206 protein-coding genes, 3 tRNA genes and 6 pseudogenes (2 of these 215 running past the window's edge) are annotated in these 230,686 nt (G+C 42.8%); 118 read left to right on the forward strand and 97 right to left on the reverse strand.

Translation table 11 applies throughout. The annotated features are described in order from the left end of the window. The 4 genes from JZ784_RS01775 to fahA all read right to left on the reverse strand — a co-directional run. Positions 1-529, reverse strand: partial view of a LysR family transcriptional regulator gene (locus JZ784_RS01775; protein WP_346313577.1) — the 5' portion only. The gene continues 356 nt to the left of window position 1, outside the view; 529 of the gene's 885 nt are visible here — the first part of the coding sequence; its start codon is at positions 527-529; its stop codon lies off the left edge, out of view. Between the two features lie 407 nt (positions 530-936). Continuing rightward, positions 937-1,512: a VOC family protein gene (locus tag JZ784_RS01780; protein ID WP_005011245.1), complete on the reverse strand. Its 576-nt coding sequence runs from the start codon at positions 1,510-1,512 to the stop codon at positions 937-939. Positions 1,513-1,538: 26 nt separating this feature from the next. Further along, positions 1,539-2,177, reverse strand: a complete 639-nt coding sequence (gene maiA, locus JZ784_RS01785) for a maleylacetoacetate isomerase (RefSeq protein ID WP_346313578.1) — start codon at positions 2,175-2,177, stop codon at positions 1,539-1,541. Continuing rightward, positions 2,174-3,481 (reverse strand): fumarylacetoacetase, encoded by a 1,308-nt coding sequence (fahA, locus tag JZ784_RS01790; protein ID WP_346313579.1) that lies wholly within the window; start codon positions 3,479-3,481, stop codon positions 2,174-2,176. Before fahA ends, maiA begins: the two co-directional genes overlap by 4 nt. A 386-nt stretch (positions 3,482-3,867) precedes the next feature. Here fahA and JZ784_RS01795 point away from each other — a divergent pair, with 386 nt between their 5' ends. The 4 genes from JZ784_RS01795 to JZ784_RS01810 are packed head-to-tail and all read left to right on the forward strand — an operon-like array spanning position 3,868 to position 7,943. Continuing rightward, on the forward strand, positions 3,868-4,647 hold the full coding sequence (locus JZ784_RS01795) for an IclR family transcriptional regulator (RefSeq protein ID WP_346313580.1): 780 nt from the start codon (positions 3,868-3,870) through the stop codon (positions 4,645-4,647). Positions 4,648-4,697: 50 nt separating this feature from the next. Continuing rightward, a complete protein-coding gene (locus tag JZ784_RS01800; protein ID WP_346313581.1) occupies positions 4,698-6,005 on the forward strand; it encodes an MFS transporter in 1,308 nt (435 codons plus the stop codon). Between the two features lie 46 nt (positions 6,006-6,051). Beyond that, entirely contained in the window at positions 6,052-7,761 is a 1,710-nt protein-coding gene (locus tag JZ784_RS01805; RefSeq protein WP_346313582.1) for an FAD-dependent monooxygenase, read from the forward strand. After that, a complete protein-coding gene (locus JZ784_RS01810; RefSeq protein ID WP_005011237.1) occupies positions 7,758-7,943 on the forward strand; it encodes a hypothetical protein in 186 nt (61 codons plus the stop codon). The genes JZ784_RS01805 and JZ784_RS01810 overlap by 4 nt, the downstream gene beginning before the upstream one ends. 131 nt (positions 7,944-8,074) lie before the next feature. Here the strand turns inward: JZ784_RS01810 and JZ784_RS01815 are convergent, their stop codons facing one another. The 3 genes from JZ784_RS01815 to JZ784_RS01825 form a co-directional block, all read right to left on the reverse strand. Next, on the reverse strand, positions 8,075-8,518 hold the full coding sequence (locus JZ784_RS01815) for a DUF2726 domain-containing protein (RefSeq protein ID WP_346313583.1): 444 nt from the start codon (positions 8,516-8,518) through the stop codon (positions 8,075-8,077). Between the two features lie 59 nt (positions 8,519-8,577). Beyond that, a tRNA-Asn gene (locus JZ784_RS01820) sits at positions 8,578-8,653 on the reverse strand. Between the two features lie 355 nt (positions 8,654-9,008). Then, positions 9,009-9,084, reverse strand: a tRNA-Asn gene (locus JZ784_RS01825). Between the two features lie 250 nt (positions 9,085-9,334). Between JZ784_RS01825 and JZ784_RS01830 the strand changes: the two genes are divergently transcribed. After that, positions 9,335-9,778, forward strand: coding sequence for a hypothetical protein (locus tag JZ784_RS01830; RefSeq protein ID WP_346313584.1), 444 nt, complete (start codon positions 9,335-9,337; stop codon positions 9,776-9,778). Positions 9,779-9,897: 119 nt separating this feature from the next. Here the strand turns inward: JZ784_RS01830 and JZ784_RS01835 are convergent, their stop codons facing one another. Together JZ784_RS01835 and JZ784_RS01840 are read right to left on the reverse strand one after the other, a co-directional pair. Next, complete coding sequence (locus JZ784_RS01835) at positions 9,898-10,332, reverse strand: PaaI family thioesterase (protein WP_346313585.1); 435 nt, start codon at positions 10,330-10,332, stop codon at positions 9,898-9,900. 119 nt (positions 10,333-10,451) lie between these two features. Then, positions 10,452-10,691: a hypothetical protein gene (locus JZ784_RS01840; protein ID WP_005011230.1), complete on the reverse strand. Its 240-nt coding sequence runs from the start codon at positions 10,689-10,691 to the stop codon at positions 10,452-10,454. 294 nt (positions 10,692-10,985) lie between these two features. Between JZ784_RS01840 and JZ784_RS01845 the strand changes: the two genes are divergently transcribed. Further along, positions 10,986-11,828: a DMT family transporter gene (locus JZ784_RS01845; protein WP_346313586.1), complete on the forward strand. Its 843-nt coding sequence runs from the start codon at positions 10,986-10,988 to the stop codon at positions 11,826-11,828. Positions 11,829-11,847: 19 nt separating this feature from the next. Then, positions 11,848-12,540 (forward strand): DUF2711 family protein, encoded by a 693-nt coding sequence (locus JZ784_RS01850; protein ID WP_346313587.1) that lies wholly within the window; start codon positions 11,848-11,850, stop codon positions 12,538-12,540. A 101-nt stretch (positions 12,541-12,641) separates the two neighbouring features. Here JZ784_RS01850 and JZ784_RS01855 read toward each other — a convergent pair whose 3' ends face one another. Together JZ784_RS01855 and map are read right to left on the reverse strand one after the other, a co-directional pair. Then, positions 12,642-13,868, reverse strand: a complete 1,227-nt coding sequence (locus JZ784_RS01855; RefSeq protein WP_346313588.1) for a pyridoxal phosphate-dependent aminotransferase — start codon at positions 13,866-13,868, stop codon at positions 12,642-12,644. Positions 13,869-14,168: 300 nt separating this feature from the next. Continuing rightward, the gene (gene map / locus JZ784_RS01860) at positions 14,169-14,996 is read right to left on the reverse strand and encodes a type I methionyl aminopeptidase (RefSeq protein WP_005011221.1); all 828 of its coding nucleotides are present in this window, start codon (positions 14,994-14,996) and stop codon (positions 14,169-14,171) included. 207 nt (positions 14,997-15,203) lie between these two features. On the opposite strand from map, the gene rpsB reads away from it, so the two are divergent. The 6 genes and pseudogenes from rpsB to JZ784_RS01890 all read left to right on the forward strand — a co-directional run bounded on the left by rpsB (position 15,204) and on the right by JZ784_RS01890 (position 19,798). Then, a complete protein-coding gene (rpsB, locus tag JZ784_RS01865) occupies positions 15,204-15,953 on the forward strand; it encodes a 30S ribosomal protein S2 (protein WP_005011220.1) in 750 nt (249 codons plus the stop codon). Positions 15,954-16,094: 141 nt separating this feature from the next. Then, the gene (gene tsf, locus JZ784_RS01870; protein ID WP_005011218.1) at positions 16,095-16,973 is read left to right on the forward strand and encodes a translation elongation factor Ts; all 879 of its coding nucleotides are present in this window, start codon (positions 16,095-16,097) and stop codon (positions 16,971-16,973) included. 174 nt (positions 16,974-17,147) lie between these two features. Then, a pseudogene (locus tag JZ784_RS01875) lies at positions 17,148-17,683 on the forward strand (DUF3465 domain-containing protein). Positions 17,684-17,779: 96 nt separating this feature from the next. After that, entirely contained in the window at positions 17,780-18,619 is an 840-nt protein-coding gene (locus JZ784_RS01880; RefSeq protein WP_346313589.1) for an AraC family transcriptional regulator, read from the forward strand. A 157-nt stretch (positions 18,620-18,776) separates the two neighbouring features. Continuing rightward, positions 18,777-19,481, forward strand: coding sequence for an AzlC family ABC transporter permease (locus tag JZ784_RS01885; RefSeq protein ID WP_219189804.1), 705 nt, complete (start codon positions 18,777-18,779; stop codon positions 19,479-19,481). Further along, positions 19,481-19,798, forward strand: coding sequence for an AzlD domain-containing protein (locus JZ784_RS01890; protein ID WP_219189803.1), 318 nt, complete (start codon positions 19,481-19,483; stop codon positions 19,796-19,798). The genes JZ784_RS01885 and JZ784_RS01890 overlap by 1 nt, the downstream gene beginning before the upstream one ends. Positions 19,799-19,890: 92 nt before the next feature. Here JZ784_RS01890 and JZ784_RS01895 read toward each other — a convergent pair whose 3' ends face one another. From JZ784_RS01895 to JZ784_RS01925, 7 genes are all read right to left on the reverse strand, one after another. Next, on the reverse strand, positions 19,891-20,346 hold the full coding sequence (locus JZ784_RS01895) for an Mpo1-like protein (RefSeq protein ID WP_346313590.1): 456 nt from the start codon (positions 20,344-20,346) through the stop codon (positions 19,891-19,893). 310 nt (positions 20,347-20,656) lie between these two features. Further along, entirely contained in the window at positions 20,657-21,268 is a 612-nt protein-coding gene (locus tag JZ784_RS01900) for a septal ring lytic transglycosylase RlpA family protein (protein WP_005011197.1), read from the reverse strand. A 286-nt stretch (positions 21,269-21,554) separates the two neighbouring features. After that, positions 21,555-22,556, reverse strand: coding sequence for a lytic murein transglycosylase B (mltB, locus tag JZ784_RS01905; protein WP_346314240.1), 1,002 nt, complete (start codon positions 22,554-22,556; stop codon positions 21,555-21,557). 611 nt (positions 22,557-23,167) lie between these two features. Continuing rightward, the gene (locus JZ784_RS01910; protein ID WP_005011193.1) at positions 23,168-23,818 is read right to left on the reverse strand and encodes a hypothetical protein; all 651 of its coding nucleotides are present in this window, start codon (positions 23,816-23,818) and stop codon (positions 23,168-23,170) included. A 25-nt stretch (positions 23,819-23,843) separates the two neighbouring features. Further along, complete coding sequence (gene queF, locus JZ784_RS01915) at positions 23,844-24,659, reverse strand: NADPH-dependent 7-cyano-7-deazaguanine reductase QueF (RefSeq protein WP_346313591.1); 816 nt, start codon at positions 24,657-24,659, stop codon at positions 23,844-23,846. Then, positions 24,659-25,432 carry an ABC transporter permease gene (locus JZ784_RS01920; RefSeq protein ID WP_005011191.1) on the reverse strand — a complete coding sequence of 258 codons (774 nt, stop codon included), beginning with the start codon at positions 25,430-25,432 and terminating at the stop codon, positions 24,659-24,661. The genes queF and JZ784_RS01920 overlap by 1 nt, the downstream gene beginning before the upstream one ends. Continuing rightward, complete coding sequence (locus JZ784_RS01925; protein WP_005011190.1) at positions 25,429-26,364, reverse strand: ABC transporter ATP-binding protein; 936 nt, start codon at positions 26,362-26,364, stop codon at positions 25,429-25,431. Before JZ784_RS01925 ends, JZ784_RS01920 begins: the two co-directional genes overlap by 4 nt. A gap of 178 nt (positions 26,365-26,542) precedes the next feature. On the opposite strand from JZ784_RS01925, the gene JZ784_RS01930 reads away from it, so the two are divergent. The 3 genes and pseudogenes from JZ784_RS01930 (at position 26,543) to JZ784_RS01940 (ending at position 29,338) form a co-directional block, all read left to right on the forward strand. After that, positions 26,543-26,618 (forward strand) — tRNA-Arg (locus tag JZ784_RS01930). Positions 26,619-26,782: 164 nt separating this feature from the next. Continuing rightward, a complete protein-coding gene (locus tag JZ784_RS01935) occupies positions 26,783-28,015 on the forward strand; it encodes an integrase arm-type DNA-binding domain-containing protein (RefSeq protein ID WP_346313592.1) in 1,233 nt (410 codons plus the stop codon). Between the two features lie 234 nt (positions 28,016-28,249). Beyond that, positions 28,250-29,338, forward strand: a pseudogene (locus tag JZ784_RS01940) (tyrosine-type recombinase/integrase). Positions 29,339-29,454: 116 nt separating this feature from the next. Here the strand turns inward: JZ784_RS01940 and JZ784_RS01945 are convergent. Further along, positions 29,455-30,411, reverse strand: a complete 957-nt coding sequence (locus JZ784_RS01945) for a hypothetical protein (RefSeq protein ID WP_346313593.1) — start codon at positions 30,409-30,411, stop codon at positions 29,455-29,457. A 546-nt stretch (positions 30,412-30,957) separates the two neighbouring features. Here JZ784_RS01945 and JZ784_RS01950 point away from each other — a divergent pair. After that, positions 30,958-31,827, forward strand: a complete 870-nt coding sequence (locus tag JZ784_RS01950; RefSeq protein ID WP_346313594.1) for an inovirus-type Gp2 protein — start codon at positions 30,958-30,960, stop codon at positions 31,825-31,827. Between the two features lie 237 nt (positions 31,828-32,064). Beyond that, positions 32,065-32,241 carry a hypothetical protein gene (locus JZ784_RS01955; protein WP_219190868.1) on the forward strand — a complete coding sequence of 59 codons (177 nt, stop codon included), beginning with the start codon at positions 32,065-32,067 and terminating at the stop codon, positions 32,239-32,241. Positions 32,242-32,340: 99 nt separating this feature from the next. Here the strand turns inward: JZ784_RS01955 and JZ784_RS01960 are convergent, their stop codons facing one another. The 4 genes from JZ784_RS01960 to JZ784_RS01975 all read right to left on the reverse strand — a co-directional run bounded on the left by JZ784_RS01960 (position 32,341) and on the right by JZ784_RS01975 (position 34,062). Beyond that, positions 32,341-32,757: a hypothetical protein gene (locus JZ784_RS01960; protein ID WP_219190870.1), complete on the reverse strand. Its 417-nt coding sequence runs from the start codon at positions 32,755-32,757 to the stop codon at positions 32,341-32,343. Between the two features lie 132 nt (positions 32,758-32,889). Then, entirely contained in the window at positions 32,890-33,420 is a 531-nt protein-coding gene (locus JZ784_RS01965; RefSeq protein ID WP_346313595.1) for a hypothetical protein, read from the reverse strand. Between the two features lie 28 nt (positions 33,421-33,448). Then, positions 33,449-33,673: a hypothetical protein gene (locus tag JZ784_RS01970; RefSeq protein WP_346313596.1), complete on the reverse strand. Its 225-nt coding sequence runs from the start codon at positions 33,671-33,673 to the stop codon at positions 33,449-33,451. A gap of 131 nt (positions 33,674-33,804) precedes the next feature. Continuing rightward, the gene (locus JZ784_RS01975) at positions 33,805-34,062 is read right to left on the reverse strand and encodes a hypothetical protein (RefSeq protein ID WP_346313597.1); all 258 of its coding nucleotides are present in this window, start codon (positions 34,060-34,062) and stop codon (positions 33,805-33,807) included. 692 nt (positions 34,063-34,754) lie between these two features. Between JZ784_RS01975 and JZ784_RS01980 the strand changes: the two genes are divergently transcribed. The 12 genes from JZ784_RS01980 to JZ784_RS02035 all read left to right on the forward strand — a co-directional run bounded on the left by JZ784_RS01980 (position 34,755) and on the right by JZ784_RS02035 (position 56,712). Beyond that, positions 34,755-35,804, forward strand: a complete 1,050-nt coding sequence (locus JZ784_RS01980) for a DUF932 domain-containing protein (RefSeq protein WP_346313598.1) — start codon at positions 34,755-34,757, stop codon at positions 35,802-35,804. A gap of 148 nt (positions 35,805-35,952) precedes the next feature. Next, positions 35,953-36,987 carry a lambda-exonuclease family protein gene (locus JZ784_RS01985; protein ID WP_346313599.1) on the forward strand — a complete coding sequence of 345 codons (1,035 nt, stop codon included), beginning with the start codon at positions 35,953-35,955 and terminating at the stop codon, positions 36,985-36,987. A 119-nt stretch (positions 36,988-37,106) separates the two neighbouring features. Then, a complete protein-coding gene (locus tag JZ784_RS01990) occupies positions 37,107-38,036 on the forward strand; it encodes a hydrolase or metal-binding protein (RefSeq protein WP_346313600.1) in 930 nt (309 codons plus the stop codon). Between the two features lie 67 nt (positions 38,037-38,103). Next, complete coding sequence (locus tag JZ784_RS01995; protein WP_005015568.1) at positions 38,104-38,334, forward strand: AlpA family phage regulatory protein; 231 nt, start codon at positions 38,104-38,106, stop codon at positions 38,332-38,334. A gap of 69 nt (positions 38,335-38,403) precedes the next feature. Continuing rightward, entirely contained in the window at positions 38,404-38,988 is a 585-nt protein-coding gene (locus tag JZ784_RS02000; protein ID WP_346313601.1) for a class I SAM-dependent methyltransferase, read from the forward strand. Then, positions 38,981-39,988 (forward strand): HNH endonuclease domain-containing protein, encoded by a 1,008-nt coding sequence (locus JZ784_RS02005; RefSeq protein ID WP_346313602.1) that lies wholly within the window; start codon positions 38,981-38,983, stop codon positions 39,986-39,988. The genes JZ784_RS02000 and JZ784_RS02005 overlap by 8 nt, the downstream gene beginning before the upstream one ends. Before the next feature lie 122 nt (positions 39,989-40,110). Next, a complete protein-coding gene (locus tag JZ784_RS02010; RefSeq protein ID WP_346313603.1) occupies positions 40,111-41,952 on the forward strand; it encodes a DUF262 domain-containing HNH endonuclease family protein in 1,842 nt (613 codons plus the stop codon). Between the two features lie 74 nt (positions 41,953-42,026). Next, complete coding sequence (locus JZ784_RS02015; RefSeq protein WP_346313604.1) at positions 42,027-44,906, forward strand: ATP-dependent DNA helicase; 2,880 nt, start codon at positions 42,027-42,029, stop codon at positions 44,904-44,906. Continuing rightward, entirely contained in the window at positions 44,907-46,784 is a 1,878-nt protein-coding gene (locus JZ784_RS02020; RefSeq protein WP_346313605.1) for a site-specific DNA-methyltransferase, read from the forward strand. Next, positions 46,777-49,491 carry a TnsA endonuclease N-terminal domain-containing protein gene (locus JZ784_RS02025; protein ID WP_346313606.1) on the forward strand — a complete coding sequence of 905 codons (2,715 nt, stop codon included), beginning with the start codon at positions 46,777-46,779 and terminating at the stop codon, positions 49,489-49,491. Before JZ784_RS02020 ends, JZ784_RS02025 begins: the two co-directional genes overlap by 8 nt. A 277-nt stretch (positions 49,492-49,768) precedes the next feature. Next, positions 49,769-54,526 (forward strand): AAA domain-containing protein, encoded by a 4,758-nt coding sequence (locus JZ784_RS02030; protein ID WP_346313607.1) that lies wholly within the window; start codon positions 49,769-49,771, stop codon positions 54,524-54,526. A gap of 317 nt (positions 54,527-54,843) precedes the next feature. After that, on the forward strand, positions 54,844-56,712 hold the full coding sequence (locus tag JZ784_RS02035; protein WP_346313608.1) for a hypothetical protein: 1,869 nt from the start codon (positions 54,844-54,846) through the stop codon (positions 56,710-56,712). A 155-nt stretch (positions 56,713-56,867) separates the two neighbouring features. Here JZ784_RS02035 and JZ784_RS02040 read toward each other — a convergent pair whose 3' ends face one another. The 9 genes from JZ784_RS02040 to JZ784_RS02080 form a co-directional block, all read right to left on the reverse strand. Beyond that, positions 56,868-57,599 (reverse strand): Fic family protein, encoded by a 732-nt coding sequence (locus tag JZ784_RS02040; RefSeq protein WP_346313609.1) that lies wholly within the window; start codon positions 57,597-57,599, stop codon positions 56,868-56,870. Positions 57,600-58,088: 489 nt separating this feature from the next. Beyond that, positions 58,089-58,970, reverse strand: coding sequence for a transporter (locus JZ784_RS02045; RefSeq protein WP_346313610.1), 882 nt, complete (start codon positions 58,968-58,970; stop codon positions 58,089-58,091). Between the two features lie 89 nt (positions 58,971-59,059). Next, positions 59,060-59,980: a catechol 1,2-dioxygenase gene (gene catA / locus JZ784_RS02050; RefSeq protein ID WP_346313611.1), complete on the reverse strand. Its 921-nt coding sequence runs from the start codon at positions 59,978-59,980 to the stop codon at positions 59,060-59,062. 133 nt (positions 59,981-60,113) lie between these two features. Further along, complete coding sequence (locus JZ784_RS02055) at positions 60,114-61,175, reverse strand: phenol 2-monooxygenase domain-containing protein (protein WP_346313612.1); 1,062 nt, start codon at positions 61,173-61,175, stop codon at positions 60,114-60,116. 12 nt (positions 61,176-61,187) lie between these two features. Continuing rightward, a complete protein-coding gene (locus JZ784_RS02060) occupies positions 61,188-61,553 on the reverse strand; it encodes a phenol hydroxylase subunit P4 (RefSeq protein WP_279699609.1) in 366 nt (121 codons plus the stop codon). Between the two features lie 78 nt (positions 61,554-61,631). Further along, complete coding sequence (locus JZ784_RS02065; RefSeq protein ID WP_346313613.1) at positions 61,632-63,170, reverse strand: aromatic/alkene/methane monooxygenase hydroxylase/oxygenase subunit alpha; 1,539 nt, start codon at positions 63,168-63,170, stop codon at positions 61,632-61,634. A gap of 58 nt (positions 63,171-63,228) precedes the next feature. Beyond that, positions 63,229-63,498 carry an MmoB/DmpM family protein gene (locus JZ784_RS02070; protein ID WP_346313614.1) on the reverse strand — a complete coding sequence of 90 codons (270 nt, stop codon included), beginning with the start codon at positions 63,496-63,498 and terminating at the stop codon, positions 63,229-63,231. Positions 63,499-63,510: 12 nt separating this feature from the next. After that, positions 63,511-64,515, reverse strand: coding sequence for an aromatic/alkene monooxygenase hydroxylase subunit beta (locus tag JZ784_RS02075; protein ID WP_346313615.1), 1,005 nt, complete (start codon positions 64,513-64,515; stop codon positions 63,511-63,513). A gap of 18 nt (positions 64,516-64,533) precedes the next feature. Then, positions 64,534-64,824, reverse strand: coding sequence for a phenol hydroxylase subunit (locus tag JZ784_RS02080; protein WP_346313616.1), 291 nt, complete (start codon positions 64,822-64,824; stop codon positions 64,534-64,536). Between the two features lie 392 nt (positions 64,825-65,216). Here JZ784_RS02080 and mobR point away from each other — a divergent pair, with 392 nt between their 5' ends. Continuing rightward, on the forward strand, positions 65,217-66,902 hold the full coding sequence (gene mobR / locus JZ784_RS02085; RefSeq protein WP_346313617.1) for a phenol degradation transcriptional regulator MobR: 1,686 nt from the start codon (positions 65,217-65,219) through the stop codon (positions 66,900-66,902). Between the two features lie 216 nt (positions 66,903-67,118). On the opposite strand, the gene JZ784_RS02090 is transcribed toward mobR, so the two are convergent. The 15 genes from JZ784_RS02090 to JZ784_RS02160 form a co-directional block, all read right to left on the reverse strand. Then, a complete protein-coding gene (locus tag JZ784_RS02090; RefSeq protein ID WP_346313618.1) occupies positions 67,119-67,415 on the reverse strand; it encodes a YciI family protein in 297 nt (98 codons plus the stop codon). A 26-nt stretch (positions 67,416-67,441) separates the two neighbouring features. After that, positions 67,442-68,785 (reverse strand): OprD family outer membrane porin, encoded by a 1,344-nt coding sequence (locus JZ784_RS02095; protein WP_346313619.1) that lies wholly within the window; start codon positions 68,783-68,785, stop codon positions 67,442-67,444. Positions 68,786-68,840: 55 nt separating this feature from the next. Then, complete coding sequence (locus tag JZ784_RS02100; protein WP_067667620.1) at positions 68,841-69,743, reverse strand: MBL fold metallo-hydrolase; 903 nt, start codon at positions 69,741-69,743, stop codon at positions 68,841-68,843. A gap of 30 nt (positions 69,744-69,773) precedes the next feature. Continuing rightward, the gene (locus tag JZ784_RS02105) at positions 69,774-70,967 is read right to left on the reverse strand and encodes an acetyl-CoA C-acetyltransferase (protein WP_346313620.1); all 1,194 of its coding nucleotides are present in this window, start codon (positions 70,965-70,967) and stop codon (positions 69,774-69,776) included. Positions 70,968-70,978: 11 nt separating this feature from the next. Further along, positions 70,979-72,241, reverse strand: coding sequence for an acetyl-CoA hydrolase/transferase C-terminal domain-containing protein (locus JZ784_RS02110; protein WP_346313621.1), 1,263 nt, complete (start codon positions 72,239-72,241; stop codon positions 70,979-70,981). A 32-nt stretch (positions 72,242-72,273) separates the two neighbouring features. Beyond that, positions 72,274-72,552, reverse strand: a complete 279-nt coding sequence (catC, locus tag JZ784_RS02115) for a muconolactone Delta-isomerase (RefSeq protein WP_346313622.1) — start codon at positions 72,550-72,552, stop codon at positions 72,274-72,276. A 32-nt stretch (positions 72,553-72,584) separates the two neighbouring features. After that, complete coding sequence (locus tag JZ784_RS02120) at positions 72,585-72,908, reverse strand: 4-methylmuconolactone methylisomerase (RefSeq protein WP_346313623.1); 324 nt, start codon at positions 72,906-72,908, stop codon at positions 72,585-72,587. 2 nt (positions 72,909-72,910) lie between these two features. Beyond that, positions 72,911-74,176, reverse strand: a complete 1,266-nt coding sequence (locus JZ784_RS02125; RefSeq protein WP_346313624.1) for an MFS transporter — start codon at positions 74,174-74,176, stop codon at positions 72,911-72,913. 32 nt (positions 74,177-74,208) lie between these two features. Next, positions 74,209-74,853, reverse strand: a complete 645-nt coding sequence (locus tag JZ784_RS02130; protein ID WP_346313625.1) for a 3-oxoacid CoA-transferase subunit B — start codon at positions 74,851-74,853, stop codon at positions 74,209-74,211. A gap of 5 nt (positions 74,854-74,858) precedes the next feature. Then, positions 74,859-75,533: a 3-oxoacid CoA-transferase subunit A gene (locus tag JZ784_RS02135; protein ID WP_346313626.1), complete on the reverse strand. Its 675-nt coding sequence runs from the start codon at positions 75,531-75,533 to the stop codon at positions 74,859-74,861. Between the two features lie 134 nt (positions 75,534-75,667). Continuing rightward, positions 75,668-76,561 carry a LysR family transcriptional regulator gene (locus JZ784_RS02140; protein ID WP_346313627.1) on the reverse strand — a complete coding sequence of 298 codons (894 nt, stop codon included), beginning with the start codon at positions 76,559-76,561 and terminating at the stop codon, positions 75,668-75,670. A 301-nt stretch (positions 76,562-76,862) separates the two neighbouring features. Next, positions 76,863-78,053 carry a CaiB/BaiF CoA-transferase family protein gene (locus JZ784_RS02145; RefSeq protein ID WP_346313628.1) on the reverse strand — a complete coding sequence of 397 codons (1,191 nt, stop codon included), beginning with the start codon at positions 78,051-78,053 and terminating at the stop codon, positions 76,863-76,865. 5 nt (positions 78,054-78,058) lie between these two features. After that, positions 78,059-78,898, reverse strand: coding sequence for a hypothetical protein (locus JZ784_RS02150; RefSeq protein ID WP_346313629.1), 840 nt, complete (start codon positions 78,896-78,898; stop codon positions 78,059-78,061). A 17-nt stretch (positions 78,899-78,915) separates the two neighbouring features. Beyond that, complete coding sequence (locus JZ784_RS02155; protein WP_346313630.1) at positions 78,916-79,737, reverse strand: CoA ester lyase; 822 nt, start codon at positions 79,735-79,737, stop codon at positions 78,916-78,918. Between the two features lie 14 nt (positions 79,738-79,751). After that, positions 79,752-80,912 (reverse strand): acyl-CoA dehydrogenase family protein, encoded by a 1,161-nt coding sequence (locus JZ784_RS02160; protein ID WP_346313631.1) that lies wholly within the window; start codon positions 80,910-80,912, stop codon positions 79,752-79,754. Between the two features lie 106 nt (positions 80,913-81,018). On the opposite strand from JZ784_RS02160, the gene JZ784_RS02165 reads away from it, so the two are divergent. Next, on the forward strand, positions 81,019-81,957 hold the full coding sequence (locus tag JZ784_RS02165; protein ID WP_346313632.1) for a LysR family transcriptional regulator: 939 nt from the start codon (positions 81,019-81,021) through the stop codon (positions 81,955-81,957). Between the two features lie 119 nt (positions 81,958-82,076). On the opposite strand, the pseudogene JZ784_RS02170 reads toward JZ784_RS02165, so the two are convergent. After that, positions 82,077-82,210 (reverse strand): annotated as a pseudogene (locus tag JZ784_RS02170) (transposase); the annotation flags it as partial. A gap of 32 nt (positions 82,211-82,242) precedes the next feature. On the opposite strand from JZ784_RS02170, the pseudogene JZ784_RS02175 reads away from it, so the two are divergent. Next, positions 82,243-82,631: pseudogene (locus tag JZ784_RS02175) on the forward strand (ATP-binding cassette domain-containing protein); the annotation flags it as partial. Between the two features lie 13 nt (positions 82,632-82,644). Here the strand turns inward: JZ784_RS02175 and JZ784_RS02180 are convergent. Together JZ784_RS02180 and JZ784_RS02185 are read right to left on the reverse strand one after the other, a co-directional pair. Then, positions 82,645-84,027 (reverse strand): heavy metal sensor histidine kinase, encoded by a 1,383-nt coding sequence (locus tag JZ784_RS02180; protein WP_346314241.1) that lies wholly within the window; start codon positions 84,025-84,027, stop codon positions 82,645-82,647. Next, positions 84,024-84,695 (reverse strand): heavy metal response regulator transcription factor, encoded by a 672-nt coding sequence (locus tag JZ784_RS02185; protein ID WP_016166485.1) that lies wholly within the window; start codon positions 84,693-84,695, stop codon positions 84,024-84,026. Before JZ784_RS02185 ends, JZ784_RS02180 begins: the two co-directional genes overlap by 4 nt. Positions 84,696-84,801: 106 nt before the next feature. Here JZ784_RS02185 and JZ784_RS02190 point away from each other — a divergent pair, with 106 nt between their 5' ends. The 3 genes from JZ784_RS02190 to JZ784_RS02200 all read left to right on the forward strand — a co-directional run bounded on the left by JZ784_RS02190 (position 84,802) and on the right by JZ784_RS02200 (position 86,154). Beyond that, complete coding sequence (locus tag JZ784_RS02190; RefSeq protein WP_346314242.1) at positions 84,802-85,290, forward strand: heme-binding protein; 489 nt, start codon at positions 84,802-84,804, stop codon at positions 85,288-85,290. A 10-nt stretch (positions 85,291-85,300) separates the two neighbouring features. Continuing rightward, positions 85,301-85,702 (forward strand): hydroxyisourate hydrolase, encoded by a 402-nt coding sequence (gene uraH / locus JZ784_RS02195; RefSeq protein ID WP_168378003.1) that lies wholly within the window; start codon positions 85,301-85,303, stop codon positions 85,700-85,702. Positions 85,703-85,899: 197 nt separating this feature from the next. Further along, on the forward strand, positions 85,900-86,154 hold the full coding sequence (locus JZ784_RS02200) for a TIGR03643 family protein (protein WP_346313633.1): 255 nt from the start codon (positions 85,900-85,902) through the stop codon (positions 86,152-86,154). Here the strand turns inward: JZ784_RS02200 and JZ784_RS02205 are convergent. Then, complete coding sequence (locus JZ784_RS02205) at positions 86,151-86,303, reverse strand: DUF2256 domain-containing protein (RefSeq protein ID WP_168379796.1); 153 nt, start codon at positions 86,301-86,303, stop codon at positions 86,151-86,153. The genes JZ784_RS02200 and JZ784_RS02205 overlap by 4 nt on opposite strands. Position 86,304: 1 nt before the next feature. Next, entirely contained in the window at positions 86,305-87,828 is a 1,524-nt protein-coding gene (locus JZ784_RS02210; RefSeq protein ID WP_346313634.1) for a cryptochrome/photolyase family protein, read from the reverse strand. A gap of 371 nt (positions 87,829-88,199) precedes the next feature. Between JZ784_RS02210 and nudC the strand changes: the two genes are divergently transcribed. After that, positions 88,200-88,973 (forward strand): NAD(+) diphosphatase, encoded by a 774-nt coding sequence (nudC, locus tag JZ784_RS02215; RefSeq protein ID WP_346313635.1) that lies wholly within the window; start codon positions 88,200-88,202, stop codon positions 88,971-88,973. A gap of 252 nt (positions 88,974-89,225) precedes the next feature. Here the strand turns inward: nudC and JZ784_RS02220 are convergent, their stop codons facing one another. From JZ784_RS02220 to JZ784_RS02230, 3 genes are all read right to left on the reverse strand, one after another. Continuing rightward, a complete protein-coding gene (locus JZ784_RS02220) occupies positions 89,226-89,423 on the reverse strand; it encodes a hypothetical protein (RefSeq protein ID WP_180027292.1) in 198 nt (65 codons plus the stop codon). A 69-nt stretch (positions 89,424-89,492) separates the two neighbouring features. Beyond that, positions 89,493-89,720, reverse strand: coding sequence for a hypothetical protein (locus JZ784_RS02225; RefSeq protein WP_067670022.1), 228 nt, complete (start codon positions 89,718-89,720; stop codon positions 89,493-89,495). A 96-nt stretch (positions 89,721-89,816) separates the two neighbouring features. Continuing rightward, a complete protein-coding gene (locus tag JZ784_RS02230; protein WP_067670082.1) occupies positions 89,817-90,032 on the reverse strand; it encodes a cold-shock protein in 216 nt (71 codons plus the stop codon). A gap of 480 nt (positions 90,033-90,512) precedes the next feature. Between JZ784_RS02230 and JZ784_RS02235 the strand changes: the two genes are divergently transcribed. The 8 genes from JZ784_RS02235 (at position 90,513) to JZ784_RS02270 (ending at position 98,683) form a co-directional block, all read left to right on the forward strand. Continuing rightward, positions 90,513-91,061, forward strand: a complete 549-nt coding sequence (locus JZ784_RS02235; protein WP_346313636.1) for a lipocalin family protein — start codon at positions 90,513-90,515, stop codon at positions 91,059-91,061. A 135-nt stretch (positions 91,062-91,196) separates the two neighbouring features. Then, positions 91,197-92,183, forward strand: a complete 987-nt coding sequence (locus tag JZ784_RS02240) for an acyl-CoA desaturase (protein ID WP_346313637.1) — start codon at positions 91,197-91,199, stop codon at positions 92,181-92,183. Next, a complete protein-coding gene (locus tag JZ784_RS02245; protein WP_346313638.1) occupies positions 92,180-93,463 on the forward strand; it encodes an FAD-dependent oxidoreductase in 1,284 nt (427 codons plus the stop codon). The genes JZ784_RS02240 and JZ784_RS02245 overlap by 4 nt, the downstream gene beginning before the upstream one ends. Before the next feature lie 9 nt (positions 93,464-93,472). Continuing rightward, positions 93,473-94,261 (forward strand): DUF1365 domain-containing protein, encoded by a 789-nt coding sequence (locus JZ784_RS02250; protein WP_346313639.1) that lies wholly within the window; start codon positions 93,473-93,475, stop codon positions 94,259-94,261. Next, entirely contained in the window at positions 94,258-95,463 is a 1,206-nt protein-coding gene (locus JZ784_RS02255) for a cyclopropane-fatty-acyl-phospholipid synthase family protein (protein WP_346313640.1), read from the forward strand. Before JZ784_RS02250 ends, JZ784_RS02255 begins: the two co-directional genes overlap by 4 nt. Before the next feature lie 24 nt (positions 95,464-95,487). Continuing rightward, positions 95,488-96,267, forward strand: a complete 780-nt coding sequence (locus JZ784_RS02260) for a DUF1295 domain-containing protein (protein WP_346313641.1) — start codon at positions 95,488-95,490, stop codon at positions 96,265-96,267. An 8-nt stretch (positions 96,268-96,275) separates the two neighbouring features. Continuing rightward, positions 96,276-97,325, forward strand: coding sequence for a cyclopropane-fatty-acyl-phospholipid synthase family protein (locus JZ784_RS02265; RefSeq protein WP_346313642.1), 1,050 nt, complete (start codon positions 96,276-96,278; stop codon positions 97,323-97,325). 35 nt (positions 97,326-97,360) lie between these two features. Continuing rightward, on the forward strand, positions 97,361-98,683 hold the full coding sequence (locus JZ784_RS02270) for a HAMP domain-containing sensor histidine kinase (RefSeq protein ID WP_346314243.1): 1,323 nt from the start codon (positions 97,361-97,363) through the stop codon (positions 98,681-98,683). A gap of 17 nt (positions 98,684-98,700) precedes the next feature. On the opposite strand, the gene JZ784_RS02275 is transcribed toward JZ784_RS02270, so the two are convergent. From JZ784_RS02275 to JZ784_RS02290, 4 genes are all read right to left on the reverse strand, one after another. Next, positions 98,701-99,387 (reverse strand): response regulator transcription factor, encoded by a 687-nt coding sequence (locus JZ784_RS02275; protein WP_346313643.1) that lies wholly within the window; start codon positions 99,385-99,387, stop codon positions 98,701-98,703. 11 nt (positions 99,388-99,398) lie between these two features. Next, the gene (locus JZ784_RS02280) at positions 99,399-99,896 is read right to left on the reverse strand and encodes a chalcone isomerase family protein (RefSeq protein ID WP_346313644.1); all 498 of its coding nucleotides are present in this window, start codon (positions 99,894-99,896) and stop codon (positions 99,399-99,401) included. Next, positions 99,872-100,444 (reverse strand): nuclear transport factor 2 family protein, encoded by a 573-nt coding sequence (locus tag JZ784_RS02285; RefSeq protein ID WP_004981561.1) that lies wholly within the window; start codon positions 100,442-100,444, stop codon positions 99,872-99,874. The genes JZ784_RS02280 and JZ784_RS02285 overlap by 25 nt, the downstream gene beginning before the upstream one ends. 113 nt (positions 100,445-100,557) lie before the next feature. Beyond that, positions 100,558-101,451, reverse strand: coding sequence for a LysR substrate-binding domain-containing protein (locus JZ784_RS02290; protein ID WP_346313645.1), 894 nt, complete (start codon positions 101,449-101,451; stop codon positions 100,558-100,560). Positions 101,452-101,553: 102 nt separating this feature from the next. Between JZ784_RS02290 and trpB the strand changes: the two genes are divergently transcribed. Continuing rightward, positions 101,554-102,765: a tryptophan synthase subunit beta gene (trpB, locus tag JZ784_RS02295; RefSeq protein ID WP_346313646.1), complete on the forward strand. Its 1,212-nt coding sequence runs from the start codon at positions 101,554-101,556 to the stop codon at positions 102,763-102,765. Further along, the gene (trpA, locus tag JZ784_RS02300; protein ID WP_346313647.1) at positions 102,762-103,547 is read left to right on the forward strand and encodes a tryptophan synthase subunit alpha; all 786 of its coding nucleotides are present in this window, start codon (positions 102,762-102,764) and stop codon (positions 103,545-103,547) included. Before trpB ends, trpA begins: the two co-directional genes overlap by 4 nt. A 122-nt stretch (positions 103,548-103,669) precedes the next feature. Here the strand turns inward: trpA and ribA are convergent, their stop codons facing one another. Continuing rightward, complete coding sequence (gene ribA / locus JZ784_RS02305; RefSeq protein WP_180118135.1) at positions 103,670-104,272, reverse strand: GTP cyclohydrolase II; 603 nt, start codon at positions 104,270-104,272, stop codon at positions 103,670-103,672. Between the two features lie 459 nt (positions 104,273-104,731). Then, positions 104,732-105,142 (reverse strand): annotated as a pseudogene (locus JZ784_RS02310) (Fic family protein); the annotation flags it as partial. Between the two features lie 694 nt (positions 105,143-105,836). Here JZ784_RS02310 and JZ784_RS02315 point away from each other — a divergent pair. Next, a pseudogene (locus JZ784_RS02315) lies at positions 105,837-106,017 on the forward strand (electron transfer flavoprotein-ubiquinone oxidoreductase); the annotation flags it as partial. Positions 106,018-106,049: 32 nt separating this feature from the next. Here JZ784_RS02315 and JZ784_RS02320 read toward each other — a convergent pair. The 4 genes from JZ784_RS02320 to JZ784_RS02335 all read right to left on the reverse strand — a co-directional run bounded on the left by JZ784_RS02320 (position 106,050) and on the right by JZ784_RS02335 (position 110,123). After that, a complete protein-coding gene (locus JZ784_RS02320) occupies positions 106,050-107,459 on the reverse strand; it encodes a PLP-dependent aminotransferase family protein (protein WP_346313648.1) in 1,410 nt (469 codons plus the stop codon). Between the two features lie 72 nt (positions 107,460-107,531). Next, positions 107,532-107,654, reverse strand: a complete 123-nt coding sequence (locus JZ784_RS02325) for a DUF2474 domain-containing protein (RefSeq protein ID WP_346313649.1) — start codon at positions 107,652-107,654, stop codon at positions 107,532-107,534. Positions 107,655-107,668: 14 nt separating this feature from the next. Continuing rightward, positions 107,669-108,673: a cytochrome d ubiquinol oxidase subunit II gene (cydB, locus tag JZ784_RS02330; protein ID WP_346313650.1), complete on the reverse strand. Its 1,005-nt coding sequence runs from the start codon at positions 108,671-108,673 to the stop codon at positions 107,669-107,671. Continuing rightward, positions 108,666-110,123, reverse strand: a complete 1,458-nt coding sequence (locus JZ784_RS02335; protein WP_346313651.1) for a cytochrome ubiquinol oxidase subunit I — start codon at positions 110,121-110,123, stop codon at positions 108,666-108,668. Before JZ784_RS02335 ends, cydB begins: the two co-directional genes overlap by 8 nt. Positions 110,124-110,415: 292 nt before the next feature. Between JZ784_RS02335 and JZ784_RS02340 the strand changes: the two genes are divergently transcribed. From JZ784_RS02340 to JZ784_RS02355, 4 genes are all read left to right on the forward strand, one after another. Then, positions 110,416-111,237, forward strand: a complete 822-nt coding sequence (locus JZ784_RS02340; RefSeq protein WP_346313652.1) for a hypothetical protein — start codon at positions 110,416-110,418, stop codon at positions 111,235-111,237. Between the two features lie 69 nt (positions 111,238-111,306). Then, a complete protein-coding gene (locus JZ784_RS02345; RefSeq protein ID WP_346313653.1) occupies positions 111,307-112,959 on the forward strand; it encodes a nitrite/sulfite reductase in 1,653 nt (550 codons plus the stop codon). Position 112,960: 1 nt separating this feature from the next. Continuing rightward, entirely contained in the window at positions 112,961-113,377 is a 417-nt protein-coding gene (locus JZ784_RS02350) for a CidA/LrgA family protein (protein WP_346313654.1), read from the forward strand. Beyond that, positions 113,370-114,080, forward strand: a complete 711-nt coding sequence (locus JZ784_RS02355; RefSeq protein ID WP_346313655.1) for an LrgB family protein — start codon at positions 113,370-113,372, stop codon at positions 114,078-114,080. The genes JZ784_RS02350 and JZ784_RS02355 overlap by 8 nt, the downstream gene beginning before the upstream one ends. A gap of 119 nt (positions 114,081-114,199) precedes the next feature. Here JZ784_RS02355 and JZ784_RS02360 read toward each other — a convergent pair whose 3' ends face one another. Further along, a complete protein-coding gene (locus JZ784_RS02360; protein WP_346313656.1) occupies positions 114,200-114,349 on the reverse strand; it encodes a hypothetical protein in 150 nt (49 codons plus the stop codon). A gap of 505 nt (positions 114,350-114,854) precedes the next feature. On the opposite strand from JZ784_RS02360, the gene JZ784_RS02365 reads away from it, so the two are divergent. The 3 genes from JZ784_RS02365 (at position 114,855) to JZ784_RS02375 (ending at position 129,135) form a co-directional block, all read left to right on the forward strand. After that, positions 114,855-116,945: a TonB-dependent siderophore receptor gene (locus JZ784_RS02365; protein WP_346313657.1), complete on the forward strand. Its 2,091-nt coding sequence runs from the start codon at positions 114,855-114,857 to the stop codon at positions 116,943-116,945. A gap of 172 nt (positions 116,946-117,117) precedes the next feature. Further along, positions 117,118-117,768, forward strand: a complete 651-nt coding sequence (locus JZ784_RS02370) for a hypothetical protein (protein ID WP_346314244.1) — start codon at positions 117,118-117,120, stop codon at positions 117,766-117,768. 549 nt (positions 117,769-118,317) lie between these two features. Beyond that, positions 118,318-129,135, forward strand: a complete 10,818-nt coding sequence (locus JZ784_RS02375; protein WP_346313658.1) for an ESPR-type extended signal peptide-containing protein — start codon at positions 118,318-118,320, stop codon at positions 129,133-129,135. Positions 129,136-129,555: 420 nt separating this feature from the next. Here the strand turns inward: JZ784_RS02375 and JZ784_RS02380 are convergent, their stop codons facing one another. Next, a complete protein-coding gene (locus JZ784_RS02380) occupies positions 129,556-130,356 on the reverse strand; it encodes an undecaprenyl-diphosphate phosphatase (protein WP_346313659.1) in 801 nt (266 codons plus the stop codon). A 449-nt stretch (positions 130,357-130,805) separates the two neighbouring features. Between JZ784_RS02380 and JZ784_RS02385 the strand changes: the two genes are divergently transcribed. The 7 genes from JZ784_RS02385 to JZ784_RS02415 all read left to right on the forward strand — a co-directional run bounded on the left by JZ784_RS02385 (position 130,806) and on the right by JZ784_RS02415 (position 137,233). Further along, positions 130,806-131,792, forward strand: coding sequence for a quinone oxidoreductase (locus JZ784_RS02385; RefSeq protein WP_346313660.1), 987 nt, complete (start codon positions 130,806-130,808; stop codon positions 131,790-131,792). A 13-nt stretch (positions 131,793-131,805) separates the two neighbouring features. Then, positions 131,806-132,654, forward strand: coding sequence for a TauD/TfdA family dioxygenase (locus tag JZ784_RS02390; protein WP_005011126.1), 849 nt, complete (start codon positions 131,806-131,808; stop codon positions 132,652-132,654). A gap of 58 nt (positions 132,655-132,712) precedes the next feature. Further along, positions 132,713-133,762: a 3-keto-5-aminohexanoate cleavage protein gene (locus JZ784_RS02395; protein ID WP_346313661.1), complete on the forward strand. Its 1,050-nt coding sequence runs from the start codon at positions 132,713-132,715 to the stop codon at positions 133,760-133,762. A 130-nt stretch (positions 133,763-133,892) separates the two neighbouring features. Then, positions 133,893-135,236, forward strand: a complete 1,344-nt coding sequence (locus JZ784_RS02400; protein ID WP_130144880.1) for an MFS transporter — start codon at positions 133,893-133,895, stop codon at positions 135,234-135,236. Continuing rightward, positions 135,233-135,889: a DsbA family oxidoreductase gene (locus JZ784_RS02405; protein ID WP_265465323.1), complete on the forward strand. Its 657-nt coding sequence runs from the start codon at positions 135,233-135,235 to the stop codon at positions 135,887-135,889. The genes JZ784_RS02400 and JZ784_RS02405 overlap by 4 nt, the downstream gene beginning before the upstream one ends. Continuing rightward, entirely contained in the window at positions 135,886-136,212 is a 327-nt protein-coding gene (locus tag JZ784_RS02410) for a Rieske 2Fe-2S domain-containing protein (RefSeq protein WP_265465326.1), read from the forward strand. The genes JZ784_RS02405 and JZ784_RS02410 overlap by 4 nt, the downstream gene beginning before the upstream one ends. Then, a complete protein-coding gene (locus tag JZ784_RS02415; RefSeq protein WP_346313662.1) occupies positions 136,205-137,233 on the forward strand; it encodes a putative sulfate exporter family transporter in 1,029 nt (342 codons plus the stop codon). The genes JZ784_RS02410 and JZ784_RS02415 overlap by 8 nt, the downstream gene beginning before the upstream one ends. Before the next feature lie 138 nt (positions 137,234-137,371). On the opposite strand, the gene JZ784_RS02420 is transcribed toward JZ784_RS02415, so the two are convergent. Continuing rightward, entirely contained in the window at positions 137,372-138,376 is a 1,005-nt protein-coding gene (locus JZ784_RS02420) for an AraC family transcriptional regulator (RefSeq protein ID WP_346313663.1), read from the reverse strand. A 321-nt stretch (positions 138,377-138,697) separates the two neighbouring features. Next, the gene (locus JZ784_RS02425) at positions 138,698-139,528 is read right to left on the reverse strand and encodes an OmpW family outer membrane protein (protein ID WP_346313664.1); all 831 of its coding nucleotides are present in this window, start codon (positions 139,526-139,528) and stop codon (positions 138,698-138,700) included. Between the two features lie 615 nt (positions 139,529-140,143). Here JZ784_RS02425 and JZ784_RS02430 point away from each other — a divergent pair. The 15 genes from JZ784_RS02430 to JZ784_RS02500 all read left to right on the forward strand — a co-directional run bounded on the left by JZ784_RS02430 (position 140,144) and on the right by JZ784_RS02500 (position 159,448). Continuing rightward, positions 140,144-140,731, forward strand: a complete 588-nt coding sequence (locus JZ784_RS02430; RefSeq protein WP_346313665.1) for an alpha/beta hydrolase — start codon at positions 140,144-140,146, stop codon at positions 140,729-140,731. 270 nt (positions 140,732-141,001) lie between these two features. Then, positions 141,002-142,837, forward strand: coding sequence for a DUF1302 domain-containing protein (locus JZ784_RS02435; protein ID WP_346313666.1), 1,836 nt, complete (start codon positions 141,002-141,004; stop codon positions 142,835-142,837). A gap of 205 nt (positions 142,838-143,042) precedes the next feature. Further along, positions 143,043-144,068, forward strand: a complete 1,026-nt coding sequence (locus JZ784_RS02440; RefSeq protein ID WP_346313667.1) for an AraC family transcriptional regulator — start codon at positions 143,043-143,045, stop codon at positions 144,066-144,068. A 332-nt stretch (positions 144,069-144,400) separates the two neighbouring features. After that, positions 144,401-146,038 carry a long-chain-fatty-acid--CoA ligase gene (locus JZ784_RS02445; RefSeq protein ID WP_346313668.1) on the forward strand — a complete coding sequence of 546 codons (1,638 nt, stop codon included), beginning with the start codon at positions 144,401-144,403 and terminating at the stop codon, positions 146,036-146,038. 40 nt (positions 146,039-146,078) lie between these two features. After that, on the forward strand, positions 146,079-146,954 hold the full coding sequence (gene prpB / locus JZ784_RS02450) for a methylisocitrate lyase (protein ID WP_346313669.1): 876 nt from the start codon (positions 146,079-146,081) through the stop codon (positions 146,952-146,954). 25 nt (positions 146,955-146,979) lie between these two features. Then, positions 146,980-148,116 carry a 2-methylcitrate synthase gene (gene prpC, locus JZ784_RS02455; protein WP_346313670.1) on the forward strand — a complete coding sequence of 379 codons (1,137 nt, stop codon included), beginning with the start codon at positions 146,980-146,982 and terminating at the stop codon, positions 148,114-148,116. Between the two features lie 684 nt (positions 148,117-148,800). After that, positions 148,801-149,553, forward strand: coding sequence for a histidine utilization repressor (hutC, locus tag JZ784_RS02460; RefSeq protein WP_005011098.1), 753 nt, complete (start codon positions 148,801-148,803; stop codon positions 149,551-149,553). Beyond that, positions 149,550-150,143 carry a HutD family protein gene (locus JZ784_RS02465; RefSeq protein WP_346313671.1) on the forward strand — a complete coding sequence of 198 codons (594 nt, stop codon included), beginning with the start codon at positions 149,550-149,552 and terminating at the stop codon, positions 150,141-150,143. Before hutC ends, JZ784_RS02465 begins: the two co-directional genes overlap by 4 nt. 242 nt (positions 150,144-150,385) lie before the next feature. Further along, positions 150,386-152,050, forward strand: coding sequence for a urocanate hydratase (gene hutU, locus JZ784_RS02470; RefSeq protein ID WP_346313672.1), 1,665 nt, complete (start codon positions 150,386-150,388; stop codon positions 152,048-152,050). 95 nt (positions 152,051-152,145) lie between these two features. Continuing rightward, positions 152,146-153,678, forward strand: a complete 1,533-nt coding sequence (gene hutH, locus JZ784_RS02475; RefSeq protein ID WP_005011094.1) for a histidine ammonia-lyase — start codon at positions 152,146-152,148, stop codon at positions 153,676-153,678. A gap of 73 nt (positions 153,679-153,751) precedes the next feature. Next, the gene (locus tag JZ784_RS02480) at positions 153,752-155,176 is read left to right on the forward strand and encodes an amino acid permease (RefSeq protein WP_346313673.1); all 1,425 of its coding nucleotides are present in this window, start codon (positions 153,752-153,754) and stop codon (positions 155,174-155,176) included. Positions 155,177-155,229: 53 nt separating this feature from the next. Then, positions 155,230-156,432: an imidazolonepropionase gene (gene hutI / locus JZ784_RS02485; RefSeq protein ID WP_346313674.1), complete on the forward strand. Its 1,203-nt coding sequence runs from the start codon at positions 155,230-155,232 to the stop codon at positions 156,430-156,432. 45 nt (positions 156,433-156,477) lie between these two features. Beyond that, the gene (gene hutG, locus JZ784_RS02490; RefSeq protein WP_346313675.1) at positions 156,478-157,413 is read left to right on the forward strand and encodes a formimidoylglutamase; all 936 of its coding nucleotides are present in this window, start codon (positions 156,478-156,480) and stop codon (positions 157,411-157,413) included. A 14-nt stretch (positions 157,414-157,427) separates the two neighbouring features. Further along, positions 157,428-158,702 carry a Glu/Leu/Phe/Val dehydrogenase gene (locus tag JZ784_RS02495; protein WP_346313676.1) on the forward strand — a complete coding sequence of 425 codons (1,275 nt, stop codon included), beginning with the start codon at positions 157,428-157,430 and terminating at the stop codon, positions 158,700-158,702. A gap of 539 nt (positions 158,703-159,241) precedes the next feature. Further along, positions 159,242-159,448 (forward strand): hypothetical protein, encoded by a 207-nt coding sequence (locus tag JZ784_RS02500; protein WP_005011084.1) that lies wholly within the window; start codon positions 159,242-159,244, stop codon positions 159,446-159,448. A gap of 136 nt (positions 159,449-159,584) precedes the next feature. Here the strand turns inward: JZ784_RS02500 and JZ784_RS02505 are convergent, their stop codons facing one another. The 3 genes from JZ784_RS02505 to JZ784_RS02515 form a co-directional block, all read right to left on the reverse strand. Next, positions 159,585-159,944: a hypothetical protein gene (locus JZ784_RS02505; RefSeq protein ID WP_346313677.1), complete on the reverse strand. Its 360-nt coding sequence runs from the start codon at positions 159,942-159,944 to the stop codon at positions 159,585-159,587. 246 nt (positions 159,945-160,190) lie between these two features. Then, positions 160,191-160,835 carry a hypothetical protein gene (locus JZ784_RS02510; RefSeq protein WP_346313678.1) on the reverse strand — a complete coding sequence of 215 codons (645 nt, stop codon included), beginning with the start codon at positions 160,833-160,835 and terminating at the stop codon, positions 160,191-160,193. A gap of 99 nt (positions 160,836-160,934) precedes the next feature. Then, a complete protein-coding gene (locus tag JZ784_RS02515) occupies positions 160,935-161,633 on the reverse strand; it encodes a DUF3820 family protein (protein WP_346313679.1) in 699 nt (232 codons plus the stop codon). A gap of 509 nt (positions 161,634-162,142) precedes the next feature. Between JZ784_RS02515 and JZ784_RS02520 the strand changes: the two genes are divergently transcribed. The 3 genes from JZ784_RS02520 to rnk all read left to right on the forward strand — a co-directional run bounded on the left by JZ784_RS02520 (position 162,143) and on the right by rnk (position 165,448). Further along, a complete protein-coding gene (locus tag JZ784_RS02520; protein WP_346313680.1) occupies positions 162,143-163,390 on the forward strand; it encodes an alpha/beta fold hydrolase in 1,248 nt (415 codons plus the stop codon). A gap of 229 nt (positions 163,391-163,619) precedes the next feature. Further along, entirely contained in the window at positions 163,620-164,876 is a 1,257-nt protein-coding gene (gene glyA, locus JZ784_RS02525) for a serine hydroxymethyltransferase (RefSeq protein WP_005011075.1), read from the forward strand. Positions 164,877-165,043: 167 nt separating this feature from the next. Then, positions 165,044-165,448: a nucleoside diphosphate kinase regulator gene (gene rnk / locus JZ784_RS02530; protein ID WP_005011074.1), complete on the forward strand. Its 405-nt coding sequence runs from the start codon at positions 165,044-165,046 to the stop codon at positions 165,446-165,448. A gap of 86 nt (positions 165,449-165,534) precedes the next feature. On the opposite strand, the gene JZ784_RS02535 is transcribed toward rnk, so the two are convergent. Beyond that, the gene (locus tag JZ784_RS02535; protein ID WP_346313681.1) at positions 165,535-167,079 is read right to left on the reverse strand and encodes a hypothetical protein; all 1,545 of its coding nucleotides are present in this window, start codon (positions 167,077-167,079) and stop codon (positions 165,535-165,537) included. 393 nt (positions 167,080-167,472) lie between these two features. Here JZ784_RS02535 and JZ784_RS02540 point away from each other — a divergent pair, with 393 nt between their 5' ends. From JZ784_RS02540 to ahpF, 4 genes are all read left to right on the forward strand, one after another. Continuing rightward, positions 167,473-168,264, forward strand: coding sequence for a tellurium resistance protein (locus JZ784_RS02540; protein WP_346313682.1), 792 nt, complete (start codon positions 167,473-167,475; stop codon positions 168,262-168,264). Positions 168,265-168,281: 17 nt separating this feature from the next. Continuing rightward, entirely contained in the window at positions 168,282-169,439 is a 1,158-nt protein-coding gene (locus JZ784_RS02545) for a toxic anion resistance protein (RefSeq protein WP_346313683.1), read from the forward strand. A gap of 56 nt (positions 169,440-169,495) precedes the next feature. After that, on the forward strand, positions 169,496-170,413 hold the full coding sequence (locus JZ784_RS02550) for a hypothetical protein (protein WP_346313684.1): 918 nt from the start codon (positions 169,496-169,498) through the stop codon (positions 170,411-170,413). 250 nt (positions 170,414-170,663) lie between these two features. Then, positions 170,664-172,229 (forward strand): alkyl hydroperoxide reductase subunit F, encoded by a 1,566-nt coding sequence (gene ahpF / locus JZ784_RS02555; protein WP_346313685.1) that lies wholly within the window; start codon positions 170,664-170,666, stop codon positions 172,227-172,229. A 283-nt stretch (positions 172,230-172,512) separates the two neighbouring features. Here ahpF and JZ784_RS02560 read toward each other — a convergent pair whose 3' ends face one another. Next, positions 172,513-172,767 (reverse strand): YfhL family 4Fe-4S dicluster ferredoxin, encoded by a 255-nt coding sequence (locus JZ784_RS02560; RefSeq protein ID WP_005011054.1) that lies wholly within the window; start codon positions 172,765-172,767, stop codon positions 172,513-172,515. Positions 172,768-172,776: 9 nt separating this feature from the next. Continuing rightward, positions 172,777-174,171, reverse strand: a complete 1,395-nt coding sequence (yegQ, locus tag JZ784_RS02565) for a tRNA 5-hydroxyuridine modification protein YegQ (protein WP_219189709.1) — start codon at positions 174,169-174,171, stop codon at positions 172,777-172,779. 163 nt (positions 174,172-174,334) lie between these two features. Here yegQ and JZ784_RS02570 point away from each other — a divergent pair, with 163 nt between their 5' ends. The 4 genes from JZ784_RS02570 (at position 174,335) to arsH (ending at position 177,014) form a co-directional block, all read left to right on the forward strand. Beyond that, a complete protein-coding gene (locus JZ784_RS02570) occupies positions 174,335-174,649 on the forward strand; it encodes a metalloregulator ArsR/SmtB family transcription factor (RefSeq protein WP_346313686.1) in 315 nt (104 codons plus the stop codon). Positions 174,650-174,674: 25 nt separating this feature from the next. Next, on the forward strand, positions 174,675-175,148 hold the full coding sequence (locus tag JZ784_RS02575) for an arsenate reductase ArsC (RefSeq protein WP_346313687.1): 474 nt from the start codon (positions 174,675-174,677) through the stop codon (positions 175,146-175,148). A gap of 11 nt (positions 175,149-175,159) precedes the next feature. Continuing rightward, positions 175,160-176,191: an ACR3 family arsenite efflux transporter gene (gene arsB, locus JZ784_RS02580; protein WP_346313688.1), complete on the forward strand. Its 1,032-nt coding sequence runs from the start codon at positions 175,160-175,162 to the stop codon at positions 176,189-176,191. Positions 176,192-176,309: 118 nt separating this feature from the next. Next, entirely contained in the window at positions 176,310-177,014 is a 705-nt protein-coding gene (arsH, locus tag JZ784_RS02585; RefSeq protein WP_346313689.1) for an arsenical resistance protein ArsH, read from the forward strand. Positions 177,015-177,060: 46 nt separating this feature from the next. Here arsH and cadR read toward each other — a convergent pair whose 3' ends face one another. Further along, positions 177,061-177,480, reverse strand: coding sequence for a Cd(II)/Pb(II)-responsive transcriptional regulator (cadR, locus tag JZ784_RS02590; protein ID WP_346313690.1), 420 nt, complete (start codon positions 177,478-177,480; stop codon positions 177,061-177,063). A gap of 65 nt (positions 177,481-177,545) precedes the next feature. Between cadR and JZ784_RS02595 the strand changes: the two genes are divergently transcribed. Next, positions 177,546-178,181 carry a cation transporter gene (locus JZ784_RS02595; RefSeq protein WP_346313691.1) on the forward strand — a complete coding sequence of 212 codons (636 nt, stop codon included), beginning with the start codon at positions 177,546-177,548 and terminating at the stop codon, positions 178,179-178,181. 147 nt (positions 178,182-178,328) lie between these two features. Here JZ784_RS02595 and JZ784_RS02600 read toward each other — a convergent pair whose 3' ends face one another. Beyond that, the gene (locus tag JZ784_RS02600; protein ID WP_346313692.1) at positions 178,329-179,186 is read right to left on the reverse strand and encodes a hypothetical protein; all 858 of its coding nucleotides are present in this window, start codon (positions 179,184-179,186) and stop codon (positions 178,329-178,331) included. A gap of 262 nt (positions 179,187-179,448) precedes the next feature. Between JZ784_RS02600 and JZ784_RS02605 the strand changes: the two genes are divergently transcribed. Next, on the forward strand, positions 179,449-180,009 hold the full coding sequence (locus tag JZ784_RS02605; protein WP_346313693.1) for a TetR/AcrR family transcriptional regulator: 561 nt from the start codon (positions 179,449-179,451) through the stop codon (positions 180,007-180,009). A gap of 386 nt (positions 180,010-180,395) precedes the next feature. On the opposite strand, the gene JZ784_RS02610 is transcribed toward JZ784_RS02605, so the two are convergent. Next, positions 180,396-181,187: a DUF2071 domain-containing protein gene (locus JZ784_RS02610; RefSeq protein WP_346313694.1), complete on the reverse strand. Its 792-nt coding sequence runs from the start codon at positions 181,185-181,187 to the stop codon at positions 180,396-180,398. A gap of 272 nt (positions 181,188-181,459) precedes the next feature. On the opposite strand from JZ784_RS02610, the gene JZ784_RS02615 reads away from it, so the two are divergent. Continuing rightward, on the forward strand, positions 181,460-181,993 hold the full coding sequence (locus tag JZ784_RS02615; RefSeq protein WP_346313695.1) for a hypothetical protein: 534 nt from the start codon (positions 181,460-181,462) through the stop codon (positions 181,991-181,993). A 60-nt stretch (positions 181,994-182,053) separates the two neighbouring features. Here the strand turns inward: JZ784_RS02615 and JZ784_RS02620 are convergent, their stop codons facing one another. Both JZ784_RS02620 and JZ784_RS02625 read right to left on the reverse strand, forming a co-directional pair. Next, a complete protein-coding gene (locus JZ784_RS02620) occupies positions 182,054-184,468 on the reverse strand; it encodes a membrane-bound PQQ-dependent dehydrogenase, glucose/quinate/shikimate family (protein WP_346313696.1) in 2,415 nt (804 codons plus the stop codon). Positions 184,469-184,803: 335 nt separating this feature from the next. Continuing rightward, positions 184,804-185,583 carry a ferredoxin--NADP reductase gene (locus tag JZ784_RS02625; protein ID WP_005011025.1) on the reverse strand — a complete coding sequence of 260 codons (780 nt, stop codon included), beginning with the start codon at positions 185,581-185,583 and terminating at the stop codon, positions 184,804-184,806. 105 nt (positions 185,584-185,688) lie between these two features. Between JZ784_RS02625 and tsaA the strand changes: the two genes are divergently transcribed. Further along, positions 185,689-186,411, forward strand: coding sequence for a tRNA (N6-threonylcarbamoyladenosine(37)-N6)-methyltransferase TrmO (gene tsaA, locus JZ784_RS02630; RefSeq protein WP_346314245.1), 723 nt, complete (start codon positions 185,689-185,691; stop codon positions 186,409-186,411). On the opposite strand, the gene JZ784_RS02635 is transcribed toward tsaA, so the two are convergent. After that, the gene (locus JZ784_RS02635) at positions 186,412-187,656 is read right to left on the reverse strand and encodes an MgtC/SapB family protein (protein WP_346313697.1); all 1,245 of its coding nucleotides are present in this window, start codon (positions 187,654-187,656) and stop codon (positions 186,412-186,414) included. 248 nt (positions 187,657-187,904) lie between these two features. Between JZ784_RS02635 and JZ784_RS02640 the strand changes: the two genes are divergently transcribed. The 4 genes from JZ784_RS02640 to JZ784_RS02655 all read left to right on the forward strand — a co-directional run bounded on the left by JZ784_RS02640 (position 187,905) and on the right by JZ784_RS02655 (position 192,337). Then, positions 187,905-189,662 (forward strand): GspE/PulE family protein, encoded by a 1,758-nt coding sequence (locus JZ784_RS02640; protein WP_346313698.1) that lies wholly within the window; start codon positions 187,905-187,907, stop codon positions 189,660-189,662. Between the two features lie 102 nt (positions 189,663-189,764). Then, positions 189,765-190,160, forward strand: a complete 396-nt coding sequence (locus JZ784_RS02645) for a NirD/YgiW/YdeI family stress tolerance protein (RefSeq protein ID WP_346313699.1) — start codon at positions 189,765-189,767, stop codon at positions 190,158-190,160. Positions 190,161-190,315: 155 nt separating this feature from the next. Continuing rightward, entirely contained in the window at positions 190,316-190,981 is a 666-nt protein-coding gene (locus JZ784_RS02650; RefSeq protein WP_346313700.1) for a response regulator transcription factor, read from the forward strand. Between the two features lie 3 nt (positions 190,982-190,984). After that, positions 190,985-192,337 (forward strand): ATP-binding protein, encoded by a 1,353-nt coding sequence (locus JZ784_RS02655; protein WP_346313701.1) that lies wholly within the window; start codon positions 190,985-190,987, stop codon positions 192,335-192,337. A 105-nt stretch (positions 192,338-192,442) separates the two neighbouring features. Here the strand turns inward: JZ784_RS02655 and JZ784_RS02660 are convergent, their stop codons facing one another. Then, entirely contained in the window at positions 192,443-192,613 is a 171-nt protein-coding gene (locus JZ784_RS02660) for a hemin uptake protein HemP (RefSeq protein ID WP_005011010.1), read from the reverse strand. A 141-nt stretch (positions 192,614-192,754) separates the two neighbouring features. Here JZ784_RS02660 and JZ784_RS02665 point away from each other — a divergent pair, with 141 nt between their 5' ends. Then, positions 192,755-193,654, forward strand: a complete 900-nt coding sequence (locus tag JZ784_RS02665; protein ID WP_346313702.1) for a thiamine phosphate synthase — start codon at positions 192,755-192,757, stop codon at positions 193,652-193,654. Positions 193,655-193,683: 29 nt separating this feature from the next. Here JZ784_RS02665 and JZ784_RS02670 read toward each other — a convergent pair whose 3' ends face one another. Together JZ784_RS02670 and mrcB are read right to left on the reverse strand one after the other, a co-directional pair. Beyond that, positions 193,684-194,235: a tetratricopeptide repeat protein gene (locus JZ784_RS02670; RefSeq protein ID WP_346313703.1), complete on the reverse strand. Its 552-nt coding sequence runs from the start codon at positions 194,233-194,235 to the stop codon at positions 193,684-193,686. 9 nt (positions 194,236-194,244) lie between these two features. Continuing rightward, entirely contained in the window at positions 194,245-196,644 is a 2,400-nt protein-coding gene (gene mrcB / locus JZ784_RS02675) for a penicillin-binding protein 1B (protein ID WP_346313704.1), read from the reverse strand. Positions 196,645-196,795: 151 nt separating this feature from the next. Between mrcB and JZ784_RS02680 the strand changes: the two genes are divergently transcribed. Then, a complete protein-coding gene (locus JZ784_RS02680; RefSeq protein WP_026253353.1) occupies positions 196,796-197,734 on the forward strand; it encodes an NAD(+) kinase in 939 nt (312 codons plus the stop codon). A gap of 3 nt (positions 197,735-197,737) precedes the next feature. Then, a complete protein-coding gene (locus JZ784_RS02685) occupies positions 197,738-198,004 on the forward strand; it encodes a DUF1315 family protein (protein ID WP_005010997.1) in 267 nt (88 codons plus the stop codon). A gap of 45 nt (positions 198,005-198,049) precedes the next feature. On the opposite strand, the gene JZ784_RS02690 is transcribed toward JZ784_RS02685, so the two are convergent. Next, a complete protein-coding gene (locus JZ784_RS02690) occupies positions 198,050-198,418 on the reverse strand; it encodes a hypothetical protein (protein WP_219189694.1) in 369 nt (122 codons plus the stop codon). A gap of 112 nt (positions 198,419-198,530) precedes the next feature. Continuing rightward, positions 198,531-199,547, reverse strand: a complete 1,017-nt coding sequence (locus tag JZ784_RS02695) for a glycosyl transferase family protein (RefSeq protein WP_346313705.1) — start codon at positions 199,545-199,547, stop codon at positions 198,531-198,533. Positions 199,548-199,970: 423 nt separating this feature from the next. Between JZ784_RS02695 and JZ784_RS02700 the strand changes: the two genes are divergently transcribed. Beyond that, positions 199,971-201,317, forward strand: a complete 1,347-nt coding sequence (locus tag JZ784_RS02700; RefSeq protein WP_346313706.1) for a dicarboxylate/amino acid:cation symporter — start codon at positions 199,971-199,973, stop codon at positions 201,315-201,317. Between the two features lie 173 nt (positions 201,318-201,490). Next, entirely contained in the window at positions 201,491-202,633 is a 1,143-nt protein-coding gene (locus JZ784_RS02705; RefSeq protein ID WP_346313707.1) for an acyl-CoA dehydrogenase family protein, read from the forward strand. Positions 202,634-202,687: 54 nt separating this feature from the next. Here JZ784_RS02705 and JZ784_RS02710 read toward each other — a convergent pair whose 3' ends face one another. Further along, entirely contained in the window at positions 202,688-203,206 is a 519-nt protein-coding gene (locus JZ784_RS02710) for a type 1 glutamine amidotransferase domain-containing protein (protein WP_346313708.1), read from the reverse strand. A 491-nt stretch (positions 203,207-203,697) separates the two neighbouring features. Between JZ784_RS02710 and pheA the strand changes: the two genes are divergently transcribed. The 4 genes from pheA to JZ784_RS02730 all read left to right on the forward strand — a co-directional run bounded on the left by pheA (position 203,698) and on the right by JZ784_RS02730 (position 208,697). Next, positions 203,698-204,807: a prephenate dehydratase gene (gene pheA / locus JZ784_RS02715; RefSeq protein WP_005010987.1), complete on the forward strand. Its 1,110-nt coding sequence runs from the start codon at positions 203,698-203,700 to the stop codon at positions 204,805-204,807. Positions 204,808-204,875: 68 nt separating this feature from the next. Next, entirely contained in the window at positions 204,876-205,967 is a 1,092-nt protein-coding gene (gene hisC, locus JZ784_RS02720) for a histidinol-phosphate transaminase (protein WP_346313709.1), read from the forward strand. A 3-nt stretch (positions 205,968-205,970) separates the two neighbouring features. Next, entirely contained in the window at positions 205,971-208,220 is a 2,250-nt protein-coding gene (locus JZ784_RS02725) for a bifunctional prephenate dehydrogenase/3-phosphoshikimate 1-carboxyvinyltransferase (RefSeq protein WP_346313710.1), read from the forward strand. Between the two features lie 111 nt (positions 208,221-208,331). Continuing rightward, the gene (locus JZ784_RS02730) at positions 208,332-208,697 is read left to right on the forward strand and encodes a hypothetical protein (protein ID WP_005010983.1); all 366 of its coding nucleotides are present in this window, start codon (positions 208,332-208,334) and stop codon (positions 208,695-208,697) included. 141 nt (positions 208,698-208,838) lie between these two features. On the opposite strand, the gene JZ784_RS02735 is transcribed toward JZ784_RS02730, so the two are convergent. Further along, positions 208,839-209,279, reverse strand: coding sequence for a DUF2147 domain-containing protein (locus tag JZ784_RS02735; RefSeq protein ID WP_005010982.1), 441 nt, complete (start codon positions 209,277-209,279; stop codon positions 208,839-208,841). A gap of 255 nt (positions 209,280-209,534) precedes the next feature. Continuing rightward, positions 209,535-210,167, reverse strand: coding sequence for a hydrolase (locus JZ784_RS02740; protein WP_346313711.1), 633 nt, complete (start codon positions 210,165-210,167; stop codon positions 209,535-209,537). A gap of 123 nt (positions 210,168-210,290) precedes the next feature. Between JZ784_RS02740 and yaaA the strand changes: the two genes are divergently transcribed. The 5 genes from yaaA to JZ784_RS02765 all read left to right on the forward strand — a co-directional run bounded on the left by yaaA (position 210,291) and on the right by JZ784_RS02765 (position 214,861). Continuing rightward, the gene (yaaA, locus tag JZ784_RS02745; RefSeq protein WP_346313712.1) at positions 210,291-211,070 is read left to right on the forward strand and encodes a peroxide stress protein YaaA; all 780 of its coding nucleotides are present in this window, start codon (positions 210,291-210,293) and stop codon (positions 211,068-211,070) included. A gap of 385 nt (positions 211,071-211,455) precedes the next feature. Further along, positions 211,456-211,644 (forward strand): hypothetical protein, encoded by a 189-nt coding sequence (locus JZ784_RS02750; protein WP_005010974.1) that lies wholly within the window; start codon positions 211,456-211,458, stop codon positions 211,642-211,644. Positions 211,645-212,049: 405 nt separating this feature from the next. Further along, the gene (locus JZ784_RS02755) at positions 212,050-213,372 is read left to right on the forward strand and encodes an NCS2 family permease (protein ID WP_005010972.1); all 1,323 of its coding nucleotides are present in this window, start codon (positions 212,050-212,052) and stop codon (positions 213,370-213,372) included. 66 nt (positions 213,373-213,438) lie between these two features. Then, on the forward strand, positions 213,439-214,440 hold the full coding sequence (locus JZ784_RS02760) for an adenosine deaminase (protein WP_346313713.1): 1,002 nt from the start codon (positions 213,439-213,441) through the stop codon (positions 214,438-214,440). Positions 214,441-214,510: 70 nt separating this feature from the next. After that, a complete protein-coding gene (locus JZ784_RS02765; RefSeq protein WP_346313714.1) occupies positions 214,511-214,861 on the forward strand; it encodes a hypothetical protein in 351 nt (116 codons plus the stop codon). Between the two features lie 46 nt (positions 214,862-214,907). Here the strand turns inward: JZ784_RS02765 and JZ784_RS02770 are convergent, their stop codons facing one another. Further along, the gene (locus JZ784_RS02770) at positions 214,908-215,462 is read right to left on the reverse strand and encodes a cytochrome b (protein WP_346313715.1); all 555 of its coding nucleotides are present in this window, start codon (positions 215,460-215,462) and stop codon (positions 214,908-214,910) included. Positions 215,463-215,675: 213 nt separating this feature from the next. Between JZ784_RS02770 and JZ784_RS02775 the strand changes: the two genes are divergently transcribed. Both JZ784_RS02775 and rnhB read left to right on the forward strand, forming a co-directional pair. Then, on the forward strand, positions 215,676-216,059 hold the full coding sequence (locus tag JZ784_RS02775) for a hypothetical protein (protein WP_005010963.1): 384 nt from the start codon (positions 215,676-215,678) through the stop codon (positions 216,057-216,059). A 119-nt stretch (positions 216,060-216,178) separates the two neighbouring features. Beyond that, complete coding sequence (rnhB, locus tag JZ784_RS02780) at positions 216,179-216,754, forward strand: ribonuclease HII (RefSeq protein WP_346313716.1); 576 nt, start codon at positions 216,179-216,181, stop codon at positions 216,752-216,754. A gap of 83 nt (positions 216,755-216,837) precedes the next feature. On the opposite strand, the gene csrA is transcribed toward rnhB, so the two are convergent. The 4 genes from csrA to JZ784_RS02800 all read right to left on the reverse strand — a co-directional run bounded on the left by csrA (position 216,838) and on the right by JZ784_RS02800 (position 223,318). After that, complete coding sequence (gene csrA, locus JZ784_RS02785) at positions 216,838-217,092, reverse strand: carbon storage regulator CsrA (RefSeq protein ID WP_004989721.1); 255 nt, start codon at positions 217,090-217,092, stop codon at positions 216,838-216,840. Positions 217,093-217,336: 244 nt separating this feature from the next. Beyond that, on the reverse strand, positions 217,337-218,617 hold the full coding sequence (locus JZ784_RS02790; RefSeq protein WP_005010959.1) for an aspartate kinase: 1,281 nt from the start codon (positions 218,615-218,617) through the stop codon (positions 217,337-217,339). A 359-nt stretch (positions 218,618-218,976) separates the two neighbouring features. Continuing rightward, entirely contained in the window at positions 218,977-221,670 is a 2,694-nt protein-coding gene (alaS, locus tag JZ784_RS02795; RefSeq protein WP_346313717.1) for an alanine--tRNA ligase, read from the reverse strand. An 844-nt stretch (positions 221,671-222,514) separates the two neighbouring features. Continuing rightward, entirely contained in the window at positions 222,515-223,318 is an 804-nt protein-coding gene (locus tag JZ784_RS02800; protein ID WP_346313718.1) for a hypothetical protein, read from the reverse strand. Positions 223,319-223,462: 144 nt separating this feature from the next. Here JZ784_RS02800 and JZ784_RS02805 point away from each other — a divergent pair, with 144 nt between their 5' ends. Beyond that, positions 223,463-224,485 carry a type I glyceraldehyde-3-phosphate dehydrogenase gene (locus JZ784_RS02805; protein ID WP_346313719.1) on the forward strand — a complete coding sequence of 341 codons (1,023 nt, stop codon included), beginning with the start codon at positions 223,463-223,465 and terminating at the stop codon, positions 224,483-224,485. Between the two features lie 183 nt (positions 224,486-224,668). After that, on the forward strand, positions 224,669-224,968 hold the full coding sequence (locus JZ784_RS02810; RefSeq protein WP_005010951.1) for a hypothetical protein: 300 nt from the start codon (positions 224,669-224,671) through the stop codon (positions 224,966-224,968). A gap of 87 nt (positions 224,969-225,055) precedes the next feature. On the opposite strand, the gene JZ784_RS02815 is transcribed toward JZ784_RS02810, so the two are convergent. Both JZ784_RS02815 and JZ784_RS02820 read right to left on the reverse strand, forming a co-directional pair. Further along, complete coding sequence (locus JZ784_RS02815) at positions 225,056-225,355, reverse strand: AzlD family protein (RefSeq protein WP_346313720.1); 300 nt, start codon at positions 225,353-225,355, stop codon at positions 225,056-225,058. After that, the gene (locus tag JZ784_RS02820; RefSeq protein ID WP_346313721.1) at positions 225,352-226,098 is read right to left on the reverse strand and encodes an AzlC family ABC transporter permease; all 747 of its coding nucleotides are present in this window, start codon (positions 226,096-226,098) and stop codon (positions 225,352-225,354) included. The genes JZ784_RS02815 and JZ784_RS02820 overlap by 4 nt, the downstream gene beginning before the upstream one ends. A gap of 147 nt (positions 226,099-226,245) precedes the next feature. On the opposite strand from JZ784_RS02820, the gene JZ784_RS02825 reads away from it, so the two are divergent. Next, on the forward strand, positions 226,246-226,701 hold the full coding sequence (locus JZ784_RS02825) for an Lrp/AsnC family transcriptional regulator (RefSeq protein ID WP_346313722.1): 456 nt from the start codon (positions 226,246-226,248) through the stop codon (positions 226,699-226,701). A 116-nt stretch (positions 226,702-226,817) separates the two neighbouring features. Here JZ784_RS02825 and JZ784_RS02830 read toward each other — a convergent pair whose 3' ends face one another. Then, positions 226,818-227,336 carry a hypothetical protein gene (locus tag JZ784_RS02830; protein WP_346313723.1) on the reverse strand — a complete coding sequence of 173 codons (519 nt, stop codon included), beginning with the start codon at positions 227,334-227,336 and terminating at the stop codon, positions 226,818-226,820. A gap of 409 nt (positions 227,337-227,745) precedes the next feature. On the opposite strand from JZ784_RS02830, the gene JZ784_RS02835 reads away from it, so the two are divergent. The 3 genes from JZ784_RS02835 to JZ784_RS02845 form a co-directional block, all read left to right on the forward strand. After that, the gene (locus tag JZ784_RS02835; protein ID WP_346313724.1) at positions 227,746-228,912 is read left to right on the forward strand and encodes an ATP phosphoribosyltransferase regulatory subunit; all 1,167 of its coding nucleotides are present in this window, start codon (positions 227,746-227,748) and stop codon (positions 228,910-228,912) included. Between the two features lie 84 nt (positions 228,913-228,996). After that, positions 228,997-230,316, forward strand: a complete 1,320-nt coding sequence (locus JZ784_RS02840) for an adenylosuccinate synthase (RefSeq protein WP_346313725.1) — start codon at positions 228,997-228,999, stop codon at positions 230,314-230,316. Positions 230,317-230,554: 238 nt separating this feature from the next. Further along, a protein-coding gene (locus JZ784_RS02845) for a hypothetical protein (protein ID WP_005010937.1) crosses the window boundary here: on the forward strand, positions 230,555-230,686 show its 5' end (the start). Its footprint extends 177 nt past the window's final position; only the first 132 of its 309 coding nucleotides appear in the window; the start codon lies at positions 230,555-230,557; its stop codon lies beyond the right edge, outside the window.

Consider the following 230,686-nt stretch of genomic DNA (forward strand, 5'->3'; position numbering starts at 1 on the left):
GGCTTAAAGCATGGCCCTTTGGCAGCAAGGCTAAGAAATCTTCATTAAATAAAGGCTGAAATATGAGTTGATCGCTCATTTGAGGATTAAAGCAAATGCCGATTTCAAAAATGCCTTCCTGCACTTTTTCAATAATTTTCTCATTGGGGATGTCATGAATGGAAAAATTAATATTGGGATAGCGCTTTGAGAAATTCTGTATGACGGCGGGCAGGATGGCGTGTGTCGCAAAAGGCATGGAGGCAATGTTTAAAGTGCCACGGTTTAATTTGAACCGCTGCTTGACATCCTTTTCCATATCCTCCCAATTGGCTAATAATTTCTTTGCATAGGGAATGAGTGATTGGCCTTCCGCAGTCATTTCTACTCGGCGGGTATTGCGTTTAAAGAGCTTGCCGCCCAGTTCTTCCTCTAAGGTCTTGATGCTTAAACTCAAAGCGGATTGGCTTAGGCACAATTCATTGGCGGCATTGGCATAATTTAATGCGCGCGCTAAGACTAAAAAGGCTTTTAACTGCTTGAGTGTCATCCGTGGGCCTTATCAAAAGAAGTCAATAACGGTTCATAATAGCGAAGGCTGATAAAATTGGCATTCATCTGCTTAAAGTTCAAGCCGAACTCAATACAAACACAGTAAAATGAGTCGATATTTCATTTAATAGTTTGTATTAATAATTATAAGCTGAAAAATACGGATTGCGGGAGTTTTAAGATGTTGGCTATTCAGCATTATGTGTTTTTTAAATATTAAAAATACCATGTGCATTCAGATCTAGCATCTAACGATATTGTGATACATCCAGTCCTTACATTGGTACCGCTGATTTGAGTTGCGTAATAAATAGCTGTACTGCGCATACGCTTTTGCTGATTTCATTTAAAAAAGCAGTTCAAACCTGAACTGCTTTTTTATCATCGTGCTGGGGGAGCTTTGGTTTAAGCATCCACTTTCGCAGCGGCTGAGTTGTTGTCTAACTCTGATGCATGCAGGAAGTGCGTATGATCAGGCGCGCGCTTGGTCTTAGACCATTGCTCCAGCATGTCATGCTTCATGTCTTCCGTGATCATGGCAATTTTTTCAGGCGCTTTTTCATCGTCATATGCCAGTTCCAAACGGTGGCCGTTGGGATCAAAGAAGTAAATTGAATGGAAAATACCGTGATTGGTAATGCCCAGTACATCAATGCCGTTTTCTTCTAAATGTGCTTTTGCTTCAATTAATGCAGTGCGGTCTTTGACTTTCAGCGCAATATGCTGCACCCATTTTGGGGTGTTTTCGTCACGGCCCATTTCTGGCTGCGTTGGCAGCTCAAAGAAGGCGAGAACATTGCCATTGCCTGCATCTAAAAACAAATGCATATAGGGATCAAAGGCTTTGGTTGACGGCACATGGTCTTCAGCAAAAGCTAAAATAAAGTCCATATTCAGGTTCTTTTTGTACCATTCCACCGTCTCTTTCGCGTCTTTACAGCGGTACGCTACGTGGTGAATTTTTTCAATTTGAATGGTCATGTTGAATGTCCTTATTTAATGATCAGTTAAGCCGCATCTGACTGCGCTTCGGGCGCAGCCTTTTGGAATGCATCCAATGCATTGCAGTGGGCATATATAGATTGAATTTTTGGGTAAGCTGATAAATCAATATTGAAACGCAGCGCGTTATACACTTGCGGAATCAGGCAGCAGTCAGCAATGGTTGGGTCGTCGCCAAAACAGAATCGCCCATTGGAATGAACCAGCTGTGCTTCTAAAGCATCAAAGCCCACTTTGACCCAATGCGTATACCATGCATTTTTCTGTTCATTGCTTAAGCCCAATTCACCGGTTAAATACTGCAGTACGCGCAGGTTGTTTAATGGATGAATGTCGCAGGAAATGCTCAGGCTGAATGCACGGGCAAGCGCACGCTGCTGCAGGTCTTGCGGCAGAATGTTATGCGCTGGAAATTTTTCGTCCAGATATTCCAAAATGCTGAGCGACTGGGTCAGGGTGAAATCATCATCCACCAAAGCAGGAACCAATTCACTTGGATTAACTGCACGGTAAGCTTCGCTGTGCTGTTCACCGCCGTTATTCAGCAAATGCACTGGAATCATCTCTGCATTCAGCTGTTTTAGATTCAGCGCAATGCGCACGCGGTAAGCCGCGGAGCTGCGGAAATAACTATAAAGTTTCATGCGCATGCTTCTTCGGCAGCATGTTCAGCAAAATGAAATGCAACGGCAGGGCGCACTTTGCCTGTGACTTCGCCAAAGCCAATGCGCAAACCGCCTTTTTCACAAAAGCCTTTCATAATGAGAGTGTCGCCATCTTGAATAAAGCTGCGTTCTTCGCCATTCGACAGTGTTAAAGGCTTGGTGGCATTCCAAGTAATTTCCAGCAGTGAACCATATGAATTTGGCGTTGGACCCGAAATGGTGCCAGAGCCCATTAAATCGCCAACTTGCACATTGCAGCCGGCAATCGTGTGGTGGGTTAACTGCTGCGCCATCGACCAGTACATATATTTAAAGTTGGTTTCGGAAATCACATCCGCCTGATCTGCGCCATCGGCTCGAATTTCGACAGATAAGTTGATGTCGTAGCTGTTGCTGCTGTGGTCTTCGCGCAAGTAAGCCAGCGGCTGCGGCTCTTGGACTGGCGAATGGGTTTTGAAAGGTTCAAGCGCTTCCAAAGTCACAATCCAAGGTGAGATTGATGAAGCAAAAGTTTTGGCATTGAACGGGCCGAGCGGCACGTATTCCCATTGCTGCAAGTCACGTGCAGACCAGTCATTGAACAGCACCATGCCAAAGATATGATCCCATGCATTTTCAATGGCAATCGGTTCGCCTAAATTGTTGGCTTTGCCTACAATAAAGCCGGTTTCCAATTCAAAGTCCAGTTTGCGGCAGGCAGAAAACTGCGGACGGTCGGCATTGGGCAGTTTGATCTGGCCAGAAGGGCGGACAATATCTGTACCGCTAACTATCACTGAGCTTGCGCGGCCGTTATAGCCGACAGGCAGTTCTGACCAGTTCGGCAGCAGGGCATTTTTAGGGTCGCGGAACATGCAGCCGACATTGGTGGCATGTTCTTTAGATGAATAAAAATCGGTATAGCCAGGCACGTGCACGGGCAGATGCAAAGTGACATCGGCCTGCTTAAAGAACACTTGCTCACGCAGGGCTGGGTTGTCGCGCAGTTCGGCATTGTCTGCAGACAGCAATTCCTGAAGTTCAGCACGGATTTTAGACCAGTTGGCTTTGCCGGATTCAATGAATTTGTTCAATGTGCTTTGCGCAAAGTAAGTTTCGCCAGCATGAATTTTCAAATAGCCATTCGCTTCGAGGGCCGCCAAGTCCAGCACCCATTCGCCGATGGCTGTACCTGCGCGGCGCACGCCGTCTTGAGTGTTGCTGAAAATGCCATAAGGCAGGTTTTGAATTGGAAAATCTGAATTTTGGGCGACGTCTATAAATGAGTTCAATGGGCGAGTCATTTCTATATTCCTTTTGACTGAGCAAAGCAATCCATGCGTTTGACACGTTTGCATTGAGAAAAATAAGCATCAGGGGTTCCAGGCATTGCGCAAATTGATGATTTTGCAAATCATATTTTTATAAAACTTTGAAATATAAATGTTTTATAAAAAATTGCGCCTAAGGTCTTAGAAGCCTTGATTTTTACGATTAATCTCATCATACTCATTTTAATAAATTACGCAATATATAAATTGATTATGAATTGCGTAATTTATGGGTTTTTAAAATTAACAGATCAGGAGCATTGCTTAAAAGTTTATTGCGGCCAATTTTGTGTTTAGCGCTTTTTAATCAGACTGCTTCGCGTAAAATACTGATCATTAAATTGAGAGTTAAAAGACGAATGTCTGAAGAAAAAACACAAGGCGGGGTGCAGTCTTTAGAGGTCGGCTTAAATGTATTGGATGCACTGATTGCGCACCGTACGCCGATGATGCTGAAAGAACTTTCTGAAAAGCTGTCGATGCATCCGGCAAAGGTTCACCGCTATGTGGTGAGTCTGGTGCGGATGAATTACGCCAAGCAGCTGGGTGACGGGCGCTATGCGCTTGGTGATCAGGCCTGGCGTTTAGGGCTGAGCTGTATACAGCGCACAGATATGATTCAGGCGGCTCAGCCGATGATTCATGCGCTGCACCGTGAAATCAACTGCGGTTTGCAAATCAGCAAATGGACGTCACAAGGGCCATTGGTGGTGCAGTGGATTGAACCTGATCAGCCCGTGTCGGTGATTACGCGGGTCGGTTCTGTCATGCCGATGCTGAATTCAGCAACCGGACGCACTTTTGCCGCTTTTATGGCAGAAGACATTGTGCGGCCTTTACTGGAAAAGGAATGGCAGCAGCGCCAAAGTTTGGGTCAGCAGGTCTATCCAGCCAATTGGGATGAGTTTCAGGAGATGAAACGCGCGATTTGTGACAAGGGCGCAGCGACAGTCTCTGGAGATTTGCTTGCTGGGGTAAATGCGGTGTGTGTGCCAGTGTTTAACCGTCATGGTGAAATTGAATTTTCCATTGCGGCATTGGGCAGTGATGCGCATCTGCCAATTGATTTTAATAATGAAAAAGTTAAAGCGCTAAAAGGAACAGCATCTGCTTTAACGGAATTGATCTCTCAAGGTTAAGCCTTTGCTTTCCTTGAGCAGAATATATGCAAGGAACTAGGGAAAGCAAAATGAAAAAAACGGAAAATCAGTTTTTTTACGGCTGGTGGATTGTATTGGCGCTGATGGCGGTTTCGGGTTCAGCCCTTGCGCTGACCATTACAACATTCAATATCTATCTGAACGCGTTCACCCAGCAGGCGGGCATCAGCGCGACGCAATTTGCATTGTGCTCAACCATTATCAATATTACGGTGATGCTGTTTTCGCCGAAAGTCGGCAAAATCCTGCAGGCGCATACCCAAAAAGCCTTACTGTTTTTCTTAACCGGTTTTTGCCTGAGCTATGCCGCATTTTCTATGGTCAGCAGCATTGCGGCGCTGTATGCCACAGCGGCGCTGTTCGGTTTTTTTTCTACAGGTTTAACCTTTATTCCGCCCAATATATTGGTGAATCGCTGGTTTGCAGAAAAGAAAGGCTTGGCGATGAGCATTGCGCTTTCGGGCAGCGCATTCTTTGGCATGGCGCTCAGTAAATATATTACCTACTGCATTCAGCATTTCAGTCTGGCTTTTGCTTATCAGACGGTGGCGGCGATCATGTTTGCGGCAGGAGCCGTGTTGATTGTCTTTATCATCAAAGACAGTCCGGAAAGCATAGGTTTAAAAGCATATGGCGCAGAGCAGGCGCTGAAACAGTCCGTGCCGGGAAATCAAACTGCACTGGTGCATTTGGCGCCTGCCGTATTAAAGAAAAAGCCTTTTTTCTGGTCGATGCTGGCGGCTCAATTTTTGGTGGGTTTTGTCGGCGGGGGGATTGTGCTGCAGCTGCCAGTTTATCTGCAAAATACTTTTGGCATGGAGCAGGCGGCAACATTTTTAGTGATTACTCTTGGCATCATGATTTTTGCAAAAGTGGCATTGGGCTGGCTGTACGACAAATTCGGGTCACTCAAAACCACAGCTTTAGTGGCGGCATCAGTATTACTGACCTGCATTCCCTTTATTTTTACCGCTTCTGCGGATATGTGGATGCTGGGGCTGTTCGGTGCTGTGTTTTGGGGCGTTGGCAATTGCATAGGCACGGTAACGCCGGCTGTTGTGGCCTCCAAAACCTATGGCCTTGCATATTATGGTGAAGTGTATGGCATTTGCCTGCGCTTTCAGACATTGGGTATTGCCGCTGGCGTACCGGCAATTTCAATGATTGCAGCTGCGACAGGTTCATTCACTATGGTCTGGGTGCTTTGTTCATTTTTAACTGTATTGCTGCTGAGCTTTTATGCCGTGGGCTTAAATGGAAGCAAAGCATACCGCAGCAATACAGTACAAGATTCGATTCAACTTAAAGACAGCATGCCGCTGCAGCCAGCAGGTTAAGCGGCTAAAAATATTTATTTATTGTAATGAAGACAAGGAGTTCAAGATGCATTTTCCAGCGGCAGAGCCAAGAAAATCACTGTATTACAATTATCAAGTTTTTCCGCACTATCATGGCGCGGCATCCGAAACGGCAGATGATCAAACGGTCACTGTTGTTGGCGCCGGGCCCATCGGCATGACCGCCGCATTGCTGCTGGCCAAGCAGGGCGTAAAGGTCATTTTGATGTCTGCGGAACTGCAGCTGTCAGAAGGCAGCCGTGCACTGGTGTATACCAAGCGCTCAATGGAAATCCTGCAGGCGGCAGGCGCAGCGGGGCGCATTATGACCAAAGCATTGCCATGGACGCATGGCAATTCTATATATAAAGGGCAAATTGCCTTCCGCATGGCGTCACCGGTCAGTGAGCATGATCAGTTTGCGCCATTGAATAATCTGCAGCAAAACTGGCTGGAGCATTTTTTGCTGGAAGAAATTCAGCAGCAGCCGAACATTGAAATGCGCTGGGGCAACAAAGTGGTGGATCATGAGCAAGCCCATGATCAAGTCACCTTAACTATTGAAACGCCGGAAGGCGCTTATCAGCACACGTCTAAATGGGTGGTGGCAGCCGATGGTGGCCGTTCACCGATCCGTGAGCGCATGAAGCTGCGGATGGAAGGCGCAAGCTACGAAGGGCGTTTTGTCATTGCGGATATCCGCATTAAACTGGACTATCCAACAGAACGCTTGGCTTATTTCTCTCCTGACTGGAATCCGGGCAATACCATTTTGATGCACCGTGAGCCGGACAGCATTTGGCGCTTTGATTACCAGCTCGATCCTGCGGTTTCTCCAGAAGAAGCTTTACTGCCGGAAAATCTGCATAAAGCGGTCAATGATCAGCTGAAGATGATTGGCAAAGATCATTTGGCATGGGAAATGGACTGGAGCACTGTGTATTCTGCGCGGGCGCTGACCTTGGATAATTATGTGCATAACCGGATTATTTTCGCCGGTGATGCTGCGCATCTGCTGCCGATTTTTGGCGTGCGCGGCGCCAATACCGGTTTTCAGGATGCGCAGGATTTGGCATGGAAACTGGCGGCGGTCATGAAGGGCTGGGCGCCTGAAAAGCTTTTAGAAAGCTACAGTTGTGACCGGGTTGGCGCGGCGCGTGAAATTATTGCAGAGGCCGGAAAATCGACCCGCTTTATGGCGCCGCCGACGGAAGGTTACCGCCTGCTGCGTAACGCCGTGCTGTCCTTGTCTTTAGCGCATGAATTTGTGCGTCCGCTGTATCATTGGCGCACATCCCGCCCGCATGCCTATATGCATTCGCCACTAAACAGTCAGCATGATGATAATGCGCAAATGAATGAGTTGACAGAAAATGGCGCGCTGATACCCAATGTTAAATTTGCCGATGGTTCGTTCCTTTATGATGCCATCTCTGGAAAATTCACGGTATTGGCGCTGACAGAGCAAGGCCAGCTTCCTGCTTCATTGCATGCAGAAATTGCTGCGCTGAAAAAGCAAGGCATTCCAGTGCAGCTCGTGGCTTTAGCATTGGATGGCGTGACGGCTAATGGGGCAGACCGCACGGCTGCCATTGCGCAGGACGTGGCTGCTGAGCGCTTCTTTGCGCAGGCTGGGGCAATCTATTTAGTCCGTCCAGGGCATCATATTAACGGGCGATGGATCAATTACCGCGAAAATGCCATTCCCCAAACCTTTCAACAATTTCTTCAAGCCGCCGAAGGAGCAGCAGCATGAACGCAATCAGTATTCCAGATCTAGAAAAAGTATATGACCTGCTGGCCGAAACCTTAGATGCCGTGCCTGAACAAAAGCGTGAGCTGTTTTTGGTCAAACTGGCGTTACTCAGCGCCAATCAAATCCAGGATGGCGCCGTGTACCAGCAGCTGATTCATCAGGCTAAAGTTTTTGAAGATTGATTGTAGACTTGATGTACCAAATCCTAGCCGCTGCAAAGCGTCTGGGATTTTTTATTGCAGTTCTGCATGGGGCGGGTTACCCCGCTGCTGCGATTAACGTAGATGCAGAAAAGCCAAACCCCAAAGGTGCTTTACAAAATATCCTTTTGCAGATTATGCGCGCTGGGAATGCTGGTATAGCGTAGCACACGGTAACCGGCTTCCTGCAGCATGGCGTCCCGTTCAGCATCTTCTTTTTCTTTGCCGATGTGGCTGGGATCATCCAATTCAATAATCACGATCACGCTGCAGTCTTTATCCAGCAGTACAAAGTCGGTCACCTTGCGGTTGAACTGATTGCGTATTTTATAGTTTTGATTGGTGATGAGTGCGCTGAAAGCCACCTGCGCCAACACATGATGCTGCGGAAAAGCGCTGATTAAGCGCGTGTACATTTTGCATTCGAAGGGGGTGATAACGCGTTTGGGAAAATATTTCTGCTTACGGAAAAAAAGCCGGGGAAACAGAATGCAAACTAAAGCAAAGCTTGCAAGGCAGCCGATAATAAAAAAAATAATTTGAGTTAAATTGAACACGGGAACTTTTGCTATACCGAAGAAAAAGCCCACGTCATAATGCGTGGGCTTTTAGAATTTGGCTCTCCAACCTGGGCTCGAACCAGGGACCTGCGGATTAACAGTCCGTCGCTCTACCGACTGAGCTATTGGAGAATCTGAAGCGGATTCTAGACACCTCTGCCCACAAGGTCAAGACAGAAGTTTGAAAAAACACAGAATTAGCGTCTGATTGGAGTAAAAATAATCAAAAATCAATTATTTCGGGGTTCTGACACCATTTTTCTTAACCCGATGTAATTTCTTTTCAGCTGGCTGCTTAACCTGCATTTGCAGCTGTTATTTAGATCAAGCAGCCATCCTGCAGAAGGCGAGCCGAGTTGGGTTAAAGCTGAATGCGGATGATGAAGGCAATTTTCTGGAGGGAGAATGCGGTTTTACAGTAAATACAGCGCAGTTTGAAATTCAGCATAAAAAAAGCCCACGTCATAATGCGTGGGCTTTTAGAATTTGGCTCTCCAACCTGGGCTCGAACCAGGGACCTGCGGATTAACAGTCCGTCGCTCTACCGACTGAGCTATTGGAGAATCTGCATGCGATTATAAGGAGATTTCCCCGAGGGTCAAGCGAAAACTGTCATCTTTATGGCATTTTTTAACTATATGCTTTTTATTTAAACAAAAGCGTTTGCTTTTAAAATTTACAGCCAGAAAGCCTTGCAATAGGAAAATCCACTTGCTAGTCTGAATTTAACAACAGAGAGTTTAAGCGCAAGCTTAGACGGTGTGGATTTAAACCAACTTGCCAGCACTAAAATGGCTAAACAGGAGAAAGTGAATGAATGCGCTGACTATTTCTCATCTATTTTCAAATCTTCAATCTTATCAAGCTCAGTATCTTTCGATTCTGCAGAACGCAGAACAGTACTTTACGCCCGTAGAAGATGCCTATATTCACGTATGGCCCGCTGCAAGACAGCCGCTCTATCTGGGGGACCTGCTGCAGCTGTGGCTGAGTGATAAGTGGATTGTGAACACGGAAAAATCGCCGCTGATCAATACCATTTTGCGCGATAAAAATAAGCCCGTCACTGAATTTGACCGTTATGTATTTAAGCTTGAAGGAAGTTTATTTACTTGCCGGCACGTTGCTCAGGCTTGGTCAATTCACGCATCACAGTGCGAAACATTGAATGTGGGTAGTTTATTTCAGTTTTACTGCATCTTTAAAAGCTTAAACCGCCCCAAACCTCAAGCAAAATCATTGCAGCAGCCGGTTTAAGGCGCTTGCCGCCATTGGCTGGGATGCTTTGCGCTAAAACCAGCCAGTTAACGATTCCAGCTAGCATTGCACATTCGGTTCAGGGGTTTAAAACAAAGCGCTATAACGCCAATCAATGCCTAAGGGCGGATGATCATGCAGGTTGCAGTGGCATGGGCATACAGCTTGCCGTCTTCATCAATAATTTTCCCTTCTGAAATGCCTAAATTTTTACTGATATTGATCAGTGTGCCGACAGCCAAAAGTTCTTTGTTTTGCGGGATGGGGCGGCACATTTTAATATTCAGATCGATGGTACCATAGCCTACGCCAGCTTCAAGCATCGTATGTACAGCACAGCCAGTAACTGAATCCAGCACCGTTGCGGCAAAGCCGCCATGCACGCCGCCCAGCGGATTTAAGTGGCGGTGATCGGCTTTGGCTTTAAAGCTGATGCTTCCCTCAGCAACTTCAAAAGGCTGCATAGGAATCGTTTCACTGATGCTTGCAGGAGGGATTTTGCCGTCATACATGGCCTGCAGCAGCTGTAATCCTGTCATTTCTTTTGGATGCATTCTGTTCTTCCTTTCTTTAATATCTAGTTCCTTTTTGGAACTTGATATTAATTAAACAAAATTCATCCGCGGGCGTCAATGCGCAGATTTGAATTCATCAGTACATTTATTGGTCTGTATTAGGAGAGATAGGCTTTATCAAAACAGTCAAATTGCCGCAGAATTTTCATGGCAATCTCTTCGCCGGTCGCCCACGTCGTAACCGCTGTTTGCGGATGGACATCAATGATGTCTAAATTCAGACAGAGGGTTTGCTGACTTTGAATAATAATAAATTGAGGAGAGCGCGGCTTTAAGCTTTTTGCAATATAGTGTTTTAAGTTTTCTTTTTGATAAACATCAATAATTTTATAGCGCATGAGCAGGTAAAAACCTCTATAAGCTTTATCGTGGCTATTTTAGAGCTTAAAGCATTTTTTTTGCAAAGCAATTAAATAGATAAATGTATCAAAAAGCTCAGAGCATAGACTTTGGCAATATGCAGAATCTGTGTGATTTTAAGTGATTGATACGCTGCTGAACTGTTTATGGCCGAATAGCAGGCAAAGTAAGCTAATGAGTAATTTGAATAAGGGTGAGTAGAAAAGCATAGTAGATTTCATAAGCAGAATTCGATATACCTAGAGCATGCCGTTGAATAAGGATGCTCAACCATGCTGTTTAAAATTTGCATCGCCATGCTGGCATTTGCGGCAAATTCTATTTTGTGCCGTTTGGCTTTAGCCCAGCAACAGATTGATCCCATGAGTTTCAGCCTAATCCGTGTGTGCAGTGGGGCCGTGGCGCTGTTTTTACTGTATATGTGTTCTGCACACAAAGCCCAAATAGAGTGGAGTGTAAAAAACGGATTTTTTCTTTCCTTATATATTGTGGCTTTTTCATTGGCTTATGTGCATGTCGATGCGGGTGTGGGGGCATTGTTGCTGTTTGGTACCGTTCAGATCAGTATGGTGGCTTATGGGCTGTGCTATGGTGAAAAAATCAATCTGCGCCGCGGTATCGGGCTGGCGATTGCCATTTTAGGCATTTTCATCTTGTTGCTGCCTGGCGCATCAGCGCCTCATTTGGGCTATGCCGCGATGATGGTGCTTTCAGGCCTAGGTTGGGCGATGTACAGCATCGCAGGCAAAAATATGCAAAATCCATTGGCGAGCAGCCTTGCCAATTTTGTGCTGGCTGTTCCTTTTGTTGGATTGGTTTATCTGGTTTTTTACAGTCAGAGCTTTGTGCAGCCTAGAGGGGTGATTCTCGCGATAGTGTCGGGCGGTTTAGCATCCAGTGGCGCTTATGTGCTGTGGTACGCCATTGTGAAGCAAATTGACCGTGTGACGGCCAGCAGCGTTCAGCTGTCTGTGCCATGCTTGGCGATTATCGGCGGTGCATTGTTTATTGGTGAACCTTTGAGCTGGCGTATTATTTTGTCGGCAGTGATTGTTTTAACAGGGATTAGCTTGGTGATTTGGGCTTCGGCAGAGAAGGGTGATACAAAAAATTGAAAATTAGAAGATATAAATCATGAAAGAAAATAATGTATTAACTCCTGAAATTTACGCCTCTTATCCTTATGATGGAAAGATTTTAGAATATTATCAGGGCGTTTTTGAATCGGTATACATCATTTTGCATCCTTTTTATAGAGGAATAACTCTAAATTTAGATCAGGAGAATGATGAATTTTGGTTTGATAATGATCAACTGAGAAATGGCTGTAAAATAGTGCTGTGGAAAGACGTTATTGCATTAACAAAATTTGAGAATTATTCTCAAATACATACGGCATGGAATAAATTGAATAGCGGTGAGGGTACTTGTATTGAGTGTTCCTGCACTTCTGAATTGGCTGGACTGTATGATAAAACAAAAATAGCGATTCCAGATGATAGCTGTGGAATAATTTCCCCTTTTTTGTCAGATGCGATGCTAAAAAGTGTAAAACTTTTAGGATACTCTAAACTTTGGCTTGTAGATGAGTTTTCTTATCAGCCGCCCAGCTTGCATGATATAGATGAGTTACTGCTTACACAGCAAACACATAATTGTAATTATACAGAAGACCATAAATTACTTTTCGCAACGCATTGGGATAGTCATTTTTCGTTTCTATGTTCATCTAAATCAAATATTGACAAAATTCTTGAAAATTATCCTTTTGAAGGATTCTTCTGTACGCCTCAAACCGAAGTCTATTGGGGGCTTCACGATATTTAAACACCGAATTATTTAGTTTTTAAAGATTTAAGCCGTGAAATTTAAACTATAAAAAAACCCGCGAAATTCGCGGGTTTTTCAAATTTGATATTTAAATCAAATTATTTTTCAGCAGCAATTGAAGCAATCGCAGCGTCTACGCCTTCGATTGAGTCAGCCGCTTTCTTGATACGCGCAAGCGCATCTACAAGCACTTCGTCAGCAGTTGCATAAGAAATACGCATGTAGCCGCCTAGGCCGAATGCATCGCCAGGAACAACGGCAACACCTGTTTCTTCCAATAACCATGCAGAGAATTCTGTGCAAGATTTTAAGCCTTTTGCACGAATCAATGGGCGGATGTTGGCATATGCATAGAATGCGCCGTCAGCAGGAAGGCAAGTGATGCCGTTGATGTCATTCAGGCCTTTTACCACTAAGTCATGACGGCGTTTGAACGCTTCAATCATTGGCTCAAGAACGTCTTGAGGGCCATTCAATGCAGCTTCTGCAGCAACTTGCGAAATAGAAGTTGGGTTTGAAGTTGATTGAGACTGGATTTTTTTCATCGCGCCAATCAGTTTAGCAGGGCCCGCTGCATAGCCGATGCGCCAGCCAGTCATAGCATACGCTTTAGATACACCATTCAGAACGATTACGCGGTCGTAAAGGTCTGGGGCAACAGTTGCGATGTTGTAGAATTCGTCTTCCCAGCGGATTGGTTCATACATGTCGTCAGACGCGATATAAACTTCTGGGTATTTACGAAGAACTTCAGCTAAAGCGAGTAATTCTTCTTTCGTGTAGATCATGCCAGTTGGGTTTGAAGGGCTGTTTAAAACCACTAAACGAGTTTTGTCAGTGATTGCCGCTTCTAATTGAGCTGGAGTGATTTTGAAACGCTGTTCTTCACCGCATTTCACAATGACAGGCACGCCTTCAGCGATGATCACCATGTCAGGGTAGCTTACCCAAAATGGCGCAGGGATGATCACTTCATCGCCTTTATTTAACAAAGCAAGCGCCAAGTTAAAGAATGATTGTTTGCCGCCGCAAGAAACCAAGATTTGGTTCGCTGCATAGTCAAGATTATTGTCGCGTTTTAATTTAGCAATAATTGCTTTTTTAAGGCCTGGAGTACCGTCAACAGCTGTATATTTGGTAAAGCCGTTGTTAATCGCTGCAATTGCTGCGTCTTTGATGTGTTGTGGTGTGTCGAAATCAGGTTCGCCAGCGCCCAAACCAATAACGTTTTTACCCGCAGCTTTCAATTCAGCTGCTTTGTTCGTTACCGCAAGAGTTGGGGACGGTTTGATGGCATTTACACGATCAGAGAGACGTACGTCCACGGCAGTATTCCTTCTTATAGGGATTAAAAATTAAAAAGCACATTATCTTAGCCTAAAATGGCGCATAAAGGGGAGTCTGAATTGCACCATTATGAAAAAAACTCTGCAAAAATATTTTCAGATACATTTGAGTGCCCTTACAAATACAAAGCTTTAGTTTTAATGAGTGGCAGGAGGAATTTATTCTTTTGATATAAAAGGCATTATTTATAAATTTAGTATTCTTGATTGAAAGCAGGCCGAAAATTAAATGATAAAAAAGGCCGCATAGCGCTGGCCTTTTTTACCGTCTATTTCAGCTTATTTTTGAAAGCGTGATAAATCTTCTTCAGGGCGCGCAGTTAATACTTCAACGCCGTTTTTAGTGACCAGCAGCGTATGTTCATACTGCGCAGACAGGCTATGGTCTTTTGTCACCACAGTCCATTTGTCACCCAGTAATTTAGTTTTCCAGTCTCCGCCATTGACCATCGGCTCAATGGTAAAGGTCATGCCTTCTTCTAAAATCATGCCGGTATCAGGCTGGCCGTAGTGAAGCACTTGCGGTTCATCATGAAATACCGTGCCAATGCCGTGGCCGCAATATTCGCGGACTACGCCAAAACGCTCTGATTCGACATATTGTTGAATGGCATGGCCAATATCGCCAATAGTTGCACCTGGTTTAACCACTTCCATGCCGCGGTACATGGCTTCCTGAGCCACTTTGCATAAACGGTTTGCAAGAATAGATGTTTCACCGCCTACGATGTACATCATGTTGGTATCACCGTGATAGCCATCTTTAATGACGGTGACATCAATATTCAAGATGTCGCCTTTTTTCAAAACTTTACTGTCAGACGGGATGCCGTGGCAAACCACATGGTTTACAGATGTGCAGATTACGTGCTGGAACGCAGGGCGGCCAGGCGCAGCGCCGTAACCTAAACATGCTGGAATCGCCTCTTGTTTATTGACAATATAGTCATGACAAATCGTATCAAGTTCGAGGGTAGTCACACCGGGAACAATATGCGGTTTGATCATATCCAAAACTTCTGCCGCCAGCCGTCCAGCGACACGCATTTTTTCAATTTCGTCTGGAGTTTTTATTAAACGGCGGGGAGCTTCGTAAGTACGGTTCATGATCTCTAAAAACTTTTGGAAATTTGTATGTGACTATGGTATAAATAGCCGCCCATTTTATCAAATGCTTTTTCGTGAATAAATTTCACGGGCTTTGTGCGATGGGGCAATAAAATCCGCACATATATCGACACATTTCTCTGGGTGCCCTTTGGGGTGGAGAATGCGGATATATGGAGGCCTAACCCAAACTTTAAGGTAAAGAAAATGGCAGATTACAACGTAAGCATGCGCGACCTTCTTCAAGCAGGCGCTCACTTCGGTCACCAAACACGTTTTTGGAATCCAAAAATGCGCGAATACATCTTCGGCGCGCGCAACAAAATTCACATCATTAACCTTGAGCACACTGTTCCTGCGTTAAATGATGCTTTGAACTTTGCTAACAACTTGGCTAGCAAAAAGAACAAAGTTTTGTTCGTTGGTACTAAACGTGCTGCTTCTAACATCATCCGTGAACAAGCTCAACGCGCAGGTCAACCATACGTTGATCACCGCTGGTTGGGTGGTATGTTGACTAACTGGAAAACTCTTCGTCAGTCAATCAACCGTCTTAAAGACCTTCAAACTCAATCTCAAGATGGCACTTTCGCTAAGCTGACTAAACGTGAAGCTTTAGAGCGTACTCGTGAGATGGAAAAACTTGAACGCGCTTTAGGCGGCGTTAAAAACATGGGTGGTTTACCTGATGCATTATTCGTAATCGATGTTGATCACGAAGCAATTGCAATTAAAGAAGCTAAAAACCTTGGTATTCCTGTAATCGGTATCGTTGATACAAACTCTAACCCAGACAACGTAGACTACGTTATTCCGGGTAACGATGATGCGATCCGTGCAGTTACTCTTTATGCTTCTGCTATGGCTGATGCGATTATTGCTGGTAAAGAATACGCTCAATCACAAGCAAATGCGCAAGCAAAAGCTGAAGACGTTAAAGAAGCTCCAGAGGCTTAATGCGTTTGACGCAAGCTTGTCATTTTTGCGACATGTGATGGTGGCAATGTAAGCGTCATGTATGCAGACGGCCCATGAGAATCCTCTGGGCCGTTTCTGTTCTAAAAAGAATTCATTTTCTACCGAATTTAGGAGATTGACATGACTGCAGTTACAGCAAGCATGGTTAAAGAATTGCGCGACCGTACTGGTTTGGCAATGATGGAATGTAAAAAAGCATTGACAGAAGCGGGCGGTGACATCGAATTAGCGATTGACAACCTTCGTAAATCTGGTCAAGCAAAAGCGGCTAAAAAAGCAGGCAACATTGCGGCTGACGGCGCGATTACGATCGCTCAAGAAGGCAACAAAGCTATTCTTTTAGAAGTAAACTGCCAAACTGACTTCGTTGCTAAAGACGAAAACTTTGCTGGTTTCTCTGCAAAAGTTGCTGCTGCTGCTTTAGCTGCTGGCGTAACTGATGCTGCTCAAATTGCTGAATTGAAACTTGAAGATGGCCACACTGTAGAAGAAGCGCGTATTGCACTTGTTCAAAAAATCGGTGAAAACATCCAAGTTCGCCGTGCGTCAATTGTTGAGGGTGAAAACCTTGCAGTTTACAAACACGGTTTAAAAATCGGTGTAGTTGTTTCTTACACTGGCGATGCTGACACAGGTAAAGGCATTGCAATGCATGTTGCTGCATTCAACCCAGTTGCCGTTACAGCTGACCAAGTTTCTGCAGATCTTATCGCGAAAGAAAAAGAAATTGCTGAAGCGAAAGCGATCGAATCTGGCAAGCCAGCAAACATCGTTGAGAAAATGGTCACTGGTTCAGTAGAGAAATACTTGAACGAAGTGGTTCTTGAGCGTCAAATGTACGTAATCGACAATGACAAAAAAGTTGCTGATGTATTGAAAGCGACTGGTACTGTTGTTGCTCAATTCGTTCGCTTTGAAGTAGGCGAAGGCATTGAGAAGAAAGCAGAAATGAGCTTCGCTGACGAAGTTGCTGCTGCTCAAGCTGCTGCTGCTCAATAATTTTAGCCTTTAGGCTCAAATTATTTGCATAAAAAAGCCCCATTTTTGGGGCTTTTTTATGTTTCCGCATGAGCTTAAACACTTTTAAGTCAAAGCAAAATTCACAGCATTTATAATAATTAGTGAATTGTTCTGATTTAATATAAGCAGAATAATTTTGACATTAGATGATGTATGGCAAATAAAACAAATTTAAGTATTGGCGCAGTAATTGTGTTGCTGGCAGCTGCATATTTCGGCATTGATCTGCAGCAAAATAAAATTGAACAGCCTGCATCCCAGCAAGTGAGCGAGGCTCAACGCCCTGCAGAGAACAATGGCCCGCAGCATGCGGGAAGTTCTGCAGACCGCCAGCCTGCTGCCGATGATATGCAGAATGACACTGCATTAATTGAAAAAGCATATGCAAGCAGCAAAGCAATGTGCAGGTACATGCAAGCGGCGAAGTCAAGGCGGTATTGCGTGATGATGCTGAAGGTTCAAAGCACCAGAAATTTATTTTAAAACTGAGCAATGGGCAGACTGTTCTAGTTGCGCATAATATTGATTTATCGCCGAGGATTCAAAATCTGCAAAAAGGCGATACCGTCGAATTTTATGGAGAATATGAGTATTCCAGTCAAGGCGGGGTGATTCATTGGACGCATTTAGATCCCAATCAGCGTCATGAAGATGGCTGGTTAAAACATGATGGGAAAATTTATCAGTAATAATGCCATGATTGGATAAAGCTCAAGATAAGCAATTTTGTTCTATGCATGCGTTAAAAAATAGCTATGTTAGGTGTTGATAAGACAGGAGCAGTCATGCAAGAGAACAAAGCGCTTGAATTTGCAGATTATTGGCATGTCCAGGAGCTGGGCGGACTGGAGCTGCTTAAAGCATCCTATCAGCAGACTCAGTTTTCAAAACATACGCATGAAGGCTATTGCATTGGCTTAATTGATGAAGGGGCTCAGTCATTTTTGACCATGGGGAGTCAGCATATTGCTCCCAAAGGGGACATTATTCTGGTGAATGCGGATGAAGTGCATACCGGTTCTTCGGCTGTTGAGACTGGCTGGCGCTATCGGGCGATTTACCCGACGCCAGAAATGATGGAAGAAATCAGTGTCGGCTTTTTCAGAGAAACCGGCGCCGCCCCATGGTTTCCGCAAGCGGTGGTGCATGATGAAGGGCTGGCGGAGCAGCTGCATATGCTGTTCGATTTATTGCTGCAGCCTAAAAATGCATTATTTAAGCAAAGCTTGTATCTTTCTACACTGGCCTATTTATTCACTAAGCATGCGCGGGAAAAACAAAGTTTAAAATCGTTACCCGAGGCGCAGCAAAAAATTCAGCTGATACAGGAGTTCTTGGCCGCAGAACCTGAAAAAGAGCATCAATTGGCCGATTTAGCGCAGATGGCAGGTTTAAGCCAGTGGCACTTATTGCGCCAATATAAGAAATATACAGGGTTGCCGCCGCATGCCTGGCTGGTGCAATGCCGCTTGCGGAAATCGCTGAAGCTGCTGAAACAGGGCCAGGATATCGCTTTAACTGCACAGTTGTGCGGTTTTTCTGATCAAAGCCACTTTACACGGCATTTTAAAAAATCGCTGGGCTGCACGCCTGCGCAATACAGGCTGCATAAAAATTTTGCATAGCTTTTTTTAGCATGCATCAATCTTCGAATACAGCAGGTATGCGAAACGGTTTTATTTTCTTTACTTGCATTGTTTCTTCATACCGCAATTTTATTCAATCAATTCAGTGCATTTGGATTCATCCTTTTTAGAGATTGGAACTTGGGACGAATCCGTAATGATGAAAACATGGCCTTATTCAGCGAAAGGCACTCCGTCTTTAGGCTTTTGGCAGGGTGTGCAGGATATGCTGCCCTTGTCTATTGCCGTCATTCCATGGGGGATTCTGGCCGGATCTGCAGCAGTCAATGCGGGATTAAGCTTAATGCAGGCGATTGGCATGTCTGCTTTTGTATTTGCGGGCGCTGCGCAGCTGGTCAGTTTGAGCATGCTGTCAGCAGGCGCATCTGCTGTCAGTATTGTGCTCACCATATTTTTCTTAACCAGCCAGCATTTTATTTATGCACTGCATTTGAGGGATGAAGCGGTCAAATTGCCATTGGCAAAACGGCTCTGCCTTGGTTTTTTGCTGACGGATGAGTTGTATGCCACTGCTATGCTGACTGATCAGCGGCCTTATCGATATCTATTGGGGGCTGGGCTGAGCTTTTATCTGTGCTGGGTGGGGTTCAGCATTGCAGGGATTGGGCTGGCCGCAATGGTTCCGGATTTGAGCGCCTTTCATTTGGAATTCTCGATTGTTGTCATCTTTTTGGTGATGGCGGTTTTACTGCTGAATAACAGGCTGGCCATTGTTGGCGTATGTGTTTCAGCGCTTTCAGCAGCCGTGTTTTCTTGGCTGAAACTGGAAGCGGCCATTGTGCTGGCAGGGCTGTGCGGCATGCTGGCTGCAGCATGGCTGGATTGGAGAGGGAGCCGATGATGAGTTGGATATTGTTATTCAGCCTGACAGCTGTGACTTTTTTTAACCGCTACCTTTTTCTGGAGCCTAAAACAGCAATTAAATTGCCAGATTTTACCCTGCGTATGCTGAAATATGCGGCGCCGTGCCTGATGGTTTCCATTTCTACACCGATTGTCTTTTTCGAGCACGGTGAATGGAAAGGAATCATCAGCAACAGCTATTTTTATGGCGCTATTTTTGCTGTTTTCGTGACTGCAATTACACGCAAAATGCTGATCAGCATTGCGCTGAGTTTGCTATTTTTTTATGTCATGATTTATTTTTTCGATTTTTAAAAATGAGATGAAAATAATTCAAATAAGAGGGCTGATTTGATGAAAAAAGCTAAACAAAAAGCCTTTTTCATCCCAGCTGGAAAATCCGTGCGCTAAATGCTCGTCATTTGCGTTTTTTGGCGGGTTTCCCATTTAGCGCTAACTTTGCCTAGGTAGGCGTCTACACACCATAGAGGGCCAATGAGGAGGAATTGAAGATCTTTAAAGAAAGACGGTTTTTTCCCTTCCACTTTATGGCCATAAAATTGCCCGATCCATGCTGCGGTGAACAGCGCGATGTACAGACCTGCACCTGCAGGCAGGATGAAAATCAGCCAAACCATCAGCAGTGTCAGCGCAGCCATGGCAATGGCTAAAGCAATATCAAGGCGCATATAAAACACCATGGCCAAAACAACCAGCAGAGCCGTAAGCAAAACACTGAAATGTGCGAGGATGCCGATAATCGAAAAATAAATGGTGGGCACGCAAACCCAATGGATCAGCTTATTGGTTTTGTTCTGATGGCTTTCACTGTATTCATCAAACCATTCGGTGACTGTTTTCATGCGGCATCCATTCTTATCTATATTTCTGAGTAAAATATAATCAAGAAAAGAGGATCCGTCAAAAGATTCAAATCAGAAGCATGACGGCTCGGGCTTTAAGCGCTGTGCTAAAAAATGCGATCTAAGCTGAGGCTGCCTGCAAGGGGCATTTTGCCGGTTTTGAAAATGAAGAGTGTTAGGCGATATTTGGTTTATTTGACCTTGGTGCAGATCATGCAGAGCAGCTGGGCGGTTTGCATCAGACTTTCAAACAGGTTGAAATGAAAAAAGCCGCAGGGCGGCTTTTCAGTCAAATGCAGTAAGTGAAGCCTTAAGAGTTCGGACCTTCGACCCGTTCGATATTGACACTTGCTGTACCTGAATTGGTAATGCCTAATTGCTTAGCCGCACCATATGAAAGATCCAGTACACGGTTGCCATGGAATGGGCCGCGGTCATTAACCTTTACGACTACGCTTTTGCCATTGTTTTTATTCGTTACACGAATAAAGCAGTTTAGCGGCAGGCTGCGGTGGGCTGCAGTTAATCCATTCATATCGAATGTATCGCCGCTGGCAGTTTTACGGCCATGGAATTGGCGGCCATACCATGAAGCTGTACCACTCTGGCTGAAACGGCGCACAGTGTTTGAAGCTACGGTATTCAACTTTTCAATCACTGAAGGTTCTTCTTCAGGGATCTCAATTTTTGCAGCGATGGTTTCGCGGCGGATTTTATCGCCAGAACGCTCAGTGATTGAAAGGCTGCTCAAGTTTTTAAAATTTGAGTTAAAGCTTTGCGCTTCTTTGTTCAAGGCGCGCGCGGCAAGGCGAGAGTTATCGTTATCATTGGTAAATGATGACTGAACCATCTCGGCTTGTGATTGGCTTAGGGCAACCGTCGTGGCAACCGCTAAGACATATTTAATAAGTGATGACTGCATTGTTTATCTCCCAAGGGCATATTTGCAGCTAATTTCAAGTGTTTGAAAATTATGCAATGTTGCCTGTTATTTCACTTTTGCAACTACATTTGACGAAATGGATAATATTCATGCAGTCAATAGGCTGTCTAGTCTTTAATTAAAATAGTTAAAAAAAGAACGCAAAAGAAACAAATATTGATTAAAAAATGATCAATATTGTAACATGTTGTGTAAAATGAGGGTTTTGTGATCTTTTTTAATATTTTTTTTATTGACTTTTTTATTTCAAAGGAAATTGCCGGCCTTAACGGCTGGCAATTTCAGTCCCTAAAAGCCACAGTGCTGTAGCATACATGCGGCTTTTGTTGTAAGTGGTAATGACTTGAAAATTCGGGTAAGTGATGTAATAAATTGGCCCATAATTTTCTTGCAGCTGTATGACATTCACCAAATCCAAGTCATCAATTTTTATAATAGGATTCAAGGGACTAATGCCCTGAGTCTTGATTGCGCCATAAGGGGCAGGCTGATTTAAATCGGCCGAGATGACAGAAGCGGGATTGCTGCCTGAATAGCGGGCGGGAAATGCAATCGGCTGATTGCGCTGCCAGCCATGCTGCGCCAGATAATTGGCAATTGAGCCGATGGCGTCTACGGCAGAATTTCTTAAATCAACATGGCCATTGCCGTCATAGTCCACGCCAAATTTAGGAATATTGCTCGGCATGAATTGCGGATAGCCCACAGCGCCTGCATAAGATCCGACAATTGAATTTGCCGGCACGCCGTCTTTATATGACCATGCGATTAAAGCGCTTAACTCATCTTGAAAATAAGCGCCGCGGCGTTCATAGCCAAATCCAAGCGTTGCTAAAGCGTCACGGGTGACAAAAGAGCCCTTGTTTGCGCCAAAACCTGTCTCTACCCCTAAAATACCTAAAATGATGGATTGAGGTACGCCAAACTGCTGTTCTGCGCGGTTGAGCGTGTCTGCATATTGCTGTTTAAAGCGTACACCGCGCTGAATGGTGCTTTCGGCTAAAAAATTGGTTTTATATTCATACCAGGGTTTGCTTTCACCTGGACGGTTCATAATATTGATAATATTGGGCAGATTTTTTGCGCCATTCATTGCCCAGTCGACTTGTTCCGCGCTGAGGCCGTAAGTCTGCATGGTTTTTTGCTTAAAATTAAAATATTGCGGCGTGTTTTGAAAATCATTGGCTTGGCAGAAACTGGTAATTGACAGGGCGCCAGCTGCTAGCGCCAAGGTTTTTAGCTTCTTATAAAAATGCTGTTTAAACATATTGGGCTGTATTCCAAAATTATTATCAATACGAATCAAATGACCGTAAAGCAGCTGCTCGCTGCAGGGGATAAAAGCATCAAAAAATGCTGATTTCAAAGGGTGTATTGCTTAATGATCTTAAGATAACACTCATGAGCAGCAAGTTAACAAAAAGTTCTATAAAACTAGACAAGGATTGATCAAAAGGAAAAGTTTCATCCGTCATTTCTGCAGATTTGCATGTATATATAGTCGAAGAACAGGTGATGCTGAATAAACATGGTTTTGAATTGATGTTCTGCTTTAAGCTGTGCGCTGCGAAGAGCGATCGGGCTGCGGATGTATGCGGAGAATTGGAGGAAATCTGATTGCATCAAATCAGCTGGAGATACGCCTGCGCTTCAACACTGCAGGCCAGCCGCTTTATATAAAAGCATGTATATAGTCATGAAAGGCATAAATTTAACGTTCGTTTAAATTTTTATTAAAAATTCTATTGTGCGCAATCGGTGGAGAGGCTGTTTGGGACTGCGTCTGCATGAAGAGTATGGTAAACAGCGCGCGGTAAAAAGCCGCGCTTAAATTGAATTTAAGTGCGGCTCGGGAATTATCAAACCATGCAGAATAATTTATGGATTGAACATCGGATCGTGCGCTTCAGCAAGTGCGCCAAGCTCTTCTTTGGTTAAGTTCGGGAAGATCTTATCAATGGCAATGTGAACTGCCTTAATGACCGCAGAGGAGCCGATATCAGCCGCTTTGCGCTTAATCATGCCTAAATCCAGTGTTTTGTTGAAGTCATTCATGAAATGGCGCACAGTCGCTTCGGCAAATTGTTTGTATAAGGCTGCAAATGCGGACTTATTAATGTCATTTCCGGCTTTAATCTCTGCATAAGATGCTTTTAAATTAGCAACTAAGCTGCTGTCTAGCGGTTCCCCAACGCGTTTAGCGCCAGAAGCATCTGTAAATAGGCTTCTTTCAGAAAACTCAATGGATTGCTTGACTACATTATTATCTGCCTTGCTCAATAGCTGCTTCAGCAGCACAGCAACAGTCGACTTTACATATCCTGCAAGTTTTTCAGCCGTATCGCGCTTGTCACTGGCAGGAAAAAGGCGAACAGGGCCAAGAATTGTGGCATCAATGATTTCATCATTGATCAGCAAGGCTGTTTTATCCCGCAAAGGGTACAGCGGCTCGCTTGAGTTCTTGCTGTTATGGCCAGTCTCAATGCTGTCTAAAAGCGAATCAGATGGAATAAAACCAAAAAATGGCATCGTATAAACCTCAATGTTCTTTATTTTATTGTCGCGCCAGTCGAATGGGGCGAGGCATCCATGTTAAGTCCGATACACGGCAAGGGTTAATGTCTAAACCGCCGCGGCGTGTATAGGCGGCATATACCATCAGCTTTTCAGGCTTCAGGTTTTGCCAAATGTCAGCATAAATCTGTTCTACGCATTGCTCGTGGAAACCATTATGCTGACGGTACGAGATAATATAAGCCAAAATACTCTCGTAAGACGGCTTTTTACCTTGATATCTTATAAATACCGTGCCCCAGTCGGGTTGTCCAGTGACTGGGCAGTTACTTCTGAGTAAATGTGAATAAAACTGGACTTCGATATTTTCATCCTGCGCCGCATCCAAAGCTAAAAGCGCAGCATTAGGATGGTTTTCCAATTGAGCTGGAATCAGCTCATCGATGCAAAAACCTTCTGGCTTAGAAACTTCAACACTATCTGCATGAAATAAATCGATCGTGACGGGCGCTCCGGCAGCCGCGGATAAATCTTTTTCTACAGTGGCCTTAAAGGCATCTTTAGAGTCAAACTTGGTGAAGTTCATACTGTTAAAGTAAAGCTTTAACGATTTGGACTCGATCAGATTCGGCGAGGCTGCAGGCAGGGTCAAGCGGCCAATGGCGACTTGGGGGATGCCGGCATGATTCAGCCATGAAATTTCAAAAACATGCCACCAGTCTTTGCCTTGCTGGATGCCTTCTACATGCGCATAGTTTTCACGTGACTGAGCACGGGCGATGGGAAACAGAATATCCGGCTGATATTCTGTTGGATAGTTGGTGTCTTTACCTAAAAGAGAATGTTCTACACTCATTATTCACGCATTCCTGAACCACGAGAAAGTAAATAGTAAGCAATGCCGTAAAGTACGGCACAGCATAATGTGACAACGCCAAGTGAAATGCCAACATTGACATCGCTGTGGCCCAAGATGCCGTAGCGGAATGCGTTGACCATATACACAATGGGGTTAATCAAGGATAAGTTTTGCCAAAATGGGCTGAGCGCCGAAATGGCGTAAAATACGCCGCCTAAATAAGTCAGCGGTGTCAGTACGAAGGTTGGGATAATTGAAATATCATCAAAAGATTTTGCATAGACGGCATTAATAAAGCCGCCCAATGAAAATAAGAAGGACGTAATCAATACAGTATATATAGTCACAAACCAATTGGTAATATAGAGGTCAGTAAAAAACAGGCTCATGGCTGTTACGATAATGCCGACTAAAACGCCGCGGCAAACGCCGCCCAAGACATAGCCCCATAAAATGGCATGCAACGGAACGGGGCTCATAATCAGTTCTTCAATGCTTTTTTGGAATTTGGCGCTGAAGAAACTTGAAGACACGTTGGCATAGCTGTTGGTAATCACGGCCATCATAATTAAGCCGGGCACAATAAATTGCATATAAGTGAAACCGCCCATGGTGCCAATGCGTGACCCGACCAAATTGCCGAAAATCACAAAATACAAGCTCATGGTAATCGCTGGCGGAAGCAGTGTCTGCGGCCAAATCCGCATAAAGCGGCGGATTTCTTTATGTACAAGCGTATAGAGCGCGACCTTTAGCTGGCTTAAATTCATTGCGCGGCTCCATCAAGATTTTTTTCCACCATTTTGACAAACAGTTCCTCTAAACGGTTGGATTTGTTGCGCATGCTGCGCACTTGAATGCCCTGTGCTTCCATCAATTGGAACAGCTGATTTAATGTATGCGCTTTGTCCATCGTTACTTCTAGGGTGACAGGGTCGATCAAATTAAAACGCACGCCAATAATATCGACATGCAGCGGTTCAATCGGCGCGGCCAAATCAAAGATAAAAGATTCTTCATTTAGCTGATTTAAGAAGTCTTTCATACTGGTATCTTCTTTAATCACACCGCGGTCAATGATGGCAATCCGGCGGCACAGCATTTCCGCTTCTTCTAAATAGTGCGTTGTTAGAATGATAGACGTGCCTTTTTCATTCATTTCGGTCAGGAATTCCCACATCGAGCGGCGCAGTTCAATATCGACACCGGCAGTCGGTTCATCCAAGATTAGTAACTTGGGCTCATGCATCATGGCGCGGGCGATCATCAGGCGGCGCTTCATGCCGCCTGACAGCATGCGGCCTTGGGTATTGCGCTTTTCCCATAAACCGAGCTTTTCTAAATATTCTTCAGCGCGCTTTTCGGCGATTTTCTTAGGAATGCCATAGTAGCCGGCTTGGGTCACTAAAATATCAAAGGTTTTTTCAAATTGCCCAAAGTTGAATTCTTGCGGGACGACACCTAGGCATTGTTTCGCTTCAGACGGGTGAGTGTCTAAATTATGCCCAAAAATTTCCACGCTGCCAGATGTTTTTTTCGTCAGGGAGCTGATGATGCTGATAGTTGTTGATTTACCTGCACCATTTGGACCTAATAGCGCATAGAACTCACCTTCAGGAACGGTTAAATTGATTCCTTTCAGCGCTTGAAAACCGTTTTTATAGGTTTTAGATAAATCCCTTAGCGTCAATGCATCAGTCATGAAAATATTACCTGGTGAATAATGGGGCTATTGTGAGCGAATTGACTGAATAAACCAAGTAACTCACAGGGAATACTGCGTTTCAAATTTGGGATATTGTATAAAGTATAGGCACAAAAATGCATAACCTGTATATAGTTGCTTTACCTTACTGATTTTTTTGATATGATGTGCACGCGCGCTCATAGCTCAACTGGATAGAGTACAGGTCTCCGAAGCCTGTGGCGTGGGTTCGAGTCCCGCTGAGCGCACCATTTTCCTGTTTTAGCCCATCCGATTAAATACAAAAATCATTAAAAATAAATAACTTGCGCGATTCGCTTGTTTGATGCCGTCCGACGGCGTTTTAGGATACCGTAAAGTTTTACGGTATTTTTTACGGTACATCCGATTTCTTGTAAAAATATACCGTAAAAAGATGCCTAAATTAGTTATCAGTCTAACAGACTCAAAAATTAAATCCGCAATATCAATGCAAAAGAAAACATTTGAAAAAAATATTAAGCTTTCAGATGGTGGTGGCCTATATCTGTTATTAGATAAAAAAGGCGGTGCATATTGGCGTTTTGACTACATGCGGCCTTATTCTAAAAAAAGAGCAACATTAGCTTTAGGCGTTTATCCAAGGTGTACTTTGGCTGCAGCTAGAGCTAAACGAGAAGAATTTAGACTTTTGCTTTCTCAGTGTGTCGACCCATGTGAGCAAAAGCCTAAGTCTCAAGATAGTACAAAAAGTAAATTAAAAAATCTATTTAGAACTATAGCGGATGAATACCGTAAGACAGAAGAACTAGAGCCAAGTACCCAGCGAAGGAACCAATTTATTTGGAATAAACTATATACATCTATTGGAGATTATTCAGTAGATGAAATTACGCCGTCTCAAATTCTAGATGTATGCCGTTTATATGAGCGACAAGGTAAAACGGATTCTGCCAAACGTATGAGAAGTAAGGCATCACAAGTTTTTCGATACGCAATCGCTTTAGGTTTATGCCAATTTAATGTTGCTGATCAAATTAGTGGTATTTTGAAAGTGGGCAAAACCAAGCACAGGGCCGCTATAACAGATGAGCAAATGCTTGGGCAGCTATTAAGAAATATCAATAAAAATATCGGGCGTGGAGATATTACGATTGATTATGCAGTCAAAATTTTACCCCATGTATTTGTACGCCCCGGTGAGTTGCGTGCAGCAAAATGGGCAGATATAGATTTTGAAAATAAAACTTGGCGTTACACACCGCCTAAAACCAAGAATCAGACAGCCCTGCAACATATAGTTCCTTTATCTGATCAAGTTTTGAAGCTATTTCAAGAGCTTTATCAAGTGACTAGACACTCGGAATACTGTTTTATCTCTATGCGTAATCGGAATAAAACGATTAGTGAATCGACCATTAATAAACGATTGAAGCAGTATGGTTTTGAAAATGGAGAAACGACAGGCCATGGATTCAGAGCAACGGCAAGAACCTTGTTGGATGAGGTTTTAAAATTTCCTATTGAGCGTATAGAGCAGCAGTTAGCACACCAAGTGAGGGATATACACGGTCGAGCATATAACCGCACAAAGTATTTGGAGGAGCGTACAGTGATGATGCAGTCTTGGTCTGATTATCTGGATAAATTGATGGATATAGAGCTATAAACCTTCTTGCTTTTGCTATATTTGTCTTCAGTTAAGTTGTAGCCACCTCCCCCAAAAATTCAATTCAGAGATGTTCGACTGAATGTAAAAAAGCCATTAAATTCAATATTTGAGGGCTTTTTTATTGGCTGTATTGTCCTATCCTAAGCTGTGTGACCCAATTTTTGCCTTCTGTGGGTAATTATTGGGAAAATTTACCCAATTATTTTTAGTCTAGATAAAGGGTATATACAGATGAAACTCACAGATACGGAATGCAGAAAAGCACAGCCCCAAGATAAGCGTTATCATCTTTCAGATGAAAATGGCTTATCATTATTGATCACACCAGCTGGACAAAAATACTGGAATGTACGCTATACCGTTCATGGCGAGCGTAAGTCAGAGTCACTTGGTCCATATCCAGACATGAATTTAAAGAAAGCAAGAGAGCTTGCCCTTGAACTGAAATACAAGCATTCCAAGTCAGTCTTGTACGAAGACACCAAGCCATTTTTGAAAGAGGTGGCAGAAGATTGGTTTGATAACCAAAGAGAGACCTAGTCATCTAAACATATCAGTAATGTGCGAGCATCTTTGGATGAGCTTTACATTACTCTTGCAAATAAGCGAATTGAGATCTTGCAGGTTATTAAAAAAATTGAAGCTAGAGATTCTACTGAAGTAGCTAAACGTACGCTATCTCGATGCGGTATGGTAATGAAATATGCCATAGCCCACGGCTATCGATATGACAATCCTGCAAGTGATTTGGTTTATTATGCGCTTAAGAATAAAAAATTTAAGAATTTAGCATCATTACCTGAAAGTGAAATGCCCGAATTTCTTAGACGGATTAAAGCCTATCCAGCAGATGCTCAGACCCACCATGCAATCATTCTAATTATGCTGACTGGTGTTCGAGTAAGTGAGTTGCTGCAAGCACGTTGGGAAGAATTTGATCTGGAAGGACGTAAGTGGGATATTCCCGCTGAGCGTATGAAGAACGGCTTACCTCATCGTGTACCCTTAACAGACATGATGATTGATGAGCTTCAGGCGCTACGTTTGACACACAACCAAGATTTATTGTTTCCACACTGACTAAATAATAAGGAAGCAATCCGTAGTAAATCAATCTTGGCTGTAATAAAACGGTCAGGTTATGCCGGTCGAATGACGACACATGGCTTTAGATCACTATTCAGTACTGTACTGAATGAGTCAAATTTGTTTAATTCTGATGCCATTGAACGTCAGCTTGCCCATATACCACAGAACCGTATTCGTGCTGCTTATAACCGAGCACAGTACTGGGATGAGCGTGTAAAGATTATGGAGTAGTATGAGAAGCAAGTAAGAAATTGGTGTTTTTAATAAGGATGAAATATATGTAGATACTCTCTTTGAACATAAAAGTCTCTACATATTTTGAAAATTTTACCAAATCAAATACACACTTAATATTTACTATTCTCTTTCTCGTCACACATTTCATTAAGAAACATTTGATGAATAAGTTTCTCCAGAATATCAGACTCTGATAAATTTTTGAAATCTGATAACTTTGCCAGTTCTTCTTTAGCTTTTTTTGTCAGTGGAATATGGTAGGGTTTTTTTACTTTATTCCCATCTCTGAATTTTTTCTGGCTCCACGCCTTATTAATTTTGTTCAGGGTATTTTCATATTTTTCTTTATCTATGTATAAGTAATAATCTAAATATGCTGTAATAAAAAATTGGCTTCTCTTATGATTTGTTTCAATGAATGGTATATTCATAAAATAATCATCAGTTTTTCTTAGATATGGCAGTAACCACTCTAAAAATTTTTGATTTTCTAATTTTTTAAAGTGATTTTTTTCATTTATTTTAATATTTTTGTTAAAAGTGTTAAGTGCTGTTTCAATTTTTTCTAATCGCCTTTCAGTATTTTCACGTTTTGTGAAATACCAGTGTATTAAATGCATGTACGCGTTTTCTTCATATGTAAAATTAAATGTATTATTGTTTTTTAAGTAATTCAGTAAAAAAAGACATATTCTTTTCTCTTTTTTTAATTCGATGATTAAGTTTGGTAATTCAATTTCACTGGTTTTTATAATTTCTAGAAATTTAATAAGATCTTTCTTTGATTTTAATTTTCTTAAAGATATAGGAAGGGTCTTTTTAAAGTCATTAAAATCTGAGAAATGTCTAATATCTTTAATTGTTTGAACATCTATTTTTTTCCAGTTTTCAGGGTTTCTTTTGAAACGTATAAGTTCTGATGTTATCCAAATAATATCCTCTTCCCTATGATCTCTTAGCGCATCGCCAATTAACCTCATCAATTCCTCGTCTGAAATCTTTTCGGTGGTATCAGCTATGGGGTGCAAATTCTTATTGTCGTTTAAGCCATCATCAAAATTAGGCATTTCTGAACCCCTTTGTGTAGTAATATTGGTAGTATTTAGAGAGAATTTATAGTGTAATTTAAAGAAAAATTCAAGTGATATAAAAAATTCTTAAATGATTGATATTAGATGATCATTATACGTAAAATTCATGTTTTAATAGATAGTAAAGCAATTTATGCCTAGTTTTTACAGGTATTTGGGTTGGTGTGACTTCGGAGCCCAGAAAGGCCATTGATGCTTTCTTCATAAGGCGGTGTCTTTGGAGGCAGCAGCTCATCCGAGAAAGGGTTATGATTTTTCTAGCGAAATAGTTTGTGGGGGGATTTAAAAAATTTTATATAAAATATCTTTTAGCTGATGCTGAAAAAGTTGAATAACTATTGCCTGAAATTTAAGTTTTTAATTTAGATCTGTTGATATATTTAAGGTATTTTAGAGTTGGGTTTTAATTGGGTTATTAATATTATTTAATTAAGATGATCTTACATTATTTAATGACAGTGATATAAGTAAATAATTACAGAGATCTTCCTTTTATGATTTAAACTATCAAAAGGAAATCTCATGAAAAAAGTTGTAAATGAATCTAAATTATTAATCTCAATTGAAAGATTTGTTGAGAATGTGGCTGAGAGAAAAATTCAGCCTCGTAACTTTTATAATGACCTAACAGATCTTCTGATTCAGCTTGATCAAATCTATGATGCTGATTTTTATTATTCAGCCCCTATTGGTGCATTCATCGAAATGCTACTGGATATGGATGAGTATTTAGATGATAGAGAGCAGTTATTAGATCGATTAAATGACCTGTCTTTTATTGATATACAGCAAATTTTTAAAAAACATTATCGAAGACATAACCGAGAATTACGTGATCATCGTTCAAGTGAATCCAGAAATACAAAGATACTGGTTCAGCGTATGAAAAAAATCAGCGATAGATATTCAAGGATTCTGGTGGTGCGTGTTGATTTGGCTTATCCGCTTAAATACCAAGATCAAATCGGTATTCAGGAATTCAGCGATGATATGGATGTACTTCGTACTCGGTTGCGTGATCAAGATACAATTTTCAAAGGTTTGATTGAATATGCATGGGCATTAGAACAGGGAGAAGAGAAGGGCTATCACTGTCATTTGCTGTTGGTTTATAAAGGCAGTGAACGTCGTAATGCTTTTTGGCTGGCGAAACAGGTCGGCAAGTTGTGGTCAAGGATTACAGAAGATCAAGGCTGTCATTTTAATTGTCATGGCACTGCTTATCTCAAACAGTTCTCTGATCGCAAGCGTCTAGGCATTGGGATGATTAACCGTAACAATCCAGATGAGGTGAAGAATATGCTGGATACAGTGGCTTATCTGGTACGGCCTGAAAAAGAAAATCAGCATCTTCGGGTGAAGTGCCGGAAGCGTATGAGAACTTTTGGTTAATAAAAAATAACTTAGATATACATCATCCACATGGAAATCACTGTCGAGTGGTCAGATTGAAGGGCTTATCCAAATAGGCCCTTTTTTTATTTTTCATTGGAGGTGTCAACTATGTTAACGCATTGCCCATATTGTCAGTCTACTCACATTCATCGTGTATTTGTTTCATATTCTAAACCGTCTGAATCTAGCCCGCACAGAGCATCCTTATTGAGTTCTCATGCGGGATTCGGCGGAATGGTCATAAAGCAGCTGTCCAAAGGCTGGCCTTTATCACCTTGGATCACGGGGCTGGCTGAGGCGCTGCTCAAAAGTGTTTATCTGTATTGGATTGAAACACGGCGAAGCCATTTTGATTCAGGGATCGCGATAGCGTTTTACTGTGAACAGTGCCAGCAGTATTTTAAGCCTTAGCCATCTGGGTTGAATGCGCTGTTGAAGAGGAATTAAAAAACCGATCCATAGTGACCGGTTTTTTACGGTATTTGAATGATGGCTTAATTTTTGTCCGCATTAGAACACATACCGTTTATTTCCTTGGATAAGCACATATTTAAAAATGTGCTCAGGCTTGCATCCACTGATCATGACATTGAAGTGGCTTTTAGCAGAAATCGTCTCACCTTCTGGTCCCCAGCTGTCAAGTTCACAGGGCTGATTCAAAGCATCGAACAATTCTATTCGATCAATCTCAATATTATGCCTCTTTGGGTTTTCGATTCTCAGCAATGAGCCGTGATCACCATACTTTTCGACACTGTAGCCTAGGCTGAAGCCGGCAGCGGGTTTTTTACAATTGGTTGAAATGGTGCGGATGCTATCGCTATTACTTTTGCAGGAATACATTTTCTGTGTGATCGGTTTGGCTTGAATATTCAACGCACAGCAAGAAAGCGTCAATAAGGCAGTCAGCAGAACTGAAGGGCGCATGGCGTAGATCTCGATATAGAGGTTTATTATAAGAGGAGTGTTTCATAGGGATTCAGCATTGCGCGCTTAAATAATTTAAGCGCGCAATGCTTGTTGAAATGAGAAGGACACCCGATTTATTTTTTTGATGCTTTATTTGCAGCCTTGATTGGATGCTGCAGCATCTTGGGTAAATGAAAAGCCATTGATCGGTATGCTGGAAATCGTTTTGACATCATATGCATCAGCAGTGGTTTCAAGAACGATATTCAGTTTATTTTTCACAGCGGTCTTCGGCGTCATGGTATAGGTTGAGCCTTGCCGGCCTTCATCAAAGTTAAAGCAGGCGTGCTTAAATTTTCCCGTTGCGGTTCTGATGGTGTCTTTGCCTAGAGTAACGGTTTTTCCTTCAATATTTATCACGTGCTTACTCGGCGCATTATTGAGCTGATTAACGCTGAATTGCGTTAAGCCCTTAGGGCTGTAATTGGCGTAGATGCTCAAGTTGCCCACGGTCCAATTGCTGAACTGAACCGTTCCTGATTCAGGCTTGCCAAATTTCTGAATCAGCGTCGAGCGGCTGTCATTCATGGTGACGGTTTTTCCATTAATGATCATGTGATCAGCAGCAAAAACAGAAGTTGTAAAAGTTGCCAGTAATATAGCGATGATATGTTTATTCATGATGTTTCCTTATTTTAAAGTCATTTCATTATTTGGAACGTAAGGCGAGACTGCCAATAATCACTAACAGCAATAGGCCGCCGATGAACTTGCCCACTGAAGGGAACATGACAGCAGGCCAGATCACGCCTTGTCCGAGATGATAGGCAAATGATTTATAGCTGTATTGTCCCCAGAAGGATTGATACAGCGTGAAAAGCAGACCAATGATCAAATAGCCGCGAATGATCCAGGTTTTAATCGATGGATTCATTTATTTCCCCCAAAAGCGTATTGAGCGAGCAAGAAGAAAAGCCCGAACAGGATCATTATTCCAATGAAGGGCAGATCTAAAAAGCAGATCACTGCGATGATGCAGATAATGCCGGCAATAACCCTCATGGCTTATTCCTTCAGACACTGATAGGTGTAGCTGATCATTTCCCTGTGAAATTCTTCGGTTTGCTGAATGGTATGGAGGCTGTGTTCCAGTACATCCGCTCCGAATTTTTTCTCAAGCTTGCTGTAGATGCATGTGCATGCAGCAGTGTCACCGCCACCGGCCTTGCACCCGCTGACAAATTGACGTTTAGATTTTCCGGCGCAGCCTGTGAGCAGGAGTACAGTCAGCGTGATGAAAGCAATTGATAAAGAGGTTTTCATTAATTCCCCCGAATTTATTGTTTTGGCTATTTTGAAATAGATGGATTTATACGCGTGATTGAATGAACAGACGAACGCAGGCCCTCCAAAGAAGGCGGAAGTCTTTAGGTCAATTTAAGCGGATATGTAATCTATGAATTATGCCAAGGGCGAGGGAATGGCCCAGACAGGCTTTAGGGAAAATAATAAGGCGAGATAAAGCTTAGTCATGGTGATGACTCCTATATGCAATAGAAGTTCTACCGAATCACTGCTAAATGATTATGGTGGCAGAACGAAAAGGGGTTAGCAGACTGGGCATATAGAACCAGCACGCGCGGACGCGTCCCCCTCCCGTTCTACCGCAAAGAGGGACGAGAAGGTTTCACATAGACGTTACCCTCAGAGAGAATAAGTCTGATGCGCTATACACAACGGTCTGCTAAAACCGGCTGGCGATGTAGGCCAGCACCCAAATCATAATCGCAGAGATGGATCGGGTCAATTGCTGAGGATTGATTTGAATAAAAAATCGGGGAGAAGTTGAACAGAAATTAAATAAATTTCAGATATATAACATTTACATGAATCTTCATGCTGCTTTGCCACTGCATGATTTACCCGTTTGGCCTGCGCCCCCTGCAGGCCTTTTTTATGCCGGATATTTAGATTGGCGAATCTGGAACATATTCATTGTTAAATAGGAAAACATTATGGCACATCAACTTGAACAAATGGCCTATGTCGGCGAAACCCCTTGGCATGGCTTAGGCAACCAGCTAACCCAAAACCAGCCGATTGAAGTCTGGGCGCAGCAGGCAGGGATGGACTGGCGTATCGAATCATCCAATGTCAGCTACATGGCACAAAATGAACGCGGGCAAAGCATCATCATGCCCTATGAAGAGCAGCGTGTACTGTACCGTTCTGATACCCATGCACCTTTATCGGTAGTCAGTCAGCGTTATCAGGAAGTGCAACCTAAACAAATCTTAGAGTTCTACCGGGATTTAACGGAGCAGTCAGGTTTTGAGCTGGAAACCGCTGGGGTATTGAAAGGCGGCAAAAAGTTCTGGGCTTTAGCCAGAACAGGGCAAAGCGCAGCACTCAAAGGCAAGGATGTCAGCAATGGCTATATGCTGCTGGCAACCGCTTGTGACGGCACACTGGCGACCACGGCGCAATTTACCAGTATCCGTGTAGTCTGCAACAATACCTTAGCCATTGCCTTGAAAGGACAGAACAGCAGTGCAGGTGTGGTCAAAGTGCCGCACAGTACCAAATTCGATGCACAAAAGATTAAACAGCAACTCGGTATTTCAGTACGTGCATGGGATGAACATATGTATGAAATGAAACAGCTCAGTCAGCGTAAAGTCACACAGACTGAAGCGGCAGCGTATTTTGATGCAGTATTTAATAACACCAGCTTAAGTCCAATCGAGCAGGATGAAGGCATTATTCAGTTCTACCGCAATGTCGCTACACAAGCCAATCACCACACAGCCAAAGCTGAAAGCAAGACTGAACCGAATGGACGCGCGATGTCGAAAGTCATGACCATGTTTAATGGGCATGGCCGTGGGGCAGAATTGAGTTCAGCTAAAGACACGGCTTATGGCTTGCTGTGCTCAATTACCGAGTTCTGTGACCATGAGCGCCGCTCCATGAGTCAGGATCACCGTCTGGATTCTGCATGGTTTGGGGCTGGAGCAGGGCTTAAGCAGCGGGGGTTGGAGCAGGCCTTGCGTATGATTGCTTAAGCTTATTTTCAGATTAGAGATTTAAGATGACAGCATGGGATCAAGATGATTCCATCCTTCCTCTTTGATTCAGACACCTCTTTGCCGCATCTCCAGATGCGGCTTTTTTATGCCCGAAATTTAACAAAATCAGAGTAGGAAAATAAACATGAACTCAGCAATAACCATTTCTCAAACCAAAATGCAGCCGCAGCAGCGTATACCGAAGCTATTTATGGCAAAACGCTTTGTTGATACCCGAAAACTCAGTCAGGCCGAATGGCTGGAAGTGCGCAGGCAAGGTATTGGCAGCAGTGACTGTGCTGCAGCCTGTGGGCTCAACCCTTATATGTCGATGCTGGAGCTGTGGATGATTAAAACAGGACGGATCAAACAATCGATTGAAGATGAAAGTGAAGGTCATGCGCCTTTGTATTGGGGTAAGCAGCTCGAACCCTTAGTGGCGGAATACTACAGCATGCATACCAACCGAAAAGTCCGCCGCGTGAATGCCGTGCTGCAGCATCCAGATCCAGACAAGTCTTTCATGTTAGCCAACTTAGATTATTCTGTAGTGGGTGACGCAGATGTGCAGATTCTAGAATGTAAAACTGCAGGGGAGCATGGCGCCAAACTGTGGCGGGATGGTGTGCCGCTGTATGTCTTGTGCCAAGTCCAGCATCAATTGGCAGTGACAGGCAAGCAAGCTGCTCATATCTGTGTGCTGATCTGCGGGCATGAAACCCGCATTTTTAAAGTGACCCGCAGTGAATCGGTCATTCAGCACATTGTGAATGCAGAGCGTTACTTCTGGGAGTGTGTGGAAAAGGATACACCGCCAGATGCAGATGCCAGTGAATCGGCAGCTAAAGCCTTACAGTTGCTGTATCCAGAACACGTACCGCTGAGTACCTCGGACTTATCTGAAGATGAGCAAGCCAATCAACAGTTTGAACAGCTGATTCAAGCTCGCAACCATATTGAAAAACACCAAGAGCAATTTGATCTGCTGAAGCACCAGCTGCAGGCTAAGATGCAGCAGGCTGAACGCGCTACCTTTAAAGCTGGTTCGGTGACATGGAAAAAGGCCAAAGACTCAATCAGCTTAGACAGTAAAGCCTTGCTGAAGCAGCATCCTGAATACCTCAGCCAATTTCCGCAAAGCAAACAAGGCTCACGGCGCTTCAATATCTATACCGATTAGCCTAAGCAGAACATTCAAAAATCACCCAAACATCCCATGACTAAGCACATGGGATTTTTTATGTCCATTTCATTTTTAACCAAACACAGCTTCACATTGAAAGCATAGAGGAAAATACCATGATTAAAGGTTTAGCAATTACACCGCCGATTCTAGGGCGCATCAGTATCGGCAAGATTGTGGAGAAAAATGGCAAACGCCTACCTGAAAAGGATGACCAGTTTACAATTACCAGCCAAATCCAAAATAAAGACGGATGGGTCAAGCATCCTTTAGATGAACAGCTTCGTGCCAAAGCACCCAATCAAAAACTTAGAACGATTCCTGTACGGATGATTCTTAATGATCCTGAACTCAATCTACGGGCTGAGTACAGCTTGTTTGACAGACAAACAGGTCGCCCCGTGTGTGTGGGTAATGGAGAAACATGTCAGCGGTTGACTAATCAAGGAGTTGAGCAACATCCGTGTCCATCCCCTGATCTATGTCCATTGGCACAAGGAGGATTGTGTAAACCGTATGGCCGACTTTATGTGAATCTCGATGAGTCGGATGAGTTTGGTACTTTCGTTTTTAGAACTACAGGTTTTAACAGCATTCGGACTTTAGCTGCACGACTTAGCTATTACCATGCAGCATCGAATGGTTTGTTGTCATGTTTGCCTCTGCAATTGAGCTTGAGAGGCAAGAGCACCACGCAGAGTTATCGTACTCCTGTGTATTACGTCGATCTCACGCTGCGAGAGGGTATTCATTTACAAGATGCTTTACATACCGCCAAAGAAATAGACCAGAAAAGTAAGCTGTCAGGTTTTAATCAACATGCTTTGGATCAAGTGGCTTTACAGGGGTATGTAAATGCGCAGTTTGAGGTGAATGTGGAGGAAGTATTGGATTTGGTTGAGGAGTTCTATGTGGAAGAATCTTCTGAAGCTGAGCAGCAGCATCTTGATTCGAAAGCTAAGACTAAGCCTAAGCTGAATCAAGATAATGGATTTGCACAGGATATGCAAAAAGGCTTACAGGGGAGTGTGAGGGCAGTGAATTAGTTAATTTTTACAGACCTCCTGATTATTTGAGCAGTAACGCTCGCATTATTGATTTGGAGTAAATTTCATGAATGCGTTTGTTGGACAAACTTTTCAAATGAATCAACTGATTAGTATTAAAGAAGTCATTAAATTTGTTGGTGTAGGTAGATCAACAATTTATGAAATGATGGATGAATACTCACCTTACTATGATCCAACTTTTCCAAAGAAAGTGAAAATTACCCAAAACCGTATTGGCTGGTCAGCTTATGAGATCCATCAGTGGATTGAAAATAAGTTGGCGAGTCGGGAATAAGGGATGCTTTGCTCCCTTATTTTTTTGTTTTTTAGTAGAATAAGCTTAGTTTTAGCCTAAGTATCAATAATGAAAACAATAGATTATTACAACCAACATGCGGATGAGTTTGCACAAGCAACGTTAAACGTTGATATGGAAAGATTGTACCAACCATTTTTAATTGAGTTACCTAAACAAGCTTACATTCTTGATGTTGGCTGTGGGTCAGGTCGTGACACTTTAGCTTTTAAAAATAAAGGCTATAAAGTTGATGCAATAGATTACTCAGAAGAGCTTGTGAAAAAAGCAACTCAGCTTACAGGTGTTCGAGTTCAGCTAATGAACTTTTATGAGATTGATGAGCATGAGGTTTATGATGGAATTTGGGCATGTGCATCTTTATTGCATTGTGAGCGTGATCGCTTAGCTGAAGTCATTGGGCAGTTGATAACAGCCTTAAAACAAAATGGTGTGCTGTATATGTCATTTAAGTATGGCGACAGTGACCGAGAAAAAGATGGTAGGGTTTTTACGGATTTAGATGAAGCTCAGGCAAAAGCATTACTTCAGCTCTTTGATAATGTTGAACAAAACCAGCAATGGATTACGCTAGATCAGCGACCTGATCGTCAAGAAAAATGGCTCAATTTGCTTTGGAAAAAACATGGCTGAGCTAATTCCTACAGCACAAGAACAACTCAAATTTCTAAAGAATATTCAGCTGATTTTACAGTCAGGAAGTTTTAGCAGTACCTATAAGTTTGCTTTACTTATTAGCCTAAGCCGATTGGCGATTGAAAAAGGTGAAGACGCAGGTGGAAGTCTATCGCTCGAATATACAGAGATTGCAGAAAAGTTTATCGAGTTGTATTGGAAGCAGGCTGTGCCATATACCTTTAATGATGAAGGTCAGCTGATCCTAAATCAAAACAATGGCAAGCAAGCAGCCATAGTGAATCGCATTATTGCATTAAGGCAGAGTTACTCATCTCTTGGGTTATTAAGACGAGACTCTCTGATATGGTTAAAGTTAGTTAAAGATGTCGCACGAACTGTCAAAGAGATGCCAATCCGCTATCTACAAAACGTTAATGGTCAAAATTTTGAGTTTTTATATCAGCTTGATCAGTGCGGAAAGCAACTCATTCTTTTACCCCAAGTGATGTACTGCCTACGTCAATTCAGCGAGATCATTGAAGAGCTTTGTCAGAAACGCTGGATTGATTACATCCGAAAAAATAGCAGTAATGCGCTAATTTTGAATAAATTACCGAATCTTGAACAATTCATGTTTGAACCGAGCCGAAACCAGTTGAATGCAGTTGCGAATGTGTTGGTCGAGCTACAGGACTGTAAATGCTTCTACTGTAATAAGCCAATGAAAAAAGGCAATTATGCAGTTGATCATTTTATCCCTTGGTCAATGTATCCATCTGATACGGGGCATAACTTTGTATTGGCAGATTCAAGCTGTAATTCTAAGAAAAGCAATTTACTTGCTTCAGATGAATTTTTACATAAATGGCAGGAGCGGAATCAAGAACAGGATTTGATTATTGTAGATCGAATATCCGTGCTTGGTTTTCTGACGGATAAGGAGCGGTCACATAAGGTGGCGGAGTGGGCTTATGCTCAGGGAAGAGAGAATAATTATTTAATGTGGGGCGGATAAAAGTCTAAGAGTGAGTAATTGAAAATATGGTAAATTTAAATAGTTGTCCTAACTAACTAAATTTATTTTTGATTAGCATGATAGCTATAAATCATAGCTATATTTGAACGAGTAAAATCTGAATGGAAAATACAATCCATACATTGCAAAATATTTTTAAAATTTCAATTTTTAGTATTCCTCAATATCAGCGAGCCTATGCTTGGGAAAAAGATAAGCAACTCCCAACGTATTTAGATGATTTAAGGCAACAAGCGTTCGCAATTGATCGAAATCAGGATAAAAGTTATTTTCTTGGCACGTTATTACTTCACCAAGTTGATCCTCTTAACAACGATAAAAATATTCATGTTGTGGATGGGCAACAACGTTTAACGACTTCGGTCATATTTATTGCAGCAGCTTTAAATTTTTTGGAAAAGAATAAGGAAATTGTCGATGATCCAACTATAAAGCTGAGATCTTTAAATAGAAATTTTATATTCGATGATGATGAGGAAGTACATAAATTCAATACTATTCAGGAAGACAATGCTTTCTTTAGATCAGCGATTTTAGGTACTACTAAAGGGAATATTTCTGAGGGATCACCTTCATCTAAACGCTTGAAAGAAGCATATGATTATTTTAGTAATGAAGTTAAACCCCATGAATGGGTCAAGCTATTAAAGGTACTGATCAATGCAAAAGTGATGGTCTATTCTGTACAAGATTCGGCAGATGCGACACTTATCTTTGAATTGCAAAATGATCGAGGTAAAAGGCTTACAGATTTAGAAGCCCTGAAAAGTTACCTGATGCACATAATTTATCTGCATGCCAAAAATCCGAATGATAGTCTAGCTATTGTCCAAAATCACTTTTCAAATATCTATCGTTATATTGAAAGGCAGTTGGAAAATAAATTGATTCCTAATGAGGATTCTATTCTGTCTTATCATGCTGTTAGCTACTTAAATTGGCAAGCAGATGAGTGGCGTCATCCTAAGGATTTGATTAAAAAGATCATCCAAGGGATGGAGCCTGATTCGATTCAAGATTGGGTTTTAGAATTTGTATCAAATCTAGAAGAGACTTATAAAGTATTCATAAAACTTTTCGATAGTCTTGATACCTATACTGAATTTACGCATCTACTTATGGTCAAGAAGATGGCAGTATTTTGGCCACTTGTGATTAAAACATTTGTCTTAGATCAAACAGCGGATAAAAAGCAATTTTGTTTGCTGATGCGTTTAATGGAGGTATTTGCAGTAAGAGGCTATGCTTTGAGTGGTATTCGTTCAGATGCTGGCTTATCTACACTTTATGCAAGTGCTAGAGATTTCAAAGGAAATTATAAAGAGTTACACGATTTACTATTTTCAATGTCATCATGGTGGGGCATGGAAAATAGGTTTACTAATAGTATTGAAAGTCCTACGTTCTATAATCAGAACAGAATTGATGCGACCTATATTCTTTGGCGTTATGAAAATTATTTACGCTCTCAAACAGGTCGTAAAGTTGAGCATTTGTCGTGGAAGCACTATTTAAAGCCTAAAGATAATGCTTCTAAACTAAGTTTGGAGCATATTGCGGCTAGAAATAACCCCATAAGTGATACGTTGGTTGAGTGGGATGAAGGCGAACAGAAACACTTCTATGAAGTAGCTACTCATCGAATCGGAAATTTAGTGATTGACTCAATTTCAGCAAACTCGTCAAAAGGGCACTATGACTTTTCTGATAAATTAGATGCGTTAAGTACGAACTCTACATTCCTTAGTCAAGGAGAGTTAACTAAGTACGCATCGACAGAAGGTGAAATTTACTATTGGACAATTGAATCGATTAAAAATCGTCAAAAAAATCTTATAACTTTTATTAAAGAGACGTGGAATCCTGAAACATATTATCAGTCTGTAGATAGTGTTGAAGAAGACGAGTCACAGGGTATGGTTTCAGAGCCTGAAGATGTATGAGGTTATACCTATTGTGATAGATGATTTTATTGTTAAATAAAAGATTAGCGCTTCAATTGAATGATGAGGGAAAAATGTCGAATATCAATAAAGCTCAACAAGAAGCTCTAAATACCTTAGATGGGCCAGTACTCATTATTGCTGGCCCTGGTTCGGGGAAGACATTTACCCTCGTCGAGCGTATTGTAAAATTGATTCAAGTTAAAGGCGTTCAGCCTGAGTCGATTTTGGTCGTTACGTTTACCGAAAAGGCAGCAAGAGAGTTAACGACACGTATTTCAAATCGTTTGTTGGAATTAAAAATCGACCTGAATTTGAATGAAATGTATCTGGGGACATTTCACTCTATCTGTCTGAGAATATTAGAAGAGAATCAGCAATATACACGCTTAAAACGTAGTTTTACTTTGTATGATCAGTTTGATCAACAGTTCCTTTTATTTAAAAAAATGAAAGAATTTGCAGAGATTGAAAACTTTCATTTGCTAATCAAAGAGGAACAGTCACGTTGGAATCAAGCAAGTGAACTTTTGATTTTACTCAATAAAGTGACAGAAGAAGCATTAACTTCTGATGAGCTAAAAGAAGCGCCTGATATTGAAGTAGCGATATTAGGTGAATGTCTAGAAAAATATCATCAATTATTAGAAGAAAATAATGCACTTGATTTTTCAACGATTCAATACGAGACCTTAACGTTATTAGAAAGTCAGCCGACTGTCGTATTGGAGTTACAGCAAAAGCTTAAGTATTTGATGGTGGATGAATATCAGGATACCAATACCATCCAAGAACGTATTTTAAAGTTATTGATGGGCGAGGCTCAAAACCTATGTGTTGTTGGGGATGATGACCAAGGTTTATATCGTTTCCGTGGAGCAACGATTCGGAATATTTTAGAGTTTCCTAAGAACTTTGATGAACATAAATGTAAGCAAATTCAACTCAAAACGAACTACCGTTCTCATCCCGATATTGTGAACTTCTTCGGCCAATGGATGCAAAGGTTAGAATGGGGATCAGGCACTAATCGTTTCCGTTATGACAAAAACATACGTGCTAGAGAAGATGAGTTTCCTGATGTTCCGTCGGTGATTAAAGTTGAAGCGGAAGGCCGAGAAGAGTGGTATGAAGAAAATTATCAGTTTCTTCTGTCATTAAAGAAAGATGGATTGACAGATTGGAATCAAGTCGCATTTTTATTTAGATCGGTACAAAGCGATCGAGCGGTTGGCCTCGCTAACTATTTAGAAGAAAAAGGCATACCTGTTTATTCTCCACGTTCAAATCAATTTTTTGATCGTGAAGAAATTAAGTTACTTATTGGTCTATTTATTTTTTTATTCCCGCAGTATTTCAATATCCGTAAATGGAATGAAAATCTTAAGCTTGCCATTTGGGACTATTATGATCAGCAATGTATTCCTTTAATTAAAGAGGAATTACAGAAACCTGAAAATCGGGATTTATTAAAGTGGGCACAGGAACGTGCTCGAACACATTATCAACTTGTAGAAAATACTGACTATGCTTTCACAGTATTATTTTATCAGGTGCTACAATTTCCTTTATTTAGCAAATATTTTTCAGATGAAGCATTAAGTGGATTGGATAAAGGTCGAGCTGCTCGGAACTTGTCTAAATTCTCGTCTCTTTTGGCAAAGTTTGAATACCTTCATTACGTTACGGTTATTTCTCGTGAATTTGTGGACAAGAATCTAACCGATCTATTTAACCAATATTTTAGATTTTTGAAAGATGGTGGTATTGGTGAATATGAGGATGACTCTGAATATGCACCTAGTGGATGTGTATCATTCCTGACGATTCACCAATCTAAAGGGTTGGAATATCCAGTTGTTGTCACTTGTAGCTTAGAAGGCGTTCCGAGAAAAAGTCACAATGACTTAGATGAAATTCTTGAAAATAACTACTTCAGCAAGCCACCTTATGAACCTTTTGAATTAATTAAAAACTTTGACTTTTGGCGTTTGTATTACACGGCGTTTTCACGTGCTCAGAACTTATTGGTACTTTCAACAGAAGTTAAGAAAGGGCATGGAAGCTCACCATCGAAGTATTTTAAATCGGTTGTTGATGGCTTGGTCGATTGGAAGCATCCCGAATTGGATTTATCGAAGATAGAATTTGCTCAAGTGAAAGAGATGAATTTGAAACGGGAGTATGCTTTTACCTCACATATTCTTTTATTTGAGGCATGTCCTGAGCAATATCGATTCTTTAAAGAGCTAGAGTTTCATCCAGTTCGAGCAGGTGCGCAGATTTTTGGTACTTTAGTTCATCAAACCATTGAAGACATTCATAAAGCTGTATTGCGCAATGAAGGCCATTTGGTAAGTCATGAGCAAATACAGAATTGGCTGAATAGCAATTATATTTATTTGTCTAAAAAAGAACGACAGTTCTTGGCGCCAAATACCTTAAAAGCGATTGAAAGGCATGTTGTAAATTACTACGATCGTGAAAAGAGACAACTTGATCGTTTGCAAGAAGCTGAGGTCGAAATTTCATTGGTGAAAGATCAGTACATTTTAAAAGGGAGTATTGATTTAATCCGTGGTGAAAATGGTACGGTAGAAATTATTGATTTCAAATCAGAGCGTAAACCTGATTTAGAAAAGGAAAAAACAAGATTTGAAACGTACCAACGTCAGCTTCAGTTATATGCGCATTTATTAGAAGAGAAAACAGGGCAGACTGTAAGCCGAATGCATCTTTACTATACGGGTGAAACAGAAGGCTCTCCTTATGTCAGTTTTGACAAGAGACATGATCAGATCGAACAGACTGTTAAACAGTTTGATCAAGTTGTGTCTCGTATTGAAGCGAAAGATTATGGGATGAGTTGCAGACCTGATAAGCTGTGCCCCAACTGTGACATGCGTTATTACTGTGATCGTAAAAATTGGAATTTTGTGAAGGAAAGTCTTTAAATGACGACTGAAAATAATACTTTAGATTTGACTGAAGAAAACTCTCAAGAGGGTGTATTTAAGTTCGATCCGATTAAAGGCTATCCAATGTTGAATTGGAAAGGTAAGCGTCCTTTTACTTCAACTCATTATTACCCAGCACAATTAAAAGAACAACATGGTGAAGTGGTTAATGGTTGGTTAAATAAGATTTTTTGGGGTGATAACCTTCAGGTGATGTCACATTTGTTGAGACAGTTTCGTGGCAAAGTTGATTTAGTTTATATTGACCCACCATTTGATTCTAAAGCAGATTACAAAAAAAAAGTAAGTCTCAAAACTAAAAAAGTTGTTAATGACAGTACTGCATTTGAAGAAAAGCAGTATCAGGATATTTGGTCAAATGACGAATACCTACAATTCATGTATGAGCGTTTGATATTGATACGTGAACTCTTATCTCAAAAAGGATCTATCTTTTTACATTGTGATTGGCATAAGTCTCACCATCTTCGTGCTTTATTGGATGAGGTTTTTGGTAATGGAGGTGGAGATGGTAAATCAGCAGGTTTTAAAAATGAAATAATTTGGTACTACCGTAGATGGACAGCTGCAAGTAATACATTTCAAAGAATGCATGACACAATTTTATTTTATTCGAAATCTGAAGATTATATATTCAATCCAATATATATCGATGCCACTGACGGTCAAAAAGAGAAACATGAAAAAGGTTGGGATAGGAATACCGCTGTAATAGATGGAGTTAGGCAGCCGCAACTTTTGATTTATAACAAAGATAAAGTTGAAAAAGCAATTTCTGAAGGAAGAATTAATCTTTCTGAATTTGGTCGAGTTGTTGAGGTGGGTGTAACTGATACTATAGCTCATGATGTTTGGAATATTGATTACCTTAACTCTCAAGCAAAGGAACGTGCTGATTATCCAACGCAAAAACCTGAGAAGTTATTAGAGCAAATTGTTACAGCAGCTAGTAATAAGGACTCGATAGTATTTGATTGTTTTATGGGGTCAGGAACAGCCCAAGCTGTTGCGATGAAGCTTGGTCGTAAGTTTATAGGTGCTGACATCAACTTAGGTGCGATTCAAACGACGACTAAACGTTTGATTAAAGTGGCTAAAGAGTTAAAAAATACTCAACCAGAATTAGGCGAAGAAAAAGAGCTTTATACAGGGTTTGAAGTATATAACGTCAATCATTACGATGTATTCCGAAACCCTGTTCAAGCAAAAGAATTACTGATACAAGCTTTAGATATTCAGCCAATCCCTAACAGTGTTTACGATGGTGAAAAAGATGGCCGTATGGTTAAACTCATGCCAGTGAACCATATTGCCACAAAGCAAGATGTGAATGAGCTAATTCACGGTGTTGACTATAAGGCATTTGAAAAGCGTAAAGAAGAAAAGCCAAATCAGCCTGTTGAAAAAATTACTATTTACTGTATGGGGCATGAACCTGATTTAGCTGCTTTTGTGGAACAGTCTATTAATTATAAGCTTGATATCGAAGTCGTTGATATTTTACGTGATCGTTCAGACCTTCAGTTTAAACGTGACTCAGAAGCTTTATTTAAAGTCGAAAATAGCCAGCTAGTAGTAGATAAATTCTATCCAATGAACTTACTACAAAAACTTTCACAAACCAAAGACACAGTATCTGATTGGCGTGAAATGGTTGAAAGTATCCAGATCGACTGGAACTACGATGGTGCGGTATTCCAACCAACACTAACTGATATACCTGCGAAAAATGAACTTGTTCAAGGCAAATATACGATTCCTGAAGATGCAGGCACAATCCGTATCAAGATCACTGATTTATTATCAGAGTCATTAGAACGTGATTTGACAGAAGAGGAGTTTACAAATGGCTAAAAAACCTAACTCTTCATCAGCCTTAGATTTTGCCTTCTTTAATTACTTATGGGCATTTTACGAAACCAATAAAGGTACTATTCGTAAAAGCTATAAAGAACTAAGTAAAAAGTTTTTAGATTATAACGATCCTAAAAATCGTCCTGACGCATTCTTACGTCGGCCACAGTTTGAAGCCCTAGAAACCTATATCTTTTTGAAAGAGTTTTTAGGAAATTCAAAAGTAGAGCAGATTTTTGAAGATTGGTTTGAGTCAAAAAATCAATTTGAAGGTCGAAAGGCTACAGGCTTTATTAATGATGATTCATTACAAGGCAGTTTGTCATTTGATGATGTCCTTGAAGTAAAAAACTATCAAGTCGTTTTGAAAAAAATGAAGGATAACAGCCGAAGTTATCCGAACTATATTTTTGCTTTAACCATGGGTACGGGTAAAACCTTACTCATGGCAACATGTATTTTTTATGAGTTTTTATTGGCAAATAAGTTTCCCAAAGATAAACGCTTCTGCCAAAACGCACTGATTTTTGCACCTGATAAAACAGTTTTGCAGTCTTTGCGTGAGATTGAATCATTTGATATTTCCAAGGTGGTTCCAACAGAGTACGTGGGTATTTTTGATGCGAACTTGAAGTTTCACTTTCTAGATGAAGCAGGAACATCTTTAAGCACAATGGACGGATCAAAATTTAACTTGGTCGTTTCGAATACACAAAAGATTATCCTGAAACGTCAGCATGCTGAAAAGTCCGCTGCTCAAATGCTATTTGAAAATGATCAGCCTGATTTTGGTGAATTGACAGATCTGCTTGGTGATTTAGGTTTACCTGCCAATGATGATGACCTAAAGACAAACCAACGTTTTGAGAAGTTATCACGTTTGCCTCAACTTGGTATTTTTGTAGACGAGGCGCATCATTCTTTCGGTGATGCGCTAAAGAAAAATCAGTTAGGAAATAACAACTCTAAAACTGATAAAAGTCTACGTAGAACAATTGATGAATTGTCTAAAAATTTAGAAGAAGCTGGCACACATGTAGTTGCTTGTTTTAACTATACAGGTACACCTTATGTAGGTAAGGATGTATTACCTGAAGTTGTATATGCATTCAATTTAAAGAATGCGATTCAAGAGCACTATTTGAAAAGCCCAGAAGTAAACTCATATACGACTACACGTACAGAAGAGTTTGTGAAGATTGCGGTAAAAGATTTCTTGGATGCTACACAGGGCCTTAAACCTGAAGGCTTATTACCCAAATTAGCTTTTTTTGCTTCGACTGTAGAAGAGCTTACTGAGGAACTAAAACCTGAGTTAGAACGTCAGTTAGCTGTACATGGCATTTCTGCTGATAAAATTTTGGTGAACGTTGGCGATGATAAAATTACAAAGTCTGATGATATACGAAACTTCAATAATTTGGATGTAGCAGGGACAGAGGGGGCTGAAAAGCAATTTATCCTTTTAGTAAATAAAGGCCGTGAGGGTTGGAACTGTCGTTCATTATTCGGTGTTGCAATGTATCGCTCACCTAAATCAAAAGTTTTTGTACTTCAGGCAACTATGCGTTGTTTGCGTTCAATTGGTAAACAGCAATATACAGGTTCAATTTATCTAAGCAAAGAAAACTACGATATTCTTGATACAGAGCTTCAAGCGAATTTCAGAATGACTGCCTCTGAGTTTTCGGATCAAGGCCCTAAACCGAAGACAATGCTGAATGTTCAAGTGAGGGAAGATGTAAAGATCAAACTTAAACATGTTAAGCAAACAATCAAGCTCAAAGAAAAAGAGTTTGTGAAAGGAACAGTGCTTGATCTAGATCCGAAAAATGAAGAAGCTTGGCATGAACTTACGAGTAAATATTTAATCATTCAAACGACGACGACTAATCTACAGGCCAATGACTTTAATACAGCTCAATATACAAAGTCGAAAGATCGTACGAGTGAGAAAGAAAAGGTTAAATATTCAGGGTTAAGTTTAGTTGCTGAGATATCTCGATATTTAAATTTGAGTCCGATCAAAATTGAGCAAATGCTTGATCAAACTAAAGAAGGCTTAGAAAGTATTTTATTCTGTGTAAATCAGTTCAATGAGCTTTTATACGATGTTGTGATCCCTCGATTATTTACAGCATTGTACGAACAAGAAATTGAATCAGAAACGATAGAGAAAGAAGTACAGCTGATCATTCCACCAGCGATAGGTGAATTATCTTTCTATGAAATTGCAGAAGGTAAAGGTGGAACCTCAACTTATGCGGATACACAAGAAAATTATAGAGATAAGAGCTTTAATTTAGATACTTATACATTTGACTCAAACCCAGAATATGCTTTGTTTTGGGATTTGTTGAAAGATGATGACGTTGAAAAAATCTACTTTACGGGCATGTTTACGGATAAATCTAAAACTGAATTTTACTTCCAGTACATTGATCCTGACTCATATGCATTGAGAAATTATTACCCTGATTTCTTAGTTCAATTGAAAAATGGTCAGTACATAATTGTCGAAGTGAAGGGTGATCATCAGTATGATGATCCTATTGTTTTAGCTAAAGCCAAGGCTGCTAAAGAGTATGCAAGCCACAGTCAGATTGAATACAAAATGATTAAGGGTACTGATGCTAATGCACATATTTATCATCAGTTGATCGCTGGGGGAAATGTGGTTGAAAAAGCAGGAAATCTTTTGAGTTGAATAAAAGAGACCGTGGCAAATACCACGGTCTCTTTTATTTGCGATGGGTAAATTGGGGTAAATAGAACTTAAAATAATACTGAAAAATATAGGGGGTAATGGCTGAATTAAACTGCCACCACCTCAGTAAAATAGCTGTACAAAAATGAATTCATCAATTGAGCTTATATACCTAGCTAGAAAGTAACACTTTCTAAGCATTTTTGAAAATATAACTTTAAGATGGTAACAAAGATAAAATTTATCTTTTTTTAAACAATTTGGAAAAATTTATCACATGAAGGATTTAATAACAGCTATTTTGGTTAAACAGCCCAAACTTACTGCTAGAGAAATTGCCAAAACTCTTGGTATTGAAAAGAAAGAAGTGAATGCTTTTTTATATCAAAATCAAGATATATTTTCACAAGATGAAGCCTTTTGCTGGTCTTTAGCTATAATTCCGTCAGTTAAAAAATTAGAAAGACCAATGATGAACTCTGAACTTGAATTAAATGATATTGTTAAAAATAAACTGATTCAATTGTTGGATTATGTATCTCATCAAGCTGAGGATACTCAAAAAATTCAATATGAAATGAGTGGTAATAGATTTTATTCTCATGATCTAGAAAAACTTCGTGGCTTAAAAATTCTGAATGATGACGATTGGTGGTTCCAAATTGAACGATTACAGCTTCAATCGATGCCGAAACCATCTGAAATACTCTCTTCCTACATTCATGTAGATGCCGAAAAAGAACCCACTGTTAATTTTTCTAGTTTAAATAAGATTGTATCTTTCAAAAAAGTTCATCAATTCCGCTTGCCCTACAGTAGCGTGGCATGTGATTTGATTACTAAAATTGACATACTTAAGGAGCTGTTCAAAGAATTCGAAAGCTATCAAAATATTTGGGAAGATTGGAAACAAAATAACGATGAGATTAAAAAATCTATTGTTGTTTACGACAAATTATTCTCATGGAATACAGCGATTAATTTAGGTGGAACAGGTGATGGTGAAGAAATTGTTGCAGGCTTTGGCTTAGTTGACTGGGTACTTCCAACGACTCAAAAATCTTATTCATATCCTCTTATGACTATCCCGTTAGAAATGGAGATAGAAAAAAATGGATTAATACGTGTAGGTGCCAAAGATACACGTGCCAATATAGAAATGGATGCCATCTTATTAGAGGATGATCTGCCTACTTCAGGACAAGTAAAATTAGCTTTAAAAGAAAACTTAAATAATGGTCGCTCATTACGCCTATTTGAAGGCGAAACTTACTCTGATCTAGTTGATGCCTTCGTCGCGAATATTTTTTCAAAAGGAGCAATTGTTGAGGCAGGAAATAGGGCTATACCATCTAAAAGTCTAGCGGTGACATTAACATCAGTATTGTTTAGTCGTCCTAAAAGGAATTCTATTTTAAGTGATGACATTGAGTTATTAAAAACTAAACTTAATGACCCTTCAGTGGCTATACCTGAACAACCTTTATCGTTAGTGACAGAATTAAAAAGCGATATTAATCAAAAAGAGACTTATAGTTTTAGGGGGCGTTCTGGTACTGAAGGATTCGGATCAAAAGTTGAAGAGCTTTATTTCCCGCTGCCTTATAACAAAGAACAAATTACTATTGTCCAGAATCTGCTAACCAGCAGTGGTGTAGTGGTGCAGGGTCCACCAGGTACAGGTAAAACACATAGTATTGCCAATATTATCTGCCACTATTTGGCGAATGGTAAAAAAGTACTGGTAACTGCACAGCAGTCACATGTCCTTAAAACAGTACATGAAAAGATTCCTGATGAATTAAAGCCTTTAGTAGTCAGTCGCATTGGTTCAAGCAAAGAAAGTAAAAATCAGCTTGAATCTTCAATCGATTTGATTGTGCAAAAAATTACCCAGATGAATGTTGCAGAAGTTCGAAAAATGATCGAAGTTCTAAAACAACAAATAGATCATAACCATCATGAAATGGCTTTGATTGATCGAGAAATATATAACTTTGCAGAAAAGCATTATCAGAATATTGAGGTAGATGGTAATAAAAAATTACCTATGGATATCGTGAAAACGGTATTAGAAAGTAGGGTATCTTACGAATGGTTTACCGACCAATTAACTTTGGAGGAAAAAGACCAGTTTCCTTTTTCCCAGATTGAGTTGATTCAATTGAGAGACTCAAGAAAGAAAATCGGTACAGATTTACCATACATAAATTATGGTCCTCTGCCAGCTCCTGAAAAGCTGTTAGATTCGGCGAGTCTGAAGAAATTAAGTGAGTTCTTAAAAGAAAAAGATGAGATTGAGGAATTCTTAAAGCAAAATGACCTACATAATTTCAAGGAAACTATTTCTGAATCAGAAATTAATGAGCTAAGAGATTGGTTAAAGATTTATCTAGAAGATCTAAACTTTGTTCTTGATCATGCAGAACCATGGTTATTGAGCTATTTCAAAAAAATAAATTCAGAAGATAAGGCTATGGAACTTGATATCTATAGTAACCTTATTCAAGAAGTTCAGCCTTTATTGGAATACAGGAAAACGCTACTAATTGATCCCATAGAGCTGAATTTTGAGATACAACCAAACTCAAAAGAATATCAAGCTGTTCAACGTGCTGTTGATACAGGTAAGCCATTTAATTGGTATCATTTTGGTACTGCTGAATTACAAGACCTTTTTAAGTCAATTAAAGTTTCTGGAAAATATCCTGATACATCAGATGAATGGAAAAGGCTTAAAGAATATCTTGATAGAAAGCAGACTCTTAACATCTTTATGACCAAATGGAATAGTATTGCCGCACAATTAGACATTCCTTTAATTGAGTTAGATAATCGTAATATCGATGAAATATTAAAAGAGTTCACGCAGCTCATCAGTAGAACCCAAAAATGCCTAGATTTAAAAAATAAATATTTGGATCTATTTAATGCGAATTATCTAAAAGTTTTTAAGAGAGCTAAATTTTTTGATTTCTACGGATTACCTAAAAATATTGATGACTTGATTCAATTGTTAGGGCAAAAGTTAAAAATATTTAATTTAGAAGTCTATCAACAACAACTGGCTGATCAAATCCTTTATTTATCAGAGTTTGGTAATAAGATATCAAATCAGTTACAAAAAATTGTATCTCAGATTGATTCCAATTCATTACATGAAAGTGAACTTGGAGAGTATGCTGATCTATTAAAAAAATTATCACATTTAAAAGATCTAACTGAAGATTTTGAAAGAGTTAAATCCGCCAGTATTAGATTGAGTAAAACAAATGCTTTGATTGTTAGTAAAGACATTCTTGAAATTCCGTACGCTGAAGAAATTGAGGATCCAGTATTACGTAATACATTGCTAGAGGCTTGGGAATGGAAACGTCTTGAGATTTTTGTAATGGCCATCAGTAATACAGGTCAAATTGAAAATTTGTATGAGCGACGTCGTATTCACGAGAAGAATCTATCTCAAAATTACGCTCAATTGGCAGCAAATAAGACATGGCTGGCATTAAAGGAAAATGCCTCAGATAAAATTTTAGTTGCATTACAGCGTTATAAAATTGCTGTACAACACTATGGAAAAGGGACAGGTAAGAATGCTCCACGTTATAGAAAAGATGCTCAAGTAGCCCTTAAAGAGGCAACTGCAGCTATTCCTTGCTGGGTCATGTCACATCTTCAGGTATCTGAATCTATGCCTGCAGAATTAGGTCTCTTTGACTTAGTGATTGTGGATGAGGCATCACAATCATCAATTGACGTATTGCCCGTTTTAATGCGTGCTAAAAAGTTATTAGTTGTGGGGGATAATAAGCAGGTTTCTCCGAGTAATGTCGGCCTAGCAAGTGCTCAAATTGATGTATTAAGGAATCGTTATCTACATGGTCAGCCACATGCTGCATATTTAACACCAGATATGTCTTTATACGACATGGCTTCTTCTATCTATGAGTCAAGCGTGATGCTTCTAGAGCATTTCCGCTGTCATCCTGCAATCATTAGTTATAGTAATAAAAACTTTTATGGTAACCGTATTAAACCAATGCGACTATCGAAGAAGTCTGAGCGGTTAAGCCCAGCTTTAGTCGCAATTTATACACCGCAGGGGTATAGAGAATCTAAAAACAGCAAACATATTAACCGAATAGAAGCGAAAGCAATTATTGAGGAAATGAAATTACTTCTTAAAGATGAACGATATGTGAATAGATCAATTGGCGTGATATCTTTGTTAGGTCCAGCACAGGCTGAGTTTATTCAATCAGAAGCTTTGAATGAGTTTGGCGCAGGAACGCTTACTCAAGTACAATTTGCTTGTGGGGATGCTTCAGCATTTCAGGGTGCAGAAAGAGATATTATTTTCTTATCTATGGTAGCAGATCCTGAGAATTGTCATGCTTTGAGTCGATCTGATCATGAACAGAGATTTAACGTGGCTGCAAGCCGTGCTCGTGAACGGATGTATCTTGTCCACTCCGTGAATCGCGATCATATATCTCCAAAAGATCTAAGGCTGAATTTACTCAATCATTTTTATGATTTGCAAGAAGATCAAAAAGCTTCATTTGACGCAAAATTAGAGTTATGTGAATCAGAGTTTGAAAAATCTGTATTCACGGTATTACATGAAATGGGATACACAGTTACTCCACAGGTCAAGGTTGGAAGCTATCGAATTGATTTAGTGGTTGAATCGGATGGAGATCAGCGTTTAGCAGTTGAGTGCGATGGTGATAGTTATCATGGACCAGAACAATGGCATGATGACATGACTCGTCAACGTGCTTTAGAACGCGCAGGATGGACATTCTGGAGATGCTTTGCATCGAGTTGGTCAATTGAACGTGAAAAAATGGTTATGTCATTAAAGGAAAAACTTGATGCAATGGGCATAAAACCTACAGAAGGAATGAGTAGCTTAATTCAAGATGTAGAACAAAAAGTATGGGTAGATGATTTTTCTACGAATATTAGTAATATTCGAGAAGAGGATGTGATTAAAACTGAACTGACACAACCTAGCTGTGCTTTATTATGAAGCACAGCTAAAATATTAGTTCTAAATTCATAAATAGACTGTATATATTTGGAGATTAAATACAGTCTATTAAATTTTCTGTTAGGAAAAATAAAGCTTATTATTGACACAAAACGTTATTTTTCTTATTCTCATGTTAAGCATCCATGCCTAGGTTGAGTTTTTGCCTGCGGTTAAGAGTTCATACTCTCTTAAACAAAAAACCTCATCTTATATTCTTAAATAAGACCAAATCCGTTATTTCTTAAGTATGTCTCTAAATCAAAAGATTTAGTTGAAGGCTTTTTATTTCCTATTGAAATATAACGGATTTTATTATGTTAAAAGCATTTTCTAAAAAAAGACACTTTTTTACCCAACCACCTGTCGTGGGTTATTTACCCCTTAAAAAATTTCATATTCTGCCAGTATTGGGTTTAGAGCCTGAATTAATTAAACAATCAGTTGAAAGTGTATCTCGTGATCGTGAAAAAATAGGTCATTGCACGCTCTTAAATGCTCTTGTTCATTCATTGGGTTTTAAAGGTGGTTTTTCTGGATATTTGGATGCCTATGAACAAATACTAAAACCATTTATGGAAGATAATAACTTAAACCAATATGCTAATCTGATTGAGCCAAGGTATCCATGTGATGGAGCAAGTCTTTTAAAACACAAACGTCGAGATGTATCTGATCGACTGTTTTATGGCGATAACACTATTCCAGACAAAATATTTACAGGATACAACTTTCCTTACGATCAATACTTTGATGATGGTATAGGCATCTACAACTTTGAAATTGATCGCTCTGCTTATGGATTATATCAGAGCCCTTATGATGATAATGATTCATCAAATGTAGACGTGGCCCTTCAAAACCCTACGCTACAAGTACTGCTGAAGCGTAAACAGCCAAATACTAGACCACTGATTGATATAGTGATTGGTGGAGATTTATTTTATATTCAGACTGGTTTTAACCTGCTTGGAGATCAATTGATATACCCTAGGGAAAAAGAACCAGTTTTTCAAATTTATAATAATAATCAGTCAGCCTTGTCAGAATCTCTAACACATTGTAATAAAAAGATGAGCTTGTTTATTCAGCGCATTGAGGAAGTCAATCAAGGTTGGATTGAAGTACTCCCTTTTAATGAAAATCTTATTTTTTTAAAAGGGGAAAATGGAGAATATGATTTCCTTTTCAAAAATCAACGTGATGAAGAATTTAAACATCAAATTTACGAACCGTACTTGAAAAGAGCTGACGTACCTAAATTTGATGATGAGTATCATTTTAAGCGTTGGTTCTACTTCGAATTTAAGGGAAATAGACAGCAACAATTACATCAAGCCGAAACTGAATACTATTTTTCTGGTGGTAATACATGTAATTATCCTGATACAGAAGAGTTATTAAAACGCTTGTTGCATAGTGATTATGCCAAAACTCTTGTGGATTTTAGATCTTCTATAGAACTACCTAACTATCAAAAGGTTAGGTTAGAAAATGGCAAATACTTAATGGTTTCAGATTTAATCACAATTGAAGACTTTAAAGAGTTTTCGATCTCTAACTCCTCGTATTTAGAAGGTAGAGCAAAATTATTTGAACAGAAATGCTTACTAGACAATCTAGAAGCAGTAAATGCTGATGAAGACACTGCTTTACCTGTGTCTCTGACTTGGTATGATGTAATGGGATTTATAAGCTGGTTTAATCGGAAAAATAAAGTTGAAACTCGTCTATTAACTTATGATGAATTTTTAGAGATTTCTCCTTTCTCTGAAACGATCGATGATCATTCGGGGTTAAGTTTCTATTCGCCCCCTTTACAGAAGATCTTTAAAGGGGAAATCTCTTTTATTGGTCAACGTAATGAAGAATTTGAATACAACTGTCTGAGTTTTTATGATGAGAACGGAGATAAAATCGTTGGTCATCCGCCTTATATGGAAGAAGAATTGTTCCAAAAAATTCTATTAAAATTTGATGATGTAAAATTTTTAGAAAAGAACGGGCTTAGATTTATTGATTCCAAAAACTTTGGCGAATGGTTAAATGATAAAACTTATCTTTGTTGTAAGACACTCACTGAATTTTATAATTATATTGTCAGACCAATTCCAGCATTGAATTCTACTGGTAAATATAAAGGTAGAAAAATTGGCTTTAGACTTTGCTATGAATTAAAAGACTAAAAATATTTCATATGGGCAAGTAAGTAACTTGCCCATATTGCTATTAAGTCGTTAATTGCTAAGTTCTTCAGTAAGTGAAGAGGCTATTGAACTCAGCGGCTATTCAGGCTTGCCGACATCCAAGATTTTGATATTTTTGTACAAGTTGATCCTCTTTAAAGACCTAAAACAACTTGATACGGTTTAAATCCTTCTAATACAGCATCAGAAACTAATTGGATAAAAGCCTCAGTTTTTCCATAAGCCATCCATTGATCCAAGGCCTCATAATAAGCCAATCGATTTGCAACTGTAATCACACAGGGTGGATAGCCTGCTTTAAGCAGTTCTAAATTCATCAAGAGACGTGATGTGCGACCATTGCCATCAATGAATGGATGGATACCCACAAAATCCGCATGTACTTTGGCTGCCCGTTCAATCGGGTGAAGTTTATATGCTTCAAGGTTATACCAATCGATTAGCTGAGCCATCTTGTCATTTAATAAAGTATAGTCAGGAGGGGTAGTAGTAGCACCAGAAATCAATACATTTTGCTGACGATAACGCCCAGCATTCTCATCATCAATATTTTTTAAAATAAGTTGATGAATATTGCGAATTTGCCATTCTGAAAATGGTTCTTCCTTACGAATAATGTCTTCAACGTAGTAAATCGCATTTCTATGGTTGATCGCTTCGAAATGTTCTCTTAACGCTTTTCCACCTACAGTAATACCTTCAAGAACTACTTTGGTTTCCAATAGTGTAAGAGTATTACCTTCTATGGCATTTGAATGATAGGTCCAGCGGACAATAAGATCTTCTTGTAAATTTTTTACAATTGCAGGAGATAAAGGGCGATATTGATCTAATTTTTTCTTTAAATCATCAATAATTTCAAACATAACTTTAACCCTGAATGTGTCTTTCTGAATGATACATCAAAAAATAAATATCAAAAATGTAATGTTATATCATAATATTTTAGTTGAGCTATAAAGATGGTAGAATGAGTACACCATTTCAAATCCTTTAGTTGGATTTGAACAAGATTATTTTTGTGATTCAATGCACTAAATCTAATTTGGGTAAAAAATGGGTACAGGTAAAATGCTATTGACTTTATGGTTCACTAAATCAATAGCTTAGGAGTTGAGTTCAATTGACGCCATCTCCACCAAAATTCGTATAAAAAGCCACTTAATTAAGTGGCTTTTTATTGTGAGATATTTTACTTAAATATCAGGATATATTTTGCTTTATTAAAACCTAAACTTTGCGATTTTACTTCATGACTTTTTGATTTATATAAGTTTTATATTTGAATATCTTAAAACCTGGTCAAAGAACTCAAGTCGGGTTAGTACAAAACCATAATAATTTAGTTTGTTGTATTAAAAAGCCCAGATAAACTTTAAAAGGCTAGTATGTCCTTCAGGGCGATTTTCAACATTGGTCTCTTTTAAGTACTTCGCTTCAATAGACCAATTTTGATCCTGATATTGAATAGCAGGACCAACTGCAATGATTTGTCCTTTTTGACCAATATCATCACCGTTGATATGATCTGATTTAACTTGTTTAAAGGCATAACCTTCTATTGCCAATTTGACATGATCATTCAGTTTGTAGCCCAAGCTGTAGTCACCGGCAAAATATTCCCCAGATTTATAATGCGTGTCATCATTTTCATCATTAAAGCTATATGAAATTTTAGTCGAAATATCTAAACCATTTGCCGGCGCGTAGGTATAAGCAATAATGGGGCGAATGGTATTGTAATTCTTACCAATATTGGCCATTACAGGCTGAGTGGCAGTAGGAGTGTCATATTGCCCAGTGGCTAAAACTGTTTCGATTGCGCCAATCCAATGATGATTGCCTTGATGCCAGCCAAGCATAGAACCAAGAATTAAATCGCCTAAAGCTGCATTATGATCAGACATGCCATTAATGTTTAAGCGCAAATCGACCAAAGGCTGGGCTGCATAAAAACCGAGCTGCCCACCTAGATAGTTTTGTTCGGTCATCCAGACTAAGCGTGGGATGAAGGCATTTACATCAAGATGAAAGCTGTCTGGCCCTTGGTCAAAACTGCCTGCATGATAATTTTGATAATAGTTAAGTAAATACACTCCGGGCGGCGGCAATGCACCCGCCATCATACCTTCAGCCCCTAAGGCAAATGAATCAGCACCATTTTCTGTTGCAAATGTGAGTGTACTGCTCAAGCCCATGATTAGGCTCAGAGATAGCTTTAAAGTCAGTTTTTTCATAGAAAATCCTTTTCAATGATGTTGTTATTACAAAGATTGATGTCATTGATAGCGCACCAATAAGAATACTCATTGGTGCGTATCCTGTATTAAGCACTTACACGGCGACGATCAACCTCTGTCGACGGTGCTTGATCTACTTCTTTGACCAATTCGAAATTGAATGTAATGTACTTGAACGGCTTATCTAAACCGCGGCGTGAGAGTTCAGCTTCATCTGTAATTTCAATGGCTTTTGCGATCAGTCCATCGCGTGTGGCAAAAGCAAAGTCATCCCAAAGATACTTATCACCTTCAATATTGAACTGCGTGGTGAGCTTGCGGAAATCTGGTGCAGAGATGAAATAGTGTACATGCGATGGGCGATTGCCATGACGGCCCAGCTTATTGAGCAAGGCTTGAGTTGTACCTTCAGGTGGGCAGCCATAGCCGACAGGCATGGTGGTTAAAGCAGTGTATTTGCCATCTGCATCGGTAAAAATAGTACGGCGCAAGTTGAACTCGGATTGCGCCTTATCAAAGAAAGAATAGTTTCCAAGGCCATTCGCATGCCAAATTTCAACTTTGGCATTTGGAATTATGCAACCATCGACATCGGTCACCGTTCCTTCAATAATTAAAGTATCAATGTGGTCTGATTCTGAGCCATCATCCAAACGGGCAAAACCGACTGATTCAGGTGCACCTGAAACATATAGGGGACCTTCAATAGTTCGCGGTGTACCACCCGTTAAGCCTGCTTTTGCATCCGCTTCATCCGCACGTAAATCTAGATAATGTTCTAAGCCTAAACCCGCAGCAAGTAATCCAAGTTCATTCGCTTGGCCAGCATCGGTTAAGTATTCTAGACCTTTCCAAATTTCAGTTTGAGATAAATCTAAATCTTCAATGGCTTGGAATAAATCTCCGAGCAAGCGAACCACAATTTTCTGTATGCGTAGATCGACATCACCTGTTGCGGTATCCACATTCATTTTTTGTACAAGGGCATCAATTTGTTGACGGTTCATAATCATTATCCTTTGATTCATGAAAAGTAGAATCGAATGATCTGGAACGGACATGAAACAGATCATTCGAAAAGGGGAAGCCATTGAAATTATTTTCAAAGTAATGGCTAAAAATAGGTGTTTTAAAGTATTTTTAAATATGTCGAAATAAAGCTGAACGGGATTCGTTAGAAGCACCATCCGCTGCACTTAAGAAACGTTCGGTATGAATATCTTTTTCAAAAAGGCGGCTTTGCATCAGCGTTGAAATAGCAGCATCAATCATGGGTGGCGGGCCACATAAATAGGCTTTATGACCACTGCATTTATTTTCAAAATAATCTGCTACGGCTGCATGAACAAAACCTGTGAATCCAAGCCATTGATCTTCTGCTTTGGGCGCATTCAGTGCAGGAATGTAGCGGAAGTTTGGATAGTCTTTGACTAAGGTCTCAAACATTTCACGGTTATAGAGTTCAGAAACATCTCGCGCGCCTTGGAACAGATAGATGGTACGTGTATCACCTTGTTCTAAAAGATCCAAAATCATGGATTGCGGACTGGAGAGTCCAGAACCACCTGCAATAAAGATGGCATCTTTTTCATCCGATTTACGCACAAAAAATTGCCCATAAGGTCCTGAAACTTGAAGCTCATCGCCTACTTGAAGGGTTTCGTGTACATAAGTGGTGGCTGCACCGCCCTGTACTTGACGAATATGTAATTCAATAATCCCTTCTTCACTTGGCGGATTGGCAATTGAAAATGCACGCGTCCCTTCAATATCAGGCAATTGGAGATTGATGTATTGTCCAGCTTGAAACTCCATTGGACGGTCAATCTGTAAACGTACACCTTTAATGGTTGGTGACAGTTGTTTGATCTCTAAAACTTTAGCTTGGTAGTCTTGGACTAAATAGCCAAGGAAATCCTCGTCCTCATCAACATCGGCTTCAATCACCATGTCAGATTCAGGTTTACAACAGCAAGCTAGGACTTTATTTTCTTCGCGTTCAATGTCCATGAGTGCAAAGGGCGAGGCTTCACCGACATCATAAAAACCGTCAGTGACCTGAACTTTACAGGTACCGCATGTGCCATGACCACATGCGAATGGCAGCCAAACCCCTTGACGTAAAGCGGCGTCTAAAATGGTTTGATCATCTTCTACTTCAATGGTCATGCCTACAGGTTCAATCGTGACTTGATAACTCATGATATTTCTCCCTTATACATGCGTGCCGTTGTAGCCATCTAAACCAGGTGTGACAAAACGCAGAAGTGATTTATGGTCAAAACCTAAATTAGCCAAAGATTTGGAAAAATCCGCATCGGTTAATAATTGACGATTCAATGTGAATTGCACTTTTGACCAATCTATATGTTCAAAGTCAGGATGCTGATTAAAACCCGCTTGAATTTGCTGATCAATCAACTCCTGTAAACTTTGTTGTGGCGAGACCACGAAAGCATGCGCGGCACAAAATAATGTGTGATGATCCCATCCGACATAGAGCAGCATATTGTCGCCGTAATTTTTTTGTGCATCACGTGCATCAAATTCATAGTTTTTTTGAATAGCTTGTACTGGCATGAGAAAACTCCTAAATTCCTTGAGTGTGAAGCCATTTCGAAATTTTTATTCATGAGATGACTTCTGATCCTTTTTTACTTAAGCGACATGACCTTTCCATTTTCTCCAACGTTCTTGGTCTGGAGAGCCTTCAATGTCCAGATTGTCTGCACCAACATTAAAGTTGTAGTAATCACGTAAAATGCTTTCTAAATCAGGACCGCCACAATTGCCTTGTAAAATTTGGTTGACTGGCAGCCAAGCTTGAATATATTTTTCAGGTTCACGTTCAAAAATGTCATGACAGCCATCCGAGCAGGTGTGGTAACGCTCGCCTTTATAAATACTGTCACGGTAGCTAAACATAGTCGGGTCGCCATCCATTTCCGTAAAGGTCATTGGAATCTGACAGATTTGGCACAGTTGCGGTAAGCCATTGCTATAGAAGCGTTTACCTTCAGCTTCCAACTTACGCGCCAACTCCCATTTAGGGCGATAATATTTGTCAAAGGTGTCTGGATATTTCTCAGATAACCAATCCATTTCTTCATCGGTTGGAATCCAAGTATGGAAACCAGCAGCATGGCCAAAGTTATAGAAAATCCACCATGCTTGATGTGAAATATGCTCTTTTTCTTTCACAATCACGTCTGAATATTTCGGCATACGAATACCGTAACGGCTGAGGTCTTTAAACAATGCACCGCCAGCTTCTTCGAAATAAGTTTCCCAGGCTTCTTTCCAAGACATTACTTTGTTTGGCAGCATGTAATCCATCATCATGCCGACAATAGACAGCAGGCGAGTACCGCGCCAGAACCATTTATCAATCCATTCCTGAACAATCGGGACGTTATCTTCATGTTGTTCTAGTAGGAATTTTACGATTTCCAAACCTAAGGTCATGTGACGTGCTTCATCCGACTGGGCACTAAAGCCAAAGGTCACTGTAGCCATATCACCGTTATAAGCTGCACCTGACATAAACGGCACGAACAATAAGTTAGTCAGAACGTATTCAAAAGAGAAACTAATGGCCAATAAGAATTCGAATGGGCCTGCTGAACGAGCATCTTCAAAAAATGATTTTGGTACAGAGAGATACCAAACACGGTCATGCATGTGTGCCCAATCTTGGAAGCCATCAAAGAATTTGTTGTAATGGCTCATGGCATGAATTTGCGTCTGTACATGACGCAGTTCATCAATCGATTGCATTTGCGAAGCAATACGTGCACCGATTCCACCAAATTGGCGCCCCACATGCGCATAACCTTGATACGCCTGATATTCCAATGGCGTTACCGCGGTTAAAAACAGTTTAATGGCATTTAAATAGCGTTCATTACTGACATTCATTTGACCATTGTTTTGAGAAAATGCATCAAAAATGGCATACAGTTTTTTCTCTTTTTCTGACTGATATTTCCAGTACGAATCCATGGTTAAACGAAATGGGTCTTCCCATTTTGACCAGTCTGTAATTTTAATCCCTTCAAACTCTTCGTAAGGAAAAGCCTCTTTACGATCTGCATAGGAAAAATCCCAATCTAGATCACGAGTCAGCATACGGTAGCGGTCTTTCGCATTGAGTTTTTTGGTTGCAGTTTTAGTCGCGCTTTTTGCTTGGCTATTCATCTTGATCATCCTTTTCAATCTGTTGAAGCGATCAGCTTCTTATATTTTTCGTGTGGGGTTAATTCCACTGCAACGTGAAGGTGTCATCATCTTCATCAACGTTGCCACCTAAGGTGATCATGTTGAGTTGCAGTTCTTGAATGTCCCAGTCTTGTCCTAGTTTTTCAGATACCGTTTCTGCATGAACCACTAATTTTCCGAGGTTTTCCACACGAATCATGGCAGGAAGGTATTGAATGGTGGCTTCAGGGTTATCTTGTTCAATCGCTTCAATGATGTAGCGTGAAGTATCGTTATCTTGTAATGCCAAATAAACTTTTGAGCTCATGTCTGCGTATCCTTATGCAACCGATTCTAATTCAAGAGTTAAACCTGCTTTTTTACTGCGTTCTGCAATGACCGCTAAGCCATTGGCTATATATGGATGTCCAAGAGCGGTATTTGACCATGCACTAAAGGCTTCAGTCACTTGAGGTAAAAGTGTGTCTATCCAACCTTGAATTAAAGTTTTATTTTCTTCAGATTCAGCAATGGCAGTTTTTAAAACAGGGTCTGACCATTTACGTAAATCGGTTAAACAGTCCTTCATAAATTCGGTCAGCATCGCCACATCACGTGCGCCGTGCTCAACTAACCATTGATCCAGTTCACCGTAAACTAGAGCTTGCATTAAGCTGTCGATGATTAGGGTTTGCAGGACATAAAGTTTGAACCAATCTTGTTCAGTTAAGCTTTGTTCACACAGTTTGCGGAGCGGTTGCCAAGAGGCATCATTCATCCAGCTATCTTTGGCTTGTTGTAATGATTCACCAGTATTGCTATCGATTAGTAAACCAATACGAGAGAGATATTGCGCCATGCCCAAGCGATCCATTGCCGCAAAAATACAAGCTTGAGTAATGACTGTGCCATAACCATAGGCACTGCCTGACATCATGTGTAGGTTGGCAGTTTGCTCGATATAACGGAACGGTAATAAGCAAGTGATGATTTTCTGTTTCACTTCATCACTTAGATTTTCAATCAAATGGCGTTTTTCAAAGAATGAGTAATTGCTTTCAGCGGTCTCTTGTAAACGTGCACGATGCTGTACATAAGCACCATAATAAAATTGACGCGGATCTTTAAATACATACCAGTCTTGCATTTGTAACGCGGTATGGGTGTGATCATTTAAAGTTTTGTCTAGTTTCCACAATGGGCGATAATGAAAATTGGTTGCACCTTGTACATCAAAACTGACTTCTTGATAACGAGTCGCAGGCTTTTTACCAAAACGACGTTCGATATACGCATAAGTTTGACGAATAGGTTCTAAGTTGGATGTTTTAATTTCTAAAGTCATCACGATTTCCTTATGGGCTTAAGATGGATCTTCTTGATCTAAATTTTCACGAACTTGGCTCAGGACTGTTGGTTCAACGCCATAACGCCATTTATCTTCTTGTGCGTCATTCCATGCTCGCTGCGCTTCAGTCATTTCTACAACATGATGGATTTCGCAAAAATGTTGAAATGCTTGCTGGGGGAGAATGAGTTCGACAAAAAGTGTTGGGTCGTGGATTGCGAAGTCAAATTCAACAAACTTGGCATGACGGTCACCTGTTACACGAATGTATTTGGTGAGTTGGTCATGTTGTAGCGCTTGAGTCATTGGAATCATCCTTTTATCTCTACACTGAAATCATTTCAGTGATGCAACCTTGCATTTATTGATAGAGATATATCAAAACTCATGCCAACTTTGATTAATTGTTATTAATCAATTATTTGTGATTTTCATCTGCCTTTTTTATATTATTTGAACGATAAAAATTCATGGAATGATGAACATAAAAATGTTTGATTTCATCAAATAATGAATGGTTCGGTGGGGAATTTGAAAATACTTTTTATAGATCTAGTGATTTGTATCTATATGATTTCATGGTTTTAATTCAAAAATACCTGAGAGGTATAAAGTTATGATAATAAGGTAGTAAAGCTTTTTAGTTGGATGTGGGTAAGATAGGGAGGAGACCTATAGCCAAGGATGGATATTCAGTCATGCCTCAAGCCAAAGATGCGAATTTTTATACTCAAATTTTGGAGAAAAACAAAGATATTCAAGATTTACTGGATAAAATTCAGTTTGATAGTCAGCATGGAAAAATTTGGTTTGAAGAAAATCGTATGCTGCTGATGCATACCAGCATCATGGGCTTTTTAAGAAAAGATTTGTATAACATGTTGGGTTGGGAACGGACTAAGCGTTTTTTTATTCGTCTGGGTTATCAGGCGGGTGTGAGGGATGCAGAAGTCACTTCTAAATTACGTCCGAATTTAAATGAAGCTGAAGCATTTATGGCTGGACCGCAAATGCATGGTATTCGTGGCATGGTTCAAGTTGAAGTCAATGAGCTTCAATTAAGTCATGATGAACATGAATTTTATGCGGATTTTAACTGGCGAAATTCATTTGAAGCGGAAGTTCATTTAAGTGAGTTTGGTGCTTCGGAAGAATCAGCTTGTTGGATGTTATTGGGTTATGCCTGTGGTTATACCAGTCTGGTCATGGGGCAAACCATTATTTATCAAGAAACCCATTGTGTTGCCAAAGGGGATGATTGCTGTCGAATTATTGGTAAACCTTTAGATGAATGGGAAAATGCCGATGAATTGATCCAGTTTATGTCACCCGATCCAGTGTCTGATGAATTAATTGCCTTACAGGCGGAACTGAATGAGTTAAAGAAAAATATCTATACGGATATAGAAGCAGATTACACCATGTTTAATTCAATTGGTGAATCAGTTGCATACCGTAAAGTCTGTGACCTTTTGAAAAAGGCAGCAGGCAGCAAGGTTGCTGTATTACTGCAAGGTGAAACTGGGGTTGGTAAGGAAGCGTTTGCAAGAGGGATTCATGAAGGTAGTTCCCGTAAAGGGCAGCCATTTGTTGCTGTAAATTGTGCCTGTATTCCACCTGATTTAATTGAATCGGAACTTTTTGGTGTAGAAAAAGGTGCATTTACAGGTGCAACGCAAACTCGGAGTGGAAAATTTGAACGGGCTCATCAAGGAACTATTTTTTTAGATGAAGTGATTGAGCTTTCACCACGCGCACAAGCAGCTTTATTACGGATGTTACAAGAAGGAGAGTATGAGAGAGTTGGTGATCATCAAACTCGAAAGGCTGATGTCCGTTTGGTGGCTGCGACCAATGAGAATTTGGAACAAGCCGTGAAAGATGGGCGATTCCGTGCTGACTTATATTATCGCTTAAATATCTTCCCCGTCATCATTCCGCCGCTGCGTGAGCGCCGTGATGATATTCCATTATTGATTACGCACTTCTTATCGCGTTTTGAAAATATGTATGGAAAGACTTTAAAAGGTTTAAGCGACAAGGCCAAAAACTTTGTGATGACTTATGAATGGCCAGGTAATATTCGTGAGCTTGAAAACTTATTAGAGCGGGCGACCTTACTGACGGATCATCAGCAGGAAATTAAACTTAGTCATTTGTTTCCGCAGATTAAAGAGGACATTGAAACAAAGCCTGAAAAAGTGGACTTAGATGCAGTAATACAAGATGGCTTTTGTTTGGAAGATCATGAAAAGCAATTGATTTCTATCGCAATGCAAAAAGTGAATCATAATGTTTCTGAAGCAGCCCGTGTATTGGGTATTAGCCGAGCAGCTTTGGATTACCGTTTAAAAAAGCAGGCTATTCATGGCAAGAAAGAGTAGATTTCAATTATATATAGATTGACTATTATATGGTCGAGTAAATCGACTTCAATATCAGCATTTTTTATCTAAAATAATCGGATACCAGCCTTTTTTAGGCATTCTTTAGCAATTGCTGCACCAATTCTGTGGCCTACTTCTATAGTCAAAAGTCTGTTTGCATTTGACATTGATGCTACACTGGTTTGAAAGCATGGCATTGCCATGCTTTTCTCTTTATAAGCAAAAAGCTCCATCTAGATAGGCTTTTCTCCAGCGATCAATTTTAACTTTCTGAAATAGTCCGCCGATATAAAAAGGATCCTGTTCAATAAACTGCTGTGCAGCTTTACGAGTATTGACATCAATAATATAGATTCCTCCGCCTAGATCCGAGCCGTCATCATCTAGTTTTGCACCGCAGGCGAGTAAGAGTTCGAGTTTTTGATTCAGGTACTTTAAATGTTCATCCCGCAGTTTTTTTCTCAGCGGCAGATGATCTATTTTGTCCCAGGTTTCTATAACATATGGCATTTTTAATTCCTGATATTATTGTTTGATTAGAATGAAAATGGATATTCAAAAATTAAACGGACTTCATCAATATTTCCATATCTGTAACCTTGGGTAGTGCGGTGAGTGGCTTGGCGAACACGGATATCCAGATCTTTGGCAAAACCTTTCTTCATTTTGTAGCGCAATTCTATATCCCGTTCCCAATGCTTGTTATCAATATCCTGATTATAAATGTGACGTTTTGTGTAGAAAGCATTGTCACTGCCAGTATTATCCATATCCCAGCCATACAGATAGCGTGTCATCAATGAAAAACCGTTAGCGCCATAGGGACTAAAGTCAATTTCATATTTAATTTGGGCAGATTTTTCTCTTGCTTCTGTAAAGGTGGCAAATTGCACGCTGTTAGGAATGGATGCAATTCCGCCATTATTTTTGAAACCAATCCAATCCAAAGGCTCATTACCGAGTACTTGCTGATAGGCTAAAGTAAAATTGTGATTAGATAATCTATAGTTGCCAGTTAAAGAAACCAGACCGGTACTGATATTTCCACCCGTGGCATCTCCAGTATCACGGTTTAAATAGTTGTTGGTTTGCAGCGTAAAACTGGATTGATCATGGAGAGGGTAATTATATTTTGCCCCTAAATAATACTGCATCCAGACATTATCTAATTCCGATACATATAAAGCTGTTTCAATATTATCCAGTTTATATTTTGCCCCTAAATAAGTAACGTAGTCACCTTGAATGCCATTGTTATAATCGGTATTGAAATAGTTGAGTCGGTCGGTCGAGTCGACGGGGCTCATTTGAGTAAAATAGCCAAAGTCTAAAGTAAGATGATCAAAGGAATTATCCTTAATAGATAAACCTGTTGACATCGATGGAAGCAGGCGAGAATAGTTGGTTCCTATAATTGGGTTATTTGGAAATTGGTTCCCCAGCAATGCTTCAGTTTGATGATATTTTGCGCGTAGTGCACCGCCGAATTCAGCAGTCGCCGATTTAGGTTTAGCTTGCGCATCGACTTCTAAGTTGTTAGTTCCTGTGCGATAGCCATCGCTGTCCAGTTTTAATGCCATCAAAGAATAGGCATTTATTCCAAACTGTACAGGCGTATCTGTCCAGCCGCTTTCCATATTGGCAATAAAGCCTTGCGCCCATTCTTCGCGGTAGCCTTTGCGCTCAGACACAGGTAACTGTGCATTCTGTCCTGCAGAGTTGTACTCGCCTTTACGAAAATCACGGTTAAAATAGTAATTTTTTGCCAGCACATTAAATTTGGCATCTTCAATAAAATTTGCATGAGCTGAGTTAATTCCAGTTATGAATAGGCAAAGCTTACCCATAACCAGTAAATTTTTATTTACTGGTTTTTGCATTAAAAAGTCCTTTTAATTGATGTTAATGACTTACCTAAATCGTTTGATGTGAGTTTTAAACGCGGTTCCAAGTATCTGAAGGTTCAAAGATAAATCCATTATCTTGTTTACGGATATAACCGCAGTAAGGATCACCAAAATGTACGGGCAGCAGTAAAGCCTCTCTGCTAACAGCCCGTTCCAAGCATTCCATTCGCGTTTTTATGGCAATATCAGGCCAGATACAATAACCAGAATTGATTTCTGGACGAACGATTTGCAGTGGGCTATGGAAGACATCGCCGCAAAAAATAGCTTCTTCTCCTTGGGATCTGATACGGAAGGTGACTTGGCCTGGGCTATGGCCTGGCGCCGGCTCTACGACTAAACAATCGGCAATTTCAGAGTGAGGTTTAATAAACTGTACTAAACCTTCATTAAATATTGGCATTACACTGTCAAAGAAAGAGTCGCCAAAGACATCAATCACGCCAGGCTCTTTGTTTTTACCTTCGTGGCAAAAATCAAAGTCTTCTTTAGGGAAATAATATTGGGCATTCGGGAAGGTTGGAGTCCAACGATTGTCTTTCCAAACGGTATTCCAGCCAACATGATCGGAATGTAAATGGGTAATGACAACATGAGTGACTTTCTCAGGCGGTGCTCCAGCAGCAGTCATCCACTCAGTAATTAAGTTATTCAGCATATGCATGCGTGGAATTTCTGGACGGGGTTTAAAGTTGCCGACTCCAGTATCTATCACAATAATATTATTGCCAGCATGCACCACCCAAAATTGAATACTTACAATGAGGCGATTCATTTCTGGGATCCAATGATGCGGGGCAAGCATCGCTTTATTTTCTTCCAGTAAACTCTGATCTGCTGTTGGAAATAAAAATTTAGGGTCGTGGCTTGGCGCAGCATATTCATGAATACGCGTAACTTTTACTTCACCAATCATTCTTGATTCAATCATGTCTTACTCCTTAACAAATTCAATAAATGTTTAGATGCGTTCGAATAGGGCGGCTAAGCCTTGTCCGCCTCCAATACACATAGTTTCCAGCCCATAGCGTGCATTTCGGCGTTTCATTTCATGGAGCAGGGAAGTCATAATCCGCATGCCTGTAGCCCCAATAGGGTGGCCGAGGGAAATGCCTGATCCATTCACATTAATATTTGCCGTATCTTGAAGATTCAGTTCTTTAATTACAGCCAATGCCTGTGCTGCAAAGGCTTCATTAATTTCGATCAGATCAATGTCTTCTAGGTGGACACCCGTATTTTTCAGCAGCTTATGGACCGCGGGAACTGGGCCAATACCCATCCGGCTCGGATCGCAGCCTGCCGAACTCCAGCCAATAATTTTCGCCATGGGTTCTAAATTGTATTTTTCCAGATATTCACGGCTGACAACGAGACAGCCTGCTGCAGCATCATTCTGCTGGCTTGAATTTCCAGCGGTGGTCACACCATTTGGTAAAAGCGTTTTGAGCTTGCTCAGGCTTTCAATGCTGCTGTCTTTACGGATGCCTTCATCAAAATTTATGGTTTTGATTTCTTTTTTAGTTTTGATTTCAACTGGAATGACTTCATCTTGAAATTTGCCTGAATCCCAAGCCTGCTGTGCTTTTTGATGGCTCTGAACTGCAAAAGCGTCGCATTCTTCGCGGCTGATATGATAGTCCCGCGCCAAATTATCTGCAGTTTCAGGCATGCCGGAAATAGCACCAAAACGTTCTATTGGCTGTGATCTTTCACGGCCACGTTCCAAGCGGTCAAAAAAGGTCACGTTGCCTGCACGGCTGCCCCAGCGCATATTGGTTGAATAATATTCAATATTACTCATGCTCTCAACGCCGATGGTCATAATCGCTTCAGCATTGCCTGATTGAATCGCCATCGCTGCATTGATAATAGCTTGCAGGCCTGAGCCGCATCTGCGATCAAGGGTATAACCTGAAATTTCAATCGGCAAATCGGCAGCTAGCGCTGCATAACGGGCAATACAAGGCGCTTCGCTAGATGAATACGACTGTGCGATGATGACTTCATCCAGCGTGTTTGTATCAATTCCTGTTTCTTCAATCAAGCTGTGTATTACCTTAACTGAAAGATCGACAGCAGTCAGTGAGGCTAAAGCGCCTCCAAATTTGCCAATCGGCGTGCGCAATGGACTGACAATATAAGCTTCTTTCATGTGATCATCCTTTAAATTAATTTTGCTTTGTATGCTTGTTCAGTTAATGCATTACGGTAATCAGGAGCCGCAATAGAGATCATTTTTTTTACGCGTTGAGAAATAGTAAGGCCTCGTAAGTCTGCAATGCCATGTTCGGTAATAATGACCGCCGTATCACTGCGCGGTGTAGAAACGGGTCCCTGTAATTGACTAACGATTCGGCTAAAATTCTTTCCAGAAGCAGGGAGGGCTATAATGGATAGGCCGCCATTTGAATGATTGGCTGCACGAATAAAATCTAATGCGCCGCCAACAGCACCCACATAAGTATGATTTGCAATTTCTGCGTTGATTTGACCAGTTAGGTCAACTTCAATTGCGGAATTGATTGCAATGAAATTTTCAAGCTGTCCTAATGTTTGAGTATGATGTGTATATTCTGTAGGCCGAAGCTGGATTGCAGGATTCTCATGCACATAGCCGTGCAGTTCTGCCGATCCTGAAATTAACCCCGTCACTGTTAATCCGAGATCGATACTCTTTTTTTGATTGGTAATCACGCCTTGCTTCATTAGCTGCATAACACCATCACTGATGATACCTGAATGAATACCTAGATTTTGATGCTGCCCCAAGGCCTTTAAAATAGCTTCAGGAATTGAGCCTATTCCTAGCTGTAATGTAGAGCCATTTTTAATTAAAGAGGCCGCATATTGGGCAATCTTGAGGCTAGTTTGTGAAGATGATGATTCAATAGGGAGCTCAATATTGCGATCTGTATAAACTAGAACATCAAAATTTTCTTCAGTCAGATACTGGTCTGAATAAACCCAAGGCGCTTGTTTGTTGACTTCGGCAATGACCAGCCGGGCGTGTTGAATAGCCGATTTTAGATAGTCTTGTCCAAGGCTATAGCTGTATTGTCCTTGAGCATTAGGTTCAGAAACCTGAAGTAAAATTACATCGGCTTGAAGCGTGTGCTGTTCAATCAGCTGAGGAAATAGAGAATAGTGTACTGGCAAGATATCAAGCCGATGGCTCTGTGCAAGTGTTCGGTTATACCCAGCACCGCAATAGCTTGAAAACTTAATATGATCTGAATGTTCTGGCTGGCATGTAGGAAACTGACTGATGCCTAAAAAGACACTGAACTTGCCAATTTTATGTCTGTTTTGAATTAAATTCTGAGTTAATGGCGTCGGCTCAGATTGAGCCTGCCCCCATATGACATGATCACCATGTTGAATATAGCGGGATAAATCAAGTTGAGAGATATCGTATATTTTATCCATGATGATCATCCTTGATCTTAGCAGCTTGGTGTTTAATGAATTGACGAAGGGTGCTTAGATAAAGCTGTCACCTTAATATCCATATAAGGAAACAGCGGTAGGCTCATTAATAAGCTATGCAGTTCATCGTTGCTTTCCACATCAAAAATACTAATGTTTGAGTATTTTCCGGTTACGCGCCATAGATGAGGCCATTTACCTGACTTTTGCAATTCGATGGCACGTTCTTTTTCAGACTTCTTAATTTCATCCATTTTTACTGGATCACTGTCTAATGGAATACTGACTGTCATTTCTACGCAAAAAAGCATGTTTATCTTCCTTAATATTTGATAGATAAGAATTAAATTATGTCTTTAGTGACAAAAGGTTTTAAGCTGCCAATGAATGTTTTTCCATGTTCAAACCAGTTTTGGCGGATTTCTGAATCTAAATAGGTTTGCATCTGAGCTTCATCTTTAAACCAGCATTCGCCAATTGCATCTACGCCTTGAACATCAAAAAATGGAACGTGTATATCCGTTGGTTCAGATGCAATCAGGCGGACTTCATATTTGTGCAAGCCTGGAATGCCGTGCGACATTTGATAATGAACTAAGCATTCTTGATCAAATTGCTCTTTGCTCATATTTTCAGGTTTTTGCAGTAAATAAAGAATGCGGATCATGACTAGGCTTCCTGCTTGTGGTATTGGTTGGAAAGAGATGAAGTTTGCTCTTTGCGGACTTTAATTAACAGAATGGAAAGGGTAGCAAGAGCATATGCCGTTAGACAGAACAACCCAATAGAAGTGGCTAAACCGAAATTGTCTGCTAGGGCACCGACGCCAACTACGGACAGCGCTCCCAGCGATTTACCGACATTATAAGAAAAGCCCATACCAGTAGTTCTGATATGCGTTGGGAATAAATCACTTAAAAAAGGTCCAAGCGCAGCAAACATGCCAATGGCCGAGAAACCGACGAAGAAGCCAAGCGCCAGAGTAATATATTGGTTCATGGCAATCAGCATATAAACTACAGTCACGATCCAGCTTAAAATAGACATCCCGATTAGAGTCTGTTTACGGCCAATTTTATCTGCAAGATACGAAGTAAACATGAAGCCGGCGAATGCGCCTACAGCCATGATTAAAATCGTCACAATTTTAGAGCTCGGACTTAATCCACGTTCATTCATGAGTGTTGGAATCCAAATCAGAATTGCATAACAGGCTGCTTGAAGGCCAACCACCAATAAGCTGGCAAACACTGTTGAGCGCAGATATTCTTTTTTGAAGATTGTCGAAAAAGATGCCTTCTCAACAATAGTTTTATTTTTAGTCACATCGTTAACAAACTGAGCAGACTCTTTAACATTGCGGCGGATAAATATGACAATTAATGCTGGAATAACGCCTGTCCATAAAATGATGCGCCAAGACCATTCTGGCGGCAGCAGGCTAATAAACAATGTAGCTACAACCACAGATCCAGCCCAGCCTAGTGCCATACCAGACTGTACGAATCCAACAGCTTTGTTCTTATGTTTAGCTTGCACAGCTTCAGCCATTAAAGCAGCACCGACTGCCCACTCACCACCAAAGCCTAAACCCTGTAAGGTTCTTGCAACCAATAATTGTTCATAATTTTGTGCAAACCCTGCCAATACGCCAAAAAATGTAAACCACAAAATGGTAAACATTAGAATTTTGACACGGCCATAGCGGTCCGCCAAAATGCCGGCGATCCATCCGCCAATAGCAGTAACCACGAGAGCAACTGTACCGATTAAACCGACTTGAGTTTGAGTCAATGCCCACGTTGCCATAATAACAGGCAATAAAAAGCTAAAAATCTGCATGTCATATGAGTCTAATGCCCATCCGGCATAACACGCCCAAAATGTTTTTTTCTGGTTGGAATCCGATTCCTTATACCAATTTAACATTCCCATTTACATCTCCTTTGTAAAATCATGTTTTGCACTTATTTCATTTTTGAAAAATCCAAAATGACATCTGTAACACTTTGCACATATTCGGCATTGTGAGGTGAAACAATATCTATGACGTAGACAGAGCCATTTAAAAACTCAAAGGTTGCGATTTCCGTATACGCTCGATTAACACAAGCTAGACCTGTCAATGGATAAGTACATTTCTCGATAATTTTGCTGTGGCCTTGTTTTGTTAAATGTTCCATCATGACGTAAACATTTTGTGCGCCAGAGGCTAAGTCCATTGCGCCGCCGACAGCTGGAATGGAATCAGGATGCCCTGTATGCCAATTGGCCAGATCACCATTTGCAGAAATTTGAAAAGCGCCCAAAATGCAATAATCCAAGTGTCCGCCGCGCATCATTCCAAAAGAATCCGCATGATGAAAAAAGGCACCTCCTTTTTTTAAATCAATGGCTTCTTTACCGGCATTAATGAGATCCCAATCTTCTTCTCCGTTAGCGGCTTGGGTCCATTGCCCTAATACACCATTTTCACTTTGAAGAATCACTTCCTTATCCACAAAATAGTCGGCTACTAAAGTTGGTAGGCCAATACCGAGGTTGACATAAGCACCCTCTGGAATATCCAGAGCAACACGCTGCGCAAGATTGGTTTTTTGTAAGCTATCCATAATGATTACGCTCCAATGCCATTTTTGAGTGTAAGGCGATCCACAAAAATTCCTGGGGTGATAATGATTTCAGGATCCAAATCACCAAGTTCGCAGATTTGGTCTACAGCAACTAAAGTTGTTTTTGCAGCCATCGCCATAACTGGCGCAAAGTTGCGGGCAGTCTTGTTGTAAATAAGATTGCCCCAACGGTCACCGGTCTTGGCATAAATCAGGCTGTAATCTACAGGCAAGGCTTTCTCGAAGACGTAGCCTTTACCATCGATTTCTTTGATTTCTTTATTTTCTGAAAGTAAGGTGCCATAAGCGGTACGTGTATAAAAACCGCCAATACCGCAGCCGGCGGCTCTTAAACGTTCTGCAAGTGTGCCTTGGGGGACAACTTCTAGCTCAATTTCGTTATTACGGTACAATTCTTCAAAAACATAGGCGTCTTTTTGACGAGGAAAGGAGCAAATCAGTTTTTTGACGCGTTTGGCTTTAAGTAAAGCAGCAAGACCTTGATCTCCGTTACCGGCATTATTACTTACAATAGTTAAATCTTTCGCGCCTTGATCAATTAAAGCTTGAATAAGCTCGTTCGGCATGCCCGAGCCGCCAAAACCGCCGACAGCAATGACAGAACCGTCTTTGATATCATTGACAATGTCCTTTGCCGAATTGAAGATTTTATTAATCATCTTACTACCTTGTAAAATTCATGTTTCTTATACTGATAGTAAGTTCACACATTCCTGTGTTATGCACAATTTTTAAATTTGAAAGTGGTGTTAATCTGAGATTAACAAAGTTGCGAGGTAAAATAGTTTGATAGTTAATGAATGTGAGATTTTAAACATTTAATAAAATCTTTAGAGAATTGACTAATTCCATTAAAGTTAATTGCACATATTTGAAAGCCGCGATGCGCCCATTTTTCATCAATCTCTCTATATTCGATATTGGGATGAATGTGCTGTAAACGCCGAAACGCGGCTAAAGGAATAATTGCAATACCTGCACCAGCGGCTACCATTTGACAAATGGAGTCATAGCTTGAAACTTGTACCCGAATATTTATTTTTTTATCTAATTGCTGAGATAGCTTATGTAAAAAAATTTGGATTGCGCTGCCTTCATGTAAAGTCACGACTGAATATTGAATGGCATCCAATAAGGTCACATTTTTGTATTGAAGAATAGGGTGGGTTTTGGGTGCAATCAAAATGAGATGAGAAGAAATTAACGGCATCGTCTGCAAATTTTTAGTATCAATATTTCCTGAGATAATTCCAAGATCGGCACGCTTATCTACGACAATATTCACAATGTCTTCACTTAGCATTTCTTTAAGATTTACATCCACATGCGGATGAGTAATTAGATATTCAGATAAAGCCTGAGGAATGTATTCAGTAATCGCAGTTGTGTTGGCAACAATAGATAATTTCCCGGCTATCTGATCATTAAATTGAGAAAGTTCGCCTTTAAGGCATTCAATTTCATGATAAATCGATTTGGCATATCTTAAATAAATCAGCCCAATTTCAGTCAGTTCAACGCCTTGAGATGAGCGTTCTAAAATTTTCAGTCCTAATTGCTGTTCTAGATTCTTGATCCGGTTGCTGGCTGCAGGTGTTGAAATGAAGGTTTTTTCGGCTGCGCGAGTTAAATTTTGTGTCTCAGCGATATTCAGAATCAGCCGAAAATCATTTAAATCAAAGTTCACAGGTTTACTCCTGTTGAATTATTAAAAATAGTTGCTTACAGCACGACATGCTTGAATTGATATTAAGTGAAAAGTATTTCATTCTTTTCAAATATATGAAATGTTATTTTTATTCGACTAAAGTCAGTCTGGTTAGCTCGGGTTTTTAAATCACCCCCCTAGGGGGATAATTACCTAAAAAATGAAATGAAGAGCAATAGGGTAATACACATCACCATTCAAAGAATGCACCCTTGTGATGTCCGGGTTCCAAAAAAAAGACCAACACCATGGCCTCCATGATGCTGGAAACTGGAAAATTCTAAATGATCGCTTTTTCAATAAATTCTTGGATGACAGTTTCGCTGTATCCTAATTCGCTAAGAATCACATGGGTATGTTCACTCAGGTATGGTACAGAGCTGATTCGATAATCTTCATCATGTGTAAGTCCGACTGGCTTAAGTGTTGGCACTTTACCGACCGGTGTATTTACGACAGTCCAGCGTCGCCGTGCATCAAGTTGCGGATGATGCCAGACATCTTCCATTTTGTTGACATTTGCATTGGCAATTTTGGCTAGTTCTAAGCGCTGAATCACTTCTTTCTGAGTTAAATGACTAAAGACATCTAAAATGATGGATTTTAAATTTTCACGGTTTTTTGAGCGTAAAGTATTATTTATAAATTCAGGCAGTTCGGAAAGTGCAGGGTCATTCAATACAATTTTACAAAAATCTTGCCATTCACGTTCATTTTGTACCCCTAGGATGACTTGTTTATTGTCACCGGTGAGGAAAGGGCCATAAGGATAGATTGTGGCATGCGATGCACCCGTACGCTGAGGTGCGCTGTTCCCTCGAAAGGTATAATAGAGCGGAAAACCCATCCATTCAGTCATGCTTTCAAGCATGGAGACATCTATGCGTTTTCCTTTGCCTGTTTTTCCGCGCTCGATCAAGGCGGCTAAAATATTGGAGTAAGCATACATTCCAGCTGCTATATCTGAAATGGAACAGCCGGCTTTCGCATAATCATTTTCGGTACCGCTGATGGATAAAAATCCTGATTCACTTTGAATCAGTAAGTCATAGGCTTTTTTATCATGATAGGGGCCAGGGTGTTCAGCATCATCGCCATAGCCGGAAATATCACAGACAATAATTTGAGGGTTGAGGGCTGACAACGCTTCAAAAGAAAGGCCGAGCCGAGATGCGGAACCCGGTGCAAGATTCTGCACCAGTACATCCGCTTTTAAGACCAGCTGCTTTAAAATATCCTGTGCTTCTTGGGTTTTAATGTCCAGCGTCAAACTTTCTTTCGACCGGTTGGCCCAAATGAAATGCGATGACATGCCATCAACACGTTCATCATATTTGCGTGCGAAGTCACCTACATTCGGACGTTCAATTTTAATGACCCGTGCACCTAAATCTGCCAATTGCCTAGTGCAGAAGGGGGCGGCAATCGCATGTTCAAGTGTAATGACAGTGATATCATTTAAAGCCAGCATGGGATTTATTCCTTAAAAGAGATTTTCGCTTTCATGCAAATTTGACCGTTATTTTTTTCGATCCATAATTCGCCATTTTCCTGCTCAACGCGGCCATAAATTTGAAAATTATCAAAATCGAATACCGGATTAACGGCACGGAATTCAAAACGGGTAATTTTTTTATCTGGGTGTTCTTGCTTGAAATGATGAATTAAAAGGGTGGCTAAAAGTGGGCCATGCACCACAAGGCCAAGATAGCCTTCCTCTTGGGTTGCATAGGGACGGTCATAATGAATGCGGTGTCCATTGAACGTCACAGCCGAATATCTGAATAGAGTTACAGGATCAACAGGGAATGATTTTTTATAATCAAATGCTTTGGCTTCTACGGTTGCGGCAGGGGGCTGCACTGTGCCTTGCACCTGATTCGTGGCATCACGATAGACAATGTCTTGTTCTTCAATAATTGCTAATTCATTGTCGGAATAGATTGAATGCTGAACCGTGACGAAATACATATTGCCGCTTTTACCGTGTTTCAGCTCAACCTTTAAAATTTCAGATTCACGGCGTATTAGTTTTTGAGCAGCAATAGGTTTAAAGAACTGTAATCTGCTGCCAGCCCACATCCGTTTAGGAAAAGGAATGGGGGGTAAAAATCCGCCTTTTTTAGGATGACCATCTACAGCAAGGTCTTGTCCGTTGACCAATGGCAGAAAATAGAGCCAGTGATATAGATGAGGCAAATCAGCAGGGGACTTATTTTCTTCATTGAGTAAAGTCTGCATCATTGCTATAGGGCGATGATCTGAATAATCTTCTAGTATTTCTTTCTTTCCAATCCAATTGCTGTAGTTTTCCATGAAAATTCCTCAATTCTTTATGCGTTTAAACCAGCCTGTTTTAAAATTTTTTGTGCTCTTAAAATGACAGGTAAATCAATCATTTTCCCATCTAAGCTAATGGCTTGGCCTTGCGCTTGATGGACTGCCTCCAAAACACGTTGCGCCCACTCCATTTCTGCATTTGTTGGCGTGAAGGCCGTATTGACGATGTTGACTTGGTTGGGATGGATACAGAGTTTTCCAGCAAAGCCTAAATTTTTTGCTTGCAGCGTTTCCCGTTCAACTAAAGTTTCATCTTTAAAATCAACAGTGACCCCATCAACAGGAGACTCAATTCCTGCTAGTTTAGAAGCCAATACGAATTCATTCCGAAATGACAGCAGCTCTTCATAACCACCTTGCATATTCATTTCTAACTGAAAATCAATTGACCCGAACATCAGGGCTTGGACTGATTTCGCTTGAGCAATTTGACGAATATTGGCAAAACCCAGTGGCGTTTCAATTAACGCAAATATATTGATTTCACGAATAGCCGTAACGGCAGCAATGTCTGCAGCAGATTCAGTTTTAGGTAAAACAATTGCTTGAACATTCCTGAAGTTTGCCAATTGAATATCGTCTGCAAACCATTCGCTGTTTTTGGAATTGATACGGACCATCACATTTTTTTGTGGATGTTCCATCAACCAGTGTTTTAAGCTTTCCCGTGCGGAAACTTTCAAATTTACTGGAACTGCATCTTCTAAATCGACAATAATTGCATCCGCTTGCGTGCTGAGCGCTTTTTCAAAGCGTTCAACACGGTTTGCAGGTACAAAAAGATAAGAACGTGCAGATTTTTGTACTTTTTCCATACTGCAGTCCTTATTTAGAATGAGCGCGGTAAATCAAGTAAATGTTCAGCGACATAACTGAGAATTAGATTTGTTGAAATAGGCGCAACTTGATACAGACGGGTTTCACGGAATTTACGCTCAATGTCATATTCATTGGCAAATCCAAAACCGCCATGGAATTGCAAGCAATGATTCGCTGCTTCCCAGCTGGATTTAGCAGCCAGATACTTGGCCATATTGGCTTCAGCACCACAGGCTTGACCATGATCGAAAAGTTCACAAGCACGGAAACGCATGAGATTTGCAGCTTCAATCTCAATGAAAGATTCGGCAAGCGGGAACTGTACCCCCTGATTTTGACCAATTGGGCGGCCAAAGACTTCGCGGTCTTTTACATATTTGGTTGCACGATCCATAAACCAATAGCCATCACCAATACATTCCGCAGCAATCAAGGTACGTTCTGCATTTAAACCGTCGAGAATATATTTAAAACCTTTGCCTTCTTCACCAATCAGGTTTTCTTCAGGAATTTCCAGGTTCTCAAAAAACAGTTCGTTAGTTTCATGATTTACCATATTCGGAATAGGCTGCACGACCATCCCTGATTTCATCGCTTCTTTAATATCAACCATGAAAATAGACATGCCTTCAGATTTCTTTTTCACTTCAGCTAAAGGCGTTGTACGCGCAAGCAGAATCATCCAGTCACTATGTTGCACACGTGAAATCCAAACTTTTTGGCCATTTATTACATAACGGTCGCCTTTTTTTACTGCAGTCGTGCGAATTTTGGTGGTATCTGTACCTGTTGTCGGCTCAGTAACTGCCATTGATTGCAAACGCCATTCACCAGAAGCAATTTTAGGTAAATAGAATTCTTTTTGCGCTTGAGATCCGTTACGCAGCAGAGTACTCATGTTATACATTTGGCCGTGACAGGCGCCTGAGTTGCCGCCGCTGCGGTTAATTTCTTCCATGACCACAGAGGCTTCCGCTAAGCCTAATCCAGACCCGCCAAACTCTTCGGGAATCATTGCAGCGAGCCAGCCCGCATTGGTTAAAGCATCTACAAATTCTTCAGGATAGGTTTTGTCTCCATCAATTTTACGATGATATTCATCTGGAAATTGTGCACACAATGCACGAACTGCTTCACGAATTTCTGGGTAGTTATTAAAAGTGCTTTTCACTTGGATATCCTTATCTTGATCTCTTTATGTTTTAGATCATATATTGTTATGTTAATTAATTTAAAATAATATATTTTGATGGAATGCATGCTGGAAAATTATTGAAATGGATATTAAACAGTTACGTACTTTTATCACTATTTTAGAAGTTGAGAACCTTACGAAGGCGGCAATGATGCTGAATATTGTGCAGCCTGCAGTATCACGCCAAATTCAAATGCTTGAAGAAGAATTGGGGGTAAAATTATTCAACCGTTCACGTCATGGTATGGCTTTGACCGATGACGGCAAGCTGCTTGAACCTTATGCAAGAAGAATCTTGGATGATGTTGAAAGTGCTAAATTAGAATTGACTGCTAATAAAGGTATTATTCGAGGAAAAGTTCATATAGGGATGTTATCAAGTATTAGTGAGCTGCTGTCTACTTTGATTATGAGCATTATCAAAGAAAAATATCCTGAAGTGCAAGTTAAGATTTCTGTTGGGTATTCAGGGCATTTAAAAGAATGGCTAGAAGCTGGAGATATTGATCTAGCCTTAATGTATGATTCAACGCCTTCTAAATTAATTGACTTGACGCCTCTAGTAAGAGAGCCTTTATTTTTAATAGGCGCAGCACAAGCGCCCCTGCAACTAAATATATCTATGGGTTTAAAAGAAATTGAAAATTTCCCATTAATTTTACCATGTCATCCTCACCGCTTGCGAACGCTCATAGAACAGGCTTGTAAACAAAATAAGTCGACTTTAGATATTTATGCTGAAACTAATGATTTAAATATTCAGAAGCAGCTTGTAATACAAGGCTTTGGTTACACTATTTTGCCTTTAGTGTCAGTTATTAATGAGTTTAATACTGGTTTAATGAGAGCTGTGCCAATTGCGGGTAATGACTTTGTACGTGTGATTACTTTAGCAATGCATTCTACAAGAAACATACCAAAGCATGTTCGCATTATTACTAGTGAAATTATGGGATGCGTAGAGCGCTCCATTGATGAGAAAAAATGGCCAAATGCTGAATGGATTTACGAGAGAATATAAAATGAGATGTCTTTGCTGCTATTTATAAGGTGAATAAATAAGCCTAACTGCTCTTCTAAATACCTAAAACAACTCTATATGGTTTAAATCCTTATTCCGTGAATTTATTCAACACGGCCTTGCCGGCAGTGTTTCGTACCATAAGCCTCATCCTATAGACAGAGTCAATCTGCTCATCCAATGGAATCTGAGCAAGCAAGTCTCTAAGTACCTGAGAGTCACTGACATTATTCGTATGAATAGCCACCGATTTTGCAGGCACTTTTTAGTTAGATAAAATGGCTAATTAATGAGGTGCTTATGCGATTAATGCTGAAGAAAGGCAAACCAGATCAATCTGCGTTGCAATATGCCCATGAATTATTGGCCGCCGTAGGCTTAGATAAGTTTGCTGACCGTAACCGAATGAGCTTTCTGGAGGGCAACAGCAGCGTGTGGCGATTGCACGTGCACTGATTACTCAGCCTGTACTATTGTTGGCCGATGAACCGACAGGTAATCTCGATACTCAAACTGCCGTGGAAATGTTTGAATTATTTCGTAAAGTACATCGCGAACATGACTGTGCAGTCTTATTGGTGACTCCTGATCCTAGATTATCGGCAACCTGTGATCGAACCATTAATCTGGTTGATGGGAGAATTGAGAGTGATTCCAAACACGAGATGAAATGAGTGCGAATGTGGATTAAGCTTCTGGGAATAGCAGTTCAAAACATATACCTTCTACGCTATTGACTGCCTGATACATTCCCTGATGAAGCGTTAAAATGGATGCCACAATCGATAGGCCTAAACCACCCGTTTGATGAGGGCTTTGTCTGCTGGAACTGCACTGATAAAAACGCTCAAAAAGATGAGGCAAATGCTCAGGAGCAACTTCCAAACCACTGGTGATCACAGATAATGTAATCATCAGCATATTATTAATGTTCTTTCTGTGGCTAAGCACATATATAGTTCGGTAATTGCCTCCGTGAATGAGCGCATTTGATATTAGATTATACAGCGCTTGTTGTAACAGTTCTGGATCTGCCGATAGCTCAGTCGCTTCAAGCCTTAAAACAAAATTGCAGTGTTGTTCTTCAGCTTTATATTCGAAAATGCTGAATATATTTTCTATAAATAATTGAAGTTGAATTTTCTGTTTGTTTAAACAAACTTTGTGTGCATCTGCGCGGGCGAGAAATAACATGCTGTCAATCATTCGTTTTAAACGTTGATAGTCCTCCAAGTTGGAAATCAAGAGTTCCTGATACTGTGCGGGACTACGTTCATTCATGAGTAAAATTTCAGTCTGCCCGATTAAATTATTCAATGGGGTTCTAAATTCATGGGCAATGTCTTCAGAGAAGCGATTCAGTTGGCTATATCCCATTTCAATACGGTCAAGCATGGCGTTGATATCGGATGCTAGTTGTTCAATCTCTTGAGGGGGATGAATCAGATTGAGTCGCTGCTTAAGTTTGTGAATATTGATGGCATGAGTCTGTTCTCGCAGAGTTCTTAATGCGTTCAATCCCAGACGGCTAGCAATGGCACAGAGTATGAAAATGGCTAAGATACCTGTAAAAACATAAATGAAAAGACGTTCTTGAAAAGGCGAGATGATAGCTAAACGTTCAGACCACTGTTTGCCTGCAATTAACACATAGGGCTGCTGATTGATTTCAATGGTTTTCCAAGCAATACGGGTGGGGTAAGTATGAGCAGATAAATCTTGGAATTGAATCTGTGGCTGATGGGTAAATTCAGGCAGTGGAATGCCAAGAGGATTGATGTTGATGAGAATCTGATTGCCTTGAATCAATAAAAACAAATTATCCTGATTTCCCAACATATTTTGATACAGCTTCGGACGAGCGATAATCTGTTCAATATTGCTACTGTCTTGTAGCAAAATTTCCAGTCGCTCAATTCGTTCAACCAAAGCCCGATCTTGCTGAGCAATTAAAATCTGGTTGATACCCAGATAGGTCATAAATGCTACGGCGCACAAGACCATTGCAGCACACCCTGTAACCAAGAGTGTTAATCGGAGTTCTAAAGAGCGAATGGGCTTGAACATTATGCTTCCACTGAAATTTTATAGCCCAAGCCACGGACAGTATGAATTAATTTTATCTCATGCCCCTCGTCAATTTTACTGCGTAAGCGTCGTACCGCGACATCAATAAAATTCGTATCAGTATCAAAATTGATATGCCAAACTTCGGAAGCAATTTGCCTACGCGTAATAATTTCATTTGGGTGCCGTAGCATGAAGTGCAATAAATTAAACTCCTTTTTACTGAGTTCAATTAACTGCTCATGTCGCCAAACTTTATGATGGATTAAGTCCATTTTTAAATTGCCTATCCATAACTCATTTTCCTGAACATACTGTTGCCGTCTCAGCAGACTTTTAATACGTGCGAGTAATTCAATATACGAAAAAGGTTTGGCCAGATAGTCATCGGCACCCAGTTCCAGACCTTTGACCCTATCAATAATTTGATCTTTGGCAGTGAGAAAAATCACGGGTATATGGGAAAATTGACGTAATACTTTTAAGACTGCCCAGCCATCAATATCGGGCAGCATCACATCTAATATGACTAAGGTATAAGGTTGCATTTTTAGTTTTTCCAAGCCTTCGAGCCCTGAATGAACACATTCAGCGGCATAGCCAGATTCATTTAAGCCCTTCACCAGATATGAGGCGATCTTCACTTCATCTTCGATAATTAGAATACACATTTTGCTCAGACTCATTTTGAAGATGACAACTTTGTAATGTGATTGTCATGCTTCAAATCATTCAGGTTATATAAGATTTTGTAAAACTTAATTCGGGGCAATCATGATGAACAATCTCAAAGGGTTTGTTTTAACAGTAATGCTGATGAGTAGCAGTACTTTTGCACAAACCGTTCAATTGAATCAAGTTTATTCACTCGATTCCAACGCTGCAAACATCCTTGTTGATGCCGCAGTGACTGCTTGTCAAAAAATACAGCACAACATTGCTGTGGTCGTGGTTGATCGGGGAGGAAATACCTTGATGGCAAGTAGGCATGAAAATGTCGGCCCCCATAATTTGGGCGCAGCCGAAAAGAAAGCCTATACCGCTTTATCGACCAAAACAGCGACCTTGCTGTTAAGTCAAAATGCTCAAGAAAACAGTGATACAAAAAATTTAACCACTTTATCTAATTTGCTGTTGTTAGGAGGTGGTTTACCAGTGCGTTATGAAAATCAGGTGGTCGGTGCAATTGGGGTTGCGGGTGCAGGAGGCGCCAAAAATGATCAGTATTGTGCTGAGGCAGCCATTCAGTCTAGTTTGAATCGTTAAGGATTCCATTATGTTTAAGAAGTTTTTACCACTCTCAACACTGTTATTAACATCAATGACGTTTGCACAAAATAACCCATTAAGTGTACATGTGTTAAATCTAGAAAATGGTTTACCTTCTGCTGATGTTGAAGTAGTGCTCGAAAAGAGTTCTGGCAATAAATGGGTGCAGCTGAATCAGCAAGTTACAGGGTCGAATGGTCGTATTACAGCACTTTTTCCTGAAAATCAGCCGTTAGCGCAAGGGATTTATAAGGTCACGTTCAAAACTGGTGACTGGTTCAAAAAGAATAATCAGAGCACTTTTTTCCCAGAAGTCCCCGTTATTTTCAAAGTTGATGGCAGTGTCAGTCACTACCACATTCCCTTATTATTAAGCCCTTATGGATACTCGACCTACCGAGGTAATTGATAATCTAAAGGGCTGGTAAAACTAGCCCTTTTAATTGCTTATAATTAGTAAACGTTAGAAAGAATCACAAAAAATTCATGCCCATATTTTTATACTCTTCACCGAATCAGAATAGATTCAAGTTGTACAAGGGATGTGATGAGGCTTAAAGGCCAAAAATTAGCTTTTACTATTATTTGATTAAAAATGAGAATGGCGTGAATCAATTTGCTGAACAAGATTTATCAAGAATTATCGAAATGGCCTGGGAAGATCGAACCCCTTTTGAAGCTATCGAACGTGAGTATAGTTTAAATGAAGCGACTGTGATTCGTTTGATGCGAAAAAACTTGAAAGTATCTAGTTTTAAAATGTGGCGTGAACGGGTTACCGGTCGAAAAACCAAGCATTTGCAGCTGCGATCACCTGATGTAATTCGGGCTTATTGTTCAAGGCAGTATAAACGTTTCTAAGCGCTTGACTTTGTACACCGTCTGGACTCACGTTTACATCGTTCAGAACAGTATCTGACTTCTTCCCAGCAACGTTGCCATTTCTTACGCCAGTTAAATGGGCGTAAGCAGTGAATACAGATTTTTTTAGGAAGATGATGTTTTTTCATTTTATAACTCATCAAGCCGACTAAGGAGCTGCTGCGCATGGGTGATAATCTGCTGCCGATCTTGAAGTTTATCGAGTTGTCGATAGATCATGCCCATACGTGGATGAGTACGAAATATCGCTTCATGCCGAATCATAAAAAACCAGTATAGACTGTTAAATGGACAGCTGTCCGGCTCGGTACGGGTTTTGACATTGTAGGTACAGTGCTTGCAGTAATCTGACATTTTATTAATGTAATTGCCCGAAGCGGCGTAGGGTTTGCTGGCCATTAACCCACCATCAGCGTGCATTACCATGCCCAGCGTGTTCGGTAGTTCTACCCATTCATAGGCATCTGCATATACCGCCAGATACCATTCACTGATCTGCTGCGGGTCTACAGCACTTAACAGGGCAAAGTTGCCAGTAATCATCAAACGCTGGATGTGATGCGCATAGGCATTTTGGAAAGTATTGCGAAAACATTCCGCCATACAGTTCATCTGGGTATGACCAGTCCAGTAAAATTGTGGCAGCGGTGACGAATGCTGCAGTGCATTGCGGTTGGCATATTCCGGCATGTATAGCCAGTAAATGCCTCGTACATATTCGCGCCAACCCAGAATCTGCCGGATAAAACCTTCAACTGCATTCAGTGGTACATGACCGGCATGGTAGGCAGCTTCTGCCGCATCACAGACTTCTTTGGGCAATAGTAGGCCACAGTTTAAATAAGGTGAGAGCAGGCTGTGAAACAGCGTGTCTGTACCCTGTGCCATAGCATCCTGATAATCACCAAAATAAGGCAAACTATAGGCAATAAAATGTTCCAGAACACGCTTGGCATTACTGCGTGTGGTGGCCCAACGGAAATTGGCAAGACTTCCAGAATGCTGGCAAAACTCACGTTTAACCAGTGCAAGCACATCTAAATCAATCTGATCTCGTTCAAAATTAAGTTGCGGGGGCAAGGGCGGACTGCCCAACCAAGCCTTGCGATTGGCGCTGTCATAGTTCCACTGTTGCCCTATGGGCTGCTGTCTCTGCATCAAGTAACCAGTCTGCTTGCGCATTTCTCGGTAAAAATATTCCATACGCAGTGTTTGGTAGCGACTGGCAAAGTGGCGGAACTGCTCCAGACTACAGAAAAAACGGTCGTCATTCAGGCACTGTACGGGCAGTTGTAGCCGTTGGCTCCAGTGCTGTTGAATCTGCTGCTGTAGGCGGTATTCTCCACAGTGTGTAATTACCAGTCCTGTTACGGGGAGCAGTTGTTGTTGTGACTGCACAAAATCCAGCAGGCTACGAATAGGACTATCAGATTCAAAAGCATGATACCGTACACGCCAACCATCAGCTTTAAGCGCCTTGGCAAAGTGACGCATCGCACTAAAAATCAGCGCAATTTTCTGCGGATGATGGGCGACATAAGTGGCTTCCTCAACCACTTCGGCCATCAGAATTACATCCTGAGTGCGATCCAGTACTTTGAGCGTAGCTAGCTGATGATGAAGCTGGTCTCCCAGAATTAAACCGAAACGCATACCAATCTCAAAGTTTATAAACACTAGAACAGTGTAAATGTAGGCAGCTCAATTTTTTGTGAAAATACAGATCATCCCAAAGAGACTGTGTCAGATGCGGATCAACCATTGCACAGAAATCATCATCACTTGAGCAAAGCTGTATTTATCTATAAAAATTTCAAACCATTTTACAATACTCGAATTTAATGATTGTTTAATGCATAGTCGGTGTGAAAATTATGTGATTTTAATCAAAAAGATACAAATTATTGTGTTTGTAATTCAGGCAGCTTTCGCCTAGTATCTGGCTAGAAGTTACTCCATGTAAGCTTCCTTAGTTTTGTCCCATACATCCTCTGTGTGGGATTTTTTTTAATCAAGGAATTGTCATGAGCATACATTCAAAAGCGTATATTTTTAGACAGCAACAATTACTGGTGGATGAGCATTTCCAGTTGCCGCATGTAGAACGACTGCAGCATGACCTGAACCTGTTGGAAAATGGCGAGATCATTGCTCGTGACCTGAAAGAAGACGAACCGATACCGGAAGGTTATCAGCTGGTTCCGATCCGGCAACTGGTGCAAGTCTGGAGCATACCGCAGTTTGAACAGGCCAGCCGTGCGGTACAGTTACTGGAATGGCGCCGTAACCACCGCTTTTGCAGTAAATGCGGTCACGCCACCCAGCAGCATACCAGCCAGTATGCCATGGTCTGTCCATCCTGTTGCTATAACCAGTATCCGCGGGTAAATCCTTGTGTGATTACCATCATTACTCGAGGTGCAGATGAAATTTTGCTGGCAAGAAATGCCCGCAACAAAACCCAGATGTACAGCCTGATTGCAGGCTTTGTTGAAGTTGGAGAAACTCTGGAAGAGGCAGTACGCCGCGAAACGCTGGAAGAAGTGGGGCTACAAATCAAAAATATTCAATATCTGGCCAGCCAGCCGTGGCCTTTTCCCAGCAACCTGATGATGGCTTTCAGGGCAGAGTATCACTCGGGTGAGATTCAGATTCAGGAAGATGAACTCAGCGACGCGCAATTTTTCAAGTATGATCAGTTACCCGAAATTCCGTTCAAGGGTAGTATCGCTTATGCCATGATTCAGCACGTGATGCATGAAACGCCTGTTGCAGATGACAGTAAAGAATGGCTTTGAAATTTAAAAAGAGAAATGTTTGAATATTTAGATGATAATTTCAGGCTGAAATAAGAACGGAAATCTAGAAAAGGAACTCTCAGCACTTGCCACGGACTTTGCCCGTTTTCACTCTATAGACTGAAATAAAGAGCTTGGCAATGATGGTGCTGCATAGTTTTTTAGTGTGGTATCATCGGTTCGACCATGTGAATGTGCTGTATTTTAAAGACCACTATAAACAGATGCCGTCCTGAATAGGTTGGGAATAATTTAGATAATCTTGAAAATTTTTCCACTTGAAGAACTTTGGAAAAACATATCAAAGCTAGGTCGAATATCTTCACCATCCACGGTTATATATTTGATATGGGAGTAAGACTGGCTAGCGTCAAAATGGTGATTAACTGTGGCCTGAATAGAATATTTGATTCCGAATTGATCTTTTATATTTAGATTTTGTTTAAGCATTTACATATACCTTTAATAACAGCACGAAAGAGAAACAATTACATGGCTTCATTATTCATAAATTTTAAGTTAAATCACTTTATGATTTAACTTAAATAATTGATTCATGGAGATATAAAATGTACGACTATCTAAATTTAAATCTACTTCAACGCCAGATTCTAGACGTACTTTTTTACCAACTTCGATCGTTTTAAACCCTTCACGTGTATTTTGCATTTTATTTAAAGGGATTAACGAGACAATAATTTCAGTACCATTTGTAGATTTTGCCACTAATTCATTATTTTTTAACAATGTGTATCCTATTTTTGTGATTTTTTCGAAGAATATGATTAACAACTTTTGAATTAAAAAAGTACAGCGACGTACTTTTTTAATTCATCTAATTACTTAGACCGCAGTAATATTAACTGCGTTTGGTCCTTTTTGACCTTGAGCGATGCTGAATTCAACTTGTTGACCTTCAAATAAGGTTTTAAAACCTGAACTGGCAATTTCACTGAAGTGAGCAAAAACGTCTGGGCCAGATTCTTGTTGAATAAAACCAAAACCTTTAGTTTCATTGAACCACTTAACCGTACCTTTAACAATATTTGAGTTTGACATAATAAATCCTACTGATTTTTTAATAATTTTAGCCATTTTATTGACTGCTGATAACTTGGAAAATAATAATGAATGAGACTTAAAATCTAAAAAAACGAAGGATTATGAATAAAACGACGATACTTAACAGAGATTGAATGAAACAAGACTTTTTTCTAGTTAGGATCACTATACATTAAAAATAAATTTAATCAAGTTTTTTTATATGTATATTTAATTATCTTATAAAAGACATCTGAATCTGGAAAGAGTCTGTTGATCTGGTTGACTTTTTTTAACAAGTCTATTGACAGCACTGATACATTCAAACAGAAAAAACTAATTTACCGCTTAAAAATGGGATCCAATAAAAATGATTTTACCTATTTTTTCAGGCTATAAAATTGAAATTTTGCCTACATTCGTCCTGCATTTAATCTTCACATTTTGTTCACATCGACTTGGGTTATCTTAATCTTGGAAATCAAATAAGGCTTAAAAATGAAAATGCTATTCAAGTCACTTTTTGCCGCTACAGCGCTGGTCACCATTAGCTTAAGTATGACCACCCGAGCAGAAACGGTGAGGCCGCAGGCAGTAAATCAAGTGGATATTCAGAAGTATGCAGGTAAATGGTATGAAATTGCCCATTTACCGATGTATTTTCAGCGTAAATGTGTATCGAATATCATGGCACAATATAGTGTCAATGCCGATCAAACGATCGGCGTATTGAATAGTTGCCGAATTGCCAATGGAGAGATGATTAGCTCTGAAGGTGTTGCCTATTCGCAAAATCAGGGCAACAGCAAACTGAAGGTCAGCTTTTTGCCTACAGGTTTAAGATGGATACCATTTAGCAAAGGTCATTACTGGATATTACGACTGGATCCGGAATATAAAGTAGTGCTGGTCGGTGGACCGAATAATAAATACCTGTGGATTCTATCGCGTGAACCACAACTAGATGAAGCAACGTATCAGTCCTATCTAGAAACCGCAAAACATTATGGTTATGACGTGACAAAACTGATCAAATTGCCCCATTAATCTGTTACCCTTTTGCCGAACTGATAAATCTCTCTATAGTTCGGCTTTTTTTATTGACTTCACATAAAATTCATACCTGACTGATTACACTCATCAAATAAAATAAAGACAATCGCTTGAAAGTAGGATGAGTCCATGTTGAAAAGTCTGATGCGATGGATAGACAGCTGGTCTACACCCACAGCGCCCGAAACACTGACGGCTGAAAACAGCAAAATTCAGTGGCCGCGGATTTTTCCCTTTATTCTATTACATCTGGCTTGTCTGGCCGTGTTCTGGGTCGGTGTATCATGGTTTGCGCTTGGCTTTATGCTGGTGTTCTATCTGATTCGCATGTTTTCTATTACGGCTTTTTTTCATCGCTATCTGTCGCATAAAACCTTTCAGACCTCGCGTCCAGTGCAGTTCCTATTTGTATTACTCGGCACCATGAGTGCACAGCGTGGCCCCTTATGGTGGGCAGCCCATCATCGTTATCACCACCGCTATACAGATTCTTCACAAGACCCGCATTCATCTACCCACGGTTTTTGGTATAGCCATGTGGGTTGGTTTCTGAATGAATATAACTTTGCCACGCGTAAAGAAGTCATCAAGGACTGGTTGAAATATCCGGAATTAATCTGGCTAGACCGGTTTAGTCTAATTGTGGTGCTACTGACCGCGGGTGGGGTTTATGCACTAGGAGAATGGTTTGCAATAGCTTGGCCGCAACTGGGGACTTCTGGCTTGCAATTACTGGTCTGGGGATTTGTGGTATCTACCGTGTTACTGATCCATGCGACCTTATGTATTAATTCACTGGCGCATCATTACGGCAGCCGTGATTTTGAGACTGATGATCAAAGCCGCAACAATTTATTCTTGTCTATCATTACCTTGGGTGAAGGCTGGCACAACAATCACCATTATTATGCAGGCAGTACCCGACAGGGCTTTTACTGGTGGCAGATTGATGTGACATATTACCTCCTAAAAATCATGTCTTGGTTCGGGATAGTCTGGAGCTTAAAGCCAATTCCAGCACGGGTCTATGACGTCAGTAAAATTGCTCAACTTAGAAAACAGAAAAAACTCACCACGACTGGCGCTCACACGATTCAATCGAAGGAATTACAATGAAAATCGCGATTATTGGTTCAGGTATTTCCGGTTTGTATGCGGCTTGGAAATTAAGTAAAGTGCATGAAGTTACCGTCTTTGAAAAGAATAACTACTTTGGCGGTCATACCGATACTCATCAGTTGAATATAGATGGCGAACAGGTCGCGGTGGACAGTGGCTTTATTGTATTTAATGAACATAATTACCCACTGTTCTGTGCAATGCTCAAAGAGCTTGGGATTCAATCGCAAAGCAGTGACATGGGATTTTCGGTGAACAATCAGGTCACTGGATTGCAGTACAATCCGTCGAAGAAATTCTCGCTCTTGTTTAGACCGCAAAACTTCTTTAACGCTGATTTTCGCGTGATGTTGTCGGATCTGTTCCGTTTCTATGCAGCGAATAAAGATATTGATGTTGAACATGTTGATGCACAGCTCAGTATTGATGCATATCTCAATCGACATGACTATTCAGAAGCCTTTCGTCAGGAACATCTCTATCCGATGTGCGGGGCGCTGTGGTCCTGTCCAGTAGAGCAAGCTGGACAGATTCCGTATAAATTTGTGGTGAGCTTTTTTCAGCACCATCGTATGTTGCAACTGAAAGAGCGACCTTCGTGGCTGACGGTCAAGGGTGGATCAGCGCGTTATGTTCGTGCCATTCAGGCCCAATCGAATATGACTTTCTGCAAGACAGGCGTGCTTCATGTATCCCGGTGTGCCAATGATGTGGTGATCGAAACTGTACAGGGCAGTGAACGTTTTGACTGGGTCATTTTTGCCAGCCATGCGGATGATAGCTTGAATTTACTTAAAGACCCGTCAGCGCAAGAGCGGGAAGTACTTGGCAAGTTTCGTTATCAGGATAACCATATGGTGGTGCATTCCGATACTCATATCATGCCCAAATCTAGACGCCAATGGGCCAGCTGGCATGTCCATGTGACACCTAGCCGTGCGACTGAATCAACTCCATTCCAGCATCGTGGCATGCATTATGGTTTCAGTTACTGGATGAACCAGTTGCAAAACCTGAATTGTAAAACCCAAATCTTTGCCACACTCAATCCTAACTTTAACCTCGATCCGAAAAAAATATGGGTGGAACGATATTACCGTCATCCAGTATTTGATGCTGCCGCGATTGAGGCACAACAACGTTGGGCCGAGGTCAATGGTCAGAACCGGACGTCATACTGTGGTGCCTACTGGGGCTGGGGCTTTCATGAAGATGGGGCGCGTAGTGCTTCATGGGTTGTCAATCAGTTGCTGCAACACACTGAGCAAGCGGCTTAGGAGTACAGAATGCAAATGTATCCACTGGCTATCGCCTCTACCGAAATTCGCCATCGCCGCTATTTGCCCAAATCGCATGCTTTTGAGGTGAAGCTTAGCTATTTATGGTTTGATCCGGATCAACTGGCAACTTTTACCCAAAAATCTTGGTTCTGGTCTTCTAGTCGTTGGAATTTATTGACTTTGGATGAGCGTGATTTTCTGAACATGGAATATGGCTCGATTCGGCAGAAAGTTGCACGTTTACTGATCAAGCGCGAAAACTATCATTTACCACATGCTGTATCCATCCGTGTACTAGCTTTGCCACGCACACTGGGTTTTCGTTTTAATTCGGTGGTGTTTTACCTGATTTTTGATACAACCGATCAACTGATTTTTGTGCTGAGTGAAATCACCAATACGCCGTGGAATGAACGTCAGGTGTATATTCACGATTGTCGGCATAATGCAGCTGAACACGCACCCTACCAGAGCCACCAGTTTGATTTTAAAAAGGCCTTTCATGTGTCGCCATTCATGCCGATGTCGCTGGATTACCGTTGGCGTTTTAGCTTTTCAGAACAGCAAAATGTGATTCATATGCAGCTGTTTGAACAAGAAATATTACAATTTGATGCCACCATGAAATTTAAGCTAGAAGCCATCACACTTCCTTCACAGCAACATCGATATGCTGTGCTCAAAGTTCTTGAGCCCTTTAAGATGGTGAGCGGGATTTATCTACATGCTCTGCGCTTATGGAACAAGAAAATTCCATTTTATCGGCATCCTAAAAAAGAAAAAGGTAATACATGACTATGAAAACACTGTTAATGGGAGAACATACCGAGCTGCCGATAGTCCTACGCCATATGCTGAAATTGCGTCATGGTCAGTTGATATTTAAAGGTATCTGGAACGGGTTGGTCGGGGAAAATTATAGTGATTTGCATGCAGTAATTCAGGTTCACGACGAACGCCTTATCAATTTGCTGTTCCGTAATGGTGTCCTGGGGGCAGCAGAAGGCTTTATTCGTGGTTACTGGAGCAGTGAAGATCTGGTCAATGTAATTCGTATTCTAGCGCGTAATCGTGATGTGCTTGATCAGATGAATCAAAATGTAGTAGCAAAAGCCAGCCAGTTGGTACTCAAGGCTTGGTATAAATCCCGCAAGAATTCGATTGATGGTAGTCGTCAGAATATTGCTGAGCATTATGACTTGAGCAATGATTTTTTTAAATTGTTCTTAGATTCTAGCATGATGTATTCCAGTGCGGTGTTTAAAGAACCCTGTATGAGCTTGGAACAAGCTTCACATTATAAAAAAGAACTGATCTGCCAAAAACTTCAATTGCAACCGATGGACCATTTGGTTGAAATTGGCAGCGGCTGGGGAGGCTTTGCCATTTATGCGGCTCAGCATTATGGCTGTAAGGTGACCACCATTACCATTTCCAAAGCTCAGTACGATGAAGCACTCGCCCGAGTTGCTGAAGCAGGGCTGTCTCATCGGGTGTCTGTACAGCTTCAGGACTACCGTTTACTCGAGGGTAAATACGACAAATTGGTGTCCATTGAAATGATTGAAGCAGTCGGTGAGCAATATTTACCAACTTATTTCCGAAAATGCCGCGAGCTCCTCAAGCCGAATGGTCTAGCCCTGATACAGGCGATTACGATTGAAGATGCACGCTATGTTAAAGCTTTAAATACGGTGGATTACATTAAGCGTTATATTTTCCCCGGTAGTTTTATTCCATGTATTAGTGTAATGACGCAAACGGCTTCTGAGCAAAAACTTCGTCTCAAACATCTGGAAGATATTGGTCAAAGCTATGCAGAAACCCTGAAGCGTTGGCGCCAGCGTTTTCTGGAGCAGCGTGATCAAGTACTTCAACTTGATTTTGATGAGCGTTTTATACGTATGTGGGATTTTTATCTGTGTTATTGCGAAGGTGGTTTTAGGGAAGGTGTGATCAGTGATGTTCATTTGCTGTTTGAAGCCAGTGCTTACTAAGCAGAAATAAAACAGGAGGGCGACATGTTGCTAGATTTATTTTTGCTCAATGTCTTCATCATGCTCTGTAGCTGGGTGTTGGTGACCTATAACCGCAGAGCAGGGCTAGTCGATGTCGCTTGGAGTTTCAGTATTGCCCTTAATGTGATTATTGCCTCTTGGGCGATTGACAGTGCACCGATGTTGGTTCGGTTATTTCTGGGACTGGCGAGTGGAATCTGGTTTTCACGGCTGACTTGGCATCTGTTCCGGCGCTATTCCAATGAGACCCAAGAAGACACGCGTTATGCCAACATGCGCCGAGCGATGGGGGATTATCAGCATCTTGGTTTTCTGGTGTTTTTTATATTTCAGGCAGGTTTGGCTCTACTGTTTTCTTACCCAATGCTGAAGTTGTTAAGTATCTCGACCCAGCAATGGAATGACTGGACTTTGGTCACTGTGATTGTGGCGGGCATGATCATGCTATCTGCTTTGATAGGCGAAAGCACTGCCGATCAGCAACTTTACCGTTTTAAGCTAGATGCACAGAATCAAGGTAAAACCATGGATCAGGGCTTGTGGAAATACTCACGCCATCCGAATTATTTTTTTGAATGGCTGCATTGGTTTGCCTATCCAGTACTTGGTCTGGCAGCAGGATGCTATGAATTATGGATTTATCCGCTGCTGATGTGGCTATTCCTGTACTACCTTACGGGTATTCCATTTAGTGAAAAACAGGCCCTCACCCACCGTGGTGACAACTATAAAGACTATCAACGACGAACTTCAATGTTTATTCCGTGGCCACCCAAAGAGTAGGTAAATACATGGACTTTATGATTCAAAAATCTTTAGAACTGATCGAAAATGGCAAGGTGCCAGACCCAGTGATTCGTGCTGGTATTAAAATCTTGAGCAAAAAACGTTTGGCACAAGAAGGTCGGTTTAACCCCGCATTGGCAGCGCAGCGCTATATGGATGTGCTGACCATGCTGAAAAATAGCAAAATTGCCATTGAGACAGACAAAGCCAATGAGCAGCATTATGAACTGCCGACCGCATTTTTTCAGGCAGTACTCGGTAAGCGTTTGAAATATAGCGCGAGTCTATTTGAACATGCCGATATGACGCTAGACCAAGCCGAAGAAGCTGCCCTTGCATGCTATTGCCAGCGAGCACAACTGAAAGACGGGCAGGATATTTTGGAAATTGGCTGCGGTTGGGGTTCTTTAAGTCTATATATGGCCGAGCATTATCCAACGGCCCGTATTACAGTCGTGTCAAATTCTTCAACGCAGCGCGAGTATATTCAGGAACAAGCCCGTTTAAAAAAACTGGATAACCTTAATGTGATCACTTGTGATGTCAATGTGTTGCAACTTGAACCTGCGTCATTTGACCGTGTGGTATCGGTGGAGATGTTTGAGCATGTACGCAACTATCAAAAACTGTTTGAAAATATTAGTATTTGGCTCAAACCAGATGGCTTATTGTGGTGTCATATTTTCTGTCATCGTTTCTTGCATTACCCGTTTGAAGTCAAAAATGAGTTTGACTGGATGTCGCAATATTTCTTTAGTGGTGGTTTGATGCCAGCAGCCTCAACTTTCCTACATTTTCAGCAGCATTTACAGCTAGAACAGCACTGGCAATGGGCGGGTACGCAGTATGAACGTACCGCAAATGCTTGGCTAGAAAATATGGATGGTAAACAGGCCGAGCTAAAACCCTTATTTGAAAAAACTTATGGCGCGGATGCCGCAATCAGGTGGCAGCGCTGGCGGATTTTCTTTATGGCCTGTGCCGAGCTATTTGGTTATGACCATGGACGCGAGTGGGTCATTGGCCACTTTCTGTTAAAGAAGAAAGCCGTATAATTGAACAATGGGATTGGCCAGCGGGGAATGCATCAATGTTAAAGCTGTTTAGGGACAAACGTGATCATCCTCTGGGTGAGGTGTTTAACCGCTACTACTGGCTGCAAATCGGATTCATTGCCCTGTCTGTGGTGATTGGGATTGGCTTCAGTGCCTGGGTGATTAAAGGTTCTTTGCTCAGAACGGCGCTAGAACAGGAGATGTCACACTACTGGCAGCGATTAGAACGTAATCCTGCCGCAGAATTGCCCGATACCAAAAACCTGTATGGTTACCGCTGGAACACTGTGCCACCCTCCCAATTTAAGAATATGTCACTTGAGCAAGGGGTGAATCGGCATTTTGTCGATGGTAAGGAACGCATGACCGTTTATGGCGAAAAAGATGGGCAGCATGTCCTGTTGGTCTTTGGCGAAAGCAATGTCAATAAACTGGTCTGGCTGTTTGGTCTGGCACCACTGATGGTCAGCTTGTTTGTACTTTATAGTATGTTATGGTGGTGGAACCGCCGTGCCCGGCGCTATTTTTCTCCCATTACTAGGCTTGCCAACGCACTGGAACATATTGATTGGGAAGATTATAAAAATCAGGCTTCACCGTTTCATGGCATCCGGACTGATTCAAATCTGGAAGCGGAATATCTGAAGCAGGCGCTAGAAAAATATCATCAGGTATTAAGCGAGTTTATTCAGCGTGAACGTGAATTTACTGGTGATGTGAGTCATGAGCTTCGCACACCACTCACCATCTTAAAAGGTAATGTGCAGTTGTGTCAGGCACGCTATGGGGACAATAAATTATTTACTCGCTTGAACAACACCATTGAAGACATGCAACTATTAGTTGACACACTACTGGCTATCGCCCGTAATGCCACCAATACTTTAACCGCTGAATCGACTTTGCTTTCAAAATGTCTGGAAAATCTAGTTCAGGATCTGGATATTGTTAGCCATAACAAAGGCATGCGGATAAATTTTCAAAAAGATCTAGACGAACAGCCACGTAAACTTTACCCGTCGATGACCAAAATGGTATTTGGCAATATTTTGCGGAATGCACTGAATTATTCACAAGGCACAGAAATTGATGTCATTCTGCAAAAAAATACAGTATTGATTGCAGATAATGGTGTCGGCATTCCTTTACCGAATAACTCAAAGGTGCAAGAACTGTCGGGGCAGCAATTGCAATTAGAGATCAAAGGTCATGGCATTGGACTGCAATTGGTACAGAAGTTGTGCAAGCAGCTTGGCTGGCGGGTGGAGTTGTTTGATCGGCAGTATTATCTCAATACCCATCAGGATGTTGATCTTGCGATAACGACCGGACTGATTGTCGTCGTGTATTTAAATTAAGGCTGGGCTTCGAAAGCTTAATCTTCTAAAGTGATCTTTAACCCTACACCAGATATGGTATGAATTAGCTTTTGCTCAAAAGGCTTATCGACCATTTTACGCAAATTATAAATATGACTACGTAGGGCATCGCTTTCAGGCTCTTCATCCCCCCAAAGCTCTATCATAATTTCCTGTTTAGTCAGAACTTTAGGCGAATGACGCATCAGTAGTTTGAGCAGTTTGAACTGAATGGGAGGCAGTTCAATGGTTTGTCCTGCACGAGTCAGTTGCTGTGTTGCCGGATCCAGAATCAGATCATGAATTTGAAGACGGCCAGAGGAGACTTCACCCAGCGAACGCTTGATTAAAGCTTTGACTCGAACCACCAGCTCATTAAAGTCAAATGGCTTGACTAGATAATCATCCGTGCCTGAATTGAAACCTTTGAGTTTGTCATTCAGCGTATCGCGTGCGGTGAGCATCAGCACAGGGAGGTCCATACCTTCTTTATTTCGTAGCCATTCACATAGTTCATAACCCGAACCATCAGGCAAGTTAATATCTAAAAGTAAAATATGATAGCGTTGCTGCTTGAGTAATTGGCGCGCAGCATTTAAGTTTCGAGCATGATCGACCACAAAACCATGCTCTTCTAGAAACTCGCATAAGGTAGATGCCAGTTCATAATGATCTTCAACCATCAAAATAAAATGTTTAGACATAACTGTAGAGACTACTTTATTAATTGCTGTTTTAATTTAGCACTAAATGGCTGAGGACCTAGCCATATATTAAAATATTGCTGGGCCTGCGGGTTTTGGAGTTGTCCCTGCATTTTCTGATTTAAGTATAGGCTTAATGTGTGTGTGGCATGGATATACTTCAGTTGGTATAGATCTCCTGACTTCACTGGACGATACAAATCGGTGATTGGATTGAAAACAGCATGAATTTTTTGATCTTTGATATTACGTTGGAGTAGATGTGTGGCCGCACGTTTGAATGCCCATTCTGGAATATTCTGCGTATAGGTAAAATCCATCTGTATGTTTTGGCCTTGCCAAGGCTGATTACAGTTTTGCGCAAAGTAACTGGCCACACCGACCTGTTTTTGTCCCACCATGAGTGGACCATTACCACATTTATTTAAGCTCTGTGCATGCGCCCACGAACCGAAACTCCCGAACATCAGTACAGTGGTTATGGCTACTTTTTGAAAGGCAGTACCCATGAATAGGTTCCTCCTACATATGGCAAAGAACGATACAGACCATTGGCTGGATCCCAGAAATCTTGTTGGAAAATAATCTGATGGTTTGGGTTGACCTTTATTTCACTGATTCCAAATGAATCCATTGTTCGTGTCTTGCCGAACATTTTAAAATCATAAACCATATGCCAATGCACATAGGCTGAGTCTTGATGATATGAAGTATTTAATAGACTGACAGTTACATTACTCACCCGCTGGTTCATACCTTGAAAATGTTCAAGCAGTTTTTTACGCGATGAAAATTGCGACAGAGTATCGTTAATAAAAAGCTGATCTGCATACAGTGCTCCAGCATTTTCAACGAATTTAGGTGTGCCCAACGTATTAAATGCCGAAGTGAAGCGGGTGCCGATTTCTAGTGCTTTTGCATCATCTAAGGGTATTCCCTGAATACTCGCTCTGGCATTTGCATAATCAGAGGAATAACGAGGAACACTTTTACATCCTGACAGGAAAAGCACTGGTAAGGATAAGGCAATTGCCATTAACGTTTTGACTTGATTCATGTTCACTGTCCATCTTCACAGTTTATCCTCCCACTTTAGAGAGGCTAAAGTGAACAGAATGTGAAGATAGATACTAAAGACAGTACATTGAATAGAATTTTAGTGATCAAGGATTAAATTTCACTTTCTCTTTTTTCTTCAGTCATTAACCAATCAATGATATTCATGACATAACGATTTTCATTATTTTTTCTGACCATTGCATAAAAATTATAGTCACAATAGATAAAACCAAAAGGAGCAATGACCCTTCCATTTAATATTTCTTTTTCTACTAAAATTTGAGGGGCTATCGCAATTCCTAAGCCTGAAACAGCCGCCTCTATCATTAAATTGAGACGATCAAAATAACGATCATTCGCTTTTGGGGAAAAGTTAATTTTGGACTGATCAAACCATGTATGCCATGCACTTTTATTTGAGTGGGTATGAAGTAATGGATAATTTAAAAGATCATTTTTTGTATGAAGCGGATTTATTTCACGATTACAAATAGGCCCCATGTTATCGGGAAATAAAAGATATTTATTCAAAAAGTTGGGAAGTATATGATTCTCACTGATGCTATTGATAAATATGTCAATTTTCTCTTTTTCTAACAATTTTAAGTCATTACATGTCATTAATTTGATATGGATATTGGGATAAATGACTTCGAGCTTTTCTAATCGAGGAATCAGCCAATTTGCCATAAAACTATGAGAAGCGCCTATTACCACTTCTACTTCTGATGTTTTATTAGTTAACTCAAAGACGCATTGTTCTAAACGATTAAAAAGCTGCGTACAAACGAGCGATAATTCTTCGGCGTCCGCCGTCAGAGAGATGGTCGAGGAATGTCGAATAAACAATTTTTTTTCTAACCATTCTTCTAGCTGTTTTATTTGATGGCTAATCGCACTATGGGTGACACATAATTCTTCCGCAGCTAAGCTGAAACTTTTATTTCTGGCGACGGCCTCGAATGCTTTTAAAGCATTAAGGGGAGGTAATGTTCTGCGTTTCATGTTGTAAAATTTTCTAACACCATCAGCTCAAAATATATCAATTATCAGAAAAATGAAAATATTTTAAGATCAAACAAGTTTTGATAGTAAAAGAGATATGAGATGACAACCCCTTATACAGGTAATGGTCCTGATGAATTGGGATTTTTTGGTAAATTTGGCGGATGTTACATGCCAGAGAGCTTAATGCCCGCACTGCAAGAATTAGAGCAAGCCTTTAATACTGTTCGGCATAAACCTGAATTTTGGGCTGAATATCAACAGATTTTAACGGACTTTGTTGGTCGCCCTAGTCCACTTTTCTATGCAAAAAACCTAACAGCTTATGCGGGAGGCGCTCGAATATATCTCAAGCGAGAAGATTTGAATCATACGGGTGCACATAAGATCAATAATTGTGTGGGGCAAATCTTATTGGCCAAATTTATGGGGAAAACCAGAATTATTGCAGAAACTGGTGCTGGACAACATGGGGTTGCAACAGCAACGGTTTGCGCACTGTTTAAGATGAAATGTACCATTTTTATGGGAGAAACAGATATTCAGCGCCAACAAATGAATGTTGAGCGCATGAAATTACTCGGTGCTGAAGTCAGAAGTGTTCAAAAAGGTCGTGGGACTTTAAAAGATGCCATGAACGAAGCATTACGTGACTGGATTCGTCATGTTGATACAACCTATTACCTGTTGGGTACTGGTGCAGGTCCTCATCCTTATCCCACGATGGTCAGAGAATTTCAGAAAATTATTGGTCTAGAAGCCAGAAACCAAATACTCCTCAAAGAAAATAAACTGCCTGATGCCTTGGTTGCTTGCGTGGGTGGTGGATCAAATGCATTAGGGTTGATGCATCCTTTTCTAGAAGACCTAAATGTCAAAATGTTTGGCGTTGAGGCAGGTGGAAAAGGAACAAATCACGGTGAACATGCTGCCTCTATTTGCAAAGGTCAAGTCGGTGTGCTGCATGGCAATTTAACCTATTTATTACAAGATTTAGATGGGCAGATTTTAGAAGGGCACTCTATATCAGCTGGCTTAGATTATCCTGGTGTTGGTCCTGAGCATGGCCTTCTGTTTGAAACAGGACGTGTGACATATACGGCTATAACCGATCAAGAAGCCGTAAATGCATTTCAGCTTTTAAGCCAACAAGAGGGCATTATTCCTGCTCTTGAGAGTTCCCATGCAATTGCATATGCGATTCAACTTGCTCAAGAAATGCAGCCAGAACAGATCATTATTGTCAATTTAAGTGGCAGAGGCGACAAAGACTTAAACACAGTCAAAAAATATCTTGCAGGAGCTACAGCATGAACCGTCTAGATCAAAAATTAGAACAATTGAAACTGGAAAATCGAAGCGGTCTGGTCTGTTATTTTACTGCTGGAGATCCTAATTTTACAGAAAGCTGTCGTCTGTTAAGCCAATTAGGTCAAGCTGGGGCTGATATTATTGAAGTTGGCATTCCTTTTTCAGATCCAGTAGCTGATGGAGAGATCATTCAGGCAGCGCATCTTAGGGCTTTAGGTGCAGGTCAAACGGTAAAACAGACCATTGAGTTGGTAAAAGCAATCAGGCTACATGATGAAAAAACACCAATAATTTTCATGACTTATTTAAATCCGATTATGCAATATGGTTTCGAGATACTTATCGCCGAAACAGAAAATCTTATAGATGGAATATTGATTTTAGATGCTCCATATGGATATCGAGAAAAATTCGAAGTGCAGTTAAATAAAAAAAATATGCATTTAATTGCAATGACCGCGCCGACGACCCCAGTTGAAAGGTTAGAGCAAATCTCAGCGCGCGCGACAGGTTTTTTATATCATGTTGCAGAAAATGGCTTAACAGGAGGAGACTTCAATCTGTCTAATCTTGAGAAAAAGATTGCTGAAATCAAGCCTATTTTTAATATTCCAGTTGCAATTGGTTTTGGGATCAAAAATGAAAGTCATGTTAAAGCATTAGCCAATAAAGCAGATCTTATTGTTATTGGTTCAGCGCTCGTCGATACTTTTTTTAATAAGGGGATGAATGCGACTTTAGAAAAAGTCACAGCTTTTTCGCAAATACTTAGAGAAAATAAATAATTTCCTGTTTCTTTAATTCGTATATTTAAAGTTAATTTATCAAGAACCATATCTGATAAAACCCTCTCCTATGAGGGAGATGGAACTTTGTATCTGGATTTTTTACCGAAAGTGATCGCTTTTTAGAAATCACTATTATCATACAGATGTGACATACGTTTTTGCTTTGTCTCGAGATAAGCTTTGTTAAAAATATTTAAGCCAACTTTTAATGGAATCCGTTCAACAACATTAATTCCTAAATCAGTTAAAGATTTAATTTTAAGCGGATTATTTGTAATGAGTTTTACATTCTTTATTTTTAAATAATCTAACATAATGGTGCACATGTCATATTTACGAGCATCTGCTGGTAAATTTAATAATAAATTGGCGTCAAGAGTATCATGTCCTTGGTCTTGAAGTGCATAGGCTCGAATTTTATTGGTTAAGCCTATGCCACGGCCTTCTTGGCGCAGGTATAAAATTACCCCTTGACCTGCATCATGAATCATTTTCATGGTTGAATGTAATTGGGGGCCACAGTCACATTTGAGTGAAGCAAAAGCATCACCTGTTAAGCACTCTGAATGTATTCTGACTAGTACAGGTTGATTTGGACCAGCATTCATCCCTTTAGTAAGAGCGATATGTTCTTCACCAGTACGTTGGTCTTGAAACGCTATAATTTCAAAATCGCCAAACGCAGTAGGTAATTTTGATTTGGAAACAAATTCTATAGCCACAGAAGAATACACCTATATAAATTTATATTTGATACAATTTACTTAATCTATCTTAAAAGCATTGGCCGAATTTTTTGCAGTTATAAATTTCAGCGTTTTACTCTTAATTAAAGAGTATGTATCTGATAGTGAATTTTATGTGAAATGTTATTTAGAATATTTTTATTAGCGTTCTACTTTGTTGCAAAAACACTCAAAAGCTGAGGCTTGTCTAAACCATCAATATTTAAGATAAGTTGGTTTTTTTTGTATAGTTAATTAAATTTATTGAATAAGTTAATAAAATTAGGTTTGTGGTAAGGTCAATTCTTTGTATGATAGATTCTATGTGTAGGCTTCTTCATTCTGAAATTATATTGCTGAACAATTTTTTGAGAACAGCTTTAGGCAACAAGGCTCTAATAAACAAAATGTCCTAAGCAGCAGTACAAATAAAGAAATATATAAATGGGAGTAACTCTAAATTCCTAAAATTATCTGATATGGTTTAAATCCTTCGATCACTGCTTCAGAAATCAATTGGATAAAAGCTTCAGTTTTGTCATAAGCCATCCACTGATCCAAAGCTTCATAGTAAGCCAAGCGATTTTTCAACTGTAATAACGCAAGGTGGATATCCAGATTTCAGCAACTTAAGGTTCATCAATAGACGTGATGTGCGTCTATTACCATCAATAAAAAATCCAGGTGTACTTTAGCTGCACGTTCAATAGGATGACGCTGATGCGCTTCCGACTTGTACCAACCGACTAGTTGAGCCATTTTGTCATTCAACAATGTATAGTCAGGTGGGGTAGTCGTAGCACCTGAAATCAATATATTTCGTTGGTGGTAATGACCTACATTGCCATCATCAATATTTTTTAGAATGCTGAATTTTTACGGTATTTTTTGCGGTACAATGATGTGGGTTGGGTTTAAATATTTATAATAAACAATTGGTTAAATTGTATTTACGGTGCGCGCTGAGCGCACCATTTTCCTGTTTTAGCCATCTAATAAAATTAAAAATAAATAGCTTACGCAGTACTTTTATCTAGTACTGTCTGACGATATTTTCGTTTATCTCAGTTTTTACGGTATTTTTTGCAGTAATCAAACATTTACTGCAGGGGTTTACCGTAGAAATGCCCAATTTTTTTTTTAAATCTTACAGATACGTAAATGCGATTGGCTTTAAATTCAAACAAAAAATTATCAGTTAAGGTTCAAATCAAACTCGCAGATGGCAAAGGTCTGTTCTTTATCGTTTTGTAGAGAGTTGCTTGCCCAAAATATTAATTCAGCAATTCAAACGCAACGTAACGATGAACTTATGCAGTTTTAAACTAATAGCAGATGAATACCGCAAGACAGAAGAGTTCGAGCCAAGTACTCAGCGTCGAAATAATTTTGTTTGGGATACGTTATATGCTGCAATTGGTAATTATCAAATAGACAGTATTGCACCATCGCAAATTTTAGAAGTATGCCGGCTGTATGAGTGGCAAAGAAAAATAGAGTCAGCAAAGCGAATGAGAAGTAAGGCATCGCAAGTCTTTCGATATGCAAAGGCATTTAAACCGGCGGCAAGCGTATTTCTTATGGCGCGCATGCTGTTGTCAAAGTTGATTTCAACTCGCTGCCTAAATAGGCTCTTTAATTGGTGATGTTGCAGGCTTCCTCAACTTCGCAAAATCAAAAGCTCACAAACTGCCATGAAATTGGGTGTGCTCTGCATGGCAGTAGAGTTTAAAGCTGTAAGTATGATGATCTATCTGTTTAAACAAATTAGCTGTCAAGACCGTAATCCTATTTCTAAAATTTGTACGATCATTAGATCAAGTGCTTGAATGATGGTTTCATTCATTTCAAATGAACAATTGATACGGATGTGGTTCTGTTTTTTATTTTCACGATAAAAGAGAATACTTGGCGCGATACCAATATTGTTTTGGATCATGCTTTCGTAAATTCGGCTGCTGTCTGCTTCTTCAGGCAGTGTCACCCACAGAAAATAGCCTGAAGGATAATAATGCACAGTGCAATTTTCGGGTAAGTTCTTGCTGAGATATTGATAATATTGATTTTTAAGCCGTTTTAAGGTTGTACGCAGGCCTTTTAAATGTTTTTCATAATGACGGTGTGAGAGGTAATCGACTAAAGCATTTTGAATGAATGAGTTTACAGAGATGGTGCTCATCAATTGCAGATGCTGTATATGTTCAGAAAATTTTCCCGCATAAACCCAGCCAACACGGAAACCAGCCCCCAACGTTTTGGAAAAAGAAGAGCAGTGCAAGACCAAGTTTTGTTGATCATAATACTTCATGGATAGAGGCCGTTTTTGATCATAATAAAGCTCTTCATAGACATCATCTTCAATCAAATAAATTTCATGCTGATGCAGCAATTTAGCCAATTCAAATTTAACCTCATCACTGACTGTAAATCCAATCGGATTATGGCTGTTCAGCATCATTAAACAGACTCTAATTGGATAGCTTGTAATGGCTTTTTTAAAGGCCTCCAAATCCAGCCCATATTCTGGGTGTTCTGGAATGGTAATGACTTTTAAGCCCAGATTTTCAGCTGCTTGCCAAGCTCCATAGAAAATTGTTTCTTGCAGCAGAATATAATCACCTGCCTGAGTCATGGCTCTTAAAGACAGATTTAAAGCATCCAGTCCGCCAGAGGTAATCACAATGTCAGAGGGATCGGTAGGAATGCCTTGCATGCAATAGCGTTGAGCGATCAGTTTTCTGAGCTCGTAGTTTCCCGGCGGTAAGCTCGGCATTTGCTCATAGCCGACCCGGTATTTTGCCTGTTGCGCCAAGGTTTGCATCAGCTTCTGAGAATAAAGCAGTTGGCTATCGGGAAAAGCGCTTCCCAAGGGAATAATTTTTTCAGATTGAATGGATTTTAAATAACGGAATACCAGTGAGTTAATCTCAATTTTTTCATTCACAATGACTTTTTTTGCGAGCGCTGCCTGTAAGGGATTCTCTGCAACAAAGTAACCTAATTTTTCTTTTGAATAGATCAGTCCTTGAGCTTCCAGTTCCTGATAGGCATTCATGACTGTAATTAAGCTAAACCCTGAAATTTCGACCTGCTGCCTTAAAGAGGGAAGTTTCTCATGCGCTTTCCAAGCCCCTGTTTCAATCAGATGTTTGAGGCTTAGGGCGAGTTGTTCTGATTTATACATAAAATGGCATGCTCATATGAGAAAGGGATAGCAATGATTCCACTGCTATCCAAGGTTTTATCCAATATGCTTTTAATAGGTCAAGCTGAGCAGCAGTTTAAAAAATCCTGCAATTAAGCCTAGGGACAGGAAACCAAAACACCATAATAATATGAACCATGCTGCAGGATTCAAACGATTTTGTATTTTTTTCATCAGGGTCACCTTGCTTAATGATAGCCTTCATCACCAATACGCACTTTGTCACGGAATACCCAGTAGGACAAAAAGGTATAAACCAGAATAATCGGGATTAGAATGACAGCACCGGTCAGTGCAAATCTCATACTTGATTCAGGAGCAGCAGCTTGCCAGATGGAAACCGTTGGCGGAATGATGTTGGGCCATAAACTGATCACAAAACCCGTAAAGGCTAGAAATACCAGACCCAGCATTAAAACAAAGGGCTGCGCATCTTTTCGCTGCGCGCATGCTTTCAAAATAAGCCCAGAACAGATCAGCACTAACGCAGGCACAGGGCTGAAATAGAACAGATTCGGTAAGCTAAACCAGCGCTGCGCAATTTCAGGATGGCTGATAGGTGTGTAGATACTGACGGCGCCAAAGACAATCAATAAGGTAATAATGAGCTTAGGCATCAGCGCATACATTTTCGCTTGTAAATCTGCCTCGGTTTTCATGATGAGCCATGCGCAGCCTAAGGCGCTATACATGATAACCACACCCAAGCCTACAAACAAAGAGAATGGAGTCAGCCAGTCGAGTGAACCGCCACTATAAATGCCATTTTGTGTTTCAATTCCTTGAATGTACGCGCCGAGAATCACCCCTTGGAAGAAGCTGGAAAAGAATGAACCCCAAATAAAGGCCTGATCCCATAGCGGCTTGCTGCGATGGGCTTTAAAGCGGAACTCAAAGGCCACGCCTCGGAAAATTAAAGCCACTACCATAAAAATGATCGGTAAATATAAGGCAGATAACACGGTGGAATAGACCAGAGGAAAGGCGGCAAATAGACCTGCACCGCCCAAGACCATCCAGGTTTCGTTGCCATCCCAGACAGGCGCCACGGTGTTCATCATCACATCGCGTTCTTGCTGCTCTTGAATAAACGGGAACAGTATGCCAATCCCGAGATCAAAGCCATCCATCACCACGTAAATCAATACGCCCAAGCCAATGATACCGACCCAGACCAATGCAAGATCAATCATGATGCTGCTCCTTATTTGCAGGGGGTTGGCTTGCTGAGCCATCAATTGCTTCATCGACGGCACTCAATGGCCGCATCGGCGTTTTAAAATGCCCAGGACCGGCAAGCTGCTGATCAAGGCTGTCTATATGTACGGGACCGGCCTTGATTAATTTCAGCATGTAATAGATACCTGTGCCGAAAACCACGGTATAGACCAGTACAAAAATAATCAGACTGAGCCCGACTTGTTCTGCAGTCACGGTATGCGATAAACCATGCTGGGTGCGAATGACGCCATAGACCACCCAAGGCTGTCTGCCGACCTCCGTAGTCACCCAGCCTGCGAGTAAGGCGATATAGCCTGTAGGCCCCATAACGGTGGCAAACTTATGAAACCAGCGGCTTTCATATAACCGGTCTTGTTTACGCAGCCATAAAGCAGTCAGTGACATCAACACCATCAGCATGCCGAGTCCCACCATCACGCGGAAACTCCAGAACACGATGGGAACAGGCGGACGATCTTCAGGGGCGAAGTCTTTTAAGCCTGTGACTTTTCCATCCATGGAATGGGTTAAAATTAAGCTGCCTAAGTTCGGGATGCCGACTTCTAGGTTATTGCGTTCATTCTCCATATCGGGTAAGGCGAACAACAATAAAGGCATACCATGATCATGATTGGTTTCCCAGTGACCTTCAATGGCTGCCAATTTAGCCGGTTGATGCTCAAGGGTATTCAAACCGTGCTGATCCCCAATCACCACTTGCAGGCAGGACGTGACGAGCACCATCCAAAGTCCCATGGAGAAGGATTTCTTGACTAACGCGTCGCGGCGGCCTTTGAATAAATGCCATGCAGCTGTCCCCACAACCAATAAGGAAGATACAAGGAAAGCCGCGGTTGCCATATGGGCAAAGCGGTAGGGGAAGGATGGGTTAAATACAATGGCCCACCAATCAGAGGGGACAATAATGCCATTTTCGATGAAAAAGCCTTGCGGGGTCTGCATCCAGCTGTTGGACGATAAAATCCAGAACATAGAAATACAGGTGCCAATGGCGACCATCAAGGTCGCAAAAAAATGTGCCTTAGGCCCGACACGCCCCCAACCGAACAGCATGATGCCGAGAAAGCCGGCTTCAAGGAAAAAGGCGCTCAGCACTTCATAAGTCAGTAATGGACCAGTGACCGAACCGGCAATACGAGAAAATTCACTCCAGTTGGTACCGAACTGATACGCCATAACAATGCCCGATACCACACCCATGGCAAAGGCAACGGCAAAAATCTTAATCCAGTATTTGAACAGATCTTTATAAATCGGGTTTTGGGTGCGCAGCCATTTCCATTCCAGCAGCGCCAGAAAGCAGGCTAAGCCAATCGAAGTAGCAGGGAAGATGATGTGAAATGAAACTGTAAAGGCGAATTGAATTCGAGCGAGTTCTAGTGCAGTCAATCCAAGGCTCATAGAAACCTCCATTGCTGGCTGAGGCATCTAATCGCTGATAACCCAAGACTGACTAGATAGGAGGTGTAAAAAATGATAGATCGTTTCATCAAAACTACCGACTTTGAATAATTATCCCGATTTTGCAGGACACAGAATTCAAGATGTAGGTACAAAAACGTGTCATATAAAATATAACAGGAAACGTAGATAAAGGTGCTCTGTTATATTTATACAGCACAATTCTGTAGCTACTGCCGATGTGAAAAAGAATTAAAAATAACAATTATAAATGGATCTGGATGGTGCTGAAATGTTTGTTACAAAGAGTCTGAATAAAATTCCTGAGATTATTGAACAAGGTATTTTATCTGAAAAACTGAAACAGAAATTGACTCAGAAATTCGTCAATTTAGAAGCAACCCTGCTGCGTGCAAAAGTGCTGCGCGAACTCTCCAAGGCGAAAGCAGATTATATTGTGCAGTCTGCGATTCAGAATGAGCAATCAAGTTTAGCCTACCTGTTTGCGCCATTTATTCTGGGAAATTTAAATCAAACGGCCATCTATCATAGCCAGGCAACAGCTCCTGTACTGAATCTATTAAGCCGATACTATCAGGCTGAGAAAAAGCAGCACTTAAAAATTGATGATGTGCTGGGGGCCTTAAATATTTATTTAGACCTGCATGATACCGACTTGGATGATGTTGATTTCTTTTATTATGCATTGCTGCATGCCTTATGCAGAGCAGATATTTCCCAGATTTTTTTAATTACGCACTTAAAGCTTGATAGTCAAAAAATTGCTGAAATTGAACAGTTTTTTAAAATTAAGATTCACTCTATTCATATTGATCCGTTAGACAAAATTATGGGTAGCACTGAACTCAATATGCGCAAATTGTTCTTTAAAAACAAAGATCAGCAATATATCGATTTATGTGAAAAATTTTCCAAACTCAATGCACAGTTGCTATCTGCGAGTAGTCATTATAGTCAGACTCAAGCCAAGCAACTGGTGGAGGATATGTTTTATGCAGAGCATATTTATGAAAAGTTATCGGTCTATGCCGAGTATATGCAGACCTGCCTACAACATGGCGGGTCCCGAAAGCAGATGAATTTTTTAGCCTAATTTATATTTTTAATACTCCGTTCAAAACAGCTTTTCTTTTATATTGATGCATATACATAGGCCGCTCAAATGTTTTTATATACAGACTTTGATCAAAATTTATTAAATGAACGTGTCGCACAATTTCGTGACCAAACCCAGCGTTATTTAGAGGGGAAACTGACCGAAGAAGAATACCGTCCATTGCGATTGCAAAATGGTTTGTACATTCAACGCTATGCACCCATGCTGCGTTTGGCGGTGCCTTATGGCTTAATGAACTCAGCGCAACTGCGGAAAGTGGCTGAGGTTGCGCAGAAGTATGACCGTGGTTATGCGCATATTTCAACGCGTCAAAATATTCAATTGAATTGGCCGCAGCTTGAAGATGTTCCTGATATTTTGCAGGAACTCGCTACGGTACACATGCATTCTATTCAGACCAGCGGCAATTGTATTCGAAACACCACCACAGACCAGTATGCTGGCGTGGTTGAAGGGGAATTAACTGATCCGCGCCCCACCTGTGAACTGATTCGCCAGTGGAGTACCTTTCATCCAGAGTTTTCATTCCTGCCGCGTAAATTTAAAATAGCGGTTTGTGCACACCCTGAGCAAGACCGCGCTGCTACGACCTTTCATGATGTTGGGGTTTATGTAGTAGAAAATGAAGCGGGGGTGTTAGGCTATCAAATTAAAGTCGGCGGTGGGCTTGGACGTACACCTTTAGTGGGACATGTCATTAAGCCATTTTTAGCCCGTGAAGATTTAATAGCTTATTTAGATGCCATCATGCGCGTATATAACTTGCATGGTCGCCGTGATAATAAATACAAAGCGCGTATTAAAATTTTAGTAAAAGCCCTGACCCCAGCAGGCTTTGCGGAAAAAGTTGAAGCTGAGTTTGCACATACTCAAACACTGCTCAAAGTTCAGCCCAGTGTTTTAGCGCAAATGGATGCAGTATTTCGACCGTTTGCCTATGAACCTTTAGATGCGGAAAATTTTGAGGCTTTGTTCCAACAGTATCCGAAGTTTAAACACTGGTTCAATATCAATACCCATGCACATAAAGTCGCGGGCTACCGCATAGTCACAATCAGCTTAAAACGGGCGGGTGTAGCACCGGGGGATATGACTTCCGATGAAATGCGTTTAATTGCAGATTTGGCTGACCAATATACCTTCGGTGAGCTGCGAACCACGCATGAGCAAAATATTGCCTTAACCGATGTACGCCAAAAGGATCTGTTTGAACTGTGGCAAGTCTTAGATCGTGGCAATTTGGCTCGTGCGCATATTGGCTTTCTGACTGACATGATTTGCTGTCCGGGCGGCGATTTTTGCTCCTTGGCAAATGCCAAATCCATTCCGGTGTATGAGGCGATAGCTCGCCGTTTTGATGATTTGGATGCTTTATATCATTTAGGCAAGCTCAATCTGAACATTTCAGGCTGTATGAATGCGTGTGGACACCACCATGTCGGCAATATTGGCATTCTAGGTGTCGATAAAAAAGGCGCTGAATATTACCAAATTAGCTTAGGCGGTAACTCAGATCATGATGCATCCCTCGGCGATATTTTAGGGCCATCATTTCCTGCAGAAGATATTCCTGATGTGCTCGAAGAAATTCTAAATACTTATCTGGATCTGCGTTTAGCGCATGAATCTTTTTTAGAAACCTACAAGCGTGTCTCGATCCAGCCATTTAAAGAGCGGGCATATGCGGATATAAATTGAGATGTTGCATGACCAGACTCGGCTGAAGAAGCTAAAAACCGCGAGCTGCCAAATCATCATTATTTTGGCCGTTTGGAGCTGTGCTTATACCTTGCAAAAGCTGTTGAACTTGCCTGTGGCATCAGGGGTACTTGGTTTTTTTCTGCTGCTGTTCTTGCTTGAAATGAAGTGGCTGAAATTAGCCCACGTTGAGCGCGGCGCCGATCTGTTGCTGGCTGAACTGCTGCTGTTTTTCATTCCGCCGGTGGTCGGCGTGATTCAATATCAGGATTTATTGATTGCCAGTGGTTGGAAAATTCTGCTGGTGATTTTAATCAGCACTGCTTTGGTGATGATGGTTTCTGTATATAGCGTGCGGTTGTTGTTAAAGCAGCCAGAGCTAAATCAAGAACCCAAACAGGAAGATCAGTATGACTGAGTTCTGGGGGCTTTTTTACTTGGTTTGGACCGTGCTGTGCTACTTCATGGCAAAGCAGCTTTTTGTTCGAACACAAAAAATCTATTTATCGCCAATTATTGTCGTCCCTGTTTTGAGCATCGTGCTGATTTTTATGTTACAGCATCAGTTTCAAGAGTATTACCGCTATACCCAGTATTTGGTAGCGATGCTCGGCCCAATTACGGTGGCTTTTGCGATCCCTGTATTTCGTTATCGCCGCATGATTCAGCAGCATTTTAAAGTGTTGCTCTTCAGTTCCAGCCTTGCCATGCTGGTGGGTCTTTTCAGTAGCTGGTTTTTGGCGAGCCTATTGGACTTTGATGACATCGTTAAAAATAGCCTGTTGGCGCGTTCCATTTCAATCCCCTTTGCTTTAGTGCTCACCGAAAAAGTGGGTGGATCCATCAGCCTGATCCCGCTCTTTACCGTAATTACAGGTCTGATCGGCATGTTGTTGGGAGACCTCCTTTTGCTTTGGATGAAATATAAAAATCACCTTGCTTCGGGTGCAGCACTGGGTAATGCCGCACATGCTATGGGCATAGCCCGGGCAAGACAGCGGCATGAAGTGGAAGGCGTCATTGCCAGTCTCTCGATGATTATTTCTGGAATTATTATGGTGCTATTTGCCCCATCGCTGATTGCAGTGACGAAGTATTTACTTGGCTTTATATCTTTTTAAATCAATAAGGAATCGCAGATGCATCCTATGTCACATGCAAAGACAGCTTTAAGTGCTAAAAGCTATTAAGTATTAATCAGTTAATTTTTTATTGCAGTACATGCTGTGAGCTCAGTTTTTCAGGCAATAGGCCATTTTTCTGTTGATTCATAATCAGTCAGATCTAATTTAATCGGAAACTGCCTGAAACAGTCCTGTGTATTGGGGGAGTCTTTTAAGCGAACAAACGCGGGCTCTGCTGTGCCTTCAATCTTAAAACGTATATTCATTCGGAAAACCCTTTGTGAGGAATGCCGTTATGCTGATCAGATAGGCTGTTGATTTCTCAACCTTAGCTTATCTTGCATTCATCCACTGAGATAATTTGCTGTTCAGTATAATGGTACTGAGGGAGGGCTTAGTCCCTAAGAACTATATATCTATGAATACCATGCATAAATTCAGGGCGGAAATACTTTTTATTCTCAGTACGCACCTTTATTTAATCCTGATGAATTAACCTCATCACTGATCCTGAAGCGGTCCTTCAATTTGCCGTACTTGGCGCCGTTTAAGTCTTATTTTTAATTGGTTTAGAAATGAAACCATCAAAACCATAGGGGGCAGAAAATAAATATTCGGCCTAGGGCAGCATCAAACCGAGAATAGCTAGACTATTTTCTTTAAAAATACTTCATAGACTCAATCAATATGGGTGATAAATAAAAATCATTATCAATTAGATTTTTATTTTTTTATACTGCAGCAGTGTATTTTCATTAATTGTGTAGCCAAATGCCATACAAATTCTCCCCGCTAAGTTTAGCAATATTAGCAATCATTAATGTGTCGGCTCATGCTCAGGCAACGGATACTGAAACGGCTCAAAGTTTACCGACGATAACAATTCAGGCGCCAGCCGAACAAAAGGAAAATGAAGAGTATGCTGCAAAAACCGCATCCTCTATATTGCGTTCAAATGATCCTTTATTTGAAACAGCACAATCTATTAGCGTCGTAACGAGTGAGCAGATTCAAGAAAAACAGCTTAAAACAGTTGCCGAAGCTTTAGAAGGCGTTGCCGGTGTTGCATCGGGTTCATATGGCCGCCGCGGCTGGGATGACTTTATCATTCGTGGTCAAATTTCGAGTGCGCAAACCTATGTTGATGGATTGCGCGTGCAAACTTCAACAAATGTCTTAAGATCTGAAGATATTAGTGGATTAGATTCTATTCAAGTCGTGAAAGGTCCTACTTCAGTGGGTTTTGGTTTAGCGCTGCCAGGGGGCTTAGTGAATTTAACGACAAAGCGCCCCGAAGCGGAAACGTTCTATCGTACCAATTTGAGCTATGGAAGCTATGGGCTTAAAGAAGGCACATTTGATATTAATTATGCGCCAAACCAAACTGAAAAAGGGGCATTTCGTTTCGTTGGCCGCGTGTCTGATCAAGATGATCCGACAGATTATGTATATTTTAAAAATCAGTATTTAGCATCATCATATAATTTTGATTTAAATGATAAAAATGATCTTTCTGTGATTGCGAGCTATCAGCACAGAAAATATATTCGAAATCAGGGAATTCCGCAAAACTACCAAAATTATGGACGCAACTTCTTTATTGGAGAGCCTGATCGCTATTATGATGTGGACGTATATCGCGTAGGCAGCAATTTCACTCATTATTTTGATAATGATTGGATTTTTAAGCAGAATTTTGCTGTGACAAAAAATAGCAGCTGGAGTAACTCAGTTTTTGCGGCTTCTGGAGCGGCCTTCCCAATTGTGAAACGGCAAGTCAATTATCAGGATAAGCAAGATACCAATTTTGCATTAGATAATTATCTGCAGCGGAGTTTTAAAACGGATCATATTGATTACGAGGTGACAGCCGGAGTTGATATGATGAAAGAGCGCAGTGACTACTATCAGCGGGTTGATAATGTAAACCCGATTGATGCAGATAACTTAGAGTATGGCATTAGCACTACGACGCAAGGCAAGCCGTCATGGAATTTGACCTATAATCAATACACGGGGCTTTATTTAAGAAATACCATTAAAATTGATGATCAGTGGATTTTAGGCTTATCTGGACGCCATGATTGGACGCAAGTGAGTGTTGAAAACCAAATAAATAATACAACCGTACAAAATTCGGATAATGCATTTACGGGCAGTGCATCATTGATGTACCGCATCAATGATTTCTTTGCACCCTATATTAGCTATTCAACTTCATTTATGCCTGTAACCGATACTGGTGCGAATAGTACATTACTTAACCCCGAAGAAGGTAAACAAACCGAAGTTGGTATGAAGTTTCAAGGACTTGACCAGCGTTTACAAGGGTATATCGCTTATTATGATCTCACGCGCCGCAATGTCACAGAAAATGATTCAACTCTAGGCTATTCAATTCAAACCGGTGAGCAGCAAACCAAAGGCTACGAAGCAGAATTATCTGCAGCTCTGTCGAACCAATGGCATGTATCCGCCGCCTATAGCTATATACCAACTGCAGAAGTCACAGAAAGTTTAACCAGCAGTGAGATCGGGAAGCGCATTAACCATGTCCCTAAAAATGCAGCATCATTGTCTAGCCAATATTATTTTAGCCCAGATAAACTGGGATGGAATATGGGGGTAGGAGTACGCCTTCAAGGGGAACGAACAGCACAGCGTGGAACATACTTTGTGCGTATGCCAAGTTATACGTTATTTGATGTGAATGCTGGTTACGATGCTCAACATTGGGGCATGGGTTTAAGCATTAAAAATTTATTTGATAAAGATTATATTCAAGGTACAACACCCAATGCCCAGTTGCTCAGTTTTGGCAGCCCGCGAACTTTTCTCTTTAATGTGAAGTTTAAATATTAATCAGTTCTTGTTTTTCGTCCATTGAACATTTTGTAGTTAAATTTAACCATATATTTTTGAGGAACTTTGATTTGAACGATCAAAGTTCCGATGTCTTTTAAGGTATCACACAGTGAAAAAACTTTTTTTAATGCTGATTGCTACACTGAGCTTAGGTTTTTTAACAGCATCCATGAGTGCATTTGCAGCTAAAGTGAGTACGCATATCGCATTAATTTCTCAGATAAACGGGTCATCATACGCAAATGATTTGGCTATAAAACAGCACTTGGAAGCCTTGGGATATACCGTTCAAATATTAGACCAGCTCCAAGATCCAACACAAATTAAACAAGTTGATGCAATTATTTTATCTTCAACAGTTGGATCAAAAAACTTAAAAGCAGGGTGGCGGCAGTTAGAAATTCCATTAATGACATGGGAAAGTGATTATATTGATGATTTAGCCATGACGGGGAAACGCTCAGGTCAGGATTTTGGTGAAGTCGATAAAGCCCGATATTTATGGCTTGTGAATGCGCCACACCGCTTATCTGCAAATTTACCTGCGGGCACGCTGAATGTTTATAAAAAACAGACCATGATGAATTGGGGGAAACCTGGATTAGGGGCTACGATCATTGCGACAGTCTACGGCGAACCTGAAAAAGCAGCAATTTGGGGATATGAAAAAGGTGCAACTATGGATTATGAATCTTTAGCGCCAGCTAAACGGCTGATGTTCTTTCTTCATAATGACACTTTTTCAGACTTGTCTTCAGATGGGGTTAAGCTATTCGATGCGAGTGTAAAGTGGCTGATGGCGCCGGAAAATTCAAAATGATGGAAATAGAGCTGCAAATGTTTAGTAATCGATGGAAGTTTAAAGCTTCGATTTTGTATTAAATTTTTCAGGCTTTAACGCTCTGTTAAAAGTGTATGCACAATTGATGGGATAAGCTCAGAAGCATTTAAGGTGAGGCAGCTTCAAAATGAGGCTGTCTCATGTCTAAGATACTGAATGCAATCCAAAATTTACAACTTTGAACTGAGTGGAAAATAATTTATGAGCGAGGTTTTTTATCAAAAAATTTGAATTGATATTTTTTGTATTTATATGAATAGTAAAAAGAATAATAAACAATCGGTTGTGCCTAATACGTCCCTATTATCCCTATTTACAGTGATAGCAATCATTTTTATCGAATGATTTAATTGCCCGGTTAATCAAATCAATAAATTTATCTCTTATTTGTTAAATATTTTTAAATTTTCAATTCAAAGCTAGCAGTATGTATTTGATCGATTCTTGCAATGAGTAATATCAGGCAAAGCAATCATTTCATCAATATCTCGATAGTTAAGCATTGAAAATATTATTTTGGAGAAAATAATGAATCATGTTTACCGCATTATATGGAATGAAACTCTTGGGGCATGGGTTGCTGTTGCTGAGAATGTAAAAAGAAAAGGGAAAAGATCAACAGCTAAAACAGCTTTACAGTCAGCATTTTTGTTAGCACTGCCCGTAATAGGGGTTAATGCTTATGCGTATGATGCAGTTAAAACATGCAAACCAACTTCAAATACCGCAATAAATTGTACAGACAGCAATAATTTTACACAGACAACCACGCTTGGTGCAGGTTCCTACAGTAACAGTGATAATAAAGCGATAGGTGCGAAAGCGAAAGCTGAAGATGGTAAAAATGGCAGAACGGGTGTGCTGTTTGTACCTCCAACTTCAGGTAAGCCTGGAGGGGATACTGGATTAACTTATGTTGCCGATGGTGGTGCCAGTATTGATGTACAAACTGGTGTTGTAGTAATGAAATTTAAAGCGACATCAGGCAGTGATACGTATATAAAAACAATTACTTTAACGCCAAAAGATAAACAGAAACTGACAGAATATACTGTTGTTGAAAGTACCCAGAAAAATTCAGATCCATCCGTCAATACGCCTGCCAGAACTGTGACTGCAACTGTTGCCTATGACCCATCTGATGAGGAAAAGTTTATAGTTAAGATTCCATCTTATGATTTAACAATGAATTTCTCACCAACAACAAAAGCTGAGGCTGCGAGTCCTGCTGCAATAAATGACAGTCTTAATGTCATTGTGAAAGGACAGGGGAAAAACCAGACAACAGTCAAAAATCATAATGGAATTGCGATTCAGGCTGTCAATGAGGGCGGTAAAGGCGGTAAGGGTGGATCATATTATTTAGGTGGAAAAGGTAAAGCTGGCGGTGCAGGTGGTGATGCTTCTGATGCTGTGCTTAATGTTTCAAATTTAAAAATTGAGACCACAGGTGAGTCGATTGGGCTATATGCAGTTTCCAGAGGAGGAACTGGTGGCGATGGCGGCGGATCATATGCTGCTGCAAATGCGCAGGGTGGAAATGGCAATCCAGGCGGTGAAGCAGGAAAGGCAGTTATTCAAACGGATAGCCTGGAAATTATTACTCATGGCAAAAATTCTGTAGGAGTTTTGGCTGTGAGTGAAGGAGGTCGTGGCGGAGATGCTGGTGGCTCAGTCGGTATTGTTTCACATCAAGGAAAGGGAAGCAGTGCAGGAAAAGCAGGATCAGTTGAAATCTCAACTGATAAAAATACGACTATCGTTTCTAATGGTGATGAATCTACAGGAATTTTAGGGCAGTCAATCGGCGGTTCAGGTGGTAATAGTGGTTATGCTGTAGGTATTGCTGCGTTGGGAGGTTCCGGTGGTTCTGGTGGTGATGCGGATAAAGTAACAATTAATAATAAATCCAGTATTACGATGAAGGGCAAGAATGAGTCTTCAGCAATTATTGCTCAGTCATTAGGTGGTGGTGGTGGTAGTGGTAAGTTTGGTGCTGGTCTGGTCACTTTAGCAGCAGAAGGGAATGTTGGTGGCTATGGTGGAAAAGTTGTTGTGGATAATCAAGCCAGTCAGTTGATTACAAAGGGTTCATTTTCGTATGGAATCCTGGCTCAATCTATTGGTGGAGGTGGTGGTAATGGTGGTACAGCAATTGGTCTAGCAGCAATAGGCGCAGAAGGTGGGGAAGGTAACAAAGCGGATGCAGTAGAGGTCACCCAATCTGGAAATATCACTACAGGTTCTAAGGAGGCAACCAATTCATCTGCAATCCTTGCTCAGTCTATTGGTGGTGGTGGTGGTAATGGCAGTACGTCAGTGGGGGCAGGTCCAGTTTCATTAGCTATCGGTGGTAAAGGCGGTAAAGGTGGAGCTGCCGGTGCAGTAACTGTAGATATGCAGAGCGGCAAACTGATTACATCTGGTACAGATTCTTCAGGGATTCGTGCTCAGTCCATTGGTGGCGGTGGTGGTAATGGCGGGGTGGCTGTATCAGCTGGTGCAGGAGTTGGTATAACGGCAAACATTGCTTTGGGGGGGAATGGTGCTGAGGGTGGTGTTGGTGGAGCAGTTAATGTAAAAGCACAGTCTGGGGCGATTGAAACATCGGGTGATTTATCAACAGGTGTTCTAGCTCAGTCGATAGGTGGCGGTGGTGGTAACGGTGGGATTACAGTTGCTGCAAGTGCAAGTTCGAGCTTAATCAGCGCAAATGTAGCTCTTGGTGGAGCAGGTGGCAAAGGCGGTAAAGCTTCGACTGTTGAGGTTGATAATGCGGCATTAATTACAACAACAGGAAATTCATCAACAGGAATTCTCGCACAATCTGTTGGTGGCGGTGGTGGTAATGGTGGTATTGCTGTAAGCGGAAGCATAGGTCCTTCTGTGTTGAATGCCAATATCGCTTTAGGTGGCAAAGGTGGGGCAGGTGGTCAGGCAGATACTGTAAAAATCATAAATAAAGCTCAAATTGTCACATCGGGAAGCAGTTCATCAGCAATCGTCAGTCAGTCGATTGGTGGTGCTGGGGGGAATGCTGGCGGTGCAGTCGCTGCTTCACTGGGCAGTGCAAATGCAGTAAATCTGGCCATTGGCGGTAAAGGTGGTGCAGGCGGAAAAGCAGGTGTTGCCAAAGTAGAAAATGATGCTGATTACATTGAAACCAATGGTGATAACTCATCAGCGATTGTTGCACAGTCGATTGGCGGTGATGGCGGTAATGGCGGCTTTGCCGGTGCTGCCGATATCATGGGCGGAAATTCAATTGGTCTAAGTTTTGGCGGTGCAGGCTCAGCAGGCGCTGAAGCAAATAATGCGATAGTGAACAGTACGGGTGAAATTGCAACCAGAGGCAATAACTCCTCTGCAATTGTTGCCCAGTCTATTGGCGGAACTGGCGGTAATGGCGGTCTGGCACTTGCTGTAAAGGCTGGAGGCAATGGTGTATTTGCCGCAAACGTGGCTCTAGGCGGTGCAGGCGGTGCAGGCGGTCAATCCAAAGATGTTTCAGTTACGGCAAATAAGTCAAAAAATTCAGTGCTAAATACAATCACTCTGTCAACGGAAGGGAATAATGCGATTGGCATATTGGCGCAATCGATTGGCGGCTCAGGCGGTAATGGCGGGTTTTCTGTAGCAGGAACGGCTTTGACAGGCGGTGGATATTCAGCTGGAGTGGCTTTAGGTGGTGGTGGCAGCACAGGGGGGACGTCTCAGAGTGTAGTTATTGAAACTGATCATAATATTGCCACAAACGGTGATGCCTCTACAGCCATTGTGGCTCAATCCATTGGCGGTGACGGTGGTAATGGTGGATTTGCTATCAGTGCAGGATTGGATGTCAAAGCGGCTTCAGCAAATGTAAGTCTCGGTGGCGGTGCAGGTGCTGGAGGAACTTCTGGTTCTGTTAATGTAGATTCATATGGTTCAATGATAACCAAAGGCTCAGGTTCAGCAGGAATTATTGCGCAGTCTTTGGGTGGTGACGGCGGTAATGGCGGTTTTGCTGTGTCTGGCGGGGCTGCAATTGGTGGAACAGTGAGTGTTGGATTAGGTGGTTCTGGCGCTAAAGGTGGTAAGGCTAGTGCAGTCAGTGTAAAGGCTGGCACAAAGAAGAATGAGCAAATCACTAAAACTTCTGGTGAAAGCTCAACGGGAATACTTGCTCAGTCACTTGGCGGCTCTGGCGGCAATGGCGGTTTTTCAGTAGCTGCGGGTGCCAGTGCTAATTTATATCCGAGCGCCAGTGTAGGCGTCAGTCTGGGCGGAAAAGGTGGCAATGGTGGAACTGCTGGTTCTGTCACATTAGTTTCAAGCAATACAGTGATTACAGAAGGGAATCTTTCATCCGGTTTACAGGCACAGTCTATTGGTGGAGGTGGCGGTAATGGCGGCTTTTCAGTTGCAGGTTCCGCAGCATTGTCTTTAGAAGGTGCGGCGGGAGCAATTTCAGTCGCATTGGGTGGCGGGTCTGGTAAAGGCGGAAACTCAGGCAATGTAAAACTGAACAGTGATGGTGATATTGAAACTTCTGGTAATTCATCTCATGGTGTCGTTGCCCAGTCAATTGGCGGTGATGGAGGCACGGGCGGTTTTGCAGCAGGTTTAAGCCTGTCGGCTTCGCTCGAAGGCGCTCCTGCATTTTCAAGTGCTGTAACTGTTGGTGGCAATGGCGGAACGGGCGGTAAATCAGGTGAGGTCAAAGTCACTGTAGATAATGATATTGCCACGCATGGCAATAATTCATCCGGTATTATTGCGCAATCGATTGGCGGCTCTGGTGGCGATGGCGGTTTTTCAACGTCGGTTTCTCTGGCGCTCAGTGCTAAGCAAGCTATCAGCTTAGGAGCAAGCGTCGGCGGTAATGGCGGTGATGCGAACACAGCAAATACAGTGTCTGTGAATAACTCCGGAAGTATTGAAACTACTGGAAACTCGTCCTCAGCGATATTGGCTCAATCCATCAATGGCAGCGGCGGTAACGGAGGATTTGCTGCAAATCTGAGCGGAGCTTTTGCGCAGGAACTGGCTTTAAGCGCTTCAGTTTCTGTTGGCGGCAAGGGCGGAAATGCTGCCGGCTATAATGCTTCAACTAAAAAGAACTCAACTGCCCCGGTCAATAATGTTTCAGTTCGCAATATCGCTTCCATTGATGCAAATACTCCTGTATTAGACCAGGTACAATCAATTGCGACCGCAGGTTCGTATTCCAACGGCATTCTGGCTCAATCCATTGGCGGTAATGGCGGTAATGGCGGGTTATCAATTGCGGGTAGTATTGCAGGTTCATTAGACAGCACCGCAGCTGGAGTCAGTGTGAGTGTCGGCGGTCAAGGCGGTAATGGCGGACGCGCTGGAAACGTTGGAGTTGTAAATAAAAATTATGTCATTGCAACTGAAGGCGTAGGCTCCAGCGCGATTGTGGGTCAATCCATTGGCGGTGAGGGCGGCAATGGCGGCTTGTCAGTTGCAGCCAGCATTGCGGTCAATGCAAAAGCAGGCACAGGCAAGGCTTTGGCATTATCGGCAAGTGTTGGCGGCTTTGGAGGAAATGGCAATACTGCGGGTGAAGTCAGCATCGATTCTGATAACAGCCATATTTTAGCGGAAAGTAAACCAGATCAGCCCATTTATACAATCCTCACGGAAGGTTCTGATTCACAAGGTATACTGGCGCAATCCATTGGCGGCGGCGGCGGCAACGGTGGACTTTCCGGAAGCTTTGCTTTAAGTATTTCAAAAGACAATTCGGCACCGGCAGCATCAGTATCGATTGGCGGTTGGGGCGGCGACGGCAACACATCTGATACTGTTACGGTACATTCAATAGATAATATTGCCACATTCGGAAATGGATCGTCAGGCATCGCAGCCCAATCCATTGCGGGCGCTGGCGGTAATGGCGGATTTGGGCTATCGGTTGCGGCAAGTTCAAATTTGTCCGAAGATAAAAAGGCTCTAAGTGCATCAGTTGCTGTCGGTGGATTTGGTGGCAATGGTGATGCAGCTGGCAAGGCTAATGTCGATTCTGAAGGATTGATTAATACTTTTGGAAACTACAGTAATGGCGTATTAGCCCAATCCATCGGCGGCGGCGGCGGTAATGGTGGTATGGCAATGACAGTTGATGCATCACTGGCCAAAAACAGCATGGGCTTATCTGCAAGTGTTGGTGGCTGGGGCGGTACAGGTGGTACAGGAGGCGCTGTTGATGTTAAGCGTCTTGGTGATATTGCTACAGATGGCGCGCGCGCAGCGGGAATTTTAGCGCAATCGATTGGCGGTGGCGGCGGTAACGGCGGCAACAGTTATAGTGGTTCTGTATACATTGATAGTCCTAAAAATACGGATAAGGCGACCAATATAACCGCCTCAGTCGGCGGCTTTGGCGGCAGTGGCAATACAGCAGATATTGTGACAATCAACAGCATCGGTAATATCTTTACTTCGGGTATGTTATCCAGTGCTATTCAGGTCCAATCCATTGGCGGTGGGGGGGGTAACGGCGGCAATGCTAGCACCATGACTTTAAAACTTCAGTGTGGTGATTTGTGTAAGGACAGTTCATCGAGCAATACAGGTAACTCTAATAGCGGCAATACAGGTACATCAGGCGGCAGCAGTACTTCGGGTTCAAATTCTACTGCAGCCTCAACCGCGAAATCAGATACCAATATTTCTTTCAGTGTTGGTGGTTGGGGGGGGATCGGAAATGATGCCGATGATGTCAATGTCACCAGTTCAGGCATACTGGCAACCTCAGGTCGTGGTTCACACGGTATTTATGCTCAGTCCATCGGCGGTGGTGGTGGCGATGGTGGAGCTTCAATCGTTGAATCCAAGGTTTTTAACCTTACGAAGGATGGAACTAACCTATTAAATCCTTCAGATATTCAGTTAAACAATAATAAGTTGACCTTTGCCTTAGGTGTAGGCGGTTATAAAGGTGCGGCTGGTCAGTCTGGCGAGGTTCATGTTGAGCAAGCTGGGGTTATTGTGACCGAAGGTGATAATGCCAAAGGTATTTTTGCACAGGCGATTGGCGGTGGTGGTGGTAATGGTGGTGATACTGAAGGTGCTACAGTCGGTGTTGGCGGCGGTGCTTTACAAGAAGAATTAGCTGTAGGTTTGAGCGAGTTGGCAGGTGTATTTGGCCAAACATGGGATACCAGCAGCTTAGATGGTTCGGCTGGCGATGCTGGCTTAGTTAGTGTGATCACGAAGCAAACGCAGTTGGCTGGTGATATTCAAAACATCATTTATACCAAAGGCAATCGTGCAGATGCGATCTTTGCGCAGTCAGTGGGTGGCGGTGGTGGTGTAGGCGGTACAGCTTCAGCAAAACTGGCAATTGGTGGCGATGGTGGGACAGCGGGTAATGGCGGTAGAGTTATCGTAGCAAACGCATTATCCTTATTTACTGACGGGCTTTTCTCACGGGGTATTTTTGCTCAGTCAATCGGTGGCGGTGGCGGTACGGGTGGAGATGTTGAAAACAAAGCCACGGTCGGCATTGGTGGTTCTGGTAAAAATGCAGGCAATGCTGATACTGTAACTGTTGACAATGATGCAGGTATTCTGACCAAAGGTGATGGTTCTCAGGGGATTCTCGCGCAGTCCATTGGCGGTGGCGGTGGTACGGGCGGTTCTGTTGAGCAGGCAACCATAGCAATTGGTGGTGGTACTTTAGCGAATGTCCTGGATGAAATCAGTGATGCAAAAGTAAAAGGTATACCTGTATTTACCACGGCGACCGGTGGTGATGGTCAGGTTGTGACTGTCACTAACAGTGCCACTGGCACGATTGAGACACAGGGTGAACGTGCTGCTGCGATTCAGGCACAATCCATTGGTGGGGGCGGTGGTGTTGGTGGTAATGCATCAGGCTCAGTTTCAGTCGGAGGATTTGGTTCGGCAGCTGGTAATGGTCAGAATGTGATTCTGGGCAATGAAGGTATTTTACGGACCTTTGGTAAAAACTCATCGGCAATCGTAGCACAGTCCATCGGCGGTGGCGGTGGTGATGGTGGTTCCAGTGACGGTGGTGTGGATACTAAAGACAACACAACCAAAGAAGCGTTTATTTCTGTGGGTGGCAATGGTGCACATGCAGGTAATGCCGGGCAGGTTACGGTCACTAACTCATCAGAGTTGATTTATACAGAAGCAGAAAACTCCAAGGGAATACTGGTTCAATCTATTGGCGGCGGTGGCGGTCAGGGTGGTTCAAGCTATGGTATTGACATAGCAGGTACTATTGGTGGAGCAGCAAATACGGTCAAGGAAAAACTGGGATCCATTGGTTTAGGCACTGGAGCAACAGCCAGTGTTATTTCCGCCATGACATCTGTCAGTGGTCTGGTCAGCACAGCTCAAGGCGTAATTTCTGCTCCATTGCAGGATTATTTTAATTCGATGAAAAATGCCATCGCAGGCGGAAATGCATCGGGCGTAACTGTTAAAAATACAGGAAAAGACGGGTTGATTATCACTAAGCACAATGGTGCAGATGCCATTGTTGCTCAGTCGATTGGCGGCGGTGGTGGTACATCGGGCAGTGCTTCAGGCATATTGATTGCAGGTGCAGCAACAGGTGCAGCAGGTAATGCAGGAACTGTTGGTGTTGAAAATCTAGGCGAGCTGTATACACTAGGCCAGCATGCAGCAGCAATTGTGGCGCAGTCGATCGGCGGCGGCGGCGGCTTAAGCAGCGGTTTGGATCAAACAGCAGTTTATGCTCAGCTTGGCGCTTCAAATGCTTCTGGTCTTGGTGATGCAGTCACTGTAACGAATGCTGGATTAATCTCGACAACAGGCCGTTTATCTCAAGGTATTATTGCTCAGTCTATCTCTGGCGGTGGCGGTTCAATTGGCTTGAGTGAGCAATTATCATTTGGTGGAACCAATACGGCGCAAAGCAATGCCTCAAATGTGACAGTTCATAACTCAGGTTATATTGAAACTGCAACGGATGGCTCATCTGCAATTATTGCGCAATCGATCGGCGGCGGCGGCGGTCTTGCTGCAGGTACGCAAAATGTACTGCAATCTGGGGCGGCTTCTGGCAATAGCGGAAATGTTTCCATTAACAATGTTGCAGCAGTAGGCGCTCAAACTGCTGGAATATACACCGCGGGTAATTTTGCACACGGTATTATGGCGCAGTCTATTGCAGGCGGCGGCGGTTATGCCAATCAGCTTGATGCTAATGGAAATGTCACAGGATTCTTTGCATTAAATGCAGGCGGTACAGGTATTGCAGGCAATGTAGATGTTGAACAGCTTGGAAATATTACAACGCAGGGTGAAGGCTCATATAGCATCTTTGCTCAAAGTTTGGGTTCTACCAACGGCAATATTAATATTAACGTTGGACAAGACAGTGTCTTGATTGGCGGTGAATCATCTGGTGCGGCAATTGGTTTATTTGATGGTCATACAAATACAGTGACCAATGCTGGTTACTTAACAGCACAAGGAGAAACTACAGGTTCCTATCTAGATGCAAATCGACAATTGGTTGAAAGCGGATGGTTAGACGGTAACGTGATTAATGCTGGTACAGGTAATGATGCCATTGTAAACAACGGCTTTATGACAGGTTCAATCTGGCTGGATGCAGGACAAAATAGCTTGACCAATTCGCTGAATGCATGGCTTGTTGCAGGTAAAATGATCCAGATGAATCTAGCTGGCGCATCGACTTTAGGTGAAGCTGTTAACTCTGGAAATTGGGCTGTAGGTGGTGTTAATCAAGTCGGCGCGACATATTTAGCGGGTAATTTTACTCAGGATAAGACTGGCGTGATGTATTGGGACTATGATTTAGATCGTTCATCTGTTCAGCCATCTGCTGTTCCAGTATTGCGCAGTCTAATGAGCACAGCTTCAACTTCTAGTCTTGGCGCATCGGATATTATGACTGTAACAGGCACTGCAACTTTAGGCGGTTCAGTCTCAGTGAATTTGCTGAACCCGAATCAAGTGACGCCAGGAACATTTGATCAAACGATTGTAAATGCTCAGAACGTTGTGGATACAGGGTTTACAGTGAATGCTGTTCCATCGGCAGTGGCCTTATTTAATAAAGTGGTGACCAATAATTCTTCCGCGATCCGTGCAAATATTGACTTTGCGCGAACTGAATTGAGTAAAAATGGGCAGAACTTGGGGCAAGCCATTAATGCAATTCAGTTAGATCAGACCAGTCCTGCATTTGGACCGGTTGCGGCTGCATTATTGTACCGTTCCGATATTGCGGCTTTGCAAACCGCTTATGATTCGATTAGCGGTGAAGGGAATGCTGCAATTTTACAAACAGCGTTTAATCATACTCAAGGTGTGATGAATGACATCTCTGTTCAATCAGACTATTGGCGTTCTCGTTCAAATTATGCGAAGAATAATAATGTCTATACAGTAATTTGTGACCAATCGACTGCAGACGGTGAGCAATGCATAGATGACAGCCAGTGGCGTGTTTGGATTAGTGGACAAAACGGAAAGCATACAATTAATAATGACACACGTTCAGGAACAGCAGATTATTCGGCTGACAGTTATAGAACGGTTGCAGGTTTAGATTATGCGATCAATAAAAACACTTTATTGGGTTTTGCCTTTGGTTCTTCAAAAACACAGTTTGATGTTGCTGACCGCGAAACCAGCGGTCTCGTAGAAAGCAATAGTTTGGCATTCTACGGCAGTAAAGATTTTGACAAGATGTATTTGAAAGGTGCTTTAAGCTATGACTGGCTTGATGCAGAGACCAGACGATTTGCATTTGTTGAAGGTTCAACTGCTCCTATTGTTCCAGTAGCAGGTGTTGCCAATAATTTACAGGCTGAATTTGACGGAAAAACGTTTAACGGACGCCTGGAAGCTGGCTATAGAGCCAATTGGAAAAAGCTGAATATTACGCCATTTGCAGGTGTTCAGCTTTCATTCGCTAAGATTGATGCGGCCACTGAAACAGCAGCTGAAACGGATGATTTACTGGCATTGGCTTATAGCAAAAATGATGCTTATTCTGCCCCTGTATTTGTTGGCGCGCAGTTGGATACGATGTTCATGTTTAGCGAAGGCAGTATTCAGCCATATGCAAAACTGAGTTTTGCGCATGATTTCTCGACAAAGCGGGCAATGGAAGCCAGTTTTGTCTCTGCGCCAGGATATAAATTTGAAGTGCAAGGAGCCGTGCCAGATGCAAATACCATGGATGTCAATCTAGGTTTTAAAATGACGTCGATTACCAACTTAGCATTTTATGGCCAATTTAACGGGCAATATTCAGAAAATGGCGCAAAAAATGAAGGTGGAACTTTAGGGTTGGAAGTGCATTGGTAAGCTAAGAAGATAGAAAACAATTCCAAGAACAGGCACTCAGGTGCCTGTTTTTTTATAGATTCTGTAAAGCTTAAAAGCGCTTCGGCTACATTACAGTAATGGATCAGTGGGAGCTGGAATTGGCTTTGCTGCATCCAGAATCTGAAGCTAATGTTTACCTAAATATTCGATATGAAATAAGAAGTTTTGATATAAGGTCTGTCTGATTCAGCGGAATTATTGAGTCAAACAATACATGCATAGATTTCATGTAGTTGATTTTGAACGTGCCTTGCACTAAGTTTACCGGCTGGCAAGCACTGTTTCACAAGGCAATGAGATAGCCGGTGTTCGGCTATCTTTTGCTTTTTAAACGGCTTTTATATTAAATAGCGGTTAGCTGGCATTTAAATGTGTACAGTGAAGTTTTTTAAAACCCAGCTATAAAAATACAATCAATAAAACCACACCCAATATCACTCGATACCAAGCAAATACTCTTAAGGTATGTTTTTCGACAAATTTAACCAAGGCTTTTACGACAAGCAAGGCCGCAATAAAGGCTGCGGCAAAACCGGCCGCAATATTCATCATATTGTCCGAGGATAAGACACTTGCATTTCGGATGAGGTCATAGGTGGCTGCGCCCAGCATAGTCGGCATGGCCAGAAAAAAAGAAAATTCTGTAGCCGCTTTGCGCGATAAACCGGAAAGCATGCCGCCAATAATGGTTGCGCCTGAACGGGAAGTGCCTGGAATCATGGCCAGGCATTGGGCAAAGCCGACAAGGAGGGCTTGCTTGAACGTAATGTCCGTGGCTTCAACGGTTTTAGGTTTAAATTCTTTGGCTTCGACTGCAAAAATAATCAGTCCGCCTATGATAAGCGCACAAGCGACGACCAGCGGGCTAAATAAAACCTGCTTAATAAAATCGACAGCGAAGATCCCAATGACCACAGCAGGAAGAAAGGCCAAAAAGACATTAACGGCAAAGCGTCTGGCATGCATATCGCCAGAGAAAAAGCCTTTAAGCAGATCTACAATTTTTTGCCGATATAGCCAGCACACGGCAAGAATGGCGCCCAGCTGAATAATCACTTCGAAAGCGCGTCCAGAATCCGATTGAAAATCGATAAGGTGGCCAAAGAGGATCAGATGCCCTGTACTCGAAATGGGCAAGAATTCGGTTAAACCTTCAATAAGCCCTAAGAACAAGGCTTTCAGCAGTTCAAGATGGTCCATAAATAAAAGAATGAAATGATTAAAAATTGGCATCTTTTTTAAGGCATTTTGCATGTTTTATAAATAGGGATAAGACAAATTTTTACGCAAAGTGCTTTATTTTTGATTTTAAGGCTTCGGATGCCGGTCATTTTCGCAAGCAGTGCACTTAGGTCTGAACGGCCTTTATCTGCAGCAATGTAGCTTTATGCAATAGAAGGGAAAGAAGCCATCTTGCGCCAAAGCTCAATGAATCTCTGTTGCGCATCCTCTGTGAATTTATGAGTGATTAAATTTAAACAAGAAAAATGCTAAATCTTTAATTTGTAATTAGATATACGAAATTAGCAAATAGCTGTGTCGCAAAATGCTAAGCCGGTGTCGTGATATGTAAAGTGGTCTGTCTTCTGAGTGATGTAGTTTTGCTGAATAGCTTATTGGCACTGAATAAAAATCAGCAGGGACAGAAGATGACTTTAAATCAAGCAGTACGGTTCAATGAAGCAGGCGCGCCAGATGTGATGTATCTTGAAGATATTGAAGTCGGTGAACCGGCAGCGGGGCAGGTTCGCGTACGCCATGTTGCGGTTGGGCTGAATTATGCAGATACCTATTTCCGTGACGGCACTTACAAGATTGCGCTGCCGAATGGCATGGGGGTAGAAGCTTCGGGAGTGGTCGATGCCGTTGGTGAAGGCGTCAGCAATGTTCAAGTCGGCGACCGTGTCACCTATACGGGTTTTATCAATACGCTTGGCGCATACAGTACAGCAAGATTGGTTGATGCCAATGTACTCATCAAATTGCCGGAAGGCATTTCCTGTGAAACTGCTGCAGCGATGACCATGCGCGGTTTAACTTCAGCTTATTTGATGCGCCGCATTTATGATTTTAAAAAGGGCGACACGATTTTATTGCATGCCGCGGCTGGCGGTGTCGGGCTGATTGTTTCTCAATGGGCAAAACTGCTGGGATTAACCGTCATTGGCACCACGTCTTCTGAAGAAAAAGCCGCGATTGCCCGCGCTCATGGCTGTGATCATGTGATTAATTACAGTCATGAAAATGTGGCTGAACGCGTACGTGAATTGACGAATGGTGTCGGTGTCAATGTGGTGTTTGACAGTGTCGGCAAAGATACCTTTATGTCTTCACTTGACTCTCTTAAACGCCGCGGCTTATTGGTTTGCGTAGGTACAGCCTCTGGGCCAATCCCGGATTTCAATCCGGTTTTGCTGGCCATAAAAGGGTCACTCTTTATTACCCGTCCTGCCTTAGCAGACTACATTGCAGACCCTGCAGAAAAACAGGCACTGGCTGATGAGATATTCGGCCATGTCAGCAGCGGGCGCATCAAGATTGAAATTAATCAGCGTTATGCACTCAAAGATGCAGTTCAGGCACACCGTGATTTAGAAGCGCGTAAAACGACAGGATCATCAATTTTTGTAATTTGAAAAGGATTTTCATATGCAGGTTGAAAAATTAAGCTGCCATATTGGGGCAGAAATAAGCGGTATAAATTTAGCAGATGCGATTCATGATGATGATTTATTTGCAGAAATCCGCAGTAATTTATTGCAGCACCGTGTTGTGTTTTTAAGAGACCAGCATATTACACGTGCAGAACATGTGGCATTTGCGGAACGTTTTGGACAACTGGAAGACCATCCCGCTGTAGGCAGCCATCCGGAACATCCGGGGCTGGTGCAGATTTATAAAAGCCCGGATAGCCCAATCGACCGTTATGAGAATGCCTGGCATAGCGATGCGAGCTGGCGCAAAGTCCCGCCGATGGGGTGTGTCTTGCGCTGTATTGAATGCCCAACTGTCGGCGGCGATACCATGTGGACCAATATGGTGATGGCATATGAAAACTTGCCTGAGCATATTAAAGAAAAAATTGCTGACCTGCGCGCTTATCACAGCATTGAAGCAAGTTTTGGCGCAGCCATGCCTATTGAAAAGCGTCTGGCTTTAAAAGCGCAATTTCCCGATGCAGAACACCGGGTTGTTCGCACTCATCCGGAAACAGGCGAGAAAATTCTGTATGTAAATGCCTTTACCACACATCTGAGTAATTTTCATACCAAAGAACATGTGCGCTATGGGCAGGATGCAAATCCCGGCGCATCGGAACTGCTGCGCTATTTGATTACTCAGGCCTATATCCCGGAGTATCAGGTGCGCTGGCGCTGGAAGCCGAACAGTATTGCCATTTGGGACAACCGCAGCACGCAGCATTATGCCGTAATGGACTATCCGGCATGCCACCGCAAAATGGAGCGTGCCGGCATTATCGGCGATGCGACGTACTAAGTTTGCAATAACTCACATTTATTAATTTCACAATTGAAAAAAACATTAGGAGCTGCATATGCAATTCTTTGACGATTCTTTGCACCCGGAAAATATGGAAAAAGTGGTGATTACGGTTGCGCCATATGGCCCGGAATGGATGCCACAGGATTTTCCTGAAGATATTCCTGTCACAATGGAAGAGCAGATTCAAAAAGCCGTGGAATGCTATGAAGCTGGGGCTTCTGTGCTGCATTTGCATGTGCGCGAACTGGATGGCAAAGGTTCAAAACGCTTATCAAAATTTAATGAGCTGATTGCAGGCGTGCGTAAAGCTGTACCTGACATGATTATTCAGGTGGGCGGTTCAATTTCTTTTGCGCCTGAAAGTGACGGTGAAGCTGCACTTTGGCTAAGCGATGACACCCGTCATAAATTGGCGGAACTTGATCCAAAACCTGACCAAGTGACTGTTGCCGTCAATACCACGCAAATGAATATTATGGAACTTCTGTATCCTGAGTATTTAAAAGGGACGTCTTTAGAGCATCCAGCAATTCAGGCCGCTTATGCAGAAATGACGGTGCCGGCTGGCCCTGAATGGTTAATTGAACATCTTAAGCGCTTAGCTGCAAATGGCATTCAGCCGCATTTCCAGCTGACGGGCATGCATGGCCTGGAAACCTTGGAGCGCCTGGTGCGCAAAGGCTTATATAAAGGCCCAATGAATATTACTTGGATTGGTATTGGCGGCGGTTTTGATGGCCCTAATCCGTTTAATTTCTTTAATTTTGTTCACCGTGTACCCGATGGCTGCACCTTGACCTCTGAATCGCTGCTAAAGAATGTTTTGCCGCTGAATACCATTTCAATGGCAATGGGACTGCATGCGCGTGTGGGGAATGAAGACACGATTATTGATCATAAAGGTGAGCGTTTTTCCTCTGTTGAGCAAATCAAGCAAACCGTCCGTATTGCCCATGAATTAGGCCGTGAAGTGGCCAATGGTCAAGAAGCCCGTGAAATTTACCGTATTGGTGTACAGTACGACAGTATTGAAGAAACATTGCTGGCCAATGGCATGGCGCCAAACCGTAAACCGGGCCAAAAGGGCGTACCGCAGCGCTAGTCAAACTGACTTAAGCAAGAAGGATTTTTGAACTTGAGTCAGCAAAGAACGGAAGAGTTAGGCTGCAGATGACTGCGTAATTCTTCCGCCGCTCAATCAAGAAGATAGAATAAAAATACAAGGAGGTTATATGGGTGCACATGAGTATTCTGCTCCTGCGACTGGCATAGATACATCTATCGGCATTCCCCGCCGTTATGCATGGATTGTTTTTGCGCTGACATTTGGCCTGTTGATTTCTGACTATATGTCCCGTCAGGTGCTGAATGCAGTCTTTCCATTGATCAAAAATGAGTGGGCGCTGACGGACAGCCAGCTGGGCTTACTCAGCGGCATTGTGGCCTTGATGGTGGGTTTGCTGACATTGCCTTTATCAATTTTGGCAGACCGCTTCGGCAAAGTAAAAAGCTTAACGCTGATGGCCGTGTTGTGGAGTTTAGCCACTTTAGGCTGTGCAATTGCAGAGAGCTATGAACATATGCTGTTTGCTCGTTTTTTAGTTGGTGTAGGTGAGGCGGCTTATGGCAGCGTGGGTATTGCCGTGGTGGTTGCAGTTTTCCCTCGGGATATGCGCGCAACATTAGCCAGCTCGTTTATGGCCGGCGGCGTGTTTGGCTCATTTTTAGGCATGGCGCTCGGCGGCGTGCTGGCTGAGCATTTGGGCTGGCGCTGGGCATTTGGAGGCATGGCAATATTTGGCCTGATACTGGCGCTTTTATATCCAATTTTAGTGAAAGAAAAGAAAATTGGTTCAACTCAGAAAATATTAAATGCAAAGCAAAAAAATCCATCGGCAGCCAATCCGCTCAGAACGATCTATTCAAGCCGGTCTGTGGTCGCAACTTATATCGCCAGCGGCTTGCAGCTGTTTGTTGGCGGTACGGTCATTGTTTGGTTCCCCAGCTATCTTAACCGCTATTACGGAATGGCGACAGACAAAGCGGGTGTCATGGCGGCAGTCATTATCTTAAGCAGTGCAGTAGGCACTATTTTGTGCGGCATGTTATGTGACCGTTTGGGTAAAGACCGTCCGGATCGCAAGGTCACACTGGCGATTGCATATTGCCTGCTTGGATGCCTGTTATTGATGATTGCATTTGCTATGCCGGCGGGCCATGCGCAATTAATCATGATTGCTATAGGCATGTTTATCGTCCTTGGCACGAATGGCCCTTCAAGCGCAATGGTTGCGAATTTGACGCATAATTCGGTGCACAGTACGGCATTTGCGACCTTAACATTGGCGAATAACTTCTTAGGTTTGGCTTTGGGGCCTTTAGTGGTGGGCAAACTGTCAGATGCTATTGGTTTGCACAATGCATTTCAAATCATGCCTGCGATGAGTATTGTGGCGGCGGCGGTATTCTTTTACGCCAAACGCCATTATTTACGTGATGTGGCGCGCTTTCATCTTCAAGTTGCTGCAGAGCAGCATGCATTTCCGAATCAGCCGGCTAAAACAGGTGACCAATGATGCAAGCCAAGATTAGTGTTGAAGTTTTTTTTGATTTTATCTGTCCTTGGTGCCTGATTGGAAAGCGTCAGCTGCATGCTGCGATTGAGAAATTGAAGCAAACCCATCCGCAGATACAAGTGGCGATAAAATGGCGCGGCGTTCAGCTGCTGCCGTCCATCCCTGTGGATGGCATACCGTTTAAAGCATTTTATTTGCAGCGCTTAGGTACGACCACAGCAGTGAGAATGCGGCAGGAGCAAGTGCGCCAGGCGGCTAAAGCGGTCGGTGTGGACATCGACTTTGAACGGATTCCGCGCATGCCGAATACAGCAAAGGCGCATAGCTTGCTCAGCAATGCACTTCAGTTGGCTGCTCCTAGCCAATACGACCTTCTGCTTGAAGGAATCTTTTCCGCTTATTTTCATCATTCTGAAAACATCTCAGATCCTGCCGTATTGCAGAAAATCGCAACGTATTGCGGTTATGCGGAAGCGCCGATTAAAGCGCTTTTGGATGAGCCGAATACCCCGTTTATTTCTGTAAATACCGGTGGAAAGGGCGTTCCTTATTTTGTGTTTGACGGGGCATTTGCTCTGGCTGGCGCACAGCCTGCGGAGATGCTCTATCAGGCCCTGCTTGAAGCATTTGAGGCGCAAGGAGCTGAAGTATGAAGAGCCGTTTTGAAGTGCCCCAAGGGAAAATCCCTGCATCAGGCGGCCGGACTTTTTTGCAAATCGGTGAGCAATCGATTGCGCTCTTTAATGTAGAAAATCAACTGTATGCGATTAATGACAGCTGTCCTCATCAGGGCGCATCGCTATTTAGCGGAAAATTGCATGGCTGCATGATTCAGTGCTGTGCCCATGGCCTGCGATTTAATCTGGCGGATGGCTGCATGGTGAATTCCACGCTGCTGAAAGTGGCCACATATGCGGTAGAACAGGCGGGTGAGCAGGTTTGCATTGTGCTGGATTCTGGAGCGAAGCATGAATAATTCTAAGCAGATTGAATTAAACGCATCCTTGGCTTTAGGCCAGCGTATTCGTGAACTCGCTCCCGGTTTTTCAGTCAGCCTGGTGGTTGCAGCGGCAGCGACTTTTCTTTCAGAACATTATACCGCACCGGTGATGCTGTTCGCACTGCTGCTCGGGATGGGATTAAGCTTTTTAGCCACGGACGGGCCGTGTAAAGCGGGTATTGAGTTTACCGCCCGTACCGTTATGCGCATTGGCATTGCCTTTTTGGGGATGCGGATTACTTTAGAGCAAATTACCGCTTTAGGCTGGCAGCCGATTGTTTTAGTTATCACACTCATTATCGTGACCATTTCTGTCTCTGTGATTGTAGCAAAACTGATGGGTTTTCAGCGTTTATTTGGCATGTTGACGGGCGGCGCAACAGCAATTTGCGGCGCTTCAGCGGCATTAGCCTTGTCAGTGGCTTTACCCAATCACCCGCAAAAAGAAAAAGCCACATTATTTACCGTGATTGGCGTATCCGCACTGTCAACTTTAGCGATGATTATTTACCCGATGATTGCGAAATGGCTGGAGCTGTCGCCGCAAGCCGCCGGTATCTTTTTAGGCGCCACCATTCATGATGTGGCGCAGGTTGTCGGCGCAGGCTACAGTATGTCTACGGAAACAGGGGACACGGCCACTGTTGTCAAGCTGATGCGTGTCGCGATGCTGTTGCCGGTCATTGTTTGCGCTGCCATGATCACCCGGATGCAGGGGGTGGAAAGCACCGGAAAACGTCCGCCGCTGCTGCCGTGGTTTGCAGTCGGTTTTTTATTGCTGGCCTGTATTAACAGCACAGGCTGGGTGCCGGTCATGGTGCAAGGCGGCATCAATGAATTATCACGCTGGTGTTTAGTAATTTCCATCAGTGCATTAGGGATGAAAACTCAATTGAAAGAGCTGGCGACTGTAGGCATAAAACCCATTCTCTTGATGTTGGGCGAAAGTGTTTTTCTAGTTTGTCTGGTATTAGCAGTGATGCATTGGCTATTTTAAAAATGCTCGATTTCATTTTTTAGATTTATTTAGCCAAAAGGCCTTTGTTGAACAAAGGCCTTTTATTTTACAGGATAGTCAACGCTGTTCATGATGTCCAAGATGCTTATTGTTTTTGCGTACAATTCATTTCAGGCATCAAGATGCTTGTTGCCGCCAAGCCGTTGGAGAAATCCCAAACTGGCTGATAAACCAGCGGGTAAATGAGCTTGGCATAGAATAGCCTAAAATGTCTGAGACTTGTCCCAAAGAGTAGTTCATATTTTGCAGATAACGGAAGACTAAAGCCCGACGCACATCGTTGGTTAAAATACTAAAACTGGTTTGAGACGCTTCTAATCTGCGCTGTAATGTTCGGACATTGATTCCATGTAAATGTGCTACTTGATCAATCGTGGCACGCCCCATTGGCAGCAATAAATAGATACTTTTACGGATATCAAAAATGATGGAAGATTCATTTTCATTTTGCAGCAGATCAATCTCAAGATAGCGCTTCGCATGATCTGCCATGGCTGTATTGGCTTGTGGGTTGGCTTTATCCAGTTCGGCCGTGGTGCAGACTATGCCATTAAATTCGCTGCCGAACTCTAAAGCACAACCAAAAACACGCTGGTGAATAGCCAAATTTTGTGGTGCGCTATGGGTGAAATGTACACCCAGAGGACGCCACTTTTGCGAAAGCAACATGGCACAAAAACGATGGGTAACGCCCAAAGCCAATTCAATCGCTTGGCGGCTGTACTCGGTCGATGCGCCAACAACCTCCAAATGGATAATCACGGTATTCCCAGCTTCTTCGATATACATTTCAAGCGCATTGTTAATGAAGTTTCTATACATAACAATGGTTTGTAGTGCGTCACGTAAAGTGTGCTGATAACTTAAGAGCAGACTCAATTCACCAAAGTCGGCAATCTGACGCTGTTCCGCCATAAGCAGCCCGAATACTTCGCAGCCGCTTATTTCAGCAGATTGTTCTAACAGTGCGATGGCTTTGTCGACAGGGATACGTTGTTTTGGGTCATTGAGCTGCGCAGGATTAAGTCCTGCATTAGAAAGCAAATAATAAGGATTGAAGTTGAATTGTTGGCTAACATTCAAATAGTTTTTGAGCACAGCTGTATGGGCAAGTGGAATCACTTTAAGCTCCCTATTTTTACTTCAGTCGTCCTGACTGAACTTATTTTTAAGCAATATCCAGTACTATAAAAGTATCAGTTTCCGCACTTAAATGGTGCGGTTTTTTGATTTAAATAGGCTTTATTTTATCAAGAAACCGTGCAGATTGAAAAATGACTAATTCCTATATCAAATAAGAATTAGCCTTTAAAAAATGCAGTGACTTGAGTCTCAAACGAGAGTATTTTTCAAAAATTTACTTGGGTGAGCAAGGTGGCCAATCAGGGGTGATAAAAATCTGAATACGATGTTTCATTTGAGATGTTCAGTATTCTCTACCACTTAGAAACGATAGCCAACCCCGACATAAGTCACTAATGGGTCGAGATCAATCTTGGTGGTGGACTTGATTAATTGCCGGCCTGTAGACGTGTCGGTGACCGTCACAGTTGCGACATTATTAAAGTTAGGCATATAGCTGAGTGAACCTGTACTAAACCAACGGTCGGTAAAGTCATAGGTAAAGCCTGCCGTCAGCACAGGTGCTAAGGCATCACTGGTTTTGACTTTTACTTCAGGAGTTGCGGTAGAGCTGCCTTTGCCCCCATGCAGTGCTTCGCCTGCACGGCCATTCAAAATATTATCAATCATGTAGCCCGCTTGAATTAAGTCTTCTTCTACACCGCTATTGAGTTTTAATTTATTGAAATGACCATATGTAACACCTGCACCAACAAATGGGCGGAACTTATTCTTACCCGAAGTGCCGAAGTGGTATTTTGCTGTGACTGCTGGTGTCCACGCAGTGACTTCAGCAACTTTACCATGCGCACCAAGGTCTGTAATTAAGGTGTTTTTAATCAGTTCTAAACCATTTAAATAAGTAGGTGCACCAACTCCTGGCGTATTGGCTGTAGATACAGCAACGGCTCTGATTTCTCCCACACCCTTAATATCAACTTTAGGTGGAATACCACCGATCAACTCTAAGGAAACATTATCGTTCACAAAATAACTCAGGGTTAACCCCAAGGTATCAGTATCTTCAACTTCCATACCTCCGGAGCTGGTGTAATCTGAAATACCTGAGATATTAGATTTCGCACCTTTCAGTAGAGTAGCCGGAACTTTAAAATCTGGATTAGACTGACCTTGCTTCAGAATACTTTTCATCGAAAGTCCTTCAAATCCTCCTTTGTCTACTATTTTTTGTGCATTTGTTTCATAATTAACAACGTCTGTAGCCCATAATGATCCGACCCCATAACTGCCGCCTTCTTCAACGTTAGTGGTAACATGGGTGGAGTTGGCTTTCCCCTGAGGCATGACATGCATCCAGCCTGCACTGACTGCCCAGCGTTTAAAGTTTGTAGAATCCGCATAAGCAAAATTTACTGACAATAGGCATGCAAAAGGCACGACTATTTTACAGATTTGACTCATTTTAATTTCCTTTTCATTTGCTATTTTTTTTTATGGTTTCAGCGGATCCTTACTGAAACGCAAGCGTATTATTGAGTCAGTTATTTTTTTAAGCAATCGGCAAAAATTGAGGAAAAACATGAAATATGTTGCATAAATCAAACTAAAAATTTAATTAATATTATTAAAATCAGATATTTGAAATGTTTGTGGTGAGTGTTTGAAAATGTTGTAGATTTGATGATTTGTCATCAAATGAAAAGCAAATGTCGCCCTATGTATATCGAATTGGCAACCATCCCTCTATGTTGGATACAACAATGCGCCGCATTGATCAAAAAGCATCAGGCTTAAATAGGTGTATCCATGGAAAAAATATTTACACAGGCAACGGTCCTCATTATTCCGGGTTTGCGCGATCATGTTGCTGCACACTGGCAAACATTGCTTGAGTCGAAACTCGTAAAAGTTCACGCCGTCCCGCCAGCAGAAACGGACAAATTGAATTGCGCAAACCGCGTTGCGCGCATTGAAGCAGAGCTGAAAAAAATTGAAGGGCCGGTGATTTTGGTGGCGCATAGCGCAGGTGTGTTGATGACTGTGCATTGGGCTGCGTTGCATCAGCATGATATTCAAGGGGCATTGCTGGTTACACCACCGGACTTGGCGGAAAGCTGGCCTGAGCATTATCCAAGTCCTGAAATTCTTAGAAGTGAAGGATGGAGTCCCTTACCGACCCAAAAACTGCCATTTCCAAGCATTGTGGTGGCGAGTACCAATGATCATTTAGCGCAATATCAAGCCGTTGAAGCGATGGCTGAGACGTGGGGCAGTCAGTTGGTCAATGCCGGTGCTGTAGGGCATTTGAACCCAGCTGCGGGGTTTGGCGATTGGCCTCAGGCGGAACAGTTGATTTTGCAGTTGGATGCTTTGGAAATAGAGCATGTTTCATAGTTGAGATAGAGTTTTCATCTTGGAATTTCTATCTCAAAAAATCAATCCACGCAAATGACCTAAAGACCAATTTGAACATTTTAAAACAGTTAATTTAAGTCCTGAGCCAAAGGATGGCTTTACAGAATAATTAGAGATGTGGAGAGAAAATGTTGAATTTAATAAGACGTTCTTTGTGGAAGATAACGGTGCAATAGCCACTAATCTTCAGCGTTTGTAAGGAAATAAAACACAGTATTTAAAAATAAATCATATCGATATGGAGATGGTATGGTCGGTCAATTTGTGTCTTTAAACAGACAAAATCATTATATTGCATTGATGAAAAAAACGGTTCTTTGTTTAAGCCTTGCTTTGGCAATCTCGGAAGTTTCAGCAGCGAGTCTTGATCTCAATGAAGAATGGAAGCTTGAAACCAAAACCGTTCTTAGCTTTGGGACAAACTGGAGTACTCAAGAGGCGTCTAGTTCACTGGTCTATAAACCCGATGCAAACCATATTGGAAAAGAGGGTCATAGCATTGATATCAATGGTGATGACGGTCACGTGAACTTTAATAAAGGCGATGTGATTTCACAAGTGGTGAAAGGTTTTACCGAGCTGAATTTAAAAGGAAAACAGCAGGGCGCAGTGGTCAGCGCGAAGTATTGGTATGACCATGCTTATGAAACAGGTGAAGGCGATTTAAAAGCCTTTGATGATTCGGCATGGCCCCGACTGGCGAAATTTAAAGGCATCGACCTGTGGGATGCCTATGTTTGGAAAAACTTTGCTTTAGATAATGGGCAAAGTGCCAATATTAAACTGGGCAAACATGCCTTGCAGTGGGGCAAATCACAGTTCTTCCCAAATGGCCTTAATAGTGTCAGCGCTTTTGATTATGCTGCAATGAACCGTCCCGGCGGTGATGCACGAGAACGGGTGATTCCAACCGAAATGTTTTCCTTTGAAGCTGGAATCAATGAACATTTAAAATTTGAAGGTTTCTATCAGTTTAAGTTTAGACCGTCTGTGGTGGATGGCTGTGGGACATTCTTTGCCATTTCAGACTTTGTGCCAGAAAATTGCGGACCGATCGTCATTACTGTGATGCCGGGCGATAAACTTACCGATACGGCTTTAGATACCAAATCTTATATTCCACGTAGTGAAAGCCGTTATGCCAAAGACAGCGGACAGTATGGTTTTTCCTTAAAGCAAACGTTGCCCAAGTTGAACAATGCTGAGCTCGGGCTGTATTTTGCAAATTATCACAATCGAACTGCGAATTTTGACGGGACAGCAGTCACTGCAGCAGGGCCAGCAAATTTTAGTACCGCACAGTTTTTCTCGATCTATCCTGAAGACATCAAAATGTATGGACTCAGCTTGGCAGGCAAAGTCGGTACAACCTCAGTGTTTAGTGAGTTAACGCATAAGCCCAACCAGCCTTTGCAGTTTAATGGGACAGATATTGTTTATGCACAAGTCTTAGACAAAAATACGCCGCTGACAGATGCGGGAACATCGGCCCAGTTTGGGCAATATTTGCAAGGTTATGCGCGTGCGCCCGTGACCCAGTTTTCACTCGGTGCAGGGAATAGTCTAATAAATGTCCTCGGAGCCAATACCTTTACTTGGGCTGCCGAATTGGCGGTAAATCATATTGGTGAGATTGGAAATCACCGTTTTGGTCGTGTCGGTGCTTTTGGACGTAGCGAGTTGTCATCGGGTGCGTATGATCCAGAAACCAAAGCCAACCAATGTACTCCTTATGGAACAGCACATCTGTCGAATGATGAAATTGACCGTTTAAATGAACGCTTTTGTAATACTGAAGGCTTTTTTACAGAATGGTCATACGGATATCGTTTGCGTGGCGCTTTAGTCTATAAAGATTTGCTGCCTGCAACTGTGATTACCCCGAGTGTGTTGTTCCGTCATGATGTCGATGGCTTTAGCCAAAACTTTCAGGAAGGTCAAATGAGTGTTGCCGCAGCGGTGTCTGCAACATACCGCCAACAATATACTGCAGAAATGGCTTATACCAGTTTCTTTGGTTCAAATGACTTCAGTACCATCGATGACCGAGATTTTGCCTCGCTCGCATTCAAAGTGAATTTTTAAAAAGAGATAGGATGTTTGTTTGCAAGTGAAGATTTGGCTCATCTGAAGCATGGTCTAAACAGACCATGATTTCGTTGCATGGGCACTGGATTTAAATGCAATGCAATTAGAATTTTGAAATCATATTTGAATGATTAAAGATTCAAAATGAAGAGGCATATCAGGCCATCATATGCTGAATATATTGCCATATAGAGAGGGAACTATGCACAGCATCGATTTAATAAGACAGCCACAATCCAATCCTATTGGTATTTTAAACCTGATTGCCAACTATTTAGAAGAACACAGTTTCGATGCACGTACTGTATTTGAGCATTTTGGGATTCAGCGCGAAGATTTAAAGAACAATTTATTGCCGATTTCTCTGCAAACACAGGGCAGTATTTTTCAAGCCGCTGAAGCATTAACGGGCTGTGATCATTTGGGTTTAGTCATTGGAAAAAAAGCCCAATTTTCAAATATTGGCCCATTGCGTTTTCTGGTGCTGAATGCCGCGACCATGCGGGATGCCATGCAGAGCCTCTTTCAATACGGCAGTATGTGGTACAGAGGGCAAAGGCTAGATTTGAAAGAAGATGATGGCTATGCGCGTATTTGCATGCATATCGATGGCGGCATTCCCGGAAAAGAACAATATCAAACTGCGTATTTGGTTGCGATGGTGTCTATTATCGAGCTGATTTTGGGTAAATCTTGGCGTCCAGCATTGGTGCGCATCTCTTATCCAAAGCCGAAGTGCGCGCATCTGTACGAAAAAGCATTTGGCTGTCCTGTGTGGTTCAGCCAGTCACAGCACGAAATTTTATTTCCGCAGGAACAGCTCGATCAAAAAAGAGCAGGGCATGACCATCAGTTAGATCAATTTTTGCGTCAGCATTTGTCTGAACTGCAAAGCCATGATCGTGTCGATCTGGTTGGTCAGATTTGTAAAATTATTGAGGAATTATTGCCGCACCGAAGCTGTAATGTCGAACGTGTGGCTGAATATTTTTCAATTCACCGTTTTACTTTGTACCGTTATTTAAATAAACATCAGACCAGTTTCGACGCCTTGCTTGAAGCTACGCGTAAGAAAATTGCAGCGGAGCTGCTTAAAAATAAAAATCTGATGATTATTGATGTGGCAAATCAAGTCGGCTATGACGACCAAGCCAATTTTACCCGAGCTTTTAAACGCTGGTATGGCATCACTCCGGGACGCTGGCGCCGCGCCTATATCGCGGCATAAATTGACACTGGTATTTTATATTTCCGCTTTTGCGCCTTGCTTTTATTTCAATACATCTGCGGTCAAATCACTCTATATTTTTGTGTTTTTAAATCGCATTTTATGGGGAATATAAAATACGAATGAGTTATTTTTTTAATTAAATCAATAAAAACAATAAATTGATAATTGGTGAAAGTTTTTCATCCTTATGTGACGAAATGACAAAAAATATCCTCTAAATGACAAAAACAGAAAAATAAAAGTGGGTAATTTAAGAATAAATGACAGCTGAAGAGCAGTCGATGGATATGAATAAATTAGTCTAAATAATGTGAATAGGGATGTTTCAGATGATCGGAAATATGATGTTTCAGCCGCTGCTGATCAGCAGCCTTATTGAGCATGCTGCGCTGTATCATGCAGATACAGCGATTATCTCTAAAAATACAGATGGCTCCATGACCGAAACGGCTTGGGGACAAATTGCTCAAAATTCTAAGCGTTTTGCCAATGTTTTGCAGTCTTTTGGTTTAACTGTGAGTGACCGGGTTGCTACGATTGCGTGGAATAACCATCGTCATTTAGAAAGCTGGTATGGCATCTCAGGCAGCGGCTTAGTCTGTCATACCATCAATCCAAGGCTTTTCCCTGAACAGCATAAATATATGGTGAATGATGCCAATGACAAAATTCTGATTTTCGATAAAACATTCTTGAATTTAGTGCTGTCTATTAAAGATGCGATTCCGTATGTTGAGCATTTCATTTGCCTTGATGCTTATGATGAAGACATTTTGCAGGCTTTTCCTGAAGTCCTGTTCTATGACGACTTAATCGCGCAGCACAGTGAGCACTTTGAATGGCCTGAATTGGATGAGACTAAGGCCAGCTCGCTCTGCTACACCTCGGGCACAACGGGAAATCCAAAAGGCGTTTTATACAGCCATCGCTCGACGGTGCTGCATAGCTATGCAGCCAGTCTGCCAGACTCTTTCCATTTTTCAGCCCAAGACCGCATATTGCCAGTCGTTCCCATGTTTCATGTCAATGCGTGGGGAACGCCGTATTCCGCTGCAATGGTCGGCTGCAGCATGGTGCTGCCAGGGCCAATGCTGGATGGCGAAAGTTTAGTGCAGCTGATTGATGAGTATAAAGTCACCAATGCATTGGGGGTGCCGACCATCTGGCAAGGCTTATTAAACGCAGCCTATCAATGCGGCAGCAAACTTGAAAGTTTAGTCCGCAACGTGGTGGGCGGCGCAGTGTGTCCGCCGAATATGCTGAAAGCGTTTAAAGACGATTTTCAATGCGAAACCATCCATGCTTGGGGCATGACCGAAACCAGCCCTTTAGGCGCAGTCAATCAGCTGAAAGCAAAGCATGCTGCGCTGGATGAGTCAGAAAAATTTAAACTCCGATTTGCACAGGGCCGTCCGCCCTATGGCGTCAGCCTGCGTGTCTGCCAAGCCGAAAAAGGCACAGCTGAATCTGCGCGTGACGGACAGTTGCCGGGTCATTTGCAAATTAAAGGCCATTGGATTGTTGAATCCTATTTTGATCAGTTTAATCATGCTTTAACGCAAGATGGCTGGTTTGATACGGGGGATATTGCAACCTTAGACCAGGACGGCTATATGCAAATCAGCGACCGTTCTAAAGACCTGATCAAATCAGGCGGTGAGTGGATTTCATCGGTTGAGCTGGAAAATATTGCCATCGCCCATCCTGAACTGGATATGGTTGCTGTTATAGCTGCAGCACATCCCAAATGGGATGAAAGACCTATTCTGATTGCAAAAAAATCTGCTGCAAGCAGCTTATCCGAAGCAGAAATCTTAGACTTCTATGCAAATAAAATTGCGAAATGGCAAATTCCAGACAAAGTGGTTTTTGTTGATGCAATACCTGTCGGCGGTACAGGAAAAATTCTGAAAAAAGATTTGCGTGAAGCGTACGGTTCAATTTTATTGGCTGCTGTTCCTGCTTAACTTTTTATTTCATTCACCTCGGATATTCATGGAAAGGAATATGACACAACAAACGTCTGCAGGCTTAAGATTTAGACAAGCACTGGAAGTGGAAAAACCATTACAAATTATCGGCATAGTCAACGCTTATGCAGCCATGATGGCTAAACAGGTCGGCTACAAGGCGATTTATGTTTCGGGCGCCGGTGTCGCGAACTATTCTTATGGCTTGCCTGACCTTGGCATGACCAGTTTGGACAATGTGCTTGAAGACGTGCGCCGCATTACGGAACGTGTAGACACGCCGCTTTTAGTTGACATCGATACAGGCTGGGGCGGCGCATTCAATATCGCGCGCAGCGTCAAGCAAATGATCGCCGCAGGCGCGGCGGCAGTGCATATCGAAGATCAAGTGGCGCAGAAACGCTGTGGCCACCGTCCAAATAAAGAAATCGTCACGCAGCAGGAAATGGTCGACCGCATTAAAGCGGCGGTAGATGCGAAAACCGATTCAGACTTTGTGGTGATGGCGCGTACTGATGCGCTGCAAAAAGAAGGCTTGCAGGCGGTGATTGACCGCGCCTGCGCCTGCGTAGAAGCCGGCGCCGATGCCATTTTTGCTGAAGCCATGACCGATATCACCATGTACAAAACGGTCTGCGATGCGGTAGGCGTGCCTGTATTAGCCAACATCACAGAGTTTGGCGACACGCCTTATTACACGGTAGATGAACTGGGCGAGCAGGGCATTTCAATGGTGCTGTATCCGCTCTCTGCGACACGCGCCATGCAGAAAGCCGCGCTGGAAGTGATGCATTCGATCCGCAAAGACGGCACGCAAGTGAATGTGCTGGACAAAATGCAGCCGCGTAAAGAGCTGTATGAATTCCTGGATTACCACACCTTTGAAAATACGCTGGATAAACTGTTTAAATAAATCATTCAAAAAGGAAAATTGAAAAATGGCTGAAGGAAAAGTACTCACAGGCGCAGGTTTGCGCGGACAAGTGGCAGGAAAAACCGCACTTTCAACTGTAGGCAAAAGCGGTGCAGGCCTCACCTACCGCGGCTATGACGTGCAGGATTTGGCGGAAAACTGCCAGTTTGAAGAAGTGGCCTACCTGATCTTCTTTGGTGAATTGCCAACCGCAGCACAGCTGGCGGCATACAAAGCAAAACTGAAATCACTGCGCAAATTACCGCAAGCGTTGAAAGAAGTGTTAGAGCGTATCCCTGCAGATTCACACCCAATGGATGTGATGCGCACAGGCGTTTCCATGCTCGGCAACCTAGAAACAGAAAAATCCTTTGCTGAACAGCAGGACGCAGCAGACCGCATTCTAGCAACACTGCCTGCGATTATTTGCTATTGGTACCGCTTCAGCCATGACGGCGTGCGCATTGAAGAAAATACCGATGATGACTCTATCGGTGCGCAATTCCTGCATTTGCTGCGCGGTGAAAAACCGAATGAATTGCATGAACAGGTGATGAATGTATCGCTGATTCTGTATGCAGAGCATGAATTTAACGCATCGACCTTCACCGCACGCGTCTGCGCATCCACCTTATCCGATATGCATTCATGCATCACTGGCGCAATTGGTTCACTGCGCGGTCCATTGCATGGCGGCGCGAACGAAGCGGCGATGGAAATGATCGAAAACTGGACGTCGCCCGAAGAAGCTGAACGTGAAATGCTGGGCAAGCTGGAACGTAAAGAAAAGATCATGGGCTTTGGCCATGCAATCTATAAAGACAATGATCCGCGCAACGGCATCATCAAAATTTGGTCAGAGCGCTTAGCTAAAGATGTGGGTGATACGGTCCTATACCCAGTTTCAGTGCGCTGTGAAGAAGTGATGTGGCGCGAGAAGAAACTCTTCTGCAATGCAGATTTCTTCCATGCATCGGCTTATCATTTCATGGATATTGCGACCAAACTGTTCACGCCAATCTTCGTGATGAGCCGGGTCACCGGCTGGGCGGCACATGTGATGGAGCAGCGTGCAGACAACCGGATTATCCGCCCAAGTGCGGATTATACCGGTCCTGAACTGCGTAAAGTGGTATCAATTGAAGAACGTGAAGCTGCTTAATGGATTGCTTTAAGCTGTAGTTCAGCATCATGTTTAATGCATTAAAGAGTGCTGAAAAAGATTTATATGGAAGCCTTGATCAAGGATTATGCATAGATAGAAACGCTGCAGGAACATTTCTGCAGCGTTTCTTATTGGATGCATTAGATTAAGCTCACTATTTAAAAGAAAAACCTGGAATAGCTGGGATTCAGTTGCAGTCCATTCGGCGTTTAATTGGGCATCAAGCACTGACCGTATGAACCGTGCCATAGCATTTGAGCAGCCTCACAAATCATCTTTGCAACTGCACCTCGATTCCGTTTTCCTTTACGAATTCCAGTGACGCAATTTTCATATGATTCAATGGTTCCTTGGTGTGCTTCGAAGGCATGATGGTCAGAATGACACATCTTCCTTTGACGAAGTGTGGCATAGAATCGGAGCTGCAGTGCTGGCTGGAATCTTCAAAATGGACAGTTTTCTTTGATTTTTTTATTTAATTTACATTAGCTTATCTTTCTAAAATTCGATGACCATACAGCTCATCTTTGACAGCCGCTAAAAAATACAACTTGTATATACAAGTTTGGTGAATTGAGTATAATCAAATTCAGATATTGATCTTGCCGGTTTGCCGCGTTGTATGCAGGCATTAGAAGACCGGTATCCAATTTTTAAAGCGGTTCTTTGCAGAGATGAAAAATGCCCATCAGCACTTCAACAGAAGAAAATAAAACACCCCTAGGATTAGAAGCGCCTTCGCCTTTATATGCGCAGGTGAAACAGTTTATTCAGAGCAAAATATACAGCGGTGAATGGAAAGTGAATGACAAGATTCCTTCTGAAAGTGAATTGGTCAAACTCTTAGGCTGCAGCCGAATGACAGTGAACCGCGCGCTGCGCGAATTGACTGCGGATAAAATGCTGGTGCGCGTACAAGGGGTGGGATCATTTGTGGCTGAAGGGCAAGGCCATTCCGCATTATTTCAAATTAATAATATTGCGGATGAAATTCTGGCGCGCAATCACAGTCACCGCGCAGAAGTGATAAAGCTAGATAAAATTAAAGCGGATGTGCAGCAAGCTTTATTTATGCAAACGAAAGAAGGCGAGCCGCTTTTTCATTCCATTATTATTCATTATGAAAATGAAGTGCCGGTGCAAATTGAAGACCGTTTGGTCAATGCTGCGCTCATTCCTGATTATTTAAAGCAGGATTTCAGCAAGATTACCCCCAATGCTTATTTAATGGCGCAGGCGCCGGTCACCGAAGGTGAACATATCGTAGAAGCGGTATTGGCGAATACACAAGAATGCAAATGGCTGAAAATTACCAAACAGGAACCCTGCCTGCTCATCCGCCGCCGCACATGGTCAAATAAGCATTTGATTTCAAGCGCGCGGTTGACTTATCCGGGCAGCCGCTACTATCTGGAAGGGAAATTTGTGCAATGATTCAGCTGCTCAAACTGCATGATTTCCAAAAAATGCCGTGGAAAAATGGTTTAGGATTTACCTTCGAGATTGCTCGAAAGCCGTCAGCTGAAACGGATGATTTTGACTGGCGTGTGTCTATGGCGGATGTGGAAAATGACGGTGAATTTTCTTATTTTTCCGGAAAAAAGCGCATTATTTCCACACTGAGCGGTATGGGGATGCAGCTCAGTATTGCCGATCAGCCGCATGTTGAGATTTGCTCTCGAAATTTATTTGCTTTTGATGGAGAGCAGCCTGTGTATTGCCGGTTGCTGAATGGGCCAATCCGCGACTTAAACCTGATTTATCGTGCGGATAAAGTTTACCCGCGCATGCAGTGGCTGACAGGAAGCCACAGTCAAACCATCCTGTCTGCGGCGCAGGACATGCTTATTTTTAATATGGCAGACGTGATGCAAGTTTCTGTCGCAGCGCAAAGTTATTCATTAGAGGCTTTTGATTGCCTGAAAATATCCAATCAGAATGAAGCGCTGACGCTGCAGTTGCCGCAAAATTCAGTCAAGGATTGCTGTTTGATTGAGCTGTTTACATGTTCCAGCTCAAGATAAAATGCCAAATAAATCGCATAAATATTCCCACTACAACTAAAGTTAAAAAACTTTAAAACCAATTAAAACATTTGCTTATTTACTAATTTCATCTTTTTAAAGAAAAGGGTCTTTTCAAAGATTAAAAGTCATGCATATTATATGTACATGTATATACAAGTAAGCACATGTTTATATCAATGCTGACTGGATGCAAAGAATACAATTACAGTAAGTTCAAAGGAAGGAGTCCGACTGTGACCATGACTAAATTTCGTGATGTAGAAATCCGCGCGCCGCGCGGTACAACCCTCAATGCAAAAAGCTGGCTGACTGAAGCGCCTTTACGCATGTTGATGAATAATTTAGATCCTGATGTTGCAGAAAATCCGAAAGAGTTAGTGGTGTACGGCGGTATTGGCCGTGCAGCGCGCAACTGGGAATGTTATGACAAAATTGTTGAAACGCTGAAAGATTTAGAAGACTACGAAACGCTATTGGTGCAATCAGGCAAGCCAGTAGGCGTATTCAAAACGCATAAAGATGCGCCGCGTGTATTGATTGCAAACTCCAACCTTGTGCCGCATTGGGCAAACTGGAAGCATTTCAATGAAATGGATGCCAAAGGTTTGGCGATGTACGGTCAAATGACCGCAGGCTCTTGGATCTATATTGGCAGTCAAGGCATTGTGCAAGGCACATACGAAACTTTTGTGGAAGCAGGCCGTCAGCACTATAACGGCGATTTAACAGGCCGCTGGGTACTGACTGCGGGCTTAGGCGGCATGGGTGGCGCACAGCCATTGGCTGCAACTTTAGCCGGAGCCTGTTCTTTAAATATTGAATGCCAGCAGGCCAGCATCGATTTCCGTTTACGTACCCGTTATGTCGATGAGCAAGCGGCTGATTTGGATGATGCGCTCGCGCGTATTGACCGCTATACCAAAGAGGGCAAAGCCATTTCTATCGCATTGCATGGCAATGCAGCAGAAATTTTACCTGAGCTGGTTCGCCGCGGAGTCCGTCCTGACATGGTGACAGACCAAACGAGTGCGCATGATCCATTGAATGGCTATTTGCCAGTTGGATGGACCTGGGAAGAATACCGTGAGCGCGCGCAAACCGAACCTGATGCTGTGGTAAAAGCGGCCAAGCAGTCGATGGCGCAGCATGTACAGGCGATGCTGGACTTCCAGAAAATGGGTGTGCCGACTTTTGACTATGGCAACAATATCCGTCAAATGGCCAAAGAAGAAGGCATAGAAAACGCTTTTGACTTCCCAGGCTTTGTACCTGCATATATCCGCCCATTATTCTGCCGCGGCATTGGGCCATTCCGCTGGGCAGCGCTTTCGGGGGACCCTGAAGATATTTACAAAACTGATGCAAAAGTGAAAGAGCTGATCCCTGATGATGAGCATTTGCATCACTGGCTGGATATGGCGCGTGAACGCATTGCATTTCAAGGCTTGCCAGCGCGTATTTGCTGGGTCGGCTTAGGACTGCGTGCAAAATTGGGCTTGGCATTCAACGAAATGGTGCGTTCAGGTGAATTGTCTGCGCCGGTTGTGATTGGCCGTGACCATTTGGATTCCGGCTCTGTATCCAGTCCAAACCGTGAAACAGAATCGATGCAGGATGGTTCAGACGCGGTATCGGATTGGCCATTATTAAATGCTTTGCTGAATACTGCGGGCGGCGCAACGTGGGTGTCTTTGCATCATGGCGGCGGTGTTGGCATGGGCTTTTCACAGCACTCGGGCGTGGTGATTGTATGTGATGGTACAGATGAAGCTGCAGAGCGGATTGCCCGAGTATTGACCAATGACCCTGCGACAGGTGTAATGCGCCATGCAGATGCGGGTTATGATATTGCAATTGATTGCGCGAAGGAACAAGGCTTAAATTTACCGATGATTACCGGTTAAGGCTGAGCTAAGCAAGGAATGCTGCGGATTCATCTTCATCTCTCATTCATGATGAACCCGCAGCATATAAAAGAATAGGATATAGGGCTGTATACATGGAACTTTTAATTCAACCAGGCAAACTGAATCTTGCAGATTTACGCGAAGCCTTTTTAAAGCCAATCAAAGTAAAACTGGATGAACAGGCGATTCCTGCGATTCAGGCCAGTGTAGATTGTGTAGAACAGATTATCCGTGAGGGCCGTACCGCATACGGCATCAATACAGGTTTTGGCTTATTGGCCTCAACTAAAATTGCACAAGAAGATTTAGAACAGTTGCAGCGCTCGCTGGTGCTGTCTCACGCTGCTGGCGTGGGCGAAGCTTTAGACGATTCAATGGTCCGCTTGATTATGCTGCTGAAAGCCAACAGCTTGGCGCGCGGCTTTTCCGGCATCCGCTTAAAAGTGATTGAAGCGCTGTTGGCGTTAATTAATGCTGAAGTTTATCCGCATATTCCATTGAAAGGTTCAGTGGGTGCCTCAGGCGATTTAGCGCCGCTGGCGCATATGTCTTTGGTGCTGCTGGGTGAAAGCAAAGCACGCTATAAAGGTGAATGGCTGCCAGCCGTTGAAGCGCTGAAAATTGCAGGTTTAGAGCCGATTGCTTTGGCTGCCAAAGAAGGCCTAGCACTGTTGAATGGTACGCAAGTATCAACGGCTTATGCATTGCGCGGGTTATTTGAAGCAGAAGATTTATTTGCTGCAGCGACCGTTTGCGGCGGCTTAAGTGTTGAAGCAATGCTCGGTTCTCGTTCTCCATTTGATGCGCGCGTGCATGAAGTGCGCGGCCAGCGCGGTCAAATTGATGTGGCAGCGGCATACCGTGACTTATTAACTGAAGAAAGTGAAATCGGTCATTCACACGAAGACTGTGAAAAAGTGCAGGATCCATATTCACTGCGCTGTCAGCCGCAAGTGATGGGCGCATGCTTAACCCAAATCCGTCAGGCTGCTGAAGTCCTTGAAATTGAAGCCAATGCGGTTTCAGATAACCCATTGGTCTTTGCTAAAGAAGGTGATGTAATTTCGGGCGGCAACTTCCATGCAGAGCCTGTCGCTATGGCCGCGGATAATCTTGCCTTGGCAATTGCGGAAGTTGGCTCATTGTCTGAACGCCGTATTTCGATGATGATGGACCGCCACATGTCGCAGCTTCCGCCGTTCTTGGTGGAAAATGGCGGCGTCAATTCGGGCTTTATGATTGCACAGGTGACTGCGGCTGCACTGGCAAGCGATAACAAAGCGCTGGCGCATCCTGCAAGCGTGGACAGTCTGCCGACATCGGCAAATCAGGAAGACCATGTGTCGATGGCGCCAAATGCCGGCAAGCGCTTATGGTATATGGCGGACAATGTACGCGGCATTTTAGCGATTGAATGGCTGGGCGCATGCCAAGGCCTGGATTTCCGTAAAGGCTTAAAAAGCTCTGTGAAATTGGAACGCGCGCGTAAAGCGCTGCGTGACCACGTTCCTTATTACAGCGAAGACCGTTTCTTCGCGCCTGATATTGAACAGGCGAGTGAATTATTGGCCAGCGGCTGCTTAAACGCGTTGATCCTTGATGGTTTGCTGCCAAGCCTAAAATAAGTTTGTGATTGAGAATAGGGCCGCATGATGCGGCCCGATCAAATAAAAATTTCCTCATGGATTGGAGATCGAAATGTCACAAGAAGCATCACAAAGTTCCACTTTACAGCGGGGACTCAATACCCGCCATATCCGGTTTTTAGCTTTAGGTTCAGCCATTGGCACAGGCCTGTTTTATGGTTCGGCTACGGCCATTCAGATGGCAGGGCCATCCGTTTTAATCGCCTATATTGTTGCGGGCATTGCGATTTATATCGTCATGCGCGCCCTCGGCGAAATGTCTGTACATAACCCAGTTTCCGGCTCATTCAGCCATTATGCCAGCCAGTACATCAGTCCATTTGCAGGCTTTACGACAGGGTGGACCTACGTCTTTGAAATGATCATTGTGGCGCTGGCGGATGTCACGGCTTTTGGTATTTACATGGGCTTTTGGTACCCCGATGTGCCGCGCTGGATTTGGATTCTCTCGCTGATCATGTTCCTCGGCGGCATCAATTTAATCCATGTCAAAGTCTTTGGCGAGCTGGAGTTTTGGCTATCGATTATTAAAGTGACCGCTATTATTGCCATGATTGTCGGCGGTTTTGGCCTCATGCTGTACGGCTTCCATGCAGATCACGGCACCGCCGCTGCGGGCTTGCAAAACCTATGGATTCATGACGGCTTTATGCCAAATGGTATTGGCGGATTGATTGCATGTTTGTCTGTGGTGGTGTTTGCTTTTGGCGGTATTGAAATTATTGGCATTACTGCTGGCGAAACCGCAGAACCGAAAAAGTCGATTCCTAAAGCCATCAATGCAGTACCTGTACGTATTTTACTGTTTTATGTCTTGACCATTTTTGTCCTCATGGCGATTTTCCCTTGGAATCAGATTGGTACACAAGGCAGCCCATTTGTGCAGATTTTTGAAAATCTGGGTATTGGTTCAGCAGCTACGATTTTAAATATCGTGGTGATTTCAGCGGCGGTTTCTGCCATTAACAGTGATGTGTTTGGCGCAGGACGCATGCTTTACGGCATGGCGCAAGATGGCCAAGCGCCAAAAGTGTTCACCAAGCTGTCTAAAAATGGTGTGCCTTGGATGACGGTTGTGGTGATGGCGGGGGTACTTTTGATTGGTGTCGTGCTGAATTATCTGATTCCCAAAAATATCTTCATCATCATTGCCTCAATTGCGACTTTTGCCACGGTGTGGGTGTGGCTGATGATTCTGCTGTCGCAAATTGGCATGCGCCGTAAACTGTCTGCCGCTGAAATTAAAGCTTTGGATTTTCCAGTCGTAGGCTGGCCGTATGCACCTGCATTCGCTGTGGCATTCATGCTGTTTATTTTGGGCATCATTGCGTATTTCCCAGACTCTCGCCCTGCGATCTATGTCGGCGCTGCATGGCTGGTGATTTTATGGATTGCCTATGTTGTAAAAGTGCGCCCAAAGATGAACTTGAATCATGCGAACAGCAATACAGCACAACAATTTGAATCTAATTCTTAATACTTAAATGTTTCCGCCAAGGCATGCGCTAAGGCGGAACAGGAAATACAACGATGAAGCTTTGGTTGAATTGTCATATTGCGACTATGCAGCATGGTCAATACAGCATAATAGAACATGCTGCGATGCTGACGGACGGTGAACGGATTCGCTGGATTGGTCCGCAAGCTGAATGCCCAGCTGTAGCGTTGACTGAACAAATCGATCTGCATGGGGCTTGGGTGACGCCAGGCTTGATTGACTGTCATACGCACAGCGTTTTCGGCGGCAACCGCAGTGTTGAATTTGAGCAGCGCCTGCAAGGTGTGAGCTATGCCGAAATTGCTAAAAAGGGCGGTGGCATTGCCAGTACCGTTCGTGCAACCCGTGAAGCCAGTCATGCAGAATTATTCCATTCAGCTCAGCAGCGAATTTTAAACTTACTCAAGGACGGTGTAACCACGATCGAGATTAAATCGGGTTATGGACTGGATTTAGTCAATGAGCGCAAAATGCTGCAAGTGATTCGGCAGTTAGGCGATGCTTTGCCAATGACGGTGCGCAGTACCTGCCTGGCTGCCCATGCTTTGCCGCCTGAGTTTAAAGATGCCAGTGATGAGTATATTGATTATATCTGCATAGAAATGCTGCCGCAGCTGCATGCAGAAAACCTAGTCGATGCGGTAGATGCCTTTTGTGAGCATTTGGCTTTCTCTCCAAGCCAGGTGGAGCGGGTTTTTCAAACGGCGCAGTCGCTGAATTTGCCTGTTAAATTGCACGCTGAACAGCTGTCTGCATTGGGCGGTTCAAGTCTGGCGGCCAAGTATCAGGCTTTATCGGCAGATCATTTGGAATATATGACTGAGGATGATGTAAAAGCCATGGCTGCATCGGACACAGTTGCGGTGCTTTTACCGGGTGCATTTTATTTACTGCGGGAAACACAGTATCCGCCTATAGAAAGCTTAGTTGCACATGGGGTAAAAATTGCCCTATCGACCGATTTAAATCCCGGAACGTCACCTGTTTTATCCCTGCGTTTAATGATGAATATGGGCAGCACCTTGTTCCGCTTAACTCCTGAACAGGTATTGGCGGGCGTAACGATTCATGCTGCACAGGCTTTAGGCCTGCAGGATACGCATGGCAGCTTAGACGTCGGAAAATTTGCTGATTTTGTAGCTTGGGACATACAGCATCCGTCCGAAATTACCTATTGGCTCGGCGGTGATTTAAAGAAGCAAGTCATTCAAAAAGGCAAATTAATTCAATTTTAAATTTTTTCTTCAAAAAATTGAGTTTGAAGAATAACAGGATGAATTATGGATCAGTCATTTCAATGGCAGGGCAGGCATGATGGCGATGGCGCAGAACATATGCGCATCTTTCATCTGGTCAATCAGTCTGATACTGCCGATTTTGCGATACTGGGCTTCAGCTCTGACGAAGGCGTGCGCCGAAACCGAGGCCGGACTGGCGCGGCGGATGCGCCGAATCTAATCCGTCAGCAGCTGGCGAATTTGCCTATACATGCGCCGATCCGCATTCAGGATATGGGTACAGTGGTCTGCGTGGACGGCGGGCTGGAAAAGGCGCAAGCTGAATTGGCGGATCAAGTGGAATTGGCCTTGCAGCAGGGCATGCAGCCGATTGTATTGGGCGGCGGCCATGAAATTGCTTTCGGCAGCTTCAGCGGTATTTTTCAGTATGTGCAAAATACCCAGCCTAGTCAGAAAATTGGCATCATCAATTTTGATGCGCATTTCGATTTGCGTGAAGCTGAGCAAGCCACTTCAGGAACACCATTTCTACAGGCAGCGAAACTGTCTGAGCAGCATGGCAAAGCCTTTCATTATCTATGTATTGGCGTAGCAAAACACTCGAATACGCAAAAACTGTTTCAGACTGCTGACCGCCTGGGCTGCCATTATATTTTTGATGATGAAATAGAAATGGGCCATTTAGCGGTTTTAAAAAACAAATTAGATCATTTTATTGATGCTGTAGATGTGCTGTATGTCACGGTTGATTTAGATGTATTTGCAGCATCGATTGCGCCGGGTGTCAGTGCGCCTGCAGTCAAAGGCATTGATCTGCGTATTTTTGAACATTTAATGAAACATATACACGACAGCGGAAAGATCAAACTGCTGGATATTGCTGAATGCAATCCTCACTTTGATCAGGACAATATTACCGCGCGGCTGGCGGCATTCATTGCCTATCAATACATGTTTTATCCAAAGAATAATCAATAATCAGAGGAACTGAAATGTCTAATCTCTCTTATGCCAATGGCGGCAACGGTGCATGGCAAACGTTTTTGGCGCAAGTCGATCGGGTTGCGCCGTATCTCAGTGAAGACCTGGCGGACTATGTCGATACTTTGAAACGTCCGAAACGCGCGCTGATTGTGGATGTTCCGATCATTATGGATGACGGTTCAATTCAGCATTTTGAAGGTTACCGCGTGCAGCACAACCTTTCACGCGGGCCGGGCAAAGGCGGTATCCGCTACCATCCAGATGTCGAGTTAAATGAAGTCATGGCGCTGGCGGCTTGGATGACCATCAAAACAGCCGTATTAAATTTGCCTTTTGGGGGCGCAAAGGGCGGTGTGCGTGTCGATCCGCGCAAATTGTCTGCACGTGAGCTCGAACGTTTAACACGCCGTTTTACCAGTGAAATCGCGCACATTATTGGCCCGCAAAAAGACATTCCTGCACCGGATGTCGGCACCAACCCCAATGTTATGGGCTGGATGATGGATACTTATTCATCTGGACAGGGCTACACAGTCACTGGTGTAGTCACTGGCAAGCCCGTGCATTTGGGCGGTTCTTTAGGGCGTGTAAAAGCAACAGGGCGAGGCGTTTATATTACCGGCTGCCAAGTTGCAGAAAAGCTCAGCCTGAATATTGAAAATGCCAAAGTCAGCATTCAAGGCTTTGGCAATGTGGGCAGTGAAGCGGCCAATTTATTCTATCTGTCCAATGCCAAGATTGTCTGTATTCAAGACCATACAGGAACGATTTTTAACGCAAGCGGCATTAAGCTGGATGCGCTGCATGCCTATATAGAGCAGCATCAAGGTGTTGCCGGTTTTGAAGGCGCAGAGCGAATTGACAATGAAGCATTTTGGGATGTGGAAACAGATATTATTATCCCCGCTGCTTTAGAAGGGCAGATTACAGTAGAACGCGCGCACCGTCTAAAAGCCAAAATGGTTTTGGAAGGGGCAAATGGGCCGACTTATCCTGAGGCCGACGACATCCTGAATGAACGCGGCATCATGATTGTCCCTGATGTGATTTGCAATGCAGGCGGTGTGACGGTCAGCTATTTCGAATGGGTGCAGGATATGGCGAGCTATTTCTGGAGTGAGGCGGAAATTAATGACCGTTTAGACAAGCTGATGGTTCAGGCCGTTGAAGATGTTTGGACGTGCGCAAATAGCAATGGCTGCACGTTGCGTACCGCAGCTTATATTTTGGCGTGCGAACGCATTTTAAAAGCGCGTAAAGAGAGAGGAATTTTCCCTGGTTAAGGGTTTGAATATTTTGAGCAGTTTTTTTACATTGAAAAATCAGCGTTTTAAGATGATTGGCGCGAAGGAATATAAATGCGAACCTATTATCCGCCTTATACTGCAGAATTTCAATTGTATTTATTTTGAGCGATTGTGCTGAAGTGTAAAAGCCCCTTGCCAGCAGAAAATACAGTGCTATATTGATACTACAGTAGGTCGTAAAACAAAAGACGCTACTATGAGTTGGACGGATCAATGACAGCTAATTGAGTCGCAAACTTCGGTTAAGACAAAAAATCAGCACTAGCCTTCCAACATAGAGCCCGCAGCAATGCGGGCTTTTTTAATGCCTGTTTTCTAGGGTGTATTTATAGATAAACAGCAATAAAAGGTGAGTTATTGTCATACAATTTACAGAGTAATTTATTATCTTATTGATTTATAGTTAATTAAATTTTTATTAAGTTACAATGCCAAGAAATCTAACATTTTTTGCGAAGGTGAAGATCGGGGCATGTGCTATAAAAATGCTAATTCAAAGAAATAGAGTAATGACTATGACCAATATGATTGATATTAAAGTGAAGAATCAGTATAGCCAAATTGTCGATGCCCAAGCCTTGCTAAATTCGGCGTCTGAAACTCAGGATATGATTAAAAGAATTGAACATATTGTGGTAGATGGAGAAGTGATTTTACCGAGTATTGAGCTGTTATTCGAAAGCCAAAATTCATCCAGCATTTACAAAGTGATTGAAGCTTAATTCAATCAGATACGATGTTAAAAAAACTCACTTCAACGGGTGAGTTTTTTTATTTTCCAATCTGCCGTCAATTCAGTTTTTATTACCTCAATGTCTGAAGAATCTTTTAGGCCGGCATTCGATAACAATTGACTGCCTATAGGTTAACGTCTTGCTTAATACTGACACAGACATCATATCGCTCAAATTCTTTTAAAATGGTTTGTATAACTGCCTGTGCCTGCGGGGATTCAGGCAAAAAAACCAGTTCTTGATTTAAGCTGCTGTCAAAGCATTCAATGTTTTCAATTTTCCAAAAATTGTCGGCAGGGCTGTTGTGCATAATGAGACGGCGCGGCTGCAGATGCTCACATACTTGGCGCGGCAGCACATGCGTAATGGCCAGCTGAATATGGGCTAAGTCATCTTGAGGGCTTAAAAATGTAATAATCCAATTGCCCACTTTGCTGAGCTGCATAGGATTATCAAAAGTGTCAAACTGCAAATAATACGCCATAACTCCAAATGCTCCCCCAGAAATATCTTCTAGCCTATATATGCTCTGAATGGCTCAAATAAACCATTAAAACAAAGTCGTAGTAAAAGATTTATAAAATGGGAGTTTAAAATTGAACTGCTAAAAAGCAATAAAATTCATGAGGATAAGATTTTATCTGTAAAAATTTAATGCGCTGTTAAGTCATTTTTTGAATGAGAGCCGATGAAATAACTCTTAATTCGGAATATTTTGCAGCGGCAAAAATCAAGCGGATTGAAGCTTGCGCATGCTCAGATTCACTTGCTGCAAAGCATGATTCAGCAATTTTGGCACAATCCGTGATTCCTGCAGCAGGGTAATCCATTGAATTTGGCACATTTTCAGCTGTGAAACCTGCTCCGCCGCTTGAATATTCAGTATCAGCTGTTTGGCCATTAAGCCGCAATACTGCTGCAGGTGCTGCATCATAAATTGCTTCAATTCATCAAACGCCAAAGGGCTTAAAGGTTCGATTGGCCCATCTGCAGCGCTGATGGGCTGCGCTGGCCCAGTTGCAGGTTGAGCCTTTTCCAGCTGAAAAGAATAATCTTCAGTTGCTGTAGAGGATGGAATACTTAAAGCTGTATGAATTTCGGAAGGCTGCGTTAAAATTTGGGGCTGCGGCTCAACGGCTGCTTCTTCCTGTTTCTGCAACGGTTCGGCCTGATTTTCTTCTTTAAAAATTAAACCCAAATCAATCAATTGCTGCAGCAGGTCAGGCTCTGCAATGCGATGCTTCATAGCTGTATTCAAAGCCGAAAAATCATCTGTGCCAATCAGCACCAGCAGCCTCCGCTGTCTGGCATTCAGCGGCAGATCGCGAAGCTTGAGTGTACGGAAACCCAGTTCAGTTTTATAAAATGTATCCATGCCTTAATTTATTCCCCAATAAATTAAGGCCCATCATATTGTGTGAAAATTACACTTGCATGAAGCTTTTATGACAATGCCGTTGAGGACTTTAAATCATTAAAGCGTTGTGATTGCTGCATTTTCCAGCGCTTTGCGCAGGTAAGGGTCCAAATCTTCCTGACGCATCAGCCATTGCACATAATCTGCCGGCAAATCAGCAATAGCTGTGCCGCGGTGTTTGCCAAAATTAATGCTGCGCGGAATGCGGGCATCTTCAGACGCTGCATACAGTTCTTCAATGCTGTTGATTTTTAAGTGATGGACGATATGCATTAAAATATTTGCTGTCAAAATGATGTCCATGTCGGCACGGTGCGCTTTACGGATCATTTCCCGCGCTTTTTCGCTGCCTTTGCTGATCATGTAAATGAGCGCGGATATATTGTGCGCTTCGGCATCCGGCCAGACTAAGCGCGCTAAAGCAAGCGTGCAGATGGCTTTAATGCGGGTTGAATCTACCCCGCATTTTTCTAAAGCGCGGATGTCATAATCAATATTGTGGCCAATGATATACAGCGTATCTTCAGGCAGCTTGAAGGTTGTGTAATGGGGCTTATTTTCTAGATCAGATTCTAGAATATGATGCACCGCCATGGCTGCAAATGAGATGGGTTCATCAACGCTATAGAGCTGATCAAAAAGCTGGGACTTATCTAAGGTAATTTTGTGGTCTGAAATTTGAATAGGCGCATATGCAATTTCAATCGGCTGGCCATTTAAAGTATGAGTTTCGGTATCGAGAATTATGGCTTGCATAACCTATTCCATCAGGAGAGTGTATTAAAACGTTCAATTTATCATTTGCCTAAGTTATTGACAAACCGTAGTTAAAGAATTAGCAGGGCTTTATGTCATCAGTGTATTAAAGATTGCGCATTTCTGAGCGTTTAGTTTTTTTTGATACTTCTGTCGGACGAGAATCTTTGATCAAGCGATTGTGTTCAATTTTTTAACCCTGATTGATTGCTGTGGGTTCACTGTGGGGATCAGCCAATGGGCAGGCTTATAAGCAATTTGCTTTGTTGATGAGCGATCTGCGGCTTTACATCATACGTTCGCGTATTTAGCAGAATTGTGCCGCGGCCAGAGGGTTGGATTAATTTTGTCATTGTGTTTTAAATAAAAATATTAAAAACAATGTGATATAAGAAAATTTAGGATTGCGATACCATCGATCTTAAAAGCTATTGTGTTCAGTCGAAATAACAGGTAATACATACTGTTAAATCAAAATTAATAACAAGCAAATGGCGAAGGAACGTAAAATGAAAAAACATGTCTTAACGGTGTTAATCAGCAGCGCATTCTTGCTCACGGCCTGCGGCAGCGGCGATGGGGGAGATTCGACATATGTTGTGGGTGATGGAATCCCAAAGAATAATATTGCAAATCCTGTGGTAAGGGTGGAGTCTTATACCGATATTGATAGTGACGTTAATACGGATTTGGATGCTGTCAGTGCATCTAAATCACTGATGACCTATAAAATGCTGGGTGTGGATGGTACGGAAGTAGATGCGACAACATTGGTATTTACACCAAAAACAGTTGCTCCAGCGAATGGCTGGCCAATTGTGGTTTGGGCGCATGGGACAACGGGTGTTGCTGACAAATGTGCGCCGAGTGCATTGGGATTGGGGCAAACAGCAGAATTAATAGAAGAACTGCTTGATGAAGGGTATGTTGTTGTTGCGCCTAATTATGAAGGTTTAGGATCAGCGGGCAATCATCCTTTCTTGAATTTAAAAAGTGAGGCTTTTTCAATTACAGATGCGGTCGTGGCTGCCAGAAAATATTTAAAAGGCCAGCTCGGAAAAAATGTAAGTGACCAATGGGTTAGTATCGGCCATTCACAAGGCGGGCATGCCGTTTTGGGGGCTGCTCAATATGCTTCTCGGGCACAATTGAATTATAAAGGCACAGTAGCCATTGCTCCGGCTTCAAATTTAGCGTTCATACTTACAGCCGGAGAGGCTCAGGCTAGCACTCTGCCTTTGGCTCAGCAGATTCCGACGCTTGCCCAGCTGGATACTTACACAGCGCTGATAGTTGCAGGCATGCAGGGGCATAAGAGTTCAGTAACATATAATGAAGTCTTTAAGAATGACACAGTAGTAATTGCTACAAGTGCAGAACAAGAGTGCAGTTCAACAGTTGGGTTAAAACTGGCTGACGGAATGAAGGCTTATGCTACAGACCCTGACCACGGCAGCCTCAGTGGCTATGGCCGCACGCAAAGCGGGTTTATGAGTATTCCTGCTATCGATACATTCCTGAAAACTGGTTCTCAGCCTGGCTTAGCAAAATTAAATCAGAAAGTATTCATTTATCAGGGGTTGGCAGATACAACAGTCCCGTATCAAGCAACTGATATTTTAGTTCAGTCGATGAAAGCCAATGGTACCAGCGCAAGCAATATTCAATATACAACGAATGCTACATGGGATCACGGTACGGTTTATACGCAAAATTATGCAAGTTTTGTAGGCAATATTGATTCACTTTTGAAATAGATAACATTAAAGAGCATATTTACAGATTTATAGCTAAATGCGCCAATGTAAAATCTTTCATGCCAATTCAATAACTTGATTTAAAATAAATGCTCATCTTTCTGACGAAGGTGGGCATTTATTTATTTAAAACTGAGCAAACATCCTTCTCAAAATTTATAAACTTCATGCTACAATACGCGCCAATCTTAGCACGGCTTAAAAGCCCTAATTTAATAGGACCTCGCTAATGTTTGCCAACATCTCTATTGCTGAATTTGATCCAGAAATCGCGAAAGCAATTTCTCAAGAAGATGCCCGCCAAGAAGCGCACATCGAACTCATTGCTTCAGAAAACTACTGCTCACCAGCAGTAATGGAAGCTCAAGGGTCAAAACTCACTAACAAATATGCGGAAGGCTACCCAGGAAAACGCTATTACGGCGGCTGCGAATATGTAGACGTAATTGAACAATTAGCGATTGACCGTGCTAAAGAACTTTTCGGCGCTGACTATGCAAACGTTCAGCCGCATGCAGGTTCACAAGCGAACTCAGCGGTTTATTTAGCGCTTCTTAACCCAGGCGATACAGTGTTGGGCATGAGCTTGGCTCACGGCGGTCACTTGACTCACGGTGCTAAAGTCAGCTTCTCTGGTAAAACTTACAACGCAATTCAATACGGTTTGAACCCAGAAACGGGCGAAATCGATTACGAAGAAGTTGAACGTTTAGCAGAAGAACACAAACCTCGCATGATCGTTGCTGGTTTCTCTGCGTACAGCCAAATCGTTGACTGGCAGCGTTTCCGTGACATCGCGGATAAAGTTGGCGCTTACCTGTTTGTAGATATGGCTCACGTTGCTGGCCTAGTGGCTGCTGGCGTATACCCAAGCCCAGTGCAAATTGCTGACGTAACGACTACAACGACTCATAAAACACTTCGCGGCCCGCGTTCTGGTTTAATCCTTGCGAAAGCAAACGAAGAAATTGAGAAAAAATTACAGTCAGCTGTATTCCCTGGTAACCAAGGCGGTCCTTTGGTTCACGCTGTAGCGGCGAAAGCAATCTGCTTTAAAGAGGCGATGGCACCTGAATACAAAGAATACCAAAAGCAAGTTGTCGTAAATGCTAAAGCAATGGCTGAAGTATTAATTGCACGCGGCTATGACGTTGTTTCTGGCGGTACAGAAAACCACTTGTTCTTGTTGTCTTTAATCAAACAAGGTGACATCACTGGTAAAGAAGCTGACGCTTGGTTAGGCGCAGCTCACATTACTGTGAACAAGAACTCTGTTCCAAACGATCCGCGTTCTCCATTTGTGACTTCAGGCATCCGTATCGGTACGCCTGCAGTAACCACCCGCGGTTTCGGCGAAGCTGAAGTGCGTGACTTAGCTGGCTGGATCGCAGACATTTTGGATGCGAAAGGCGATGAAGCCGTGATCAATACTGTGAAAGCTAAAGTTGAAGCGGTTTGCGCGAAATTCCCGGTTTACGCGAAATAAGTTTGACTTGAGAAAAGCCCCTCAAGGGGCTTTTTTTATGGCTGCAGTAAAAGTATTTACTAGCTGCTTTTCATGAAATTCTGCTATAACAGAATGAAAGTACTCATAACTTTATAATTAGACTGCTGCTGTTTTGACGGGTAGATAAGATTCAAAGGAAAATGCAGATGACAAAACCGAACATCATTCTTTCTGAGCAAGACCTGCATCGATTAGAAACCATGCTGGAACATCAATCTAAGTTGACGCCGACCATGGAGCATTTGGAAGAAGAAATGGCGCGTGCAGAGGTGGTGGCGCCTCAAGATGTGCCAGCCAATGTTGTCAGCATGAATGCGAAAGTTTTAATTACGATTGCGCCTGCTATTGAGCCGACAGAAATCACGCTGGTTTATCCGCATGAATTCATCGGAGAGAAAGGCCAAGTCAACGTGCTGGCGCCTGTGGGTGCCGCGATTCTAGGCTTATCTGAAGGTCAAGAAATTGAATGGCCGCAGCCGGATGGCCATATTATGAAAGTTAAAATCGAAAAAGTGCTGTATCAGCCAGAGCGTGAAGGCAATTATTTATAATTACAGCAAGTGATAAGCACTGCGCCGTAATAAGTTAATTATTGATAAAAAACTCCAGATTAACCCAATCTGGAGTTTCTTATATTTTAGTTTTGACTAAAATTTTGCGGGTAAGGATGTGATGCCGGCTTGTAATGTGCTGCCCAAACTTTTCGTTCAGTTGGAAGTGGCATTTCAAAGGTATGAATGCCATCAAAAAAAGCCTGCATATTTTCTAAAATCAAAGGCATTTCCTGTTCAGTCATACTATCGCAAGCACTTAAATAAAGTTGAAGAATTTGAAAACCGCGGTAGTCGAAAACAGGAAAATAAGGTACAACCACGTGTAAATTGATTGCATGTTCTCCATACTGGCGTATGTGCAACGAAATCGCATCGGTTCTCAGGTGAGGCAAACAAGCATACATTTCATAAGCCAGTACATTATGAGGATAATCTTGCGGGTTAAGTTCGAGCTGTTTTAAGCCGGCGTCTGGCCCATCCATATGTTTAATAAAAGTATTCCCTGGCGGAAAGCTGGTCGGATCCATACTGGCATTGGGATCGTGCCTAGGCATAACACCATGAATAAATTGAAAAACATAGCCTAATAAGAAGCCAGCCTGATGTAAAACAGCATGAAAGACAGAGGTTTGATAAGTTGAACTTTTTGATGGATGCGCCAAATAGAGCGGTGTGCGGACTTTTAAAATATCATCGATGATTTGTTTGGCATATTGCAATGAGCTGGTTTGAATCACGGGTGCAAATAGAAAATCAGCGATATGGCCTGTCGTAAAAAACACTTGATTGTGAATTTGTGCAACACGGCAAGTTTGCAATTGCGGCGCAATTTCACGGTCAAGCATTTGACTGACTTGCTGCGGATTTAGCCATCTTAGTGAAGTGCCTGCATGTTGAGCAATGACACGGCCTAAATAGCCGCTTAAGTACAGGATAAAGTAAAAGTTGCTTTGCTCTGAAAGAAATTTTTCTGCAGAGGCAATATAGTTTTGACGCAGTTCACGCATTAATTCATCTAAGCGGTCTAGACTCTGCAGAGAATAGTCCAAATTAGAAATTTCAACCAATTTTTGAAAAGCGCTGCCAAAGTTTAAGGGATAATTTTTTTGATACATGATTTGCAAGGCATGCATTTCTTCTGCAATTTTATTTTTTTCTTCGCCGCTAATAATCAGATGATTCAAAATTTCGCTTTCAATGTGCTGACTAAAAGTCTGTGCATTATCTGCTTGTTTAAAGTATTGATGCGTGACCAAAAGCGGGAAAACAATTTTATTAGTTAAGACGAGGGCATAGTCATATAAAAAAGATTCAGGCAATGACACATTATTTTGCGGCAAATTTTGTTTTAATTCTTCGCGTGAAAACCACTGCTCAGGTGTAGAAGTGCGTTCTGCTAAAAATTGACCTAAATGACTGGCAATCAGCATTAAGCTATTGGATTGGTTCGAGTCAGCATCATGCCGGATGTCTAAGACACCAATTTGATTTTTGAAAGCAGTAAATAATTGATCAAGCCGTTGGAAGCTTTCAAAGCTTTGATCAAAATTGACGGTATTAAATGCATTTGCAATATAAAACTCATATTGATGCTCTGCATTTTTAAAGCGCTGACGTATGTCTTGCATACGCTGTGTTGCTGATGTGTGAGCAGCAGATTCATTTTTTAAATAATTGGTTATCATGATGATTCTTTTAATGTTATTGTTGTCTGAGTATAGAGTAAGCGGCGGGCAGGCTGCTAGAAGCGGGCGCTTGAATTTTTAAATATTAAAACGATCTTTTTTGATATTGTTATCGAAAATAAATTTTGTCTGCAGGTACGAGGTTTAGCGTATCGGAGCTGCATGTAAAATTTGAAAAAGCACAATAAATCAGTATTTGACACTCTTAGTTTCGAAATTTGGTGAGGCCTTTAACAGCGTTTTGATTGGAATTTTTAAATTTGCATTGCAAAAAAATACATGAAAAGCTGACCGAAAGACGTAGTATAAAAATGATTTTATTGAGTTTAATTGTTTATGAGTTCAACTGAAGTTTTGGTGGCTATTGCTGACATTCCAGTACACCCGGAAGATGCGCTGGCGATTAAGCGCAATGAATTGCTGCCCTTGCTGAATGATCCTTACCGCCTGAATCATTATGCGGATCAGTTGATTCAAGCGCAGTCAGCGCTGCTGAAGGGAATTGACCCGCAATTAACGCAGCGGCTGAGCCAAGTGATAGAAAATCTGATTCAGTTGTTATCGAATTCAAAAAAATATTTAAAAAAGCGTAAATTTAATGGGCTGCAGAAATGGCTGGGCTTGGATTTAGAATTCGGTTCTAATCAAGTGGAATATTATAAAAATATAGACCGCAATTTAGATGAAGCCAACCATCTGAGTCAGCGCCTGCAGATTGAGATCCAAAAAGCGCAGTCACGGTTTAATCAGCTGCAGGGGCTGCGCGAGCAAATGGCAAAATATATTCAGGCTGCAGAGGAGTTTGTGCAGGAATATCCCAGCTTTGCGCAGCAGCCATTGCCATTGGACAGCTTTGCTGAAAGGCTCTCCAAGAAAATCCAAACATTAAAAACATTGCAGGCCAGCAATGATATTGCCATGATGCAAATGCATCTGTCGCAGCAATTATCCTTTTCCTTGCTGGACAGATATAAAGAGGCGCAGCAGGTGCTGATACCGGCATGGCAGCATCATGTGCAACAAAGCCAGCAAAGCGGCTCGACAAGTTCATTGGAAAGGCTTGATAATAGCCGTGATAAACTTATTAAAACGTTAAAGAAATCATTAGAGAAACCCTCTAAAACATAATCAGTACAAGGTGCGCTATGACACATCCGGAAAATACCCAATTACAGGCTGACATTGAACTGAAGGAAACTCCAAATACCGGCATTGCCGAGGTGGAGCAAAAATTCCAGCAGCTGGATTTGCAAAGCATTGGTTTGCAGCCCGCTGATTTTCAGGATGTTATGGCGGCGCATAAAGAGCTGGCGGAAATAAATCATAATGCAGTGGCTGAATATGGCAAAAATATTGCGACTAAAACCTCCAGCTATACCGATGAGCTGCTGAATTTAGTCCAAAACAAAGATTTGGATGCCACAGGGCAAAAGCTGAATCAGGTCGTGCAGGTGGCGCAGCAGCTGAATACCAGCAGCATTTTAAATAAATCGAAGAACTCAGGCTTTTTGGGCAGCATCTTAAGTAAATTTAAAGGCGCTAAAAACAGTTTTGATCAGCACTTTAATACCACCAAAGAGCAGATTGATGCTTTGGTAAAAGAAATTGAAACCTCGCAGAATGGCTTGAAAGCGCGGGTGAATACGCTGGATAAAATGTTTGGCGGCGTTCAGGAAGAATACAAGCAGCTGGGGGTTTATGTGGCAGCGGGCAAGCTGAAAGAGCAGGAGATTCAGCAGGAAATTGCGGTTCTGACGGCGCAAGAGCAGGATCAGCCCACCACACAAAAGATATATGACCTGAATCATTTGGCAAATAATTTGGAAAAGCGGGTGAGTGATTTGCAGGTGCTGCAGCAGTCCGCTATGCAGACTTTGCCGATGATCCGGATTATTCAATCCAATAATTTAATGCTGGTTGATAAATTTTACGCGATTAAAAACATTACGCTGCCGGCGTGGAAAAACCAAATCAGCTTGGCGATTTCACTGCAAGAGCAAAAAAATAGCGTACAGCTGGCGAATAGCATTGATGATGCCACCAATGAGCTGCTGAAACGCAATGCTGATCTGCTGCATCAGAACTCGGTAGATACCGCCAAAGCCAATCAGCGCTCAGTGATTGATATTGAAACACTTGAACATGTGCAGAATACCCTCATTAAAACAGTAAATGATGTCATCCAAATCCAGAAAGAAGGCATGCAGAAGCGTGACGAAGCGGCCAGCCGTCTGCGCACCCTTCAGGATAATTTGAATCATTTGGTTCTTGAGTCCAGCTCAAGCGGGTCAAAGCCGAACTAAGTCATCTTATGCATGGGCTTAGGGAGGCCGTTTAAAAACCGTTCAGGAGAACTTATTTGCCTCCCTTAGATGACTATGCGCTCAATCCGCAGCAGCTGCAAAATGGTCTTCAGATTTTAAAAAAACGTCAGCGCAATTTGATGCTGCTGACTGCCGCATCTGCTGCAGCGCTTGTTGCTTCAGTGATTGGGCTGTTTGTGCAGCAGGAATTTGTCTACAGTTTCTTTGGCTTGACCACGCAGGTCGAGCAGCTGCATCTGCCCAGCAGCATTGCTGGAGATTTTGCGTCTTTGGGCCATCAATCCGATTACTTTATTAATTTGCTGTCATGGTTCGGCTGGCTGTTTTTAAAGCTGTTTGCTGCTTTTGTCGGGGCATTTATTGCTGTGCATCTGCTTAGGAAAATTCGGTTTTTCTATGTGCGCTTTCAGTCTTTTGTCCTTAAATTTGTGGGCTGGCTGATTGCATTTATGCTGATTTGGGGCGCTTTAACCTATGTTCAGTACGACTGGAACAGCGGTCAGAACCAAGAATATCAGCAGCTGGTTCGATATGACAAAAATATACAGGACAGTGAAATATCCCATTATTTGACCGATTCAGATTTGCCTGCTCCAGTGAAAAGCTATTTATTGGCGCAAACGGCGCTGCTGCATCATCCTGCTGACCGCGCTGCGGCAATACCTCAAGTGCAAGCTTTAATTCAGGCAGAAAAAAATGACCCGCAGTTTTTAGAATACGGCTTTAAGCCTGAGCAGCTGTGGACGATGCAGCATCAGCTGTTTCAAAAAACCATGACGCCTATGGCGCAGAGCGTCAGTAAGCAGGCGGCGCAGGCTGAACTGCTAAACAGCGCTTTAAGATGGGTGCTGATGTTTGTTATTGCACTGGCTGCTGTGCTGAGTTTAATTTTATATGCATTGGCTCGGCAGATTAAAAATAGGACTGTACGGATTGAACAGCGTATCCAGTGACTCGTTGGGCTCTATTCATTATTTCAGTTGAAATAAGCGTGAATTAAAAGATTAATTTTCATGTTTTAGATCAGGCATATTGAAAAATATTCTTTGATACCCATATATAAACTGTTGTTATTCAGTTTGTTTTTTTACTTTGATTTAATAATTCGATCATTGTTATAAAAACAAACTGTTTTACCTATTTATTAAAATCTCCTATTATTCATTTATCAAATAAATATTGACTCCTTTGGAGGCGTTAGCAATGTTGGATCAAAATACTTCTGCTCAATTAAAAACTCTGCTTGAACGTTTAGAAAGCCCAATCGAAATCGTGGCCACCCTAAACGCTTCTGAAAAATCAGACAAAATCAAAGAATTGGTGACTGAAATTGCCGCACTGTCTGATTTGGTGACTGCACGCTTTGACGGCACAAATTCACGTGCGCCAAGCTTCGGCATTGCAAAAAAAGGCGAGCAGCCGCGTGTCAACTTCGCCGGCTTGCCGATGGGCCACGAGTTCACCTCTTTGATTCTGGCCTTGCTTCAAGTTTCCGGCTATGCGCCAAAAGTGTCTGATGAGGTGCTGGCGCAAATCAAGGGCCTGAACTTAACAGCAGATTTTGACGTATTTGTCTCTTTAAGCTGCCATAACTGTCCTGACGTGGTTCAGGCGCTGAACCTGATTGCAATTTACAACCCGGGTACTACTGCAACCATGATCGATGGCGCCTTCTTCCAAGACGAAGTGGAAGAACGCAAAATCATGGCGGTGCCGATGGTCTTCCAAAACGGCGAGCATATCGGCCAAGGGCGCATGACCTTGGAAGAAATCATTGCCAAACTGGACAGCGGCGCAGCAGCCAAAGATGCTGAGAAATTAAATGCCAAAGGCGCGTTTGATGTCTTGGTGATCGGCGGCGGCCCTGCAGGCAACACCTCTGCGATCTATGCGGCGCGTAAAGGCATTAAAACCGGGATTGTGGCTGAGCGCATGGGCGGTCAGGTCATGGATACCATGGATATTGAAAACTATACCTCTATTCAAAAAACCCAAGGCCCTAAATTCGCAGCGGCGATGGAAGAGCATGTGCGTGAATACGGTGTAGACATCATGAGCCTGCAGCGCGTATCTGACATTAAAGGCGCAGACCAAACGGCGAACGGCCTGGTGGAAGTGACTTTAGAGAACGGCGCAAAACTGCAGTCCAAAACCGTGATTCTGTCGACTGGCGCGCGCTGGAGAGAGATGAATGTTCCGGGCGAAAAAGAGTACAAAACCCGCGGCGTGGCTTACTGCCCGCACTGTGACGGCCCGCTGTTCAAAGGCAAGCGTGTTGCGGTGATAGGCGGCGGCAACTCCGGTGTGGAAGCGGCGATTGACCTTGCGGGCATTGTAGAGCATGTGACTTTGGTTGAATTTGATACCAAGCTGCGTGCAGACCAAGTGCTGCAGGACAAGCTGAACAGCCTGCCAAACACCACGGTGATTTTGAATGCTTTGTCAACTGAAGTGGTGGGTGACGGTTCACAAGTGACTGCGCTGAAATACAAAGACCGCGCAACAGATGAAATCAAAACCATCGAGCTGGCAGGGATCTTCGTTCAAATCGGCTTGCTGCCAAACACGGATTTCCTGAAAGGAACGGGTGTCGAGCTTTCCAGCCGCGGCGAGATTGTAATTAACGAACGCAATGAAACCAATGTGAAAGGCGTATTTGCAGCCGGTGACTGCACCACCGTGCCGTACAAGCAAATCATCATTGCAACGGGTGAAGGCGCAAAAGCTTCATTGTCCGCTTTTGATTACATCATCCGCTCTGGAATGTAAGCCGCCTGTACAGTGAATATGATATTGCGCTCAGATGCCCGCATTTGAGCGCAATCAGTAAAATATGAATGTAAATACGCTTTAGATTTCACCTCTTGGGAACTTTGGATGCTAACACCAAAGTTCCTTTTTTTATGTCCAATAGAAAAGAACAAGCCAAAGTATCCCCAGTTACTTTGGCTTGTTCTTAACACAGTGTGTTAGATGTTGTTTTCATTGTACCTATTATTATTGTTGGGAACTTTCTAACCGCTTTGTTCCTCTTATCCTGCCTTCCCCAAGGTTATTTGCTAAATAAATTTAAACCCTCGAATTTTTTCATTAACTGTTCCTGCGTTTCCACATGTTCAGGATGCGGAATAATGCATTCAATCGGGCAGACTGAAACACAGGTTTGGTGGTCATAAAAACCCACACATTCTGTGCAGCGCTCTGCATCTATTTCATAGACTTTTTCACCTTCATAAATGGCCTCATTCGGGCATTCAGGCAAGCACATGTCGCAGTTAATGCACTTGTCGGTAATCAGCAATGCCATAGCAAGCCTTTAAGCCTGATAAGCCAAAGACGCTGCAGAAATATCGGCAGCCGAATTGGGCAAATTGCGGATCAGCAGGGCGTAAGCCATATCAACATCCGCTGGAACAGGAATATCGACAATATGGCCAGAGCCTTTAGCATCTTCTATCAGATTGCCTTTTTTGTCTTTCATTTCCGTTAGCGTAAACGTGATATTGCCTGAAGTGGTCATCAGTTCCAGCGAGTCGCCAACAATGAAGCGGTTTTTCACTTCAATTTTGAGGTAACCATCATTGCGCTCTAAAACTTCACCGACAAACTGCTGATGGTCAAAGCGCGATGAACCAGTTTCATAATTTTGGTATTCGCTGTGCACATGGCGGCGTAAAAAGCCTTCGGTATAGCCGCGGTTGGCTAAGCCTTCCAGCTGCGACATTAACGCAGGATCAAAAGGCTTGCCTTCTAAAGCATCATCAATGGCTTTGCGGTAAATTTGCGCTGTGCGGGCGCAGTAAAAATAAGATTTGGTGCGGCCTTCAATCTTCAGCGAATGAATGCCCATTTGAGTCAAACGGCCCACGTGCTGCACGGCACGCAGATCTTTTGAGTTCATGAAGTAAGTGCCATGCTCATCCTCTTCGGCTGCAAACATGTCTTCTTCATTGCGTTGTAATAAAACCGGCTCGCCAAATTGGTGTTGTTGTATGGCGTGCTGCTCGTCGGCATCTTTGTTTTGACAGCATGATGATTCTTCAATTTGTGTTACTGGTATAACATCGCCAGTTTCATCTTCAGCTGCCTCGTGAATTTTATAGTCCCAGCGGCACGCATTGGTGCAAGCGCCTTGATTGGCATCACGTTTGTTCATATAGCCGGAAAGTAAGCAGCGGCCGGAATAAGCCATGCATAACGCGCCATGTACGAAAACTTCAATTTCCATATCCGGCACGTTATGCTTAATTTCCTCAATTTCTTCCATAGACAGCTCGCGCGACAAAATCACGCGGGTCAGGCCCATGTTTTTCCAAAATTTTACCGTGGCCCAATTGACCGCATTGGCCTGTACAGACAAATGCACAGGCACATCCGGAAAATGTTCACGCACCATCATGATTAAGCCTGGATCGGACATAATCAGTGCATCAGGCTGCATAGCCACCACAGGTGCTAAATCCCGGATGAAGTTTTTCAGCTTAGAATTATGCGGCTGAATGTTCACCACCACATAAAACTTTTTGCCCAGTGCATGCGCCTCGGAAATCCCGATTTGCAGATTGTCATGATCAAAAGCATTGTTGCGCACACGCAGGCTGTAACGCGGCTGACCTGCATATACGGCGTCTGCGCCATAAGCAAATGCGTAGCGCATATTCTTCAGCGAACCGGCAGGAGAGAGGAGTTCAGTCACGTGTGAAATGGTCATGTCATTAAAGGCATAAAAAATTTATGGCTTTATTTTAGGGATAAAAAAAAAGGATTCAACCCAGTAAAAAGCTCGGGATTGCTGCTAAAAAGATTGGCTTAGACTTTCAAATGAAACAATTTCTGTATTATTATATATGTAAATACAGATATGCATATATACTATGAATCAAGACGAATTTTTTAAATGCTTAGCCGACCGTACACGGCTGGATATTGTGATGATGATCGTGCAGGAAGGCGAGCGCTGTGTCTGTGATTTAACTGCCGGACTGGGCATGAGCCAGCCAAAAATTTCCCGTCATTTGGCGCTGCTGCGCAAGGGGGGGGTTTTGCAAGATCGGCGCCAAGGGCAATGGGTATATTACCGCCTGCATGACAGTTTGCCCGGCTGGTGCCATGACGTTTTGCAGGCTTCGGCAGGAGCGCATTCTGGCTTTCAACAGAAAGCATGCGCAGATAGCGGCTGCTGCGACTAATTTTTTTCAGGTTATTGTAAATATTATGAAATTTTTATTTTTATGTACAGGAAACAGCTGCCGCAGCATTTTATCGGAAGCCTTATTCAATGCCCGCGCGCCTGAAGGTTTCAGTGCCTGCAGCGCGGGCAGCCAGCCATCAGGGCAGGTGCATCCCTTAACCATTAAAACTTTGCAAAGTTTAGGGATTTCGACTGACTGTTTTAGCAGCAAAAGCATGCAGGACTGTGAAGCGTTTCAGCCGGAAATTGTCATTACAGTTTGCAGTTCTGCGGCGCAGGAACCATGCCCGCTGTATTTGGGCAAAGCGTTGAAAGCGCATTGGGGGCTGGAAGATCCCTCGCATTTAGACCTGCCTGAAACTGAAAAATTGGCGGCCTTTCAGGCCACGGCAGACCATATCAACCGCCGTCTGGATGCATTTTTTATGCTGGATTTTGCCCATTTAACGAAACAAGAATTAAACAAAGAAATTGAAAAAATTGCTGAAATTGCATAATTGAGTCTGACATGACCGCTAAAAAACTATCATTTTTAGACCGTAATTTAACACTTTGGATTTTTATCGCCATGGCGTTTGGCATTGCGGTAGGGGCTGTGTTTCCGCAAGCGCCAGAACATTTGAATCAATTCAGCCTCGGATCTGTCAATCTGCCGATTGCCATCGGCTTAATTTTAATGTTGTACCCGCCCTTGGCTAAAGTCGATTATCAAGCTTTGCCTGCGGTATTTCAGGATAAGCGTACGCTGATTTTATCTTTGGTTCAGAACTGGCTCATTGCCCCATGCCTGATGTTTATCCTTGCTGTTGTGTTTCTGCAGAATTACCCAGAGTATATGACAGGGCTGATTTTAATCGGTTTGGCGCGCTGTATTGCAATGGTTTTAGTCTGGAATGATTTGGCTGGCGGCGATAATCAATATGCTGCGGCGTTAGTTGCGTTTAACAGCATTTTTCAAATTGTGTTTTTCAGCACTTATGCATGGTTGTTTTTGACGGTTTTGCCACCATACCTGGGCGTGGCAGCTCAAGTTATTGATGTCAGTTACTGGACGGTTACCCAGGCGGTGCTGGTGTACTTGGGCATTCCATTTTTAATGGGTTTCCTGACGCGGAACATTTTGGTCAGACGCAAGGGGCTGGATTGGTATCAGCAAAAGTTTATTCCAAAGATCAGTCCTGTAAGCCTGCTGGCATTGCTGTTTACCATTGTAGCCATGTTCAGTTTAAAAGGCGGGGAAGTGCTGAGCCTGCCTATGGATGTGTTCAGAATTGCAATTCCATTGAGCATTTATTTTGTGCTGATGTTCTTCCTGAGCTTTTATATGAGCAAATGGGCCGGCAATGATTATGCGAAAACGGCCGCCATTTCTTTTACAGCAGCAGGCAATAATTTTGAGCTGGCTTTGGCCGTCGCAATAGCCGCCTTCGGCTTGGCGTCACCTGTTGCTTTTACCACAGTTATTGGGCCCTTGGTTGAAGTGCCTGTGCTGATTGCTTTGGTCAGTGTGTCCCTTTGGCTGCGCAAAAAAGTTTTTTAACGGCGCGGCCATCACCAATGAATTAGTTTTCACTGTCTCAGCCATATTCCATACACCTATTGCTCATCAGTATGCGGGATATATGGGGGGGCTAGATGCACTTAATAGAGAGTTAAATATGAGTTTGCCGAATATTGATTTAGAACTGCTGGAAACACCTGAATTTGAACAGGTGCAGGCCAAAGCCTTGGCGCATCCGCCGCGTATTCTGCTGCTGTATGGTTCAAACCGGGAGCGTTCTTTCAGCCGTCTGGCGGTGCTGGAAGCTGGGCGTATTTTGCAGCAGTTTGGCGCAGAGGTGAAAATCTTCCATCCTAAAGGCCTGCCGCTGCCGGAAGATGCGGAAGCTTCACATCCGAAAGTGCATGAGCTGTATGAGCTTTTGGCATGGGCGGAAGGCATGGTGTGGTGTTCGCCAGAGCGCCACGGCGCGATGAGCTCTATCTTGAAAGCGCAGATTGACTGGATACCGCTGGCAGCAGGAGCTATCCGCGCCACACAAGGCAAGACTTTGGCTTTAATGCAGGTCTGCGGCGGTTCACAGTCATTTAATACCTTGAATCAAATGCGTGTGCTGGGGCGCTGGATGCGCATGATTGCCATCCCGAATCAGTCATCTGTGCCCAAAGCCTTTCTTGAATTTGATGAAAATGACTACATGAAGCCGTCCAGCTACTATGACCGGATTGTGGATGTGATGGAGGAACTGTACAAGTTCACGCTGCTGACGCGAGGGCAGGCAGGCTATTTAACCAACCGCTATTCAGAGCGTAAGGAATCCGCTGAAGCGCTGTCGAAACGGGTCAATCAGCACGCGATTTAAAGCGTTCGGCCTTGTTATGCATCAGCCATTGGCCAAGTTCGCTTATTTAATTGAAAGACTCGAGCTGCTTTAAAATTTGGCAGTCATCAACTGTGCTTTGAGACGTGCAGGATTGGCGCAGCTGCAGCAGCTGCGCTTCAAATTTATGCAGTTCCGCAATGCGGTTCCGCACATGCTGCAAATGCTCATCGATTAAATTATTGACGGCGCGGCAGTCCTGTTCAGGATTCTGCTCCAGTTCAATCAGCCGTTGAATTTCTTTTAACGTCATATCCAATGCGCGGCAGCGCTGAATAAAAACCAATCTGCGCAAAGCATCGTCATTATAGTAGCGGTAATTATTTGCGCCCCGAAAGCTGGGCTGTATCAGCTGCTTTTTTTCATAAAAGCGGATGGTATCGGCACTTAGCCCGGTTTTCTGCACTAAATCTTTAATTAAATATCCAGCAGCGCTATTTGGGTTCATAGGGCTTGACCTTGGAGTTAGTCCATAGTTTTGAATAAGCATAATACGAATAGGGGGATTTTTAAATGGCTTGTACCTGCAGTCATGCGCCGGCGCCGCAAAAGCCGGACAGCAAATTCAGAACCGCATTGTGGATTGCATTATTCATTAATATTGCCATGTTTTTCGTTGAACTGATTGGCGGCGCCTATGCGCATTCTTCATCCTTATGGGCAGATGCGCTGGATTTTTTGGGTGATGCTGCCAATTATGCCGTTTCTTTGGCCGTGTTTGGCGCAAGCCTGTATTGGCGGGCAACGGTTGCATTAGCGAAGGGGCTGGTCATGGCAGCGTTTGGCTTAATTGTCATGGCTAAAGTCGTTTATGCCGCCATCCAAGGCCTTCCGCCTGAAGCAATAACTATGGGCGCAATTGGCGTGCTTGCGCTGACTGCAAATGTCACATCTGCGGCAATTTTATATGCTTTCCGCGATGGCGATTCCAATATGAAATCGGTGTGGCTCTGCAGCCGTAATGATGCCATTGGCAATGCGGCGGTGATTTTGGCCGCCATTGGGGTATTTGGCACAGGCAGCCTGCTGCCGGATATTATTGTCGCCGTGATTATGGCTGTGCTGGGGTTAACGGGCGGTTATCAAGTGATCCTCAATGCATTGCAGGAGCGCAGAAATAACCCTTTGGAAAAACAGGCGCTTGAATGAAAATTTGTGATCCTATTACGACATTCACAATGACTGATTTTTAGTATTTACATGAATACAGCTGATTTGTCGGCAAAATCAGCGCAGCGCCTTTCACTTGTGTTAAAGCAGACTTGCAGCTAGGCGTATTGCTGGCTGCAGCCGGGATTAGAGTGTTTCAAGTGAGGCTGCATGCGGCTGCATTTTGCTCCAAAAATGATTCCAGAGTTCTAAATATTCAGACTGCAGTTGCATGAAATGCAGTTCATTTTCTTGAGAATAGCACTGCGTCAGCAGGGCCCAAATATCATCTTCATGATTGTCATCGTTGGCGAGCTCTGCGCTGCCTTGTTCAGCAATGCCGTGGCAGGCATAGTAGCCTTCAGTAAAAAGGCGGTCATACACAGACATATTATTTCGCAATGCTTCACTGAATTTTATCACCTGAAGCTCTGTGCAGGCCAAAATCAGCAATAAATCGGCATATGAGTTGATATGTTTTTGAATAAACTGCGCGAGTGCAAATGCTTCAGGTTCTGTGTGCTGATGGTTTGCTGGGTCCAAGTTCAGCTGCTGCAATAAGGTTAAAAAATAAACTAAATGTGATTTGGCGGCCGAACTCTTTTCCAGCTGGCGGGTATTGAACCCCAGCTCATCCATCAAGTTTAGCGACAGTAAGTAACGGGCATAAATTTTGGATGCTATGCGTTTTCCGGCGTCAATATTCGGGCATTTTTCTAAACCGCATGCCTGATAAATGGCCATGCTCAAAGCATCCGTAAAATTTTTAACAATTGCAGTAAAATAGTTGAGATGTATAAATTTCAGCTGTTCTAGGCTGAGCTGGCATTGATGAAGTTTCTGCAGCATAGGGTGCTGGAATAAAGCATGGTCAGCGATAGACTGCTTTAATGCATTGACTGCCTGCGTATTGGTTTTCCATAACTCAGCATTTAAGGAATTCTGAATAAAATGCAGAAGCTCTGTGCGGGTCTGTTCAGATTGAGTAAAGGAGAATGTATTCATATACGGCATTAAATTTTAATTTTCATCTTTTTTTATCATAGTAAAATTTTTTGCATTCTGCCAGTTTTTTGTGTAATTTAATTACTTATATTTCAATGTCTTGCTTTTTTGCATACACAGTATTTTTTATAAAAAAACAGTATTGCTCTAAATTTAAGATATAATTCATATAATATTTTCGATGCACTTTTTATTCATGTGCTGTTCTTACATCCCAATGGCTTAATTTTAATTTTAAAGTTTTGTACATCAGGTAAAATAAATGTCAAAAAAACAAGACATCATTAACACGGCGCTGAATCTGTTCAACTCCCATAGTTATAATTCTATTGGCATAGACCGGATCATCAGCGAATCTGGCGTTGCTAAAATGACGTTTTATAAATATTTTCCATCTAAGGCAAAATTAATTGAAGAATGTCTGGTGACCAGAAATCAGAATTTGCAGCAGTCTTTAGATGCTGCAATCGCTCAATGTGATTCGCATGACTACCTGTCTCATATTAGAACCATATTTGTGTGGTATGACGCTTGGTTTCGCGCCGCCGATTTTAACGGATGCATGTTCCAGAAAGCGGTAGAAGAAATTTCAAAAATTTATCCATCTTCATTGCAGCCGGCCATTGATTATAAGGAATGGCTGAAAGCGCAGCTGAGCAATGCATTGCAGCATCTAGGCATTCGGCAGCCGGAACAGCTGGCTATTTTTTTATCCAGTATTTTGGATGGAATGACCATACAGGCGCAAATTGATTCCGCGCAAGTTCATCTAGACGACTATTGGAAACGGGTGGAAACCTTGATTCAGCTGGAATTAGCTTAAGCATAATGACGCTTAAGCCCATAAATCTCGGCTGCGCTGCGGCCATCTTGAGATCTTCGCTCTAGCTGGGCAGTACTGAAAATAAAAAAGCGTGATTAACTGGGTTAATCACGCTCTGCTGATAAATAGTTTTATGTTCCAGTGTGTTCACCATTGCAGCAACAATGAACACACTGGGGATGAGAAGCTTAAAGCATCTTCTTGTATTTATTTTGTACCCTCTGAATGTTTAATTCATTCGGTTTTTAGCAGCAAAGTAGACAGACTTGTCTGTTTTGCTAAATTATAAGGGTTCTGATTTAAAAAACAACAAAAGCTTATCTATTTTTGTTCATTTTTTTTGCAATTGTGCTGAAAATTTACAAAATATGCCTTTTTTTGCTTATTTATTTGCTGATTAGTGCTGGAGGCAGATAAATTGTAAATTCATTGACCGGTTCTATAAGCACGCTATAAGGCTTTAATTGCTCTTCGAATGAAACTAGATTCAGTCTCGCCAATAGTTCAAAACGCGCATGCAGCAGTTTTGCCGGTTTAGGCTGCAGCCGGTCATGCCAGACCCGGTAAGTGCCTAATTGTCCATCTCTGCGGTGATAAAAACCTGCTAAAGGATGAGTTAAAAAAACTTGATAGCTTTCTAAGCCTGGAAAGCCTTCAAAATTCCACGGATCATTTGCAGATTGGCTGAGGCTTAATTCAGCTGCGGCCCAAGCCGACCGGGTCTGCATTTCATATTGGCTGTAGAAGCCTAAAGCATCCTGATGACAGTCAAAGGTAAACTCGGCTGCATGCCAGGGCAATTGCCATACATAGCGGGGCACGATCAGCGTCCAGGAATCCAGCGTGGTGCCAATAAACCAGACGCAGCGTTCCTGTGTTTCCTGATCAATCACATAAACACGGTAATTGGTTTGCCCCATTCGGAATTTGGGAAAAGGATAAATCGCAGAGGTAAAATCCACATCGATAAAAGGAACAACCGACATTAACGCGTGTGCTTTGCCCTGTAGCTGAATGGTATCCAGCTTAAAGCGTTCAGGAATGATATGGGTAAAGCGCTCAGGGTCTAAGGCATAGGTGACCAAGGCAAAATGCTGCAGCTTGCATTGCACATCAAGCCCTTTGGGGTGAGGGCGCGGGTGTAAAAAGTCTTTAAACTTGAGTTTTGGAAACGTCATAACGTGCTGTTTTTTAAATTTATCGTTGTAAATGAAGTTTAGGCAAAATAAAAATCAGAGTAAACATAAGTTTATAAGCTATTTTGGGAGTTTTTTTATGGCTTTTAGGCTGGCCGGGAATTAGACGCTCATGTGGTACGGATGTTGCTGCAGGGCGGGAAGATGCATTGAATGCGGTATTCTCGAAAAAAACCGTGCGCTTTTTTAAAGGACTATCTTTTAATGCCATTTACTGCTTAATATGTCAGCAAGCTGATAATTCATTTAAAAAAATGCAAAAAATAACTCTTCTAAAAACAGGCCTATTGGCACTGATATTTGTCAGTGCTCAGTATGCGCTGGCTGCGGTATCTGCAGAAACCGCTTTTACCCAGATGGAAAGTCAGAACCGTCTCAAATTGATTGGGAAATGGCACTGCCGTTCTGAGATTGCCGAGTATCAAATTAAAACCAATACGCGGGATGAGTACCGTGCAGATGGCACCTATCGTTCTGAAAGTGTCACACAAATACGGCAGGGTGAACGTGAAAGGCAATCTTCCATTCACGTGGAGGCGGGCTGGTCTTTAAAGGGCAATACAATCCGGCTGAGCCAAATCCAGCTGAAGGCTGTTCAGTCTGATGATCCAGCCTATGCTGCCCGCCTGAAGGAAGTTTTCCAGAAATTTGATTGGGCTGAGAATCAGATGTTGAGCTTATCCGGCAGTTCATTGGCATTTTTACCGGTTGCCCCAATGGCTTCAGGGATGCCCATTCACTGCCAAAAAACCATGAAATATGATCCTGTTTTAATGCTTAATCAATAAAAAACCGGAGCCTGAGCTCCGGTTTTTATTTCGATCTGAAAGCAATTCTAAAAATTGAGCTTACTTTTGATCGGGCAAGGCATAAGCAATAATGTAGTCACCGACATCTTTAGAGTGGCTGGCGCCGCCTGCAGAAATGACTACATATTGTTTGCCGGTTTTCGGTGATTTATAAATCAGCGGTGCTGCAACGGCGCCTACAGGAAGTTCTGCTTTCCATACTTCTTTACCTGTTTTAGAGTCCAGTGCACGCAAGTAGTAATCTTGAGTGCCGGCAAAGAAAACTAAACCGGAAGCCGTTGTTGTTGGGCCGCCTAAAGTCGGCATGCCTAAAGGCATTGGCATGTGTGTTTTTACACCCAATGGACCTAATTCTTTGGCTGTCCCCATTGGCACTTCCCATATGACTTTTTTGGTTTTCAAGTCAATCGCAGTCATGGTGCCAAAGGGCGGTTTGTTGCATGGAACGCCTAATTTAGACTGCATGATATCAATTTTGATACCTGCATAAGCGCCTGCATATTGCGGACGAATGGTGCCCATGAATCCAGGCACTTCGTCAGTCGAAATTTTGTATTTAGCCGCGTCTTCTTTACGCACTAAAGACATCCGAAGCGGCATACGCATATCGTTGACATACATGATGCCGGTCGATTCATCAATCGACATACCGCCCCAGTTCATGCCGCCCAGCAAGCTTGGCCATTCAATATAGGGTTTTTCACCCGGCGCTGTATACATGCCTTTGTAGACCGAGTCTTTGAAGTCAATACGGCAAGCCAATTGGTCAAAGGTAGAAATGCCCCACATATCCTGTTCAGTCAGTGTGGTGTTGCCAATTTGCGGCATGCCGACAGAGAACGGCTGAGTCGGAGAGAGTTTTTCGCCTTCTGCACCATGGGTATCGACAGGGCGTTCTTCAACTTTCGTGATGGGTTTGCCTGTACGGCGGTCCAGAACAAAGATCATGCCCATTTTAGTGGTTTGAATTAATGCAGGAACTTTTTGGCCTTGGTCATTGGTGACGTCATAAAGCACAGGCTGTGACGGAATGTCATAGTCCCAAACATCATGGTGTACCATTTGATAAGACCAAACCGTTTTACCTGTAGACGCATTGACTGCGACAACTGAAGAACCAAATTTTTCATTGGCTGCGCTGCGGTCACCGCCCCAATAGTCAGGAGGGCCATTACCTGTAGGCAAGTAAACCAGGTTTAAATCTTTGTCATATGTCGGAATTGTCCACATATTGGGGGTTTCTTTGCTGAAGCCTTTGCCGTCTGCCGGTTCGCCAGTCAGTTCAGGATTGCCCACATCCCAAGCCCAGGCGAGTTTGCCGGTACGCACGTCATAAGCGCGGACCACACCAGACGGTTCACCATGCACAATATCGCGGACCCAGCCGCCAAGAATGGCAACATGGCCTGCAATAAGCGGTGTGGAGGTTGGGTGGTAACGCTTGCTTTGTTCAGTAGGCCCCATGTCATGCAAGACATCGACTTGGCCATTGACACCAAACTCAGGGCAAAGTGCGCCCGTTTTAGCGTTTAAGGCAATTAAGCGGCCATCGACAGTAGACGTTAAAATGCGTTGCGGGCACGCTTTTAACGCTGGAGATGCTAAATCTGCAGCAGTTAAAGACTGATCTTTAGCTGCGTCATAATAACCGACACCGCGGCAGGTAATGTGCTCAGCAGTTTTTGCTTTAGGATCATACTTCCAAAGCGCCTTGCCGCTGTCACCATCAATTGCAGAAATAATATTGGTGGGTGTGCACGAATATAACGTGCTGCCAATTTGAATCGGGGTATTTTCATCAACCCCAGCTTTGGTATCGCGGCCAGTGTGATACGTCCAGGCCACTTTTAAATCTTTAACATTTTCGGGGGTAATGTCGCTATAGGGCGCAAAACGCGTGCCGTTGCCGTTGCGGCCAAAGTATTCCCAGTTATCTGAGTTTTCAGCATTGGGTTTTGCTAATGCAGGGTCTTGAACAATATCAATCGGGTTTAAAATTTTACCGTGCGGGAAGAACATGGCAATTAAAGCCATCACACAGGCAGCAAAACCTGCAAAGCCAACAGCATTGGCGATTTTTACTTTGCCTGTTTCTAAAGCGGGAAGGCTGCGGCTGGCCCAAAGGCTAAGCACAAACAAAATAGTTGGAACGACTAAGCGCGGGATATATTGCCAAAAATCGAGTGCCTGAACTTCAGCAATAGACCAAAGAACGGTGGCGATCAATGTGACAATAGAAAGCTGCAAGCCGGCCGTTTTTTTCATTGCATATAAAACAGCGACCGCAAAGTACGTGATACCGGCAATGAGATAATAGCTTGTACCGCCAAGGCTGAGTAATTTAGAGCCTTGAATGATAAGAAATAACGCAATGAGTACAGTCAAAACGATAAAAAAATACCGATAGACTTTAGCCCCAGTGCGCTCTGGAGAGGAGGGTGTTTCTGTGCTCATACCATGCCTATTAAATTAATGGCTTGGTTGCATAGGCAAGAAAAGTAAACTGAGAAAGGTAATGCTTGGTCAATTCACATCGGATAGATGTCTATGTAACAAAGTCAGTGATTGATTCACTCTTGGGTAAAGAATTCATCAATGATGATGGGGATTTGTGAAAATATTATAACACTTAGTAAAAAAAAGAGAAAAGTCTGTTTAATATTTAAGCTTTTTATGAGTTTCCATTGTTCAATATTCTTAATTTGATAATTCAAACTTAAAAAGAGAAATAACGTATGCGCAATAAAAAACCGAGCTGTCTCAGCTCGGTTTTAAAGATTCAGGAGATCTTATTTTTCTACGAATGCACGTTCAATCACGTAGTCGCCAAGAACCCCCATTTTAGGCGATTCTTTCAAGCCATGCTGGTCGAGAAGCGCTGCAACATCGTCAAGGAAAGCTGGACTGCCGCAAAGCATTGCGCGGTCTGTTTCTGGGTTAAAACGCGGCAGGCCAATTTTTTCGAATAATTGCCCCGACTCAATGGCAGTTGTGACACGGCCTTGCGTATGGAAATCTTCACGCGTCACTGTCGGGTAGTATACTAACTTTTCTTTAGCACCTAGCTCGCCGAAAAACTCATGATTTGGAATTTCATTTTCAATCAAATCTTGATACGCCAATTCAGAAACGAAACGTGTACCGTGAACAACGATGATTTTTTCAAAGCGTTCATAAGTTTCAGGATCACGAATGGTTGACAAGAATGGCGCAAGGCCAGTGCCTGAAGAAAGCAGGTACAGGTTTTTGCCTGGGTTCAAGTCATCAAGAACCAAAGTGCCTGTCGGTTTTTTAGAAACCAAAATATCATCGCCCACTTTTACTTTTTGCAAAATAGACGTTAAAGGGCCATCTGGCACTTTAATAGAGAAAAACTCTAGCTCTTCTTCGTAGTTTGCGCTGGCGATCGAATATGCGCGCATTAAAGGCTTGCCATTCACTTCAAGACCAATCATCACAAATTGACCATTTTTAAAACGCAGCGCAGTATCGCGGGTGGTTTTAAAACTGAATAAAGTGTCATTCCAGTGGTGTACGTGAGTAATCTTTTCGACGTTGAAAGCAGCCATTAAAGGTCTCAATAAATTATCAAATTAGAACAGGTTGCTATTCTAATCTAAAAACATTCTCGATAAACTGAATATATTTAATTGAACTTATCAGAAAAAGTGATTATGACCGGCTTAAATCTGCCAATTATTGGGTATATGAATTCTCCCTACAAAGAAAAGTTCGGTATTCCGCGCCAGCCCAATTTAGTGCAGGTAGAGTCCTATATTGAAATGCAGGCGCCGTATAATGATGAATTGGCATTTGAGGGGATTGATGAATTCAGTCATCTTTGGCTGGTGTGGCAATTTCATGACAATAAAAATCAGCAGGAACAGGCTGCATTCCGGCCGCAAGTGCGGCCGCCGCGTTTAGGCGGCAATAAAAAAATCGGCGTATTTGCAACACGCAGCATGTACCGTCCTGCACCGATAGGACTTTCGGTGGTGCAGCTGAAGGAAGTAAAAAAAGTCGGTAAATCTGTGCGGGTTTATGTCACAGGCAGTGACTTGCTGGATGGAACGCCGATTATTGATATCAAGCCGTATATCCGCTATTCAGATGCGGTGCTGGATGCGCGCAGCGGCTATGCGCAGCAAGAACCGAAGCGCAAGCAGGTGCTTTGGACCAGCGATGCGCAGCAGCAGAAGCTGTATTTGATGCAGCAGTTACATATCACAGCGCAAATGACTGAAGAGTTGGAGCAAGTGCTGTCTCTGGATCCGCGTCCTGCGTATCAGGACGATGCTGACCGGGTGTATAAGCTGCGCTTTGCTGCCGTCGATGCGGCATTTAAAGTTGAAGCAGATGAGGTGCATATTACTGGTTTGACCGTATGCACGAAGTAATTACATTTTTACAGTCCACCATAAAAGGCCGATCAGCACGGCCATGTGGAAAAATTGCACAGGCGTGAAGGCCAGAAAGAACTTCCAGCCGCCGGTCAGTAAGGCATTGACTGACTTTGCCGCAGCGTGCGCGCCCAGTCCTAAAATGAAGGCCCAAAATACAGCTTGATCCGCAGGCGTTCCTTGTATGACGACTGTCGCCATGGCTGCATGGATTTCAAATAAAGAAGCCAGCAGCGTGCCTGCGATTAAGCCGGCATCTCCCAGCCATAGATTCAGCCCGTAAACGCCAGCTTGAATAAGCGTTAAGCTTAAGGCAATGATGGCTGCTTCTTTTAGGCTGAACATGCGGGTATCCGTCTGCATCATTTGCTCTGCCGGCGCCGCTGTACGCAGCAGCCAATACGCGCAGCAGGCTAAAATCACGGCGGCAATTATGGTTGGAAGAATAATTGTTTTCAGCCACAGCATGCTGACGCCGGCGACAATAATCAGCAGCTGCAGCAAAGTGGCGACGCAGGACATCAGTGCCGCTCCTGCATTGGCTTTGGCATCTGCACGTCCAGCGCGGACTTCCATGCCTAAGCTGGCAATGGTTGCGGTGCTGGATACAAAGCCAGACGCGACAGCAGACAAAATCATGGCATTTTTAGAGCTCAGCAGGCGTTTAGCAATATGCGCTAAAGACTGCACCGCTAAAATCAGGCTCAGCAGTTTTAAAATGACATAGGGGTTCAGCACCGCTCCCCAAAGCGGCGTATTGGGGGTTAAAGGCAGCGCAATTAAAATCAGCGCCAGCAAGAATATGCCGTCTTTGAATTCAGCTTCAGTGATCCATTTTCCAGCAATGCTGTGCATCGAGTGTTTCGCCATTAAAATAACAGTCAAAAATACCGACAGCCCTGCGGCTAAGGGCGCATTCCATAGGCACATTGCGCCAATAAAATACGTCATAACGAAAGCAAGCTCAGTGGTAATGCCTGGATCTTCCGGCTGATTTTTGAGGGATAACACTACAATGCCGCCAACAATAATTGCGCCGGTAATGCCAACTGCTGGGCCCAATAAAAAACACATTGCGCCCAGCAGGGCGCAGACGGCAAAAGAACGCAGCCCTGCAAAACTGTGCTGATTTTCCCGCTGCTTGCTGCGCTCACGCTCTAAGCCAATCAGCAGTCCGCATCCCAATGCAGAGGCAAACATGGCAAGCAGTTCCTGAAAATTACCTGTACTGACTGAAAGCATTGAAAAATCCAAGCATTATCCCCTAAATTTAAAAGAGCATATGAGTCTAAAATATAGGCGATGCGTTCAGGGGTGATCAAGCAAAAATCAGCTTAAATTAACAAATCCTTAAAAATAATAGGGTATTAACAGTATTTTTCTGAGATTGGATTATATGGAGGCCAGTGAGCGGCAGATAAGTCCTTTTTATAGTGCAACAGCGCTGTGAAAACTTGCTATAGTTGGGCCATGTTTGGGGACATGAACAAATGACATTTAATTTTGAGATTGACACCTCTTGGTGTTTAGAGCAATTACAAAAAGACGGCCGCATTACAGAACGTGAGAAAATGCTGGTGCAAACCACGCACCGTCAGCGTGATCAGCTGAAATGGCATCCTTTGCAGTGGATTGCCAATTTCAATTTAGCCGATTTGAGCCATCCGCAAAGCAAATTAACGTTGAACCGGCTGTGCCAGTGGCTGTCAGAAAAAGCAGATCTGCCGTTTTATATTATTGATCCTTTAAAAGCTGATGTTCAGGCGCTGACTAGTGTCATGTCGCAAGAATTTGCCATGCGCAATAAGATTTTGGCGGTAGAGCTGCAAAATGAATATGTCTTAATTGCAACCGATCAGCCTTATAAATCTGAATGGGTGGGCAATTTAGAGCGGACAGTGCTTCCAAGAAAGATTAAGCGTGTACTGCTCAGCCCAGATCAGCTGCAGCGTTATTTGGTGGAATATTACCAAGTCAGCCGTGCGGTGAATTCATCGCAAAAATCATCGTCTTATGAGCGTGAAAATAAAGGGGTTGAGGCGCTGCTGCAGCTGGGAGATTCGCAAAACCCGGATGCCAATGATCAGCATATTGTTAAGCTGGTGGACTGGGTGCTGCAGTTTGCCTTTGAGCAGGGCGCCAGCGATATTCACTTAGAGCCGCGCAAGGATACCGGCAGGGTGCGTTTCCGTATTGACGGCGTGCTGCATACCATTTACAACATGCCTGCGAATACTTTGACGGCGGTGATTTCCCGGATCAAGATTTTAGGCCGGATGAATGTTGCGGAAAAGCGCAAGCCGCAGGATGGGCGCTTAAAAACCCGAACGCCGAAAGGGCAAGAAACGGAGCTGCGTTTATCGACACTGCCGACTGCCTTCGGTGAAAAAATGGTCATGCGTATTTTCGATCCTGATGTGCTGGTGCGAAGCTTTCAGCAGCTCGGATTTGAAGGCCGCCTGCAGGAATCGTGGAATCAGCTGACCAGCCACAGTCACGGCATCATTTTGGTGACGGGCCCTACGGGTTCAGGCAAAACCACCACGCTGTATTCATCGCTGAAGCAGCTGGCGACAGAACAGGTCAATGTCTGCACTATTGAAGATCCGATTGAAATGCTGGAGCCGAGCTTTAACCAGATGCAGGTCAATACAGGCATTGACCTTGGCTTTGCTGACGGTGTGCGCGCGCTGATGCGTCAAGACCCGGATATTATTATGGTCGGGGAAATCCGGGATCAGGATACCGCCAATATGGCGATTCAGGCTGCATTGACAGGGCATTTGGTGTTGTCGACACTGCATACCAATGATGCGCCGTCCAGTTTAACCCGTCTGCATGATTTGGGTGTTCAGCCATTTTTAACCGCAGCAACAATCCTCGGGGTATTGGCGCAGCGTTTGGTGCGTCAGTTATGTCCGCACTGCAAGGCAGAAACCTTCATCAATGATCAGGAATGGAAACATTTAACCTTCGACTACAATGTAAAAACACCTGAATTTGTGTTTAAAGCAGTCGGCTGCGAGGCTTGCCGCCATACCGGCTATAAAGGCCGTGTCGGCATCTATGAGTTTATGCCCTTGAGTTTGGAGACTAAGCATTTGATTGGCGCCCATGCCGACTTGGCCCAGCTGCGTTTGCAGGCGCGCAAGGAAGGCATTGAGCCGCTGAGGATTGCGGGCGCGCGTAAAGTGGTTGCCGGCATCACCACCTTAGAAGAGGTGTTAAGGGTTGTGCCGCTGAATTAAGATCGGTAGCACTTTCAGCCGGCAATGCGCTCTTAAGGTTCAGTTCATTTGCAATTGTTTAAATGATTTTAACGCAATACAACACAACTATGAGGCTAGAACATGAATAAGTTCACTAAAGTCATTTTGGCTGCTGGTTTTACTGCTGTATCAGCGGTGTCTATGGCGAATACGGCAAAGGCGCCTGCAATGCCGGAGCATGCAGGGCATGAAGCGGTCAATCATGCTTCTTTTGCCAAGGCCGTTACAGTGAAGCAGGCGCTGGCCATGAAAGATGATGCCAAAGTTGAATTAAAAGGCCATGTGGTCAAGTCGCTGGGCGATGAAAAATATCAGTTCCGCGACAGCACTGGCACCATTACAGTAGAAATTGACGACAAGCTTTGGCATGGCCAAAAAGTCTTGGCCAAAACACCAGTAACCATCACTGGCGAAATTGATATTGATTATAAGCCGGCAAAACGTGTCAGCATTGATGTGGATTCAGTCAAGTTCTAATCCGCGCATAGGGCAATGAACAGCCGCTTTGAGTCAAATGACAGCATGCCGCTAGCGCTATAGGCATGCTGTTTTTATTTGTGCAATAACAATGCTGTAAAGAAATTTAAGCAGTATCATGAATCAAAGATCAGCAAGCAATAGGCAGAGGCTTTATGAGAATTTTACTTGCAGAAGATGATGCCTCTCAGGCGCAAAGTATAAAAACTTGGCTGGAAATGGATGGCTACAGCATTGACTGGGTGGAGCGTGGCGATTTTGCCATTTCTGCGATTGAGCAGCATCAATATGATTGCGTACTGCTGGACCGCGGCTTGCCGAAGGCAACAGGCGATGAAATTCTTCAAGCCCTGCGGAAGAAGCAGCTGAATACGCCAGTAATCTTCTTAACGGCAAGGGACAGTGTGCAAGACCGTGTAGAAGGTCTGGACTTAGGCGCCAATGATTACTTGGTTAAGCCGTTCAGCCTGGAAGAGCTGTCGGCCCGTGTGCGTTCGCAAATGCGCCAGAAGCACTGTGTGAATAGCCAGCAAATCCATTTCGCAGATTTGATTTTGGATACGCAGGCAAAAATTGTCATTCAAAATGATGAAACGCTGACACTGACGGCCAAAGAATTTCAAATCCTCTATAAACTCATGCAAAAGCCAGAACATGTCATTACCCGGGAACAGCTAGAAGAGTCACTGTATGCATGGGGCGATGAAATTGAGAGCAACGCCATTGAAGTTTTTATTTACCAGCTGCGTAAAAAAATCGGCAGTCAGTACATTAAAACGATACGCGGCCTGGGTTACCGCATGAATCAGCCGCAGGAATAAGGCATGCAGAAAAAACAGGCAGTTTCGCTACAGCATCGGCTGGTCAAAACCTCGGTTTTCAGTTCGATTGCTGCGGGTTTAATTTCCCTGCTGCTGCTGCTGGGCATTTCAGTGTATCAGACCATGCATTTGCAGGATGAGATTATGGATGAAATCTCAGACATGCTGCTGCTGACTGATATTGCGCATAGTTCAGGACATCAAATTGATGAGCTGAGTGACCAGTTTGATATTCATTACCGCCTGATTTATGAGGGGCAAACCCTGACCCAGTCTGAAGATGCGCAAAATGAAGTTTTTCAGTATTTGGCGCAGCATCATTCCGAACATGGCTACTCCATCATGTGGCATAGAGGAGAACTGTGGCGGACTTATGTTCAAAATGAATCAGGGATGACGCTGTATGCCGTGCAGCCATTAGACGTGCGTTTTGCAGAGATCATTTCTACGGCGGCGGGTTATGCGGCGATTTTAGCGGTGCTGTGGTGTTTGCAATGGCTGATTGTGCATCTGTCAGTGAAGCGGCAATTTAAAAATATTCATGCTCTATCACAGCAAATTTCAGAAAAAAGCGCCGATGATCTAGAACCGATTAATTCACCTGAGCCTGAATTGGCTGAGCTGCAGCCGATGGTGCAGCAGCTCAATCATATGCTGGAACGGGTCAAGCAGGCTTTGCTTGCAGAGCAGCGTTTTACCGCAGATGCTTCACATGAGTTACGTTCTCCGCTGTCGGCCATTCAAATGCGGGTGCAGGTTTTAAAGCGTAAATATCAGGATCATCCGCAATTGCCGGCAGAATTGCTGCAAATTCAGCAGGACGTCAGCCGTGGCACGCAAGTGCTGGAAAACTTGCTGCTGCTGGCAAGGCTGGATCCATCCAAGCCAAATGATTTAATCAAAACACGCATTGATTTGGCCGACGTCACACATGAGGTGCTGCAGGCGCTCGCGCCATTTATACAGCAAAAAGAAATCCATGTAGCGGTGCACGCGAGTCCGTTGCAGGTCTTCGGCAATACTGAGCTTCTATTTACCTGCCTGCGCAATGTAGTGGACAACGCCGTGCGCTACGCCAGCCGTAATGGGCAGCTGCAGATTCAGATGGCAGAAGTGAATCAGCAGGTGGAGTGGAAGATTGAGGATAATGGCACAGAGGTCACTGAGGAGGTTTTAGCGCGCTTGGGTGAGCGTTTCTACCGCGCTTTGGGTACGCAAACTCAAGGGTCGGGGCTCGGCTTATCCATTTGTAAAAAAATTATCGAATTGCATCAAGGCGAAGTGGTCTTTTCAAAGTCGGCCATGGGCGGTCTGCAAGTGCAAATTCTGCTGCCTCAGGCAGAGCGGATCAGCTGATTTTTTGCGCTTTCATTTTTTAATATAATCAGCGGCATTAAAAAAAGCAGTATGAAGTAGCGCATACTGCTTATTCCCACGTTTATTATTCTTTCGCTATTTTAATTATTTTGTGAGAATCAGCCGGTTGTTGCGCGTTAAACGTAAGCGGTATTCTTCACCCGCGTGCATGATTCGGATTTCACGGCCTAATGCAAATAAGTTATTCGAGTGCAACATTGGCAATGCATGATGAGATTCTGTGTGGCGTGTAAATAAGCTAAATGGTGCGTTCATTCCGTTGACTCCGTGGTGTGTTTGAGTGATTTAAATGATAATCATTATCGAATAGACCTGTCAACGGTAAATGATAATATTTTATAAAAAACTCAAATTTGCTTACACTCAGTAAAATTTTAACAAAATGGAACCGGTTTTATGTCAAAGCCAAATCTGCATATAGCGATCGGCATTTTGCTGCATCAGGGGAAAGTTTTGGTGGGCTGGCGTGAAGCATCGCAGCATCAGGGCAATAAGCATGAATTTCCAGGCGGAAAAGTCGAAGATGGCGAAACACCTGCTGAAGCCTGCCGCCGTGAAATATATGAAGAGGTCGGTGTAGGGCTGAACAATTGGCAGGCGTTCGATTTTATCCGCCATGAATATGATGATGTCATGGTGAATCTGCATGTGTTTCAAGCCGCCGTGCCTGATGAGCTGCTGAATGAAATTCAGCAGCCGTGGACATGGTACAGCCGAGACCAATTGCTGGGTTTAAATTTTCCGAAAGCCAATAAAGCGATGCTGAAGCGCCTGCATTGGCAGCATCAAATCAAGATTTCTAGTGATCTGTCTGCAGTGGTGCAATTGAATGCGCAACAGTTGATGTATTGGCGGGTCGAGGCGGATCAGGAAAATTTGATCGCGCTGGCGGCATGCAATATTAATCTGCTGGATAAACTGATCATCAATATAGAACTCTGGAAGCAGCTGAACAGCATTCAGCAGCAGAATATAGGCGCAATTCACCTTAAGCAGGCGCAATTGATGCACTTGAAGCCAGGTGATTTAAAAATTGGCTGCCGCCATATTGCAGCCTGTCATGATTTAATCTCTGCTTTGCATGCGCAGGCCATAGGCTGTGATGCCATTCTGCTCAGCCCTGTTTTGCCGACAGCAACACATCCGGATGCGCGGCCTTTAGGCTGGGAACAGTTTGCACAGATCGCAAAGCAATTGGATATTCCCGTATTTGCATTGGGCGGGATGACGCCAGAGCGCTTAACGGATGTACAGCAACATCATGGCTATGGCATTGCAGGTGCGCGCTTTCTATAAAAATTCCAGCCATCAGCATTAAAAGCCCTTTAAAGGGCTTTTAATGCTTGCTGCGCTTTTTGAATGGTTTGGGTTTTCTTTTGCTTTTGTCCAGCCTGCAGAATAATTTTCCACAGCTGCTTTTTCATCGGGCCGCTTTGCGCATAGCTTAGACCGCGCTGCGCCAAGGCTTCGGCATTGGCTGGCTGATTTTTGCGGCTGGCAATCATTGCCAGATACATAAAGGTTTCAGCTGATTGCGGTGCCAGGCGCTGTGCCTGCATTGCGCTATCTTCAGCCTTATTCAGTTCACCTTTGGCATAAAACGCTTGTGTCTGCTGCATGAGCTTTTTAAAGGCTGGCAGGTTGCGGCCATCCTCAAATCTTTGAACGCGTTCCTGCTGTTCCGGAATCACAAGGCGCTTGCGCTCAATGTCAGGGCGGTCATAAGGATGAATCATAACGCCGGAAGGATCGCGGATTTCTTTGGGCGGTTCTTTCTGTACTTTTTTCTCTGGCGCATTCTGCTCAGGAGCCGGCAGGCTTTGGCAGCCTGCAAGACCCAATACAATTGCGCCGATCAGCGTCTTTCTTAAAATCAATGGTTAACCTCAGTTGTTAAAACTGCCGCTGGAAATGACACGCGGATTATCAGAAGAGTCTTGCTCTGTGCCCGAGTCACTCTCGCGGATGTAGTTGTCTAAACTATCATTTTGCGGGGCAGTTTCTTGAGGGGTTTCAGTATCGCTTGTGTAAGGCTGCGGCTGCACTTCATATTGTGACTGGCCGCATGCCGTTGCGCGGTTAGGCATAGAGCTGCGCAGCAGCGGAATATGAATAGCGCCTGCGCAGCCGGATGCAGACAGTTCACCGGTAGCGCTGTCCAGCCAATGCCACTGCACATCGGCAGGCTGGCGTAAATTAACCGGCTTCAGGCGCAGCTGTTTCATCACATTGATCCAAACCGGCAATGCGCCTGAAGAGCCAGTTAATCCGGTAATTTTGTTGTCATCCAGACCCAGCCAAACTACGGCAGCATAGTTGCCAGCATAACCGGCAAACCATGAGTCGCGGGTATCATTGGTGGTGCCTGATTTTCCAGCCAGTTCCAGTGAAGTCGGAAGAGTGCTGTAGGCTGAGCGGCCGGTGCCTGAATTCATCACTTGCTGCAAGCCATAGTTCAAGACATAGGCCGCAGCAGGGTCAATGGTCGGCTGCACGGATAAACTGTAGCGCTCCAGCGTATGTCCATTGTTATCTACAACTGAACGGATCGACTTCACAGGATATTTAAAGCCGCCTGTTGCAAAGTTGCCATAGATGCTCATGACATCCATAGGCGACATATCTACCGCCCCCAAATAAATGGATGGGTAGCTGGGAATATTTGAGGTGACGCCAAATTTTTTCAGATGGTTAATGAAGGTTGAAATGCCAAATTCCTGACCTAAGCGCACTGCAGCCAGGTTATAGGATTGTGACAGCGCCTGCACCATTGGAACAACGCCGTGTTCGCCGCCGCTGTAGTTTTTCGGCGTCCAGGCTTTTCCTTCGCTTTGAATGCTGATGGCGCTGTCTTCGATTGGGCTGGCCCAGTTATAGCGTCCAGATTCAATTGCGCTCAGGTAAATTACTGGTTTCAGCAAAGATCCAACTTGGCGTTTGGCATCTACAGCGCGGTTAAAGCCAGTAAAATCTTGCGTAGAGCCGACAGCCGCGACTAATTCGCCATTTTCAGGATGAGTAATCAGCACTGCGCCTTGCAGTTCCTTCAAACGGTTTGGGTTGGCATTGCTTAAACGCGTTACAGTTTCTTTAAAGCTTTTTTGAATACGGGTTTGCGCCAAGGGGTCTAAAGTGGTGAAAATCTTCAGGCCTTGGTTGGTCAAGTCGCTTTCTTGATATTCTGTACGCAGCTGGCGGCGGACAATATCTAAGAAATCCGGGAAGCGGGCAGGGCCAAGGGTCGGTTTTGCAATGACATTGAGCGGACGCGCAGATTCTATTTCATATTGCTGCTGCGTTAAGTAGCCCATCACCAGCATATTGTTCAGCACAATATTGCGGCGCTTTATAGCCGCTTCCGGGTTGCGCCAAGGATTATACAGTGTTGGCCCTTGCACCAACCCGACCAGATAAGCCTGCTGGGCAATATTCAGCTCACGCAAAGGCAGGCCAAAGTAAAACTGCGATGCCAAGCCATAGCCATTAATCGAATAGTTGCCGTTTTGGCCTAAATTTACTTCATTCAAATACGCTTCAAGAATTTCATCTTTATCGTAATGCAGCTCAATCAGCAGCGCCATCAGCGCTTCATTGACCTTACGCTTAAGTGTTTTCTCAGGACTCAAGTAAAAGTTTTTGACCAGCTGCTGAGTTAGCGTTGAACCGCCCTGACGCTTGCCGCCTGTCACGTTGCTGACAATCGCGCGGGCAGTGCCGCGCACAGATACGCCATGATGGTGATAAAAATTGCGGTCTTCGGTGGCAATTAAGGCTTCTATCAGCGGCTTAGGCACATTTTTCAGCTTGATCAGCACGCGGTCTTCATTGTGCTGCGGATAAATGCCGCCGATCAATAAAGGTTCTAAACGGGCAATGCCATTTGATGACGGCTTGGTTGCGCTGACATCGGTAACCGTGTCTTTGCCAAATGAAATTTTTAAGACTTGCTCAGGCTCAAGGCTGTCGCCGAAGTCAAAACCGCGGGTATGCACATACATTTCGTTGCCGGAAGTAACATAGCTGCCAGTCTTTGCATAGCTTTCAGCATTTTTGTAGCCGAGCATTTTCAGCTCTTCCTGCATATCATCCTGACTGACAGGCGCATTGGTAAAGATTTCCATTGGGCGTGCGAATACTTTCGCAGGAATGTCCCAGCGCTGTCCTTCAAATTTGGCCCTTACCACATTATCAATTTTGATCAGATACACACTGAAAGCGACGAATGCGCCAATGACCAAAATACAGAAAATAAATGCGATAGCGCCTATGCCGCGTTCAGACTTCATAAATTATTATAAGATCCTGAGAAATTTTGCTAATCATGCGAAGCTTTTGCGTAATTTGCAATATTTAAACTGTATAACTATGCAAAATAAGAAGTTTGAGGTCTGATTAATTTGCAATTCAAAGTTTTTTTAAATCAAAAGCGTTAATGCTATGATAAGCATGAGGCGTAGCGGAGCAATGGCGCAGGTGCATATTTCACATAAGGCTTTTCGTAATATCGGATTAATTGGACGTCCTGACAAATCGTCAGTGGTTGAAACCTTATGCCTGATACATGATCATTTATTGAGTTTAGGGCTGCATCCGGTTTTTGATACGGAAACAGCACAGCTGGTTCCTTACAGCAATACCCAAACGGTCAGCAAGGCATTGCTGGGTGAAGTTGTGGATTTGGTCATCGTTGTCGGCGGTGATGGTTCTTTGCTGCATGCCGCGCGGTCATTGGTCAAGTTCAATACCCCAGTCATCGGGGTCAACCGCGGACGTTTAGGCTTTCTAACTGACATCAAGCCAACAGAAGTGATTTTTAAGCTGGATCAAGTATTGAAAGGTGAGTTTCAGCAAGATCGTCGCTTTTTGCTGGAAATTGAAATCCGCTCAAAAGGCGAAACTATTTATGACGCGATTGCCTTAAATGATGTGGTGCTGCATTCAGGCAAATCGGTGCACATGATTGACTTTGAATTGAATATTGACGGTCAGTATGTTTACCGCCAGCATAGCGATGGCTTAATTGTCTCTACACCGACCGGTTCTACAGCCTATGCGCTGTCTGGCGGCGGGCCAATTGTGCATCCCAGCATGGATGCGATAGCTTTAGTGCCGATGCATCCGCATACGCTGTCATCCCGCCCGATTGTGGTGGGCGGCCAAAGTGAAATTAAGATTTTCATCCGTGAAAACCGCGTGCTGCCCATGGTCAGCGCGGACGGCCAAAACAGTGTAACGCTGGGTGTCGGCGACAGCTTACACATCCGTAAGCACCCATTTAAACTAAATTTGCTTCACCCGCCAGGTTATGACTTCTATATGGCTTGCCGTACCAAGCTTGGCTGGAATCAAGACTTTGACTCATTTAAACAGGATTAGCCCATGAATATTGAACAAATGCTTGCCGTACTTGATCCTGAAATTGTTGCACGCTTAAAGACGGCAATTGAAATTGGAAAATGGCCCAATGGCGTGGCGCTTACGCCAGAACAGCGTAAAACCTGCATGCAAGCGGTCTATGCATGGGAAATTAAGAATTTACCGGAAACTGAGCGTAGCGGCTATATCGACCGCGGAACCAAAGAAGAAGATGAACATTGTGATTCTCATGTTGAAGAGCCAGAGTTCAAGCCAATTCGTTTTGTGTGATTGATTTCGGCACAGCTTCTAAAAAGCCAGCATAATGCTGGCTTTTTAATTGGCAATGCTGATGCTGTACATTTGGCCATTTTCAAAGCTGACACACAGCGCGTAGATGCTGACATCTGCAGGCAGTACAAAATCTAAATGATTTTCATGAAACAGGATTTCATCATCGGTCAAATCATCGGCATTTAGCGCGTAATGGTCATCCAGCTCCAATTTATCAATAATTTGTTCTGTGCTTGGTTTAGGGCTGCCAAAATGCGCTGTCCAATATGCGGCAGGGATGGTATCCAAATGATGCTGGATAAACTGCATGACCACTTGGGTAAATGAGTTTCTAAAACTGATGGCGTCAAATAAGGCGTTGCGGGCCTGCGATTCTTTTTCTGCAGCGCGGGTATGCATTGATATTGCCATGTGGGTCCCTCTTTATTTTATTTATGATAACGGATGCACATAAATAAATTAGCATGGTTGATCCGCTATGCCTAGCGGATCTCATTTTGCTCTGTATTAATCTTGCAGCAATTTATTCCGCAATTTCAGATGCAGCGCCGCGTTTCAGCCATAGGTTTTGAGCCAGCGGCATTGCTTCTTCAAAACTGCGGACGGCGCCCATGGCATACAGCGCGATGCCCATGGTCTGTACAGTTGCAAGTTCGCCATATTCATGACTTTGTTTGCCTTCCCAAACCGCCTTAAAGACCGCTAAATCCAATTCTTCTTCGACTGGGCTGCGGTTGACCGTCAGTTTTGGCAATTCATGTTCATACATCTCGCCATCCTGAATGCCGCAAATTAAGGTTTTTGCATCTGGATTGCGTTCAAACTCGCCGCCTTCGCCTTTAATGACAGCACTGTTCTGATAACCCAGTTTAAAAGCGGCCTGCTGATGCGAACTGCGGTATGCCGGGTGGAAAATGGCCTGCATTGTGGCTTTGGCATTAAATGGATTAATCAATCGCGCCAAAGTATGAATAGGGGAACGCAGCCCCATCACATTGCGCAGGGCAATCAAATCGCTGAGGATTGGAGAAATGGCATGCAAAGGCAGATAAGCAAAATTCCGTTCAGCCAGCTGTGCTTCCACTTCAGTATTGCTGCTGCAGATTGGGTAACCGAGGTATTCTAAAACCTGCTCGGTATACAGGCGGTTAATTGTGTGTCCTGATGCGCCATGCATCACCACTTTATAGCCGTGCTTTGCCAAAGTCAGCGCCGCAAGTAAAAACCACGGGTAGTGCTTACGTTTTCCTGCATATGAAGACCAGTCTAAATCGACCTGCAAAGATTTAAAATTCAATTGGTCACGGGTCGCCTGTACAAAACCAGCCAGTTCATCTACCGATTCTTCTTTTACCCGCAGCAGCATCAGAAATGCGCCTAATTGCACGTCCAGGACTTCATCTTTCAAAATCATGCTGAAGGCTTGATAGGCTTCGTCATAGCTTAATGAGCGGGCGCCATTTTTCCCTTTGCCAATAATGCGGATAAATTGGGCAAATGGATGTTCAGCATCTTTATAAATATTTCGTTTGGTATTCATGGGACGGGATTTTTTAAAAGTATAGGCAAACATTTCAGTTTACTTTTTCATTTGGTATTTTTCAGCCAATTTTTTATGACCCTTTAGTAGACACTAGACTATAGTCTAATAAAAAATGAGCATTTATTGATCATATTTAACATTTAAGGCAAAAAATCGGCTTAAGAAATTGGTAAAATTTAACCGTATTCTTGTGTGTTCTTTATCTCCTGAGCATTTGCTGCATGCAATGTTGGCTTGACGTGGTTTTTTCCCCTTAAAAATCACACTCACACTTTTTTAAGATTTTTAAAGTATTGGATGATACTCAATACGATAGTGCTCTTTTGTCAGCGGCAAATGAGTTCGGGCTGTTTATTTCTCAGGAAATAAACATAAAAATGGAAATTTTCTGGAAACGGAAGCTGATCGTGAAGTATTCTCATGACGAAAAAACCAATTTATAAGTCGCTGTATTTTCAGGTGATTGTTGCTATTATTTTGGGTGTTCTGGTGGGGCATTTCTCACCAAGTTCCACTGAAATTGTAAACGGCGTAAAACAAAGCGTACCTGGATTAGGTGAGCAGCTGAAACCATTGGGTGATGCTTTTATTAAGCTCATCAAAATGATTATTGCGCCAGTGATTTTCTGTACGGTTGTCAGTGGTATTGCCGGCATGGAAAGCATGAAATCTGTCGGTAAAACCGGCGGTATCGCGCTGCTTTACTTTGAAGTCGTGTCGACACTGGCATTGGTTATTGGCCTGGTGGTGATTAATATCGCCAAGCCGGGTGTGGGCATGAACATCGACCCTGCGACTTTAGATGTATCGGGCATTTCTAAATACGTAGAATCTGGCGCCTCGCAATCAACAGTTGATTTCTTGCTGCATATTATTCCAAATACGGTCGTTGGCGCATTTGCAGAAGGCGAAATTCTGCAAGTCCTGCTGTTTGCGCTGCTGTTTGGTTTTGCGCTGCATAAATTAGGCGATGCGGGCAAGCCGGTATTGAAATTTATTGATCAAATTTCACATGTTTTCTTTAACATTGTGAACATGATCATGAAGCTTGCTCCGATTGGCGCATTTGGCGCAATGGCATTTACGATTGGTAAATACGGCATTGGTTCTTTGGCTCAATTGGCGCAATTGATCATCTGCTTCTATATCACGTGCTTGTTGTTTATTTTTATTGTATTGGGTTCTATCGCGCGTTTCAGCGGCTTCAGTATTTTAAAAATGATCCGCATGATCCGTGAAGAATTGCTGATTGTACTGGGCACATCATCTTCTGAATCTGTATTGCCGCGCATGCTGAAAAAGCTGGAAATTGCCGGCTGTGAAAAATCGGTTGTGGGGCTGGTGATTCCGACTGGCTATTCATTTAACTTAGACGGTACATCCATCTATTTAACAATGGCCGCGATCTTTATTGCGCAAGCGACTAATACGCAGTTGGATTTAGCGCATGAAATTACGCTTTTAGCGGTGCTGCTGATTTCATCTAAAGGCGCAGCTGGCGTAACAGGTTCAGGCTTTATTGTCATGGCGGCGACATTGTCTGCTGTCGGCCATATTCCTGTTGCAGGCTTGGCATTGATTTTAGGTATTGACCGTTTCATGTCAGAAGCCCGCGCATTAACCAACTTGGTTGGTAACTCTTTGGCAACTATTGTGGTAGCAAAATGGGTTGGCCAGTTAGATACTGATAAGCTGAATAATGCATTGAATAATCCTGCAGAAGTTGACCGCAAAATGCTTGAGGAAAACAATCAGGCGCATGCTTAATTTGTTTTGCTGTTAAAAAAGGAAGCTTCGGCTTCCTTTTTTTGTGTCCGCTGTCGGCTGCATGATTCAGCGGCCGCGAAATTTGAACGCTGAGGTTTTCTTTCATGACGCATGCAAAAAACTCGAATAGGATGGTGTGAATCAAAACAACAATGTGAACAAGGAAATGCGCCATGCTGGCTTATGATGCAGATTTAGAATTATTTAGAGATAATTTCCGCCGCTTTATGCAGGAACAGATTGCGCCGCATTATGAGCAATGGGAGCGTGAAGGGATTATGCCGCGTTCTGTATGGACTGCTTTAGGTGAAAATGGCTTCCTGTGCGTAGATGTGCCAGAAGAATATGGCGGATATGGGGTGCCGACTCACTATTCTCTGATGCTGGTGGAAGAGTCAGCCCGTGCGGGATTCAGCGCGCTGTCGACAGGAATTTCATGCCATTCAGAAATTGCTGCGCCGTATATTCTGCACATTGGCTCAGAAGAGCAAAAGCAATATTGGCTGCCGAAAATGGTCAGCGGTGAAGTCGTGGGCGCAATTGGCATGACTGAGCCGGGGGCAGGTTCAGATTTGCAATCCATGCGCAGCAGCGCAATTTTGCAAGGCGATCATTATCTGCTGAATGGCTCTAAAACCTTTATTTCCAATGGACAGCATGCAGATTTAGTGGTGCTGGCGGCGAAAACAGATCCGCAAGCGCGCGCGAAAGGCGTTTCTTTACTGCTGGTGGATACGCATTTAGACGGCTTTAAGAAGGGGACAAACCTCGACAAGATTGGCCTGCATTCACAGGATACTTCGGAGCTGTTCTATGACAATGTTAAAGTTCCCAAAGAACAGCTTTTGGGGCAGGCTGGCCAAGGTTTTGCTTATTTAATGCAGGAATTGCCGCGTGAACGCACTGCCATTGCATCAACGGCAATAGGCGCAATCCGCGGCTCTATTGATTTGGCTGTTCAATATGTCAAAGAGCGTCAGGCTTTTGGCCAAGCGGTAGGCCAGTTCCAAAATACCCGCTTTGTCTTGGCGCAGGCTAAAATAGATGAACTGGCTACGGCAGCATTTTATGAGCGCAATGTTGAACTGTACATGCAAGGCAAATTAGATGTAGAAACAGCGGCAGCCTTAAAGAGTTTCTCAACAGATATGCAGATGAAAATTGCAGACAATTTACTGCAGCTGTTTGGCGGCTACGGCTATATGACTGAATATCCGATTTCACGCTTCTTTGTTGATGCACGGATTCAGCGCATTTATGGCGGCACCAATGAAATTATGAAAGAAATTGTCGCGCGCGGCATGTTAGGCCGCTAATGGCTGCAGGCAGGCAATAAAAAAAGAGCTTTCACGCTCTTTTTTTATTGCGGCTTACTGGCTGAGAACATGCAGTGTTTCACGGATAAATTCAGGCAGGTCTGCCGGCGCGCGGGAGGTAATATATAAATTATTGTCATTCACGACCGGTTTGTCAAAATAGACGGCGCCGGCATTCTGCAGTTCAATCATAATGGGTTTAATCGAGGTCATTCTGCGGCCTTTCACCACTTGCGCATTAATCAGCAGCTGCGGTCCGTGGCAAATGCACATAATCGGCTTGTAGGCGCCGGCAAAATCACGGACAAACTCCACATAGCGCTCATCACTGCGCAGCAAGCTGGGTGAGTGCCCTCCAGGGATCAGCAGCGCATCAAAATCATGAATTGAAACGTGGTCTATACTTTGGTCGATAGTGACGGCGTAGGTCCTGTTTTTCCCATAGACAATATTGCCGGCGCGATGTTCGATATTGGAAATGCAATGCCGGGCAGCGCGGAATGCTTCAACCGGTTCGGTATATTCTGAATCTTCAAAATCATGAGTGACCAGTACCGCGATTCTTTTGCGCATGAGCGAAATTCCTGTTCCAGTATTGCATTCTAAAAGACTATAGGAAAAATATTAAAAATCTGTGATTGGTTTGCAGCATATTGGTCTAATAATGTTATTGAAAACATTTGCTAAAAGTAAAATGTATTCAGTTTTAAATAGATGGATATTGATTGCGGCGGCCAAGCCTTGATCTTCAAATCTAAAGGACTTTTGCTTAAAAAACTATCACTTTTCATGGTTTTCTTTATAGATAAAACATCTGTGCTCATCGGGAAATGATGCATCAGCGGCTTGGCGCTTCGCATACAATGGCGGTAACAGAATTGCTAAACCGCTTTGTTTATTCCAGTCTTTATATTTATTTTGTTGATGAGGTTTTTCAGCACTGCTGATGGTTTAAACAACTGTCTGTTTTTAAGGCTGAATCAATCAATGTTGTATTGCGCAACATTTGAAACCTAACTATTGTTATACTGTTTGCAACCATGATTTTGAAGGGCGACATAACAATGATCAATGACGATCAGAACACCACGGCTTCTCTTGACCTAGTTCAAATCCGCGAGGACATTGATTCGGTTGATATGCAGATTCAACAGCTGATCAACCGCCGCGCAAAATTGGCAGAAGCCGTTGCTAAAGCGAAATTTGCTGCTGAAGAGAACCCGCTGTTTTACCGTCCTGAACGTGAAGCGCAAGTTTTACGCAAAGTTATGGAGCGCAATGAAGGTCCGCTGTCAGATGCTACAATGGCGCGCTTATTCCGTGAAATTATGTCAGCTTGCCTGGCGCTGGAAGCCCCGCAAAGCATTGCATTTTTAGGCCCAGTCGGCACGTATACGCATTCAGCCGTATTAAAGCATTTTGGTCAGGATGCAGTGATCCGCCCATTGCCGACGATTGATGAAGTTTTCCGTGAAGTTGAAGCGGGCAGTGCGCATTATGGTCTGGTGCCGGTGGAAAACTCGTCTGAAGGCGTGGTCAACCATACATTAGACTGCTTCAAAACTTCGCATTTAAATGTGATTGGCGAAGTTGAATTGCCCATTCATCATCAATTTTTAATTTCTGAAAATACCCGCAAAGACAGCATTAAGCAGATTTATGCGCATCAGCAAACGTTGGCGCAGTGCCGCAGCTGGCTGGATGCGCATTATCCGGGTGTGGAACGCGTAGCGCTCAGTTCAAATGCAGAAGCCGCGCGCCGTATCCGCAATGAATGGCATTCTGCCGCGATTGCGTCAGAAGTGGCTGCCAATATCTACAACCTGGAAATTCTGCACAGCAACATTGAAGACAACCCAGAAAACACCACACGTTTCTTGGTGATTGGCCGTGAAAAAATTCCGCAAAGCGGCAATGATAAAACCTCTTTGTTAATTTCAGCACATGACCGCGCTGGCGCATTGCTGGAAATCTTGGCGCCGTTCGCTAAGCATAAAATCAGTTTGACCAGTATTGAAACCCGTCCAGCGCTGCCTGAAAAATGGGCCTATGTGTTCTTCATTGATTTGGAAGGTCATGTCGAGCAGGACAATGTCAAAGCTGCGCTGGAAGAAATCCGCCCATTGGTGAAAGAGCTTCGCGTATTGGGTTCATATCCTATTGCCGTTTTATAAATCACAGCCGCACTGAATCTTCATCAAGGTTCAGTGCATGTATCACTTGAAATCATCGGAAGTGTAAAATGACGTTTGTCCCAGCCAATGAAGGCATCGCAAAACTTAAGCCGTATCAACCGGGTAAGCCGATCAGTGAACTTGAACGCGAGTTGGGGATTACTGATATTGTCAAATTAGCCTCAAATGAAAATCCATTGGGCTGTTCAGATAAGGTGAAAGAAGCGGTTGCAGCAGAGTTGGCTGAAATTGGGCGATATCCAGACGGCGGCGGTTTTATTTTAAAAGACCAAGTGCAAGCGCAGTTTGGTGTTGCGCATGACCGTATTACACTGGGCAACGGTTCAAACGATCTTCTTGAAATGTTTGCCCGCGCATTTGTGTCTTCAAGCGATTCTGTGGTGTACAGCCAGCATGCTTTTGCTGTGTACAGCTTAGTCACGCAAGCGATTAATGCTGAAGCAATCGAAGTGCCAGCCAAAGGCTTTGCGCATGACTTAGACGCAATGGCTGCGGCGGTAAAAGAAAATACCAAGCTGATTTTTATTGCCAACCCGAACAATCCGACGGGAACTTGGTTTGAAGAAGCTGAATTTGACGCTTTCATGCAAAAAGTGCCCGCTGATGTGATTGTGGTGCTGGATGAAGCCTATGTGGAATATTTCCCGGAAAACTTCAACAGCCTGAAATTCTTGGAACAGTATCCAAACCTGATTGTCAGCCGCACATTATCTAAATGCTATGGCTTGGCTGCGCTTCGTGTCGGCTTTGCTTTGGCATCTGCAGAAGTGACTGATTATTTAAACCGTATCCGCCAGCCATTCAATGTGAATCATTTGGCGATGGTGGCTGCGGTTGCTGCCCTGAAAGATGAAGACTTTATTGCAAAATCTCGTGAAGTGAACAAAACAGGCATGGCGCAGCTGCAGGCGGGTTTTGAAAAGCTGGGCTTGAGCTATGTGCCTTCACGCGCCAACTTTATTTTGGTGGATGTACAGGCAGATCCTGCGCAAACATTCAATGGCCTGCTGAAAGAAGGCGTCATTGTGCGTCCGGTGGGCATTGCAAATCACTTGCGTGTATCTATTGGCACCGAAGCAGAAAATGCGAAGTTCTTAGCAGCTTTGGCAAAAGTGCTGGAATTAGAGGCTGTTGCATAAGTTATGTCTGCGCCACTGTTTGAAAAAGTTGCTTTTATCGGGCTTGGGCTGATTGGCTCAAGCCTTGCCCGCGTGATGATTGCTGAAAATTTGGCAACACAAATCGTCGCATCGACCCGCTCTAAACAGACACTGGAAGATGCAAAAGCCTTAGGCTTAATTCAGGAAGGGTACAGTGACCCGATTGAAGCCGTCAAAGGTGCGGATTTGGTGGTTTTGGCATTGCCAGTCCGTGCGACGCAAAAGGTGCTGGAAGCCATTCAGCCATATTTGTCAGAAAATGTAATTTTGACCGATGTCGGCAGCACCAAAGGCAATGTGGTTGATGCTGCTAAAGCGGTATATGGTGAATATTTGCCGGCTGGGTTTGTACCGGGCCATCCGATTGCAGGTGCAGAACACACAGGGGTGCATGCAGGCAAGGTCGATTTATTTGCCAACCATAAAGTGATTTTAACGCCGCTGCCAAGCAGTGCAGACTGGGCGGTCGAAAAACTGATTCAACTGTGGCAAGCCGCCAAGGCGGAAGTGATTTGCATGGATGTGGAAAAGCATGATGAAGTGCTTGCGCATACCAGCCATCTTCCGCACTTAATGGCCTTTAATTTGGTTGAGCAATTGGCCAACCGTGAAGATAATCTAGATATATTCCGTTATGCCGCTGGCGGCTTCCGCGATTTTTCCAGAATTGCAGCCAGTGATCCGCAAATGTGGCATGACATTTTTTTTGCCAATAAAAAAGCAATTTTAAATGCAGTCGACGGCTTTGAAAAACAGCTTAAGACTTTGCGTCAATTGATTGAAGATGAAAATTCTCAAGCACTCATGGGTGTATTGGGACATGCACAGGCAGCCCGCCAGCATTTTAATCATATGCTTGCCAACAAACCTTTGATGGAGAAAAACAAAGTGACGACACAGCAATTTACTATTTTACCGGGCCAGAAAAATTTCCAAGGTAAATTTACCGTGCCAGGCGACAAATCTGTGTCACACCGCTCCATCATGTTTGGCGCCATTGCTGAAGGCACAACGCACGTGACTGGCTTTTTGGAAGGCGAAGATGCGCTTGCAACACTTCAGGCTTTCCGGGATATGGGCGTGAGCATTGAAGGCCCTAAAAATGGCGAAGTCACTATTCACGGTGTGGGTATGCATGGCTTAAAAGCACCGGCCAGCGCGCTGTACATGGGCAACTCAGGCACATCGATGCGCTTGCTTGCAGGCATGCTGTCTGCACAGAAATTCGATTCTGTCATGACCGGTGATGCATCACTGTCTAAGCGCCCAATGGAGCGTATTGCCAAGCCCCTGCGTGCAATGGGCGCGCATATTCAGACTACGGGTGAGCGCGGAACACCGCCTGTATCAATTACCGGCAATCAGCCTTTAAAAGGGATTCAATACGATTTGCCAATGGCGTCTGCACAAGTGAAATCAGGTATTTTACTGGCAGGGCTTTGGGCTGAAGGTGAAACAGCGGTTACTGAACCAGAACCGACGCGGGATCATTCAGAACGCATGCTCCGCACTTTTGGCTATGATGTGAAAACTGAAGGCAACCGTATTTCACTGCAAGGCGGTGGCAAGCTAATGGCTACCGATATTCAAGTGCCATCTGACATTTCATCGGCGGCCTTCTTTATGGTGGGCGCTGCCATTACTGAAGGTTCAGATGTAACACTGGAAGCTGTGGGCATTAACCCAACGCGTACGGGTGTCATTGAAATTTTAAAACAGATGGGCGCTGACCTGACTGTGGAAAATGAGCGCATTGCAGGCGGTGAGCCGATTGCAGACATCCGTATCCGCGGAACGCGGACATTGAAAGGCATTCATATGCCGGAAGATCAAGTGCCGTTGGCCATTGATGAATTTCCTGCATTGTTTATCGCTGCGGCCTGTGCTGAAGGTCAAACCATTTTGACTGGCGCTGCGGAACTCCGCGTAAAAGAATCTGACCGTATTCAAGTGATGGCGGATGGCCTGAAAATTATGGGCATTGACTGCACGCCAACCGATGATGGCATCATCATTGAAGGAAAAGGCAAAGCAGGCGAGTGGGGCGCAATATTCACTGGCGGTGAAATTGAGTCGCATCACGATCACCGTATTGCCATGAGTTTTTCTATGGCTGGACTGCGGACTTCTGGCGAAATCAAGATTGTCGGTACAGAAACTGTGGCAACCAGTTTCCCGACATTTACTGCATTGGCAACTCAAGCAGGTTTGGCGATTCAGGTGACTGAATAAAAATATGTAAAAACTGTATATTTGTTAGACAACAGCCAAGCAAACGCTTGGCTGTTTTGTATTTATTGCTTATTCTAAAACCATACAACAAAAATGCCTTTGGATAACACGATGAGAAAATTACAATTTGCGGCGAACTGTGCCCATCAGCCAAAAGTAGATGACTATAATGTCGTGCAAAAACAAGTGGCTGATTTATTGGCGGCTAAACTGAGTCAATACGGTTTTCAAACCTTATCTCAAAGCGGCGATCAAATTGCGGTGAGTGTAGACAATCATGCTTTGCCATTGTCAGTGACCTGCCAAGGACATAATGTGGATGGCCATTTGGTGTGTGAAATTACATCATATCCGGATGAAGATCAGGATTGGTTAGACCGCATTGCAGAGCAGAGTTTATTGAATCAATTGGCGCAGGCGGTTGAAAATACACTGAAAGAAGATGAGTCATTTAGTCAGTTTCAGTGGAAAAGCTGATTTTGCTGTTCTGAATGTTTAGAGAAAAATAAATGTATAGTCCGCATGGCAGACAGCATGGCAACACGCAGTCTACCATGCTGTTTTTTAAGCGGTTAATCAATAGCTGCCATGCATAAATGGGTGCTGTTGAGTTGCATTTTATTCCACACGCAGCCACGTTTGATTGCGCCCTACCGCAGCAACGCCAATATAGCCGCGCAGAAATAATTTTTTTCCGCTAGAGTTCAATTTACCTTTTAAGCGGTAGATTTTTCCTGAAACAGGGTCGATGATTCGCCCATCGGTATAATTCACTTGATCTGATGTTTTTAAGCCTGTGATGACTTGCATGCCGATAATCGGCTTATTGGTATAGGGTGCAGGGCAATTGGTACAGAACTCTTTCGGTATATAGCCCGCGCGTGGAGTGGCTTTTAGAGCAGTGCCGGCATAAGTTCCATCGGCTTGCTGTTCTATTTTTACCAGCCCTTTAGCTTCGCCTGTCTTATCATCCATGTAACGCCATGTTCCTGTAATATTTTGCGCCATTGCAGAAGAACATAACAAAGCAAGACTCATTATCCCAATGAATGTTTTCATAGTATCCCTGTAAGTATGAAAGAAGTTCCATGTAAAGTCTAAAAGCCAATATTGGCTAAGTAGTTGATTGTATTTTTATTAGTTTATTATATGAATTGCAATAATGCTTAATTTTTAGCAATTGGGGACGGATTTTCCCAGTATTTTATTTTGTCTGAAAACCTGCTGGTGATGCGTGAATCCGGCTGAAATATAAAACGCGATGCATAAAAAAGCCATGATCTTCATGGCTTTTTTATTAAGAGATTAAAAGAATCAACTTACAATTAAAAAACGGCTAATTGCAATGCGCAGTTGCTTTAAATAGCCTGTAAAGAAGTGATTTGCGCCAGGTAAAACTGTAATTAAATGGCGCTGCGGTTTAGCCCATTGAATTAAGTCGGACAGCAGAGTTACATCATCGGCTTCGCCATGAATAAATAAAATGTCACCTTTAATATGCGGTGTTACATAGTGGCGGACACCTGCGACTGTTGTGGTCGGTAAACCGCATAAAATCGTTTGCACGGGCTGTAAGTCAGCAGGAAGCAGGGCATAGCATTTGGTCATGACATTTGCGCCAAAACTGAAGCCGCCTGCATAAAACGGCAAATCGGCATGCTGGCTGCGCGCGTATTGAATGACATCCATGGTGTCTTGGGTTTCACCGTTGCCGTCGTCATGTATACCGGCACTTTGACCAGAACCGCGAAAACTAGGGCGGTATACAATACAGCCGCGTTCTAAAAACATTTGCGCTAAAAGTACAGGGACTTTGTGCTGCGGCGTGCCGCCTTGCAGCGGGTGGGGGTGGGTAACTACCGCGAATCCTTTCACTTCACCCTGTGGATAATCTACAAAAACTTCAATTTGGCCGGCTGTGCCTTGAAGGAAAATCTGTTCAGACATAAGGAGAGATTAAATGGCGGGAGAATATACTATTCTACCGATAATGCTCAGTAAAAACACAGATTGGAAATAAAATAAGTCTACTGTTATAGTTTGTTTACTTAAATTTTAATCAAGTTATTTATGCTCGCTTTAATTTCTCCTGCCAAAACCTTGGATTATGAAACTGCATTGCCTACAGATCAAAATACATTACCAAGATTGCTGGATCATTCACAAGCGCTTATCGACGTAAGTCGTAAGCTTTCCGCTTCAGATATCGCCAATTTGATGAGTGTGAGTGAGAAAATCGCGACTTTAAACGCAGCGCGCTTTCGGGATTGGCAGTCCGACCTGAATTTTTCTAATGCTCGGCAGGCGCTGTTTGCATTCAAAGGTGATGTGTATACCGGTTTAGATGCGTATAGCCTGAATGATCAGCAAATCGATTATGCGCAAAAGCATTTGCGCATGCTTTCGGGACTGTATGGGCTATTGCGCCCCTTAGATTTAATGATGCCGTACCGCTTGGAAATGGGAACGAAACTGCAAAACCCGCGCGGCCATAATCTTTATGAATTTTGGGGCGATCACATCACGAAAATGATTAATAAGGACTTGGAGGAAGCCGGTTCTGAGCTTCTGCTAAACATCGCTTCAGATGAGTATTACAAGTCGGTCAAGGAAAGCGGGATTCAAGCTCAGATTATCAAGCCTGTGTTCTTGGATCAGAAAAATGGCAAATATAAAGTCATCAGTTTTTATGCCAAAAAAGCCCGCGGTCTAATGGCGCGCTATATGCTTGAACATAAAATTGAACGGGCTGAAGATTTAAAGTCATTTAATACGGGAGGATACTATTTTGATGCAGATAGCTCATCCCAAAGCGAATTGGTGTTTAAGCGTGATGAGCAGGCGGCTTAAAGCCTTAATTTAGTTTTGCCTGAATGGCGCTTTATTGGCTCATGCGATAAAGTGCCAGGCAAAGTATGAATAGTCCTGAATCATATTTTCAGCAATACATTTTACCGGGAACACGCATTGCTAAATGGTGTGCCGCATGCTCAGCAATAAGGAAATGTATGTGCTTCATTTCGGCTGTATTAAAAATCGCATATTGCCTGAAGCTGATGGCTATTTTTTATTTAGCCAGTAACTATAAGTAAGTTTATTTTTAAAATAAATTATAAATTTTCTGATAAATAAGATAAAAATAGTAAATTAATCAAATGAAACGTGATTTGAATCACACTTTGTGTTTTAGTTTTGTTATTATAATAAAAAGTTAAGTAAACAATAAAAGCCAGTTATGAAAAGTCTTATCATTCCATTTTTTATTATGCTCGTGTGCATCTTGGGATTTGTGGTCTATAAAGATACAGAGGTCAAGAGGCAGCAGGAACTGAATGAGCTGATGAATGAAGTCAATCAGACTCAAAACGTGGAAGAGATGGACAGCTCTTTTGCGCTTAATCCTGCTCAAACTGCAGAAAAATAGCCAGCAGGATAAAAAGCTTAACTTTTTTAGAAAATCGAATTTCTTTTAAATAAAACCAATATCTTAAATATAATAAATTTATCAGCACAATAAAATTTAGAAACAATAAAAATCAATGTGTTATAATTTGCGGCATGTAAAATTAGATCGGTTTATTGCTTTTTAAGCTTCTGATTTAATTCAGGTAAATGAAGCTGCATAAGACTATGCAGCTTTTTTGTTGATGACCGTTTAGCTGTTTGCAATATATCGCTTAATTGGTTGATTGCATAAATATTTTTTTCTTGCAGTATGAAAATGCTGGCATACAGATTGCTAGAACATCCACAAAATTAATGATATTTCAATTGTGATTAATTTTGTGGAGTGCTTAGGGCATAAAGTTTACTCAATAGGGGCTAGGTCATGACGACTCCTAATCCATCTTCAGAAAATATACTTGAACGCCTGTTCAAGCTGAGTGAAAACAAAACCAGCTTTAGAACAGAGGTATTAGCAGGTGTAACGACATTCCTTACGATGTGTTACATCATTATTGTGAATCCAATGATTTTGTCTGAAACAGGCATGGATCATGGCGCTGTCTTTGTTGCAACTTGTCTTGCAGCAGCCATCGGCTGTTTGGTAATGGGGCTGGTTGCAAACTATCCTATTGCGCTTGCGCCGGGTATGGGCTTGAATGCCTACTTTACTTATTCAGTGTGTTTAGGCATGGGTGTGCCTTGGCAAACGGCTTTGGCAGCAGTCTTTGTGTCAGGCTTAATTTTTATTGCCATCAGCATGTTTAAAATCCGAGAAGCAATTGTCAATGCAATTCCTATGTCGCTGAAACTGGCGATCGGCGGCGGTATTGGCTTGTTCCTTGCGCTGGTTGCATTGAAAAATGCAGGCATTATTGTCAAAAATGATGCAACTTTGGTGGGCTTGGGCGACCTGGGTCAGCCTCCTGCAATGTTAGCGCTGCTGGGCTTTTTATTAATTGTGATCATGCATCAGTTTAAAGTCCGCGGTTCAATTATTATCAGTATATTGGTGATTACAGCGATTTCTACTGCTTTAGGCTACAACCAGTTCCAAGGCGTAGTCGGTGAAATTCCTTCAATTGCGCCAACGTTCATGCAAATGGATTTTTCGGGCTTGTTTGAAGCGAGTCTGATAGGCGTCATCTTTGTATTCTTTTTGGTCGATTTATTTGACTCAACAGGGACATTGGTTGGCGTGTCACACCGTGCAGGCCTGTTGAAAGATGGCAAACTGCCGCGTTTGAAAAAAGCCTTATTTGCTGATTCGACAGCAATTGTTGCCGGCGCTGCATTAGGCACATCATCTACAACGCCATATATTGAATCTTCTGCCGGTGTTGCTGCAGGCGGCCGTACAGGATTGACTGCTGTCGTTGTCGCTATCCTGTTTGTCCTGTGCTTATTTTTAGCGCCATTAGCGCAATCGGTGCCTGGCTTTGCCACAGCGCCAGCGCTTCTGTTTGTTGGCGTACTGATGATTCAGGGGATTGTGCATATTGAATGGGATGAAATTACGGAAGCAGTTCCAGCATTCTTAACCATTGTCTTTATGCCGTTTACCTATTCAATTGCAGACGGCATTGCGATGGGTTTCATCAGCTATGCATTAATTAAATTGTTTACTGGCAAAGCGAAAACTGTACCGTATATGGTATGGATTATTGCTGCGCTTTGGGCATTGAAATTTGCGATGTTTGGTGGTTAATTCGCTAGGCAAGTCAAAGGGTGTAAACTCAGTTTACACCCTTTTTTATTTTTATGAGGATAAGAGATGGATCAACTTGAGCTGATTCGCGCTTTGCCTAAAGCAGAGCTGCATGTGCATATTGAAGGGACTTTTGAACCCGAGTTAATGTTTGAAATTGCGCAGCGCAACCAAATTGCAATCCCTTATCAATCTGTAGAAGAAGTAAAGCAGGCGTATAACTTTCATAATTTACAGTCTTTTTTAGACATTTATTATGCAGGCGCGAATGTGCTCATTCATGAGCAGGATTTTTACGATTTGGCTTGGGCGTATTTCGAAAAATGCGCAGAAGACAATGTGGTTCACACAGAAATGTTCTTTGATCCGCAAACACATACCGACCGCGGTATCGCATTTGAAACAGTGATAAATGGCCTGCAGCGCGCCTGTGATGACGCAAAAGCGAAATTGGGCATTACATCGCATTTAATCATGTGCTTCCTGCGCCATTTAAGTGAAGAGGCTGCTTTTGAAACGCTGGAGCAGGCGCTGCCGTTCAAAGATCAAATTATTGGCGTAGGTTTGGACTCCAGTGAAATGGGGCATCCGCCGGCAAAATTTGAACGTGTCTTTGCCAAAGCGCGTGAGCAGGGCTTTCTGATTGTTGCGCATGCGGGCGAAGAAGGGCCAGCGGAATATGTCTGGGAAGCGCTGGATTTGCTGAAAGTAAACCGCATTGATCACGGTGTGCGTTCGGAAGAAGATCCGGAACTGATGCAGCGCCTGATCGCTGAAAAAATGCCGTTAACGGTCTGTCCGCTCAGCAACTTAAAGCTGTGTGTGGTCAACGATATGGCAGAGCATAACATCCGCCGTTTGCTGCAGCAGGGCGTGCATGTTACGGTCAATTCAGATGATCCATCGTATTTTGGCGGCTATATGAATGACAATTTCATAGCGATTGCTCAAGCGCTGGATTTAAGCAATGAGGAGTTGAAGCAGCTGGCAATTAATTCATTTGAAGCTTCATTTATTTCTGCTGAAGAAAAGCAGAAATGGAAGCTGCAGATTGAAAACTTGCACTAAGCGCTGAGCGAATAGAGGGCAGCATCGGCTGCCCTTTTTTTTAATCAAGTAAATTGAATCGACATCAAAAATGAATGTATGTGCCAAAGCATCTGTATTTTTCTGCAGCATGCTCTATTTTTACAGTGCAGAAGCCAGCCAGTCTGCAATGCAGAAAATGCTGAATCCCGTGATTGAACATCAATGCGCTTTAGAATTGAAAGATTCTAACTTATGGAAAGCGTCTACGTTTTTAATGACAGCAGGCAATAAGCGGCAATTTGAACAGGATGTCTGCAGCTGTGTCAGTGCCAATGCGCTGAATGATGTGCCGGCCTCAGAATTGGCGCATGCCGCAGTAAGCGCTGAGGCTAAAAATCAGCTGATTAAAACAGCTGTGCTGAATACGGTAAAAAGCTGTGTCATACAGCAGAAAAAGTAAAAGCGCCTGAAGGCGTTTTTACTAGGTGTTAGGGTGAAATTGCGGTTTATTTGCCTTGGCGGATCATGCTTCTTAAGACGTTGTCTTTATCAATAAAGTGATGCTTTAACGCTGCCAGTATGTGACCCGCAAGCAGCAGGCCAGCAGCCCATGAGATATAAATATGCAGCGGTTTAACAATCGCCAGGATATCCGGGTCTTCCTGCACTAAGCGCGGAATATCAAATAAATACAGTACAGGGGCGGGGTGGCCTGCGCTCCAGCTGAACAGACAGCCGGTAATCGGCAGTGCAAGTAATACTAAATAAAGCGCTAAATGGCCCAAATGCGCCAATTTTTTCATCAGCGGCGACATGCTTGCAGGCAGCTCCGGCGCGGGGTGGGTGTAGCGCCAGAAAATCCGGATGACTACTAAAAAGATGATGGTGGTTGCAATATTTTTATGCAGGGTAATCACTTCCCCTTTAAAGCTGCCATCTGTTTCATAGCTTAAAAAATTGCCGCTGTAAAATCCAATGAGCCATGCGGCGATAAAAATAATCGCCATAAGCCAATGCAGCAGCTGTGCTGTGCGCGTGTAGTATCCAGTTGTATTTTTCATTTTGGCATCAAGCTATTTGAGGTTGATAGATCCTATTTTATATCTGAGCGGGAAGAAAGTGAAATTTAGGAACATAGCGTTGAAAATCTGCAACGCTCAATAATGTTTTATTAATATACATCTGCCGTGTATTTGTATTGCAGCTATTTCTTAAAATTTCAACTTTGGGCAAAATAGCGCTGCTGAATTTTATAAACATGATAAGGAAACGCAGTGAAAAAACTTCTTGCTGTTATGGCGCCACTCGCAATCGTTCTTTCGGCTTGTACAGCAACCGGCACATCGACGACTTCAACTGGCGCGCAGACTGCGACACAGCAGCTGGGAATGGCTGCGATCAAAATTGCAATTAACGCAAAATGCACAACTGAATTGAATACGCTTCCAGCATGGCAAACTGCCACTAAAGTGATGACTTCAACACAAAAGCAAAATATTCAATCCGAGATTTGCGGCTGTGTCAGTGAAAAAGCGCCACAAAGCGTCACGGCTGTTGATTTGGCAACGGCTGCGCTTGATCCGAATGCGCGTGCTACAATCGTCAGCAATGTTGTGTCTAAAACAATTAATGCGTGTGTGCAGGAAGCTGTTAGCTAAGCATGAGTGATTTGCCGCTATTCGAATGATGCTTTCAATATGGCTGAAATGAAATAGCAGTTTGAAAATAGGCTGACCGGTTCAGCCTATTTTTATGATATTAAAAAAAGGTAGTAATGATGAAAATTGCAGGTGCTGATGAAGCGGGACGCGGGCCTTTGGTGGGTTCGGTGGTAGCTGCTGCTGTAATATTGGATCCGAATAATCCGATTGAAGGACTGAACGATTCAAAAAAGCTCAGTGAAAAAAAACGGGAAAAGTTATTTATTGAAATTCAGGAAAAGGCTTTAGCTTGGGCAATTGCAGAATGTTCTGCGGCTGAAATTGATGAATACAATATTTTGCAGGCATCACTGCTGGCGATGCGCCGTGCTGTAGAGAAGCTTTCGGTTCAGCCGGAACATTTGCTGGTAGATGGCAATAAAGTGCCCCAAGGCTTAAGCATGAGCTGTGATGCGGTAGTGGGCGGTGATGCGCTGCATCCTGAGATTTCAGCAGCCAGTATTTTGGCAAAAGTGACCCGTGACCGTGAAATGGTGGAACTGGATGCAAAATATCCGCAATACGGTTTTGCCAAGCATAAGGGGTATCCGACCAAAGCTCATTTTGAAGCAATTGCGCAATATGGCGTGATTGCTGAACATCGCCGAAGTTTTGGGCCAGTGCGCAAAGTGATTGAGCAGGGCGGGAAATAAAAGCAGGAAAGTAAAAAATTGAGATGCTTAAAAAGTTTAAAGCGGCTAGGTAGCCGCTTTATTTTCACAGAACAACGTCAATATTAGCGATTGAAGTTGTTCTGTGAAAAATTATCATCTTCAAAAGAAGGCTGATAATCTTGATCGAGATGTTGAAGATGCTCGTGCATAGCTCGTTCATGTTGAATACGTTGGTAAATTTCTTCACGATGAACGGATACTTCTTTTGGAGCATTTACGCCAATACGCACTTGATTGCCTTTAACCCCAAGCACAGTCACGCTGACCTGGTCCCCAATCATCAATGTTTCTCCGACACGTCGAGTCAGAATCAGCATGTTTATCTCCTTGCAAAACGCTAAACCTGCAATTGATCTAGAATGTAAAAACATAACCTGAAAAAGCAAAGAAAATTCACCAGATAACAGTAACCATCGTTGTTACAGATTTAATTCTAATAAAGTTTCTAAAAATCCTCAGGCTTAATATAACAGAGCCACTATAAGAAAAACTATAGTGGCTCTAGTTTATTTGTAATGTTTTTCAAATACTGTCTAACAATGACAATTGTTGATACATTTATTACGCACGTGCACTTGATTCGCCGTGTTCACGGTCAAGGCCAAATGCTGTGTGCAATGCGCGCACTGCAAGTTCCAGGTAATTTTCTTCAATGATGACTGAAATTTTAATTTCAGATGTTGAGATCATTAAAATGTTGATGCCTTCGTCAGCAAGAGCAGTAAACATTTTACTTGCAACGCCTGCATGAGAGCGCATGCCTACGCCTACGATAGATACTTTTACAATGTCGTCACGTGCTGCAACTTCACGCGCGCCAATTGCTTGAGCAGTCGCTTCTAAAATTGCTTTGGCTTTTTTAAAGTCACCGCGGTTCACTGTAAAGGTGAAATCAGTTGTACCATCTTCTTCAACATTTTGGATAATCATATCCACTTCAATGTTTGCAGCGCCGATAGGCGATAAGATTTTAGAGGCAATACCAGGAACATCAGGCACACCTAAAATGGTTAATTTTGCTTCGTCACGGTTAAACGCGATACCTGAAATAATTGGCTGTTCCATATTATCTTCCGCTTCAGTGGTGATTAGTGTTCCGACGTTTTGTTTAAAGTTTTCGTCGAATGCGCCATCATTGTCATTATCAAAACTTGACAATACGCGTAAAGGCACTTGGTATTTGCCTGCAAATTCAACTGAACGAATTTGAAGAACTTTAGAACCAAGAGATGCCATTTCAAGCATTTCTTCAAAAGAAATGCGATCCACTTTTTTCGCTTTAGGCGCAACACGCGGGTCAGTGGTATATACACCGTCTACATCAGTATAGATCTGGCATTCATCTGCTTTCAGCGCTGCTGCAAGCGCAACACCTGAAGTATCAGAACCGCCGCGGCCTAAAGTTGTGATGTTTCCTTCAGCGTCAAAACCTTGGAAACCAGCAACCACGATCACACGGCCTGCATCTAAATGCCCCGACATCACATCGGTATCAATCGATTCAATACGTGCTTTGGTAAATGCGCTGTCGGTTTTAATCCCAACTTGGCGGCCTGTAAGTGACTTAGCTTCAACACCAATTGAATTGAGCGCCATTGCTAACATTGAAATCGTTACCTGTTCACCCGTAGACACCATTTGGTCTAGTTCACGAGGATCAGGGGTTTCGGTAATGGCTTTCGCTAAAGCCAATAAGCGGTTGGTTTCTCCACTCATTGCTGAAACTACCACAACCACTTTGTGACCATGATCATGCCAGCGCTTTACACGACGAGCTACATTTAAAATGCGCTCGGGAGTACCCATCGAAGTACCGCCATATTTTTGAACGATTAATGCCATAACTATCCTTACCAAGTAAATAAGTCTAAAGACTTAAAGCACTTACACATATTTGGAGCTCACTGCAGTGAGCAGCCCCAAAATACCACGCAGCTCCTAAATTGCAATCTGCAATTGCAATTTATCGGGATACTTTACGCCTGATACTGCACAAAACAGTCATCAGGTTCCATCTTGATTATTCAGCGGCTGTCATTGTGTGATTTCAGCATAAATATCATTTGCAGCGTCTGACGCTTGCTTTATCCGCTTAAGCGATGCTGTTCCAAACCGCGTGGCTTAACACGGCATCTTATAAGCTGAACTGGGGAAGGTAAAAGCCAACAGCATGGCCAGCTTTTACCTGAAATACTTGCGGCTTATTTCTGTGCAAGCCAAGCGGTTAAATCGGCTATAACGGATTCAAACTTCTCATTGAGTGGCGCGCCGCCTTGAGCGAGATCAGGTTTACCGCCGCCTTTGCCGCCCAACTCAGTGGCTAAATGCTTGATAATGTCGCCCGCTTTTACTGCTGAAGTGAAGTCTTTCGCAACAGAAGCGATCAGGCTGACTTTGTCGCCCTCAACACCTGCCAGTACAATCACAGCATGGTCTAATTTAGATTTAACACTGTCATGCAGATGGCGAAGTGATTTCGCATCTTGTCCTTGCACTGCGGCAATCAGTGTTTGGCGGCCAGCAATTTCCTGAACTTGATTCATCAGTTCAGACGCTTGGAAGTTCGCCAGTTTTTGATTCAACTGCTCAATTTGCTTTTGCAATTGATGCGCTGTTTCAACAGTGGCTTCAACTTTCTCAACAGTTTGGTCTTTCTGCGCTTTGAGCAAATCATTGATGTGGACGATATCCGCATCAACTTTTTGAACCGCTTCAAGCGCTTTCGTGCCTGTTACCGCTTCGATACGGCGGACGCCGGCAGCCACACCGCCTTCAGAAGTGATTTTGAATAAACCAATATCACCGGTACGTTTCACATGGATACCACCACACAGTTCGATTGAGAAGTTTTTCTCATCCTTTGTTGTACCCATCGCAAGCACACGGACTTCATCGCCATACTTTTCGCCAAACAACATCATTGCGCCTTTCTCTTTGGCCGCTTCAATGTTTAAAAGTTCAGTCGAAACAGCAGTATTGGCAATCACTTCAGCATTGACAATACGTTCAATTTCTTGCAATTGCTCAAATGAAACAGGTTGGTCATTGGCAAAGTCGAAACGTAAAACTTCTGACGCAACCAATGAACCTTTTTGCTGCACATGCTCGCCTAAAACTTGACGTAAAGCAGCGTGCAGTAAATGTGTTGCAGAGTGATTGCGTGCAGTTGCGTCACGAAGATCAGCTTTGACGATCGCTTCAACATTTTGAGCTGCTTTTAAGCTGCCCATGGTCACGATGCCTTGGTGGACAAATGCGCCCCCAGATTTTTTGGTATCTTGAACTTCAAAAATACCAGTATCATTTTTGAAGATCCCTGTATCGCCGATTTGACCGCCGCTTTCCGCATAGAAAGGGGTCTGGTTCAATACGATCAGCGCTTCATCGCCTTCAACGACTTCGTCAACTGGCTCGCGATCTTTATAGATTGCAATGATTTGACCTTGGCCTTGCGTTGCTTCATAGCCATCAAATTGAGTTTCGCCTTCAACTTTAACAATTGAGTTGTAATCAATTGCAAACTTGCCGGCATCACGCGCACGTTGACGCTGAGCCGCCATTTCAACGTCAAAGCCAGCTTCATCAATGGTTAAATCGCGTTCACGCGCAATATCAGCCGTTAAGTCAGCAGGGAAACCATACGTGTCGTAAAGTTTAAATACGACTTCACCTGGAATGACAGAACCTTTAAGATTTGCCAATTCGCCTTCAAGCAATTTCAAGCCTTGCTCAAGTGTTTTTGCAAACTGTTCTTCTTCTTTCAGCAATTGCGCTTCGATACGAGCTTTTTGCGCTTCAAGTTCAGGATAAGCCTGACCCATTACGTCAATCAGCGGCTGCAGCATTTTGTAGAAGAATGCGCCTGTTGCGCCAAGTTTGTTGCCGTGACGCACTGCGCGGCGGATAATGCGGCGCAATACATAGCCACGGCCTTCATTAGAAGGGTTCACGCCATCTGCAATCAGGAAGCAGCAAGAACGCGCATGATCAGCAACCACTTTCAGTGAAGCTGGGTATTCAACAGGTTTGCCTGATTCTTTGGCCGCTGCTTCAGCTTCAGCAGTATTTACACCGATGATTTCAGCCGCAGATTTTAATAAGTGTTGGAATAAATCAATTTCGTAGTTCGAGTTGACGTGCTGCAAAACTGCAGAAATACGTTCCAAGCCCATGCCTGTATCGACAGAAGGTGCAGGAAGATTATGCAATACGCCATCTGCAGTGCGGTTGAACTGCATGAATACGTTGTTCCAGATTTCAATGAAACGGTCGCCGTCTTCTTCAGGAGTACCCGGTAAGCCGCCCCAAATGTGGTCGCCATGGTCAAAGAAGATTTCAGAACATGGACCGCAAGGGCCTGTATCGCCCATTGCCCAGAAGTTGTCTGATGCGTATTGGCCGCCTTTGTTGTCGCCAATGCGGATAATGCGGCTTGCATCCAGACCAATTTCTTTGTTCCAGATGTCAAATGCTTCGTCATCGGTGTGATAAACAGTGGCATAGAGTTTATCTTTAGGCAACGCTAACCATTCTTCACCAGTTAGGAAATCCCAAGCAAAACGGATGGCATCATGTTTGAAATAATCGCCAAAAGAGAAGTTGCCCAGCATTTCAAAGAATGTATGGTGACGTGCTGTGTAACCGACGTTGTCTAAGTCGTTGTGTTTGCCGCCTGCACGTACACATTTTTGTGATGTTGTTGCACGGACATAGTCACGTTTTTCAAGACCGAGGAAGCAGTCTTTGAATTGGTTCATCCCTGCGTTAGTGAATAGCAGAGTAGGGTCATTGGCAGGTACAAGTGAACTTGACGCGACACGTGTATGTCCTTGCGATTCAAAGTAGCGCAAAAATGCTTCACGTATTTCAGCAGTTGTCATAAAACGAGTACTCACAACCAAGTCACTCCTCAATTTTGTATTTGGCGGATAGCATAACAAGCGAGTCTTACTTATTGATTCAAGCTAACTTGATATGCTGGCTTAAAATTTTAAAACGACAAATTATAACGGAAAATGCTGTATGCACCAATGATTTTAAGGTGAATTATTATTTTTTATAATTCGTTGCACTGGTTAATCTAAAAGATTCAAAAGCCATCAAACTACAAAAATTGTGATTTATGGAAAATGTAATTTTGCCCCTTAAATTTGAGTATGCATGGTCATTGTTATTTTATTTTTCAGCTCTGTATTTTATTCATGGAGCATGAAAAGCTTTTTTGCATCAACTTGATATTGTTGAGTATTAGACTTGAAGGCGTGTGTCTCTTTTGAAATTTTTGCTTTAGGTTCAATGTTGTCCTGATTTAGATCATCAAAAATCAGTCGAGGTTTGTATCCCGTTGATATCATATCTTGTAAGCCATTTGTGATATGTGGGTTTAAATGTATCACATGTCTTTTGGATAATGTCCATGTTGATATCGAAGACCCGCCAGTTTTCGTTGATTTGAAAGTGAAAAGGGGTGATATCAAACCGTATATTTCAAAGTGTGAGGCTTCGGAAGCTGTGCTGAACGATTCTTTATAGCTTTTCATAATTTTATAAAGATGAACATCAATGAAAAACAATTTTAAATAATAATCCGAAACGTCTTCTTTTAACTATATAGAGTTACTAATGGCGGGCAGTTTTTGATTTGTATTTAGGCTCAGGTATGGAGCGGCACTAACGGTTAAAGAAAATAAAGGAGACCTAAGGGGGAAGACTTTAAATAGATTTTTTCATAAATTTGATTTATTCATCTCTGATATCTTCTGATGTTAACAGTTGTTTTTTATTGAGTTGATAATATTCCCCATTAAATTTTAAAAGTTGTTGTTCAGCTTTCTTGGAGTGCATCATTTTACATTTTTCATCAGTATCTTCTGATTTCTTAATTTGTTTTAAAAGAATATCTTGCAGTTGATGGCTTTGACTATTTTGGAGAATGAAAATACTTTTAATATCGTCATTTGTTCCATTTTCACAGCCATATGCAGGACGCCAATTGGTTTGGATGTTGGTCTGGATATCTCTAAGCACCCATTGAATATGGTATTTTTGAGAATTTGGATTAGATTGAACGCGAAATAAATTGAATTTATCCAAGTCATAGCTAAAGTAGCCATTGTTCAAATGATGGGTATTGAGGCCAACCACATTTTCCTTTGGTAAACTAGAGTAGGGAACACGATCAAATTTAATCGATGAAAATCTGCCATTTTCCTCAGAAATCATTTGTGGATGTATATATTTGAACAAGATTTTTTTGTGATTTGGGTTAAGCAGGTAAAGCTGAATCTGATAAATATTTTCTTTATTTGGGATGAGATTTGCAGTTGCAATAAGCAAGCTGTTGGCATCGAGATAAATACAATCTGAACGCTCTTGCAGTTCATCAGATTTCAATGTCTTGCTTGTAAGTAGTTTTAGCTCTTGAATCAGTTTAGCTGTCTGTTCTGGCGCACAAGAGGAATAAAGCGGTGTGGCTAATAGTTCAGCACTATAGAAGGCGAAAAGACATAAAAATAATTTCGAAATTTGCTTAAATGGATTCATTTTATTTTTCACAAAGGATTGGATATATGGCATTTATTTTTAATGTAAATATTTCTCGCTAATTTTGACAAATATTCTCCGTAAAAGCTAAGAAATCCGATAACATAAGCGTGAAAACCCTTGTTTCAATTGTAAGGAATAATGATGCAACGTGTGGCAATTAACGGATTTGGGCGAATTGGGCGCAATGTTCTCAGAGCTTGGTTTGAAAATCCTAAACAATTTCATTTTGAAATTATTGCCATTAACGATGTTGCGGACATCGAAACTTTATTGCATCTGTTTAAATACGATTCAACCCATGGCCGGTTTCATGGCGAAGTGCAAATAGAAACCGAAAATGGCAAGCAATTTCTAAGCATACGGGCCGGTGAGTCTGCACTGCGGGTTCAGGTATTGCGCAGTGCAGAGCCGGTTTTACTGCCATGGCAGGCCTTGAATGTTGATGTGGTTTTAGAGTGCACGGGATTATTCCGTTCGCGAGAAGCGGCCACTCAGCATATTCATGCTGGGGCGAAACGCGTGATCATTGGCGCGGCGCCTTTTGACAGTGTGGATGCCGCCATTGTGTACGGCGTGAATCATCATGATGTCAAAGCGCACGATCAGATTATTTCCAGTGTGTCCTGCACGACTCAAGCCTTAGTGCCTTTGGTGAAAATTATTGATGATGCTTTTGGCATAGAATCTGCTCTGATGACTGAAATTCATGCGGTAACCGCGGATCAGTCGGTTTTAGACCATGCGCACCGGGATCTGCGCCGCGCGCGCGCGTCAGGGCAAAACATCATTCCAACTACATCTTCTGCTTTAGGTGCTTTAAAACGTGTAATGCCAAAAATGGAAGACCGCATCGATGGTTTTTCTATTCGAGTGCCTACCATTAATGTGGCAGCGATTGATCTGACGTTTATCGCACAGTCGCCTATTACTCAGCATCGCTTGAATGAGGTTTTGGTGAAATCTGCCGCGCATGATTACGCTGCAATTATGTCGGTGACGGATGAACCGCTGGTCTCCAGCGATTTTAACCATTCGCCGTATTCTTTAATTGTCGATTTAAGTCAAACCATGACTGTCGGGCGGCAAGCCAAAGTTTTTGCCTGGTATGACAATGAGTGGGGCTATGCCAACCGCCTGCTGGATCTTTGCGAATCTTTTACGTGACGCTATCAGTTTAAAGCGCCTAAAGGCGCTGGATTGTTCTGACTGAAAGTGAAATCGCCTTGTTTTGATCGCTGGAATTGCATCATTGATCGTAAAAGTAATGAAATAACTGTTTTTTCTGAAAAAAACCTTTAAAAAATTAGGTAAGATGAAACAAATGAATGATTAAAAAGAGCAAAGCTGATGATTCTATTGTGGGGATTTATTTTTTTACTGTCGATGGCAGTGATCTTTCTGATATGGCTGCAGTTTAAAAATCAAGATGACAATGCTGAAGTTCAAGCAAGCTTGCACTTGGAAGAAAAAATCGTCCATTTAGAAGCGAATTTGAAGAAAACCTTAGAAATTATGCAGGATTTAGCGAAAAAGATGCATGTGCAGCAGGAGACGATGGATCAAACATCGCAAAAGCTGCAGCAGGTTGAGCTGCAAAATGCAGAGCTGGTGAATTTGCTGGCGAAAGTCATGGCGCCTAAAGATTGAGAGTTAAGCGTGAAAGCATAGTCCTATTTTTACAAAAGCCTCTCTGTGATGAACATGGGAGGCTTTATTTTTTGCGCAGCTGTGGGGTCAAACCAGCACCAGCCGTAAACATGCAGCGGATGCCATGCTGATGGCCACGGTTGGTAATAATGAAAAACGCGATGCAGCCAGCAGGGTAATGACAATTGCGATCAGGTCTGCAGGGTTGTCTTTTACAAAATAAGGCGCAATCACAGAAATCAGCACGCAGCCGGGCACAACCTCTAGAATCTGGCGCTGTTTCTTGCTTAATGTTTTATGCTTCAGCAAAACATAGCCAAGGACGCGGGTCAGATAAGTGGTGAAGGCGATAAATAAAATCGCGATGACTGTTGATGCGTGAATCATGCTTCATCTCCTGTTAAGAATACAGCAGAGATAATTCCGCAAACCGCGCCGATAGGCACGTGCCAGCCGGAAGGCAAATATAAGTAAGCCAATGCTGCGGCCACTAAGCTGACTAGCCATGGGCGGGCAGCGCGCATGCCTTTCCACATGCCGCGCAGCAGCACCAAAAAGACAGCAGGAAAGGCCATATCAAAACCGAAACGGCTGACATCTCCCAGCACGGGGCCAATTATTGCGCCGAGTGTGGTGAAGCCAATCCACATGAGGTAAAGCGCAAAACAAAGGCCTGCGTAGAACAGCATGCTGAATGCGCGCTGCGCGCCTAAATAGTGCTGTTTCTTTTGCGCGTCAGCTAAACTTAAAGCCCAGCTCTCATCGCACATAAAAAACAGGGCGGAAAATGCTGTGCGGTTTGGCAAATGCCGTAAATAGGGCGCCAGGCTTGCACCCATTAACAAGTGCCGGCTGTTCACAAGGAAAGTAATAAAAATCAGCATGATAATATTTGGCGGATTAGTCCATACTTCCAAAATGGCAAACTCAGAACCGCCAGCAAAGTTTAAGCCAGTCAGCAATGAAACTTCCGCAAATGATAAGCCTTTTTGAGTGGCTTGCGCGCCAAGCACCAAGGCAAAAGGAATAATGCCGAGCAGCAGGGGAATGGAAGTTTTCAGACCGCGTTTGAATTCTGCAAGCTTTTCTGAGGTTGGGGTATCAGCTGCGGCAGTCCGAAAGGTCAACATGAGGCTTTCCAATCTTTTAATTACAAAGAAAAACATTGTAAAAGCTTCACTGCAGCATTTGGCGCTGAATTTAATTTATATGCATTCACTTTTGGCATAATATGCTTCAAATGTATAAAAAATTAGCATGAACTGCTGGGGTTTAAGATGGATCTTATTGATAAGCGGATTCTTTGGGAAGTTCAGCGCAATGGCAGGCTGCAGAATGTCGATTTGGCTCAGAAAGTGGGGCTTTCACCATCGCCATGCTTGCGCCGTGTCAAACAGCTGGAAGATGACGGCATTATCGAAAAATATGTGGCGCTGCTGAATCCGCAGAAGATTAATTTAGGGCTGACTGTATTCGCCCGCATCTGGCTAAAAGGACAGGATGAGAAAACGGTCAATGCCTTCGTAGAGGCTATTCAGTCTATGGATGAGGTGGTGGAATGCCAGCTGATGGCAGGAGACTGTGATTTTTTCCTGAGAATTATGGTGGCGGATTTGGATGCCTACCGCCAGTTTCAAATTCAGCGCTTGAATAAAATTTCCAGTATTCAAAATGTGAAGACTGAAATTCCGCTGCAGAAAATCAAGCAGACTACCGCATTGCCTATTCTGTAACGATGCGGAAGTATTTTTTAGAGCGCAAATGATGCTCAGATTTTGTGTATTGCTCTCTGCCGCCTGAGAGGCGTAATCGCCGCCTCAAGCTGCGGGTTTTCAGGTGTTCAAAGCTTTTACTGCTCAACGTTTTCGTTTAAAAAGCCTTCTTTGATTTGCTGAGGCAGGCCGGCATGCCACCAAGTATAAATATTGGCTTTAATTTCTTCGTCTTCTTCCGGATCATTGAATGGCTCATCATCTTCACGGAGCAGTTCATCGCCCTCAAATTTGAACCAAAATTCCCAAGGATCATCATCACCGCATCCCCAAGCCTGAGCGTGGATAGACGGAGCCAGCGCCTTTAGAAAAAATAAAATCGCTTCAATAAATTCATCGCCTGATGAGCCATGCACAAAATGCGCAATTGAATAGCCTTCGATCGGGTACAGTAGTTCTGGCCCCAAATCAAATTCAATGTTATCCACAGTATCTAAAATTTCTCTGGCCAGCTCAGCGCCATTTTCGGGATTAATGTCACAGGCGAGGGCGATAAATTTATCTGAATCACCGCGGTGCTCTTCAAATAAACGGTCTAATTTTGACATTATTTGAGCATCTGCATGCCTGTAATACAAGTTGCTGTGTAATTCCATAACTTTTCCCCAAAGTGAAATTGCGTAATCAAAGCATTGAATGAATGTTCAGCTGGACTTATTGTTGATGCTGAATTGAACAAAAGTATAGATGAATTATCGGCCTGAACCATTCTTTTTATAATTGAAATTTAAGGATTAAATTATGTTTTAAATAAATTTAATCAATAAATACTATGGGGCGGAGCGTCACTTTTTTCTACGTGTTTAAATTTGGAGCTGCTGTCTGCCTGTACAAATAAGGCTGCTGCTCAAAGCCTGCCTGTACGGCTTTAACACGATAAATGAAATTTTCCTGAATTGTCTGATGCATGGCTAAATTGAACGTGCTACACTATGAGAAATCGGGTGTGTTCCCGATTTTTTTATGCGGATTATTTCCGCGCTGACAAGTATTTAGGTTTACAACATGCCCATTTCAGAGACATGGTTATTACCTGATGGTGTAGCTGATGTATTACCAGAACAAGCGCAAGTGATTGAAGCTTTGCGCCGTGAAGCATTGGATTTCCTCGCAACTCGAGGTTATCAGCTGGTGTACACGCCATTTATCGAATACATCGAATCTCTTTCTTCTCTCTCCGAATCGAATCAAGATTTAGACTTAGCCACTTTTAAAGTGATTGACCAGCTGTCTGGCCGGTTGCTTGGTGTGCGTGCCGATATGACACCGCAAGTGGCCCGTATCGATGCGCATGTACATCCAGTCGAAGGCGTAGCGCGTTATTGCTACGCTGGCACGGTTTTACACACTAAACCACAGGGTTTTAATACCACACGCGCGCCGCTGCAGCTGGGTGCAGAATTATTTGGTTCAGACAGCATTGATGCCGACGTTGAAATGGTCGATGTGATGCTGAGCTTGCTTCAAACAGCTGGTTTGGCTGATGGCATTCATCTGGATTTAGGCCATGTCGGATTATTCCGCAGCCTAGTGGCGCATGCAGGCTTATCGAAAGCAGTTGAGCGTCAGCTTTCTGATTTATATCAGCGCAAAGCATTGCCTGAACTGGCTGAATTTACTCAAGAATTAAAATTCGGTGCAGATTTTTATAATTTGGGCCGTTATGCAAGCGATTTAGATGCGCTGCAGACATATTTAAGCGCTGAGATTTTTGAAAATCCTGAGTTTAAGCAGGCATTTGATGCTGTTAAGCAAACCCAGTCAGAAATTCAGGCGCGCTGGCCAGCACTGCATATTGGTATAGATGTTGTAGAACTTCGTTCATATCACTATCACACTGGTTTAATGTATGCCGTATATGCGCCAAACCGTGCAGCGCCGCTGGCTCAAGGCGGACGTTATGACGGGATTGGCCAGCACTTTGGACGCGCGCGTCCGGCAACCGGCTTCTCTTGTGACCTTTATGCATTATGTGCAGGTCAATTTAAGCAGATTCAAAAAGTTGTTGCGCCTAAAGGCACAGACAAGGCATTGCTTGACGCAATTGCGGACGTCCGCGCACAAGGCTTAAGTGTACTTCAGTTACTTGGGAACGATGATTTAAAATCAGTTCCAAATGCAACGCATCAATTGGTGAATGTTGCAGGCGAGTGGAAAGTCGAAGCGGTTTAATCGAAACAGTTTAATGGCAAGGCTGAATGTTCATGTCATTCAGCTTTACTCTCAATTTTAACAGCATGATGTAATGAGGCTATTATGGGCAAGAATGTTGTGGTACTTGGTACCCAATGGGGCGACGAAGGCAAAGGCAAGATCGTCGACCTGCTCACAGATCAAGCGGCTGCGGTTGTTCGCTATCAAGGCGGTCACAACGCTGGCCATACTCTCGTAGTTGGTGGTAAGAAAACTGTATTACACCTCATTCCATCTGGCATCTTGCGTGAAAACGTACTGTGCTTAATTGGTAATGGTGTTGTACTTTCACCGGAAGCGCTGATTAAAGAAATGGACATTCTTGAAAAAGAAGGTGTGCCAGTTCGTGAGCGTCTGCGTATTTCTCCAAACTGCCCATTGATTCTTCCGCACCACATTGCGTTAGACCAGGCGCGTGAAATTAAGCGCGGCAATGCAAAAATTGGCACCACCGGCCGCGGTATTGGCCCAGCGTATGAAGACAAAGTTGCACGCCGTGCAATCCGTGTTGCTGACTTGGTGCGCGGCGGTGAGCATCTTAAGGCGCAGCTTGAAGAATTGCTTGAATACCATAACTTCCAATTGACTCAATTCTTCGGCGTTGACGCCGTGAATGTTGATGACGTGATTGCGCTGTGTGATGAATGGCGTAAAGTCGTTGCTCCGCTGGTTATTGATGTAACAACAGAGCTTCACAACTACCGTAAAAACGGCGACAACATTATGTTTGAAGGCGCGCAAGGTTCACTTCTTGACGTCGACCATGGTACATACCCGTATGTAACTTCTTCAAACACTACTGCTGGCGGCGTAAGCTCAGGTTCAGGCCTTGGCCCGTTGCATTTGGATTATGTTTTGGGTATTACCAAAGCGTACACCACCCGTGTCGGCGCTGGACCATTCCCAACTGAACTTGTTTACGATGCTGCCAATGATATTGGCGATGCGATTGGTAAACACTTGGGTACAATCGGTTCAGAATTTGGCGCGTCTACTGGCCGTCAGCGCCGCTGCGGCTGGTTTGATGCTGAAATCCTGCGCCGTTCTGTAGATGTCAACTCGCTTTCAGGCATTTGCTTAACTAAACTTGACGTTCTTGACGGTTTAGAAGAAGTGAAAATCTGTGTGGGTTATGAAGCTGCAGATTCGGGCTGTGTGGGTTCTTCTGATGCGCTTGCATTTGAAACTTTAAAGCCAATCTACGAAACGATGCCAGGCTGGTCTGAGTCAACTTTTGGTGCAAAATCTTTAGATCAATTGCCTCAAAATGCGATCAACTACATTAAGCGTATCGAGCAGCTGATTGAATGTCCAATCGACATCATTTCTACAGGTCCAGACCGTGAAGAAACGATGATTCTGCGTCACCCGTTCCAGGCTTAATGCTTAGAATATGATGCAAAAAAAGCCCCGCAAAAGCGGGGCTTTTTTACAGCTGTAAACAGCAATGGAATGCCTAAGCCGAATCTGATCAAATCTGTAAAGCCGTTTCTGCGAAGCCTCAGTCTCTGAATAAAATCTGAGTTTGGATTAGCCGATACTAAAGTTGCAGTTCAGTGTGCTGTACAGCGTCAGCAGAGTTGCTAAAATGCATTTCACTTCATATTTCAGGCGCTGCAGGATGCAGAAGTACATATCAGGAACCATCTTTTATTCTTTGCTGTTTGCCATGGGCGGTGCGCCCACAATTGCGATGATGATTATTCGGGCGCAAACCTCAAATCCTGAAATTATTTATACAGCTTTCGTTGGA

The sequence above is a fragment of the Acinetobacter sp. CWB-B33 genome (assembly GCF_039655955.1).
Taxonomy (GTDB): domain Bacteria; phylum Pseudomonadota; class Gammaproteobacteria; order Pseudomonadales; family Moraxellaceae; genus Acinetobacter; species Acinetobacter bouvetii.

Excerpts from the sequence above, each read along its gene's own strand:
- JZ784_RS01960 (WP_219190870.1), bottom strand. The coding sequence starts at position 32,757 with ATGCGCCCTTCAGTTCTGCTGACTGCCTTATTGACGCTTTCTTGCTGT.
- JZ784_RS02640 (WP_346313698.1), top strand. The coding sequence starts at position 187,905 with ATGACATTTAATTTTGAGATTGACACCTCTTGGTGTTTAGAGCAATTA.
- JZ784_RS02000 (WP_346313601.1), top strand. The coding sequence starts at position 38,404 with ATGAAAACAATAGATTATTACAACCAACATGCGGATGAGTTTGCACAA.
- JZ784_RS02500 (WP_005011084.1), top strand. The coding sequence starts at position 159,242 with ATGACCAATATGATTGATATTAAAGTGAAGAATCAGTATAGCCAAATT.
- JZ784_RS01990 (WP_346313600.1), top strand. The coding sequence starts at position 37,107 with ATGATTAAAGGTTTAGCAATTACACCGCCGATTCTAGGGCGCATCAGT.
- JZ784_RS02240 (WP_346313637.1), top strand. The coding sequence starts at position 91,197 with ATGTTGAAAAGTCTGATGCGATGGATAGACAGCTGGTCTACACCCACA.
- JZ784_RS01975 (WP_346313597.1), bottom strand. The coding sequence starts at position 34,062 with ATGAAAACCTCTTTATCAATTGCTTTCATCACGCTGACTGTACTCCTG.
- JZ784_RS02800 (WP_346313718.1), bottom strand. The coding sequence starts at position 223,318 with ATGAATCCATTTAAGCAAATTTCGAAATTATTTTTATGTCTTTTCGCC.
- queF (WP_346313591.1), bottom strand. The coding sequence starts at position 24,659 with ATGAGTGTAGAACATTCTCTTTTAGGTAAAGACACCAACTATCCAACA.
- JZ784_RS02375 (WP_346313658.1), top strand. The coding sequence starts at position 118,318 with ATGAATCATGTTTACCGCATTATATGGAATGAAACTCTTGGGGCATGG.
- catA (WP_346313611.1), bottom strand. The coding sequence starts at position 59,980 with ATGAACCGTCAACAAATTGATGCCCTTGTACAAAAAATGAATGTGGAT.
- JZ784_RS02035 (WP_346313608.1), top strand. The coding sequence starts at position 54,844 with ATGTTAAAAGCATTTTCTAAAAAAAGACACTTTTTTACCCAACCACCT.
- JZ784_RS02570 (WP_346313686.1), top strand. The coding sequence starts at position 174,335 with ATGAATCAAGACGAATTTTTTAAATGCTTAGCCGACCGTACACGGCTG.
- JZ784_RS02275 (WP_346313643.1), bottom strand. The coding sequence starts at position 99,387 with ATGTCTAAACATTTTATTTTGATGGTTGAAGATCATTATGAACTGGCA.
- JZ784_RS02365 (WP_346313657.1), top strand. The coding sequence starts at position 114,855 with ATGCCATACAAATTCTCCCCGCTAAGTTTAGCAATATTAGCAATCATT.
- rpsB (WP_005011220.1), top strand. The coding sequence starts at position 15,204 with ATGGCAGATTACAACGTAAGCATGCGCGACCTTCTTCAAGCAGGCGCT.
- JZ784_RS02605 (WP_346313693.1), top strand. The coding sequence starts at position 179,449 with ATGTCAAAAAAACAAGACATCATTAACACGGCGCTGAATCTGTTCAAC.
- JZ784_RS02665 (WP_346313702.1), top strand. The coding sequence starts at position 192,755 with ATGTCAAAGCCAAATCTGCATATAGCGATCGGCATTTTGCTGCATCAG.
- JZ784_RS02805 (WP_346313719.1), top strand. The coding sequence starts at position 223,463 with ATGCAACGTGTGGCAATTAACGGATTTGGGCGAATTGGGCGCAATGTT.
- JZ784_RS01835 (WP_346313585.1), bottom strand. The coding sequence starts at position 10,332 with ATGCATCCAAAAGAAATGACAGGATTACAGCTGCTGCAGGCCATGTAT.
- JZ784_RS02015 (WP_346313604.1), top strand. The coding sequence starts at position 42,027 with ATGTCGAATATCAATAAAGCTCAACAAGAAGCTCTAAATACCTTAGAT.
- JZ784_RS02265 (WP_346313642.1), top strand. The coding sequence starts at position 96,276 with ATGGACTTTATGATTCAAAAATCTTTAGAACTGATCGAAAATGGCAAG.
- cadR (WP_346313690.1), bottom strand. The coding sequence starts at position 177,480 with ATGAACCCAAATAGCGCTGCTGGATATTTAATTAAAGATTTAGTGCAG.
- JZ784_RS02155 (WP_346313630.1), bottom strand. The coding sequence starts at position 79,737 with ATGGAAAAAGTACAAAAATCTGCACGTTCTTATCTTTTTGTACCTGCA.
- JZ784_RS02600 (WP_346313692.1), bottom strand. The coding sequence starts at position 179,186 with ATGAATACATTCTCCTTTACTCAATCTGAACAGACCCGCACAGAGCTT.
- JZ784_RS02825 (WP_346313722.1), top strand. The coding sequence starts at position 226,246 with ATGGATCTTATTGATAAGCGGATTCTTTGGGAAGTTCAGCGCAATGGC.
- JZ784_RS02355 (WP_346313655.1), top strand. The coding sequence starts at position 113,370 with ATGACTGAGTTCTGGGGGCTTTTTTACTTGGTTTGGACCGTGCTGTGC.
- trpA (WP_346313647.1), top strand. The coding sequence starts at position 102,762 with ATGAACCGTCTAGATCAAAAATTAGAACAATTGAAACTGGAAAATCGA.
- JZ784_RS02740 (WP_346313711.1), bottom strand. The coding sequence starts at position 210,167 with ATGTCTGAACAGATTTTCCTTCAAGGCACAGCCGGCCAAATTGAAGTT.
- JZ784_RS02425 (WP_346313664.1), bottom strand. The coding sequence starts at position 139,528 with ATGAAAAGTATTCTGAAGCAAGGTCAGTCTAATCCAGATTTTAAAGTT.
- JZ784_RS02520 (WP_346313680.1), top strand. The coding sequence starts at position 162,143 with ATGAAAAAACATGTCTTAACGGTGTTAATCAGCAGCGCATTCTTGCTC.
- JZ784_RS02325 (WP_346313649.1), bottom strand. The coding sequence starts at position 107,654 with ATGAAAAAAATACAAAATCGTTTGAATCCTGCAGCATGGTTCATATTA.
- JZ784_RS02150 (WP_346313629.1), bottom strand. The coding sequence starts at position 78,898 with ATGGAAAACTACAGCAATTGGATTGGAAAGAAAGAAATACTAGAAGAT.
- maiA (WP_346313578.1), bottom strand. The coding sequence starts at position 2,177 with ATGAAACTTTATAGTTATTTCCGCAGCTCCGCGGCTTACCGCGTGCGC.
- JZ784_RS01995 (WP_005015568.1), top strand. The coding sequence starts at position 38,104 with ATGAATGCGTTTGTTGGACAAACTTTTCAAATGAATCAACTGATTAGT.
- JZ784_RS02260 (WP_346313641.1), top strand. The coding sequence starts at position 95,488 with ATGTTGCTAGATTTATTTTTGCTCAATGTCTTCATCATGCTCTGTAGC.
- JZ784_RS02040 (WP_346313609.1), bottom strand. The coding sequence starts at position 57,599 with ATGTTTGAAATTATTGATGATTTAAAGAAAAAATTAGATCAATATCGC.
- JZ784_RS02395 (WP_346313661.1), top strand. The coding sequence starts at position 132,713 with ATGCAATTCTTTGACGATTCTTTGCACCCGGAAAATATGGAAAAAGTG.
- JZ784_RS02645 (WP_346313699.1), top strand. The coding sequence starts at position 189,765 with ATGAATAAGTTCACTAAAGTCATTTTGGCTGCTGGTTTTACTGCTGTA.
- JZ784_RS02595 (WP_346313691.1), top strand. The coding sequence starts at position 177,546 with ATGGCTTGTACCTGCAGTCATGCGCCGGCGCCGCAAAAGCCGGACAGC.
- JZ784_RS02755 (WP_005010972.1), top strand. The coding sequence starts at position 212,050 with ATGACGACTCCTAATCCATCTTCAGAAAATATACTTGAACGCCTGTTC.
- JZ784_RS02655 (WP_346313701.1), top strand. The coding sequence starts at position 190,985 with ATGCAGAAAAAACAGGCAGTTTCGCTACAGCATCGGCTGGTCAAAACC.
- prpC (WP_346313670.1), top strand. The coding sequence starts at position 146,980 with ATGGCTGAAGGAAAAGTACTCACAGGCGCAGGTTTGCGCGGACAAGTG.
- JZ784_RS02615 (WP_346313695.1), top strand. The coding sequence starts at position 181,460 with ATGCAAAAAATAACTCTTCTAAAAACAGGCCTATTGGCACTGATATTT.
- JZ784_RS02205 (WP_168379796.1), bottom strand. The coding sequence starts at position 86,303 with ATGAAAAAACATCATCTTCCTAAAAAAATCTGTATTCACTGCTTACGC.
- JZ784_RS02060 (WP_279699609.1), bottom strand. The coding sequence starts at position 61,553 with ATGCCAGTACAAGCTATTCAAAAAAACTATGAATTTGATGCACGTGAT.
- JZ784_RS01945 (WP_346313593.1), bottom strand. The coding sequence starts at position 30,411 with ATGCCTAATTTTGATGATGGCTTAAACGACAATAAGAATTTGCACCCC.
- JZ784_RS02255 (WP_346313640.1), top strand. The coding sequence starts at position 94,258 with ATGACTATGAAAACACTGTTAATGGGAGAACATACCGAGCTGCCGATA.
- JZ784_RS02010 (WP_346313603.1), top strand. The coding sequence starts at position 40,111 with ATGGAAAATACAATCCATACATTGCAAAATATTTTTAAAATTTCAATT.
- JZ784_RS01805 (WP_346313582.1), top strand. The coding sequence starts at position 6,052 with ATGCATTTTCCAGCGGCAGAGCCAAGAAAATCACTGTATTACAATTAT.
- JZ784_RS02510 (WP_346313678.1), bottom strand. The coding sequence starts at position 160,835 with ATGGATACATTTTATAAAACTGAACTGGGTTTCCGTACACTCAAGCTT.
- rnk (WP_005011074.1), top strand. The coding sequence starts at position 165,044 with ATGACAAAACCGAACATCATTCTTTCTGAGCAAGACCTGCATCGATTA.
- JZ784_RS01910 (WP_005011193.1), bottom strand. The coding sequence starts at position 23,818 with ATGCCATTTTTTGGTTTTATTCCATCTGATTCGCTTTTAGACAGCATT.
- map (WP_005011221.1), bottom strand. The coding sequence starts at position 14,996 with ATGAACCGTACTTACGAAGCTCCCCGCCGTTTAATAAAAACTCCAGAC.
- JZ784_RS02405 (WP_265465323.1), top strand. The coding sequence starts at position 135,233 with ATGATGCAAGCCAAGATTAGTGTTGAAGTTTTTTTTGATTTTATCTGT.
- mobR (WP_346313617.1), top strand. The coding sequence starts at position 65,217 with ATGCCTCAAGCCAAAGATGCGAATTTTTATACTCAAATTTTGGAGAAA.
- JZ784_RS02210 (WP_346313634.1), bottom strand. The coding sequence starts at position 87,828 with ATGCGTTTCGGTTTAATTCTGGGAGACCAGCTTCATCATCAGCTAGCT.
- JZ784_RS02080 (WP_346313616.1), bottom strand. The coding sequence starts at position 64,824 with ATGACTCAAGCGCTACAACATGACCAACTCACCAAATACATTCGTGTA.
- JZ784_RS01830 (WP_346313584.1), top strand. The coding sequence starts at position 9,335 with ATGAATGCGCTGACTATTTCTCATCTATTTTCAAATCTTCAATCTTAT.
- JZ784_RS02135 (WP_346313626.1), bottom strand. The coding sequence starts at position 75,533 with ATGATTAATAAAATCTTCAATTCGGCAAAGGACATTGTCAATGATATC.
- JZ784_RS02430 (WP_346313665.1), top strand. The coding sequence starts at position 140,144 with ATGGAAAAAATATTTACACAGGCAACGGTCCTCATTATTCCGGGTTTG.
- csrA (WP_004989721.1), bottom strand. The coding sequence starts at position 217,092 with ATGCTGATTCTGACTCGACGTGTCGGAGAAACATTGATGATTGGGGAC.
- JZ784_RS02735 (WP_005010982.1), bottom strand. The coding sequence starts at position 209,279 with ATGAAAACATTCATTGGGATAATGAGTCTTGCTTTGTTATGTTCTTCT.
- glyA (WP_005011075.1), top strand. The coding sequence starts at position 163,620 with ATGTTTGCCAACATCTCTATTGCTGAATTTGATCCAGAAATCGCGAAA.
- JZ784_RS02810 (WP_005010951.1), top strand. The coding sequence starts at position 224,669 with ATGATTCTATTGTGGGGATTTATTTTTTTACTGTCGATGGCAGTGATC.
- JZ784_RS02235 (WP_346313636.1), top strand. The coding sequence starts at position 90,513 with ATGAAAATGCTATTCAAGTCACTTTTTGCCGCTACAGCGCTGGTCACC.
- JZ784_RS02105 (WP_346313620.1), bottom strand. The coding sequence starts at position 70,967 with ATGAAAGAAGCTTATATTGTCAGTCCATTGCGCACGCCGATTGGCAAA.
- JZ784_RS02415 (WP_346313662.1), top strand. The coding sequence starts at position 136,205 with ATGAATAATTCTAAGCAGATTGAATTAAACGCATCCTTGGCTTTAGGC.
- JZ784_RS02120 (WP_346313623.1), bottom strand. The coding sequence starts at position 72,908 with ATGATCCGCATTCTTTATTTACTGCAAAAACCTGAAAATATGAGCAAA.
- arsH (WP_346313689.1), top strand. The coding sequence starts at position 176,310 with ATGAGTTTGCCGAATATTGATTTAGAACTGCTGGAAACACCTGAATTT.
- JZ784_RS02445 (WP_346313668.1), top strand. The coding sequence starts at position 144,401 with ATGATCGGAAATATGATGTTTCAGCCGCTGCTGATCAGCAGCCTTATT.
- JZ784_RS02110 (WP_346313621.1), bottom strand. The coding sequence starts at position 72,241 with ATGGATAAAATATACGATATCTCTCAACTTGATTTATCCCGCTATATT.
- hisC (WP_346313709.1), top strand. The coding sequence starts at position 204,876 with ATGACGTTTGTCCCAGCCAATGAAGGCATCGCAAAACTTAAGCCGTAT.
- JZ784_RS01900 (WP_005011197.1), bottom strand. The coding sequence starts at position 21,268 with ATGCAGTCATCACTTATTAAATATGTCTTAGCGGTTGCCACGACGGTT.
- JZ784_RS02130 (WP_346313625.1), bottom strand. The coding sequence starts at position 74,853 with ATGGATAGCTTACAAAAAACCAATCTTGCGCAGCGTGTTGCTCTGGAT.
- JZ784_RS02435 (WP_346313666.1), top strand. The coding sequence starts at position 141,002 with ATGGTCGGTCAATTTGTGTCTTTAAACAGACAAAATCATTATATTGCA.
- yegQ (WP_219189709.1), bottom strand. The coding sequence starts at position 174,171 with ATGACCATTTCACACGTGACTGAACTCCTCTCTCCTGCCGGTTCGCTG.
- JZ784_RS01780 (WP_005011245.1), bottom strand. The coding sequence starts at position 1,512 with ATGACCATTCAAATTGAAAAAATTCACCACGTAGCGTACCGCTGTAAA.
- JZ784_RS02695 (WP_346313705.1), bottom strand. The coding sequence starts at position 199,547 with ATGAATACCAAACGAAATATTTATAAAGATGCTGAACATCCATTTGCC.
- yaaA (WP_346313712.1), top strand. The coding sequence starts at position 210,291 with ATGCTCGCTTTAATTTCTCCTGCCAAAACCTTGGATTATGAAACTGCA.
- JZ784_RS02560 (WP_005011054.1), bottom strand. The coding sequence starts at position 172,767 with ATGGCATTGCTGATTACCGACAAGTGCATTAACTGCGACATGTGCTTG.
- JZ784_RS01840 (WP_005011230.1), bottom strand. The coding sequence starts at position 10,691 with ATGCGCTATAAAATTATTGATGTTTATCAAAAAGAAAACTTAAAACAC.
- mrcB (WP_346313704.1), bottom strand. The coding sequence starts at position 196,644 with ATGAAGTCTGAACGCGGCATAGGCGCTATCGCATTTATTTTCTGTATT.
- JZ784_RS02815 (WP_346313720.1), bottom strand. The coding sequence starts at position 225,355 with ATGATTCACGCATCAACAGTCATCGCGATTTTATTTATCGCCTTCACC.
- JZ784_RS02100 (WP_067667620.1), bottom strand. The coding sequence starts at position 69,743 with ATGATTGAATCAAGAATGATTGGTGAAGTAAAAGTTACGCGTATTCAT.
- JZ784_RS02230 (WP_067670082.1), bottom strand. The coding sequence starts at position 90,032 with ATGTCAAACTCAAATATTGTTAAAGGTACGGTTAAGTGGTTCAATGAA.
- JZ784_RS01955 (WP_219190868.1), top strand. The coding sequence starts at position 32,065 with ATGGTCATAAAGCAGCTGTCCAAAGGCTGGCCTTTATCACCTTGGATC.
- nudC (WP_346313635.1), top strand. The coding sequence starts at position 88,200 with ATGAGCATACATTCAAAAGCGTATATTTTTAGACAGCAACAATTACTG.
- JZ784_RS02335 (WP_346313651.1), bottom strand. The coding sequence starts at position 110,123 with ATGAGCCTTGGATTGACTGCACTAGAACTCGCTCGAATTCAATTCGCC.
- hutU (WP_346313672.1), top strand. The coding sequence starts at position 150,386 with ATGACTAAATTTCGTGATGTAGAAATCCGCGCGCCGCGCGGTACAACC.
- JZ784_RS02380 (WP_346313659.1), bottom strand. The coding sequence starts at position 130,356 with ATGGACCATCTTGAACTGCTGAAAGCCTTGTTCTTAGGGCTTATTGAA.
- JZ784_RS01795 (WP_346313580.1), top strand. The coding sequence starts at position 3,868 with ATGTCTGAAGAAAAAACACAAGGCGGGGTGCAGTCTTTAGAGGTCGGC.
- JZ784_RS02025 (WP_346313606.1), top strand. The coding sequence starts at position 46,777 with ATGGCTAAAAAACCTAACTCTTCATCAGCCTTAGATTTTGCCTTCTTT.
- JZ784_RS02075 (WP_346313615.1), bottom strand. The coding sequence starts at position 64,515 with ATGACTTTAGAAATTAAAACATCCAACTTAGAACCTATTCGTCAAACT.
- hutG (WP_346313675.1), top strand. The coding sequence starts at position 156,478 with ATGGATCAGTCATTTCAATGGCAGGGCAGGCATGATGGCGATGGCGCA.
- JZ784_RS01845 (WP_346313586.1), top strand. The coding sequence starts at position 10,986 with ATGCTGTTTAAAATTTGCATCGCCATGCTGGCATTTGCGGCAAATTCT.
- JZ784_RS02005 (WP_346313602.1), top strand. The coding sequence starts at position 38,981 with ATGGCTGAGCTAATTCCTACAGCACAAGAACAACTCAAATTTCTAAAG.
- cydB (WP_346313650.1), bottom strand. The coding sequence starts at position 108,673 with ATGATTGATCTTGCATTGGTCTGGGTCGGTATCATTGGCTTGGGCGTA.
- JZ784_RS02440 (WP_346313667.1), top strand. The coding sequence starts at position 143,043 with ATGCACAGCATCGATTTAATAAGACAGCCACAATCCAATCCTATTGGT.
- JZ784_RS02685 (WP_005010997.1), top strand. The coding sequence starts at position 197,738 with ATGAATATTGAACAAATGCTTGCCGTACTTGATCCTGAAATTGTTGCA.
- JZ784_RS01850 (WP_346313587.1), top strand. The coding sequence starts at position 11,848 with ATGAAAGAAAATAATGTATTAACTCCTGAAATTTACGCCTCTTATCCT.
- ahpF (WP_346313685.1), top strand. The coding sequence starts at position 170,664 with ATGTTGGATCAAAATACTTCTGCTCAATTAAAAACTCTGCTTGAACGT.
- JZ784_RS02820 (WP_346313721.1), bottom strand. The coding sequence starts at position 226,098 with ATGTTGACCTTTCGGACTGCCGCAGCTGATACCCCAACCTCAGAAAAG.
- hutC (WP_005011098.1), top strand. The coding sequence starts at position 148,801 with ATGCCCATCAGCACTTCAACAGAAGAAAATAAAACACCCCTAGGATTA.
- JZ784_RS01885 (WP_219189804.1), top strand. The coding sequence starts at position 18,777 with ATGATGAAAACATGGCCTTATTCAGCGAAAGGCACTCCGTCTTTAGGC.
- JZ784_RS02250 (WP_346313639.1), top strand. The coding sequence starts at position 93,473 with ATGCAAATGTATCCACTGGCTATCGCCTCTACCGAAATTCGCCATCGC.
- JZ784_RS02245 (WP_346313638.1), top strand. The coding sequence starts at position 92,180 with ATGAAAATCGCGATTATTGGTTCAGGTATTTCCGGTTTGTATGCGGCT.
- JZ784_RS01880 (WP_346313589.1), top strand. The coding sequence starts at position 17,780 with ATGCAAGAGAACAAAGCGCTTGAATTTGCAGATTATTGGCATGTCCAG.
- JZ784_RS02690 (WP_219189694.1), bottom strand. The coding sequence starts at position 198,418 with ATGGCAATATCAATGCATACCCGCGCTGCAGAAAAAGAATCGCAGGCC.
- hutI (WP_346313674.1), top strand. The coding sequence starts at position 155,230 with ATGAAGCTTTGGTTGAATTGTCATATTGCGACTATGCAGCATGGTCAA.
- JZ784_RS02625 (WP_005011025.1), bottom strand. The coding sequence starts at position 185,583 with ATGGCTGCTTTCAACGTCGAAAAGATTACTCACGTACACCACTGGAAT.
- JZ784_RS01920 (WP_005011191.1), bottom strand. The coding sequence starts at position 25,432 with ATGAATTTAAGCCAGCTAAAGGTCGCGCTCTATACGCTTGTACATAAA.
- JZ784_RS02730 (WP_005010983.1), top strand. The coding sequence starts at position 208,332 with ATGAGAAAATTACAATTTGCGGCGAACTGTGCCCATCAGCCAAAAGTA.
- JZ784_RS02370 (WP_346314244.1), top strand. The coding sequence starts at position 117,118 with ATGAGTGCATTTGCAGCTAAAGTGAGTACGCATATCGCATTAATTTCT.
- arsB (WP_346313688.1), top strand. The coding sequence starts at position 175,160 with ATGACCGCTAAAAAACTATCATTTTTAGACCGTAATTTAACACTTTGG.
- JZ784_RS02360 (WP_346313656.1), bottom strand. The coding sequence starts at position 114,349 with ATGAATATACGTTTTAAGATTGAAGGCACAGCAGAGCCCGCGTTTGTT.
- JZ784_RS02705 (WP_346313707.1), top strand. The coding sequence starts at position 201,491 with ATGCTGGCTTATGATGCAGATTTAGAATTATTTAGAGATAATTTCCGC.
- JZ784_RS02830 (WP_346313723.1), bottom strand. The coding sequence starts at position 227,336 with ATGGAATTACACAGCAACTTGTATTACAGGCATGCAGATGCTCAAATA.
- JZ784_RS02095 (WP_346313619.1), bottom strand. The coding sequence starts at position 68,785 with ATGCAAAAACCAGTAAATAAAAATTTACTGGTTATGGGTAAGCTTTGC.
- JZ784_RS02065 (WP_346313613.1), bottom strand. The coding sequence starts at position 63,170 with ATGAATAGCCAAGCAAAAAGCGCGACTAAAACTGCAACCAAAAAACTC.
- JZ784_RS02840 (WP_346313725.1), top strand. The coding sequence starts at position 228,997 with ATGGGCAAGAATGTTGTGGTACTTGGTACCCAATGGGGCGACGAAGGC.
- JZ784_RS02270 (WP_346314243.1), top strand. The coding sequence starts at position 97,361 with ATGTTAAAGCTGTTTAGGGACAAACGTGATCATCCTCTGGGTGAGGTG.
- rnhB (WP_346313716.1), top strand. The coding sequence starts at position 216,179 with ATGAAAATTGCAGGTGCTGATGAAGCGGGACGCGGGCCTTTGGTGGGT.
- JZ784_RS02835 (WP_346313724.1), top strand. The coding sequence starts at position 227,746 with ATGCCCATTTCAGAGACATGGTTATTACCTGATGGTGTAGCTGATGTA.
- mltB (WP_346314240.1), bottom strand. The coding sequence starts at position 22,556 with ATGTTTAAACAGCATTTTTATAAGAAGCTAAAAACCTTGGCGCTAGCA.
- JZ784_RS02650 (WP_346313700.1), top strand. The coding sequence starts at position 190,316 with ATGAGAATTTTACTTGCAGAAGATGATGCCTCTCAGGCGCAAAGTATA.
- JZ784_RS02680 (WP_026253353.1), top strand. The coding sequence starts at position 196,796 with ATGATAAGCATGAGGCGTAGCGGAGCAATGGCGCAGGTGCATATTTCA.
- pheA (WP_005010987.1), top strand. The coding sequence starts at position 203,698 with ATGATCAATGACGATCAGAACACCACGGCTTCTCTTGACCTAGTTCAA.
- JZ784_RS02480 (WP_346313673.1), top strand. The coding sequence starts at position 153,752 with ATGTCACAAGAAGCATCACAAAGTTCCACTTTACAGCGGGGACTCAAT.
- JZ784_RS02400 (WP_130144880.1), top strand. The coding sequence starts at position 133,893 with ATGGGTGCACATGAGTATTCTGCTCCTGCGACTGGCATAGATACATCT.
- JZ784_RS02030 (WP_346313607.1), top strand. The coding sequence starts at position 49,769 with ATGAAGGATTTAATAACAGCTATTTTGGTTAAACAGCCCAAACTTACT.
- JZ784_RS02070 (WP_346313614.1), bottom strand. The coding sequence starts at position 63,498 with ATGAGCTCAAAAGTTTATTTGGCATTACAAGATAACGATACTTCACGC.
- JZ784_RS01980 (WP_346313598.1), top strand. The coding sequence starts at position 34,755 with ATGGCACATCAACTTGAACAAATGGCCTATGTCGGCGAAACCCCTTGG.
- JZ784_RS02700 (WP_346313706.1), top strand. The coding sequence starts at position 199,971 with ATGACGAAAAAACCAATTTATAAGTCGCTGTATTTTCAGGTGATTGTT.
- JZ784_RS02760 (WP_346313713.1), top strand. The coding sequence starts at position 213,439 with ATGGATCAACTTGAGCTGATTCGCGCTTTGCCTAAAGCAGAGCTGCAT.
- JZ784_RS02410 (WP_265465326.1), top strand. The coding sequence starts at position 135,886 with ATGAAGAGCCGTTTTGAAGTGCCCCAAGGGAAAATCCCTGCATCAGGC.
- JZ784_RS02190 (WP_346314242.1), top strand. The coding sequence starts at position 84,802 with ATGAACAATCTCAAAGGGTTTGTTTTAACAGTAATGCTGATGAGTAGC.
- JZ784_RS01810 (WP_005011237.1), top strand. The coding sequence starts at position 7,758 with ATGAACGCAATCAGTATTCCAGATCTAGAAAAAGTATATGACCTGCTG.
- JZ784_RS01935 (WP_346313592.1), top strand. The coding sequence starts at position 26,783 with ATGCCTAAATTAGTTATCAGTCTAACAGACTCAAAAATTAAATCCGCA.
- JZ784_RS01925 (WP_005011190.1), bottom strand. The coding sequence starts at position 26,364 with ATGACTGATGCATTGACGCTAAGGGATTTATCTAAAACCTATAAAAAC.
- JZ784_RS01950 (WP_346313594.1), top strand. The coding sequence starts at position 30,958 with ATGAAAAAAGTTGTAAATGAATCTAAATTATTAATCTCAATTGAAAGA.
- JZ784_RS02505 (WP_346313677.1), bottom strand. The coding sequence starts at position 159,944 with ATGGCGTATTATTTGCAGTTTGACACTTTTGATAATCCTATGCAGCTC.
- JZ784_RS02185 (WP_016166485.1), bottom strand. The coding sequence starts at position 84,695 with ATGTGTATTCTAATTATCGAAGATGAAGTGAAGATCGCCTCATATCTG.
- JZ784_RS02620 (WP_346313696.1), bottom strand. The coding sequence starts at position 184,468 with ATGAGCACAGAAACACCCTCCTCTCCAGAGCGCACTGGGGCTAAAGTC.
- JZ784_RS02345 (WP_346313653.1), top strand. The coding sequence starts at position 111,307 with ATGTTTTTATATACAGACTTTGATCAAAATTTATTAAATGAACGTGTC.
- prpB (WP_346313669.1), top strand. The coding sequence starts at position 146,079 with ATGACACAACAAACGTCTGCAGGCTTAAGATTTAGACAAGCACTGGAA.
- JZ784_RS02055 (WP_346313612.1), bottom strand. The coding sequence starts at position 61,175 with ATGAGTTATCAAGTCACGATTGAACCTGTAGGCATGACCATTGAAGTA.
- tsf (WP_005011218.1), top strand. The coding sequence starts at position 16,095 with ATGACTGCAGTTACAGCAAGCATGGTTAAAGAATTGCGCGACCGTACT.
- catC (WP_346313622.1), bottom strand. The coding sequence starts at position 72,552 with ATGCTTTTTTGCGTAGAAATGACAGTCAGTATTCCATTAGACAGTGAT.
- JZ784_RS02045 (WP_346313610.1), bottom strand. The coding sequence starts at position 58,970 with ATGAAAAAACTGACTTTAAAGCTATCTCTGAGCCTAATCATGGGCTTG.
- JZ784_RS02575 (WP_346313687.1), top strand. The coding sequence starts at position 174,675 with ATGAAATTTTTATTTTTATGTACAGGAAACAGCTGCCGCAGCATTTTA.
- uraH (WP_168378003.1), top strand. The coding sequence starts at position 85,301 with ATGTTTAAGAAGTTTTTACCACTCTCAACACTGTTATTAACATCAATG.
- JZ784_RS02540 (WP_346313682.1), top strand. The coding sequence starts at position 167,473 with ATGAGTTCAACTGAAGTTTTGGTGGCTATTGCTGACATTCCAGTACAC.
- JZ784_RS02660 (WP_005011010.1), bottom strand. The coding sequence starts at position 192,613 with ATGAACGCACCATTTAGCTTATTTACACGCCACACAGAATCTCATCAT.
- JZ784_RS02385 (WP_346313660.1), top strand. The coding sequence starts at position 130,806 with ATGACTTTAAATCAAGCAGTACGGTTCAATGAAGCAGGCGCGCCAGAT.
- JZ784_RS02610 (WP_346313694.1), bottom strand. The coding sequence starts at position 181,187 with ATGACGTTTCCAAAACTCAAGTTTAAAGACTTTTTACACCCGCGCCCT.
- JZ784_RS02545 (WP_346313683.1), top strand. The coding sequence starts at position 168,282 with ATGACACATCCGGAAAATACCCAATTACAGGCTGACATTGAACTGAAG.
- JZ784_RS02725 (WP_346313710.1), top strand. The coding sequence starts at position 205,971 with ATGTCTGCGCCACTGTTTGAAAAAGTTGCTTTTATCGGGCTTGGGCTG.
- trpB (WP_346313646.1), top strand. The coding sequence starts at position 101,554 with ATGACAACCCCTTATACAGGTAATGGTCCTGATGAATTGGGATTTTTT.
- JZ784_RS01800 (WP_346313581.1), top strand. The coding sequence starts at position 4,698 with ATGAAAAAAACGGAAAATCAGTTTTTTTACGGCTGGTGGATTGTATTG.
- JZ784_RS02285 (WP_004981561.1), bottom strand. The coding sequence starts at position 100,444 with ATGAATCAAGTCAAAACGTTAATGGCAATTGCCTTATCCTTACCAGTG.
- JZ784_RS02535 (WP_346313681.1), bottom strand. The coding sequence starts at position 167,079 with ATGCAAGACATACGTCAGCGCTTTAAAAATGCAGAGCATCAATATGAG.
- JZ784_RS02750 (WP_005010974.1), top strand. The coding sequence starts at position 211,456 with ATGAAAAGTCTTATCATTCCATTTTTTATTATGCTCGTGTGCATCTTG.
- JZ784_RS01970 (WP_346313596.1), bottom strand. The coding sequence starts at position 33,673 with ATGAATCCATCGATTAAAACCTGGATCATTCGCGGCTATTTGATCATT.
- JZ784_RS02350 (WP_346313654.1), top strand. The coding sequence starts at position 112,961 with ATGTTGCATGACCAGACTCGGCTGAAGAAGCTAAAAACCGCGAGCTGC.
- tsaA (WP_346314245.1), top strand. The coding sequence starts at position 185,689 with ATGACCGGCTTAAATCTGCCAATTATTGGGTATATGAATTCTCCCTAC.
- JZ784_RS02465 (WP_346313671.1), top strand. The coding sequence starts at position 149,550 with ATGATTCAGCTGCTCAAACTGCATGATTTCCAAAAAATGCCGTGGAAA.
- JZ784_RS02320 (WP_346313648.1), bottom strand. The coding sequence starts at position 107,459 with ATGTATAAATCAGAACAACTCGCCCTAAGCCTCAAACATCTGATTGAA.
- JZ784_RS02515 (WP_346313679.1), bottom strand. The coding sequence starts at position 161,633 with ATGCAAGCCATAATTCTCGATACCGAAACTCATACTTTAAATGGCCAG.
- JZ784_RS01965 (WP_346313595.1), bottom strand. The coding sequence starts at position 33,420 with ATGAATAAACATATCATCGCTATATTACTGGCAACTTTTACAACTTCT.
- JZ784_RS02125 (WP_346313624.1), bottom strand. The coding sequence starts at position 74,176 with ATGGGAATGTTAAATTGGTATAAGGAATCGGATTCCAACCAGAAAAAA.
- JZ784_RS01985 (WP_346313599.1), top strand. The coding sequence starts at position 35,953 with ATGAACTCAGCAATAACCATTTCTCAAACCAAAATGCAGCCGCAGCAG.
- JZ784_RS02290 (WP_346313645.1), bottom strand. The coding sequence starts at position 101,451 with ATGAAACGCAGAACATTACCTCCCCTTAATGCTTTAAAAGCATTCGAG.
- JZ784_RS02280 (WP_346313644.1), bottom strand. The coding sequence starts at position 99,896 with ATGGGTACTGCCTTTCAAAAAGTAGCCATAACCACTGTACTGATGTTC.
- JZ784_RS02340 (WP_346313652.1), top strand. The coding sequence starts at position 110,416 with ATGTTTGTTACAAAGAGTCTGAATAAAATTCCTGAGATTATTGAACAA.
- JZ784_RS02145 (WP_346313628.1), bottom strand. The coding sequence starts at position 78,053 with ATGCTGGCTTTAAATGATATCACTGTCATTACACTTGAACATGCGATT.
- JZ784_RS02165 (WP_346313632.1), top strand. The coding sequence starts at position 81,019 with ATGGATATTAAACAGTTACGTACTTTTATCACTATTTTAGAAGTTGAG.
- JZ784_RS02390 (WP_005011126.1), top strand. The coding sequence starts at position 131,806 with ATGCAGGTTGAAAAATTAAGCTGCCATATTGGGGCAGAAATAAGCGGT.
- JZ784_RS02020 (WP_346313605.1), top strand. The coding sequence starts at position 44,907 with ATGACGACTGAAAATAATACTTTAGATTTGACTGAAGAAAACTCTCAA.
- JZ784_RS02090 (WP_346313618.1), bottom strand. The coding sequence starts at position 67,415 with ATGCCATATGTTATAGAAACCTGGGACAAAATAGATCATCTGCCGCTG.
- JZ784_RS02220 (WP_180027292.1), bottom strand. The coding sequence starts at position 89,423 with ATGCTTAAACAAAATCTAAATATAAAAGATCAATTCGGAATCAAATAT.
- JZ784_RS02635 (WP_346313697.1), bottom strand. The coding sequence starts at position 187,656 with ATGCTTTCAGTCAGTACAGGTAATTTTCAGGAACTGCTTGCCATGTTT.
- hutH (WP_005011094.1), top strand. The coding sequence starts at position 152,146 with ATGGAACTTTTAATTCAACCAGGCAAACTGAATCTTGCAGATTTACGC.
- fahA (WP_346313579.1), bottom strand. The coding sequence starts at position 3,481 with ATGACTCGCCCATTGAACTCATTTATAGACGTCGCCCAAAATTCAGAT.
- JZ784_RS02790 (WP_005010959.1), bottom strand. The coding sequence starts at position 218,617 with ATGGCATTAATCGTTCAAAAATATGGCGGTACTTCGATGGGTACTCCC.
- JZ784_RS01890 (WP_219189803.1), top strand. The coding sequence starts at position 19,481 with ATGAGTTGGATATTGTTATTCAGCCTGACAGCTGTGACTTTTTTTAAC.
- JZ784_RS02770 (WP_346313715.1), bottom strand. The coding sequence starts at position 215,462 with ATGAAAAATACAACTGGATACTACACGCGCACAGCACAGCTGCTGCAT.
- JZ784_RS02495 (WP_346313676.1), top strand. The coding sequence starts at position 157,428 with ATGTCTAATCTCTCTTATGCCAATGGCGGCAACGGTGCATGGCAAACG.
- JZ784_RS02765 (WP_346313714.1), top strand. The coding sequence starts at position 214,511 with ATGAATGTATGTGCCAAAGCATCTGTATTTTTCTGCAGCATGCTCTAT.
- JZ784_RS02710 (WP_346313708.1), bottom strand. The coding sequence starts at position 203,206 with ATGCGCAAAAGAATCGCGGTACTGGTCACTCATGATTTTGAAGATTCA.
- JZ784_RS01895 (WP_346313590.1), bottom strand. The coding sequence starts at position 20,346 with ATGAAAACAGTCACCGAATGGTTTGATGAATACAGTGAAAGCCATCAG.